This window comes from Bacillus sp. 2D03, from assembly GCF_003946765.1.
In the GTDB taxonomy this organism is placed as follows: Bacteria; Bacillota; Bacilli; order Bacillales; family Bacillaceae_G; genus Bacillus_A; species Bacillus_A cereus.
Genome location: NZ_RPSJ01000001.1, coordinates 455,271 through 685,956, shown reverse-complemented (window position 1 = coordinate 685,956; position 230,686 = coordinate 455,271). Strand labels below are relative to the sequence as shown.

Genomic DNA, 230,686 nt, shown 5'->3' with positions numbered 1-230,686 from the left:
ATTGCTTATTTGGAATACAACTTAGATAAAACAAAGGCTGAATTAAAACGCTGGATCAGTGGCGACTTACAGAATGTTCGTCTAACTGCTGAGTCAGATGGCGCAAGAGTAGAAGTACATATTGAAGCAATTGAGTATGAACTGGCTCATAAGCTGAATGATATGTACAAACTGAAAAAGTTAGTGAGTACATTCAAAGGATTAGAAAATAGAATACTTAAGCTAAAATATATTGATAGTATGACGTTAGAACGGGTAGCAGAGGAGTTAAATTATAGTACAGGCTATCTCAACAAGAAACATGCTGAGATTATGAGGGAAATCAAGTTTGCAGAGAGATTACAGGTAGGAGGATAGAAAATTGTGGAAGGTATAGATCTGTTTGGACATGTAAAAAGCATCCAATTTAAAGATAATAAGATGATTTTGTTCTCATTTATTGATGATATACGTGGAGAATTACTTTGCATAGCAAGAAAGAACGAAAGTATTCTCTATTATCAAATTGAACGGAATAAAAGGTATCATTTGCAGGTAGATTTGAAAGGGTTTATGAAAGAATCCGAAAAAGGCGAAAGGTATCTAAACAATAGTTTATACGTCAAAAAAGTTTATGTTGAAAAAGAATGAATCTATAACCCCCCCTGTCCAAATTTTATTTAGCGACTATCTGGGGGGATAGGGAGTGGGGGTGCAAACGCGCACCTCAAAATGGTTTTTTGAAAAAATTCGTTTTTTTGTTGTACTACGAAACTAACAAATTATCTAGGAAACGTTGATATGACAGACTTTTTTGAGGGAATCCGTTTTGTCAGACTTGTCGTCACGTGACAAATAAAAAAGACCCGTAAATCCATTCAAATCAATGGTTAGAGGTCTGTTGTACTTATTTTGTTGTACTACAAACATTATTGAAAAAAGTGGGGATCTTATACTTTTATTTTGTCGATAATTGTCGAATTTAACTTGAAGGGAGGTATGGAAAATGACTAGACAATATGAGACCGCATCTATGGTTCACAGGGAACTTAGGGCTAAATTCGAAATGAGCAAGGAAGAAGAATTAAGAATGAGTATTTTAAAACAGATAAAAGATACTTTGAAAAAAATAAATAAAATGTAATGAAACTATAAAAATAAAAGGAGATATAACAATGAACTATGAAGAAATGATGAAAAAGGCAAATTTATACCATGAAATGTTGGAGGTATTAGCTAGACCGTCACAATTAATTACGGAGAGTCAGAACAAGATTAATGTCTTAAAGAAAGAAATTGAAGAGCTTGAATCAGATGATAAAAAGCAAGTGTTAAACAAGTTGAATCCTAAGAAATTCTTCTTCAAAAAACAAGAATCAGTTGATGTTGAAGAACTCATTTTGAAAAAGGAGATTGAAATACGTAAAGAAGAAAAAATAATTGAGAAATTACAAGATACGAAATTAAAGGAAATTGTAGATCTTGATGGAGTTGTGGATGAATCGCAAAAGATTGTGGATAAAAAGTATAAGATGTTGGAAGAGTTGGCATCCAAAATATTAAAGGTTAGAGATGAATATCATAATTTAGTAGATAACTACGAAAAAGAATATGGTGAATATAAAAACTTTGGTGAGACCATTCGTTCCAAAGTTAATTCGGTTAAGAAAGTTGATTATGTTCCTCAACATAGAGGGGATAATGGTTACATGTGGCAAGGGAAACAATTGGAAATCCAAACGATTAATCATGAAATTATTGATGGACATAGACAACGCGCTATGAGTAGAGCAACGTATTAATAATTTGTATGGTATCGGATGTGATATAAATGGAAATACGTTGTTCAGCTGGAGAACTTAAATTAACAACACGTAGTAAGAGTAACGAAAAAATAATCAGTGGTTATGCAGTTAAATGGGATAAATGGTCTATTAAGATATATTCGAAAAGAAAGCAATTTTATGAGCGAGTGAAAAAAGGGGCTTTTCAAGAATCCTTGAAAGAAAAAGACCAAATTGCATTGTTTAACCATAACAAGAATAAGTTTTTGGGGAAAATTCAGGATGGTAGTTTAACGTTGGAAGAAGATAGCGTAGGTCTAAGTTTTAAGTTAATACTTCCTGATAATGATCTAGGGAAAAAGGTATACCAGGAAGTGACTAGCGGTAAATTATCGCAAGTATCTTTTACCTTTGTAGATGAAAATTCAACTTGGGAAACCAAATACGAAGAAGAGTATAGGACTATTTTAAAGGCTCGTTTAAGTGAGATTAGTCCAGTCTATAATCCGGCATATCCGGATACTACTGTTGTGGAAGGTGACAAGCGACAGCATTTGTTGATGAAAGAGCAAATTAGTCATACTCTGTTTGAGCTTGAAAGGAGAGAATTAATCCGAAAGATTAACGGTGCTTTAAAGATGGGAAGCTAATCTATTCAGAGGTAGAACCAACTGTGTATCGTTTCGAGATTAAGTAAGTATTTAAAGCTTTAATTTAAAGACCGTCTAAGCGACGGTCTTTTGTCTTTTTAGCATCGTGATTAATGTGCAAGTCTATCAAAACTAACTTTAGAATTTTAAAGTTGAATAAGAACGTCTGTTCTTGTATGATGGAATTAAAGCTAAATCTTGTAAAATAAATGGAAAAGTCTTGATTAACCCTTTAAAAAAGTCGAAAATAAAAAGAAGAAAAAGAAAAAAGGGTGAATGCTAGTGTCAATAAATGCAACTTTTAGAGAATCAGATAAAAATGATGTAAGGTTTTGGAGATTTGTTGGGGTTTCCATCGATTTAATAAATGAATTATCCGCACCTCAGGTAGAAGTTAGATTTAAGAGTTTGCTTAATAATGTGACCATTAATGAATTAACAGAATTAGCAACGCTTTTTAATGTTGACTTAAAAGGTGTCAAAAAGATGGAACAAGTAGAGTGCTTTAATGAAGTACCAATTGATTCAAAAAAAGAGATGATTATATTAAGAGAATTCTTGAATCGAAAGAAAAAAACGGTTATTAGATACTATAATTCTGTAGCCACAAATTCAAATTATAGAATTATATTTGAACATTCTCAATTATGTCAGTTATCCCAGTTATTGAATGATGATCACATTCATATCATTCAAATTTATACTTGGCATAATTGGGATAGTAAGGGAACTGGTATTCAGTTTTCATTGAATAAACAAGTAACTTTTAATAAGACTTATAAAATTCCGACAGAGTATGAGGAAGATTTTATAAATGATATGTATGTGAATTCAAATAAGGAGAATAACTATAGAATATTTTCATTCGCGATGTATGAGAAAAATAAGATTGCTGTAATAGTATATAGACAAATAAACGATGGATCAAAGCCAGATTTTGATGAACCATTTAGAAATAAAGAAGTAGCTATAATTATGTTTCAAATTGATATTACAGCAGGTATTTTAGAGATTAGATCAAAATTTCAGAGGGAAAAAACGGGAATCAAGAAATATATTGAAAAAACATTTAACACTTCTTTGACTGAAATTAGACCTGAGTTATTTACTCAATATCAACCAGAAGAGATTAGAAGTGCTGTTTTGGAAGGGATATCACCTGCTGGTCAAGAAGTATCAGATTTTATTGTTAACAAGATTGTTTTCAGGAGCAGTCCCTTGATTAACTCACCAGGTTTAACATTTGAATTGGAAAATGGAGATATTTTACCTTCAATTAAAGATGCACATACAAGAGAATGTATCGATTTAGAAAGTATTAAAGATATAGAAAGTGTTTCCTTTAAGACATCCAAAGTTAACAGAACCATTAGATCAACAGTGTTAGAAGATGGAAACATTATGTTTTCATTAGATGATAGTGGAATTGAACAAAATGTGAAAAATGAAATACAAGAAAAGTTCTTACGTAAGTTTGGAATCCCACTAAACAAATTAATATCCAATGCCAAATTTATGGTCGGAAAAGCTGATTTGACAGATTATTTGTTGACTCTTTCATCAAAAAAAGAGTTTACCAAAGTAGAAAATGAAATTTTCAATAAGCTAATAGAAGAAAAAATTGTATTTGAGGAAACTGAAGAGAGTACTTTTTGTAAAAACCCAAATTGTGAATATGTAGATGATAAAGTGATTGATTCCGAAGAGTGCCCAAGTTGTGGGAGTTCTGAGTTGAAAATAGTTGAGTTTGATTCATTGAAAATTTCAATCCCGGTTGTGAGAAATTATGTGAAAGAGTTAGTTAAATCTTTTTGTGATGAAACTGATTGGGAGTTAATTAATGATACAGAGAAAGAGTATTATAAAAATAAGTATAAATTTATTAATTTGGATAATAGGGAAACAAATGAATCATTGCAAATTCTCGTTCATCAAGGGGCTATACAAACCAAAGTTCTTGAGAAAATTAATCGCTCATTAACGCCTACAGTTATAGTGTTTGTTGGGGTTCTCGAAAAATATCTAGAGAAGTATAACAATAATTGCATATTTCCTATTAATTTCGGCAGAGTATATAACATGGAAGAACCGGCAGATTTCTTTAAGAAAATGTATAAGTCAATAGAGCATCGTGCCAAATCTTATTTATCAAGTGTTGCAGGAAAGTCATTTGATGTACTTGAAAATTTACCAGAACCTACATTGATTGGGGAAAGTTATTCGCCTGCTGACTTTGAGGATGATGTATTCAATATTTTAAAAGATATATTTTCGAATGCTGATAAATGGGGTAAAAAAATGTCAGGGAAAGAAGTTCCTGAAGGAATATTCGCCTTAACATATACAGTTCAAAAAGGTTCCGAAGATGCAAATAGAAAATATGTATTCTCGTATGACTGTAAGCTGAACAAAAATACCAAAGGGTATGATTTGGCTAAGGGAGAGCAAAGGAAGGCTTTCGATTATGTTGAGATGTTAAATCAAATAAGGTATATTACAAAATTTAGTGATATAAAACAATTGAGTTCGCATATATTTATTTCAAATAACTTTAATAGTAATAACTACTCAACCATGGCAGATTATTTTTATAGAAAGCTTCCGGATGGATATGATACAAGACCGATTTTTTTACCAATTGAGGTGCTAACTTATTTGCATTCGGAATATAGAAAGAATTATGGACAGATTCATAACTCAAGGAATGCATTCATGGAAGCTATGTATGATATTTTGACAACAGATAAATTGGTAATTGAGATAGATGATATTAATGATGTTATGGAGCAAGCACTTGATAAGGATCTTGCAGATTATAAAGAAATTGACACTAATAAGGTGAGAAAGGATGTACTAAAACAAATCAAAAAGAGGGGATGAGTGATGAATTATCTAATAAGGTCCTCTGCAGTAGATGATTATGAAAAAATATTTTTGGATGATATAGAACAAACTATTAAAAGAATGATAAATGAAAAGTTTCTGTTAAAAAAAGACTATTGTGAATTAAGTATAGTTTTTCTTGAGGACTTTTTAATCACAATAAGGATTGAAAATGGAGTCATAACCGAATTGAAAAAGGATAGTTATGAACACTTTATTCCAGATTCATTTTTAATGAATTTATCTAATATAAAAAATTTACCACCAAGATTAAACAGATACAAAAATTTAGGATTTAGCAGGTTTAGAAATGAAGTTAAAGAATCATTAAAGCATGGGAAAATAGTAACAAATAATAATGATGCTCTTTGGAAAGATTACAATATTAAAGTGAGGATTAACCAAAACATAACCCTTGCAGATGTAGTTAATTAAAATATATAATATGAATAGACACTAGCAATAATTTGGCCGTACCCTATTAGAGGTACGGCTTTTTTGTTTTAGTTACTCATTATAAAAACCTATAAATTCTATATAATAAAAGCCACAGCTCGTTAGAGTGTGACTTAAATATTTTTATTTCAATCTGATTCAATCTTGAAGCGTAAAGTGATTAAAACTCCTAATGTGAGTTCAGTAATTATAACTACGTCTTTGTCTTTTTCATCATCATAATCAACTGATTTTGTTTTTCCGCCTACAAAGTTAGCTGAAATACTTGTTATTGATTCTGAGTCTAATAATTTATTAATCTCAACATTTTGCTTCTTAGGCACATGGCCTATGTGAAAGTCTTTATCGTCTAAATTAACAATTATTTTAATTGCATTTTTATCAAATTCGTTATTAGGATCTTTTACAAATGAGATATAATCTCCAAATTCAACATCTTCAAATTCGGATGCTTCTCCCCATATTTCCAGCAATTCTTTATTAGTATATCCACCATATGAGTCAATATAATTCTCTTTGGCAATCGCACGAGCGATTCGCCTTAGAAGTGCCTGAATGTCTTTTCCTTTATCGTTTTCAAACGTAACGCCTGCAACATTAAAAGTAAGGGTGTTACTAGTATCTAATTCATTTAGTAAAGGGGAAGGGGCTGGAATTGGTTCTGGTTCTAAAGTCTGTTGTTCGGGTATGATTTCTTCAATTTCTGTTCTAGGCTCTTCCACATATGTATTTATTACTTTTTCTTTTTCTTTGATAGTTTCTACTTTAGGTTCATGTTTAGTGTGGATGGTCGTGTTAGCAGGGGCTATTTCGACTGTATTAGTTTCTAAATCGGATATTCTTCTGACTTGTTTTTCTTTTGCTTTAAAAGCTTTTTTATATTGCTTAAAATCTTGTTTATCAACTCTAAATTTCTCGCCAGTAGCTACATTCTTGACTACGTATGTTTTAACTATGTATGAATAATAGATAATAAATAAAATATAAGATATTACAAAAGTTGGAATGGCTAAGATAATTGCTGTAATAAACAATATAGCATCTAAGGCAGTAGGTATTCGTTGTAAGATCATTCTCTTTCCGGCAGCAGCTTCAGATTGCTGTAACTGTTGCATACGTTGTATCGATGCAATTGAATCATAACTCATAAAAAAACCTCCTTGAAATGATGCCTAAATTATACCAATTTCGTGCAACAACTGTAAATATTACATTTTGAGGAATTGTTTAAAGGTATTAATCTACCTCAAAGCAAACTTATCTAAATTCAAAAAAGCTTACTAAGTTATGTGATTCAGTAAGCTTTTTTTGGGCAGAGCAGCTGAAAAATAGAGTGCTTAAATGTTCATTAACCTACATGTTGGCTGATTTTTAATTTTATCAAAGTTCTTCGTCGTCTTTAAATATAACCAACTGATTTTTATGATATAATGACGCGCGAATATTTAAATATTTATTATTGATGTTACTCTGGCTTGCTGTGCATAATGCACACACTACAATATGCTGACCTGGTTCAAAAGTAATAGAAGGTATATCGCTTTCATTACACAAAATAGAAACAGAAGGGATTTGTTCCACATCTTTTTCTATTTTACCAAATTTGAGATTTACAGCATAACGATCTCCTTGTTTAAGAGGTCTTATATCTCTTACTACACCTTCAATGCAAATAGGATGTCTTTTGGCCTTAAGAGTTTGCAAATAGTTGTAAGCATCTAGGTACTTTTCTTGATCATAATAGAAATTGGACCATTTGATTTTTTTTCCATACATTTGAATTTCTATGATGGATTCTAATTCATTTGAATCGTCATCTTCTACCGCTTTTCGTAGTTCAAGAACCTTTCTCATTGTTGCTAAATAGGAACTTAGCTTTCCTTTAGAAACATAGCTTTTATTTTTTGGGGGATTCGTATTTCCGCTCTTATTTATGGAAGTGGTATTTTGTTTCCCTAAATCTTTCAGTGGTTCATGAATCATAGTTAACCTAAAGGTAAATTTATTTTTCTTAACACTTTCTAAAATGTTATCATCAGATTTTTTTGCTAGTACTGTAACTTGCCCTACTGTATTATATTTGCACCATTCTTCATGATTTACACCTGGTTTTCTCGTGAAGTGGGTAGGAATCCATGCTTCAGCTCTAAAATGCCCATTTTTATGAGATACATCTTTTCTACATTTGTGGCATTCTAATCCTTCTTTTAATTGTGGATGTTCTTCTACATACTTAGCTGTTACATCTTGGTTTTTCATTTTTGAGTAAGCTGTTTTCATTTTTACCGCCATTTTTTCTCCTCCTACCAAATAAAATATATTTATATAGGATATTTTACCATTATTAACATTTAGAGTGGATAAGTTTGGAAATTGATATTTTACATGGAAGAACGAAAAATAATTAATATTTGAAGATAATTTATTAAGAAGCGTACGTTCTTTTTTATTTAATGTCAAAAGGTATTAATGTAAATTAAAACGAACTTATTCATATTCCAACTGAAAGGGTGATTCGATGATTATTAGAGAAGGTATGGAGGTAACTAGGATAAGTATAGATGGTTATGACTTGCCAATTCCAGAAGGCCTTTCTGAATTCTTACTTCGAGCTGGATATTGGAGGTATGGTGAAACAGAAGAAGAAGAATCGTCAAGTGATGTTGAAATCCTAGCGCAGTATGATATAAAAACTACTTTGAAAGATGGAGTTTTGTCTACTACATTTACTTATAAGGGAGATCAAAAGAAAAGATGTAAAAAATCCTCAAAATAAAACTTATCCATATCGAAAATGAAAGGTGAGTTGCTCTTATGGAAAGAAAAGAAAGAACTGTGTTAGATAATCCACCTAGTGAAGAAACCAAGTTGAAAATGGTCGGATTTTTAATGAAAACAATGGTTCCTCGTGTATTGGCCGCACGTAAGGCTGAAGAGGAAGTTGAAAAGAAAGGGGATAAAGAAGGTGAAGAAATAAAGCTTAATAGTTGATATAATTTAATTATATATTATATTAACGGGGTGAAGCTTGATGGCAATAACAGATACAATAAAAGGGATAAAAGCATTAGCTGTAGGTATGGAAAATGTAGAATTAATAAGTAAACTAATGGACCTACAAACACAAGCATATGAAATTTTAGACGAAAATAGAGAACTAAGACTGAAGTTGGAAGAAATTCAACGTACTGATGAAATTTCTCATGATTTAGAGTACCTACCCGACTTTTATTATAGAAAGAGCGATGGTAGTGGCCCGTATTGCCCTACATGTTGGGATGTAAATAAGAAACTGGTTAATGTTCCAATCCTAGATGCTTATACTCGAGGTTGGTCGGGGACCTGTAGAAATTGTGGTGCAGCACATCTTCGTGTACCAGAGTCTAAAATTCCAAAAAAATAATGTGAAATTAAGTCACACAATCGGTGTGGCTTTTTATTATTCCTTGGAGATGTGTATGTGAAAATATAGGGAGAATAGCATTTGCCCACGCTTATTTTATCCAAAAAGTTCCCCCAAAAACCTCCCCCAAATCATTAATTTTATTTAAGTTATTTTACAATGCATCAGAATAGAAAAAACCCTAGAAACGTTGTAATAACGCTTTTTCTAGGGTTTTTAATACTGTTATCTACTAAGCGATTGAATTAACGAGAGTAGAACTCTACGATTAATGCTTCGTTGATTTCAGCTGGTAACTCAGAACGCTCAGCGTGACGAGTGTAAGTAGCTTCTAATTTGTCAGCATCGAAAGTTAAGTATTCTGGTACGAAGTTGTTAACTTCGATCGCTTCTTTAACAACAACAAGGCTGTTAGATTTTTCGCGAACGCTGATAGTTTGACCAGGTTTTACACGGTAAGATGGGATATCTACGCGAGCGCCATCAACCATGATGTGACCGTGGTTTACTAATTGGCGAGCTGCACGACGAGTGCGAGCTAAGCCCATACGGTAAACTAAGTTGTCAAGACGAGCTTCAAGAAGGATCATGAAGTTTTCGCCGTGCTTACCAGGCATTTTACCTGCTTGGTCAAATGTGCGACGGAATTGACGCTCAGTCATGCCGTACATGTGACGAAGTTTTTGTTTCTCTTGTAATTGTAAACCGTATTCTGAAAGTTTCTTACGTTGGTTAGGACCGTGAGGACCTGGTGCGTAAGGGCGTTTTTCTAATTCTTTTCCTGTGCCGCTTAGAGAGATTCCAAGACGACGAGACAGTTTCCAAGCTGGACCTGTATAACGAGCCATAGTTGACTCCTCCTTTAAAAATGTTTTTATTTACGTAAAATAAAAACAGACGTAATCGATATTTACGGGCATTTTGTTTTCATGTACCTTCGCTCCAGCAGCAGGGAGTTACGAGATACACCTCCGTAGAGGAACAAAATACAAACGATAAACTCACATTACAAGGCTGCCTTTTTATTTTACACAAACGCTATTATATCTTTTACCCAGAGTTTCGTCAAGCGAGTACGTTTTTGTTTTATGCATAAAAATTTTGGAAATTAATATAAGAAGGAATTTAAAACAATATAGAAGAAGAGATAGAAACACAAATAAAACGCTTACATAAAATAAAGGAAAACGTTCATCAAATTTTTATGGATGAATATGCGGCAATAAAAACATAAGGGGGATGTTTTTATGAAAAAGAAGCATATGGAGACAGCGTTAATTCACCACGGTTATACACCTGAGGAACATAAAGGAAGTTTAACACCACCTTTATTTCAAACTTCTACATTTACATTTGAGACTGCGCAGCAAGGAGAGGCGAGTTTTGCGGGAGTGGATCCATCTTATATTTACTCACGGCTTGGAAATCCAACTGTGAAATTATTTGAAGAACGTATGGCGTTGTTAGAAGGAGGAGAAGAAGCACTTGCCTTCGGATCTGGTATGGCAGCTATTTCAGCAACGTTAATCGGTTTTCTAAAAGCTGGAGATCATATTATTTGTTCAAATGGATTATATGGATGCACGTACGGTTTTTTAGAAGTGTTAGAAGAAAAATTTATGATTACGCATTCGTTTTGTGATATGGAGACAGAGGTTGATATTGAAAATAAAATTCGCCCAAATACAAAGCTTATTTTCGTTGAAACACCGATTAATCCGACAATGAAATTAATTGATTTAAAACAAGTGATTCGGGTTGCAAAGCGAAATGGCTTACTTGTTATTGTTGATAATACATTTTGTTCACCTTATTTACAAAGACCGCTTGAGCTTGGCTGTGACGCTGTTGTGCATAGTGCGACAAAATATATTGGTGGTCACGGTGACGTTGTAGCGGGCGTAACAATTTGTAAAACGAAAGCATTAGCTGAAAAGATTCGCCCGATGCGAAAGGATATCGGCGGTATTATGGCACCGTTTGATGCGTGGTTATTATTACGCGGGTTAAAGACGTTAGCAGTAAGAATGGATCGTCATTGTGATAATGCAGAAAAAATTGTATCGTTCCTAAGAAAACATGATGCGGTAGAAGGTGTTTGGTATCCAGAAGGGGAGTTAGCATCTCGTCAAATGAAACGCGGGGGCGGTGTTATTTCTTTTTCAGTAAAAGGCGGAAAAGAAGAGACGCAAGCGTTTATTAATGATCTTCACTTTATTACAATTGCGGTGAGTTTAGGAGATACAGAAACGTTAATTCAGCATCCAGCAACGATGACGCACGCTGCGATTCCAGCTGAACTAAGAAAAGAAATGGGCATTTTCGATAATTTAATACGCTTATCAGTCGGTTTAGAATCGTGGGAGGATATCGTTTCTGATTTAGAGCAGGCATTAAAGAAAATATCTACTGTTAATCAATGAAAAAAGAGTGAGCTATCGGTTTTGTACAGGGCGTACTAAATCGATAACTCGCTCTTTTCTTTTTACATATGTTTTAGGAGTGTTTCCACAAACTTTTCTAAATAGCGCTGATCTACTTCATCGAAACGATTCTTTTCAGGACTATCAATGTCAAGTACACCAATGACAGCTCCTTCTTTCACAATCGGTACAACGATTTCCGAATTAGAAGCACTATCGCAAGCGATGTGACCTGGGAATTGGTGAACGTCTGCTACAAGCTGCGTTGTTTTCGTTTCAGCTGCAACGCCGCAAACGCCTCGTCCAAATGGAATGCGCACGCAAGCAGGCATTCCTTGGAATGGTCCAAGAACAAGCTGAGTTCCTTCTGTTACGTAAAAGCCAACCCAATTAACGCGATCTAAAAATTGGTTTAATAATGCGGACGCATTTGATAAGTTTGCGACTACGTTTGATTCGCCAGTTAATAACGCATCCAGTTGTTTAATTACTGTCTCATATTGCTGCACGCGAGATCCTGCATAACTTTCTTTAGTAAACATGGAAACAGCTCCTTTTTTATCGAGATGTGTAAAATATTAGCAAAATACGATGTATTTCACATGACTTTGTCGATAGAAAATTAAAGGAATTTGTCTTAAAAGTCAAGAAATTTAAACTATAGCTGTTCAGTGAAGGGAAGTGAGCGCATGAAGCAGACGAAACAAAAAGTAATTGATGCGGCAATATCGTTGTTTAATACGAAAGGTTATGATGGAACGTCGGTGCGAGACATTGCAAAGCGAGCGGATGTGAATGTAGCGAATATTTCATATTATTTTGCTGGGAAGCAAGGTTTATTAGAACAGCTTATTACTGATTTTTTAGAAGGATATATTCATGTGATTGAAATGTCGTTTGAACAGAGAGAGTATTTGTCGACTAAAGATGTAATGGTGCAAATGGTGCGCGGGATTTTACGATATCAATTTGAAAATAGAGAACTAACACGTTTCTTCTACCGAGAGCTTTCGCTTGATACGACATTAATTCGTGAAGTGATGACCGTTTATTTTTCTAAAGAAAGATATTATATAGAACAAATGATTAGACAAGGACAAATGAAACAAGAATTTCAGAAAGTATCATTTACAATGTTTATGACGCAATTAAAAGGTATGATAAGTATGCCGTTTTTATATCCACAATATATATCAGAAGTACTCCATTCTTTCCCGTCTGAGACATTTTTCATAGAAATGTATACGAAAGAGATTGAGCAATGGATGGAACAAGCATTATGTAAAGCGAATATGTACCATGAATGGCCAAGAGCTGTTCATATGTGAAGAATCCCCACCTAACGAACTGAGGTGGGGATTTTTATGTTTACTTTTCTTTGCCATAAATTGTTACATAATAGCGCGATAATTGTTAATGCAGCTCCAGCGATTTCAATTTTATCCACTGTATAACCTCGAAAGATAGAACCGATTAGTGCAAGGATAGGAACTAAATTCATAAATAATATGCCGTTAATAGATGAAATATAGCGATTTCCCATATTCCAGCAAAATACAGCGATAACGCCTGCGATAATCGACATATAAAAGAGCTCAAAACGAACGCTCACAACTGTACGCAGTGACGGTATAGTAACTATATTTGTGTACGTTAAGAAAGTAACAATAACGATGAGTGAAATGGAGCCAAATAAACAAGTTAATGTCGTGTACCTAAGTGGTGACCAAGATTGAAAACGAGCACCCCCGTTTGTATAAATGACCCAGCAAGTAACGCCGCATAGCATCAATATATTTGTTGATAAGTGGCTTGCAGCTCCAAATAATAAGTGAATATTTCCTTTTGAAATGACAAGCATAACACCAAGTAATGCAACAAACATACAAAGGAATGTATAGTTTTGTGGGCGGCGATTTTTCGTTATCCATTGCAGTGATAAGGCAATCAGTGGCATAAGGGATTGAATCATAGCTGCATGGATTGCTCCGGAAGGTCCGGCAAGTTGTTGTCCGTAGAAAACGAGAAAACCATACCCCGCGAAACCGACTGTCCCGTAAAAGAATAGAGAAAGTGTTCTTTTTTCTAAGCGGAGTGAAGTCTTTCCTTCAGTAATTAATAGCAAAATAAGAAAAATAATAGCTGCTGATCCATAGCGAAGCGTTGTGAAGAAGAATGGATCGATAAATTGCAGAGCATTTGCCATTACAGGAAACATAAATCCCCAGGCAGTGACGGCGAGTAAGCATAGAAAGGATCCGAGTAGCATTTGTTTTTTGTTCAAGAGTATCTTTCCCCTTTACATTTCGTTATAGTAAGTTGATGAAATAAGTATAAAGAGTAATTGTTTATAGGAGGAAATATCGATTTCTTATAACGGTTATAACTTTTTGTTAGAGGTGTGTACAATGGATTTGGAGGCAGTACGATCGTTTATTGAAGTGAAGCATACGCGAAGTTTATCAAAGGCAAGTAAGATTTTACATATATCTCAACCAGCGCTTAGTAAACAAATTCAAAAGTTAGAAGCGGATTTAGAGGTTACTTTACTTAAACGTTCTGCGCAAGGAGTAGAGTTAACGGAGGCAGGAGAGTTATTTATAAAAAGAATGTTACCAATTTTGGAGCAAATAAATGAAGTGAAAACAGAAATGAGGGGGTATCAAGAGAACCGGAAGTTTTCAATTGGTATACTACCGAGTTTAGCGGAGTATTACATATCAGAATGTAAAGATATATTAGGTGATGAGTTCGAAGTGGAATGGCAAATCGGACATACGGAAGTATTAAGAGAGTTATTTAAAGCGCGGGAGATTGACGCGATGTTCATCGATTCAGTAGTAGAAGGTGCTACGTATATAAAAGAAGTGCAACAAGAGAAAATTGTTTGTGCCGTTTCAAATAATCATCCGTACAAAGAGAAGATAGTCATTCAAATAGAAGAGCTGCACAATGAAAAATTAATTGTATATCCAGAAATATGTGATGTAAGGAAAATGATTATGAACATGTTTCATGAAATAGGTGTAAAACCAACTATAGCTGTGGAAACATCTTACGCAGAACCGATGCTTGCAATGGTAAAAGCTGGCCTTGGTATCACGTTACTTCCAGAAAGGGCAGTAGAGCAGTCTGTAAGGCAAGGAAATGTACATGTAATTTCTGTTGAACCACCACTCATGCGGAAAATTTATTTCGTATCCCATACGAAAGATTGTTTGTTATTACAATCATTTGAGGATAGGTAGTGAGGTAGGCGGAATATTGAGAAAGATTACAATCACATTGAAAGGAACATGAAATTTTTAAAAAAACTAGGTCAAAAACAAACCATTACATGGTATGATTAGTACATTGTTAGTTGTTAAATATAGGGGAATTCCCTTTTTATACATAATGCCTTCCATTTCATAAACGGAACGGACAAAAAAAGAGATATAACTAGGAGGCTTTTTTGCATGGATTCTATCCTGACGATCGTTATCATTGTAGTAAGCTCTATTCTAGTGCTGCTCATGATAGAGCTTGTGATAAGAAATCGTTCATATAAAGATATTGAAGCACTGGAGCAGTGGAAACAAGAGATAAAAGATAAACCTGTGGCAGATGAACTAAAACGGGTAAAAGATTTAAACATGACGGGTCAAACAGAAGAACTGTTTGGTAAATGGCGTGAAGAATGGGATGAAATTGTATCAACAACCCTTCCGAAAGCTGACAAAGATTTAGCGCAAGCGCGAAAATTCGCCTCGCAATTCTCCTTCCGAAAAGCAAAGCATGCGATGAACGAATCCATAAGTGGTTTAGATGACGCTGATAATCGTATTACGGACATTTTAAATGAATTACAGCAATTGTTAGAAAGCCATGAGAAAAATAGCTCGGAAATTGAAGGGTTACGTGATACATATCGTAGTATGAAAAAGAGTGTTCTTGCTCATAGACATATGTATGGAGCAGCAGAGCAGAAAATCGAAGAGATGCTAGACGCTGAATCTGAGAAATTTAAAACCTTTGAAGAAGCGACAAACAATGGCGACTATTTAAAAGCGAGAGAAATTGTTATTAGTTTGGAAGAAGGTTTAGCAGATTTAGAAATCATTATTCACCAAATTCCAGATTTATTGGTAGAGTGTCAAGCGACGTTACCAGTTCAGCTGGAAGATTTATTACACGGACACAATGATATGGTAAGACAAGGTTATGTATTAGATTATTTGGAAGTCCCTAAAGAAGTTCGTGATATGACGAAACAACTACAAACATGTTTAATGGATATACAGGAGCTTCATATAACAGAAGCGGCTGAAAAAGTAGAAAACTTAAAAACACGTTTAGATGGCTTCTACGATCAACTGGAACAAGAAGTACATGCGAGACATTATGTGGAGCAAAAAACACTTTCTGTTTATGATGATTTAGAAGAAATGCGCATCGAAACGATTGAAACGAAAACAGAAACACAACTTGTGAAACAAAGCTATCAGTTACAAGATAAAGACATTGAGTCTCAAAAAGTAATTGAAAAGCAAATGCACATTTTAACGAAACGTTTTGAAATGCTACAATTACGCGTTGCAGAACAAGATATTGCCTTCTCTATTATTCGCGAGGAACTAGAAGAGGTTTATGAGCAATGTGAAACGTTAAAAGTACTTCATGCAGAATATAAAGAAATGCTGCAAACGATGCGCAAAGAAGAATTTGAAGCACGTGAGAAGTTACAAGAAATGCGAAATACTATTTTCGAAACGAAACGCTTTATGCAAAAGTCGAATTTGCCAGGTCTTCCAGAGAGTATTATGGAAGATTTAAAAAGAGGGCAAATGGCAATGCAAGCTGTATATGAACAATTAGAAGTGAAGCCGTTAAATATGAACGCTGTAAATAGCAGTTTAGAAGAAGCATACACAACTGTGAACGGTGTGGCTGAAATGACAGAAGAGTTAATTGGACAAGCGTATTTAGTGGAAAAATTAATTCAGTACGGTAACCGTTACCGTAGTCATGATGAAAACCTAGCAGAAAGTTTAAATTATGCTGAGAAATTATTCCGTGAATACCAATACGATGCAGCTTTAGAACAAGCGGCTTCAGTGTTAGAGCAACTTGAACCTGGCGTTGTTCAAAAAATAGCTGAATATGTAGACAATGAACAAACCCTTTCATAAAAGGGTTTGTTTTTTTATGTAATTTTGCAGGCGATGTTGCTATAATGAATAGCGGAATACAGCAAGGTTATTCGTTTCAAAATAAAGTGAAACTGTAATCGGTGGGAGGATTCATCCCCACTGATTACTAGCCTTCACCAATCGGACATTTACGGGCAGTTAATCTCCCATCTAACTTCTTTGCTCTAACTGGATTTTGAGGTGAGAGTCTTATTGCCCGTTAACGCGGGATAAAGTGAAACTGTAATGGGAGGGCATCCTCGCCAATTATTAGCCTTCACCAATCGAGATAAAACGGAACCTTTGCGTAGTCTTAGCGTAATGACACGTATTTATGATATGATTATACGATGTGATAGCGCTGAAAGGGGAAGAACGATGATCTATTTTGATAATAGTGCGACGACGAAGCCATATCCAGAAGCTCTTCAATCGTACGTGACGGTTGCTGGGAAATATTTTGGTAATCCTTCTTCTATTCATTCGCTTGGAGGAGAGGCAGAGCGTCTATTAACACAATCAAGAACGATTGCAGCGCAGCTTCTTCGTGTTAAACCTTCTGAAATTATTTTTACATCAGGTGGAACGGAAGGAAATAACCTTGCGATTAAAGGGATAGCGATGAGGAATCGTTCGCGTGGCAAACATATCATTACAACAAATATTGAACACGCGTCTGTGTTTGAAGCATATAAGCAATTAGAAGAACTCGGGTTTGATGTAACATATTTACCGGTTAACGAGCATGGTGTTGTATCGGTAGAAGATGTGAAACGAGCGCTTCGTGAAGATACGATTCTTGTGTCAATTATTCATGTGAACAACGAAACCGGAGCAATTCAACCCGTTGCTGAAATTGGAACGTTATTATCGAATCATCCGAAAATAAGATTCCATGTAGATCATGTACAAGGGATAGGAAAAGTACCGCTTGATTTATATGCTTCTCATATTGATCTTTGCTCAATATCTGGACATAAATTCCACAGTGTAAAAGGAACAGGTCTTCTTTATGTACGCGATGGCGTAAGATTAGATCCGATTTTATCAGGTGGTCAACAAGAGCTTAAGTATCGCTCTGGTACAGAGAATTTACCTGGCATTGTAGCGATGGTGAAAGCACTTCGCATGACAATGGAACAAGTGAAAGAAAAGGTAGCTCATTTGCAAAGTTTACAAGCAGAGCTTGTTCGTTTCTTTAAAGAGATGGAAGATGTAACGATTAACACGTCGCTTGCATATGCAGCACCGCACATTTTAAATGTATCATTTGTTGGTTTAAAACCAGAAGTAGTCGTTCATGCTTTAGAAGAACACGGTGTATATGTGTCAACGAAATCTGCTTGTTCTTCAAAAGCAAATGAAGTGAGCAGAGTGTTAGTGTCAATGGGAGTGCCGCATGCAGCAGCTGCAAGCGCTATTCGTATTAGTTTGGCACCAGAAAACACAATGGAAGAAGTAAAACAATTTGAAGGTATTGTAAAAGAGACGATGCCAAAATTATATGAAGTGATGAGGTAAAGAAATTATGTTGAAATATGAATATATTTTAGTGCGTTATGGAGAAATGACGACAAAAGGTAAGAACCGTTCTAAATTTGTAAGCACATTAAAAGATAACGTGAAGTTCAAACTGAAAAAATTCCCAAATATTAAAATCGATGCAACACATGACCGTATGTACATCCAGTTAAATGGCGAAGATCATGAAGCGGTATCTGAAAGATTGAAAGATGTATTTGGCATTCATAAATTTAACTTAGCGATGAAAGTACCATCAGAATTAGAAGACATTAAAGAAGGTGCATTAGCAGCTTTCTTACAAGTAAAAGGCGATGTGAAAACATTTAAAATTACTGTACACCGTTCTTATAAGCATTTCCCAATGAGAACGATGGAATTATTACCTGAGATTGGTGGACACATTCTAGAAAATACAGAAGATATTACTGTAGATGTTCATAATCCAGATGTAAATGTACGTGTAGAAATTCGCAGTGGTTATAGCTACATTATGTGTGATGAGCGTATGGGAGCTGGCGGTTTACCAGTTGGCGTTGGCGGAAAAGTAATGGTACTTCTTTCTGGTGGTATTGATAGCCCAGTAGCAGCTTACTTAACGATGAAACGCGGCGTATCTGTGGAAGCAGTTCACTTCCATAGTCCACCTTTCACAAGTGAGCGTGCAAAACAAAAAGTAATCGATTTAGCGCAAGAGTTAACGAAGTATTGTAAACGAGTAACGCTTCACCTTGTTCCGTTTACAGAAGTGCAAAAAACGATTAATAAAGAAATCCCATCTAGCTATTCAATGACGGTTATGCGCCGTATGATGATGCGTATTACAGAACGTATTGCTGAGGAGCGTAACGCACTTGCAATTACGACTGGTGAAAGTCTTGGGCAAGTAGCAAGCCAAACGTTAGATAGTATGCATACGATTAACGAAGTAACAAACTACCCAGTTATTCGTCCGCTTATTACGATGGATAAATTAGAGATTATTAAAATCGCTGAAGAAATCGGCACGTATGATATTTCAATTCGTCCATATGAAGATTGCTGTACTGTATTTACACCAGCAAGCCCAGCGACGAAGCCGAAACGTGAAAAAGCAAATCGTTTTGAAGCGAAATACGATTTCACACCATTAATCGATGAAGCTGTAGCGAACAAAGAAACAATGGTATTACAAACGATAGAAGTAGTGGCGGAAGAAGAAAAATTTGAAGAACTTTTCTAAACCATAAATTACCATATCTAAAACGTGTATGAAGTCATGTTATTTATCACACTCTATACTCACAAGGAGGTGATATAACATGTCACGTAGCACAAATAAATTAGCGGTTCCTGGTGCTGAATCAGCATTAGACCAAATGAAATACGAAATCGCTCAAGAGTTTGGTGTTCAACTTGGAGCTGATGCAACAGCTCGCGCTAACGGTTCTGTTGGTGGTGAAATCACTAAACGTCTAGTTTCACTAGCTGAGCAACAATTAGGCGGTTACCAAAAATAATCCCATATGATGGCTTAGAAAGAGCGGGTTCTCCCGCTCTTTCTTTTTTGTGTTGCCATTTGTCGGTAAGTTGATGTAATTTCATTTAGTAATTCGACAGAACTGAAAAATTTGTCAAAAGAAGAGGGTTCAAAATTAACAGAAAATTCTTTATTATATAAAAGAGGCATAAAGAAAAGGGAGGATATTTTATGAAGCGAGAAGAATTGTTGGCGCCACCGTCTTATAATTTAGTTTCTGAAATAGAGAAATATACGGGTGATAAAGGGAAATTAGCTTTAATTTGGCAAGATGATAAAGGGAATCGAAGGGAAGTTACATACGCTGAATTAATGCAAGGTGCGAATAAAATTGGAAACGCTTTTATAAAAAGTGGTTTGCAAAAAGGGGACAAGCTTCTTATTATGATGCCGCGTTTAATTGAAGCGTACATGACGTATATTGCTGCTATTAAAGCAGGATTTGTCGTAATTCCAAGCTCGGAAATGTTACGTAAAAAAGATATAGAATATCGAATTGGACATGGAGAAGTAAAAGCGATAGTAAGCTATGAGCCGTATATTAGGCAGTTTGATGATATAGAAGCGATGGAATCTCTTCGAAAATTTGTCCTGAGCGAGCAGTCAGTAGATGGATGGATTAATTTAAAAACAGCGTTAGAAACAGAGAGTGACAGGTTAGAAATGGCGAAGACAGATAAAGAAGATATGGTCTTTTTATCTTACACGTCAGGAACGACAGGAAATCCAAAAGGTGTCGTTCATACACATGCGTGGGCATACGCTCATTTACGTACGAGCGCTCCAAATTGGCTCGGAATTGAAGAGAATGATATTGTATGGGCAACAGCTAGTCCAGGCTGGCAAAAGTGGATTTGGAGCCCGTTTTTAGCAACGCTAGGATCAGGGGCAACAGGGTTTGTATATCACGGTAAGTTTGAACCGAAAACGTACCTGAACTTATTAGACGATAATAAGGTAAATGTACTTTGTTGTACACCGACTGAGTATAGATTAATGGCAAAGGTAGAAGATTTAAGCCAGTACAATTTAGAGGCATTACATAGCGCTGTATCAGCAGGTGAGCCGTTAAATAGAGAAGTGATTGGAACGTTCCAAAAGCACTTTCATATTACAGTGAGAGACGGCTATGGGCAAACGGAAAATACATTACTTGTTGGTGTAATGAAAGGGATGGATATTAGACCAGGTTCAATGGGGAAACCAACGCCAGGTAACCACGTCGATATCATAAATGAGGAAGGTACTCCAGTTAAAGTAGGCGAAGTTGGTGATATTGCAGTTCACATTGAAACGCCGGCCCTCTTTAAACAATATTACAAAGACGATGAACGTACAGCGATGCAATTCCGCGGTGATTATTATATTACAGGTGATAAAGCGAAGAAAGATGAAGACGGCTACTTCTGGTTTGAAGGGCGCGGTGATGATATCATTATTAGCTCTGGTTATACAATCGGGCCGTTTGAAGTAGAGGATGCACTTGTAAAACATCCTTACGTAAGAGAATGTGCAGTTGTCGCAAGTCCTGATGAAATTCGTGGAAGTGTCGTGAAGGCATTTATCGTATTAAGAGAGAATATAGAAAAGAGCGAAGAAACATTAATTCCAACACTCCAACAACACGTCAAAGAACTCACTGCACCATATAAATACCCTCGCAAAATTGAATTTGTAGATGAACTACCAAAAACGATTTCTGGAAAAATTCGCCGTATTGAACTTAGAAAACAAGAGATGGAGATTCCGTCAAAATAATTTTGAAAACAGTGAAGTAAATAGTTGAATGAAATGCAAAACAATGATAATATAAAAACGAACACAAGTTCGATTTTATAAACTTAAAAAAGAGGTGTCCGTATGATTTTAGGGATTAATCCGTACTTAGTTTTAGATGGTAGTGGGCAAGAAGCTGTACAGTTTTATAAAGAGGCTTTAGATGCAAAAGTAGAAGTCATGCAAACTTTTGGTGACATGCCTGAAAATCCAGAATACCCGATTCCAGCTGAAGCGAAAGAGCGTGTTTTACACGCTACTTTAAAAGTTGGTAATACGGATCTTATGATTTCTGATACATTCCCAGGTCAAGGACATGCAATCGGATCTCAAGTAACAATCGCAATTCAAATTAGTAATGCAGAAAAAGCAAAAGAAGTATTCGATAAGTTACAAGAAGGTGGAGAAGTTATCATGCCACTTCAAGAAACATTCTGGAGCCCAGCATACGGACAAGTAAAAGATAAATTTAATATTGAATGGCAAGTTACAACGTCTACTACTGAACAAAAGTAATTTTTAGAAAAGCACCATGTTTTGAAATGGTGCTTTTTTTTTTACAATAAAAAATAAAGGAGATGGGATATATGGGAGAAATTTGGTATGGCGGCACCATTTACACAATGAGAGAAGAAAATGAAAAAGTGGACGCTGTTTACGTTGAAAACGGCATAATTGTTGATGCTGGTAATAAGGGAGAATTAGAAAGCAGATATTCAAACGTAAAGTTACATGACCTAAAAGGAAAAACAATGATCCCAGGTCTCGTTGATAGCCATATGCATCTTATTGGGCATGGAGAGAGATTACTCCGTCTAGATTTATCAAATTGTACATCTTATAGCGAAGTACTGGCTCTTGTTCAGAAGCGAGTGGAAGAAGCTCCAAAGGGCTCTTGGATTATTGGAGAAGGATGGAATGAAAATAACTTTACAGATACGAAAGATGTTCACGCGCGTGATTTAGATGAAATTTCGAAAGACCATCCTATTTTATTAAAGAGAGTTTGTCGTCACGTTACATGGGTGAATTCATACATACTGCAAGAAGTGAATATAACAGAAGCGACAGAAGATCCAAAAGGCGGGAAAATTGGCAGGGATTCATCAAATAAGTTAACAGGACTTTTATATGAACAAGGGCAAGAATTAATTAAACATGTTCAGCCAGAAATTGATGAAGCTTATTTACAAAGAGCTCTGCAAACAGCGATTAAAGATTGCTGGAAATACGGACTCGTTGGCGGGCATACGGAAGATTTAAATTATTATGGTGGTTTTAGAAAAACATATAATGCGTTTTCTCACGTTATAAAAGAAATGCCATTTAAAGCCCATTTGCTCGTTCACCATGAAGTAGCACATGAACGAAAAGAATATGAAAATGAACATTATATTGAATTTGGGGCAATAAAAATTTTCTCTGACGGTTCTTTTGGCGGAAGAACAGCATTATTAAGTGAACCGTATGAAGATGCGAAGGAAACGAATGGGGTTGCGATTTTCTCACGTGAAGAACTTGCAGAATTAGTGAAGAAAGCACGAGATTTACATATGCCAGTTGCGATTCATACTATCGGTGACTTATCGCTTGAATATGTCATTGATGCACTCGAATTATATCCACCAGCAAAAGGGTTACGTGATCGCATTATTCATTGTCAGCTTGCTCGTGAGGAGTTAATTGAAAGAATGAAAAACTTGCAAGCCATTATAGATATACAGCCAGTCTTCCTTTCATCAGATTTTCCGTCAGTCATTGAAAAACTAGGAGAGCGCCGTCTTCGTTATGCGTACGCTTGGAAGACGTTACTGGAAGCAGGATTACACTGCAACGGTGGTTCAGATGCTCCTATTGAACAAGTGAATCCGTTTTTAGGCATATATAGCGCTGTTACACGTAGAAGTTTTATTGACGGTGTATGCTATATGCCTGAGGAAAGATTAACGGTATATGAGGCTGTTTCTTTATTTACAACAGGAAGTGCCTATGCAATTGGAAAAGAAGCGAAGCGAGGGCAAATTACAAAAGGATATGAAGCAGACTTTACAATATTAGACCGCAATATGTTTGAAATTGAGGCAGAAGAAATAAAAGAAGTAGAAGTAGAAATGACCGTAATAGATGGCCAAGTTGTCTATAGAAAAGATGCGTAAAAATATATGAGCGATTATCGGAATATATCGACTTACCGACAAAAACTGACAAGAATAACGGCCGGATAGTAAGAGATTATTGTCCGCGCCAATCGGGGTAAATAAATAACCGCAGAATTATGGAATTCCATAATTCTGCGGTTATTTTAATCCTATAAAAACGTTCTCTGTACTTTTTCCCAGAAAGAGTTGTTTTTTAATTTAACTGTTTTAATTTGTTTATCGCTTAAGCGTACAACAGCTTTTTCCACTTGTTTAATACTAAGCGCTTCGTTATCCATGCCGATAACAGGATAATCGTTACCGTCTGGTCTTAGTTTTAAAGTTAATGTACGTTCGTGATTTAAAATGAAAGGTGAACCGAGCGTACGGTAAGTGTTGTTGTTTAAAGATGCTAGTTCGCTTACTTGGAAACATGGGATAAGCGGGTCAACAACTGCACCATGCAATGATTTATTGTAAGCAGTACTTCCTGTTGGGGTAGAAACTACTAAACCGTCTCCTCTAAAAGTTTCGAAATATAAATCATCAACGTGAACATCTACAACGAATGTTTTTATAATACTAGAACGTAATGAGAACTCATTTAAACAATGGAAAGATGTACTGCCATCTACATCTACCTGAATTGTTGGATATTTACGCACTTCAATTTCATTTTTTGTAATTTCTTGAAGGGCTGTATCAACGTGATCAATATGGAAATCGCAGTAGAAAGAAATTTCATCTTTCGTAGAAATCCCTGCGTATAAACAATCTTCTCTAAAACCAGTTTTACGAACGGCTTGTAAGAAGGTTGCATCATCTCCAACACTGACGATAGCGTTTGCATTTTTTGGATGATCTAATATGGTAAATCCATTCTCTTCTAAAATACGATAGATTGGTTTCATTTTTTCAACGAGCGTTGCTTTGTCATCACCATAAAAGAAAAATAAATTGCGATGATCTGCCATTATGTATCCCTCCACTGCAGTTAAATTTTCTGTTTTTCGTGCTACATATCATTAGAGTCCGTTCCCTGATGATATGTTCAAATAATATATTTCGATATAAATTGTCAAAATACCTTTTTATTTTTAGAAAAATTTTTATATTCAATCTTATAGAACCCTGTTTAATGATGAATAAAGTTGTCGATAATGGGTACGGAGTGAAAGGATGATACGTATGAAGTGGTTCGTAATTGGAATAATAATTCTTCTTCTTTTTATTTTGTTTATACTATTGTCGAAAATAAAGCTTAAGGTGACATTTTTATATTCAGAAATGGAAAAGCAATGTTTGCTTCAAGTGAAAATATGGATGATTCGATATACATTTGATGTGTTGGAAAGAATTGAAAAACAGCAGAAAAAGACAGGACAGAAAATCGAAAAAGCTGAAGAGGACGGCGGACTCGATAATAAAATTATGGCGCAACTTGACAGCATTGGTGAACTGATAAAAAAGCTTCAAGAAGTTCATACTATTGTTAAAGATTTTCTCAAACGAGTGAAAATCAATGGTTGGAAATGGCATACACAAATTGGAGCAGGCGACGCAGCTAGTACTGGAATTGTCACTGGATATGCATGGGGGACAAAAGGTATGGCTGCTGGAGTTGTCGGACAATATATGCATATTGTCGATGTACCAGAATTTGAAATTACTCCTGTTTTTCAAGGGAAAGGATTTGCGTCAAGATGTGAGTTAACAGCATCTTTTCGGATATTCCGCACTATAAAAACAGCGGTGAAATTGCTCATATTTATGAGGAAGCAAAGATCTGGTATGACAGAAAAATCTGTTCAAGCATAGGGGGGATATAGAATGGACCATCCAATTCAAGGTTTAATGACAACCGCAATGCAGCATTTAAAACAAATGACTGATGTAAATACCATTGTTGGTGACCCAATTAAAGCGGCAGATGGAAGTGTAATTCTTACTGTTTCGAAAGTAAGTTTTGGATTTGCTGCTGGTGGAAGTGAATTTGGTAAAGTAGAACATTCAGGCCGCCATCCATTTGGCGGGGGAAGTGGTGGAGGAGTTTCTATTAATCCTGTTGCCTTTCTTGTTATAAATGGAGATGGTGTGAAAGTATTGCACTTAGATAAACAAACACACGTCATCGATAAAATAATTGAATTAGCTCCACAAGCTGTTGATAAAGTGAAAGAAATGATGGATAAACGAAAAGAAGATGATCCTGAATTTCAAATTTAACGAATAAAGAAGCTAATCAATAGGTTAGCTTCTTTAATTTTTTTGTAAATAAAGCGATTTTATTTGCATTATCGATAGGGACAAACTATCATTTACATTGTACATATTTTGTTTAAATAAGGGAGGATTTTCAAGTGGCAAACGTAACTTTTAAAGGTAATCCAATGACTTTAGTTGGAACAGAAGTTAAAGTTGGCGATCAAGCGCCAAACTTCCAAGTATTAGCAAACGACTTATCTCCAGTAAGTTTAGAAACATACAAAGGCGAAGTGAAATTAATTAGTGTTGTACCTTCAATCGACACAGGTGTTTGTGATGCACAAACACGTCGTTTTAACCAAGATGCAGCAGGTATTGAAAACGCGAAAGTATTAACAATTAGCGCTGATTTACCATTCGCTCAAAAACGCTGGTGTGCAGCAAACGGTTTAGAAAATGTTGTAACACTTTCTGACCACCGTGACCTTTCATTCGGTGAAGCTTACGGCTTAGTAATGAAAGAGCTTCGTTTACTTGCTCGTGCAGTATTCGTAGTAGATAGCAACGACAAAGTAGTTTACGCAGAGTACGTAAGCGAAGGTACAAGCCATCCAAACTATGAAGCAGCATTAGAAGCAGCTAAATCTGCGAAGTAATGTGAAGGAAATGACCTCTTATAAAGAGGTCGTTTTTTCTCATATATTGCTCTGTAACGGCATCGATATATGAGAAAAAACGTTATATCATATATAACTTAAAAGGGAGCTCTTTACAGGAGGTCGCTTTTTCTTTTTGGAAAAAAACACTTTGTGGTATGATATAAGTTATGTGTAAAAGAGAGAAGGAGGAATGTACGTGAGTCAGACAGTAGAAACATTATTTTCTATTTTTGATTCTTCTGCGGTAGTTTTACGTAAAGAATTAGATGTAACATATTTAGAGGCGCTTGTAGAGACAGGTGATAACTTGTTTGAGGGAGCGATTTTACAAGAAGAATTATCCGAATCAGCAATTGAAAGGCTGAATCGTGAATATAGTACGTTTAATGAAGAAACATATAAAGGTGAAGAAATTCGTAAAGCATTTCAGTTAGCCATCTTAAAAGGAATGAAAGAAGGCGTACAAGCGAATCATGAAATGACACCTGATGCAGTTGGTATGTTTATGAGTTATTTATTCCATAAATTTATGCAAGGGCAAAATGAAATTACAGTTTTAGATCCTGCAATTGGAACAGGTAACTTAATGACTACAGTGTTTAATAGCGCCAAAGAAGGACTAACAATGAGTGGATTTGGTGTAGAAGTGGATGAAGTGCTAATTAAACTTGCTTTAGTAAATGCAAATTTACAAAAGCATGCAATCGAATTCTTCCATCAAGATGGACTAGCACCACTTTATATCGATCCAGTTGATGCAGTGGTTTCAGACTTGCCAGTTGGTTATTATCCAAACGAAATCGGTGCAAGTGAATATAAATTAAAAGCAGATGAAGGAATGTCATATGCCCATCACTTATTTATTGAACAAAGTGTGAAACATACGAAAGAGGGCGGGTACTTATTCTTCTTAGTACCAAACTTCATTTTTGAAAGTGACCAGGCACCAAAATTACATGCATTTATTAAAGAAACATGCTTTATTCAAGGGTTATTACAGCTTCCTGTTTCCATGTTTAAAAACGAGAAAAATGCAAAAAGTATATTTGTTCTCCAAAAGAAAGGCGCTAATGTAACAATGCCAAAACAGGCGTTATTAGTGGAGTTGCCTAAATTCTCTAACATGAAGGCGATGGAAGACATTATGGATCAATTAAATACTTGGTTTGCAACACATAAATAAAGCTAGGTATATGTAACAGCATTAGTGATTCATGTAGTACAGTTTTATATAATATGTCATATTTTTAAATATATACAAGATTTAACTGAATTTTTTTGAAATCTGTAATATATATTTTTTCTTGGTGTTACAATTTTTTCACTTGAAATATATGTCGGACGATGTTTAAATTAAAATCGTGAGTATAAAATTTGCTAATGATGAAACGTTTTCATATTTAGTGAATTTGATCAGATAAAATCGAGCGGTTTGTGGAAACATCCACACAACTACCAAGAGAAAAAGGGGCGAAAGACTAGATGTCAAAAATCATCGCGATTAACGCAGGAAGCTCTTCCTTAAAATTCCAATTATTTGAAATGCCAAGTGAAACAGTATTAACAAAAGGTTTAGTAGAACGTATCGGTTTAGAAGATAGTATCTTCACTATTACTGTAGATGGCGAAAAACAAAAAGAAATTACAAACATTCCAGATCACGCAGTAGCAGTTAATATGCTTCTAAAAAAATTAACTGAAAACGGAATCGTTAAATCTCTAGATGAGATTGGCGGTATCGGTCACCGTGTTGTTCACGGCGGCGAAAAATTTGCTGACTCTGTTTTAATTACTGATGAAGTATTAGCTGATATCGAAGAATTAAGCGATTTAGCACCACTTCATAACCCAGCAAACGTTGTTGGTATTAAAGCATTCCAAGAAGTATTACCAAACGTACCAGCAGTAGCAGTATTCGATACAGCATTCCACCAAACAATGCCGGAATCTGCATTCCTATACAGCCTACCATATGAGTACTATGAAAAATTCGGCATCCGTAAATACGGTTTCCACGGAACTTCTCATAAATATGTAACTGAGCGTGCGGCTGAATTATTAGGTCGTCCAATTGAAAGCTTAAGCTTACTTTCTTGTCACTTAGGTAACGGTGCAAGTATCGCAGCAGTAGAAGGCGGTAAATCTATCGATACTTCTATGGGCTTCACTCCACTTGCTGGTGTAACAATGGGTACACGTTCTGGTAACCTTGACCCTGCGTTAATTCCATACATCATGGAAAAAACAGGCCAAACAGTAGAAGAAGTAGTTAACGTATTAAACAAGAAGAGTGGTATGTTAGGTCTTACTGGTTACTCTAGTGACCTACGTGACATCATTGCGAAAGAAGAAGAAGGCGACCACCGTGCGAAAGTAGCACTTGATGTATTCGTAAGCCGTATCCACAAATACATCGGTTCTTACACTGCTCGTATGAAAGGTGTAGACGCAATCATCTTCACAGCTGGTGTAGGTGAAAACAGTGCGATTATTCGTGAGCGCGTATTAGAAGGCCTTGAGTACATGGGCGTATACTTTGATGCAAAACGTAATAACGTATTCGGTGAAGAAGCATTCATCAGCTTCCCACATTCTCCAGTAAAAATTATCGTAATTCCAACTGACGAAGAAGTTATGATTGCTCGTGATGTACTACGTCTTGGAGATATTGGTTAATATATGAAAAGAAAGACGAGATCCTATAGGATTTCGTCTTTTTTCTTTTGGATGTATTTTAAAACTCCATCCGGATATAATATTTTTTCTTTCTGAATGAATGCCGTAATAGGAATCCATTTCGCATACGCTACTGTTTCCTCATCTTGTATATTTAATGTTTTCATTTCATATAGTGACGTGTCTAATAAACGCAAAGAATATAGTTGAATGATTTCATGACCAATGTCTCCATCTAGATGAAAGACATTTTCTAAACAACCTAAATAATTGGTGATTTCCACTTCTGTATGAAGCTCTTCCCTAAATTCACGAATAACGGTATGTGCTGATTGTTCACCAAGTTCAATTGAACCACCAAGAGGTCGGTAAAATGTTTCATCGGCTGAATGATATTCTTGTACGAGAAGACGCCCGTGATGTATAGCAATGCCAAAAGCCTTTGCACGTGGATACATATACAATCACTCCTTATTTTTTTGTATAAGGAAGATTATAATGTGTTTTGTAGTAAAGGTGTCATGTATTTAAGAATGTGGTCTAATCGTAATTCCATCAAATAAGTTTTTCCAAAATGCTTCATTGTATTGGTATACATCCATAATAGGACATTTCATAACGCAAACACGTTGTAATCCCCAATCTTCTTGGGTGATAGTTGGTATATCGGCAGGAATTAGTAACAGGACAGAGAATGTATGTGTAACGATTTGAGATAAAATTTGTTCTAGGGAACATGCTTCTTCATATGTTCCTCCAGTTCGAGTAAATAATATGGATTCTGCCGTTTCAATTGTAGCTAGAAAACGATTAATACGATGTTCATAGTTTAACTTAATTTCTGTATAAGAAGGCCAAGAAGTTGGTGTGTTTACATCTGTTTTAAAGTCATGACAGGAGTCAATTTCATAAAGGTTGTCCCTTAATCTTAATTTTGCATCATCATCCCAAAATGAGATGAAGGATAAATTTTCGAAATTTAAAAAGCGGTCAAATCGATTTTGTAATAATACATTCACTTTTTCTAATGAGGGGCTTAGCATAAAATCAATAACGCCAAAAAATGGTGATAATTCTAATTGATATAATGCCCAAGCAGGCCAGCAGTTTTGTCCTAAGCTGAATACCGCATTATATTCTTTTTTTATATCGGATAGATTCATGTGATTTATCTCATCCTTTTTGTTAATATTTTATGCCATTCAAAAATGGTATGTGAATAAAGATAGACAAGCATATTTGCAAAGAATAAGCAGAAATATGTTACAATAGAAAAAAATCGAACGAGGTGGTTGTTACGATGCGATCGAAGCGAGAACAAGCCATTTTAGACAATATAAAAGAATGGGAAGCGCAATTAGTTGAGCAAGAAGCGACCGATTTTCAAAAAGTGTTTGATAAATGGTTACATACTACAGTTGCGAAATTACCTGAGAAAAAGCGAAAAGAATTCTTCACGAAAGCAGATGGATGGCTCTTTCATTTGCATGCATTTATTCAAAGTTCACAAGCACAGTTAGATGCACGTAATCGGATTTTAGGAACATCAAGATTATTTGATGAATCGATTGAACAGCTTGAAGATTTGAAAGCATTATCTATTGATCAATTAACATACATAGCAGAGCAGCAAACAGCACGTCATCGTCTATATTCATTTGTACAAGGCGGGGCAACAGGTGCTGGAGGTTTATTATTATTAACGGCGGATTTTCCGGTTATGATCGCGTTAAATGTGAAGGCAGTCCAACTTATTGCAACATCATTTGGACATGATGTGAACAAGCCGTATGAAATGATGCTTGCGTTAAAGGTGTTTCATGCGTCATTACTACCAGGAAGACTTCAGCAATATGCATGGTACAATTTATTGCAAGAGCTGGAGCAGGAAGATTCGTTCTTTTACGAAGGAGACGAAGCAGTGCTACAAACAGCTTCTACTGAGGTTGTGTTAAAACAAATTTTGAAGACATTTTCGATTTATGCTCTTCGTCGTAAATTATTCCAAGGTATACCGGTAATTGGAATGGCAATTGGATCTACAGTGAATTATCGTTTAACAAGAAACGTTACTGAATTTGCAAATAGATTTTATCAAGTGCGCCATATAGTCGAGAAAGAAAAAAGAGCATAAAAAAAGCGAGAGGCCGAAGCCTTTCGCTTTTTTAATTTGTTGCATGTTTTTTGGACATTGGAACAGATACTGGCTGTTTTTCTGCTGTTTTTTCTGTTTTTGGATAATAAATTAAATCCAATGTTTTTGCCTGTACGGCAATCGAAAGAATAGTAAAAGCAATTTCTGTCCAATTTAAATAATATAATGAAAGCGCAAGAACAATCGCGTCAAAGACGAAGAAAATTTGCCCAATTGTAAAACGAGTTCGTTTACTTAATACAATTGTTAAAATATCGTCTCCACCGGTTGCACCGCCAAATCGCAATATAAAACCGAGTCCAATACCAGCTAACGCACCGCCAACTACTGCAGCTATAAATAAGTTATTTGATAAATCTACCGTAAATGGAGAATAATTTTCCATAAAGGAATAAAATACTCCGAATGAAATTGAACCTAGGAATGAATAACCAACCATTTTTCTACCTAAAAATGAAGCGCACAGTAAAATAATTGGGATATCCATTAATACAGTTGAAATAGATGGTGAAATATCATAAAAGTTTTGAATGAATAGTGCAATTCCTACAAAGCCACCTTCTGTTAAGTGGTTTTGGAAGTGAATGTGATATAGCGCTGCTGCTAAAATAAATGAACCGATTAAAACCATAAAAATTTCTTTAATAATTTGCCGACTTTGGATGTTCCTCATCGTTATTCCTTCTTTCCGTAGTTAGTAGTCCTTTTTGTGTTGTAAACTAACTACGAGCTCACATGTAGCTTTCAGTTAGTTTACGAAAAAACTAACTACGCTATATGTCGCTGAAGAAATAACGAATAATCCTCTCGTCCATCAATTCTCCCTACCTTCGTTTTAGTTTAAGTCTTAAAACGACTAAACAAAACGTGGAGTAGGATTCGTCATTTAGCAATCCTGCTCTTCTTTGTTTTGTTTAGTTAGTAACAATTAAGTCCTAAACAAAACGCTATGTGTAAGAAGAGTCTTTTTTTTGCCAAATTATCCTTCGGGCAATCATAATTTCCCCACTCTCGTATTTTTTTCGCTAGACTAAAGTATCTGAGCTGAAAAATACGCTACGTGTATGATTCGTCAATACGATGCCACATGCTCCTTCGAGCGATCATGATATCAAAATCCCTTCCTTCAAGATTTATACTATTATATCATACTTTTAAAAAATGTATGCGGATGGAAACCGACAATAAACGGAGGGAATCTACAAAAAATGTTATGTTTAAATATTTTTGTAGAAAAGCCTAAGTTATTTCGGAGGATTGGACAGTTTGTAACGGTTTGTCCAATAAGTAAGAAAAAAAGGCTTTTATTCCGTTGTATTCTTTTCATCACTTTTATCTTTAAAAAACGCATCCCAACTAATCACACTTAAAAAAGTTAAAGCGATAATAACGAAAGCACGCATAAGCTGTAGACCTCCTTTTGTACATAGTATATGAATCATTCGATTCGGAATGTGTCATTTTTTTACAAGTCTTAACTATTATGAGAGTATATTAATATAGATAGATGAAGGGGAGAGTGAAGGTATGCTAAAAGGAATGTTCAAAAGAAAAGAATTAATATGTATTTCATGTCAGAAAAAAATTCAATATGAAGAAGAGCTTGTTGCTTTTGTAAAGTTGCCGAAAGAAAGAAGTATATTAGTTGGCCCTTTTGATGTGTGTTTGGCAAAAACAGCACAAGAGATATATTGTAAATCATGTTACGACAAAAAAAGCATGACCCAAAGTAATTGAGGGACATGCTTTTTTCATTGGTGTGCTTTCCCCTCAGATACATTTTGAGTGAGTCGATACCAAAGCCAAAGGTCATTAATGATGGAAGCAAGATCGGCAATTTCTGAATTTAGTTTACAAGAAACTTCGAAGTCTTCTTCGTTATTTAAATAATGTTGTTTTGTATTAATATAGTGCTCAAGTTCTTTTATACGATCAGGAATTTTCCCGCGAACTTGTTCCCATTTTAGTAAAATAGCATGTTGCATTTTTTCGGGGATTTCTTCCCAGTCTTCTTGTAAATGTGGAATTTCAATTCCTAGATGTTCATCGTATAAGAAATACTTTTCCATAAGTTCACCCCCGTTTTCCTGCTTATATTGTACAGAAAAACAGAAAGAAGTTCGACGAAATTGTTTGAAAAAATTTGAAAATGACTCTTGATACATTTTGTGAAAGGTGTTAAAGTGTGAATTATTATAAAAGAAAATGAATATTTATTCTTTAGGGGGATGCAAAATGGAGAAGAAAAAAGTTGTATTAGCATATTCCGGAGGTCTTGATACTTCCGTTGCAATTAAATGGTTACAAGAGAAGAATTATGATATTATCGCGCTTTGTTTAGACTTAGGGGAAGGTAAAGACTTAGCATTTGTAAAAGAAAAGGCACTTTCAGTAGGTGCAATTAAATCATATATGATTGACGTTCAAGAAGAATTTGCAAACGAATATGCATTGATGGCGATGCAAGCACACACATTATACGAAGGAAAATACCCTCTTGTCTCTGCATTATCTCGTCCGCTTATTGCAAAGAAATTAGTAGAAATCGCAGAACAAGAAGGCGCAACTGCAGTTGCACACGGATGTACAGGAAAAGGAAATGACCAAGTTCGTTTTGAAGTTTCTATCCAAGCATTAAATCCTTACTTAGAAGTGATTGCGCCTGTACGTGAATGGAAATGGTCACGTGAAGAAGAAATTGCATATGCAAAAGAAAACGATGTACCAATTCCGATTAATTTAGATAGCCCGTTTTCAATCGATCAAAACTTATGGGGACGCAGCAACGAATGTGGGATTTTAGAAGATCCATGGGCAGCGCCGCCAGAAGATGCATATGAGATGACATTGGCGTTAGAAGATACACCGAATAAACCAGAGTTTGTAGAAATCGGATTTGAAGCAGGCGTACCGACTACTTTAAATGGCACTGCATATTCACTTGCAGAATTAATTAAAACGTTAAATGCGCTCGCTGGAAAACACGGCGTTGGACGTATTGATCACGTAGAAAATCGTCTTGTCGGTATTAAATCTCGTGAAGTATACGAATGCCCAGCAGCAATGACGTTAATCACTGCGCATAAAGAGTTGGAAGATTTAACACACGTAAAAGAAGTAGCACATTTTAAACCAGTGATTGAACAGAAAATAACAGAACTTATTTATAACGGTTTATGGTTCTCGCCTTTAAAACAAGCGCTTCATGCATTTTTACAAGAAACGCAAAAGAATGTAACAGGTACAGTGCGTGTGAAATTATTTAAAGGTCATGCGATTGTAGAAGGACGTAAATCTGAGTACTCTTTATACGATGAAAAATTAGCAACATATACTGCCCAGGACGAATTTAATCATGATGCAGCAGTTGGATTCATTTCATTATTTGGTTTACCGACGAAAGTATACAGCCAAGTGAATCAAAAGAAGGTGGAAGCGTGAGCAAACTTTGGGGCGGACGTTTTACAGAAGAAGCGGAAGCATGGGTTGAAGAGTTTGGAGCATCCATCTCCTTCGATCAACAATTAGTAAATCAAGATATAAACGGGAGTATTGCACACGTCACGATGCTAGCAAAGCAGAGCATCGTGACGAAAGAAGAAGCAGAGAAAATAAAGGTAGGTCTTCAATATTTATTGAAAGAAGCAAAAGAGAATAAGCTACAATTTTCAGTAGAAGCAGAAGATATTCATTTAAATATCGAAAAGATGTTAATTGAACAAATTGGCGAAGTAGGAGGGAAACTTCATACAGGCCGAAGCCGTAACGATCAAGTGGCAACGGATATGCATTTGTATTTAAAAGAAAAGGTAGAACATATTATAAAAGCTACAAAGCAATTGCAAACTGTTCTTGTTCATCAAGCAGAAAATAATATTGAAACGATTATGCCTGGCTATACGCATTTGCAACGTGCCCAGCCGATTTCATTTGCTCATCATATTCTCGCTTACTTTTGGATGTTAGAGCGTGATGTAAATCGTTATGAAGATTCGTTAAAGCGTATTAATATCTCCCCATTAGGAGCAGGAGCGCTAGCTGGGACGACATTCCCGATTGACCGAGAATATAGTGCGGAGCTTCTTGGATTTAATGGAATATATGAAAATAGTTTAGATGCAGTAAGCGATCGTGATTTCATACTGGAGTTCCTAAGTAACTCATCTATGCTTATGATGCACTTATCGCGCTTTTGTGAAGAACTTATTTTATGGAGTAGCCAAGAGTTTCAATTTATTGAAATGAGCGATCAATACGCAACTGGAAGCAGCATTATGCCGCAAAAGAAAAACCCGGATATGGCGGAACTAATCCGTGGTAAAACAGGCAGAGTATACGGTAATTTATTCAGTTTACTTACAGTAATGAAAGGATTACCGCTCGCTTACAATAAAGACTTGCAAGAAGATAAAGAAGGAATGTTTGATACAGTAAAAACAGTAGAAGGATGCCTTCATATTATGGGGGGCATGCTTGAAACGATGACTGTAAACAAAGAAAAAATGGGGCAAGCTGTGACGCAAGATTTCTCCAACGCAACAGAAATTGCCGACTATTTAGCAAACAAAGGACTACCATTCCGTCAAGCTCATGAAATTGTTGGGAAGTTAGTGCTACATTGCACACAAAAAGGAATTTATTTATTAGATGTCCCGCTTGAAACATATCAAGAAATGAGCTCTTTATTTGAAGAAGATTTGTATGAAGTTCTTTCACCATATGCGGCTGTAAAGCGTCGTAATAGTGCTGGTGGGACAGGGTTTGAACAAATCAAAAACGCTTTGGAGAAGGCGAAGGGGTTAACGAAAGAATTTATTAAGAATTGAGTTGGGAAGTACGCCAGTCTAGTAAAGTCTGGCGTACTTTGTTTTTTAATAATATTTAAGTTACAATATAGTAAAAAATAACAATTTAGGGGAAGTCTATGAAAAAAATAGTGTTTATCATTGTACTGGTAATTAGTTTAATTGCAAATGCTAAAGTGTTTCTTTTGGACAAATATATGTATGTTGGTGAAAAAGAAAAGCGAGAAGAAGCGATTATCGCAACGATGTGGCATTTGCAAGATAAAGGATATAAAGAAAGTGATATTTTATATATAAAACCGGCCTTTTATAGCAAAATGGATTCGTATGGAATGAATGTGCAGTTTAAAGATGAACCAAATGAATCATATACATATAGAGTTTTAAAAGATACGAAAACAAATAAACTAACTGTACACCAAGATAGCAATGAGCAAGGTGGTATGGGCGGGAAGCATCAAGAGCTTAAATAAAGAAAGAAAACGACTGATGGCATTCGCCTGCAGTCGTTTTTCTTTTAATCATACTTATGTCGATCTTCCGTAATTCGAATATACTCAATATCCATCAAATCTCTAAGTAATGCACCGTTACTTAGTTCAACGCCATGTTTCTCTTTAAAATGAGTACGAATCGTATCTAGCATTTCGAGTTCTTTCCCATTCACATCTAAAATAATACGTTCAGAATCATCCATGTTGCATCCTCCTTTTTTACACATATATATTTTGTCCGTCTATTTCTAAAAAATGTATGTTAACGTAATGTTAGGAAATAAGAAAGGGATGGAAAATGAGACGTATTTATTTTGTAGGGCTAATTTTTTACACGCTAATTGTATTACACGTTGCATTCCCAAATATGTTTTCATTTGAGGAGGTAGAAACAGTACACGTCGGGATATTTATCTTTATTCTATTTGTAGTAGACTGCTGTATTTCAATATGGTTTTCGAAAAGAAAATATGTACAAGATAAAAAAGAAATGGAACAAAAAAAGAGAAAACGTTCATTTTGGATGATGACGTACTGTTTGTCTTTAGTGCTTACTGCTGCTTTTTTTAGTGAACATATTCCATTAGAAAGATTAAATATTGGATTTGGAGCGTTCGTATTCGCATACTATTTTTTTATGCACTTTCTTCCTTATATGAAAGAAAAGCGAGGAGAAGAGGAAGACCCGCTTGTAGAAGAAGCGAGAGAACAAGAGCATAAGAGAATAGAAGGGGATATAAAGAAACTTGGAGAACAAAAATGGTATTTAAAATCAAAAATCATATATGTTCTTTGCTTCATTACGCCGCCAATTGGCTATTTGTACGTCTTCTTACTTCGTAAAAAAATGACAGCAGATGCAAAGCAAACGTACTTAACGATCGCGACAATTATGATGGCGTTATGGTCTTTGAAGTTTCTTCCGCCTTATGTGTTGGCAATTACCGTTGTTGTTGTAGCATGTCTTGTGTTTATAGTGAAGTTTATAAAATGAAAAACACCAAGCCTATGTGGACTTGGTGTTTTATCTATAAATTAAAGCTCACCTTGCTCTTCATCACCACGAACAACAAGGACATCGCATTTCGCATAGCGAATAATATGTTCAGAGACGCTACCAATTAGGAAACGCTCAACAGCATTTAAACCAGTCGCGCCACACATAATTAAATCTACTTTATGGTTTGGAGCAATTTCTTTTGAAATTTTTGATTTAGGATTACCGAATTCTAATACAGTTTCAATTTTTTCAAGACCAGCTTCAAGCGCAGTTTTTTTGTAGTCTTCTAATAAGTCTTCTGCAAATAGATTTGCACGTTCCGCAATTGCACGGCTATAAGCTTCTACTGCTGAGTATGCTTTTACATCAACGATATGAGCAATTGTTAATGTTGCATTGTTGCGCTTTGCGACTTGAATTGCTTTTTTAAAGGCTTTTTCTGCTTCTTTAGAACCATCCACCGCGATTAAAATATTTGTATATGTATTATTCATAGTAAATTCCTCCCAATCTGTTTTATAACTGTTTACAACTTAATTATAAAACAAATTTTGGTAACGTGCTTGCCAGAAACGTTACAGAATTTTGAAAACTCTGTTTCAATTCATTTTAGTTGTAATTGGAGCGAGAACTTGTTACATATGAAGTATAGCAATTTAAAAGGGGGCAGTTTTGTGAGACATGCGCTCATTACAGCCGGTACGAAAGGTTTAGGAAAGCAAGTAACAGAAAAATTATTGGCTAAAGGCTATTCAGTAACAGTAACGTACCATAGCGATATCACGGCTATGGAAACGATGAAAGAAACATATAAAGATGTGGAAGAGCGTCTACAATTCGTGCAAGCGGATGTCACGAAAAAGGAAGATTTACATAAAATAGTAGAAAAAGCGATGAGCCGTTTTGGCAAAATTGACTTTTTAATTAATAATGCTGGTCCATATGTATTTGAACGAAAAAAGTTAGTTGATTATGAAGAAGATGAATGGAATGAAATGATTCAGGGAAATTTAACAGCGGTATTTCATTTATTAAAACTTGTCGTTCCGGTCATGAGAAAACAGAACTTTGGCCGTATTATTAATTACGGATTTCAAGGGGCGGATAGTGCACCGGGATGGATTTATCGTTCAGCTTTTGCCGCAGCGAAAGTAGGACTTGTTTCATTAACGAAAACAGTTGCTTATGAAGAAGCGGAGTATGGTATTACTGCGAACATGGTATGTCCTGGTGATATTATAGGCGAGATGAAAGAGGCAACTATTCAAGAAGCACGTCAGCTGAAAGAGCATAACACACCGATTGGTAGATCTGGAACAGGTGAAGATATTGCAAGAACCATTTCGTTTTTATGTGAGGACGATTCCGATATGATTACCGGTACAATTATTGAAGTGACTGGTGCAGTGGATGTTATTCATAGACATCGATAGAATAAAATAAGATGAAGTTTCGAATAATTGGACAGTTTATCCATTGTGCTGAGAGGTGCGGATAATACTGTCCTTTAATATAAAATTAAATCTATCGGAAAACTCGTGTTATTTTTTTGTCAAATATTGAGATATTATGTTAAAATATAAGAGCGTAGAAAGCGCTTTAAAAAATGATTCAGGGGTCATTTCATAACTCAAGGGGGAACTAATCATGCGTATCGGTATTCCAACAGAAATTAAAAACAATGAAAACCGTGTGGCAATGACGCCAGCGGGGGCAGTACATTTAGTACAAAATGGTCATGAAGTTTTTGTTCAAAAAGGAGCAGGTTTAGGATCTGGCTTTACGGATGAAGAATACGTACAAGCTGGTGCGAAACTTGTAGAAACTGCTGAAGAAGCATGGAATCAAGATATGGTTATGAAGGTAAAAGAGCCAGTAGCAAGTGAATACGGCTATTTCCGTGAAGGTTTAATTTTATTCACATACTTACACTTAGCTCCAGAACCAGAATTAACGAAAGCATTAATCGATAACAAAGTTGCATCAATCGCATATGAAACAGTACAATTAGACAATCGTTCTTTACCATTACTTGCACCTATGAGTGAAGTAGCTGGTCGTATGGCTGCACAAATCGGTGCACAATTCCTTGAGAAAAACAAAGGTGGTAAAGGTATTTTACTTGCAGGCGTTCCAGGGGTAAAACGCGGCAAAGTAACAATCATCGGCGGTGGTCAAGCTGGTACAAACGCAGCTAAGATTGCAGTAGGTTTAGGTGCAGATGTAACAATCATTGACTTAAGTGCAGAACGTCTTCGTCAATTAGATGATATTTTCGGTAACCAAGTAAAAACATTAATGTCTAATCCATATAACATTGCAGAAGCTGTTAAAGAATCTGACCTTGTTATTGGTGCAGTATTAATTCCAGGTGCAAAAGCGCCAAAACTTGTAACTGAAGAAATGATTCAATCAATGGAACCAGGTTCTGTCGTTGTAGATATCGCGATTGACCAAGGTGGTATTTTCGAAACAACTGATCGTATTACAACTCATGATAACCCAACTTACGAAAAACATGGCGTTGTTCATTATGCAGTTGCTAATATGCCAGGTGCAGTTCCACGTACGTCAACTCTTGCATTAACAAACGTAACAGTACCATATGCAGTACAAATTGCGAACAAAGGTTACAAAGATGCTTGCTTAGGCAACACTGCATTACTAAAAGGTATTAACACATTAGATGGCTATGTAACATTCGAAGCAGTTGCAGAAGCGCACGGCTTACAATACGCTGATGCGAAAGAGCTTCTTGAAAAAGCTCCTGCTTTATCATAATAGAAATACATTCGAGACCTTCCTTTATGAGGAGGGTCTTTTTTATAAGGTAAAAAATTGTTTTTTATTACTGTTAACAAGTGGTAATTGTGATAATTTAGAATTATATAAATTTAAGGGAAGGGGGATTGAATTGGGAAGAAAAAGTAAGCGGAGGAAGCGTAAAAAACAAAGAGGAGTAATAAGGAGTAAACATGAGTTAGTAGTTACGAAAAAGAGACCTAGGTCGAAATTTGAAAGTGGTTTAATAGATGCGGCGAATGTTATGTATTTTATTGTAATGAGTATTATTTTCATTAACTTAATTAAGTTACAAATTTCAAATTTATCTTTACATGTATTTGTACTTATTATTTTTCTTATGGTAGCTATTTCGGTACATGTTTTAGTTTTTGGAACATTACTATCAAATAATAAGAATGGTGGAAAAAAAGTACAAAAAAAGAAAAGAAATTCGTCTTATTATGCAAGCTCATCAAGTGGATTCGGTGACTACAGTAGCAATGACTGTAGTAGCTCAAGTGATGGCGGAGGAGATTGCGGAGGTGGAGGAGATTAAGTTAGTTTTTTAGAAGAACGACTAATGAAAGGATGGGACGAAAGATGGAAACTGTGAACTTAATAGAATTAACAAAGGATATTAAAGATCAACATAAAAATTTCGTCGTTTCAAATGTAAATAATCATTGCTTACGAATCGCTGTATTTACTGGCAAATATGATTGGCATTATCATTCTAATTCGGATGAATTATTCATTGTGCTAGAGGGAGAATTGCTTATCGATTTTGAAGATGGAGAAACAGCAGTTTTAAAGCCGAATGATTCTATTTTAATTCCAGCGTGTACGATTCATAGAACGAGAGCATTAAAGAGAACAGTAAATCTTTGTTTCGAAAATATAGAAGCTGATACGATTAAAGTGGAGCAGTTATGAAAAAATTATCTGTAGCCGAGTATAGAAAAATCATTCCGATTTTGGAAAGTAATACAAGAACGACGACATTTGCTTATGCGGTATGTGACCAAATGATAGATGGTGAGATTTTTGCCAACGAGAAGTTAACAGCAGGATTAATTCGTACAGTTAACGGTATCTATTATTTATTTGGTCATACGGATGATCAAAATTATAATGAAGATTTATTGATGTATTTAAAAATGGCTATTGAAAAAACAGAGAAGAGATTTACACTATTCGCTTCAAGTGAAGAGTGGGAAATGATGATTGAAGGGCGTTTTAGTAATGTACTTCGGAATATGCCACGAATGAAATTCCAAAGAGAAATCTTTGAAGAGCGAACACAAGATGCAAATAAAAATACATATGCAGTGAAGCGTATTGATAAAAGTGATATAGAACGAAGCAGTGAATTTACAGAGAAGTATTATAAAGAATATTGGGGATCAAAAGAACTATTTTTGAACGGTGGTTTCGGATTTTGTATAGAACAAGGTGGGATGATTATAGCTGAATGCGTCTCAATATTTAGAGGGAATAGTTTTGCTGAAATCGATATTGCTACGCATAAAGCATATCAAGGGAAAGGATTAGCTCAAGCTGTTGCGACACGGTTCATTGAACATTGCATGCAAAATGATATTATACCGAGCTGGGATTGTTATGTAGACAATATTCCTTCGCGAAAATTAGCTAGTAAATTAAGTTTTTATCATCCAATAGAATACAGTTTGTTTGTACGTAAGAAAACGGGGGAATAAAAATGAATGTAGAATTAACGAGATTTAAAGTTAAGCCTGGTAAGAGTCATCGAGTAGATGAATGGATGCAGCTTCTTAATGAAAATATGAAAGAAGTCCTTTTGACATTAAACGACGAAAAGATGTATGTTGAGACAATTTTCCGGGAAATAAGAGATGGAGAAGAGTACTTATATTGGTATTCTGTGCAAGGAGAAGGCGGAGCTCTTGTCGAAAATTCTCATTATGAAATCGATAAAAAGCACTTAGCGTTTTGGTATGAATGTATCGATGAAGAAGCACCATCTATTGATATGAAAACAGAAGTTGTTATGATTCAAGAGGTTGTGAGGGAAGCGATGGAATAATAGAGTAATATTTTGTGAACAAAAAACAGTCTTATTTTTATGCTGAAATATATATTATTGGAGATGCTATAGGATGAGAATTAGTAATAAATATATCACTCTCGATGAAATAGAGATAATAAGAGAATCCTTAAATAAATTGCATGAATATCATAATAATAAATCAAAATATTTTTCTGGCGATTACCCAAGAATGACATTTGAGGAACGTATTGAAAATTATAAAAAGAACTCAAAGTACGGAGAATATAGAATTGAATTATTGATTGAGTCAGAAACAGATAATATATTAGGATTTTGTATAGCGTATAGTAAAAGCGTAAGCGGAAAGATTGAAGTTTTATTTGTTGATGAAAAATACCGAAGAAACGGATTTGGTTTGAAATTAATGAATAGTGCAGTGGAATGGTTTAAAGCGAAGAAGATAGATGAAATTGAATTAACAGTAGTGTACGGAAATGAAGCTGTATCATTTTATGAAAAGCTGGGGTTTTATCCTCGTTCAATTATTATGGCAACTAAGTCATAACGATAGTATGGGGAGAGATGAGTGGGAGTTTTTGTTTCAAAAAAATGATTTATATTTTACTAAAGTATATGTGAGAGCACATCAAAATAAATGTGCTTTTTATTATGAAAAAATTTATAAAAGCTGCATTTGGATATCTTTAAGTGAAAATAAAGAGGGATATCGAGAATATTTTAGGATAAACTATAAAGTGAAACTTTAATCAGTGGGGGGCATCCCCCACTGATTATCAGCCCTCACCAATCGGGCTTTTATGGGCAGTCCGCCCCCCACCTAACTTCTTTGCTTCCGCTGAATTTTGATGTGGGGTCTTACTGCCCGTTAATGCGGGATAAAGAAATAAAAAACACCAAACCAAAAAACTTACAAATATACGGTGTAGTTGTAACAGGCAAAACAGAGGATTTACAAAGTTTACAAGGAGCACCATATATTAGGCTGCTGTTAGAGGTGTAACAGTTGAGAAATATCGATTACAAGTAATTAATGTGAATAATCAGAAAATTTATGTTATAATATGGGAAAAGGAGGTTTATATGAGGCAAATACATGGAGCAATTTATATTTACATAACAATGTTTTTCGTGGCGATATCCTATGGATTGGGGCACGTGTATTCGCATCCTATACTAACTTTTTTAAGCGGAGCATGTATGGCGTTTGCGCTTCTTGTCCACCTTTTCTCAGTTTGGATCGTGAAATTTCAATTAAATATTAGTGAAATAGAAGAAGGCACTTTTTGAGTGGCCTTCTTTTTTTAATAATATTTAAAGGAAGAAATAGACAATAAATAAGTGCTTTTGAATGGAGGGGGGCATTATGAAGAGAGCATTATTCTTTTTCATTAGTATTTTCTTTTTAGGAAGCTGTTCCATTTCGTATGTTACTTTTTCTAGCGAGAGCAAAAGTTGGACGGGACAATATAAAGGCCATATTAAGGATGATAGTGAAGATGGAATGTTTACATTTCAGTATAAGGGCGGAGATGGGAATACAGAATTTAAGAATTTAGAGATTGCTATTAATGGAGCCTTTAGTACAATGACACAAACGTCAGAAGTTCATAGAGGAGCAAAGGTTGAAATGAAGTCTTCTTGTGTAAGTTGCGCGCCTATCTCTAAAGATGAACCAATAGAGATTGTGATGAAATGGGATGATAAGTATGAGGAGAAGATGGTGCTAAATTTGAAATAGCCTAGAGTAAGGGGTTAAAAATGAATAGGCATATGAAAATTGTTATGTTTTTAAGTGTATTTCTAGTCGTATTATCAGCGTGTGATACAAAACAAGTAGAGCAAGTAACGGTAAAAGAAGGGTATATTATATTAAGAAATGACACGGTGTTTTTTGCCGATGATAAAACGTTTAAAACAAAAGTAGAGTTGCAACATTATATAGAACAACAAATGAATAAAGATCATCCAGCACATATAGTCTTGAGCTTTAAGGACAAAGACGCATATAAACAGTTAAAAACAGGGGATAAAATAAAAGTATGGTCTTCTCAAACACTTGAAAGCTATCCAGCAAAAATGATTGTAGAGAAATTTGAAATAGTAGAGAAATAAAAAAGGCAGCAATCAAGCTGCCTTTTTTATTATTTTACAAATTGTAATTCTTTCGGGAATTTCGTTAAAATTTCTGATCCGTCTTTTGTGATGTAAATATCATCTTCAATACGAACGCCACCTACGTTTGGTACATAAATACCAGGTTCGATTGTGAAGACCATACCTTCTTTTAATGGAGACTCGTTACCAGCTTTTACATCTGGATATTCGTGTACGCTAATTCCAAGTCCATGACCAAGTCGGTGCGGGAAGAAGTCTCCGTAACCTGCATCTGCGATAACAGAACGAGCAGCGTTATCGATTGCGCCAAGTGTAACACCTGGTTTACATGCTTCAACTGCTTGTAGTTGTCCAGCAAGTACAGTGTTGTAAATGCGAGTTTGCTCTTCAGAAATCTCACCGAATGCTACTGTACGTGTAATATCAGAGCAATAACCATCAATGATTACGCCTAAATCAAATAGTACGAAATCGCCGCGTTTCATTTTGTTTGCGCCAGGAATACCGTGTGGAAGAGCAGAGTTCGCACCTGCTAATACCATCGTATCAAATGACATTTTATGTATGCCTTTTGTTTTTAATTCGTGTTCAATAATTGCTAATACTTCTAGCTCGCTGCGGTTTTCTTTAATTGCATTTACACCAACTTCAACAGCATAGTCCGCCATTTGAGCTGCTTCGCGTAAAATAGAAAGTTCTTTTTCATCTTTAATTAAACGAAGTTCGCGAACTTTCTCCTCAGCTGATTTGAAAGCTGCATTTGGGAATAATTTCGTTAATTCTTCGTAGCGCTCTACGTTTAAATGTTCTTTTTCAATTGCAACTGCATTTGCATTGATGCCGCGGTCTTTAATTGCTTTTGCAATCATATCCCATGGTCTGTCAGTATCAGTAAATCCGATAATTTCATGTGCCCAGCCAGCGTTACGTGCTTGGCCTTCTTCCATTTTAGGGCAAATTAAAATAGGTTCTTTTTCTTGGAATACAAACATACCAAGAAGTCTTTCGTGTGGTTCACAGTGGAAGTTTGTCATGTAGAAGACGTTCGGTGTAGAAGTTAAGAACGCAGCTTCTACGTTTTTTTCTTTTAGCCATTGCATTAAATTTTCTAATCTAGCATTCATCGATTGGCACCCCCGAGATATTTAATTACAAATATAACTTTAACTCGGAAGAAAGCGTTATGACAAGTAAATAGATGTTAGAAAAGACAGGGGATTGAAAAATCATGTAGAATAAAAAGTGAGAATGTGAATAGGGGAGGAATGTAATAATGAAAGTATCTTATCATGGACATTCAGTTGTGAAAATTGAGGCGAATGAAAAAGTTATTTTAATTGACCCGTTTTTAACAGGTAATCCGAAAACAGATTTAAAAGCTGAAGATGTAAAAGTGGATGCAATCCTTTTATCGCATGGACACGGTGATCATGTTGGAGATACAGTAGAACTTGCGAAGAAAAATAATGCAGTTGTTGTAGCGCCATTTGAACTAGCAACATTTTTAAGTTGGCAAGGTGTAAATACACACCCGATGCATATTGGTGGTTCACATGAATTTGACTTCGGAAAAGTGAAGTTTACACAAGCATTCCACGGCTCTAGTTATATTGATGAAGCAAATAAGACGATTACATATACAGGTATGCCAGCAGGTATTTTATTTACAGCAGAAGAGAAAACTGTATACCACGCAGGAGATACTGCACTATTCTCTGATATGAAGTTAATTGGGGAATTAAATAAAGTTGATCTAGCATTTTTACCAATTGGTGATAATTTCACAATGGGACCAGAAGATGCTGTACTAGCGGCAAAATGGATTAATGCGAAAACTGTTGTACCGATGCATTATAATACGTTCCCAGTTATTGAACAAGATCCATATCAATTTGTAGAAAAGCTACAAAATTGTACAGGGAAAGTATTAGAAGCTGGAGAAAGTATTACACTATAGAAAAGAAACCCTTCATTTGAAAAAGAAAAGTGAAGGGTTTTTTATGTGTGTAGGACAGCTTTTAATGCTTGTATTTGTTTTGGTGATTCTTTTCTTTTGGTACGTGGTTGTTCAGGTGTTTCATTCAATTCCATTGCAACTTTTTTCCCATCTACGAAAGCTAAAAATACAGCACCTACAACCTCTAAAAATTTTTTCATCATGTGTTCGCTCCTTTGTTTTATTTCTTGTCTTAATTGTATAAGTAATTAAGTGTACGAACTATCGAATGAGATGACAATAGCATTACATTGTTGTAATAGAATGAATGGTGGAATGCAAGAGACATTTTGTTATAAAAAAAATAGTACAGGTATGCAAAGAGAGAGTGTAACAGTTTTGAAAATATAGTATACTAAAAGTACAACACATGAAGAATTTAGGGAAAAGAAAGTATGGTGAAACCATTTGGCTACCAAGCATAACCAAATTTTAGAACATATTAATAGCCTGCCAGTAGGCCATAAAATTTCTGTAAGACAAATCGCGAAAGATTTGAGTGTAAGTGAAGGGACAGCTTACCGTGCAATTAAAGATGCAGAAAATAAAGGATATGTTAGTACAATTGAACGTGTCGGAACAATTCGAATTGAACAGAAGAAGAAAGAGAATATCGAAAAACTGACATATGCAGAAGTCGTTAACATTGTCGATGGTCAAGTACTTGGGGGCAGAGAAGGACTATATAAAACATTAAATAAATTCGTAATCGGAGCTATGAAATTAGAAGCGATGATGCGCTATACAGAAGCTGGGAATTTACTCATTATTGGTAACCGTACGAACGCACATCAATTAGCGTTAGAAACTGGAGCCGCTGTATTAATTACGGGCGGATTTGATACGGAAGATCATGTGAAGAAATTAGCAGATGAATTAAAACTGCCGATTATTTCAAGTAGTTACGATACCTTTACAGTTGCAACGTTAATTAACCGTGCGATTTACGATCAGCTTATTAAGAAAGAAATTGTACTCGTTGAAGATATTTTAACGCCAATTGAAGAAACGTTATATTTAAAGCCGAGTGATACAGTGCAGCAATGGCATGCCTATAATGAAGAGACGATGCACGGAAGATATCCGATTGTTGATGAAAGTAACAAAGTGCTAGGAATCGTAACTTCAAAAGATATGATCGGAGTAGCGAAAGAAACACCAATTGATAAAGTAATGACAAAGCACCCAATTACAGTGAACGGTAAAATGTCTGTCGCAGCTGCGGCACGTATGATGGTGTGGGAAGGAATTGAATTACTTCCTGTCGTTGAGGAAGGAAATAAACTGCAAGGTATTATTAGCCGTCAAGATGTACTTCAGGCACTGCAAATGATTCAACGTCAGCCGCAAGTTGGAGAAACCATTGATGATATTGTAACGAATCAATTTATGACGCCAAAAGAAGCGAAGAATGAGCATCTATATCAATTTTCGGTGACGCCGCAAATGACGAACTCAATCGGAACGTTATCGTACGGTGTATTTGCAACAATTGTGACAGAAGCGACAAATCGCGTCATTCGTGCGCAAAAGAAAAGCGATTTAATTGTTGAAAACTTAACGATTTATTTCGTAAAGCCGGTTCAAATTGATAATGTTGTATCTGTTCATCCGAAAGTATTAGAAATTGGACGTAAATTTGGTAAGGTCGATGTAGAGGTGCATCATGAAGGTAATGTTGTTGGAAAAGCATTACTTATGGTTCAGTTAATCGATAAATAAAAAGATGGAACAAATCGTTTTGATTTGTTCCATCTTTTTTGTTGTTTTAAATTTGAAAGGCATGATTTTAGATGGGAGTTTTAGTGAAATATGTATGGGATGGAGTGGAAAAGTAACGTGAGAAAAGACAGAATAATAATTCAATTCAGTTGTATATTGTGTTATGATTATATTGTAAGAAAATGGAATTATGAAAGGTGGTATGCATTATGTCGTCAGCCGTACTTTTTTTTGGTAGTATCGCATTATTTTACTTTCTTGTAATGATACCTATTCAATATTTATATTTACAAGGTTTACATGAAAAAAAGGAAAAGACAGGATTATCTCAGCGAGAGCTATATAAAAAAATGTCTTTTGAAGAAGAACAATTACATTTTCATGTACAAGGTAACCCATTTAATATACCATCTGCGTTTGTTGCATATATGATTTTGAAAGTGAAGCAACATAAAAAAGCATCACAATATTGATGCTTTTTTATGTTGCTTCATAGACTTCGGCTTCTTTAACTGCTAATGGCAAGAAATGTTTGTATTGGCGAAACCCGTTAAATACACTTGCACTACCAAATAGAACGAATAAAACACCAACGATAATACGAGCGGTTGAAAGTTCTAAAAAGAATTGGTTTATCCCGAAAAATAAAACGAATGAACCGAGTGCCATTGCGGATTTTCCTGAGAGCCAACCTTTCTCCATTGGGCGGTTTGTACGAAAGTATTTTGTTTTGTAAAAGAGGTACAACATAAATGAGACGATAATACAGAAGACTAATACTGGCATAGTGAACACTCCCATCGCTTTATGAAAAATAATAGAAAAGAAAAAGAAATACCTGAACTTTCTAACTTTTATTATAAAGCAATTGTTCGCATGTATGAAATACTTTCCGTTATAATGGAGGATAAAGTGAAGAAGTTGATTAAAAAGGAGATTATACATATGCATGAGCAAATTTTAGAAGCAATTAAAGAGTTTGATACAATTATTATTCATCGCCACGTGCGTCCGGATCCAGATGCGTTAGGTTCACAGGGGGGGCTTGGTACAATTCTACAAGAATCGTTTCCAGAGAAAAATATTTATACGGTTGGGTACAATGAACCGTCACTAGCATACTTACGAGTAATGGATGATATTGAAGATAGTGTATACGAAAATGCGCTTGTTATTGTTTGTGATACTGCGAATCAAGAACGTGTTGACGATCAACGCTATACAAAAGGGAAGATGTTAATTAAAATTGATCATCATCCAAATGAAGATCCATATGGAGATATTACGTGGGTAGATACGACAGCGAGTTCTACAAGTGAGATGATTTATGAGTTTTATAACTATGGAAAAGATAAAGGATTAAAAATAACAAAAGAAGCAGCTCGCCTTATTTTAGCAGGAATTGTTGGAGATACAGGTCGTTTCTTATTCCCAAATACGACAGCAAAAACACTTCGTTACGTAAGTGAGCTTGTTGATATGGGTGTGAAATTCACAGATTTATACAATGAAATGTATAAGACAAAAGAAAAAATTGCTCGTTTAAACGGTTATATTTTACAAAACTTTACGATGGTAGAAGAAGGAGCAGCTTACATTAAATTAACGAAAGAAGTATTAGAAGAGTTTGATGTACTTCCTTCTGAAGCATCTGGTGTTGTTGGAGCGCTTGGCAATATTGATGGATTAAAGGCGTGGGTTCTATTTTTAGAGGAAGACGACGTAATTCGTGTTCGTCTTCGTTCAAAAGGACCAGTTATAAACAAATTAGCAATGCAATATAACGGCGGGGGGCATCCGATGGCTTCTGGTGCGAAGGCATCTTCTTGGGAAGAAGCGGATCGTCTTTTTGCTGATTTACGTGAGATTTGTAAATAAGAGACTATATGTTAGAACGAAAAGAAGGAGCGGTGCTAAAGCCCTCCTTCTTTATTTTTCTTTCTCTATAGTAATGCTAATTTCAAGCACTGTATCAAAAGATATTGTATCGACTTTAAAACGGTATAGCCGATCGTAATGTTTGTACGTTTTATTTTCGATTACCTTTTTAAGTAGGTCTTTATTTTTTGCGATACTTTGAATGTTTTTCGTTAAAAGATGTTGGAGATCATTATGGATAGATGTAGTCATATTTTCGAGTGTGAGATTGTCTAAAGCGTATTTTTCTCGATTGATAAGTTTTATTTTAATCTCTTGAATGGTTAAGAGCCGTTTATTTTCAGTGTTCAATTTTTCTTGATCTTCGAGAAGGACGTGGAGCTTTGCTTCTTGTTTTTCTATAATTTCTCTTTGTTCTGCTATTTTACTAGCTTGTTCTTCTTGAAAAACACCGTATATGTACAAAAAAATAAACCAGCTCAAAACGCCTCCAACAGCAGCCCCAGCTAATACTAAGTACCATCTTTTTGCTGTATTAGCACTTGGTACTCTCATACATGTTCCTGCGTTAGCCATTTAATAATAATGAGACCTGTTTGCATACCACCAGTTGCGAAAAAAATAAGGAGAATTTGTTTTACGATATCTTTCATATCTCCGCCAAAGAAACTTCTTTCAAAGCTATAAAAGGTATCGAATGTTCCGCCGATTGCTGCAACGAGTGCCCAAATTCTTAAATTTTGGGCGAATTGATTAATGTAAGTTAGAGCTGGTTTTCCAATAAGAAACGCACCAAATCCACCAATTAATGAACCGCCAAGTATAACCCCAAAGGCAATAAAATAACTAATAATAAGCAGAGAGAAAAAAGTATGTTCTCTTACATCCATCGTCATTCCCCTTTCTTCTTCATATATATGGACAAAGTATAAGAAGTATGTTTTGATTTCCGCTTTCCTCATCACCTATAATAAAAGTAGTCAAATAGGTAAAGAGAGGGTACAACAGTGAAGTTTGTGCATTTACAATGTCAAACCGTTTTTAGTTTATTAAAAAGTGCTTGTAAAATTGATGAGCTTGTAGTCAGGGCGAAAGAACTTGGTTTTTCATCGCTGGCTATTACGGATGAAAATGTTATGTATGGTGTTATTCCGTTTTATAAAGCATGTAAGAAACATGGTATACAGCCTGTTATTGGATTAACCGCTTCTATTTTTAGTGAAGAAGAAGAAAGGTCTTATCCGCTTGTATTACTTGCTGAGAATGAAATAGGCTACCAAAATTTATTAAAGATTTCTAGCAGTATTATGACAAAGTCCAAAGAAGGTATTCCTAAGAAGTGGCTTGCGCATTATGCGAAAGGATTAATTGCTATTTCACCAGGTAAAGATGGCGAAATTGAGCAATTATTACTAGAAGACAATGAGAGTCAGGCTGAAGAAGTAGCTCGCACGTATCAAAATATGTTCGGCCATTTTTATATGAGTTTGCAGCATCATGCGATTCAAGATGAGTTGCTTTTACAAGAGAAACTACCTGAATTTATTAGTAGGGTTAATATTTCAGTCGTTGCAACAAATGATGTGCGCTATATCAATCAAAGTGACGCGCTTGTTCACGAATGTTTACTATCTGTTGAAAGTGGAACGAAAATGACTGATCCAGATAGGCCGAGGCTGAAAACAGATCAGTATTATTTAAAGTCATCGGATGAAATGGAAGCACTATTTTCCCATGCGCCGGAAGCAATCCAAAATACAATAAAAATTGCAGAGCGTTGCCAAGTAGAAATACCGTTCCATGTAAATCAACTTCCGAAGTTTCCTGTTCCGTCTAATGAAACGAGTGATATATACTTGCGTCGTGTTTGTGAAGAAGGTTTGCGGAAACGATATGGTGAACCGAAAGAAGTGCATATAAAGCGTTTGGATCATGAATTAAATGTTATTTCTCGTATGGGATTTAGTGATTATTTCCTCATCGTATGGGATTTTATGAAGTATGCACATGAAAATTATATTCTAACAGGACCAGGTCGTGGATCGGCAGCTGGTTCACTCGTTTCATACGTATTAGAAATTACAGATATTGATCCAATTGAATACGATCTATTATTTGAAAGGTTTTTAAATCCTGAACGTGTGACGCTTCCCGATATTGATATTGATTTTCCAGACGTAAGACGTGATGAGATGATTCGCTATGTGAAAGATAAATACGGTCAGCTCCGTGTTGCGCAAATTGTAACGTTTGGTACGCTTGCAGCAAAAGCGGCAATTAGAGACATTGCCCGCGTAATGGGGCTTCCGCCGCGAGATATTGATATATTTTCAAAACTTATCCCATCAAAGCTTGGTATAACATTAAAAGATGCATATGAAGAATCACAATCACTTCGTGAGTTTATACAAGGGAATCTTTTGCATGAGCGTGTGTTTGAAATCGCAAAACGTGTAGAAGGTTTGCCACGTCATACGTCTATTCATGCGGCTGGTGTTATTATGAGTCAAGAACCGCTAACAGGCAGTGTAGCAATTCAAGAAGGACATAACGATGTTTATGTTACGCAATATCCAGCCGATGCGCTAGAAGAACTTGGGTTGCTTAAGATGGACTTTTTAGGATTACGTAATTTAACGTTACTTGAAAATATTATAAAATTTATCGCGAACAAAACAGGGAAAGAAATCGATATAAGAAACTTACCTCTTCAAGATGAAAAGACGTTCCAATTATTAGGAAGAGGAGATACAACAGGTGTATTCCAGCTTGAGTCAGGCGGTATGCGAAATGTACTTCGCGGGTTAAAACCGAATGAGTTTGAAGATATCGTAGCTGTTAACTCGTTATACAGACCAGGACCGATGGAACAGATACCGACTTTTATTGAATCGAAACATGGAAAAAGAAAAATCGAATATTTACATCCGGATTTAAAGCCAATTTTAGAAAGAACATACGGCGTCATTGTATACCAAGAACAAATTATGCAAATTGCATCGAAGTTAGCAGGGTTTTCGCTTGGAGAAGCAGATTTACTGCGCCGTGCGGTGAGTAAAAAAAATCGTGATATTTTAGATCAGGAACGTAAGCATTTTGTCCAAGGATGTTTGGGAAATGGATACAATGAGACATCCGCAGAGAAAATTTATGATTTAATTGTAAGATTTGCGAATTACGGTTTTAACCGAAGTCACGCTGTAGCTTACAGTATGATTGGATATCAGCTTGCCTATTTGAAAGCGAACTATACGCTGGAATTTATGACGGCATTATTATCAAGCGCAATTGGAAATGAAGATAAGATTGTACAGTATATACGAGAAACGAAGCGGAAAGGTTTTCACGTTTTGCCGCCGTCTCTTCAGAGAAGTGGTTATAACTTCCAAATAGAAGGGAATGCGATACGTTACAGTTTACTTTCGATCCGAAATATTGGAATGGCTACAGTGACGGCATTATTAGAAGAACGAGAGAAAAAAATGTTCGAAGATTTATTTGAATTTTGTCTCCGTATGCCGTCAAAGTTCGTAACGGAGCGTAATTTAGAAGCTTTCGTCTGGTCGGGATGTTTTGATGATTTTGGTGTTTCGAGAACGAATTTATGGAAAAGTATTAAAGGGGCGTTAGAGTACGCGAATCTCGCACGTGATTTAGGAGATGCTGTTCCAAAATCAAAATATGTACAAGGAGAAGAGCTATCTTTTATTGAACAACTAAATAAAGAGAAGGAAGCACTTGGCTTTTATTTATCAAGTTATCCGACAGCGCAGTATGTGAAGTTAGCAAAAGAATTAGAAATTCCATCTCTCGCTCAGGCGATGCGACACAAGAAAAAAGTACAAAGAGCGATTGTGTATATAACAAGTGTTAGAGTGATTCGTACGAAAAAGTTTCAAAAGATGGCATTTATTACATTCTGTGATCAAAATGATGAAATGGAAGCGGTCCTCTTCCCGGAAACGTATATACATTTCTCGGATAAGTTGCAAGAAGGAGCAATTGTTTTAGTTGACGGTACGATTGAGCTAAGAAATCATAAGCTTCAATGGATTGTAAATGGACTATATCCGCTAGAGGAAATGGATGTTTATGAAGAAAAGAAAGACGCATCTGTTTACGTGAAATTGCCATCTCAGTATGAGAAAAAGCTTTTAAATCGGGTTACGAAAATATTGTTCGACTATTCAGGTTTTGCGAAAGTACTAATTTATTATGAAAAGGAACATAAAATGGTACAATTATCTCGGAGTTTATCGATTCATCCAAGTGAAGAATGTTTAGGAGCACTTCGTGAAATTGTCGGGGAAGAAAATGTAGTTGTGAAAATATAATGGACAATTTCCCTACACTTCGATTATTATAGTAGTAGTGTTCGTGGTCAGACCACTTGGAGAAATTGATATCAGCAAGAATAATTTGAGGAGAGTGGATAGTTTGTCAACACTTCGTGAAGAAGCACTTCACATGCATAAAGTGCATCAAGGAAAATTAGAAACTGTATCAAAAGTAAAAGTAGAAAATGCAAAAGATTTAAGTCTTGCATATTCTCCAGGGGTTGCAGAACCTTGTAAAGAAATTTATGACGATAAAAGTAAGGTATATGAATATACGATGAAGGGAAATATGGTAGCAGTTGTGACAGATGGAACAGCTGTACTTGGTCTTGGTAACATTGGACCTGAAGCATCTCTTCCAGTAATGGAAGGTAAAGCTGTATTATTCAAGAGCTTTGCTGGTGTAGATGCATTCCCAATTGCCTTAAATACAAACGATGTAGATAAAATTGTTGAAACTGTAAAATTAATGGAGCCAACTTTTGGCGGCGTTAACTTAGAAGATATCGCAGCACCAAACTGCTTCATTATTGAAGAGCGTTTGAAAAAAGAAACAAATATTCCTATCTTCCATGATGATCAACACGGAACAGCTATTGTAACAGTAGCAGGTCTTGTAAATGCACTGAAATTAGTTGGAAAGAAAATGTCTGACATTAAAGTTGTCGCAAATGGCGCAGGTGCAGCAGGTATTGCAATTATTAAACTTTTATATCGCTATGGTGTACGCGACATTATTATGTGTGACCGTAAAGGCGCAATCTATGATGGTCGTCCTACAGGTATGAATCCGGTGAAGGATGAAGTTGCAAAATATACAAATAAGAATCGTATAGAAGGTTCTTTAGCTGATGTTGTACAAGGTGCGGACGTATTCATTGGTGTATCTGCAGAAGGTGCATTAACAGAAGAGATGGTTCGTACAATGAATGACGATGCGATTATTTTTGCAATGGCGAATCCAGTTCCAGAAATTATGCCAGAATTGGCAAAAGCAGCGGGCGCAGCTGTTGTTGGAACAGGTCGTTCTGACTTCCCGAACCAAGTAAATAATGTACTGGCGTTCCCTGGTATTTTCCGCGGTGCACTTGACGTACATGCGACACAAATTAACGAAGAAATGAAGATGGCAGCTGTACAGGCTATTGCTGAGCTTGTAGCAGAAGATGAGTTAAATGCAGACTATATCATTCCGGCACCATTTGACGCGCGTGTAGCGCCTCAAGTAGCGGCTTACGTTGCAAAAGCAGCAATGGAGACAGGAGTAGCTCGCCGTCAAGTAGATCCAAATGAGATCGCTGAAAAAACAAAACAATTAGCGCTGATTGGTAAAGAATAAGCGAGGAATTTCCATTGACATCATCAAATACAAAAGTATATCTCGAAATTGTAAAAAAAATCCGTTCCATTATGGAAGAGGATGGATTGGTGGCGGGGGATCGTTTGCCGTCTGAGCGTGAGTTAAGTTCACGCTTAAACGTAGGACGTTCCTCTGTAAGAGAAGCATTGCGTGCTTTAGAACTGGTAGGATTGATTGAAACGAGACGTGGTGAAGGGACGTTTATTCGAAACTTTTATGATAACGGTCTTGTACAATTAATTGCTCCGTTCTTATTGCAAGATGAGAAAACAATTCGTGATTTATTACAAACGAAACGGTTACTCGAGAAAGATATGATTCGAATTGTATGTAATTTACCGAAAGAAACGTTTTCTAAAGTGCTAAGTAAATTACATCAAGTGCTCGAAGGAAACGAAAACTCAATTCCAATGCTTCATCAAACGTTCTTTAAAACACTTATTGAACAAGTCGATAATTATTTACTATATCGCATTTGGATGATCGTAAATGATTACGTATCAACGCTTTCTTGTAAAGTTTCAAGAGATTCTATCGATATGTATAGAAAGCTTTACGCTACTTTGGAAGAAAAACAAGAAAATGATGCACTAAAAATTTACGATGAATTAGTAGAGAATATACAGTTTCACTCGTAATGTATAAAATTTGTCGAAATGACCATGACACGTTATGACAAACATTCTACCGCGTAGCGGTTAAAGTTAAACGTAAAGAGTGAGGTTATTAGACAGATTGAGAAGATAAGGCTAACATCAAACTTTGGTGTTAGCCCCATTTTCTTCTTACGCTAACCTTAGCTCTCAACGAAGGGGGTCAAATTGTGCTAAGAGATTTATTCGTGAAAAAGAAAAAGTACGCTGCAATACCTTCAGAACAAGTACGAAAAGATGTACCAGATGGCGTTATGACAAAATGTCCGGAATGTAAAAAAATCATGTATACGAAAGAACTTCTAAAAAATTTAAAAGTATGTGTGAATTGTGGATATCATCATCCTATGAATGCATGGGAACGTCTTGATAGTATATTGGACGAAGGGTCATTCCGTGAGTATGACAAAGAAATGGTTTCATTAAATCCACTCGAGTTTCCAGGTTATGAAGAGAAACTAGAGAGCGATCGTAAGAAGACTGAATTGAACGAAGCGGTTGTAACTGGTGAAGGAACAATTGATGACATGCTTGTTGTTGTTGCAGTAATGGATTCTCGTTTTCGAATGGGGAGCATGGGCTCTGTAGTAGGAGAAAAAATCGCCCGTGCGGTTGAAAAGGCGTACGACTTACAAGTTCCATTTATTATCTTTACTGCTTCGGGTGGTGCCCGTATGCAAGAAGGGATATTAAGTTTAATGCAAATGGCAAAAACAAGCGTAGCTTTGAAAAAGCATAGTAATGCAGGAGGATTATTTATTTCTGTTATGACTCACCCAACGACGGGCGGGGTTTCAGCGAGTTTCGCTTCACTTGGTGATTATAATCTTGCAGAACCAGGTGCACTTATCGGATTTGCTGGTAGACGTGTAATTGAACAAACGGTGCGTGAGAAACTACCGGAAGATTTCCAAACGGCAGAATTCTTACTAGATCATGGTCAATTAGATGCGGTGGTGCATCGTGATGATATGAGAGAATCGCTTCGCAAGATTTTAGAAGTTCATCAAGGAGGGGAAATGGCTGTATGGCAGAGCTAGAATTTGAAAAACCAGTTGTTGAGCTAAGAAATAAGATTCGTGAACTGAAAGACTATACGAAAAACAGCCAGATGGACTTCAGTGAGGAGATTCGTATTTTGGAAGAAAAGCTAGAAAATTTAGAGGAAGATATATACGGCAATCTAAAAGTATGGGACCGTGTTCAAATTGCTCGTCATGCAGAACGACCGACAACGCTCGATTATATTGAGCACTTATTTACTGATTTTTTCGAATGTCATGGAGATCGTCTATTTGGCGATGATGCAGCGATTGTCGGCGGCATTGCGAAATATAAAGGGATGCCTGTAACTGTAATTGGGCATCAGCGCGGAAAAGATACGAAAGAAAATATTCGCCGTAACTTTGGAATGCCTCATCCAGAAGGATATCGAAAAGCACTGCGTCTCATGAAACAAGCGGAAAAGTTTAATCGTCCTATTATTTGTTTCATCGATACGAAGGGAGCTTATCCTGGTAAAGCAGCTGAAGAACGTGGACAAAGTGAAGCTATTGCCCGCAACCTATTTGAGATGGCAGGTTTAACGGTACCAGTTATTTGTATCGTTATTGGTGAAGGCGGTAGTGGTGGTGCGCTAGGTCTTGGAGTAGGAGATTACATTCATATGCTAGAAAATTCCACTTATTCTGTTATTACACCAGAGGGTGCAGCGGCAATTCTTTGGAAAGATGCAGGAAAAGCAAAGGAAGCTGCAGAGGCAATGAAAATTACAGCAGCAGATTTGAAAGAATTAGGTGTAATTGACGAAATTATTCCAGAAGCAAGAGGCGGAGCTCACCGTAATATTTTGAAACAGTCAGAAAATATAGATTTAATGATTCGAAAAACTTTTGAACAATTAAACGGAATTTCGAAAGATGAATTAATCGAAAAACGTTATGAAAAATATATGAAAATTGGGCAAGTTTCGTTTTCAAACGCTTCCATTTGGATAAAATAAGAAAAGCGTGCGTTCCACTTCGCGAATGCACGTTTTTATTATGAAAAGACACATCTTCTCCATTGTATTTTTATATTTTTTCGTGTTATTTTATTATAAGGCAAATAATCTTTATGAGGTGAGTACAAATGAAACGTATTGGTGTATTAACAAGTGGTGGAGATTCACCTGGTATGAATGCTGCCATTCGTGCAGTTGTTCGTAAAGCGATTTTCCATGATATTGAAGTATATGGTATTTACCATGGATACGCTGGATTAATTTCTGGTCACATTGAAAAATTAGAACTTGGTTCTGTTGGCGATATTATCCACCGCGGTGGTACAAAATTATATACAGCAAGATGTCCTGAGTTTAAAGATCCAGAAGTACGACTAAAAGGTATCGAGCAATTAAAGAAACACGGTATCGAAGGACTTGTTGTTATTGGTGGAGATGGTTCTTACCAAGGCGCTAAAAAATTAACTGAACAAGGATTCCCATGTGTTGGTGTACCAGGTACAATCGACAATGATATCCCTGGAACAGACTTCACAATTGGTTTCGATACAGCTTTAAACACTGTTATTGATGCAATTGATAAAATTCGTGACACAGCTACATCTCATGAACGTACATATGTTATCGAAGTAATGGGACGTCACGCTGGTGATATCGCATTATGGGCTGGTTTAGCTGATGGTGCGGAAACAATCTTAATTCCAGAAGAAGAGTATGATATGGATGATGTTATCGCTCGTCTGAAGCGTGGTAGTGAACGTGGTAAAAAACACAGTATTATCGTTGTAGCTGAAGGTGTTGGAAGTGCAATTGACATCGGTAAGCACATTGAAGAAGCAACAAACTTTGATACTCGTGTAACTGTATTAGGTCACGTACAACGTGGTGGATCACCAAGTGCACAAGACCGTGTATTAGCAAGTCGTCTTGGCGCAAGAGCAGTTGAATTGTTAATTGCTGGTAAAGGTGGACGTTGTGTAGGTATTCAAGATAACAAACTTGTTGATCATGATATTATCGAAGCGTTAGCTCAAAAGCATACAATCGATAAAGATATGTATCAATTATCTAAAGAATTATCCATCTAATCGGCGTAATGTCAGATATTTGGGAACGGTTTCATAATTTTCGGAGGTGCAATATGCGTAAAACTAAAATTGTATGTACTATAGGTCCTGCTAGTGAAAGTATTGAAAAATTAGAGCAATTAATCGAAGCAGGTATGAACGTTGCTCGTTTAAACTTCTCTCATGGTAGCCATGAAGAGCACGGAGCTCGTATTAAAAACATTCGTGAAGCTTCAAAGAAAACTGGTAAAACAGTTGGTATCTTACTTGATACAAAAGGTCCAGAAATCCGTACTCACGACTTCGTAGACGGACAAGCTGAGCTTGTAACAGGTGCAGAAGTAGTTCTTTCTACTGAGCAAGTATTAGGTACTGCAGAGAAGTTCTCTGTATCTTATGCTGGTCTTTATGACGATGTAGACCCAGGTTCTCGTATTCTAATCGATGACGGTCTTATCGAACTAGAAGTAATCGAAAAAGCTGACGGAAACATCCGTACAAAAGTTCTTAACAGCGGAACTGTAAAAAATAAAAAAGGTGTTAACGTACCAAACGTAAGCATTAAGCTTCCTGGTATCACTGAAAAAGACGTAAAAGATATCATCTTCGGTATCGAGCAAAAAGTTGATTTCATTGCAGCTTCATTCGTACGTAAAGCGTCTGACGTATTAGAAATCCGTGAATTATTAGAAGAGCATAACGCTCAATACATCCAAATTGTACCAAAAATCGAAAACCAAGAAGGTATCGACAACATCGATTCAATCTTAGAAGTTTCTGACGGTTTAATGGTAGCTCGTGGTGACATGGGTGTAGAAATTCCACCAGAAGAAGTACCGTTAGTACAAAAACGTCTAATTAAAAAATGTAACGTGTTAGGTAAACCAGTTATTACTGCAACACAAATGTTAGATTCTATGCAACGTAACCCACGTCCAACTCGTGCGGAAGCAAGTGACGTAGCTAACGCAATCTTCGATGGTACAGATGCAATCATGCTTTCAGGTGAAACAGCTGCTGGACAATACCCAGTAGAAGCGGTAACAATGATGGCTAACATTGCGGTACGTGTTGAAAAATCATTACAATATGAAGATATGTTCAAAAAACGTATTAAAGAGTTCACTCCAACAATTACAGATGCAATTAGCCAATCTGTTGCGCATACAGCACTTGCTCTTGATGTAGCTGCAATCGTAGCTCCAACAGAAAGTGGATATACTGCGAAAATGATCTCTAAATACCGTCCAAAATCTCCAATCGTAGCTGTAACATCTGACGAGCAAGTAGGACGTCGTCTTGCACTTGTTTGGGGTGTACAAGCATTTATGGCTGAGAAGCGCGCAGCTTCAACTGACGAAATGTTAGATACAGCAATTCAAACAGGTATGGATGCAGGTCTAATCGGACTTGGAGATACTGTAGTGATTACTGCGGGTGTTCCAGTTGCTGAAACTGGTACAACAAACTTAATGAAAATCCACGTTGTTGGTGAAGAAATTGCTAAAGGACAAGGAATCGGTCGTAAAGCTGCAAAAGGTAAAGTAGTTGTAGCAAAAACAGCTGCTGAAGCTGTAGCGAACGTAAACGAAGGTGATATCCTTGTTACAACAAGCACTGATAAAGATATGATTCCTGCAATCGAAAAAGCTGCGGCTTTAGTTGTAGAAGAAGGTGGCTTAACAAGCCATGCAGCTGTTGTAGGCGTATCAATCGGTATTCCTGTTATCGTTGGTGTAAACGGCGTAACAGCAACTTTAAAAAATGGCCAAGAAGTAACAGTTGATGCAGCACGCGGAATTGTTTATAATGGACATGCGGAAGTGCTATAAGTAATACGGAGAGAAGGATCGGAGTCCTTCTCTTTTTTTTTTTTTACACAAAAACGAGATAGAATTAGCTTAAAGCGCCTAGAATTGCTTTTAAAAGCTGTTTGTTATGGGCTTTAATATGAAAGGATATCTATATTTCATATGATGTATATAGGCGTTGTGAGGGCATTAAAAGTGAGATGTGAGAGAGGTGTAGAACTATGAAATGGTTACTATTCTTGTTTATTTTAATACCAGCGATTGAGATTACGGTCTTAATTGGATCAAGTCATGTAATAGGTTTATGGTCTACGTTCGCTATGATTGTATTTACAGGTGTTGTAGGTGTGTATTTGGCGAAAAGACAAGGGTTTAAAGTGCTTGGAGAGATTCAATCTAAGTTGAATAGAGGGGAAATGCCAGGTGAGGCGGTACTAGATGGTATTTTTGTATTTGTAGGAGGTATTCTCTTAGTGCTTCCTGGGTATGTGACAGATGTGCTAGGGTTTATCTGCGTGATCCCTATTACGAGAGCTTTATTGAAGCCGCTTGTTATGAAGTGGATGGAATGGAAATTTAGAAAGAACTCTACTATTATTATTCAGAAATAGCACTTAGATTGTAGAAATCTAAGTGCTATTTTTTGTCTTGTAAGAGGAGGGGGACTTTCTAATTGAAGCTTTGTTTTACCACGCTATTTGTGGGGTGGAATTTCTATCTCGAAATTGGGCTGCTCGTAAGTGTCTGATGTGGGGCGAATGATGAGTGGGGATGAACAAAACGTCTGCTCATTATATTTGCTATATAATTTTCGTTTGAACTCTTGTTGTGCTTCGATTAAACTTGTGATTTTTTAGTGCTATTAATTTAGGTGAATAAGATGGAGGGAAATGCTGCTAAATTAAAGTTTTGCTTTCTTATATAAAGGAACGATTGGTGTAAAAAATTCATATAAAAAGGCGGAGATTGTTAGTTGAAGTCTTATTTTATGCTATTTTGTATAATTATTCATTTACATAAAAAGTAATAAATGTAAATAATAATTATAAAATAAATAGAATAAATATGTAAAAATACCACGAAATATGCGTTTTTTATGCAAAAAAACAAGAGAATTATCTTTTTTGAGTGCAATTCTCTTGTTTTATGTAATGAGTATGAAAAATAAGTACAAGGAATAATCAGTGGGAATTTCCCACTGATTACATGTAAGTTTTTTGTTGTGTATGAATTAGAAACTATTATTTTGAAGGTGAACCTTTAATATATTTCCACAAGTCATGGAAGACATTAGCTTTGTGTAATGTATTAAGTAGTACTAAGGTGACTGGGCCGATGATTAATCCTAAAAAGCCAAAAAGTTTAAAGCCGACAAATAGAGCGACGAGTGTTGCTAATGGATCGAGACCGATGTTAGATGAAAGTACTTTCGGCTCCATAATTTGTCTTTGGACAATCACGACGATGTATAAAATGAGAAGACCAATGGCGAATGCGGTATCGCCAGTGAAAAATACGTATATAACCCATGGAACAAAGACTGCACCTGTTCCTAAATATGGTAGTAAATCTACAACTCCTGTAATAATCGCAATAGTAATGGCGTATGGTACGCGTAATATTAAAAGCCCGATTAGTACAATGACGGTTGTCATAGATACGAGTGTAAGTTGTGCTTTCACAAAACCAAACAAAGCTTTTCTTAAGTCGACAAAAATAGTTTTTCCATAGCCATGTACACGATTCGGTAGCAATTTTCTTGCTTTCTGAGCAAGACGGTGCCAATCGTAACTGATGAAGAAAGTGGCTAATAAAATGAATACAAGGACAGTTAAAGTTGTTGGCAGTGCACTAATGAAATTCGTTAACCCGCTTATAATGGCGGTTAAAAGTTCTTTCATTTGTGTTGTTGCTTCTGTTCCTAAGTTTTGAATGTTTTGTGTAATTGTATAGCGCTGTGGTTCTCCAAGATGATTAAATTTAGAGATTAAATCATCGTAGAGAGGCATAATATGATTAAGTGCAAATTGCTGAGCGAATGTAACGATATCTGGAAACTTTACTGTAACAAGTTGTAGTAAGTATGTTGTGGCAGATATTGCTTCAGTCACAAGATATGTAACAAGTCCAACGATAGCTCCAAATACGAGAATTAAGCTAACGAGTACTGCTAGTGCGCGAGGAAATTGTAGTTTTTGATTAAGGAAATTGACGACAGGATTAATCAAATAAGCAAATGCAAAAGCGATAATAAAAGGATAGATAAGCCCTGACATGTATAGTAATACATAGAACCCAGCTACCGTTGCTACAATGACAAATATGAGTCTCAATATCATATATAGTAAGTTTCGGTTCAAAGATGTATACCTCCCATTCCAATTTGGATTATCCTAATTCGTTCAACTTATAACGAGTGTGCCCCACTGATTAAAGTTTCACTTTACCCCGCTATTTGCGGGCAAGTAAATCTCCTACCCGAAGTGCGGCTGGATCAAAGGAGTTAGCTAGAGATAAACTGCCCGTAAAAGCCCGATTGGTGAAGGCTAATAATCAGTGGAAAATGCCCCACTGATTAAAGTTTCACTTTATGTTATAGTGGAATGATGGATTTTTCCTGCTTTTTCAGTATGTGAGTGACTGTGAAAGCTTGGTGTTGATGCTTCTACTATATGGTAAAAACTTCATTTTCTCTTCTTTTTATTTTACCTGTTTCTTATTAGAAAAGAAAGAAGAGACGACTGTTTTCAAAAATGTATACATGCTTAATTTTTTTGGTGAAAGTCTCAGTTTGTCATTTTAAAATACATAAAAAATGAAGTGATTCATGTTGAATAGGCATCGATATAGCATGTATAACGATAGGTTTAAAGGTATTTTTGTTTGGAAATGAGTTCATTATTTTCAGAAAGGAAGTGCAAACATGATTAGTCAGTCAACGTTATTTTTATTCATACTACTTATTATAGGACTTATTGCTAAAAACCAATCGCTTACTGTAGCTATTGGTGTGTTATTTTTATTGAAGTTTACGTTTTTAGGAGATAAGGTCTTTCCTTATTTACAAACGAAAGGAATTAACCTAGGTGTAACGGTCATTACAATAGCGGTGCTCGTACCGATTGCGACAGGAGAAATAGGTTTTAAACAACTTGGAGAAGCGGCGAAATCTTATTATGCGTGGATTGCTTTAGCTTCAGGTGTAGCGGTCGCTTTGTTAGCGAAAGGCGGCGTACAATTGTTGACGACGGATCCTCACATTACAACTGCGCTTGTTTTTGGGACAATTATAGCGGTTGCGCTATTTAATGGGGTTGCTGTTGGTCCGTTAATTGGGGCTGGAATTGCCTATGCGGTTATGAGTATTATACAAATGTTTAAATAAGGAATTTTATAGTAATATAAAATTTTTGAATTCTTTCTGTTCACAAAAGTCAGATAATTGTTTATAATAGGATTAGAAACTTTGAAAAGTTACATAACAGCAGAGACTTTACACCAGATAAAATAAAAACAACATAAAACAATTTTATAATGATATTGTTTTATGTTGTTTTTATCATAAAACTCTTCGGAATGTATTTTCCTCACTAACTTGTTGTTTTGAGCGTGAGGATTCGGGGAGACATTCACGCTCATGCTTTCCATGTAAACAATGGACAATAAGAGGGGAACATCGCAACAAATTTGCATGATCGTGCATTTTGCTTGCCTAAAGAGTGAACGGGCGTTCATAATTCAAAAGGGGAGCAAATAGATATAAGGAGCAAGGTTGGGAGAATTTTCAGGAAAAGGAGAGAATGTCATGACTGTTATTCGAGGTTTAGAAGGGGTAGTAGCAACAACATCATCTGTGAGCTCTATTATTGATGATACATTAACTTATGTTGGGTATAATATTGATGATTTAGCTGAGAATGCTACGTTTGAAGAAGTAGTGTACTTATTATGGCACCGCAAGCTTCCTAATGAAAAAGAACTAGCGGAATTTAATGAAATTGTATCAGAATACTATAAAGTTCCAGGTGAGATTTTAACATATTTGAAACAAGTAGATTTAAAAATTGCACATCCGATGTCTGTTTTACGAACTGCAATTTCCATGCTATCATTATACGATGAGAGCGCTGAAATTATGGATGAAAAGTCCAATTATTTGAAAGCGGTTAAATTACAGGCGCAAGTCGGAACTTTAGTTGCTGCTTACGCGAGAATCCGTAAAGGTTTAGATATTGTTGAGCCAAGAAAGGATTTATCATTAGCTGCAAACTTCTTGTACATGTTAAATGATCGCGAGCCAAATGAAGTTGAAATTGAAGCTTTTGATAAGGCGCTTGTACTTCATGCAGATCATGAGTTAAACGCTTCTACATTTACTGCACGTGTTTGCGTAGCTACACTTTCAGATGTATATTCTGGTATTACAGCAGCAATCGGTGCATTAAAAGGTCCTCTTCACGGTGGGGCAAATGAAAATGTAATGAAGATGTTAACTGAGATTGGTGAAGAAGAAAATGTAGAGTCATATATTCATAATGCTCTTCAAAATAAAGTGAAAATCATGGGCTTTGGCCACCGTGTGTATGAGCAGGGTGATCCACGTGCAAAACACTTACGTGAAATGTCTAAGAGATTATGCGTGCTTTTAGGAGAAGAGAAATGGTATAATATGTCTATCAAAATTGAAGACATTGTAACAAAAGAAAAAGGTCTTCCACCAAATGTTGATTTCTATTCAGCTTCTGTATACCATTGTTTAGGAATTGACCATGACTTATTTACACCTATTTTTGCAATTAGCCGTATGTCAGGCTGGTTAGCTCATATTCTAGAACAATATGAAAACAACCGTTTAATTCGTCCGCGTGCTGATTATAATGGACCAACGCATCAAGTGTATGTTCCAATTGCACAACGATAAGCGAATAACACTATTTTGATAGTGAAAATACGCTTTCAAAAGTCTGATTTTTTCGGAAAGATGTAATGATTAGAATATTTTAATTTGACTAACGGTTTGAACTGAGGGGTTATTCCCTCAGTTTCATACATATGAAATTTCAAACATGGGGGTTATCACATTGACGACAGGTGAAAAAATTACTGTAACTAATGGTGTTATGAATGTACCAAACAATCCGATTATTCCATTTATCGAGGGAGATGGAATTGGTCCTGATATTTGGGCAGCTGCATCTCGCGTACTAGAAGCAGCAGTTGAAAAAGCTTATGATGGTGAGAAGAAAATCGTTTGGAAAGAAGTGCTTGCAGGGGAAAAAGCATTCAACCAAACAGGCGAGTGGTTACCAGAAGAAACTTTAAACTTAATTCGTGAATATTTAATCGCGATTAAAGGTCCACTTACAACTCCAGTTGGCGGTGGTATTCGTTCTCTAAACGTAGCACTTCGTCAAGAATTAGATTTATATGTATGTCTACGTCCAGTTCGTTATTTTGAAGGTGTTCCTTCACCTGTAAAACGTCCGGAAGATACTGATATGGTTATTTTCCGTGAAAATACAGAAGACATTTATGCTGGAATTGAATATGCACAAGGATCTCCAGAAGCAGAAAAAGTTCTTGCTTTCTTAAAAGAAGCAATGGGTGTTAATAAAATCCGCTTCCCAGAAACATCTGGTATTGGTATTAAGCCGATTTCAGAAGAAGGGACAAAGCGTCTTGTTCGTGCTGCAATTCAATATGCAATTAACGAAAAACGCTCTTCTGTTACATTAGTTCATAAAGGAAACATTATGAAATTTACAGAAGGTGCTTTCAAAAACTGGGGTTACGAAGTAGCGGAACAAGAATTCGGCGACAAAGTATTTACTTGGGCTGAATACGATCGTATTGTTGAAAAAGATGGTAAAGATGCAGCGAATAAAGCGATGGCAGACGCTGAAGTGGCTGGAAAAATCATCGTAAAAGATTCTATTGCAGACATCTTCTTACAACAAATTTTAACTCGTCCACGTGAGTTCGATGTTGTTGCAACAATGAACTTAAATGGTGACTATATCTCTGATGCACTTGCTGCACAAGTAGGTGGAATTGGTATTGCACCTGGTGCAAACATTAACTATGTGACTGGACATGCTATCTTTGAAGCTACACACGGTACAGCTCCAAAATATGCAGGTTTAGATAAAGTAAACCCATCTTCTGTTCTTCTTTCAGGTGTATTATTATTAGAACACTTAGGATGGAACGAAGCTGCGAAATTAGTAACTGCTTCTGTTGAGAAAACAATTGCTTCAAAAGTAGTAACTTATGATTTCGCACGCTTAATGGAAGGTGCAACAGAAGTGAAATGTTCTGAGTTCGCTAATGAACTTATTAAAAACATGGATGTAGCGATAATCAAAAACGCATAATTAAAGCGGGGGGTAAATTATGACAATCAAACGCAAGAAAGTTTCAGTCATCGGTGCAGGATTTACAGGAGCAACAACGGCATTCTTATTAGCACAAAAAGAACTTGCAGATGTTGTATTAGTGGACATTCCACAACTGGAAAATCCAACAAAAGGGAAAGCGTTAGATATGTTAGAAGCGAGCCCAGTACAAGGTTTTGATGCTAACATTATTGGAACATCTGATTACGCAGATACTGCTGATTCTGACGTTGTCGTTATTACAGCAGGTATTGCACGTAAGCCTGGTATGAGCCGTGATGACTTAGTAGCAACAAACTCTAAAATTATGAAAAGTATTACGCGCGACATTGCAAAACATTCACCAAATGCAATTATTGTTGTGTTAACAAATCCAGTTGATGCAATGACATATTCTGTATTTAAAGAAGCAGGATTCCCGAAAGAGCGTGTTATCGGTCAATCGGGTGTATTAGATACAGCTCGTTTCCGTACATTCATCGCACAAGAATTAAATCTTTCTGTAAAAGATATTACAGGATTTGTTCTTGGTGGACACGGTGACGACATGGTACCTCTTGTGCGTTATTCTTATGCAGGCGGTATTCCGTTAGAAACGTTAATTCCGAAAGAGCGTTTAGAAGCAATCGTAGAACGTACACGTAAAGGTGGCGGTGAGATTGTAGGCTTATTAGGAAACGGTAGTGCATATTACGCACCAGCAGCTTCTTTAGTTGAAATGACAGAAGCAATCTTAAAAGATCAACGCCGTGTATTACCGGCTATTGCGTACCTTGAAGGTGAGTATGGTTATAGTGACCTTTACTTAGGGGTACCAGTAATTCTAGGTGGTAACGGAATTGAAAAAATTATTGAATTAGAACTTCTTGCAGATGAAAAAGAAGCGTTAGATCGCTCTGTAGAATCTGTACGTAACGTAATGAAAGTTCTTGTTTAATAATTGAATAGTAGTGAAAAAGATTCGGGATTCCGAATCTTTTTCTACTATTTACCGAATTGTTTTTTTGAAATAATATGAAAACGCTATCATTTGTAATATCCTATAATGAAACTGTAGATTTATACTATACATTGCCCTCATCATAGTAAATTTCGGATAAGGTATCGCTTTTAGTAGGATAATAAGGTGAAAAAATCGGAGGGGGTTGTAACATGTTAAAGAAAAAAGTTCAAATTGGTCGTAAAATGGATGAAATTACAGTAGGAGAGAAATTATCTATCACTGAAAAAATTGAGGATAAAGATTTGTTATTGTACTTAGGGTTAACGAATGATGCCAATCCATTATATATTCAGCATGATTACGCATCCCAAACTCCGTATGAAAAGCCGATTGTACCAAGCATTATGCTAACGGGAATGATTACAACGGCGGTTACGAAATATTTACCGGGTCCAGGAAGTCATATTACGAGAAAGGACCTTACATTCGTGAAACATGTTCACCATTATGAAACGTTACAAATCCACTTTGAAGTTGTGGCTGTTTCTGAGGAGGAACATACAATTGATATGCTTGTATCTGCTCATGATGAAAAAGGAGAAACTGTTGTAAAGGGTTCATTAACAGTAACGCCACCTTATAAATCTGTTTCCATTATGGAAAAAGCATTAGATAACTTTTAAAAGATGAAACTAAAAATAGCGCTAGCATACCTTTAATAAGGATGCTAGCGCCATTTTTAGTTGAAAAACCCTTCTTTGAACCCTTCAGCAAATTCTGAGCAACCCGTTTTAATCGTATCCCAGCTAGGAGCGTTAAAAGCAAGGATACATGTGACTGCTAAAGATAGAATGGATAGTATTAGTCGCATAATAGACCTCCAAATATTATTAATTTATATATTAAGATTAATAATATTATTATCGGTAATTGAAGTCAATTAAAGGAGTGGTTTTTTAGGTGAGGTGGAAAAGAGAAGAGTGATCTTTGAAACGGTAAGAGAAGCTGAAGTGTGGACAGACGGGTTTGTGAGTGAAATGTACGGGAGAGTATTTGATGGATATGAAACACCAGATTATAAAATAGCGTATGCTTTATCTTTTCTCTTAGCGCAAAATCGAGAACTCAATATTCATACGGAAGTAGAATTTAATAACGATATGGAAGTATATAAAGTATGGATAACAAAACATAATTGAGGCGAACGTAATTGTTTTTAGGAATAACAATAGCACAATCCGAATCCATGAATAGACAATTATATTGAGAGGGACCTTGTTTTCTAGTATGATGAGAATAACGGGGAAAATACTAGGATGAAGAAGGTTTCAAGTCTATAACTTGGAGGAAAAGAATGAACAATCGTATTTTAGTAGTTGATGATGAGGAATTTATCTTAACTTTAATCGAATTTAATTTACAACAAGCTGGGTTTGAAGTTATAACAGCGATGGATGGAGAAATGGCGCTTCAAAAAGCGACAACAGAACGCCCAGATTTAATTATATTAGATTTAATGCTTCCGAAAATGGATGGTATGGAAGTGTGTAAAGAATTACGATTGCAGCGCGTTATGACGCCGATTTTAATGTTAACGGCAAAAGATGATGAGTTTGATAAGGTGCTAGGCCTTGAACTTGGGGCAGATGATTATATGACAAAGCCATTTAGTCCAAGAGAAGTTGTTGCTCGTGTGAAGGCAATTTTGCGCCGCACGAAATTACAACAAGAAGAACAAGTTGCAGAAGCGCCAGACGAAGATAGCATCACAATTGCAGAACTTAAAATTTTACCGGAGTTTTATGAGGCTTATTTCCAAGGAAGAAAGCTTGAATTAACACCAAAAGAATTTGAACTACTTGTGTATCTTGCGAAAAATAAAAGTCGCGTGTTGACACGTGATCAATTATTAAGTGCTGTATGGAATTATGATTTTGCTGGTGATACACGAATTGTTGATGTTCATATTAGTCATTTGCGCGATAAAATTGAACAAAATACGAAAAAACCGACGTACATTAAAACGATACGTGGTTTAGGATATAAATTAGAGGAGCCAAAAGGGAATGAATAAATTTCGTTCCAGGCTTCTTTTTACATTTGTTTCTCTTATTGTATTTATTTTAGTTGGACTAGGTTTATTACTAGAAACTGTGTTTGAAAACTACTATATAGATCATGCTAAAGAGAGAATGGTAAAAGAGACGGAGTATGTTGCGACGTTAGCAGAAGAGCAAGGTTTTAATAATGTCTTAAAAAATCCATACGTATTTGAAAAGTTAGAAGAAAAAATACCAGCTTCTATCGTATTTTTGGATGAAAAAAAGAAAGTTCAATATAGAAAAGGACAAGAATTGGCATTTAGTCCAGAGACGATTAAAGAACTTTCTTCGGAAGTGGCAAAACAACGAAGTAAAGTAATTACGAAAGAAACGGATCGAAAGAATGAATTTTATCATGCGGTGTTCGTTCAAGATGTAGAAGGAAAACAAGGATACATTTTGGTGAAAAGTATAATTGATCCTTTAAGAGACGTACATCAAAAAACGTGGGGATTATTAATTATCGGATTTGTCATTGCTTGTCTCGTAGTTGTATTTTTAGGTATGAAAATTACAGGGCAATATATTAGGCCAATTGAATCGGTTACGAAAGTTGCAATTGAATTGGCAAAGGGTAATTATAAAGCACGTGCATACGAAAGTCATTCGGATGAAACAGGAATGCTGAGTAAAGCGATTAATATTTTAGCACGAAATTTACAAGAGATGACACTTGAACAAGAAATGCAACAAGATCGTCTGCACACGTTAATTGAAAATATGGGAAGTGGAATGATTTTAATTGATAGCCGAGGATATATAAACCTTGTAAACCGCTCTTATAAGGAAACTTTCCACGTAACAGATGAAGAATATTTAGATCGCTTATATTATGAATCGTTTCATCATACAGAAATTATTGAGCTTGTAGAAGAAATCTTTATGACAGAAGTGAAAGTGCGTAAACAAATGTTATTGCCACTTGGAATTGAACGGAAGCATTTCGAAGTATATGGAGCGCCGATTATCGGGACAAACCATGAATGGAAAGGGATTGTTCTCGTATTCCATGACATAACAGAGTTAAAGAAATTAGAACAAATGAGAAAAGACTTTTTAGCGAATGTTTCTCATGAATTAAAGACACCGATTACTTCTATTAAAGGTTTTTCAGAAACACTCTTAGACGGAGCGATGGATAATAAAAAATTCTGCGAACATTTCTTGCACATTATTTTAAAAGAAAGTGAGCGCATGCAAGGATTAATTGAAGATTTATTAGATTTGTCGAAGATCGAACAACAAGGATTTAAATTAAATATGGGAACCGTTGACATGAAGGGGCTGCTTGAAGATATTCATATGGTGCTTGATAATAAAGCAGGAGAAAAAGAAATCTCTTTACAAGTGAATGTATTAAAACGTGCCTCTGTTATTGGAGATCCAAGTCGTTTGAAACAAATCTTTATTAATTTAATTAATAACGCAATCGTATATACACCGGCTGGAGGCGTTGTTTCAGTAGAGTTAGCGGAAGATAAATATAATGCTTATATAAAAGTATCGGATACTGGAATTGGTATTAGTAAAGAGGAAATTCCGCGTATTTTTGAACGTTTCTACCGGGTGGATAAAGCAAGAAGTAGAAATACTGGTGGTACCGGCCTTGGATTGTCGATCGTAAAGCATTTAGTTGAGGCGCATCAAGGTACGATTACAGTAGATAGTGAAGTTGGAGAAGGGACAACGTTTACAGTTGTTTTACCGAAATCAGCAACTGAAAAATAGGATGAAGGATGTTTACAATATATTAACAATGGCTTAATTAAATATTAATAAAGCTCTGTTAATATAATACATGAAAACCCCTTCATCCAAGGAGTAATTTTGGACGAGAATAGTTAAGCTGTTCTCGTCACTTCCCTTTATGCCAATATAAGTCTGTTTTATATATGAAAGAAAATAGCCGTTATTTTTCTTCTCTCTATTAGTCATGTTAATATAGAGAGAGGAAAGGAACGGTTTTTTTCTGTGAAAAAAATCATTTCAAATTTGTATGGGGAGGTTTTAATTTTGGAAAAAAAGGTCGTATTAGTAGATGGTAATAATATCGCGTACCGTGCTTTCTTTGCACTACCGCTTTTAAATAACGACAAAGGTATACATACGAACGCAATTTACGGTTTTACAATGATGTTAATGAGAATATTAGAGGAAGAAAAGCCAACTCATATGTTAGTGGCGTTTGATGCAGGCAAAACAACGTTCCGTCATAAAACGTATAGTGAGTATAAAGGAGGGCGTCAAAAGACTCCACCTGAATTATCAGAGCAATTCCCATTTATTCGTGAGATGCTGGATGCGTTCAATGTACCGCGTTATGAATTAGAAAATTATGAAGCGGATGACATCATGGGAACGTTAGCGAAAGAAGCGAGTGAGCAAGGGGCAAGTGTAAAAGTTATTTCAGGAGATAAAGATTTACTTCAACTTGTTTCTGATAACACGCTTGTATGTATTCCGCGAAAAGGGATTACAGAAGTGGATGAATATACGAAAGAAGCTTTATTTGAAAAATACAGCTTATCACCAAAGCAAATTATCGATATGAAAGGTTTAATGGGAGACCAGTCAGATAATATACCGGGTGTACCAGGAGTTGGTGAAAAAACGGCAATTAAATTGTTAACACAGTTTGGAACGGTTGAAGCGGTGTATGAAAATATAGATCAAGTAAGTGGGAAGAAATTAAAAGAAAAACTGGAAGAAAATAAAGAACAAGCTCTTATGAGTAAGGATCTTGCAACTATTATTACAGATGCGCCGATTACAGTTCATGTGGATGATATGGCGTATAAAGGATATGAAGCAAGTGATGTCATTCCAATGTTCGAGAGTTTAGGATTTACATCTCTTTTAAATAAATTAGGCGTTACGCCAGAAGAAACTGCTCCAGCTGAATTAGATGATATTACATTTGATATTGTGGAAGAAGTTACAGAAGAAATGCTTCAGCAAGATAGTGCGCTTATCGTTGAAGTACAAGAAGATAACTATCATAAAGCAGACATTCAAGGTTTCGGTATTCAAAATGAAAATGGATGTTACTTTATTCAGACAGACATTGCTCTTAAGTCAGATGCTTTTAAAGAGTGGCTTGCAGATGGAGAAATGAGAAAGCATACATTTGATGCGAAGCGTGCAATCGTTGCACTGAAATGGAATGGGATAGATATGCAAGGGATTGACTTTGATCTATTAATCGCTGCTTATTTACTTGATCCAGCTGATACGGATAAAGACTTCCGTACTGTAGCGAAAATGAAAGAAACGCATGCTGTGAAATCTGATGAAGAAGTTTACGGAAAAGGTGCGAAGCGTGCTGTTCCAAAGTTAGAGGTAGTAGCGGAGCATGTGGCTCGTAAAGTTCATGTATTATATGATGTAAAGCAAACATTCGTTGAAGAGTTAAAGAAGAATGAGCAATATGAACTGTTTACAGAGTTAGAATTGCCGCTTGCACGTGTATTAGCTGATATGGAAGTAAAGGGTGTAAAAGTTGATACAGAGCGTCTTCGTAATATGGGAGAAGAACTTGCGGGTAGATTAAAGGAAATGGAACAGGAAATTTATAAGCTTGCGGGAACAGAATTTAATATTAATTCACCGAAGCAGCTTGGTGTTATTCTGTTTGAGAACTTAAACTTGCCGGTTATTAAAAAGACGAAAACAGGTTATTCTACGTCAGCTGATGTACTAGATAAGCTTATGAATCACCATGAAATTATTCCAAATATTTTACATTATCGTCAATTAGGGAAACTAAATTCAACTTACATTGAAGGTTTACTGAAAGTTGTACATGAAGATTCATCTAAAATTCATACTCGCTTTAATCAAGTGTTAACGCAAACAGGTCGATTAAGTTCAACGGATCCGAACTTGCAAAATATCCCGATTCGATTAGAAGAAGGAAGAAAGATTCGTCAGGCATTTGTTCCGTCAGAAGAAGGATGGATTATGTATGCGGCTGATTATTCACAAATCGAACTGCGTGTATTAGCTCATATTGCAAATGATAAAGGGCTAGTTGAAGCATTCCAACATGATATGGATATTCATACGAAAACAGCTATGGATGTATTTGGCGTTGAAAAAGATGAAGTAACTTCAAATATGAGACGACAAGCGAAAGCTGTTAACTTCGGAATTGTATATGGTATTAGTGATTATGGTCTTTCACAAAACTTAGGAATTACAAGAAAAGCAGCAGCGGAATTTATTGAAAAGTATTTAGAAAGTTTCCCTGGTGTACAAGAATACATGGAGGACATCGTAAAAGATGCGAAACAAAAAGGATATGTGGCTACATTATTAAATCGTCGCCGTTATATTCCAGAAATTACGAGTCGTAATTTCAATTTACGTAGCTTCGCTGAGCGTACAGCGATGAATACACCAATTCAAGGTACTGCCGCAGATATTATTAAAAAAGCGATGATTATTATGGCGGATCGTTTAGAAGAAGAAGGATTACAAGCACGTCTTCTTCTGCAAGTACACGATGAATTGATATTTGAAGCGCCAAAAGAAGAAATTGAAAAATTAGAGAAGCTTGTACCTGAAGTAATGGAGCATGCAATTGAACTCGCAGTTCCGCTGAAAGTTGATTATTCTTACGGTCCAACTTGGTACGACGCAAAATAAGGAAGTGATGAAATGCCTGAATTACCAGAGGTTGAAAATGTCAGACGGACACTTGAAAATCTTGTAACAGGAAAAACGATTGAAGATGTTATTGTTACTTATCCAAAAATAGTGAAACGACCGGATGATGCAGAAATTTTTAAAGAAATGCTAAAAGGCGAGAAGATTGAAAATATAAAGCGAAGAGGTAAGTTTTTGCTTCTATATGTAACAAATTATGTTATTGTTTCACATTTGCGTATGGAAGGTAAGTTTTTACTACATCAAGAGGATGAGCCGATTGATAAACATACGCATGTCCGTTTCTTATTTACAGATGGAACGGAATTACATTATAAAGATGTGAGAAAATTTGGTACGATGCATCTCTTTAAGAAAGGTGAAGAAATGAACCAAATGCCTCTTGCTGACTTAGGTCCGGAGCCATTTGATGCGGAATTGACAACGCAGTATTTACAAGAAAGATTGCAAAAGACGAATCGTAAAATAAAAGTTGTGCTATTGGACCAGCGTCTTTTAGTAGGGCTTGGAAATATATATGTAGATGAAGTTTTATTCCGTTCTCAAATTCATCCTGAACGAGAAGCGTCGTCTTTAACAGTGGAAGAAATTGAGCGAATTTATGAGGCTACCGTTACAACGCTAAGCGAAGCGGTGAAGCGTGGCGGAAGTACAATTCGAACGTATATCAACTCACAAGGGCAAATTGGTTCGTTCCAAGAACTCCTAAATGTATACGGAAAAAAGGGAGAACCATGTGTAACTTGCGGTACGATATTAGAAAAAACAGTTGTTGGCGGACGAGGAACGCATTACTGCCCAATTTGTCAGCCTAGAATATAGAAAAGAGATAACATCGGATAGGCATTTGTCATATACATACAGCAGAGCTATGTATAAGGGAGGAGCTTACCGATGTACCTTTATTTATCTCTTATTTTATTAGCTTTTACATTAAGCTTGGATAGCTGTAGTGTAGGGCTAACATATGGTTTAAGAAGCGTAAGAATTCCACTAAGATCAATTATAATTATCGGAATGTGTTCAGCGGCTGTTATGCTTGTTTCAATGGGAATTGGACATATGATCGCGAAAGTATTTTCACCTGTTATCGCAACGCGTATCGGTGGGCTTGTTCTTATTGGAATAGGGATTTGGGTATTATATCAATTTTTTCGAAGTGAGAAAAAAGAAGAACCGAAGCAAGAGGAGAAGGTCTGGAAATTAGAGATTGCCTCGCTAGGGCTAGTGATTCAAATTTTAAGGAAACCGACTGTAGCAGATTTTGATAAATCAGGCACCATTTCTGCAGGAGAAGCATTGCTTCTTGGTATCGCTCTTTCTGTAGACTCATTTGGTGCCGGAATTGGTGCATCTTTATTAGGGTATGCACCCGCTATGATGGCGATATTAGTTGCAATTATGAGTTCTTTGTTTTTATTTATTGGAATGAAACTTGGAACGGTTTTATCGAATATGAAGTGGTTACAAAAATTTACATTCCTGCCTGGAGTATTACTCATTATTATTGGAATTTGGAAAATGTAAGTATGGGCGTGGAACATTAGTTTCGCGCCTTTTATTATGAGGAGGATTATGATGACAGTAGTAATTGGATTAACAGGAGGCATTGCAAGCGGAAAAAGTACAGTATCTCAAATGTTTCGTGAACTGAGTATACCAGTAATTGATGCAGATATTATTGCACGAGAAGTTGTAGAGCGAGGAAAACCAGCATATAACAAAATAGTAGAAGTATTTGGAACGGAAGTGTTACAAGAAGATGGAGAACTAGATCGTCCAAAACTAGGAAGTGTCGTTTTCTATAATGAAGAAAAACGATTGCAGTTAAATAAAATTGTTCATCCTGCAGTACGTGAGGAAATGAATAGGCAAAAGGAAATGTACATAAAAGAAGGTATGCAAGCAGTTGTGTTAGATATTCCTCTCTTATTTGAAAGCAAATTAACAAGTCTCGTTGACCGCATTTTAGTTGTAGCGGTTAAGCCGCATACGCAATTAGAACGTTTAATGAAACGAAATAACTTTTCAGAAGAAGAAGCAACAGCTCGTATTCAATCTCAAATGCCGTTAGAAGAAAAAGTGAAAAATGCAGATGAAGTGATAAATAATGATGGCACAATTATGGGAACGAAAACACAATTGCAGGTAATTTTAAGGAAGTGGAACATTATTGACTAAAAAATTGTGAAATTAATGAAAATGCTTAGTGACATATCTCCTTTTTGTGTTATACTATTATTGGGATTGGAGATAAATAGTATAACGCATTCAAGGGGGATAACATATTATGACTCGTGTGGCAATTAATGGATTTGGACGTATTGGGAGAATGGTATTTCGTCAAGCAATAAAAGAAAGCGCATTCGAAATTGTAGCAATCAATGCAAGCTATCCATCTGAAACGTTAGCACACTTAATTAAATATGATACAGTTCATGGCAAGTTTGACGGAACAGTAGAAGCATTTGAAGATCACTTATTAGTTGATGGAAAAATGATTCGCCTTTTAAACAATCGCGATCCAAAGGAATTGCCTTGGACAGATTTAGGTGTTGAAGTTGTAATTGAAGCAACTGGTAAATTTAATTCAAAAGAAAAAGCAATTCTTCACGTTGAAGCTGGAGCGAAAAAAGTTATTTTAACAGCGCCTGGTAAAAATGAAGATGTAACAATTGTAGTTGGTGTGAACGAAGACCAATTAGATATTACAAAACATACTGTTATTTCAAATGCATCTTGTACAACAAACTGTTTAGCGCCTGTTGTGAAGGTGTTAGATGAGCAGTTTGGAATTGAAAACGGTTTAATGACGACAGTTCACGCTTATACAAATGACCAAAAAAATATTGATAACCCACATAAAGATTTAAGAAGAGCACGTGCTTGCGGACAATCAATCATTCCGACAACGACAGGTGCTGCGAAAGCGCTAGCAAAAGTTCTTCCACATTTAAACGGAAAACTTCATGGTATGGCACTTCGTGTACCAACACCAAACGTGTCTCTTGTTGACTTAGTAGTAGATGTAAAACGTGATGTGTCAGTTGAAGCTATTAACGATGCATTCAAAACTGTTGCAAACGGTGCGCTTAAAGGTATTGTAGAATTCAGCGAAGAGCCTTTAGTATCTATCGACTTTAATACAAATACACACTCAGCTATTATCGATGGTTTATCTACAATGGTAATGGGTGATCGTAAAGTGAAAGTACTTGCTTGGTATGATAACGAGTGGGGCTACTCTCGTCGTGTTGTAGATCTTGTAACGTTAGTTGTTGAAGAATTAGCGAAACAAGAAAATGTACAACATATTTAAGTGAATAAGGGGAGGGCAAGTGAATATTTGCCCTCTTTTTTTATTTTTTTCTAAAAAGGTAAAAATTATAGGAGTATATTTTCGAAAGTGGACATACCACGAAACGTTGTGATTACTGTATTTGTGAATCATTTATTTTTTTTAGGGAAAAGTAAAGAGGAAAATATGACAGAAAATCGAAAAAACTGTTGTTGCAAAATGAAAATAAACAAAGTATACTAACACTCGTAAACTTAAGAGCTGAGGTACGTAGTCACTACTTAAAGGGTTAGGACCTCTCTGGACTAACTTTCCCCCGTGGTAGTGGAGCAAGCCAAATTGCAAATTAGTTTTCAATTCGAACAGTTAGAATAAATTTACAAGGGGGAACTGTAGAATGGATACTATGGATACGATGGGTCGTCACGTGATTGCTGAACTTTGGGATTGCGATTTCGACAAACTGAATGACATGCCGTATATTGAACAATTATTTGTGGATGCAGCACTAAAAGCTGGTGCTGAAGTGCGTGAGGTTGCTTTCCATAAATTTGCACCACAAGGTGTAAGTGGAGTAGTAATTATCTCGGAATCACATTTAACAATTCATAGCTTTCCGGAGCACGGTTACGCAAGTATTGATGTTTATACTTGTGGGGATCGTATTGATCCAAATGTTGCTGCAGAATATATTGCAGAAGGTTTAAACGCGAAAACGCGTGAGAGCATCGAGCTTCCTCGAGGCACTGGTAGCTTCGAAATTAAGCAGAGAGAAACAAAAGCTCTTTAAAAAAGAACATAATTGATTTAAAATGTAAAGAGGTGTATAATGCACCTCTTTTTTAGTTTATAAAAAAGGAAAAATATAACGTACTCGTTAGTTGAATAAATTGGATTCTTGCAAATGAGGTAGTGCTCTATATACCATCTTATTTTTAAGGATGAGATGATAAAGTGATGCGCTGAAACTTAAAGTGGTAAGAGAGTTAGAATGAGTTATATAATATTGTATATATATTTTAGGTGAAGTGAGTAGAGAAAAATAAAGAGTATAGTGTAAAGGAGTGAATGTATTGCGTTGTCCATCCTGTTCTCATAATGGTACAAGAGTGTTAGATTCGCGTCCGGTAGACGAGGGGCGCTCTATTCGAAGAAGGAGAGAGTGTGAAAGCTGCTTAAGTCGCTTTACGACCTTTGAAAGGGTAGAAGAGTCACCTCTTATCGTTGTAAAAAAAGAAGGCACACGAGAAGAGTTTAATAAAGAAAAGATTCTACGTGGTTTAATTAAAGCGTGTGAAAAAAGACCAGTATCTTTAAGACAATTAGAAGAAGTAACACAAAGCGTGGAACGTGAACTGCGTAATTTAGGTATATCAGAAGTGAAAAGTGATATGATTGGTGAAATTGTCATGGAAGAACTTCGCGATATTGATGATGTTGCTTACGTACGTTTTGCTTCTGTATATCGTCAATTTAAAGATTTAAATGTATTTATTGAAGAATTAAAAGATATACTGCAAAAAGAAAGAGAGTAGAAGTTGTATTTTATTCTCTTTACATACCGTAAGTAATAGGATAAGAGAGCTAGAAGCGCAAGCTAATAGCTCTTTTTCACTAAGAATTTATATAATAAAGATAGAACGAATGAAGTAGAGGATAGATTGGATGAGAGAAAGGAAAAGCAAGAATGGAAAAACAGTCATGGATGGAGCTATTGCCGATTGATCGTTATAAAGTAAGTGCGAAAGGGCTACTGCACAATTACGACCGAAAAGTGTTAACGATGTTGTATCAGCCGTTAATAGGTAGTAGAGCTTTTAGCTTATACATGACACTATGGGGAGAGCTAGAGCAAGATCGTGTATTTGGAAAAGAGAATACGCATCATTCCCTTATGGTGACTATGCAAATGCAACTTCCTGAAATATATGAGGAACGAGTAAAGTTAGAGGCAATTGGGCTATTGAAGGTATATATTAAGAAAGAAAAAGATATTCGAATGTTCATATATGAGTTGCAACCACCTTTATCTCCGAAGCAGTTTTTTGATGATATTGTTTTAAGTATCTTTTTATACAATCGATTGAGCCGGACAAAATATAATCAAGTAAAGCAATATTTCTTAGAAGAAGAATTTGATTTTATTTCTTATGAAAATGTTACGCGTTCTTTCAATGATGTGTTTGGTTCGTTTAATCCAGGACAGCTGGAGCATGCGCAAGAAGACCTTCGTATTCCAAAAACGACAACTATGCCAAGTAACGAGAAGGGAGACGCTCCGAAAGTTTGGAATGATTTCTTTGATTTCTCTTTATTTGTAGATGGATTGTCCGCTCTTGTTCCTAAAAAGGCGATTACAGATCAAGTGAGAGACTGCGTTATAACACTTGCTTACGTGTATGGTGTAGATGTGTTATCGATGCAAAATATCGTTCTTGGTGCAGTGACAGAGATGCAAACAATTGATACGGAAAGGCTTAGAAAAGGAGCGCGCGATTGGTATCAATTTGAAAATGGTCAAGCATTACCGGTATTAAGTGAAAGAGTACAGCCTCATGCTGCACGTACGATGAAAGAGAAAGAGCCTTCATCGCAAGAGGAGATGTTAATAAAGCAGCTAGAGGAAATCTCGCCAAAACAACTATTGAAAGAGATTTCTGGTGGTGCAGAGGCAACGAAAGCGGACTTGCAGATCGTTGAAGATGTCATGATTAATCAAAAATTGACACCAGGAGTTGTGAATGTACTTATTTATTACGTTATGCTACGCTCAGATATGAAACTTGCGAAAACGTATGTCGAGAAGATTGCTGGGCATTGGGCACGTAAAAAGGTCGGTACAGTAGCGGACGCGATGGCGTTAGCGAAAGAAGAGAACCGTCAATATCAAGAGTGGGCTGAGACGAAGAAAAAAGGCCGTACGGCGAAGAAAACGGTGCGGAAAGAAATGGTGCCAGATTGGCTTAAGGAAGAAGAGCCGAAAGAACAAGAGAAAGAAACAGAGAAGAAAGATATAAGTGTAGAAAAAGATGCAAGTACGCTAGAAGATGAAAGAAAACGACTAGAAGAAGTGTTAAAAAAATATAAGCGTGATTAATAGAAGAGAATGAACGCTCTTTGAGGTGAGAAAATGGAGCATATTCAAAATTCATTTGCAAAATTAATGGAAAATGAAAACTTTAAAAATAGATATGAAGTACTAAAGGCAGAAGTAATGGCGCATCCGCGTGTGAAAGAATTTATAGACGAACATAAGGGTGAAGTAACGACTTCTATGATTGAGCGCAGTCTTGTGAAGTTATATGAATATATTGGACAAAGTGTAGGTTGCGTGGATTGTCCGGATTTAGGTTCATGTAAAAATATGCTACAAGGTTATGAGCCAAAGCTTGTTATTCAAGGGAAGATGATTGATATTCAATACGATCGCTGCGTTAGAAAAGTAGCGCATGACGAGAGAAAGAAATATGAAAAACTCGTTCAAAGTGTATATATGCCAACGGATATTTTGCAGGCAACTATGGAAAACTTAGACCCTTCTGATTTAAATGCACGTATCGATGCAATTGGTGCAGCGAATGAATTTTTAAGTACATATGAACCAGGTAAAAAAGCACAAGGTTTATATTTGTACGGTAAATTTGGTGTAGGAAAAACGTACCTTTTAGGAGCAATAGCGAACGAGCTTGCTCGAAAGAAAATAAGTTCGATGCTCGTATACTTCCCGGAATTTTTACGTGAAATTAAAAGTTCAATTCAAGATAATTCGATTGGTGAAAAGATTGATGCGGTTAAACGCGTACAAGTTTTAATGTTAGACGATATCGGGGCAGAAGCGATGTCAAGCTTTGTGCGTGACGATGTGCTTGGTGCAATCTTGCAATTCCGTATGTTAGAAAACTTACCGACGTTCTTTACGTCTAATTTTGATTTTAAACAACTGGAACACCATTTAACGTATACGCAGCGTGGTGAGGCTGAAGAAATGAAGGCAGCACGTATTATGGAGCGAATTAAATATTTAGCGAAACCAATTCCAATTGGTGGGAAAAACCGTCGTCATAAGTAAAAGAGCAAGCTGAGAAGCTTGCTCTTTTGTATTATAGTGATATTTTCTTTTCAAATATGAGGTCGAAATATTCAGGTTGTCCAGAACTGCCAATCGTAGGGGCAACAATCTGTACGAACCTCCAGCCATCTCTAGCATGTTCTTGAATAATTTCTTGGTAGTCTTCAGCTGGTTTTGAGCGAGTGAACCCCCAATGTAATTCGACTTTTACGAATTTATATTCAAACATTCAAATACCCCCTTTTATTGATAAGTAAAGTATACAATAAAAATTCATAGTAGCTTGTATCATTTTTTTCTCCCTCCCTTAATATATATAAAATTAGCAAGCCATATTGAGTGGATTTTCTAACGATAGGAAATGTGATTCTACTAAGAGTGAAATTCACGCGGGACGGACTCTTATAGGATTTGTAACGTATAGATACAGTCCTTTAGAGCGGGGATAAAAGGGGGGACAAAAGTGATTGAAATTTGCTTCGAAGAAAAAAATGATGCTATGCACGTATATAGACAATTGCTGAAAAGAGCGGAAGTGTTATATAAGGAAACGAGTGTGTATTTACAGGAACAAAAAGTGGTGATTCACATACCAGTACGTGAATCGAATTATATTGAAAAAATCTTATTGCCAGTAATGGTGTATTTCATTGTGAATGTGAAACAAAATGAGTGGATTTATACGATTTTAAAAGAAAAGTTTTTTTATGAAGAACAAGAAGAGTGTCATCAAATATTGCACATGGCACATGAGATTTTAAAGGGAAGAAGAAAAGGTGTAGCTCAGGATTTAACGCGTAACGCATTTGAGTCATATATTAAGTCTTCTTTAAATAATTGGCTTTGTGATCCGCTCTCATTCTCGTTTTCATCATATATCCGTTTTCGTCTTCGTACATATAGGGAAATGGTGGCTAAACTTGCGGAAGTGGCAATTGATGAATATAAGATGGAGCAAGAATACCAAATGTTCATTGAGACGCTTCGGCAACAAGTAAGTAGCCGTAAATCACGTTTGTCTTGCGTGCATCTTATTTTTGATGAAAGCTTTATCTTTTATGATGATAAAGGTAGACGTTTAAAACAGGAGAAGTTGGTCCAATATATAGATGAGGAATTATTAAAGCAAAATGATGTATATATTGATACGAAAGTAATTGCGCCGCTTCTTTCTATTTCGCCTAAAAAGATTTATTTATATACGAAAGAACAAGACCATAATATGATTATTACTTTGCGAAATGTGTTCCAAGAACGGGTCCAATTACATGGATTACATGATTTTGAGCGCAATGTGAAAAATTTAAAAAATAAAGGTAACGCCCTTGATTTTCTAAGTTTTTGAGCATATAATTACCTACATAAATGAAATATATTGAAATGTCATGATGAGGACATGAGTAGTTTTCTACGATTTTCAGAGAGGGAAGCCTTAGGGTGTGAGCTTCCTAGTACGGGATTATTACTTACCACCTCTAAACTTTAGCAGTGAACGGTTTTTCTAGTAATTGCTAACGGACAACACCGTTATGTTGAACTTGAGCAATTAACAATTATGTTAATTGGAACAAGGGTGGAACCACGAATTCAACACTCGTCCCTTTTTACGGGATGAGTGTTTTTTATTTTGAGAAAAAGAGGAGTGACCAGTGATGGCAGATGTAGTTAAAATTACTTTCCCTGATGGAGCTGTGAAGGAGTTTCCAAAAGGCGTAACAACTGAAGAAATCGCAGCTTCTATTAGCCCAGGCTTAAAGAAAAAAGCTGTAGCTGGAAAATTAAACGATGAGATGATCGATCTTGTTACACCAATCGAAGAAGATGGTGCAGTTTCTATCATTACATTAGATTCTGAAGATGGCCTATATATTTTACGCCATTCAACAGCCCACCTTTTAGCACAAGCGTTAAAACGTTTATATAAAGATGTTAAGGTTGAGCTTGGCATTGGTCCAGTAATTGAAAATGGCTTCTACTACGATATTGATATGGAAGAAGCAATTACAGTTGAAGACTTCAAGAAAATCGAAAAAGAAATGCAAAAAATCGTGAACGAGAACTTAGAAATCGTTCGTCATGAAGTACCACGTGCAGAAGCAATTCGTCGCTTTGAAGAAATCGGCGATGAGTTAAAATTAGATTTAATTAACGATCTTCCAGAAGATGCAGTTATTTCAATCTATGAGCAAGGCGAATTTTTCGACCTTTGTCGTGGTGTTCACCTTCCATCTACAGGGAAAATTAAAGTGTTTAAATTATTAAGCGTTGCAGGTGCTTACTGGCGCGGCGATAGCAATAATAAAATGCTACAACGTATTTACGGTACTGCATTCGTTAAGAAAGCAGAATTAGATGAGCACTTACGTATGCTTGAAGAAGCGAAAGAGCGCGATCACCGTAAATTAGGTAAAGAATTAAAACTATTTACTAATAGCCAAAAAGTAGGACAAGGTTTACCACTTTGGTTACCAAAAGGTGCAACAATCCGCCGCATTATCGAGCGTTACATCGTTGATAAAGAAGCAAGCTTAGGCTATGATCACGTATATACTCCAGTACTAGGAAGCAGAGAGCTTTATGAAACTTCTGGTCACTGGAACCACTACCGTGATGGCATGTTCCCATCAATGGAAATGGATAACGAAGAATTAGTTCTTCGTCCAATGAACTGTCCTCATCATATGATGGTTTATAAAAATGATATTCACAGCTACCGTGAATTACCAATCCGTATTGCAGAACTTGGAACAATGCACCGTTATGAAATGTCAGGTGCGTTATCTGGATTACAACGTGTACGCGGAATGACTTTAAACGATGCGCACATTTTCGTTCGTCCAGATCAAATTAAAGAAGAGTTAAAACGTGTTGTAAACTTAACTCTAGAAGTGTACAAAGATTTCGGTTTAGAGAACTACTCATTCCGTCTATCTTACCGCGACCCAGCAGATACTAAAAAGTATTATGCGGATGATGAGATGTGGGAAAAAGCACAAGGTATGTTAAAAGAAGCTATGGATGAAATGGGTCTTGATTACTATGAAGCTGAAGGTGAAGCGGCATTCTACGGTCCAAAACTTGATGTTCAAGTTCGTACTGCTCTTGGAAAAGACGAAACACTTTCAACTGTACAATTAGACTTCTTACTTCCAGAACGCTTTGAATTATCATACGTTGGTGAAGACGGTAAACAACATCGTCCAGTTGTAATTCACCGTGGTGTTGTATCAACTATGGAACGTTTTGTAGCCTTCTTAATTGAAGAATATAAAGGTGCATTCCCAACATGGTTAGCTCCAGTTCAAGTACAAGTAATTCCAGTTTCTCCGCAAGTACATTTAGACTATGCGAAAAAAGTACAAGACGAATTGCGTCGTGCTGGTATCCGTGTTGAATTAGACACTCGTGAAGAGAAGATCGGTTACAAAATCCGTGAAGCACAAATGCAAAAAATTCCGTACATGCTTGTAGTAGGTGACAATGAAGTAACTGAAAACGGCGTAAACGTACGTAAATATGGTGAACAAAAATCAGAAACAATCGCATTAGATGCTTTTGTTGACATGATTAAAGTAGAAGGAAAACGATAAGAAAAAGCCGCGGTATACCGCGGCTTTTTTATGTAATATACTTGAGAGAAATTAGAAAAAATAACCATGTGACACTTATCATAAAAAAGTATTGCAAGTATGTTAGTTGTTTGTTACAATATTTCTTGTTGTTAGTAAAACACATCGCGTCTTCTTGACAGACGTCATGTCCTATGATAAACTCATCAAGGATAATAGAATATTGTTTTGTGGAACAAGTAGAAGCACCCGCTTCTCACCTGATGGACGCATTCGCAGTTAACAGGTAAATGTATTTCTTACTTAAGATTTTACAAGTGTGGGTGTCGTATGCCCGCACTTTTTTTGTTCGGGTTCTATGACTACAAAATATGTTCTGAGAAAACCTTGGAGGTGGCTTACTATTAGCAAGGATATGATGATTAACGAGCAAATTCGTGCACGTGAAGTACGTTTAGTTGGCGCAAATGGCGATCAACTTGGAATCAAGTCTCGTAATGACGCTTTAGACTTAGCTGCAAATCTTAATCTTGATTTAGTATTAGTTGCTCCAAATGCGAAACCGCCAGTATGCCGCATTATGGACTACGGTAAATTCCGCTTTGAGCAACAGAAGAAAGAAAAAGAGCAGCGCAAAAATCAAAAAGTAATTAGCATGAAAGAAGTTCGTTTAAGTCCAACAATTGATGAACACGACTTTAACACAAAACTTCGTAATGCTATCAAGTTTTTAGAGAAAGGCGACAAGGTTAAAGCGTCAATTCGCTTTAAAGGACGTGCCATTACTCATAAAGAAATCGGTCAACGTGTTTTAGATCGCTTCTCAGAAGCTTGTGCTGAAGTTAGTACAGTTGAATCTAAGCCTAAAATGGAAGGACGCAGTATGTTCTTAGTTTTAGCACCGAAAAACGATAAGTAATAGATAGAGGAGGAAATACCTATGCCTAAACAAAAAACTCATCGCGGCGCTGCAAAGCGTTTCAAAAAGACTGGATCAGGTAAACTGAAACGTTCTCACGCTTACACAAGCCATTTATTCGCTAACAAATCTACAAAAGCTAAACGTAAACTACGTAAAGCTGGTGTAGTAAGCGCTGGTGACTTCAAACGCATTCGTCAAATGCTTGACAACTTAAAATAAGTTCGGCTGATATATAGAACAATTAGGAGGTAATATTATGCCAAGAGTAAAAGGTGGTACAGTTACTCGTCAACGTCGTAAAAAAGTAATTAAATTAGCAAAAGGTTACTACGGTTCAAAAAATACATTATTCAAGGTTGCTAACCAACAGGTTATGAAATCTCTAATGTATGCATTCCGTGACCGCCGTCAAAAGAAACGTGACTTCCGTAAATTATGGATTACACGTATCAACGCAGCAGCTCGTATGAATGGTCTTTCTTACAGCCGCTTAATGCACGGTCTTAAAAATGCTGGCATCGAAGTTAACCGCAAGATGCTTGCTGACTTAGCTGTTCATGACGAAAAAGCTTTCGCTGAATTAGCAACAGTTGCAAAAAACAACATTAACTAATTAATTAGTTGAAACCTTAGAAGAATTTTCTTCTAAGGTTTTTTTATTTGTATTCAAATAGAAGTTAGAAGTGAAAGAAATTCTAAAGATTAACGACTATGTCGTTATCAATATGACAAAATCAATATAAAAGTTATAGCAGTATAGAAGAATATACATATGAAGTCAGGAGAATACTCCTGGCTTTTTTCAATTCTGCTCGTTTGGAAAGAAGAGTATCTTTCCTAGCCGAAACGACACTGCTATAATGGAAAGATGATATGGAACTTTCATCAGATGAACAATTTAAGAGCGATGACTGAAACGTATTTGTAAATTAAGGACAAGCTATTTTATAAAGAGTTAGATAGCTGACTTATTCATAAGAACTGAAACATAATAATGAACTTTGAGATGAAACAACATTGTTGCGTAAAATGCGATGTTGGAGGAGGACAATAGAATGGACTTACTACAACTATTTAAATTACAAAAAGAATTAGATGACCGTATTGCAAAAGAACATGACTTACAACCGAAAAAATTGTTAAAAGAAAAAATGTTAGCTCTTCTTGTAGAAATTGGAGAACTTGCAAATGAGACACGTTGTTTTAAATATTGGAGCAACAAACCAGCATCGGAACGTGAAGTAATATTAGAAGAATACGTAGATGGTTTGCATTTTATTTTATCAATCGGAATTGATTTAGGTATTGATAAAAACTTCCTATTCTATAAATGTGCACAAACGAATAAAACACAAGTGGAAATTTTCTTAGACACATATGCGAAAGTAATTCGTTTTACAGATCAACCATCTATTACAAACTATATTGAATTATTTACGAGCTATCTTCGACTTGGACAAGCACTTGAATTTGAGCAAGAAGAGATTGAAAAAGCATATTTAGATAAAAATGAAGTAAATCATCAGCGTCAAACACAAGGATACTAATTTAATTTTTGAATATTTCAATTTAATTATTGTATAATGAATTGACTGAAGAAAAAGGAGGGTGTTGGCAATGACAAAATTAGACGCGACATTGACAATGCTAAAAGAATTAACGGACGCACGTGGTATTGCTGGTAACGAACGTGAACCACGTGAAGTAATGAAGAAATATATCGAGCCGTTTGCGGACGAACTTTCTACTGATAATTTAGGGAGTTTAGTTGCAAAAAAAGTAGGGGAAGAAAACGGCCCAAAAATTATGGTTGCAGGTCATTTGGATGAAGTTGGATTTATGATTACACAAATCGATGACAAAGGTTTCCTTCGCTTCCAAACGGTTGGTGGCTGGTGGTCACAAGTTATGCTTGCGCAACGCGTGACGATTGTAACGCGTAAAGGAGATGTAACAGGTGTAATTGGTTCAAAACCACCGCACATTTTACCTCCAGAAGCTCGTAAAAAGCCAGTTGAAATTAAAGACATGTTCATCGATATCGGTGCTTCTAGCCAAGAAGAAGCAATGGAGTGGGGCGTACGACCAGGAGATCAAGTTGTACCTTACTTTGAATTCCAAGTGATGAAGAATGAAAAAATGTTACTTGCAAAAGCATGGGATAACCGAATTGGTTGTGCAATTGCAATTGACGTATTAAAACAATTAAAAGGTGAAAAGCATCCAAACGTTGTATACGGCGTTGGAACTGTACAAGAAGAAGTTGGTCTTCGTGGGGCAAAAACATCTGCGAATTATATTAAACCAGATATCGCGTTCGCAGTAGATGTTGGTATCGCTGGAGATACACCGGGTGTAACGTCAAAAGAAGCGCAAAGTAAAATGGGCGATGGACCACAAATTATTTTATATGATGCTTCTGTTATTGGACATACAGGTTTACGTGATTTCGTAGTTGATGTTGCTGATGAATTACAAATCCCGTATCAATATGATTCAGTAGCGGGCGGAGGAACGGATGCGGGTGCGATTCACATTGCTGTAAATGGTATTCCTTCTATGGCAATTACAATTGCAACGCGCTATATCCATTCTCATGCGGCAATGTTACACCGTGATGATTATGAAAATGCAGTGAAGTTAATTGTAGAAGTTATTAAACGTCTTGATAAAGAGGCTGTACATAACATTACATTTAATTAATAGAAAAAGCGAAGGAGATTCTCCTTCGCTTTTTTATGTTTTAAAAAGGCCGTTCTAATCCTGCTGCAGTATGAGCGCCTAAAATAATTAAACGAGTTAATTGCATCGCCATAAAATGCGGAGTATATATCATTCCTCTTTTTAACCATGACATAATCATTCCGATGTGAGCCCCTGTAACATAACTAATCAAAATATCACGAGGAACCATAAGATCTTCATCATCTGGTTGTGAAATAGACAAGCTTAATGTTAAATGCACTTGTATTGTTTTCATCATTTTATAAGAGTAGTTTCCGGCAGCTTTATCCCCAAGCATAACGTTATAAAAGTTTACATTTTCTGCGATATGTTCGAATAAAGCCAAAAATGTAGGGTGAGGTGAATCAAATGTAAGTTGAAAATCTTCTTTATTTCTATTTTTCGGTTTAATTACTTCTGCTAGCTTCTCTAACATTTCTTCAATACTTTTGTCTAATAGGTCATATTTATCATGGTAATGGCTATAAAATGTAGCGCGATTTACAGGAGCGCGTTCTGCGATATGTTGCACAGTTACATTTTCAAAGCCTTTTTCGCCTACTAAAGCGACAAAAGCATCCTGAATGAGTTGTCTCGTTCGCTTTACACGTGGATCATTTGTATTTTTAATAGACATTTTTCTTCTCCTCGTTTAATTTTCTACACTTAAACAACATATTGGTATTATATTGTTGTTTAAGCGACATTTCATACGTAAATTGTCGGTTGTAGATTCAAAATAATTATTTATAATTATAAACGATAGTCCTTCAGAAATCAGCACCGCTCGCAGGTAGATAAATTTCGATTTACGCTGCAGATGGTGTGATTTTTTTGTTAAAAGGTTAATATAATTAACAATTAAACAATCTAAACAATAAGGACATAAATAGTTTAGAAAAAAATTATATGCGATATAAGGAGAGGAATGCAATGAATCAGTTTCGAAGAATGGTAATTATCAACATTATCACATTAATTGTACTAGTTGGCGGCGGTATTGGCGGTTATTACTATTACAACCAAACGGAAAATTACTTAAAAACAGACAATGCAAAGATTGATGGGAAGGTAATTCCGGTTGCTTCACCAGTAGCAGGTAAACTAACTGACTGGAAAGCTGAAGTAGGAAAAAATTATAATGAGAACGATAAACTAGGTACTGTTACTGTAGCGGCAGCTAATGGAGAACAAACAGTAGATGTAACAATTCCACAAAATGCAACGGTTGTACAATCAAACGCAACAACAAATGCTTTCGTTGGAGCTGGTAGCCCGATTGCTTACGCATTCGATATGAACAATTTATGGGTAACAGCAAACATTGAAGAAACAGATGTTGATGATGTTCAAAAAGGTCAAGATGTAGATGTGTATGTAGATGCATACCCAGATACAACGTTAACAGGAAAAGTAGAACAAGTTGGCTTAACAACAGCGAATACATTCTCTATGTTGCCATCAAGCAACGCAACAGCGAACTATACGAAAGTAACACAAGTAGTACCAGTTAAAATTTCTTTAGATCATAGCAAATCAGTAAATATTGTTCCTGGCATGAATGTGACAGTTCGTATTCATAAGTAAGGGGGAGATGAGATGTCCTCAATTGTAATTGCAGGATATGCACTATTTTGTATAATCGTCTTCTTCCTTGTAAATCGTCTTTTGCGAAAGAAAAAAACGAAAATGGGAGAAGAACAAGTCCCAGCCGTAAGTAAAATAGAAATAAGTAAAGTTGAAACAGAAGAGAAAGAAATTGAACGAAAGCAAGAATCGGAAATTTCTAATGTAGTTGAGTTAGAAACAGGAAAGCAAGAAGAAGTAAAACAAGAAAAAGAAGTGCCGAAAAAACAAATGTCTACGCCTGTAGAGAATGTGAACGTAAAAGCAGTTGTAGCTGTATTAATTCTCGGCATGTTCGTTTCTATTTTAAACCAAACAATTATTAACGTTGCATTACCTCCGTTAATGAATGAATTTAACGTATCAACTTCAACAGCACAATGGTTAATTACAGGCTTCATGCTTGTAAATGGTATTTTAGTACCGATTAGTGCATTTTTAGTTTCACGATTTACGTATCGTAAATTATTCGTAGCAGCAATGTTATTCTTTACGGTAGGATCTATCATTTGTGCTACTTCAGGAAACTTTACAATGATGATGACGGGCCGTGTAATTCAAGCGGTTGGTGCGGGTATTTTAATGCCGGTTGGTATGAATATCTTCATGACGTTATTCCCGCCTCATAAACGCGGAGCGGCGATGGGATTACTAGGTGTAGCGATGATTTTAGCTCCAGCTATCGGACCAACTGTAACAGGTTGGGTAATTGAAAATTACAGCTGGAACTTAATGTTCTATGCGATGTTTATTATCGGTTTAATTATTACGTTCCTATCTTTAAAATTCTTTACACTAGCTCAGCCAGTGTCTAAAACGAAATTAGATATATTCGGTGTGGTTAGTTCAAGTATTGGACTAGGAAGCTTATTGTACGGATTTAGTGAAGCTGGAAATAATAGTTGGACTAGTGCAGAAGTTGTTATTTCACTTATCATTGGTGTAATTGGTTTAGCGTTATTTATTTGGAGAGAGTTAACAACGGACAATAAAATGCTTGATTTACAAGTATTTAAATATCCAGTATTTACTTTCACTTTAGTAATTAACGCAATCGTTACGATGGCATTATTCGGAGGTATGTTATTGCTTCCAGTATATCTGCAAAACATTCGTGGCTTTACGCCAATTGAATCTGGTTTACTACTTCTTCCAGGATCATTAATTATGGGGATCATGGGACCAGTAGCGGGTAAATTATTCGATAAATATGGCATTCGTCCATTAGCGATAATTGGATTGGCAATTACGACGTATGCGACATATGAATTTACAAAATTATCGATGGATACACCGTATAGCGTTATTATGACGGATTATATTATACGTTCAATTGGTATGTCATTCATTATGATGCCAATTATGACGGCTGGTATGAACGCGCTGCCGATGAAATTAATTTCTCACGGTACAGCAACGCAAAATACGTCAAGACAAGTAGCGGGTTCAATCGGAACAGCGATTTTAATTACACTTATGACGCAACAAACGACTGCTCACGTAGCAGATTACGGCAACATGTTAACAACATCAAACCCAATTTTAGTTGATAAAATACACGGCATGGGGCAAAGTTTAGCGGCCTTAGCTGGATCAGCTCAAGCAGGAGACGCGATGAGCACACAACTATTATATGGACAAATTTCAAAGCTATCTGCAATTAACGGTATTAACGATGCCTTCTTAATCGCAACGATACTAGCAGGTATCGCTTGGGTGTTATCGTTCTTCTTACCATCAGGCAATAAACCAAATAGAAAAGCAGGGAATTAAATTCCCTGCTTTTTTGTGTTCTTTATGCAGTTAAATATAAAAGCTGGTAACCAGCTACGGAGCACAGCCCTGTTATAAACAAAATTGTTCCCATAGCACGAATACTTGATATTTGTCTGCCGCTTATAATAGCTAATAGTCCAGCTAAAGAGAAGAGACCCCAATATAAAGTTCCTGAAATTGGAATCATCCCCTCTAAGTCTATTCCATAACCTATACAAATGATAGGAACAACGATAAGAGATATGCTAATGAAACCAGCTATAATAGTAAATGATTTACGACACTTCATACCAGCAATAATTAAAAAAATGCCGACGATGAATTCGCATAACATTAAAGTAAAAGCTAAAATCATCCAAATTAATATTCCGAACATTTCTGTATTACCTCCGATTTGTGGGTTTCGAAAAAAGTTATATATAGAATCAATCACTTACAGACATGAGTACCCAGAAGATAACCCCTAATATTCCAATGGTAAAAATAATGAATCCCATATTACGTATACTTTTAATTTTTGCTTGGAATCCACTTATCCCTGCTAATAATCCAGTTAAAGAAAATAGGGTCCAGTAAAGAGCAGTTGGAATGGGGAAGATTGTATCCATATTAATTCCTATACTTAAAAAAACAAAAGGTAGTGTGACAAAGGATAGGCTAAGTAGCCCCATTAAACCAACTAGTAATTTCCGATATTTAATTCCTGTTACTATTAAAAAAATACCACCAGCAATCCCGCATAGTAAGAGAAGTGGCGTGAAAAGCATCCAAATAACACTGAACATATGTAAACTCCTTTATATGAATTAAGTTATATTTTACTACATGAGGTTTATTTTGGATATTATTAATAAATATGTATAAATTGATAGAGATGAGAAGTGATCATACGAATTAATAAAAGAGGTATCGTGAGGATACCTCTTTCTAATTCAAGAATGCCAACAAATTATTCATAATATGAAATAACATAGCTGGAATAATGGATTTTGTTTTTTTACATAAAATAGCCATTAATAATCCCATGAAGAAAGTAATGACCATTACGCCAAGTGAGTATGTATGAGCGATACCGAAGAAGAAGCTTGTTATAATCGCTGCAATCCAAAATGGGAAGCGTTCTGAGAAAAAGCGAAGTATAAAGCCACGGAAAATAAGCTCTTCAAAAATTGGTGTGAGTATTGCAAAGCCGAGAAGTAATAATATTTGATACTGCTTAAAGACATCTAAGTTTAGTGCGGAAGATTGCTGCTTTGTTGCGTCTTGGAACACATAATTTAACAAGATGTAATTGAGTAAAATGTTTATAGCGAAGAAAAGAAGTAAGTATACGTATGTACGCCATTCTCTCAGTGCTTTAAAGTTAAATGATTGTAGTAGTAATTTTTTTGCGGGTTCGAATTTAAAAATGAAGAATAACAACACGGCTAGCTGTAATACAATACTTGCAGTATTTACGATAGATTCATACAGGGCAATTTGTTTTTTATCTGTAAGACCGGCTGTATAAATTGTTAAGGGCATTGCGAGGAACACAGTAATAAGTCCGGTTCCGAAAAAAGCGAATACAACGGAGCTAATAAATTGTCCCCATGACATAGAGTATTTCTGTTCATTAGAAAGTTGTGTAGCGGGTTGCATATGTAGAATCACCTCTTTATATTTGTATATTTAATTATAAGGCATTTTGTTTTCAGGCGTAATATTTAAATATTACATATAAAGGTGTATTTTCCATAAAATAATAAAAGAGGTATCACCCTGTAGTGATGCCTCTTTCTCATTGATAACTATGTTCTGTCTTGTTATTCAATTTTGCTTGCTCTATTTGCAATTCACGCTCTACCAATCGATCTAATTGCTGAATTGCTTTAAGTGCTTTTTCATAAGAAATTGTTCGATAATGATGCGCTCCGCCCGGTTCTTCATCTGCTTCATCTGCCCATTTAATAATATTTTGAAGCGATGTTCTTTCAATTTCTTGTTCCACTAAGAAAGAATCTGTATGAAGAAGAATTGCAATAGAAATTTCTTTTGCTAGTTTTGGATGTTCTCCTAATCTAATAAGTAATTTATGTGCTCTTTCAGCACCTTTAATTGCATGGATATCATTCTTTTTATATAAGTCATAATCCCATTCGCCGCCTGTGTACCACGTATGATGTCCGATATCATGAAGGAAGCTAGCTTTTGTGGCAGCATCGACTGAGGCGTGATGCTTTTTGGCTAGGTGAAACGCATGGTAAGCGACAGCGATCGCGTGGACCATTCCAGAACGGTTTACGTATTTTTGTGTAATGTGGTGTTTAAAAATTTGTTCAAGCGTAATACGGTGCATAAAACATTCACTCCTTTTATCTTATGGTGTATATGAAGAAAAATCGATCGGTTTAAATGTATTTTGAACATTGTACTCCATCATAGTTCGTTAGTAAAGTAGAAATGTTTAGGAGAAGAAAAAATTTTTCTGCAAAAAAATCACCTTAGCTTATGCAAAGGTGATTTTCAAATTACTTATTTTTTTAATCCTTGCTCTAGTGTTTCTAACATTTCGTGCTTTTCATTTTCATCAGCGTTTTTCCAAATGACTTCAAATAAAACGCCAAGACCTGGAAGCATTTTTTCTTCACCGCTTTGAATTGCATCGACGATTGTTTCTTGTAATTGATCTTGTGAATTTCCAGATACATTCGCTAATACGGCACCGCGTAAATTAAAACTCATTGCTTTCACCTCTTCTTCAGAATTGAAACTGACGTTAGTTTTTGTTCTTTTTTATGTAAATATGTATGGAAAATAGGCTATAATGATAAGACAAGAAGAGAGGGAAATACATATTATGAAAAACATTGATTCAGTACAAAATCCGCGTGTAAAGCAGTGGAAAAAGCTGCAAACGAAAAAAGAACGCGATAAAAAAGGTTTATTTTTTGTAGAAGGATTCCACTTAGTCGAGGAAGCTTTGAAGGCAGGAATTGTAACAGAACTTATCGTTTCAGATCAGACAGACCTTCCGAAAGATTGGACAGTTAATGATGTGGAAATGTATATCGTACCTGAGGCGATTGTCAAAATACTTCGTGAAACAGAAACGACACAAGGTGTATTTGCTGTTTGTGAGAAGCATGAGAAAGAAGTAGCTCTTACTGATGGGAAATTCCTTTTATTAGATGGCCTGCAAGACCCAGGTAATTTAGGAACAATTATTCGTACAGCTGATGCAGCTGGTATTCACGCCGTTGTGCTTGGAGAAGGTTGTGTTGATGTTTACAATAGTAAAGTACTCCGCTCTACACAAGGCTCTATTTTCCACTTACCAATTGTAAAAGGGAACTTAGAAGAATGGGTAGACAAGTTAAAAGAAAACAACGTTCCTGTATATGGAACAGCTCTTGAAAATGGAGTTCCGTATGGTGAAGTAACGCCGGCTGGCAGTTTTGCATTAATTGTAGGAAATGAAGGAAATGGCGTACGCCAAGAAATTCTTGCAAAAACGGATCAAAACTTGTATATTCCGATTTACGGCGGGGCAGAATCATTAAATGTTGCGGTTGCAGCAGGGATTTTAACGTATTATTTGCAAAGCCCGGTTGCGAACAAATAAAAAACTTCTTATAATAAGTTGAAGTACATTATATTAAAAGTTAAATAACGAAAAACGTTGATAGAGAAGAGTAACTTACAAAATCGCCATATAGGGAGAGAGTGCCGTAGACTGAAAGCATTCTTATGGTAGACGGAAGTGAATTCACCTCTGGAGTTGACGCCAGGACCATGTATATGTAAAGGCGTTCCGGTCAGAATTGATCGTTATAACTAATGAGTGGGCAGACTTGTTCTGTCAATTTAGGGTGGTACCGCGAATTTACCTCGTCCCTTTTTGGGAGCGAGGTTTTTTTATTTTTAAAATTAGGAGGGTTCCAAAATGGAAGCACGTTTAAAAGAGCTAAAGCAAAAAGCGTTAGAGCTTATTGAAGAAGCGAAAGAGCTAAAGGGCTTAAACGACGTACGCGTAGCGTATTTAGGAAAAAAAGGCCCAATTACAGAAGTATTACGCGGCATGGGAAAATTGTCAGCAGAAGAGCGTCCACGTATGGGAGCATTAGTAAATGAAGTGCGTGAAGCGATTCAAACGCGTTTAGATGACAAAATTAGTAACTTAGAAAAAGCAGTAATCGAAGCGAAATTAGCTACTGAAACAATCGATGTTACACTGCCAGGTCGTCCTGTTGAAACAGGTTGTCACCATCCGTTAACAGCTGTTGTTGAGCAAATTGAAGATGTATTCATCGGTATGGGTTATGAAGTAGCTGAAGGAACAGAAGTAGAAAAAGACTACTACAACTTCGAAGCACTAAACTTACCGAAAGATCACCCAGCGCGTGATATGCAAGATACATTCTACATTACAGAAGAAACGTTACTACGTACACATACATCTTCTGTGCAAGCACGTACGATGGAAAATAATAAAGAAAAAGGCCCAATCAAAATTATTTGTCCTGGTAAAGTGTATCGCCGTGATGACGACGATGCGACGCATTCACATCAGTTCATGCAAATTGAAGGTCTTGTAATTGATAAAAACATTCGTATGAGTGACTTAAAAGGTACACTGCAAGTATTCGTGAAAAAGATGTTCGGTGAAGATCGTGAAATCCGTCTTCGTCCAAGTTTCTTCCCATTCACAGAGCCATCTGTAGAGATGGATATTTCTTGTATGATGTGTCACGGCAAAGGTTGCGGCACTTGTAAAGGAACTGGCTGGATTGAAATTCTAGGCGCAGGTATGGTTCACCCGAACGTACTTGAAATGGCTGGTTATGATTCAAAAGAATATCAAGGTTTCGCATTCGGTATGGGTGCAGAGCGTATCGCAATGTTGAAATACGGAGTAGATGACATTCGTCATTTCTATACAAATGATGTACGTTTCTTACAACAATTCAAACGAGCGTAAGGGAAGGAGAGGATAAATATGTTCGTATCATATCGTTGGTTACAAGAGTATGTAGATATTAAAGATGTAACAGCACAAGAACTAGCAGACAAAATCACGAAAAGTGGTATTGAAGTAGAAGGCGTTGAAGTATTAAATAAAGGTGTAAAAGGTGTTGTAGTTGGTCACGTATTAGAATGTGAAAAACACCCAGAAGCTGATAAATTAAGCAAATGCTTAATCGATATCGGTGAAGAAGAGCCAGTTCAAATTATTTGTGGAGCTGCTAACATTGCAAAAGGTTTAAAAGTACCAGTTGCAAAAGTTGGAGCTGTACTTCCTGGTAACTTCAAAATCAAAAAAGCAAAACTACGCGGTGAAGCTTCTCACGGTATGGTTTGTGCTCTTCAAGAGCTTGGTATTGATGGAAAGTTAGTTTCAAAAGAATACGCAGATGGTATCTTCATCTTCCCAAGTGACGCTGAAGTTGGTGCAGATGCACTTGAAATTTTAAACTTACACGATGAAGTACTTGAGCTTGGCTTAACACCAAACCGTGCAGATTGCTTAAACATGTTAGGTGTTGCTTACGAAGTAGCTGCTATTTATGGCCGTGAAGTAAAACTTCCAGCTATCGACTTACAAGAAACAGCAGAAAAAACTTCTGATTATATTTCTGTAAGCGTAGAAGCGAAAGAAGAAAACCCATTATACATTGCAAAAATGGTTAAAAACGTAAAGATTGGTCCGTCACCAATGTGGATGCAAACTCGTCTTATGGCAGCTGGCATTCGTCCAATTAGCAACGTAGTTGATATTACAAACTACATTTTAATAGAATACGGTCAACCGTTACATGCATTCGATTACGATAAATTAGGTTCAAAAGAAATCGTTGTTCGTCTTGCAAAAGAAGGCGAAAAAATTGAAACGTTAGATGATCAAGAGCGTACATTACAAAGCCACCATCTTGTAATTACAAACGGCACGAAAGCTTTAGCTGTTGCTGGTGTAATGGGCGGGGCGGATTCTGAAGTTACAAATGAGACAGTAAACGTTCTAATTGAGTCTGCATACTTTGCAGGTCAAACAGTACGTCGTACATCAAAAGACTTAGGTCTTCGTAGTGAATCAAGTGCACGTTTCGAAAAAGGAATCGATCCAACACGTACATTTGAAGCAATTCAACACGCAGCTGCTTTAATGGCGAAATATGCTGGCGGTGAAGCACTTGAAGGTGTAGTAGAAGCTGACAACTTACAAGTACAAGAGCGTACAGTATCTGTTACTGCTGAAAAAGTAAACCGTGTATTAGGTACAAATATTTCTGCGAGTGAAATGGGTACAATGTTCACAAACTTGAAATTCCCATTTACAGAAGTAGAAGGAACATTCCATGTAAATGTACCAGCACGTCGTCCTGATATTACAATTTCAGAAGACTTAGTAGAAGAAGTGGGCCGTCTATACGGTTATGACCACATTCCAGTTACATTACCTTCTGGAACGATGACTCGTGGTAAATTAACATCAGCACAAACGAAACGTCGTAAAGTACGCCGCTTCTTAGAGGGTGCTGGTTTATATGAAGCAATTACGTATTCATTAACAAGCGCTGACAAAGCGAAACAATATATGGTTGAGCCAAACGAAAAGGCGCCTGTAGGTCTTGCACTTCCAATGAGTGAAGAACGTAGCCAACTTCGTTTAAGCTTAGTACCGCAATTACTAGAAGCAGTTTCATACAATGTCGCTCGTAAAAACGACAGCGTTGCTTTATACGAAGTAGGTTCTATCTTCTTACCGACAGAAGAAGGAGAACTTCCGAAAGAAGAACAACATCTTGCAGGTGTTATGACAGGTCTTGCTCTTCACCATGCATGGCAAGGTGAGAAGAAAGTAGTAGACTTCTTCGTTGTGAAAGGTGTACTAGAAGGACTATTCGACGTGCTTGGCGTTTCAAATCAAATCACATATGCACCAGCAAAACGTGAAGGTATGCACCCAGGCCGTACAGCTGACATCGTATTAGATGGCGAAGTAATTGGTTTCATCGGTCAATTGCACCCAGAAGCAGAAAAACAATTAGATGTGAAAAATACATTCGTATTTGAATTATCTCTTGTAAAAGTATTCGGTGCAGACGCTGAGGAAACTTACTACTCAGCAATTCCACGTTTCCCATCTATGACACGTGACATGGCTGTTGTAGTAACAAAAGAAACAAAAGCTGGTGAAATGAAGCAAGTCATTGCTGAAGCTGGCGGAGAACTTCTGAAAGACGTAACACTATTCGACTTATACGAAGGTGAAAAAATGGAAGAAGGCAAGAAATCACTTGCATTCTCTATGACTTACTTCGATGCAGAACGTACATTAACAGACGAAGAAGTAACAGAAGCACATAACCGTGTACTAACAACGGTAGAAGCGAAATTCGGTGCGGAGTTACGTAAGTAATTAGAAAATTGCCGGATTCATTCCGGCAATTTTTTTATTGGATTGGTTGTCGGACACTGTCGATAAGTCGATATATTACAAAAATCGCTCATATATTTTCCGACACCTTGCATCTTTCTCTCGAATGTAGTACATTAATTTTAGTTTAACAAAATGAAAGACGATGATAAGGAAAAGTAGTATATACTATAATCCAAAGCGAGTCAGGGACGGTGAGAGCCTGATGAGGCGGTATATGTGAAGAACACCTTGGAGTTGCTAACCGAAATTGAATTTTGTATTCAAGAGTAGACTTAGACGGGAATCCGGCCTGTTACAAACCGGGAAGTATGTATTACATACGAGTTAAAGTTGGTCTTTATGACAAATTGGGTGGTACCGCGAAGTTTAACCTTTCGTCCCTTTATGGATGAAAGGTTTTTTTGTATTTAAATATATGAGCAAAGGAGAATTTCACTATGGAAAACACATTAGTAAAAAGTCTGTATAGAGATACAGAAAAGTATGCAGATCAAACAGTACAAGTATCAGGGTGGATTCGTAACTTACGTGATTCAAAAGCATTTGGTTTCATCGAATTAAACGACGGTAGCTTCTTTAAAAGCGTTCAAATCGTTTTCGATACAGAATTAGAGAACTTCAAAGAAATTGCAAAACTTCCACTTAGCTCTTCAGTTAAAGTAGAAGGTAAAGTAATTGCAACGCCGGGAGCGAAGCAACCATTTGAAATTAAAGCAGAAAAAATTGATATCGAGGGCTTATCAGATTCTGATTACCCACTTCAAAAGAAGCGTCATACGTTTGAATACTTACGTACAATCGCTCACTTACGTCCAAGAACAAATGCATTCTCTGCAACGTTCCGCGTACGTTCTATCGCAGCATTTGCGATTCACCAATTCTTCCAAGAGCGTGGATTCGTACATGTCCACACACCAATCATCACTGGTAGTGATACAGAAGGTGCTGGCGAAATGTTCCGCGTAACAACGCAAGATTTAAATAACCTACCAAAAGGTGAAGACGGAAAAGTTGATGAGTCAAAAGACTTCTTCGGTAAAGAAACAAACTTAACAGTAAGTGGACAGCTGAACGCTGAAGCTTATGCATTAGCATTCCGTGATGTATACACATTCGGACCTACATTCCGTGCAGAAAACTCAAACACAACTCGTCACGCTGCTGAGTTCTGGATGGTTGAGCCTGAGATTGCATTCGCTGAACTAGGTGACGTAATGAACCTTACAGAAGATATGCTGAAATATGCAATGAAATACGTATTAGAGCATGCACCAGAAGAAATGGAATTCTTCAACAGCTTCGTTGATAAAACAGTTCTAGAGCGCATGAACAACGTAATCAACTCTGACTTCGGTCGCATCACATATACAGAAGCAATTAAAGTGCTTCAAGAATCAGGTGCTGACTTCAAATACCCAGTAGAATGGGGAATTGACTTACAAACAGAGCACGAAAGATACTTATCAGAAGAAATCTTCAAACGCCCTGTATTCGTAACTGACTATCCGAAAGACATTAAAGCATTCTACATGCGTTTAAATGAAGACGGTAAAACAGTAGCTGCTACTGACCTTCTAGTTCCTGGCATCGGCGAATTAATCGGCGGAAGCCAACGTGAAGAAAGAATGGACGTTTTAGTAGACAGAATTAAAGAATTAGGTATGAACGAAGAGGACTACTGGTGGTACTTAGAACTTAGAAAATACGGCGGTACAAAACACGCTGGATTCGGTCTAGGTTTCGAGCGCTTCCTAATGTACATCACTGGTATGGCTAACATCCGTGACGTAATTCCATTCCCAAGAACTCCAGGTTCTTCTGAATTCTAAAATATGAAAAAAAGCGAGAGGATTTCCTCTCGCTTTTTATTTTACATATTGTATAGTTTATTCCCTCGTAGCAAAAAGTAACGCGAAGGGGTGAATATAAATGAGTAAAAAAGTGAAAAAAGATCATTCAAGATCGGGCCTAGGTTCTCCAGAAGTTGAAGGACAAGGAACGACGACACATGAAACAGGTTCTCATAAAGTATCTTCATCAAATAAGAAGCAGAAACGAAGCTAACATAACAAAGGAGAGTCTTAAGGGCTCTCCTTTGTTATGTGTTACATCTTATTATCGTTAATTTCTTTTGTAATCTTATTTATGTCTTTGTCTAATCGATCTAAATAGAAAAACCACAGTAAACTTATGAACACGTAATAGATGGCCATCACGCCAAGATTATCAGATATATTTTCGAATGTGGATTTAGTAGTGAAAAAAGCTCCCCAAATGATAGAAATAGTGAGGTAAGAAAGTGGGCCTACGAGGTGTACGAAAGCATATAGTAGCTTTTTAACTTTTACAGCGTTCATATGAAAAACCTCCTTTTTCTAATCATACATTCAAGTTCTTCACAGAAGTGTTGTAGTTTTGCTGGATTATGTATTAACAAGCGTGCATCGTGTTTCCCGATAAATCTTCGAATCCGAAAGTTTAATAAGAAAGATCGACCGTAGCGCTCTATTAAATCGTTGAAAGCTGGCTGTTCACTTAGTAGCTGAATGTTTTCTCTAATTTCGAACTGTCTTTCATGTGGATCACCTAGTAAAATATTTAGAATCATTTGTAGAAGTAGCAATGTAGATCTCCTCCTATGTTAGAATAATCTGTATATTATAATTATAACAAAACTATAAGGACAATAGTAGGATGAAACAAAAACAGGAGTTTGTAGGCTCCTGTTTTTGTCGATACTATTTTAATAAGCGAAGCGCCTTCTCCGTATTAGCAAAATGCAGTTTCACAAACTCGGGTAATCGTTCTTTACCAAGCTTTTGAATTAATTTAGCAGCAGCGATATCAACTTGTTTACCAGCACCTTTCGGAAGTGGCATACCAGCTTTTTTAATTAGTTCGTCAAACTGTTTTACGAATGAGTAGCGAGCTAAAATAGAAGCAGCGGCTACTGCTAAATGGACGCTTTCACCTTTTGTAGCGAAATAAACATTTTCACGCTGTACCTGTTTTTGTTTTGCTAAATATTTGTAGTATGTATCAGGTTGTGTGAATTGGTCGATTAAGACGCCTTCAGGTTTTGTAGGTGCCATTTTCGCTAATAAGTTTGTAATAGCTTTATTATGTAGCAAGGCTTTTAACTTACCTTGGTTGTTGCCTTTATCAAATAGCTCGTTATATTTTTCATTATGAAGGACAAGAGAGCTGTAAGGAACAACGTGTAGAAGTTGTTTCGCAATGGCAGTAATTTGATCGTCATTTAAGTTTTTAGAGTCTTTTACACCAAGTTCTTTTAGTAGTGGAATTTGCTTCGCATCCACATATACAGCAACGACTGTCATCGGTCCAAAGAAATCACCAGTACCAACTTCATCAGACCCTACAATAGACATTGTACTGATGGAAGTAGGCGGCGCATAACGATGGGAATCGACAGATTTTTTTACAGCTGTTTTCGGCGCGTGAGAGACAGTTTGCCAACGAGAAGCTTCTGCTTCAGCGCGGCCTCCTTGGAACATTACTTTTCCAGATTTATACGCTGTAATCGTGCAAGATGGCACCTTAGCCATAAAGATACCGCCTTGCGGAATTTTCGGGCTAAGCGAATGTTTATATTGTTGTTTCATGTCTTCAATTACTGTAGAATTTGTTTGAATTACGATAGAATTTGACATAATGGTCGCCCCTTTTTTTATATTGTTATTTTTATCATATCGGATTGTTCTTTCTGTTTCCATATTATGAAGGTTCATGGTATGATAAACTTTAGGATTCTGTACGTGATTGGAGGCCGGTGAGTTGTCACAACAAAAGGGAAAGAAAAGTCGAATTAATGTAGAAATCTATGGTCAGCAATATTCAGTTGTTGGCGATGAAAGTACAAGTCATATCCGCATGGTAGCAGCGATTGTGGATGATAAAATGCGCGAACTCAATGCCAAGAATCCTTCGCTTGACACGAGTAGACTAGCGGTATTGACGGCGGTAAACGTCATACACGATTACATAAAATTAAAAGAAGAACATGAGAAATTGAAAGAAAGTATGACAAAAAAAGGAATGGAATAACATGATTGATATTATTATCATTTTACTGCTTGTTATGGGATTTTTCCTCGGCTTACGCAGAGGGTTTATTCTGCAACTTGTAAAGTTAACAAGCTTTATTATCGCATACCTTGTTGCATACTGGTACTGTAAAGATTTAGCGCCAGCACTTGCGAAATTTATTCCGTATCCATTTGATAAAAACGTATCTGTTCCAGAATGGATTGATGCAAATAATATTGAGACAGTATTTTATCAAGCGCTTGCGTTTATCATATTGTTTATTATTACAAAAATAGCACTTTCATTACTTGGTAATTTGTTAAATATGTTTGCAGAAATACCGGTTTTAAAGCAAGTAAATGCGTTTGCGGGGGCAATCCTCGGATTTTTAGAAGTATATATTGTTTTGTTTGTCTTAATTATCATTGGAAACATTCTTCCGATTGAACAAGTACAAACACCATTACAAAAATCATCAATTAGCAAAATAATTGTAGACGATACACCGATTCTATCTGAAAAGGTGAAGGAACTATGGCAGACAGGTAGCAGAGTATAACTTCTCTTTTTTCGGAAAGAGAAGTTTTTTTCTATGAAAGAAAGGCGGGGTAATGATGAAAGTAAATAAAAAACAAGTTATCAAATTATTAGAGACAATCGGGCTTTTTATGGAACTAAAGGGTGCGAATCCATTTAAAATATCTGCATTTCGTAAAGCGGCAGCAGCATTAGAAAGTGACGATCGTAGTCTTTCTGAGATTGAAGATTTCACAAAGATTCCGGGCATCGGAAAAGGAACAGCAGCCGTTATTCAAGAATATATAGAATCGGGAACATCTGAAGTATTACAAGAACTTGAAAAAGAAGTACCGAGTAGCTTATTGCCGTTATTAAAACTACCAGGTCTTGGTGGTAAAAAGGTGGCTAAGTTATATAAAGAGCTAGGCGTTATTGATATGGAGACGTTAAAAGCTGCTTGTGAGGAAAATAAAGTACAAGCTTTAGCTGGTTTCGGTAAGAAGACAGAAGAGAAAATATTAGAAGCAATCGATCAAGTAGGCTCTCGTCCAGAGCGTTTACCAATTGCGATGGTATTGCCTATTGCCGGGGAAATAGAGGAGAAATTGTCGAATATTGCTGAAGTAATTCGTTTCTCTCGCGCTGGTAGTTTGCGCCGTGTTCGTGAAACAGTGAAAGATTTAGATTTTATCATTGCAACGACAGAACCAGCAGCGGTACGTGAGCATTTACTACAATTCGATAATATGATTGAGGTAATCGCAAGTGGGGATACGAAAGTTTCTGTTCGTCTTCAATATGAATATGATATTTCAATCGATTTCCGCTTAGTAAAACCAGAAGAGTTTATTACAACACTTCACCATTTCACAGGATCAAAAGACCATAACGTAAAAATGCGTCAAATCGCAAAAGATAAAGGCGAGAAAATTAGTGAGTACGGTGTAGAGAACTTAGAAACAGGTGAAGTGAAAACATTTGAGACTGAAGAAGACTTCTTTGCTCATTTCGGTCTACCATTTATTCCGCCAGAAGTGCGTGAAGATGGAAAAGAAATTGAATTAATTAAAGAGTATCCGAACTTAATTCAGTTTTCCGATATACAAGGTGATTTACATATGCATACAACTTGGAGTGACGGTGCTTTTTCTATTGAAGAAATGGTACAAGCGTGCCGTGCTCGTGGATATAAGTTTATGGCGATTACTGATCACTCGCAATACTTAAAAGTAGCGAATGGTTTAACGAAAGAGCGTCTTCGTGAGCAAGCGAAAGAAATTGAACGTATGAATGAAAAGTATCCAGACATTACAATTTTACGCGGAATTGAAATGGACATTTTACCAGATGCCTCGCTTGATTTTGATGATGAAGTATTAGAAGAATTAGACTATGTCATTGGAGCGATTCACTCTAGCTTCTCACAAGACCGTGAAACGATCATGAAGCGTCTGCGTACTGCACTTGAGAATAAACATGTCACAATGATTGCTCATCCGACAGGACGTCTTCTCGGGCGCCGTGAGGGTTATGATGTAGATACAGATTTATTAATTGAACTCGCAAAAGAGACAAATACAGTTTTAGAATTAAATGCGAATCCGAACCGTCTAGATTTAAGCGCGAAATTATTAAAACAAGCACAAGATGCTGGTGTAAAAGTAGCGATTAATACAGATGCTCATACACTTGAAATGTTGGAAGATATGGAAACAGGTGTAGCAGCAGCACGTAAAGGTTGGATTCAAAAAGATAACGTGATTAACACATGGGATATTGAACGTTTATTAGACTATATTAAACGTAATAAGTAACGCAAGGGGGACCTGCAACATGTTAGAAAGAACGTTGCGTGTATTAGAATACAATAAAGTAAAAGAACAATTACTTGAACATACAGCCTCTTCACTTGGCCGTGACAAAGTGAAGCATTTAGTGCCGAGCACTGATTTTGAAGAAATTGTAGAAATGCAAGATACAACGGATGAAGCAGCGAAAGTTATTCGTTTAAAAGGTAGTGCACCATTAGGTGGTATTACGGATATTCGCTCAAATGTGAAGCGTGCAAAAATTGGGAGTATGTTAAGTCCAAATGAATTACTTGATATTGCGAATACGATGTATGGTAGTCGTAATATGAAACGTTTCATTGAAGATATGGCTGATAACGGTGTCGAGCTTCCGATTTTAGAAACTCACGTCGCTCAAATTGTATCTTTATATGATTTAGAAAAGAAAATTACAAATTGTATCGGTGACGGTGGTGAAGTAGTCGATAGCGCAAGTGATAAACTGCGTGGTATTCGTACTCAAATTCGTACTGCGGAAAGCCGTATTCGTGAAAAATTAGAAAATATGACGCGCTCTTCAAATGCGCAAAAGATGCTGTCTGACTCGATTGTAACGATTCGTAACGAACGTTACGTAATCCCAGTAAAACAAGAATACCGCGGCGTATATGGTGGTATTGTTCACGATCAATCAGCTTCTGGACAAACGTTATTTATTGAACCGCAAGTCATTGTAGAATTAAATAACGCACTGCAAGAAGCTCGTGTGAAAGAGAAACAAGAAGTCGAACGCATCTTATTGATGTTAACAGAAGAAGTGGCAGTAGAAGCCGATATCGTTTTATCAAATGTAGAAGTAGTTGCGAATCTTGATTTCATTTTTGCGAAAGCTTTTTATGCAAAGCGAATTAAAGCAACGAAACCAATCGTAAATAACGAGCGTTATATGGATTTAAGACAAGCTCGCCATCCGCTAATCGATCCAGAAATTATTGTGCCAAATAACATTATGTTAGGTAAAGATTTCACGACAATTGTTATTACAGGACCGAATACAGGTGGTAAAACAGTTACGCTGAAAACAGTTGGTATTTGTGTTTTAATGGCGCAATCTGGTCTTCACATTCCAGTAATGGATGAGTCAGAGATTTGTGTGTTTAAAAATATATTTGCTGATATCGGTGATGAGCAATCGATTGAACAAAGTTTAAGTACGTTCTCCTCACATATGGTGAACATCGTTGATATTTTAGAAAAAGCTGATTTTGAAAGCTTAGTTTTATTCGATGAATTAGGTGCTGGAACAGACCCACAAGAAGGTGCTGCACTAGCAATTTCGATTTTAGATGAAGTATGTAATCGCGGTGCTCGCGTTGTTGCAACGACGCATTATCCAGAATTAAAAGCATACGGATATAACCGTGAGCAAGTTATTAATGCGAGTGTTGAGTTTGATGTAAATACATTAAGTCCAACTTATAAATTATTAATCGGTGTACCAGGCCGTAGTAATGCCTTTGAAATTTCGAAACGTCTTGGATTATCTGATCGCGTTATTGACCAAGCACGCAACCACATTAGTACAGATACGAATAAAATTGAAAATATGATTGCGAAGTTAGAAGAAAGCCAGAAGAACGCAGAGCGTGACTGGAACGAAGCAGAAGCACTTCGCAAACAATCTGAAAAACTTCATCGTGAATTACAACGTCAAATCATTGAATTTAACGAAGATCGCGATGAACGATTATTAAAAGCGCAAAAAGAAGGGGAAGAAAAAGTCGAAGCCGCAAAGAAAGAAGCAGAAGGCATTATTCAAGAACTTCGTCAATTGCGTAAAGCACAGCTTGCAAACGTGAAAGATCACGAGTTAATTGAAGCGAAGAGCCGTCTAGAAGGCGCAGCACCAGAGCTTGTTAAGAAACAAAAAGTAAACGTGAAAAACACTGCGCCGAAGCAACAGTTACGTGCAGGTGATGAAGTAAAAGTATTAACGTTCGGTCAAAAAGGTCAATTACTTGAAAAAGTAAGCGATACTGAGTGGAGCGTACAAATCGGTATTCTGAAGATGAAAGTAAAAGAATCTAACATGGAATACATTAACACACCGAAGCAAACAGAGAAAAAAGCAGTTGCAACGGTAAAAGGTAGAGACTATCACGTTTCATTAGAACTTGACCTTCGTGGTGAACGATTTGAAAATGCAATGGCGCGCGTTGAGAAATACTTAGACGATGCCCAGCTTGCAAGCTATCCTCGCGTATCAATTATTCACGGTAAAGGGACAGGAGCACTTCGCCAAGGTGTACAAGATTACTTGAAGAAGCATCGCGGTGTAAAAACCTTCCGTTACGGTGACATGGGCGAGGGAGGCCTAGGCGTAACAGTTGTCGAATTAAAATAGAAAACAACGAAACAAAGGGGAAACCATTATATGTTTATGGACAAACTTGCAAAAGTATTGTTAGCTTGTTGCGGAATATTTTTGGTGATTGGGGTTATTTATTTAGTTGTTTTTGCGAAGTGAAAAAGCGTCAATCGTGGCAGAATGATATTGCCATAGATTGACGCTTTTAATATATGTGAAAAGGAATAGAACATGAAAATCAACCAATACATAAGCGAAGCAAAATCATGCTCCAGACGTGAAACAGATCGCCTCATTAAAGCTGGACGCGTGGCTATTAATGGCGAAATATGTACGCACGGTGAACTTGTGAGCGATGGTGATGTTGTAACGATTGATGGGCAAGTTATTGTAAAAGAAGAGAAAGAAAAGGTGTACATAGCCTTTCATAAACCAGTCGGAATTACTTGTACAGCAGCTGATCATATTGAAGATAATATTATTGATTATATCAATTATCCAGAGCGAATCTTTCCAGTTGGACGATTAGATAAAGCATCGGAAGGACTTATCTTATTAACGAATGACGGCGGCATTGCGAATCGAATTTTACATGGTGATCATGAGCACGAGAAGGAATATGTTGTCACAGTCGATAAACCTTTTACGGACTGGTTTATTGATGAGATGTCCAGCGGTGTAAAGATTAAAGATGGAATGACGAAGCCGTGCAAAGTGACAAGAGTCGATCAATCAACATTTCGTATTGTTTTAACGCAAGGAATGAACAGGCAAATTCGTAGAATGAGTCGAGCTTTCGGGTTTACTGTAATAAAGCTAAAGCGAGTACGCATTATGAATATAGAGCTAAATGAGCTTGAAGTTGGAAAGTGGCGGAGCGTTACAGCTGAAGAGTTAGAAATTTTAATAGGGCAGTTATAGGGAGGGGAAATTTTCTCCCTATATTTTTTTTGTCAGAAAAAATAAAACTATTGATTTTTTAAAAAATAGCCCATATAATAAAAAACAACAAGTTTCGACAAGATATTTTATAAAAGTAATGATGAGGACATGAGTTGTATTTTACGATTCTCAGAGAGGGAAGCCTTAGGCTGTGAGCTTCCTAATACGAAAAGACAAGCTTACCACCTCTAAACTTCAAGAGTGAACTGCATACATGATGCATTGTAATTCTTGGCGGATAAAACCGTTATCAATTTACACGAGCTATAAAATGAGCTTATTTCGTTATAAATTCATTTTATTAGAATAAGGGTGGAACCACGATTTCAACACTCGTCCCTTTGTTAGGGACGGGTGTTTTTTGCGTTCTTTTACGGGGAAGTATGCTTGAAAGAGGATATGTGACGGATTTTGATTCAGAATATTTTGTTAATTAATTATTTTAGGAGGTTAGTAGAAATGAAATCATCTTTAAAGTTTTCAGAGATGTTTGCAATAAGTTTAATGTTATTTGCACTGTTTTTTGGTGCAGGTAATATGATTTTTCCACCAGCGTTAGGGCAAGGTGCTGGAACGGACGTATGGATCGCGCTGTTTGGTTTTATCGTAACAGGCGTTGGACTACCTTTATTAGGAGTAATTGTTATAGCTTTAAAGGGAGATATTAATGAGCTAGCAGGACGTGTACATCCTATATTCGCACTTGTTTTTATCACTGCAATTTATTTATGTTTAGGCGTATTCGTAAGTGTACCGCGTACAGGAACAGTAGCTTATGAGATGAGTGTTGCACCGTTTTTACCAAGTGAGATAGCTGGTCAGTCATATCCACTTGTTATCTTTACACTTATTTTCTTTGCAGTCACTTTCTATTTAGCTTTAAATCCTTCGAAATTAGTGGGTCGTATTGGTAAGGTGCTAACTCCAATATTATTAGCTGTTATTGCAATTATCGTAGGTAAAGCACTTATTACACCAATTGGAGAATTTGGTGCACCAACAGAAGCGTATAGTGCTCCTCTCTTCAAAGGATTTATTGATGGATATTTAACTTTAGATGGACTTGCAGCACTGGTATTCGGAAATGTTGTAATTCATGCGTTAAAAGAAAAAGGCATTACAAATAAAAACAGTATTGCAAAAGTAACAATCTTTGCAGGATTTATTGCAGCGCTTGGTCTACTACTTGTGTATTTAGCACTTGCTTATCTTGGAGCTTCTAGTGTGTCACTTGGAATGGGTGCAAACGGAGGAATTATTTTAACAAATGTCGTGAATCATTTATTTGGTAGCTACGGAACTTTATTATTAGGGATCGCAATTACAGCAGCATGTTTAACAACTTCTGTAGGTATTGTTGCAGCTTGTGGTGATTACTTCTCTTCCTTATTACCAAAGCTTTCTTATCAAAAAGTCGTTTTCATTTTCTGTGTATTAGCATTTATGGTAGCAAACCTTGGGTTAACTCAGTTAAATGCATTAGCATTACCAATCTTAATCGCAATTTATCCAATTGGAATCGTACTTATCGTATTATCACTTGTTGAAAACTACGTTCGTCTTCCATTAGCGATGTATGTGGGCGGGATTGTAGGAGCATTTGCAATAAGTTTCTTTGATGGATTACACAATGCAAACCTTCAAATTGCAGCGCTAGCACCTATTTTAGATAAGATTCCATTATATAGTGTAGGAATTGGTTGGTTAGTTCCAGGCATAATCGGTATAGGATTTGGTTATATAGTTTCTAAGTTTCAAAAGCAGGAAATTGCTGTAGAGAAATAGAGAAAAGAGACTTTCTATAATAGAAAGTCTCTTTTTTGTAAAAAAAGCCGCATATAGAGAAATTCAGATATTAAAAATTTTATACGTAATATAGTTGACAAAAAATTTATGAGTAGGCTAAGATTGACTTAGTTGTGGAAATATTGGAAGGGAAGTGAGGGAAAAGGGGTTTCTATAACTATAGTGTTGTTATGGGAAGAGGTGAAAGAAGAGGAGAAGAGATAGTTTATTTTTTTTGATTTGCATTGAGAATGATAATCAATAAATACGTTTTATCATTTTTTCTCAGTTTCTATGCCTTCGTATAAGGAATAGGGTGAGATATTATTTTTAATATTTAATGAGAATGATAATCAATAATACTTATGTTACATAAAAGAATGCTAATTAAATAATAGGTAGAAGAGATTATTTTTTTCTTATGAATTGAGAATAATTATCATTTTCAAAAAGTGAAATGAAAGATAACCAAGGAGGAAACAAGAAAAATGAAAAAGGTTTCTGTATTACCTGCTTTTATTATAACGTTCGTATGTATGTTAGCTTTTCTTGTAATGCCATACGGGAATGTATCAGCAAAACTAGCTGATGGTACTTACGATATTAATTACGTAATTCAAAAAGCGGAAAATGATTCAGCTTCAATGGCAAATGACTATTTTGAAAAGCCGGCAAAATTAATAGTGAAAAACGGTGAGATGAGAGTACAAGTTCCGGTGAATCATAGTGCTTGGATTACAGAATTTAAAGCACCAGAGAACGGGAATTTTGTTGATGCGAAAGTTGTTAGTAAAGATGAATCGGCAGATAAAAGAACAGTAGAGTTTAAAGTAGATGATTTATCTAAACCGGCAGCTGTAAAAATTCATGTTGTTGTACCAAATGCAAACTATGACCACCACTACACAATTCGTTTTGCATTTGATGCAAATGTAAAAGCTGTAGGTGGCGATAACGGCGTAGCTGCTACAAAAAAAAATAATGATCAAGCGAAAACAGATACACATGTAAAAGAAGAGAAAACAAAAGTAGAGAGTAAGGAAACAGCTAAAGAAGTGAACAAAGAAACAAAAAATGAAAATGGAAAAGCTGAAAAAACAGATAACCCAAAAACAGGCGATGAAGCACGTATTGGATTGTTTGCAGCGTTAATTCTTATTTCAGGTGCTTTCTTAATTCGTAAAGTGAAGTTGAGTAAATAAATCTTTTGAAGGGTGATGAATATATGTTTAAACAATTTAAAATGATTATTGCCGTATTTGCTGTTTTATTTACGTTTATCGCAACACTAGGTTTACAAGATGCAAAGGCTGCTACAAAACTAGCTGATGGAAAATATAATATTGCTTTTACTGTATGGAAAGGCGATAAAGATGAATCGTCTAGAATGAATAGTTATTTTGAAAGCCCAGCAACATTAACAGTTAAAAATGGAAAACAATACGTTTCATTTAAAGTGAAAGATAGTGCTTCTATTAAAAGTTTCCAAGTAGAAAAAGATGGTCAATTTGTAGAAACAACCGTGTTAAGTGAAAACAAAAAAGATAATACTAGAGTAGTAGAATTTGAAGTTGCTGACTTGTCAAAAAAACTAAATGGAAAGGTGAAAATTAATATTCCAATTATTAATTATAATGCTTCGTATGATATTCGCTTTGTATTTGATGGGAGCAGTATTAAATAATTTTCAAAAGGGAGAGTCGTTCCATTGAACAGGTATACAAAAATTATTGTTGCTATGTTTTTAATGATATTTACATTCGTATCAACATTACAACCACTTGCAGTTCAAGCAGCTACCAAGTTGGCTGACGGTGAATATTCAATTGGGTTCAAAGTTTTAAAAGATACATCAGATGAAGAATCGATGATGAATCAATATTCAGTAAGTCCGGGAACTTTAAAAGTGAAGGATGGGAAAAAGAAAGTATCCTTTACATTAACGAATAGTTCATGGATTACGAAGTTTGAAACAGAAAAAGCAGGTAAGCTAGTTGCGACAAATGTAATTAGTGAAGATAAAGAAAAAGATACAAGAGTAGTAGAATTTGATGTAGAAGATGTAGAGAAGGTATTAAATGCAAAAGTAAAAGTAGATATTGATTTTTTAAATTATCATCATGAGTACGACGTTCGTATTGCATTTGATCAAAATAGTATTACACCAATTCATGTGGAACAACCAAATGAAAAAGAGGACCCAGCTAATAAGCCAGATCCAAATGAAAAACCGGATCCAAGTCAGAAGCCCGACCAAAAGCCTGACCCAGATCAACAACCAAATTCTAACACAATTACAGATGGTGCGTACAGCATTCCATTTAAAGTGTTAAAAGATCAAACAGATGAAGAATCTAAGATGAATACTTACATGGTAAATCCAGGAGTATTAAAAGTAGAAAACGGTAAGAAAAAAGCAATTGTAACATTAAAAAGTAGCTCATTAATTAAAAATTTTCAAACGGAAAAAGATGGCACATTTGTTGATGCAAAAGTAGTAAGTGAGGATACGGAAAAAGATACAAGCGTAGTAGAGTTTGAAGTAAACGATTTATCTAAAAAACTAAATACAAAAGTATTTATCGAAATGGCATCAAGAAATTATAAGCAAACGCATGATGTACAACTTTTATTTGAACAAGATAAACTTGAACAAATTAAAAATGAAGAGAAACAACCAGAAGTAGAAAAACCAGAAGCAGAAAAACCAGAAGAAGAAAAACCAGAAGCAGAAAAACCAGAAGTAGAAAAACCAGAAGCAGAAAAACCAGAAGCAGAAAAACCGGAAGCAGAAAAACCGGAAGCAGAAAAACCAGAAGAAGAAAAACCAGAAGTAGAAAAACCGGAAGTAGAAAAACCAGAAGCAGAAAAACCGGAAGCAGAAAAACCGGAAGTAGAAAAACCAGAAGTAGAAAAATCAGATGCTGAAACAATTAAAGATGGTGAATACAGCATCAATTTCAAAGCATTAAAAGATCAAACAGACGAAATTTCAATGATGAACACATATACAAAAAGTCCAGGTGTGCTAAAAGTAAAAGATGGTAAGAAGTATGTATCATTTACGTTAACGAACAGTTCTTGGATTACAAAATTTGAATTTGAGAAAAATGGTTCGTTTGTTGATGCACATGTAATAAGTGAAGATAAAAAAGCTGATACACGCGTAGTGGAAGTAGAAGTACCAGATTTATCAAAAAAGTTAAATGCAAAAGTAAAAGTAGATATCGATTCAATGAATTATCACCATTTTTACGATATTCAATTTGCATTTGATAAAGGTAGCATTAAGCCGTTAGATAGCCAAGGCGGAAACGACAACCAAGGCGGAAACGACAACCAAGGTGGAAACAACAACCAAGGTGGAAACGACAACCTAGGTGGAAACAACAACCAAGATGAAAATAATAAACCGAGAGTAATAGTTGATTCGAAAAATTTAGTAGATGGCCAATATGATATTACATTTAAAGTATTAAAAGATAAAACAGATGAGATTTCAAAGATGCATGACTATGTTGTAAATCCAGCGAAATTAATCGTAAAAGATGGTAAAAAATATATTGAGATGACGCTGAAAAATAGTGCGTGGATTACGAAATTCCAAGCGGAAAACAATGAACTATTCGCTGATGCAAAAGTAGTAAGCGAAGATAAAAATGCAAATACGCGAGTAGTACAGTTTGAAGTAGAAGATCTATTTAAAAAATTAAACGCAAAAGTAAAGGTAGACATCGATGAGATGAACTACCATCATTTCTACGATGTACAAATTCAATTTGATACAAATAATATCGGTGCGTTAGGAACTATTAAAGAGGAACCGAAAAATGAACCGAAAAATCCAGTGACTACACCGAAAGTAGATAATGTAAAAACAGTAGGTACTCCTGATTTTAATCGAAATGCAGATGGTCACAAGAAAAAAGAAGATACAAAAAATGATTCGAAAAAAGAGAAAAACTCAAAAACTGCAGATACAGCACAACTTGGTTTATACATGGTGTTACTGCTAGGTTCACTTGCTTTACTAGTTCGTAAATATAGAGCAGGTAGATTGTAATTTTTGGAGTCTTGATGCATGTTCGCGTGCATCAAGACTTGTTTCATATTGTATGGAAAGGAGTGGTGATTGAGAGTGAAGAAAATTGCAAGTGTACTAATGGCTATCATTTTGTTAATGAGTATAGCCGGGTGCTCATCACCAAAAAAAGAATCAGCAAAGCAGGTAAAGAGTGAAAGTAAAGAGCGCGTCGTTGCAACAACAGTGGCTGTTACTGAAATTATGGATGCGTTAGAAGTAGATTTAGTCGGCGTTCCAACAAGTTCTAAAACTTTACCGAAGCGATATAAAGGTTTACCTGAAGTTGGGAATCCAATGAGTCCAGATATGGAAAAGGTAAAGTCATTAAAGCCTTCAGAAGTGTTATCTGTGACAACACTTGAATATGAATTAAAGCCAGTTTTTGATGGTGTGGGTATGAAAGCAAACTTTTTAGATTTAACGAGTTTGAAAAATATGCAAAGTTCTATTAGCGATTTAGGTAAGAAATATGGGAGTGAAAAACAGGCCGAAGCAGTAGTAACTAAATTAGATAAAAAGGTTGCTAGCATTCAAAAAGAAGTAAAAGGAAAGAAAGAACCGACAGTGCTTATTTTATTAGGTGTGCCAGGAAGTTATTTAGTAGCAACAGAGCATTCTTATATTGGAGATTTAGTGAAACAACTAGGTGGTAAAAATATTGTGCAAGGTGAACAAGTAGAATATTTAGCTTCTAATACAGAGTATTTAAAGAAAGCTGATCCAGATATTATTTTACGAGCAGCTCATGGTATGCCTGATGAAGTTGTAAAAATGTTTGATAAAGAATTTAAAACAAATGATATTTGGAAACACTTTGCTGCGGTTAAAAATAACCGTGTTTACGATTTAGAAGAGCGTTTATTTGGAACGACAGGTAATTTAGCAGCAATTGAAGCATTAGATGAATTGAAAAAAATGATGTATCCGTGATGCATTTTAATATAAAGGAAGAGTAGAATGAATAAAAAAACTTGGAGTTTCCTCATTGTTACTGCATTGCTTATTGTTATGACATCATTGTCAGCGATGAAAGGTAGTTTAGAAGTAGGTATTGTTGAACTTGTACAAGGGATATTTACAGGTGGAAATGAAGATGTTGAAGTCATTAAAGATTTACGTTTTCCGCGTATTATTATTGCGTTGTTCACTGGAGCGGCTCTCGCTGTTTCAGGTGTGCTTTTTCAAGCTGTTATGAAAAATCCACTCGCTGATGCTGGGGTAATCGGTATATCTTCAGGAGCAAGTTTTATGACACTCGTTATTATTACGTTGTTCCCGCAATTCTTTTTCTGGACACCCGTATTCGCCTTTTTAGGTGGTGCGCTTGCATGTTATCTCGTTTATTCGTTTTCATGGAAATCAGGATTAAGCCCGCTTCGCATTATTTTAATTGGTATTGCCATTAATGCAATGTTTACTGGATTAAATGAATCATTCGTTACGATTTGTGGATATTTTATTAAGAGTATTAAGCAAACGACGACTTCTAACATAACAATGAAGACGTGGGGCGATGTAGAAATAATGGTGACTTATGGAACGATTGGTCTTATTCTTGCTCTGTTCGTAGGAGCATGGTGTAACTTATTATCGCTACAAGATAAGACTGCGAAAAACTTAGGCTTGCACGTGACGAGAGTTCGTCTTATTATTTCTGCCATTGCAGTACTCTTAGCGGCAGTATCAACAGCGCTTGCAGGTGTTATTGCTTTTGTAGGATTACTAGTTCCGCATATTTCAAGACAATTAGTCGGTTCAGACCATAAAGTATTAATTCCATTTTCTGCTCTTGCAGGGGCGTTATTAATTTTGACGGCAGATACGATTGGAAGGTTAATTGTGCCACCTAACGAAATTCCAGCAGCAACAATTATGGCGGTTATTGGTGGTCCATTCTTAATATTCTTGCTTAGAAAGAGTGATAAAGTTCATGGAAATTAAAAATGTAACCTTTTCATACGATAACGTAACAAATCGATTAAAGTCTGTTAGTAGTGAAATAGAAATTGGGAAAATTACAACAATCATTGGACCGAATGGATGTGGGAAATCAACATTACTTAGTGTCATGTCTAGAAACCACGCTCCTAGCAGTGGAGAAGTAATACTTGATGGGAAAGCGATTAGTGAATATAAACCGAAAGAGTTTGCTAGAAAACTAGCGGTTGTCCATCAACAAAATGAGGCTCCAGCAGATATTACAGTGGAAAAGCTAATAAGCTTCGGGCGTATGCCATATAAAAATATATTCTCTCCGCAAACAGATGAAGATAGAGAAGCGATTGAGCGTGCGCTAGTATGTACGAATTTACAAAGTAAGCGTGATAAGCCAATTTATGCTTTATCTGGTGGAGAGAGGCAGCGAGTTTGGATCGCAATGACATTAGCTCAAAATACACCAATGCTCTTCTTAGATGAGCCGACCACATATTTAGATATTTACTATCAGCTAGAAATATTAGAGTTAGTGAAAGAGTTAAATGAAGTGCATGGACTAACGATTGTAATGGTATTACATGATATTAATCAAGCCATTCGTTATAGCGACCATATTATCGTTATGAAAGATGGAGAAATCATTACGAAAGGTAATCCTAATGATGTAATAACAGAAGAAATGGTTAAAGCAATATATGGTGTAGATGTCATTGTAAAGCAGGATGAAGATACCGGATTGTACATGGTACCTATGGGAATCTAAAGGCTGAGCATAATCCGTTTTGAGGTGATAATTTGAATAGTAAGAAAGGACGGAAAAAGAATTCTTTTTTTCAACGCATACTTACAATTGTGTTTTTAGGAATCTTTTTCTATTCAATATATGAGTTGGGCGGGATTTTCATGGATTATTATGAAAATCGTAAAGTAATGGCTGAGGCACAACATATTTATAAAAGAAGTCCAATGGAAGAAAAATCAGAAGATGGAGAGGTACGTAAACAGTTTCAGGATCTCCAGAAAATTAATCCAGAGATAGTCGGATGGATTACGATGGATGATACACAAATTAATTATCCAATCGTTCAAGCAAAAGATAATGATTACTATTTATTTCGTAATTATAAAGGTGAAGATATGAGAGCGGGAAGCATTTTTATGGACCATCGTAATGATGTGAAATCTCAAAATCGAAATACGATTTTATATGGCCATCGTATGAAAGACGGTTCTATGTTTGGTAGTTTAAAAAAGATGTTGGATGAAGACTTTTTTATGTCTCATCGTAAATTATATTACGATACATTATTTGAAGGATACGACGTGGAAGTTTTTTCAGTATACATGACAACAACGGACTTTTATTACATTGAAACGGATTTTGAAAATGATGCAGCATATACATCGTTCTTAAAGGAAATTCAAGAAAAATCACTGTACAAAACGGATACGGAATTGACGGCTAATGATGAAATCGTAACACTTTCTACTTGTGACTATGCGCTTGATCCAGAGGCTGGAAGGCTAGTTGTACACGCAAAATTAATAAAAAGAAATTAAAGAAAAAAGTATAGAATATGAGAAGTGATAGATAACGCTTCTCATATTCTATACTTTAAAAAAGGACTGTTTTTACTGTGCTGCAGCCATTGGCATACGTACAACTTTTACATCATAGTAAGCAATTTTATTATCAAGAATATATTCTGGCATTCCGCCTTGATGTGAGTGAGCATCTTTAAATGCAGCGCTCTTTGTCCAACCTTGGAAATCTTCTTTTGCATTCCAGCGAGTGCTAATTGTTACTTCATCATAATCAACTGTATTTTGCGTTAAAAGAACTTCTAGACCTAAAAAGCCTGGCATCGTTTCAACTTTACCTACTTTATTAAAACGCTCAATTAATTTATGTCCATTTCCCTTTGTAATTTTAGCTGTATTTGTAACGATAATCATGTTTATTCCTCCTATAAATATAGCCTTTATTTTCGAGAACTCATATACATTAAATGATAATGAAAATCATTATCATTGTCAATGCTAAATATGAAATATAAAAGTTTTTTATATTATATTGGACAGTAAGATTTCCAGTTCAAAATGTAGTAAATATGTGGCAGTTAAGCGAGAGAATGAGCGAGTTGTACTAGCAAAGCAATAATATGGTATAGTGAAACGAGGCTGTTTTTTCAGGCTCGTTTTTCAAATGCTTCCTGTAGAGAAAGCATGCAAATGGAAAGGAAGTTATTATATGCGATCAGAAGTAACTGTAAAAATAAAACCGAAATTTATAAAAGAAATTAAAAGTGGATATCCGCTTATTTTAAAAGATGCGATTCAAAATTTAAATGATGTTCAGGAAGAAGGAACAATCATTAAAGTAGTAGATGAGAAGAACCAATTTATCGGAAAAGGCTATTATGGAAAACAAAATAAAGGATACGGCTGGATTTTAACGAGAAAAGAGAGTGAACAAATTAATCAATCTTTCTTTGAAAGTAAAATCAAATCTGCCTTACATAAACGAAAGCAATTTTACAAATCAAGTGATACGACAGCATTCCGTGTGGTGAATGGTGAAGGTGATGGTCTTGGAGGACTAATTATCGATTATTATGATGGCTACTACGTAGTAAGTTGGTATAGTGAAGGGATTTATACTTTCAGAGATGAGATTATAGCCGCTCTTCAAAAAGTAGCAAACTTTAAAGGTATTTATGAGAAAAAGCGTTTTGATACGAAAGGGAAATATATTGAGGGTGATGATTTCGTAGCAGGAGAGCGCGGCGAGTTCCCACTTATCGTAAAAGAGAACGGTGTAAACTTTGCGGTTTATTTAAATGATGGGGCAATGGTTGGGGTATTTTTAGATCAACGTAACGTTCGAAAACAAATTCGTGATAAATATGCAAAAGGAAGAACAGTGTTAAATATGTTCTCTTATACAGGTGCTTTCTCTGTATTTGCAGCTCTTGGCGGAGCGAGTAAAACGACGAGTGTTGACCTTGCAAATCGTAGTTTAAGTAAAACGATTGAGCAGTTTAGTGTAAATGAAGTTGATTATGAAGCGCAAGATATTATTGTAGAAGATGTATTTCTTTACTTCAAATATGCAGCGAAGAAAAAAATGAAATTTGATATGGTCGTACTTGATCCTCCAAGCTTTGCACGCTCAAAAAAATATACATTTAGTGCAGCAAAAGATTATAAAAATTTATTAAAAGAAACAATTGCTATTACAGAAAATAACGGTATTATCGTTGCTTCTACAAACTGTAGCGCATTCGATATGAAAAAGTTTAAAGGCTTTATCGATACAGCCTTTAAAGAAATGAATGGCAAATATAAAATGTTAGAAGAACATTCTTTACCAGAAGATTTCCGTACCATTGATCAATTTAAAGAAGGAGACTACTTAAAAGTAGTTTTCATCGAGAAAATTAAAGGTTAATAAAGAAAAGGAGCTCGAGTTTACTTGAGCTCCTTTTCTTATTGAACGATATTTTGTACTCTACCGACTTGCCCGTCCTGCAATCGCACTTTAATGCCATGCGGATGGGAAGGGGAGTTTGTTAAAATATCTTTTACAATTCCACGTGTTAATTTGCCTGTTCGTTGATCTTGTTTTAATACAATATCAACTTCAAGACCGGGGGCGATATTAGAACGTTTTTGTCCGTTCATTTATACACCTGTACGTCTACGTTGGTTGTTTGTTTTCTTTGTTTGTTGGTTTTGTAATTTTTTTGTTTCTTGGCTTTGATTTTTTGCATTTTGACCATTTCCATTTCCTTGCTTTTTCTTAGCAAGTTGTTCACGCATTAAATCAGCTAAGCTTACTTTTTTGTTTTCTGACATGATAAGTCTCCTTTATATAAAGTTAATTATGAACAATCGTAGTGAATTTCATCATATCATTGTTAAGGAAGGAAGGGAAGTTGGTTTGAAAATTCATATAATTGTTTCCAGTCTGTAGTAGTTACGATACAATTGGATTGTTAACGTTTGTAAAAAGGGGATAGACATATGTCACATCATATTTTATTAGTTGAAGATGATATCTCAATTCAAGAGATGGTGGAAAAGTATTTAATAAAGGAAGGCTTTCAAGTTACGATTGCGTCTGATGGAGAAGAAGGCGTGAACACATATTTAAAAGGTTCATTTGATTTGATTATCCTTGACATTATGATGCCAAAGCTAGATGGCTTAGAGGTTGTACGAATCATTCGAGAAAAAAGTGCAGTTCCGATTTTAATGATGTCGGCAAAAGATACAGATGTTGATAAAGCTGTTGGATTAGGACTTGGAGCAGATGATTACATTTGTAAGCCATTTTCTATGATTGAATTGGCTGCACGTGTAAAAGCAGGTATTCGGAGGTCTACGAAATACTCGGCTACAGAAACAATAGAAAAAATGATTCAAATTGGTGATTTAACAATTGATCCAATTAATTTTACTGTAGAAAAAAACGGGAAGCCTCTCAAACTTACTTTAAAAGAATTTGAGATTTTAAAGCTATTTGTAAAGAACCAAAATCGTGTATTTACGAAAGCGCAAATATATACGTTAGTTTGGAATGAAGAGTATTACGGTGACGATAACGTTATTAATGTTCATATGAGAAGATTGCGTGAGAAAATCGAAAGTGATCCATCTAATCCAGAATATATTAAAACGCTATGGGGCATCGGCTATAAGCTGGAAGTGATGTAATATGATCAATTTGTTAATAGGTATTATTTTTATATTGTTATGTGTTATTTATATGCAATATAAAATGAGAAAAAATAGTAGTAAAAATTTACGATACACATATGAAAAGTTAGAAAGTATTGTAAATGAAAAAACAGGCGAGACGTTACTCGTTATGACAGATGATCTAGAATTGCAAAAATTATTAGTGGCAATTAATCAATTATTAGATGCAAAACAGAAAACGAATGCAGATCATGCAAAAGTAGAAATTTCGATGAGAAAAATGCTTTCAAATATTTCGCATGACTTGAAAACACCACTAACAGTTATTCTTGGATATACAGAAATGTTAAATAAGGATAAAACGATAAATAAAGAAGAACAACAAATATTACTTGAGAAAGTGCATACGAAAACACTAGAAGTGATGGAATTAATTCATAAGTTTTTTGATTTAGCGAAATTAGAATCTGGTGACAAAGCAATTGAAATGACAAAAGTAAATATGAATGAAGTTTGCCGCGAGAAGATTTTATCATTTTATGATTTAGTGACGACGAAAGGTTTTCAGGTTCATATTGATATACCAGAAAGAAATATATATGCACTTGGAAATGTAGAAGTATTAGGTAGGGTATTGAATAATTTAATATCAAATGCAATTACATATGGAGACGATGGAAAGGCACTCGGTATGACGTTAAGAGATGATGACACGGGCGTGTATATAGATGTATGGGATAAAGGAAAAGGGATTGATGAATCTCATATTGATAAAGTGTTTGAGCGTATGTACACACTTGAAGATTCAAGAAATAGATTGTACCAAGGAAGCGGTCTAGGATTAACGATTACGAAACGGCTTGTGGAAGCGATGGACGGAAAAATTCATCTTTCTAGTAAACCGTATGAAAAAACAATTTTTACAATTGCATTAACAAAGATACAGTTTTAGCTTGTAGAGCAGTAGATTCTACAAGCTTTTTTTCAGCGTAAGGAATTTGTAAGAAACGGGTAAGAAAAAAGAGATTTCCGTTGTCTATTATAGAAATATAGAGTATTGCGAAAGGGGAAAGTAACATGACATATATATTAAAAACAAACCAGTTAACGAAAGTGTTTAAAGGGAAAGAAGTTATTTCCGGTGTTAACATGCATGTGAAAAAAGGAGAAATTTACGGTTTTTTAGGACCAAACGGTGCTGGTAAAACAACGATTATGAAAATGATTACAAATTTAATAAAACCGACGAGTGGTGATATTGAAATCTTCGGTGAGAAATTAACAGATACATCTTATGAAGTATTAAAAAGAATGGGGACAATTATTGAATACCCAATCTTTTATGATAAATTAACGGCGAAAGAAAACTTAGACCTACATTGTGAATACATGGGCTACTACGATAAAAATGCAATTGACCATGCTTTACATTTAGTGAAACTACAAGGGGTAGATAATAAAAAAGTAAAAGATTTTTCATTAGGAATGAAACAACGACTCGGTATTGCAAGGGCAATCGTTACAAAGCCAGAATTGCTCATTTTAGATGAACCAATTAACGGTTTAGATCCAATTGGTATTAAAGAGTTACGAGACTTATTTAAAATGCTCTGCAAAGAATATGGCATTACATTATTAGTTTCTAGTCATATTTTAGGTGAGATGGAACTAATGGCCGATACAATTGGTGTGATTCAAAATGGAAAACTAATAAAAGAAGTTTCAATGAAGAGTATTAACGGAAAACAAACAGAGTATATTGAAATTACTGTTCCTGATGTGAAACGTGCAGCTTATATTTTAGAAGATAAACTTGGTATAAAAAACTACAAAATAATGAGTGGAACCATGATTCGTGTGTATGATACGTCAGCGTCTCAGCAGGCCATTTCAAAAGCACTTATTATGAACGATGTGGAAATTGAAAGTATTAATAAGAAACATAGTTCCTTAGAAGAATATTTCTTAAATGTAATGGATGGAGAAGGTATTCATGCTTAATGGACTGTGGCTGAACCTGGTAAGTGGATTTATCGTAATGCTAATAAGTGGAATTTTATATTATAGAAAACCAGAGCGGAAATGGTTGTTCATTGTACTAGTGATAGGAATGTTAAGCTTCGTTACTGCTGGAATTAGAATGTTAGCAGCGTAGAGACAGGTATATAAAGAATGGAGGCGTAATTTATATGTTTAAATTAATGAAGCTCGAATGGAAGAAACATAAATTATCTCGTTACTTTAAAAGTGTAGCAATTTGTATTATAGCAATTTTCGCTGCAGTAAGCCTTATGGCATTGGGAATGAAAGCCGAGGAAGACATGCTCTTCTCTGACTTCACACAGAACATGGCTGCAGCAAATATTTTTATTAGGATAACATTCATTATTTTTAGTTCGGTCATTTTATCACGTTTAGTAATTGATGAGTATAAGAACAAAACGATGCAATTATCGTTTATGTACCCGCTGCAAAGGAAAATGCTAATGAGGGCGAAATTAACAATTGTTTTTTGTTTTTGTTTTGTGAGCACCATTATCGCTACTTTTATTATTAGTTTACTCGTATATTTTGTGAGTCCAATGATGGGACTGATTGAAACGCCAGCTACGATAGGTGAAATAATAGCTATCGTTCCAGATACTTTTATAAGTGCATTTATGATATCTGGTATAAGTTTAATTCCTTTATTTTTTGGAATGAGAAAGAAATCGACACCGACAACGATTACTTCGGCAGTAATAATTGGTATGCTGATTAGTGGTAACGTTGGTCCTGGAAACGATCAAGTAAGTATGTTTGATTTTATAGCTATCCCAATCGTGCTCTGTTTATTAGGGATCTTCATTAGTTATTTATCGTTTCGTAAAATCGATAAGATTGATGTGGTGTGAAGCAAGCTTAAAACAACAACGAACTGGGGTATGAATGGTGAAAAAGATAATAGTAATTGCAATATTATTCATTACAATTGCTAGTGCGGTTTTTGGTTTTAAGGTGTTTCAGGGGAAAGATTTTAAGAAAGAAAAGTCTTTTGAGATAAATAATATAAAAGAAATAGAAGTAGATAATGAAAACTGGAATCTTGAATTTAAAAGTACAGACGCTAATAAAATAGTAATTTCCGCTCAAGGTGAACAAGTAGATAAAGAGATAGATCCTGTCAAAATAGAAAATGATGAAAATAAAATTGTGATTAAACAAAAACAAAAGATGAACAGATTTTTTAATGGTTTTACGTTTAGGAAGAAAAATAGTATATCTATAGCTATTCCGAAGAAAGAAATAAATAAAATTGTATTAAATAATAAATCGGGTGATGTGAAAATAAGAGATATAGTAGTAAAAAATATCATGACAAAAGGCAAGTCTGGAGATGAAATGATTGTAGGACTATCAGCCGAGAAAGGTGAATTCATATCGCAAAGTGGAGAGTTAGTTTTAAAAGGTAGTTCAGTACAAGAATTAAATATAAAGTCTACGACTGGTGATAACTATATAACAAATGTAAGTAACTCAAATATGAACATCACTTCAACATCTGGGGAAGTATTACTGAAAGATATGACAGAAGGAAAATCATTATTTATAGAAACAAAATCAGGTGATATTGGCGTACGGTATAAAGGTGTCCCTGCATCATTGAAGCTTATGGCTAAAAGTAATTCGGCTGACGTAATAGTGGATTTAAAAGGACTTAAGAAAGATAAAAATACAGAAAAGATAAAAGAAGGAACTATTGGTGATGCAAAAAACGAAGTGAAGATTTTAAGTAAAACAGGGGTAATTTATATTGATTAAAGTTTAAATGAAAGGAGGACTATCATGCTACGTCTTATGAAGCTAGAATTGAAGAAGTTTAAGTTTGGATGGTATGTGAGGGGAGCAGTTATTGCAAATATCATTATACTGGCATTATTAATCTTTGTTAGTTTCATTGCACAAATAGAAGGAGATCCAGAAATAAGAGATCCGCAGATGATTTTGCTAATGGCTAGTACAGTAGTAAGAGCAACATTTATTATTTTTGGTAGTGTGTTAATCGCAAGGTTAATAATTGGCGAATATAAAAATAAAACAATACTACTCATGTTTTCTTATCCTATTAACCGAAAGAAAATGATGGCTAGTAAGTTGGCTATTACAGCGATAGTAACATTTATAACAGTTATTGTATCTAACATTTTAGTAGTAGGAATTTTCTTTGGGATAGATAGTTATTTTTCAATTCTTCCTCATTCATTCACAGTAGATCAATTGGTGCAAGAAGGAATAAAACTGGTTCCTTTAGCTATTGCAACTGCGGGAATGAGTTTAATCCCATTATATTTCGGAATGCGTAAACGTTCAGTGCCAACTACAATTGTTTCATCTCTTATCGTTGTAGCAATTGCAATGAATAGCAACCCAGCGTTTCCTACAGCAACTTTACTTCCCCTTCAACTAGCACTCGCAGCAATTGGAGCTGTGATTGCATATTACGGAATTAAAAATATAGAGAAGGAAGATATAACTGTATGACAAGAATAAGAAAAAAGAGTTGGCGTTACACTAACTCTTTTTTGTATATGTATGCTTCGTTACTACTCTGTAAATTTGGAGTGTTTGCTTAAATACTCTTGAACTCCTGGAGAGATATTAAAGTTATTAGGACTTTTATATTCGATAGTAAAATCTCCGTCTCTACTTGTCTCAAAGGAGATGGCATAGCTATTCATTTTAGCATCGTAAGAAGTATTTTTGACTTCTGCATCTAGATTAAAATATTTTGTAATATATTCTTTTGAGTCCGTAATTGCTGCTTGTTTTCCCCAAGGGGTACCATAATAGGTGAAATAAAGAGATACACTAATAACTCCAATAAGGGAAGTTAGTAAAATAGTTCCCATAGCTATTTTTTTATTTTTTGTATTCAATTTGGTTACTCCTCTTCGTAATATGTATTCATTTTAACCTATATATTCCATAAAACAACCATTTTAAAAAATAGTTTCACATGAAACAAGTTACAGAAAAAGACAAGATATGTAAACACCTTGTCTTTTTTGTCATTACATTTTAGGAGCTACCATTCCAGCCGCAGCCCACTCTTCTTTTGCGGGGCCGTACACACCAGGAACTGTTAAGCCGGCTTGTCGCATTAAAACCGTCATTTGCCCGCGATGGTGATTTTGATGATTAATAAGTGTCATTAAAAATATAGAATTCGGCATAGGGCGACCAAAGAAGTCGTTAATAGTAGCTAAGTCTTTATCAGTCCATTTATTTTGAAGTGTTTCAACAAAAGCCGCGTTCACTTTACGGTACTCATCTGCAATTGTTTTTGCAGAAGTTGGAACAGGATAATCTTTCGTTTCTCCTTCAAACTTTAGCCCTGTGCCAGATAGTATAACAGGAATTGCCGTCACGATATGCCAAGCGACTCTTCCTAAAGTCCAATGTTCAGGTGCAATTTCTTGTGATAAAGATGCATCGGTTAATGAATCAAGCATTTTCTCAGTAGACTCTGCTTCGTATGTCCATGATTGTAAAAAGCCTTCAATTGTTTGGTACATAGTTATCCCTCCTATTTTTGTTCATAGATTAAATTCGTGAGAGATAATATAATCCCTGTTCCACAAGAAATAATTAATTAAGCATTGCTACAATATGAAAACAATTAGAAAATATTTGTAAAAGTGTCAGGAAACGAATGTGCTCATTCGTATATATAATGAATAAAGAATAGGATAAAGAGTGGTGATAAGGGTGAAGGATATAGAAATAGTAGAAGGTCTTCGGAAACAAGATATGTTAGCATTACATACAGCAATTGATCGATATGGAGATTTAATTTATAAGGTAGTTCATAGTATTTTAGATACTGCACAGAGTAAGGTGTTAGTGGATGAATGTGTTGACGATATTTTATTAATCGTTTGGTACAACATTAGTAGTTATGATGAAAATCGTGGGAAGTTTAGAAACTGGCTTATATCTGTCGCTAGGTTTAAGGCCATCGATTATAAACGAAAAAGTAATAAGTCTTATCAATTACAAGAGTTTCAGCAAGAAATATATGAAGATAGAAAAAATGTCAATTTAACAAAAGAAGAGCGAGATTATAATTTTTACGTTTTAATTAAAGAATTGAATGAAGAAGATAAGAAAATTTTTATAAAAAGGTATTTAGATGAATATAGCGTACAAGAAATAGCGCTTGAATTCGGTATGACACGAGATACGGTATATAGTAGGCTTTCAAGAGGGAGAAAGAAATTGAAGAAGCTGCTGGGGGGGAAAAGGAATGAATAAAGAAAAGTTACTTCAGGAATTAAATAACTTACAGTATAGCGATAATTGTGTAGATGATTATAGAAATGATGAGAAAATAGATAAAAAGAAAATAGATCGTACAAAAGAAGTTGTAACAAAAACAATTTTAATGAAACGTTGTTATGAGGTTGTACAAGAAGAGTTACAGGGAAGCGAAGAGATTTTATATAGTATGCTTGCCGAAAATCATCGTGTGAAAAATTGGCAGACAGGCACAGCAATGACATTAGGGATAGGCGTTCTTGCAATGAACTTCGGTATTAATAATGTGTTAATCGTTACAAATAAACGGTTGTATGTGTTTTTTATGGATCGTTATTATAATGAAGTTGATTTAAAAGTATGTGTATTGAATGAAGTAGCTTATATGAAAACAATATTAGACCGTAAAGGTGGAAGTGAGTTTCTGCATATAAAGTATAAAAATGATAACGAATACGTATTATTGGGAAATGCTGATGATTACAGAGAGTTATTTCAAATAGTAGGTAGGTTGAAAATAGCGAATGGAATAGAATTGAGATTACAAGATAAGAAATTAAAGAGAAAGTTAACTTTAAAACGAAGTGTGTTCAATATAATCATGTATTTACTTGTTATATATATTATGTACAAAGCCTATGTTAATTTTATGCCATAATAGGAAAAGACGGCTTCACATATATGAAGCCGTCTTTTAATTAACCTTCTTCCCACTCTTCCTCATCAACCATAAGAAATAAGGTGCTCCAAGTACAGCAACGACAAGACCAGAAGGAATTTCTTTCGGATATGCGATTGTACGTCCAAGTAAGTCAGCAACAGAAAGAAGGATTGCTCCAAATAGTGCTGAACAAACGAATAGTCTTTGATGATTCATACCAACAATAATTCTTGCTAAGTGAGGTGCGACAAGGCCTAAAAAGGCAATTGTACCGACAGCAGCGATATTTACTGATGCAAGTAGTGTCGCTAGCACAATCAGAGCAAGACGTGTTTTATTTACTGGTTGCCCAAGTCCAGTTGCTAAATCGTCTCCAAGTACGAGAACGTCAAGTTGTTTTATTAAGAAAAAGATAATGAATACAAGAATTAGAGATGGATATAGAATGATATTTTCTAAGTGATTCCATCCTCTTGCATACGTACTGCCAGATAACCATGTTAAAGCAGCGGCAACATTCAAATTGGCTCTAACGATAAAGATTTGAATAATTGCCGAGCCAAGTGCAGAAATACCAATTCCTATTAAAGCAAGGGCTGTTGGGCTAAATCCTGATTTCCATGAAAAGAAGAGGACAATTCCTACTGCAAGTAGTCCTCCGATAAATGCACCAATTGGTAGAAAGAAACCAGGAAGTGCAGGAAAGACATACATAATAGTTAAAGCACCAACACCAGCTCCCGATGAAATACCAATAATAGAAGGATCGGCAAGTGGATTTCGTAATATACCTTGGAAAACAAGCCCACTTATTGCAAGGCATGCGCCAGCAATAGCAGCCACGAGCATTCTTGGTAAACGAAGATTCATCATCATATTTTTGTCAAATAGTGTTAATTGACCTGATATAACATTTGTAATACTTTCGATATAAGCGTTACTACCGATTGTAACACCAAGAGCAATCGTCACAATACAAAGTGTGATAGATATAATGATTACCTTTTTATAAGAGTAATAGCGGGAACTAGCTCCAGCTGCATTCGCACCGTTATCATTCATATATTGTTTCGACTTCATCATTCGGTACACTAAGTAAATAAGCCAAGGAGATCCAATCATTGCTGTGACTGCCCCAACAGGAAGTTCTGCACCGGTTGGATCTATTAATCTACCGACAACATCTGCTCCAAGTAATAATACTGCCCCCCATAAGAAAGAAGAGAGAAGAAGAGTAAAGTGTTGACGGTATCCGATAAGGCGCATTAAATGAGGCGCAACTAAGCCGACAAATCCAATTGGTCCAACAACAGTAACAATTACTGCTGTTAAAAAGATTGCAGCAATGAAGGCGATAAGACGTGTTACTGCTGTTTTTTCACCAAGAGAAACAGCAACATCATCACCAAGTAAGAGAATGTTGAGTTTACGAGACATAAATAGTAAAACTAGGAAAGAAATAATGATAAATGGAAAAGCAAATTGAACGCCATCCCAGTTATTTTGAATAAGAGAGCCAGCTCCCCATAAAAATAAACCAGCTGTTTCATTTTCATAGAAAAGCTGCATCGTTCCGGTAAAGGCAGAGAGCATTAATGTAACGACCATACCAGCTAATGCCATTCTAAGTGGGGTTCCCTTTTTTCCACCAGAAATACGGTATACAAATAAAGCAGTAATAGCACCGCCGATAAATGTGAACAGAAGAGAATTAATTTGTAAACCTTTCGGTAAGAAAATTGTAGCCGCTACTAGAAAGAAATATGCGCCAGAGTGAATACCCATTGTACTGGATTCAGCAAGTGGATTTTTCGTTAACGTTTGTAAAATAACCCCTGATGCAGCAAGAGCGCCTCCAGCTAAAATGGCAATTACAGCTCTAGGTAATCGAAGCATGATTAAAGTTTGATGTTCTAGCGATTGGTTCGGTGAGATAAGAGCATCAATAATCATACTATAGGAAATGTTTGCTTGACCTTGTCCGATATGAATAAAGAAAAGGAGGAGCAAGAGAGCTGCTCCTCCTCCGAATACAAGACTTGCTCGAAGTGTGTGTTGTAAGCTATTCATCGTGTAATCACTTCTTCGCTGTCATTACATCTGCTACTTGTGTTGCTAAAGATGTTGCAGACTCAGGACCACCGAAAATCCAAGTATCGCCTTTTAATTTATACATTTTGTTTTCTTTTTTGAACTTTAATTCTTCCCAAGCAGGGTTGCCTTTTAGTTGCGTGTCAAAAATGTTATCTTCATCCGCTACAATGTAAATGAAGTTTGAATCTTGTACACTTTGTAATGATTCTACAGTTGTTTGTTTGAAACCATCTGGCTCAGATTTTCCTGCTTCAAAAGTATTTGTTAAACCTAATTTTTTTGTAACTTGTAAAGCTAAAGAATTGTCAGTTAAGATACGGAATGTTGGTACGTTTTTAGCAGTAAATGCTTGTGCCATTGCGATGTTTTTATCTTTTAAGTCTGCTTTCTCAATTTTTGCTTTTGCATCAGCGAATGCTTTATCCATATCAGCTAATACTTTTTTACCTTCTTCTTCTTTTCCAACTGCTTTTGAAATTTGTTTAAATGTTTCTGTCATTTCAGCAAAGTGATCGTTATTACTTGTTGATGGATCAAACATAACTGTTGGTGCAATTTGCTCTAATTCATTTTTAATTGCTTTACCACGGAATGAAGCTGTGATAATTAAGTCTGGTTTTAAACGGCTAATTTCTTCTAAGTTTGGTTGTTGACGTGTCCCTACATCTACAACATCTTTACTCGGTTTTGTTTTTGTATTTACCCATTTATTATAATTCTTAATGTCTGCCATCCCTACTGGCTGAACACCAAGTGCTAATAAGTCTTCTGAATATACCCACTCAAGTACAACTACTTTTTTCGCTGGTTTATCTAACTTCGTTTCCCCTTCAGCGTGTTTAATTGTTATAGCTTGATTTTTATTGTCCGCTTTTGTTTCTTTTTTCTCCTCTTTTTGCTGTCCGCATCCAACAGCGAATAGAAGAACTACTATAAAAATACTGATAATTTTCTTCATCTTCTGCCCCCAAATTAAGTGTTTTTTGTAACTAGTACCATGAGTGAAAATGGTTATCAATTACAACACCCAAATCATACTATGAGGGTATTTTAAGTGTCAATATATTTTTAAAATTTCGACGAAAAACAACAAATTATATGAATTTATATATATTATAGTCGTTATTTATCCCGCTATTTGCCCGGCCGTAAGATTCATATCTCAAAATTTGGGTGGAGCAAAGAAGTTAGGTGGGAGTCGGGCTGATTAAAGTTTCACTTTATGGAGAGTAAGTCTCTTTACTAAAAATATTGGCGAATGTGGAAAGTTAAAATGGGAACTTGGCTGTGTACGAAAGTGTAATGTGTATGGTTAATAATCTGTGGAGATGGGGCGAAAGTACAAGCAAAAGGAGAGTGAATCGCATGTAATAATTACTAGAATGTATGGAGGAAATCTGTGTTTTATCCCCGACTAGGCAAAGTATTTCTTTGTTATTTAGATAGTTGTTTTTTTAGTTGGTGATTGCACTAGAAAGATCGAATATAAAGGAAGTGATCAACATGTCTTCATGGAGCAATAACATAAATGGATATTGTGGGTGTAATAATCAAAATGGTGTACATGTTGATTCATGCTGTTTTAGTTGCGATGGGACAGTGCCTAAGGTTGGTCCAACCGGTCCGACGGGAGCAACAGGCTCAACAGGTCCAACGGGAGCGACAGGAATAACAGGAGCAACGGGAGCGACAGGTTCAACAGGTCCAACGGGATCAACGGGTTCAACAGGTCCAACGGGAGCGACAGGTTCAACAGGCCCAACAGGAGCGACAGGTTCAACAGGCCCAACAGGAGCGACAGGTTCAACAGGTCCAACGGGAGCGACAGGTTCAACAGGCCCAACAGGAGCGATAGGTTCAACAGGTCCAACGGGAGCGACAGGTTCAACGGGAGCGACAGGTTCAACAGGTCCAACGGGAGCAACGGGTCCAACAGGAGCGACAGGTTCAACGGGAGCGACAGGAATAACAGGATCAACGGGTTTAACAGGTCCAACGGGAGCGACAGGAATAACAGGAGCAACGGGTTCAACAGGTCCAACAGGATCGACGGGAGCAACGGGATCAACGGGAGCAACAGGCTCAACAGGTCCAACGGGAGCGACAGGAATAACAGGATCAACGGGTCCAACGGGTCCAACAGGAGCGACAGGAATAACAGGAGCAACGGGTCCAACAGGAGCGACAGGAATAACAGGAGCAACGGGTCCAACAGGAGCGACAGGCCCAACAGGAGCAACAGGCTCAACCGGAGCTACAGGTACAAGTATCACGGCGACATATGCATTTGCAAATAATACGTCAGGAACAGCGATATCAGTACTTCTAGGTGGAACGAATGTCCCGCTTCCGAATAATCAAAATATCGGTCCAGGTATTACGGTTTCCGGGGGAAATACAGTATTTACGGTTGCAAATGCTGGAAATTACTATATTTCATATTCGATTAATATAACGGCTTCATTATTAGTTAGTTCACGGATTACAATCAATGGAGCACCACTTGCCGGAACGATTAATTCTCCTGCTGTAGCGACTACATCATTTAGCGCAACAATCATTACAACTCTTGCAGCAGGAGATGCTATTAGCTTGCAATTATTTGGTTTGTTAGCTGTCGCAACATTATCAACAACTACTCCAGGAGCAGTGTTAACGATAATAAGATTAAGTTAAACTATAACTCTCTTACTCTTTTAAGATTAAGAGAGTTTCTACATATAATAAGAAGTTAATGAAGTAAAGCATAGTTATACAAAAGTCAGAATATTATGATTGTAACGCTATGGTGACTATAATATAATGAAAATAACCATCATGAATGAACATTCATTTATTTTTATGTATTTGAAGGGGGAATGAAGGTGGAAAAACCATGGTTGAAAAGTTATCCAGAGGAAATTCCGATTACGATTTCTTATGATATTCAGCCGCTTCATAGATATGTAGAACAGATGGCTTCTCGCTACCCAGAAAAGAAAGCGCTTCACTTTTTAGGGAAGGATATTACGTTTTCGGACTTCCATGATAAGGTGAAGAGGTTTGCAAATTATCTTCAAAAGCTCGGTGTGGAAAAGGGTGATCGAGTTGCTATTATGTTGCCGAATTGTCCGCAAGCTGTAATTGGTTATTACGGTACATTACTTGCGGGAGGTATCGTAGTACAAACAAATCCACTGTATACAGAGAGAGAATTAGAATATCAGCTTCATGACTCGGGAGCGAAAGTAATTCTTTGTCTCGATTTAGTGTTTCCAAGAGTAACGAATGTTCAATCTGCTACAAAAATTGAGCATATTATCGTAACTCGCATTGCGGACTTTTTACCATTCCCTAAAAATCTATTGTATCCATTTGTGCAGAAAAAACAGTCAAATTTAGTTGTGAAAGTATCAGAGAGTGAAACGATTCATCTTTGGAATTCAGTAGAAAAAGAAGTGAATACGGATGTTGAGGAGCCTTGTGATCCTGAAAAAGATCTAGCTCTTTTACAGTACACAGGAGGAACAACCGGATTTCCGAAAGGCGTTATGTTAACGCATAAAAACCTCGTCTCTAACACGTTAATGGGAGTTCAATGGTTATATAATTGCAAAGAAGGAGAAGAAGTCGTTCTTGGGGTTCTTCCATTTTTCCACGTGTACGGCATGACGGCTGTTATGAATTTGAGTGTTATGCAAGGATACAAAATGGTCCTTATTCCAAAGTTTGATATGAAAATGGTTTTTGAAGCGATTAAGAAGCATAAAGTGACACTATTTCCAGGTGCACCAACTATTTATATCGCTCTTTTAAATAGCCCACTTTTAAAAGAATACGATATTTCTTCTATTCGTGCTTGTATTAGTGGATCAGCACCACTCCCAGTAGAAGTACAGGAAAAGTTCGAAACAGTTACAGGTGGTAAACTAGTAGAGGGATATGGTTTAACAGAATCCTCTCCGGTTACACATAGTAATTTTTTATGGGAAAAGCGAGTGCCAGGTAGCATTGGAGTTCCGTGGCCAGATACAGAAGCGATCATTATGTCACTTGAAACTGGTGAGGCATTACCGCCAGGAGAAATAGGGGAAATTGTAGTGAAAGGTCCTCAAATTATGAAAGGATACTGGAATAAGCCAGAGGAAACAGCGGCTGTATTGCAAGATGGCTGGCTCCATACAGGTGATGTTGGCTACATGGATGAAGATGGATTCTTCTATGTAAAAGATCGCAAGAAAGATATGATTGTCGCGAGTGGATTTAATGTGTATCCTCGTGAAGTTGAAGAAGTATTATATGAGCATGAAAAAGTGCAAGAAGTAGTGACAATTGGAGTTCCAGATCCGTACCGAGGAGAGACAGTTAAAGCATTTGTTGTGTTAAAAGAAGGTACGGAGTGCTCTGAGGAAGAATTAAATCAGTTTGCACGTAAATATTTAGCGGCTTATAAAGTGCCGAAAGTATATGAGTTTAGAGATGAATTGCCGAAAACGACAGTAGGGAAAATTTTGCGCCGTGTTCTAATAGATGAAGAGAAGAGAAAGAATGAGGATGAGCAAACGGGCTAAGGCCCTTTCTTTTTGAAAAAATAGGATTGACACTTTTCTAAATAGTCAGTATTATAAGAATATGAATGACTATTCATTCAGTCATCTTCTTGAAGGGGACAGTAAAGTGAAGAAAAATAGACCGAAATACAATCAAATTATTGATGCGGCAGTCATTGTGATTGCGGAGAATGGGTACCACCAAGCGCAAGTTTCTAAAATCGCAAAGCAAGCTGGGGTAGCTGATGGCACGATTTATTTATATTTTAAAAATAAAGAAGATATATTAATATCCTTATTCCAAGAGAAGATGGGAGAATTTGTCGAAACAATTCGTCAAAAAACAGCAGGAATTGAAAGCGCTGTATCGAAGTTATTCATGTTGGTAGAAACGCACTTCTTGCTGTTGTCGCAAAATGATCCTCTTGCTATCGTTACGCAATTAGAGCTGAGGCAGTCCAATCAAGACTTGCGCCTTAAAATAAATGAAGTATTAAAAGGCTACTTACAAGTTATGGATGAGATTTTAGAGACTGGTATAAAACAAGGTGAATTTCAAGCAGATTTAAATGTTCGCGTGGCAAGACAAATGATCTTTGGAACAGTGGATGAAGTTGTGACCAATTGGGTAATGAGCGATCATAAGTATGATCTGGTCGCACTTTCAAAAACGGTACACGGGCTACTTATTGCAGCTTGTGGTTATCGTCAATAATGGGAGGGATCATGTTGAAATTCCTATCTGTAAGAGTTGAAGATCATATCGCGGTGGCGACATTAAATCACGCACCAGCGAATGCGATGTCTTCACAAGTTATGCATGACGTTACTGAATTAATTGATCAAGTGGAAAAGGATGATAACATTCGTGTTGTTGTTATTCACGGTGAAGGACGTTTCTTCTCAGCGGGAGCAGATATTAAAGAATTTACATCTGTTACTGAAGCGAAACAAGCAACAGAATTAGCACAGCTTGGACAAGTTACGTTTGAGTGTGTTGAAAAATGTTCAAAACCAGTTATTGCGGCAATTCATGGAGCGGCACTGGGCGGCGGCCTTGAGTTTGCTATGTCTTGCCACATGCGCTTTGCAACTGAAAGTGCAAAACTTGGTTTACCTGAATTAACACTTGGATTAATTCCTGGCTTTGCAGGTACACAGCGCTTACCACGTTATGTTGGGAAAGCGAAAGCTTGTGAAATGATGTTAACAAGTACACCAATTACTGGTGCAGAAGCATTAAAGTGGGGACTTGTTAACGGATTGTTCTCTGAAGAATCTCTTTTAGATGATACGCTTAAAGTTGCAAAACAAATTGCTGGAAAAAGTCCAGCAACAACTCGTGCTGTACTAGAGTTATTGCAAACGACAAAATCGTCTCATTACTATGAAGGTGTACAACGTGAATCACAGATTTTTGGTGAAGTATTTACAAGTGAAGATGGAAGAGAAGGTGTAGCTGCATTTTTAGAAAAGCGTAAACCTTCATTTAGTGGCAGGTAGTTCAATTATTTTTTTAGTATAAATTAACAGAAAATTAAAATTGATAGAATCTTTCTGAAAAACAAGGGGGTAAATGGAATGAACATCTACGTACTCATGAAACGAACATTTGATACAGAAGAAAAAATCGTAATTAAAAACGGTGCAATTTACGATGGCGAAGCGGAATTCATCATCAACCCTTACGATGAATATGCAATTGAAGAAGCAATTCAAGTAAGAGACGCACAAGGTGGAGAAGTTACAGTTGTAACAGTCGGTGGCGAAGATAGTGAGAAAGAACTTCGTACTGCATTAGCAATGGGCTGTGATAAAGCCGTATTAATTAATATTGAAGATGATGTAGAAAATGGTGACCAGTTCACGACAGCAAAAGTGCTTGCTGAATATTTAAAAGATAAAGATGCAGATTTAATTTTAGGTGGAAACGTTGCAATTGATGGTGCATCTGGACAAGTAGGACCACGCGTAGCTGAAGCGTTAAATATTCCATATGTAACGACAATTACAAAACTTGAAATTGACGGTACAAATGTGAAGATTGAGCGTGATGTTGAAGGTGATACAGAAGTGATTGCAACTTCATTACCAGTTTTAGTAACAGCACAGCAAGGTTTAAATGAACCGCGTTATCCATCGCTTCCAGGTATTATGAAAGCGAAGAAAAAGCCGCTAGAAGAATTAGAATTAGATGATTTAGATTTAGAAGAAGATGATGTGGAAGCAAAGACAAAAACAATTGAAATCTATTTGCCTCCTAAGAAAGATGCAGGAAAAGTGTTACAAGGCGAGCTGCAAGATCAAGTAAAAGAACTTGTATCGTTGCTCCATACAGAAGCGAAAGTAATCTAATAAAATACGAAATTATATATGCAGGAGGGAAAATCTATGGCTCGTAAAGTATTAGTAATGGGTGAAGTTCGTGATGGATCGCTACGTAACGTTTCTTTTGAAGCGGTAGCAGCAGCAAAAACAATTGCAGAAGGCGGTGAAGTAGTAGGTCTTCTAATTGGAGACAGCGTTGCCTCTTTTGCAAATGAATTGATTCATTACGGTGCAGATCGCGTTGTGACAGTTGAAAATGATAAATTAAAATCATATACATCTGATGGTTATGCACAAGCGTTTTTAGCTGTACATGCTGAAGAAAATCCAGAAGGTATTGTCTTTGGACATACAGCACTTGGTAAAGATTTATCACCAAAATTAGCAGCGAAGCTTGAAGCTGGTTTAGTTTCTGACGTAACTGCTTTAGAGGTTGAAGGTGGAAATGTTATCTTCACTCGTCCAATTTATTCTGGTAAAGCATTCGAGAAGAAGATTGTAACAGACGGCATCTTATTTGTGACAGTGCGTCCAAATAACATTGCAACTCTGGAAAAAGATGAGTCTCGCAGCGGTGACGTATCTTCTATTACAGTTGATGTGAAAGATTTACGTACAATCATTCAAGATGTTGTCCGTAAAACAGCAGAAGGTGTGGATCTTTCTGAAGCAAAAGTTATTATTGCTGGCGGACGCGGTGTGAAGAGTGAAGAAGGCTTTAAACCATTAAAAGAGTTAGCAGACGTACTAGGCGGCGCTGTTGGGGCATCTCGTGGTGCTTGTGACGCTGAATACTGTGATTACTCATTACAAATTGGTCAAACTGGTAAAGTTGTTACGCCAGACTTATACATTGCATGTGGTATTTCTGGTGCGATTCAGCATTTAGCAGGTATGTCTAACTCAAAAATAATCGTTGCGATTAATAAAGATCCAGAAGCAAGTATCTTTAAAGTAGCTGACTATGGTATTGTCGGTGACTTATTCGAAGTTGTACCTCTTTTAACAGAAGAGTTTAAAAAGTTAAAAGTACATTCATGATTTAAGTACCCTTGAGTTCCAAGTGAAGTACCCCTATATATAGAAAAAGGTGAGAGATCCCCTGTCTCTCATCTTTTTAGTATTTAATCCGTATTTTTATATAGTATAAAGGAACATTTTTTTGTTACAATACATAACGATACATATTATTCGCCACGTATATAAGTTAATGATATACTCTTGGTAGAATATACTTGAAGGAGGAAATAAAATGGCAATTGTAAACGCAAATGACCAAAGCTTCGCAGCTGAAACTAGCGAAGGTGTTGTATTATTAGATTTCTGGGCACCTTGGTGTGGACCTTGTAAAATGATCGCTCCTGTATTAGAGGAAATTGATGCAGAACTAGGCGAAAAAGTAAAAGTAGTAAAAGTAGACGTTGATGAAAACCAAGAAACTGCTCGTCAATTCGAAGTAATGAGCATTCCAGCTCTTTTCGTATTAAAAGACGGTAAAGTAGTTGATCAAGCGTTAGGTTACAAACCGAAAGAAGCGTTAGTAGAATTAGTTTCTAAACACTTCTAAAATAAAAAAGCTACCATTTGGTAGCTTTTTTTATTTTCTTTTTTACAGTCTTTCCGTTACAATAAAAGAACGTATGTTGGGTGTTTGGGCATAGTATGTTTTCAAGGGAAAATAAAAATGCTAAGTATGTAGAAATGGAGGGAGACGAGTGCACGAACATTTGAAAGAGAAGTTGGCTATTTTACCAGATCAACCTGGTTGTTATTTAATGAAAGATAAGCAAGGAACGGTTATATATGTCGGAAAGGCAAAAGTGCTTAAAAATCGTGTGCGCTCGTACTTTACTGGTTCACATGATGGGAAAACACTGCGGCTTGTAGGAGAAATTGTTGATTTTGAATATATTGTAACCTCTTCGAATTTAGAAGCACTTATTTTAGAGTTAAATCTAATTAAAAAATATGATCCGAAATATAATATTCAATTAAAAGATGATAAAACATATCCTTTTATTAAAATTACGGCGGAGAAGCAACCGCGCTTACTCATTACTCGAAACGTAAAAAAGGATAAAGGGAAATATTTTGGTCCTTATCCAAATGCACAATCTGCTCATGAAACGAAAAAACTGCTAGATCGTATGTATCCACTTCGGAAATGCACGAATATGCCAGATAAAGTTTGTTTGTATTATCATATGGGTCAATGTTTAGCACCTTGTGTGAAAGAAGTGACGGAAGAACAAAATAAAGAAATTGTAGATGAAATTATTAAGTTTTTAAATGGTGGACATAAAGAAGTTCGTTCAGAACTAGAAATAAAAATGTATGAGGCTTCAGAGAAACTAGAGTTTGAACGTGCAAAAGAGTTGCGTGATCAAATTGCTCATATTGATGCGATTATGGAAAAACAAAAGATGATTATGAGTGACTTAGTGGATCGTGATGTGTTTGGATATGCAGTGGATAAAGGATGGATGTGTGTTCAAGTTTTCTTCGTTCGAAAAGGAAAGCTAATTGAACGTGATGTTTCTATGTTTCCAATCTACGATGAACCAGAAGAGGGTTTTTTAACGTTTATCGGCCAATTTTATGAAAACAGTAGTCATTTTAAGCCGAAGGAAATTGTCGTTCCAGGAAGTATAGACTCGGAATTAGTAGAGCGCTTTTTAGAAGTGGAAGCGACGCAGCCGAAACGTGGTAAGAAAAAAGACCTTGTAGAATTGGCAAATAAAAATGCGAAGATTGCTCTTGAAGAGAAGTTTTACTTAATTGAACGTGATGAAGAACGAACGATTAAAGCGGTAGATCATTTAGGGAAGCAGCTTGGGATTGAAACGCCATATCGTATTGAAGCGTTTGATAACTCAAATATTCAAGGAACAAATCCCGTTTCTGCAATGATTGCTTTTATCGATGGGAAACCGGCGAAGAAAGAGTATCGGAAATATAAAATTAAAACGGTTCAAGGACCAGATGATTATGAGTCTATGAGAGAAGTTGTGAGGCGCCGTTATACAAGGGCGCTTAAAGAAAATTCACCTTTACCTGATTTGATTATTATTGATGGAGGAAAAGGCCATCTAGCGGCTGCAAGTGATATTTTAGAGAATGAGCTCGGATTATATATTCCGATGGCAGGTCTTGTAAAAGATGATAAACATAAAACCTCCCATTTAATTATTGGGGATCCACCGGAACCTGTGATACTTGAGAGAAATAGCCAAGAATTTTATTTGTTGCAGCGTATTCAAGATGAGGTGCATCGATTTGCGATTACATTCCATCGTCAATTACATGGGAAATCTGTCATTCAATCAGCATTGGATGATATTCCAGGAATCGGTGATAAACGGAAAAAGGTATTGTTAAAACATTTTGGTTCATTAAAGAAGATGAAAGAAGCTTCTATAGAGGAATTTGTCGAAGCGGGTATGCCGAAAAATGTCGCGGAGACGATTTATACGTATTTAACAGATAAGAAGACGTTGTAGTTTACAACGTCTTCTGTTTTTTGGTATAATTTCTGAAGATTTAAAATAAACGCATCTGAATGAAAATACAAAAAAGTCAACTAAACTGATATGTCTAGTTGACTGTAGGTAATGCTTACACTTCAATGAGATCTTTTATATCCCATTTTACAAGAAATGTAATAGAGTCAGAACGTTTTTTCTTTTCTTCGTATGACTCCGCAACGACGTTCCGTTGCTTTTGGATTTGTTCAGCGATGAATCCGGCTTCTAGTTGATAAGAAGAATGTCGTTTTTGTTTTTGACGTTCTGCGATGAGTGTGCCTTTAAGTTGGAACTGCATTTCACGACGCTTATGTTCAACAATGCTTAAAGTGCCCCAGCCAGCCTTTTCAAAGAACTGAATGACTTCTTCAATTGTTTCTAGCGGATATTTTCTTGCAAGGTTTCTACCAGACCAGTATAAAATACCATCTAAATCGTTGCCGATTAAATCAGGTAGTAATTCTTCACGTAGCAATTCATAAGCGAAGGCGTTCAATGAAACATCTTCTAAAGATGTTGTATCGATTGTATTTTTACTCACAATATTCCCCTCTTTCTATAGGGATTATTATATAACATTTCACATTTATAAAAACAGATTTTTCTTTAGGAAAATCTGAATATATAAGAAGAAAAAAAGAATTGGCAAATTATATGCAAATTATGTATACGTTTTCTTGACGCTTCGACAAAAATAGGAGTAAAATGAACTTGGTATCAAATTATGCTGAAATATTTCGAATAATTTTTTCAGTTTTTCTTATGCCAATAGTGAAAAAACATTATTGTCATAAACTAATCTGAAAACAGCAGTCAAACATTCAAGGGGGGTAATGGGGACATGAAAGGCCGCGAGTATACGTTTCGTAAGTGGCACTCATTAATGGGGGTCATCCCGGTTGGTGTCTTTTTGACGCAACATTTAATTGTAAACAACTTTGCAACACGAGGAGCAGAGGCTTTTAACAAAGCTGCAGGCTTTATGGAGCTCCTTCCATTCCGGTATGCGCTAGAAATTTTCATCATCTTTTTACCGATACTGTACCATGCTATATATGGCTTATATATTGCATTTACAGCTAAGAACAATGCGGTTTCTTACGGTTATTTCCGTAACTGGATGTTCGTTTTCCAAAGAATTTCAGGTATCGTTACGCTGATCTTCATTTCTTGGCATGTCTGGGAAACTCGTATTCAAGCAATGTTAGGTAAAGAGGTAAACTATGATATGATGGCAGATATTTTAAACAATCCAGCTATGTTTGCATTCTACTTAGTTGGTGTTGTTTCAACAATTTTCCACTTTGCAAATGGACTATGGACATTCTGCATCAGCTGGGGAATTACAGTATCTCCACGTTCACAAAGAATCTCTACTTATGTAACATTAGCTATTTTCTTAGGTTTATCTTATGTAGGTGTGAGTGCATTATTAGCGTTCATCGATCCACAGCTAGCAAACCAGTAAGGAGTGGGAGAGCATGAAAGGGAAACTTATAGTAGTCGGCGGTGGCTTGGCTGGCTTAATGGCAACGATTAAAGCGGCAGAAGCAGGAGTAAATGTTGAACTGTTTTCTTTAGTACCAGTAAAACGTTCACATTCTGTATGTGCTCAGGGCGGAATTAACGGTGCCGTAAATACGAAAGGTGAAGGGGATTCTCCATGGATCCACTTTGACGATACAATTTATGGTGGGGACTTCTTAGCGAACCAACCACCAGTTAAAGCGATGTGTGAAGCAGCACCTGGTATCATTCATTTAATGGACCGTATGGGTGTTATGTTCAACCGTACGGAAGAAGGACTTCTTGATTTCCGTCGATTTGGTGGAACGCAACATCACCGTACAGCATTTGCTGGTGCAACAACTGGACAGCAATTACTTTACGCATTAGATGAACAAGTACGTCGTCACGAAGTAGCAGGACTTGTAACGAAATATGAAGGTTGGGATTTCTTACGAGCTGTTGTTGATGATGAAGGTGTGTGCCGAGGAATCGTTGCACAAGACTTACAAACTATGGAGATTAGAAGTTTCGGAGCAGATGCCGTGATTATGGCAACAGGGGGCCCTGGTATCATTTTCGGAAAATCAACAAACTCCATTATCAATACAGGTACAGCAGCTTCTGCTGTATATCAACAAGGCGCATATTATGCAAACGGTGAGTTCATTCAAATTCACCCAACGGCAATTCCTGGAGACGATAAATTACGTCTTATGAGTGAATCTGCACGTGGTGAAGGTGGACGTGTTTGGACATATAAAGATGGTAAACCATGGTACTTCTTAGAAGAAAAATATCCGGCTTACGGAAACCTTGTACCTCGTGACATCGCAACACGTGAAATCTTTGATGTTTGCGTAGAGCAAAAACTAGGTATTAACGGTGAAAACATGGTGTACTTAGATCTTTCTCATAAAGATCCAAAAGAACTAGATATTAAACTAGGTGGAATTATTGAAATCTATGAGAAATTTACAGGGGATGATCCTCGTAAACTACCGATGAAAATCTTCCCAGCTGTTCACTATTCAATGGGCGGACTATGGGTTGATTATAAACAGATGACAAATATTCCAGGTTTATTTGCAGCAGGTGAGTGTGATTATTCTATGCACGGTGGTAACCGTCTTGGTGCGAACTCACTATTATCAGCAATTTATGGTGGTATGGTAGCGGGACCAAACGCAATTGAATATATGAAAGGTCTTTCTAAATCATCTGATGCTGTTTCATCTACTGTATATGAGCAAAATGAATTAATCGAAACAGAGAAATTTAACAATATTTTAACGATGGATGGTAACGAAAATGCGTATGTTCTTCATAAAGAGCTTGGAGAATGGATGACAGATAACGTTACAGTAGTTCGTGAAAATAAAAAATTATTAGAAACAGATGCGAAAATTGAAGAATTAATGGCTCGTTACAAACGTATTAACATTAACGATACAGCAAGATGGAGTAACCAAGGTGCTTCATTTACACGCCAACTTGCAAATATGTTTGAGTTAGCACGTGTTATTACAATTGGCGCATATAACCGTAATGAAAGCCGTGGGGCGCATTACAAACCTGAATTCCCAAATCGTGATGATGCAAACTTCTTAAAAACTACGATGGCAAAATTTGAGGGAGAAGGAAATGCACCAGCATTCCATTACGAGGACGTTGATATTTCGTTAATTAAACCACGTAAACGTGATTATTCTTCAAAACACGATGTAGCTGCTAAGGGTGAAGAGAAGGGGGATAAACAACATGTCTGAGAAAACAATCCGCCTCATCATTACAAGACAAGACGGGCCAGATGCTCAAGCCTTTGACCAAGAGTTTGAAATTCCATATCGTCCGAATATGAATATTATCTCAGCACTTATGGAAATCCGTCGTAATCCTGTTGATTCAAAAGGGAACCAAACAACTCCGATTGCATGGGATATGAACTGCTTAGAGGAAGTATGTGGTGCATGTTCGATGGTGATTAACGGAAAACCACGTCAATCATGTACGGCACTTATCGATCAATTAGAGCAACCAATTCGCTTAAAACCGATGAAGACATTCCCGGTTGTACGTGACTTACAAGTTGATCGTAGTCGCATGTTTAATGCTCTAAAACGCGTTAAAGCGTGGATTCCAATTGATGGTACGTATGACCTAGGTCCAGGGCCAAGAATGCCTGAGAAAAAGCGTCAATGGGCTTATGAGCTTTCAAAATGCATGACATGTGGTGTTTGCTTAGAATCATGTCCAAACGTAAACAGTAAGTCTGATTTTATTGGACCAGCACCGTTATCACAAGCTCGCTTATTCAACTCACATCCAACGGGTGAAATGCATAAAGCAGATCGCTTACGTGCAATTATGGGAGATGGAGGACTAGCAAACTGTGGTAACTCGCAAAACTGTGTGCAATCATGTCCGAAGGGTATTCCTTTAACAACTTCAATTGCGGCATTAAACCGTGATACAACAATTCAATCGTTCAAAGATTTCTTTGGTAGCGATAATAACTATTAATAAATATTGCCTCTTCATATCGAAGAGGCAATATTTATAACTATATTTTTCTGTTTATTCTGTTTATTTAAAGGTGAAAAGGAGAGATAACAATGAAGAGGATTTCTTATATTGAAGACTTTGAGCAATGGGAAAGTGGTTTTTCGTTTTACAACCCTGTAAAGGTTCGTTTTGGTGAAGTAGATATGTTTGGACATGTAAATAATGTCGTTGCTTTTACTTATTTTGAAGAAGCTCGTATTGCGTTGTTTAAAGAACTTGGATTTATGCAAGAGTGGACACATGCATCATCAGAAACGATGATCGTTGTTGCGGATTTACAATGTAATTTTATTAAGCAAATATATTTTGATGAACAGCTGAAGGTGTATGTAAAGGCAGGATCGGTCGGGAATTCTTCTTTAGATTTACATTATATGGTGAAGAATGCAGCAGGAGAGGTTTGTTTAGTAGGTCGTGGAATGATGGTTCAAGCGTCGAAAAAAACAGGAAGAGGCGAACCATGGCCTGAAGAATGGAAGAAGAAATTAATACAATAACAGAGTGAAAGAAAAATAAGAGAGCAATTTGCTCTCTTATTTTTTGTCTTCCATCGCTTCTTCTAATGTTAAGTGATGTTTATATAGGTATGTAGCGTATGGATTACCAACGTAGCGTAAGTGCCATGGTTCATATGCATATTCTGTTGTATCTGTTTTATCTTCTAAGTAACGAATGACAAAGCCGAATTCATGAGCGTGTTCTGCGACCCATTTTCCTTCTGCTGTCTCCCCGAAGATAGGCTCTAATTGAAATTTAGCTGATTTTGAACTAATATCCATTGCTAAACCCGTTTGGTGTTCACTTGTACCAGGAATTGCGCTTACCGAATTAGCTTCGGCTTTTCCTTGACGTCTAACGTATGTATCATGCAACGATTTTTGGCGTTTGTATGAACGATAACCAGATACAGCTGTAAGATCAAGCCCTTCTTTTTTCGCAGCTTTAAACATGTTTTCAAGTGCCTCTGCAGCATCTTTTCGCAGCAATGTTTTTTCTTTATCTTTTGGACTAATAAATGGTACATTTGGTCTCGTTAAGTCTTCAGGAATGTATCCATCTGGTAGTTTTCGATGTTTATTAATTAAGACAAGATTAGATTTTGGATTTGTTACAACTGAAAAGTCATTGTCTATTTTCTTTGCATTATGATCAGCTTTTGGAAAAGCAGGAATCTCTTCTTTTTTATGGTTATTATGCTTTTGACTTTCGACAGCTTTTGCTTCATTATGTAGTGGTGTTTTAGAACCAAAGTAAGCGAAAGATGTGATACCGATTACAATAGTAGTGGCAGAAATAATTATTATCTTTTTCATGATGCCTTGTAATCACAGTCCCTTCTTAATAGAATGTGTAATGTTTTTTTATTATAAATCTAGTTTGTTGGAAAAGGAATATAAGAGTCATAACGTAATAGAAATGCAAAGAAAATGTCAGAAAATGTGTGAATTTGTAGTATTTTTTTATATAATTCATTTCTTATCTTTCATGAAATGCATTTTTTATGTAATATATATACATAAGAAGATGTAGCGATTATCGAGAATAGAGAACTTCTTGTATAGACTAGGAGTGAATGGGAATGGATTTTGCAACAATTATTGGACTTATTTTAGGATTTGTAGCAGTGGTAGTAGGGATGGTCGTCAAGGGCGCTGACATAACAGCCTTATTAAATCCTGCCGCAGCATTAATTATTTTTATCGGTACATTTGCTGCAGTATGTATTGCATTTCCGATGAATCAACTAAAAAGGGTTCCAAAACTATTTAAAGTTCTTTTTGGTTCAAATAAAAAGGATTTAAGTTATGAACAGTTGCTAGAATTATTTGTTCATTGGACATCTGAAAGTAGAAAATACGGTATTTTGTCTTTAGAGCAACAATTAGACAAAATTCAAGATGAATTTCTTTTGCGCGGTATGAAATTTGTGATTGATGGTGTATCCGCAGAAGATTTAGAGCAGATTTTGGAATCTGAATTAGAGGCAATTGAAGAAAGACATGCAAAGGGAGCTGCTATTTTTTCACAAGCTGGTACGTATGCACCGACATTAGGAGTTTTAGGTGCTGTTATCGGTCTTGTAGCTGCGCTTGGTAACTTAACTGATATTGAAAAGTTAGGTCATGCTATTTCGGGTGCGTTTATTGCAACGATTTTTGGTATTTTTTCCGGTTATGTATTATGGCATCCATTTGCAAATAAGTTAAAGCAAAAATCTTCAGCTGAAATTGAGAAAAAACGTTTAATCATTGATTGTTTATTAATGTTACAAGAAGGTACATATCCGTTTATTATGAAGAACCGCATTTTAGGTGCACTTTCTGCAACTGAGCGTAAAAAGCTAGAAAAAGGAGCAGAAAAAAATGCGGAGTAAGAAAAATAGAAGAGGTAAAAAGAAAAAACATGATGAGCATATCGATGAAACGTGGTTAATCCCATATTCTGATATGTTAACGTTGTTATTTGCATTGTTTATCGTTTTATTCGCAATGAGTAGTATAGATGCTGCGAAGTTTAAACAGATGGCAGTTGCTTTTCGAAGTGAATTAGCTGGGGGAACAGGTAACAAAGAATTTTTAAGTGATCAAAAGCCAAATGATGAAAAAGAATTATCAGCAAGTAGCCTTGAGGCAGAACAAGCAAAAAAACAAGAAGAAGCTAGAGCTAAAGAAAAAAAAGAGATGGATGAATTGAAAGCATTACAAAAAAAGATTGATCAATATATTAATGAAAAACAATTATCCTCTTCTTTTCAAACTAAATTAACTGAAAAGGGATTAATGGTGACAATATTAGAAAATATACTGTTTGATTCGGGGAAAGCAGATGTGAAATTAGAATCTTTAGGGATTGCAAAAGAGATGTCTAGCTTACTTGTTTCAGCGTCACCTCGTGAAATTACAGTATCGGGTCATACGGATAATGTCCCTATTGCCAATGCGCAGTTTGCGTCGAATTGGGAATTAAGTACGCAGCGGGCAGTTAATTTTATGCAAGTATTACTGCAAAATAAAGAATTACAACCAGAAAAATTTAGTGCGATTGGATACGGAGAATACCGTTCAATTGCTCCAAACGATACGCAAGAAGGAAAGGCGAAGAATAGACGTGTGGAAGTATTTATCTTGCCTTTAACAGAGAAAGTAAAATAAAAGAGGATGGCGAATGCCATCCTCTTTTATTTTACATCAAATGATTTTAAGTTGTCGCGACGGATTTTATCTTTTTCTGCATCTGATTTTTTGAAATCATAATCATATAAAGCGCCTTCCCAATCGCCATACATTGGATTCGGGAAAATAATGAATTTCTCACCAAATTGTGCTTTTGAATCTGCTACTGTTTGGTTACGATCTTTTACAGATTTTCCATCAAAACCTGTGAAATCAGATAAGTTATCACCGAAGAATAAGACAATATCATGAGTTTGAGAAACGAGTTCACGGCGTTTTTCTTTTCCTTTTTCTTTCGGATCTTGTAGTAATATATGTTCTTTCGTTGCTTGAGGAGCACCTACACGCTCAAGATTTTTAATTGTTGCATCTAGTTGATTCGTTTTACGATTTGAGATGTAGTAAATATCTACACCTTTAGACTCTGTATATTTTAAGAAATCAATTGCGCCTGGAAGGGCTTCAGCCTCAGCTTTGTTAATCCAATCATCCCATTTGTAAGGATAGCCTTTGCCTGTTTTTACGCTCATTGCCTGATGAGGACTGTTATCTAAAACAGTTTCGTCTAAATCAAGCACGATAGCAGGTTTTTTCTCTGTCCCTTTTGCAAGAATTGCATCAAGCTTTAATTGACCAATGTTGTACCCTTGGTAGTAAAGTGCTTTCGTTTCACCGGCTGTTTGATACCATAAATCAGCCATTAATTGTTGTTCTGTTAATTTTACTTTCTCTTCTTTCGCCACTGTTTTCTCTGGTGTTCCTGAACATGCTACAAGTGATGTAGATAGAACTGCTACAGATAATAAAGTGGTAATGCCCCTCTTCATCTTCATATGTATCCTCCTTGATGTTAGAAAATCATTTTATATTATATATTAAAATATAATATTTTTATATGAACATTTGCATATTGTCTTTTGTATATATAGTAGTATGTCCTATATTAGAAAGATGAGCAAAATAATAATAGTTGTTTTGACAATTTTTATTGTCGTAATGACAATAAAAATTGACAAAAAGAACTTTGTTATTTACAATTTTAACTAAATAGAACAAATGATGGATTAATGACGATGTTTACATATAAGAGGATGAAGCGTGGTGCTATATTTTGTCTTGAATAAACATAGTCTTTGAAAGAGAGCACGAATGATACTAAAGGGGAGGCTTTATACTTTGAGTTTACAAATTCAAAACTTAACGAAACAATTTGGGGAATCAAAAGCAGTTAACGGTTTGCAAATTTCGTTACCAAAAGGTGAAGTACTAGGGTTACTTGGACGAAATGGTGCAGGGAAAACAACAACAATCAAAATGCTTCTCGGATTATTAACGCCTAATGAAGGTTCGATTACATGGGATGGAAAAGCATTTGGAAATAGTGGTGTAACAATTGGGTATTTACCAGAAGAAAGAGGTTTATATACAAAAAGTAGAGTTATAGATCAGCTGCGATATTTTGGTAGATTAGAAGGAATGTCGAAGAAAGAAGTAGATCATGCTATTGATCACTGGTTAGAGCGTTTAGCGATACCAGAATATAAATTTAAAACGGCTGGAGAGCTTTCAAAAGGGAATCAGCAAAAAATCCAATTAATTGCTGCTCTTCTTCATAATCCGGAACTTCTCATTTTAGATGAACCATTCAGCGGCCTTGATCCAGTTAATGCTGGGATGTTAGCTAGTATTATTGAAGAACAAGTACAGAGCGGAAAGACGATTATTTTATCAAGTCATCGTATGGAACAAGTAGAGGCTTTTTGCCAACATGTATGTATTTTGAAAAAAGGTGAAGCAGTCGTAAAAGGACAGCTAAGTGATATTAAGAAAGAATACGGTTTCCGTAATTTAACGATTGAAGATACAGTAGAGAATGAAAAGGGATTAGAAGCTATACATGTATCGTATGAAAAACAACAAGGCCTTCTTTATGTGAAAGTACAAGACGATGCGGAAGCTCTCAAGATTTTGCAACAGTTGCAAGAGCAAGGTGTTAGCTTACGACAATTCAAAATGTTAGAGCCGACGTTAAACGAAATCTTTGTAGAGAGGGCGAAATAACGATGCGTAAATTTTCTCACGTATTTTCATTTTATTTTAGGGAAGCATTTTTATCTAAAAAATCATTAATTACGAGTGCGATTTTATTTTTAGTTGTGTTTGGGATTTTTGCATTTAATCATTTTACTTCAGGCGATGATAAAAATAAGGATAAAGATAAAATTGCAGTTGTAGTAGAGAGTTCCACATATAAAGTACAAAAAGATGAGCTAAATAAGCTATTGCCATCAGCAAAAATAACAATTGGTTCAAAGGATGATTTTGATAAACTGCATAAGCAAGTAGAAGAAGGCGATTTAGATGGTCTATTCCATGTGGCGGAAAAGGATGGGGCTCCATCGATTACATATATGTATAATGGATTTCCAAGCCAAGCAACTTCTGCAATTATGGCAGGATATTTAAAGCAACAATATACGATGGTGACGATTGCCAAAAATAATGTTTCACCAGAAATTGCACAGCAATTACAAACAGAAATTCAAGTAAAGCAAGAAGCGATAAAAGATCGTACATCTTCTTTCGGAATTGCCTATTTCTTTACATTTGCTTTATATATGTTTATTGTAGCGTTCGGAAATACAATCGCAATGAATATTGCATCTGAAAAGGCGTCACGTGTAATGGAAGTAATGCTTCCGAAAGTGAAGCCTCTTACGATGATGTATGCGAAAATTTTAGCGGTTGTTTCAACGGCGTTATTGCAACTTGTCATATTGGCGTGTGGTTATCTTATTCCATATTTGTTAGGTTGGGTCGATTTAGAAAGTGCCTCACTATTTGGTATTCCAATTGACTTTACGAAATTAGATGCAAAGGTTATCAGCATGTTTCTTGTTTATTTCATTACGGGATATTTACTTTATGCGATGATGTATGCTGCTGCTGGAGCTGTCGTGTCTAAGACGGAGGATTTACAAGCTGTATCTTTCCCGGTAATGATTTTAATTATGGCTGCATTCTTTATTAGTATTAAATCATTAAGTGATCCGAATAGTACTATCGTCGTTGTAAGTTCTTACATTCCATTCTTTACACCGATGGTTACCTTCTCACGTATTGTAGCTGGTGAAGCAGGTATGCTAGAAATTACGATAACATTAGCAGTCTTATTGGCGACAATTGCGGTATTAAATGCTGTTACAAGCCGCATTTACGTAAACGGCGTAATGAATTACTCAGATAAAGTGAAATTTAAAGATTTAGCGAAATTTATAAAGCGTCAATAATGAGAGAAAAGCGTGATTTCTTATTGAAATCATGCTTTTTCTTTATGTATAAATTAAAAATAGTATATAATGATAAGAGTCGTCTTTTAATAGAATGAATAAAAAGGAGGGTGTGCAGATGGGGATTAGTAGTCGTTTTACAGTAGGTGTTCATATGCTGACATTACTTGCGATAGATCGAAACTCTCGCTGTACCTCTGAATGGATTGCCGGTAGTGTGAATACAAATCCAGTTGTGATTCGTCGCATTACAGGAATGTTGAAGAGAGCAGGACTTGTTGATGTACAAGCTGGTAAAGGTGGTACGACACTTGCTCGAGATTTAGAAGAAATTACATTACTTGATGTATATAAAGCAGTGGAAGTTGTAGAAGAAGGACAGCTATTTTCCTTCCATGAAAATCCCAACATTGAATGTCCAGTAGGAGCTAATATTCAATCAGTATTAGAAATTATTTTAATGCAAGCGCAAGAAGCGATGGAAAACGTACTTGCAAATGTAACGGTAGATCAATTAGTTACAAATTTAAAGTCTAAAATGAAAGAATAAAAAAAGCGAGCTTCCTCATAATGAGGGCTCGCCTTTTTTTATTCAGAAATATTGAAAATTCTATTTTTCAGTATTTAAAATGAATTTACCTACGATAGCTGCGAAGATACCACCAAGAATTGGTGCTACGATGAATACCCATAGTTGAGAAAGTGCTTCTCCACCAACAAATAAAGCTGGTGCGATACTACGAGCTGGGTTAACAGATGTTCCAGTTAACGGAATTCCTAATAAGTGAATTAAAACTAATGTGAAACCAATTACTAGTCCAGCTAAAGAAGAACTTCCTTTTTTACCTGTTACAGCAACGATAACTAAAATAAATACGAAAGTTAAAATGAACTCAACTAAAAATGCTCCAGATAAACCAAGAGTTCCGAAACCATTTTGTCCTAAATTATCTAAAGGTGTTTTAGCAGATTTTAAAATTGTTACTAACGTTGCAGTTCCTAATAAACCACCTAAAATTTGAGCTAATACATAATAACAAAGTTCCATAGCGTTCATTCGTTTGTTGATGAACATAGCTACTGATACTGCTGGGTTAATGTGACATCCAGAAATTGTTCCGATGCTATATGCCATAGCTACAATAGATAGACCGAAAGCCATAGCGATTCCTAATGTTCCAATTCCTTCAATTCCGCCGCCAGTGACAGCTACTCCAGTTCCGAATAATACAAGTACAAATGTACCAATAAATTCAGCGATTGCTTTTTTTAACATAATTTACCTCCTATTAATGCGCATGAAACGTATTATAACATAAGTTTTAGTATAAGCAGCCAATGAAATACTATTCTGATAAGGCGAAATAGGGGGACAATAAAAAAGAGTATGGTTCATCTCTATAGAACCATACCCTTTTTTTATGCCGATTTTTTCTGTTTAACGACTGGAACAGAACGGTTTAAAATACTATTTGCAACCATTCCTAACATGATAATAATCATTCCGATGAGAGAAAGTCCTCCAGGGAGTGAACCATTTAAGAAAATGATTTCTCCAAGTACGGTAAAGACCATCGTTCCAGCTTGTGTTGCTTCAACAGCTCCAAGTAGAGCGAGGTTATCTTTTGCTAAGTCAGTAGCAAAGAAAAATGTCATCGTTGCAATAACGCCGGAACATAATGCTAACAAAAATCCTTGAAGTATTTGGTTGGATGTTGGAATGCCAGTAGTAGAAAATCCGTATATACCAAGCAAGATTGTTATAGGAAGACTTCCAATTGCCATTCCTAATACACGTTGGAACGTATCAAGGCGTCCACCAACAAGCTCCATCATTTTTCGGTTACCGAACGGATATAAGAAAGCGGCTAATACGACAGGTAAAAAACCTGAAATGAACTGAGTCATTGTAATATGGCCTGCGGCAGTTGCTTGCATACAAATTACACCAAGTAAAATAAATAATGCAACATATAAGCTACGAAGTGGAATTTTTCCACGTACAAGTTTCGTACCTGATTTTGTTTCTATTTTCACGAAAAATAGTGGTGATAGTAGTAAACCAGCTAAAATCGTAACTTGCCAAGTTCCAGCAACGAGCCAAGCTGGAGAAAAGACAGCTGCGAAACTTAATAAAGAATAAAAACCAATACCGGCAACAGAACCCCATCCGATCCATGCCAATGGATGTTTTTTTAAATCTTCCCATAATCCCCTAAAGTTTTTGCGAAATAAAACGATAAGGAATAAAATAGGAAGAGCAAATAAAAAACGGAAGGAAGCTGTCCAAGCCCAGCTCGTTCCAGATACATTCATCGCTCTATTAATAATAAAGGTTGCAGAAAAAAAGGCCGATGATAAAAGACCTAATAAAATTGCGCGCATGAAGTATAACACTCCTTTCGAAAATAAATAATTATGTATAGTATGATATACTTTTAATTATTAAAAGTAAACTATTTTATACTTTAAGGTGGTTTTATATATGAAAGAAAATGAAGATATGCAAACGAAAGAAGTCATTCAACAAGTTGGACAGTTATTGAGACAAATTCGAAATGAACAGAAATTAAGTTTAGAAGAATTAGCTCATAAAACAGGAGTTAGTAAATTAACATTAGGAAAGATCGAAAGAGGGGAAACAAATCCGACACTAGCTGTCATTTGGAAAATAACGAAAGGGTTATCAATTCCTTTATCCAGATTAATGGTTGTTGGAGAACCTGTAGCTGTTGCGCGCTGTGGAGAAGGATTTGCAGTAGATGAAGGACAAGCGTGGCATTTAGAAACGATGTTCCGTTATACGAAAGAAACAGGGATGGAAATGCACCGCGCTTGTTTACGATCAAATAGTATATATGAGCCAGAAGCTCATCATGAAGGTGCGATTGAGCTTGTAACGGTAATGAAAGGGAAAGTGTCTATTCAAGTGGAGAATGATGTATACGAATTAAATGAGTTTGATTCCATTCAATTTGAAGCGAATAAGAAGCATATTTATAAAAATGAAGAAGAAGAAGTAGCGGTATTACATTTAACGATGAAATATTCTTCATGAAAAAATCACCTATAGGATTCTATAGGTGATTTCTCTTCTTAAGTATGTGAAATAATGCCGTTAGTACGAACGTGGCATAAGTAATAAACAAATGAAATAAACTAAAAATCCTGTCCCAAAACATAAAACAGCAATAACCCAAATGATACGAATAAGAGTAGAGCTAATATCAAAATATTCTCCTAAACCACCACATATACCAAATAGCATTTTATCAGTTTCGGATTTACATAACTTTTTTGACATATTCCAATCAACTCCTTTTTATATCAAACTGCATACTTTTATTCTATATGGAAATTTATGAGAAGACTATGGGGTTGTATTACATTTTTTTGTGAGAAGTGATCGTATTAATTGTCTTAATTTTCAGTGGATATTAAACTTGTAGTTATGAGGTGATTTTTAATAAAGGGTGGGGAAATAGAGATGACAGTATATTGGTTGACTAACGTAATGCTTGAATCAGGATATACATATGAAGAAGAGAGAATTTCACAAACAGAAACAGAATTATGCAGTTTACTTATTGAAGATGGTCGAATTAAAAAAATTATAAAAGGGATTGTTCAAGAGGAAGATATAGTAACTTTTGATGCTAAGAACTTATTAATGTTGCCAGCTTTCAAAGAGATGCACATTCACATTGATAAAACATATTATAGTGGCCCATGGAAAGCTTGTATGCCAGCAGAAAGTATTTTTACACGTTTTAATGAAGAAGAAAAAATTTTACCAAAGCAATTAGCGACTGCCCAAAATAGAGCGGAAAATATGCTAGAGTTACTACTGCAAAATGGTGCAACGAATATTAGAACGCATTGTAATGTCGATCCGATTATTGGGCTTGGTAATCTGGAGGCGACGTTAGCGGCATTAGAAACATATAAAAATCGAGTGTCTAGTAGAATTGTTGCGTTTCCGCAACATGGATTATTGCGCAGTGATTCTGTGCAACTCGTGAAAGATGCGATGCGTATGGGTGCTCATCTAGTCGGAGGAGTAGATCCAGCTACAGTAGATAATGACATTGAAAAGTCATTACATACAATTATGGATATCGCAGTAGAATTTAATGCGGATGTTGATATTCATTTGCACGATGCGAATAATCTTGGAACGTTTACGATGAAGAGATTGGCAAGTTTAACAGAAGAAGCAGGATGGCAAGGCCGTGTAACGATTAGTCATGCACTTGGACTTGGTGGTGTTACTGATAAAGAGGCTGAAGAAGTGGCAGAAAGACTAGCAAATGTAAATATTGATATTACTTCAACAGTGCCAATTGGTAAACAAGTAATCCCAATTCCGTTATTAGATAAAAAAGGTGTTAAGGTTGCATTAGGCAATGATAGCATTACAGATCATTGGTCACCGTTTGGAACAGGTGATATGCTTCAAAAGGCGAATCGATTAGCAGAGCGTTTTGGGTGGAGTGACGAAAGGTCTTTAGGAAAAGCACTCCGCTTTATTACAGGAGGAAAAGAAACGTTAAATAATGAAGGGAAGCGAGTATGGCCGAATGTAGGGGATGAAGCGAGCTTTGTTTTGACGAATGCGACATGCGCTGCTGAAGCAGTAGCGCGTCAAACAGAAAAACGTTTAGTCGTGTATAAAGGAAATATTGTTGTTGGAAGTTTAAATGAGGTGGAATTAAATAATCTTGTGTAGAAGAATCGTTTAAATATTTTGAGGAGGGTTCTAATGGTGAGTATAGAACTCTTCTTTTTTATTCTTACAATATATTTTTATAGGAAAGCTAGAAGGGATGAAAAAATTGGACAATCAACATAACCAAAATCATATTATGGGAACTTTGCAATGGTTTATATTTTTATTAGCAAATTCAATCGCACTACCAATTGTCGTTGGCGGATTATTTCATCTTACGACGGAAGAAATATTTTATTTAATGCAGCGTACGTTTTTTGTAGTTGGTATATCTTCTTTTTTACAAGGGTGGCTTGGGCATAGACTGCCAATTGCGGATGGGCCGGCTGGATCTTGGGTTGGTGTATTTACCGTACTTGCTTATGCAACGGCCGGACAGGATCAATTACATAGTACACTGCAAATTTTAGAATTAGGAATGATAATCTCCGGTGTTATTTTAATAGGATTAGGAGTAACTGGTTTTATAGGACGTATTTTATTTTTATTTACGCCGCTTGTGACAGGGACGTTTTTATTTTTATTATGTTTACAATTAAGTGGTGTATTTTTAAAAGGAATGTTAGGAATTACAGCTACTATTTCTCAAATCGACGGATTTACAGCAATGATCGCGTTTAGTATATTTCTGTTCGTTATTATACTATCTAATTTTGGAAAAGGCTTTGTCAAAAGTTATGCAGTTTTAATAGGATTAATTAGTGGGTGGATTATTTTTCTCATTGCAGGAAAAGTGACAATCCCATCTCAAGTAACTCATTTTGTGCAACCTCCACATATATTTGCTTGGGGACTTCCAAAATGGAATACTGGTATGGCTGTATCCAGTTTCGTTATGGTATGTATTTTAGTTTCGAATACGGTGGCAGCTATTATAGCAATCAATCAAGCAACTATTCATAAAGCGACTATTGAACAAAAACAGTTGAAAGATGGAACATGGGTTGGGGGGATTTCACATCTCATCTCTTCTGTATTTTCAACTGTAGGTGTCGTTCCGTTACCAGCAACGGCAGGATTTATACGTTTAACAAAACAAAAGTATATACGATCGTTCTTAATGGCATGTGCATTACTAGTCGTAATGTCTCTTTTTCCAAGTATTATTCGTTACTTAGCATCTTTACCATCAGCTGTTGCATCGGCTGTTTTAATGGCTTCGTTCGTACAGTTAATTGGAATTGGATTTAATAATATAAAACAAGTGCCGATGAGTGAAAGGAATGTAACGATCTTAGGCGTTGCAGTATTATTTGGCAGCGGCGTAATGTTTTTACCGTCTGGAGCACTCCAATCCTTGCCGTCTATTATGCAATATATATTCGGTAATGGTTTATTTGTAGGTACGGTTGTAAGTATATTGCTAGAACAAATATGGCGCGTTGGAAAGTAAGTGGATAAAAAGAGTGTACGCACTGTATAAAAGTCTAAAATAACATAGGAAATAAAGCCCATTTTTATTCACCACCTGCACATTTCGTTCATACAATATCTTGACTAAATAAACACCCAACTTACACATACACAGCTCTGGCTTAAGCAAGGAGGGTTATACCAGTTGAAGGAAAAAGCGTATCAATCTAAACCTTTACTCACAAAGAGAGAGAGAGAAGTATTTGAATTGCTGGTTCAAGATAAAACAACGAAGGAAATTGCAGGTGAACTTTTTATAAGTGAAAAGACAGTTCGCAACCATATCTCAAACGCAATGCAAAAGCTAGGGGTTAAAGGACGTTCACAAGCAGTTGTGGAGCTTCTTCGTATGGGAGAGCTCGAATTATAAGAAAGCAGCCGACTTTTATATAAAAGTCGGCTATTTTTTGTTTGCTTCACTTGCTATATGAATGATAAGAACACTCCATACATAAATAGGTAATAAGGAGGGGATATGTTGAAAAGGATACTGTTAGTTTCAACAAGTGCTCATGATATGAATGGACACCCGACTGGTTTGTGGCTGGAAGAGCTCGCAGCTCCTTATCATGTATTTAAAAAGGCTAAGTTTGATGTTGATATTGTGTCAATAAAAGGTGGGAGAGTACCTATAGATAGAGTGTCTATTCCGAATGGTATACCTCGCGAATTCAAGCATGTAGCTTCTTTATTGCAAAATACGAGGCCGATTTCAAATGTTCATTTTTCGGATTATGATGCGGTTTTATTTTGTGGTGGGCACGGGGCGATTGTAGATTTTCCAGATAATCCATATGTAGCAAATTTGATTGAGAATATGTATAACAATAACCGGATTGTAGCGGCTGTTTGTCACGGAGTAAGCTCTTTAGTCGGTGTGAAAAATAAGGATGGCTCGTTTTTTGTTGAGGGTAAGCGTATAACAGGTTATACAAACGATGAAGAAAGAGCTGTACACTTAGAAAAGCGCGTTCCGTTTTTGTTAGAAAGTAAGTTGAAAGAAGAAGGAGCTTTGTTTTATGTAGCCCCCAATTTTACGCCGCATGTAGTAGTAGATGATCATTTAATTACAGGACAAAATCCACAGTCTAGCGTGGAAATAGGTAAGGCTATAAAAAGGGCTGTAAATAAATTATCGTCATTTTAATTTCTGCTCATTTCTTCTTATTAATGGGAATGTCTTCTTTTCAAAAAAAGATGGAGCAATGAATATGCACTTTATATAGAAGAAACCGACTTTCTTATAGAAGGTCGGTTATTTTTCTATCTTGCAAATTACGAAAAAAAGGAGCAAAATAAAAAAGGTCCTAGTCTATACATGGGCAAATGAAAATTTTCATACAGAAGCATTTGAAGTGAGCGAACTTAAAGTGTGTAAAATATAATGATAAACATAAAAGATGATGAATGAGAAAACGGGTGATGAAGTTGAATAGAGCAATCGGTGTTATCGATTCAGGAGTTGGCGGTTTAACAGTAGCGAAGGAATTAATTCGTCAGTTGCCGAAAGAGCGTATCATATATTTAGGAGATACAGCACGTTGTCCTTATGGTCCACGTTCTCGAGAAGAAGTACGTCAATTTACGTGGGAAATGACGGAGCATTTACTAGATTTAAATATTAAAATGTTAGTTATTGCGTGTAATACAGCAACTGCAGTTGTATTAGAAGAGATGCAAAAACAATTACCAATTCCAGTAGTAGGAGTTATTCACCCAGGATCACGTACAGCTTTAAAAGTGACAAACACGTATCACGTTGGGATTATTGGAACGATTGGAACGGTGAAAAGTGGTGCATACGAAGAGGCGTTAAAGTCTATTAATAACCGTGTTATGGTAGAAAGTTTAGCTTGTCCACCTTTCGTTGAACTTGTAGAGAGTGGGAATTTCGAAAGTGAAATGGCGTATGAAGTTGTAAGAGAAACGCTGCAACCACTGAAAAGTACCGATATTGATACACTTATATTAGGTTGTACACATTATCCGATTTTAGGACCTGTTATTAAAAAAGTAATGGGAGATAAAGTGCAACTAATTAGTTCTGGTGATGAAACAGCACGTGAAGTAAGTACAATCTTATATCATAGTAAAATGTTGAATGAAGGAGAAGAACAAAGCGATCATCTCTTCTTAACAACAGGAAAAATAGGCTTGTTTAAAGAAATTGCATCAAAATGGTTTGGTCAACCGATTGAAAATGTGAAGCATATTCATTTAGAAAAAGAATAATAGTAGAATTTATATAAGTGAGCTCCTGAGAAATCAGGAGCTTTTGTTTTATCTTGCTATTTGCTGGGTAGTAAGACCCCTGCTGATTAAAGTTTCAATTTATAAGAGGCACAGCTTGTTCTAAAACGTGAAACAGCTCGTATACATAATAGTACAAACTTAGATTTTAGGGGGGAATGGCATGCCTAAATCCACTTTTAAATGGGTTGTTGGTGCTACTGTGAGCGCTGTTTTACTAACAGGGTGTGGCTTTATAAATCAAGAGAAAGCAACTGAACAAATTGATCCGCCAAAACAAGTTACGTATACAGAGGGTGGGAAGAAAGAAGTAGCTAAAAAAGATAAGCAAGGGCAAATGGTAAATAGAGAACTATACCTTGTTGATAAAAATGGTTATGTTGTACCACAAACGTTAGCTATACCTACTCCGAAAGCAAATGAGACTGTGAAGCAAACGTTAGAATACCTTGTGAAAGATGGACCGGTAACGAATTTATTACCAAATGGGTTTCGTGCAGTCATTCCGGCGAATACAACGATGACCTTAGATTTGAAAAAGGACGGAACGGCAGTTATTGATTTCTCTAAAGAAATGAAAAACTATGCGAAAGAAGAAGAGCGTCAAATCGTTGAATCTATAGCTTGGACGTTGACGCAATTTACAGAGATAAAACAAGTGCAGTTCCAAATAAATGGTGAGAAATTGGCAAAGATGCCGGTTGGTGGTACACCGCTTGGTGAAGGAGTGAGCCGTGCAAATGGTATTAACTTCGATGATGAACAAGTAGCAGATGTAACAAATACAAAACCAGTCACACTGTATTTTATGGCGCAAAATAATAATAAACAGCAATACTACGTACCAGTCACACGCCGCGTTGCGGAAGGTAAAGAAAATGACTATGCAGCAATTATAGATGAACTCGTAAAAGGACCGATTCATCAATCGCTCCTGAATGATTTTAATCCAGGAGTTAAACTTATTACGAATCCGAAATTACAAGATGGAAATCTTACATTAAACTTTAACGAAAATATATTTATAAACCCAGATAAAAATATGGTTTCAAATTACGTATTGAAGTCGTTAGTTTTATCTTTAACTGAAAAGAAAGGCGTGAAAAGCGTTTCTATTGAAGTAAATGGTAAAGCAAATCTTATAGATGAAAAGGGCGGAAAGTTAATAAAACCGGTAGATCGTCCAGAAAACGTGAATACAGGTAGTTTTTAATCGCCAATAATTTGATATACTTAAGTAAGAAAGGGGAATTGCTTTTTGAGTTCCCCTTCTTTTATTGTATACATATCATACATTTAAATTTGGCTATACTAACAAGTAGTTATGAGGAGGTTATTTTTATGCGAGTAGATGGTAGAGAGAAAACAGAATTACGCCATATACATATTCATACGAATTATTTAAAACATCCAGAGGGATCTGTATTAATTGAAGTTGGGGATACAAAGGTGATTTGCTCAGCAACAATTGAAGAGCGTGTACCACCGTTTATGCGTGGAGAAGGAAAAGGATGGGTAACAGCTGAATACGCGATGATTCCGCGTGCAACAGAACAACGTACGATTAGGGAGTCAAGCAAAGGGAAAGTAACAGGACGTACAATGGAAATTCAACGTCTAATTGGACGAGCATTACGTGCGGTAGTTGATTTAGAAGCGCTTGGCGAGAGAACAGTTTGGATTGACTGTGATGTCATCCAAGCAGATGGTGGAACGAGAACAGCTTCTATTACAGGTGCATATGTAGCGATGGTATTAGCTTTCGAGAAATTATTACAAGCAGAAAAAGTATCTAAAATTCCAGTAAAAGATTATTTAGCAGCAACGTCAGTAGGAATTGTTGAAGAGCAAGGTGTTGTTTTAGATTTAAACTATGCAGAAGATTCTAAAGCAGACGTTGATATGAACGTGATTATGACTGGAAAAGGCCAGTTTGTTGAGGTGCAAGGAACTGGAGAAGAAGCGACGTTTAGCAGAGCACAGTTAAATGAATTACTTGATGCTGCGGAACAAGGCATTTTCCAACTGATTGACATGCAAAAAGAAGCTTTAGGCGACATCGTATCTCATATAGAGTAGAGGTGGAAAGTATGAAACAAGTTGTTGTAGCGACAAAAAATATGGGGAAAGTACGTGAATTTGCTGAGTTATTTGAGCGATTTGATTTAGAAGTAAAATCATTACACGATTTTCCTCATATTGAAGAAGTCGAAGAAACTGGTGAAACATTTGAGGAAAATGCGATTTTAAAAGCGGATAGTCTGAGCAAACAGTTGAATGCAATTGTAATCGCAGATGATTCAGGTCTTATTGTAGATGCTTTAAATGGAAAGCCAGGCGTGTATTCAGCTCGTTTTGCTGGAGAGCCGAAAGATGATCAAGCGAATATTGATAAAGTGTTACAAGAATTAAATGAAATACCGTTTGATAAGCGTAAAGCTCGCTTCTACTGTGCATTAGCAGTAGCTTTCCCTGAAGGTGATAAAAAGCCTGTTATTGTAAACGGGACGTGTGAAGGATATATTTTAGAACAGCGCCGCGGAGAAAACGGCTTTGGATATGATCCGATTTTTTATGTGGAAGAATATAAAAAAGCGATGGCGGAACTAAGCTCAGATGAGAAAAATGCCATTAGCCACCGCGGACGTGCTCTTCGTAAATTAGAAGAAAAAATCCCGGAATGGTTTTTAGGAGAATAAGGGAGAGAGATTGATGAAAGCTTTAATCGTAAGCGATAGTCATAGCTCTGTGAAGGAATTACAGCAGTTAAAAGAGAAATATGAAGGGAAAGTAGATATCATGATTCATTGCGGTGATTCGGAGCTAACGCCTGCTCATGAAGAGTTGCAAGGTTTCCATGTTGTAAAAGGGAATTGTGATTATGCTAACTTTCAAGACGAAATCGTAACTGATGTAGATGGCATTCGTTTCTTAGTTGTGCACGGACATCGTCATAACGTGAAAATGACATTGCAAACATTAGCGTACCATGCAGAAGAGGTAGGGGCGCAAGTTGCGTGCTTCGGACACTCTCACGTATTAGGTGCAGAATTAATCAACGGCGTTTTATTTATTAACCCAGGCAGTGTTTTATTACCACGTCAGCGTGTAGAAAAGACATTTGCTTTATTAAAAATGGATGAAAATCAAATGGAAGTTCGTTTTGAAACGTTAGACGGACAGCTAGTTGAACAAGCAGTTTTTAAAAGAGGATAAGAAAAATTATCCTCTTTTAAAAAAGGTGTTGACTTTATGTATGGTTATACATATAATAAATATTGTCGATAGGGCAACGGCGCTAACGAAGAAAAATAAAATAACATATGCGGGTGTAGTTTAGTGGTAAAACAAGAGCCTTCCAAGCTCTGGTCGAGAGTTCGATTCTCTTCACCCGCTCCATGTCCCAGTAGCTCAGCCGGATAGAGCATACGCCTTCTAAGCGTACGGTCGGGAGTTCGAATCTCTCCTGGGACGCTAAAAAAACCTTGTTATCTTTTGATAACAAGGTTTTTTGTTTGTCTACAAATTGATGTATGTGCAAGAGGTTTAAAAATATTATAACGGGATATATGATAATGAGTATATGCAACAGATTAAAGTGCATTAAAAAGAGCGCTTAAAAAAGCTCTTTGCTAGTCAGTTATATTATTTGTTTGTTCAGGCTCATCAAATGGTTTATGCACGTATTGAAAACCATATCCAGCTTCAACGAGAACCTCATCAACCTTTTCTAAAAATTCTTTGCCCCATTCAGTAAAAAGATATTTCCCCAATATCTTAATAACAAAACGATACCCTTTTACTTCAGGATACCTTTCGTAAACCTCGTCACTTTCTATAAAGCCCAAATACAAATTGATTTTTTCTTGCAGTAATTCAATATGTTTTTCCTCATCAGACCAGTCTAATTCATCAGCGATGACTAAATAGGCTATTTTTTCTTCTTTATTGTAGCCCATAAAATCAACTTTTTCTAATTCGTATAAAGACATAAGTACACCTCTTATCTATTGTTTTCTTCTAATTTCAACTTTAGTTGGAGGTATTTCCGTACCACCTACAAAAGGTGGTTGCCCTTTGCCTACAACTGTTGCGCCCTATTCCTCTTATTTAATTTAAAGAATCAATAGGTTTATGGTGGAACTCAAATCCATATCCAGATTCTCCTAACTGTTCACTTACAATATTATAAAACTTTTTACCGCTCTAGTACGATTGAGCAACCGTTATCGAAACTTATTCCTGTTAGTGTGTTACAATTAATAGAAGCGGAAAACGAGAATCTCCAATTGACTGGACCTGTGATTGGTTAGATGGTTTAAGAAGGTCGTATAAAAAAGGGAGATGGCGCAAAGATGGCGAGATCAAATGAGAATGATTTAACGGAGAAATTGGCAGAAGGTCACCGGAAATATGGTGATGGCAATTTTACAGTACAGAACATCGGTGATGAAACTAACCCGAATTGGACTGTCGTAAAAAATGTGAGGAAAGGATCGGCAGGCATTCGCGAAGGAGAAGATATATTAAGACTGCGATCAAAATATATAAAGTAGTAAGGAAATGGGCGGAGCGGGAGTTCGAATCTCTCCTGGGACGCTAAGAAAACCTTGTTATCTTCTGATAACAAGGTTTTTTGTTTGTTTTAAATTAGTTGTTAATAAACTTGTCAAAGACAAAACCATAATCTTTCACATTATATTGTTTCTTCGTATCAACAAGCCAGTTAAAGGCGATCTCGTTCATCTCTTTAAATTGCTCTGCTAAGTTTACTTGTGCGTTTGAAATACGGCTGAAAGCATTAGATGCCATATCTAAACTTTTGTGTGCATATTGTAATGTAATATCGTTGTCGTATGAAATTTCTTCGATTTTAAGTAAAGCCTTATATAAATCTTTTAATTCTTCAATATGTTTTTTATGAACATCAATTGAGTAATGCTCATCGCCCATTTGAAACTTAATTTCTACATCTAAATCAATCGTTCCGGCAGTTTCAAGTGCTACGTTTTTAATTTGATATTTGCTATAACTAAAGCGGCGTAGTGTACGTTTTTTACTTGTCGCACTTGTACCATCTAGATGGAGTAATCCTTTGTTTGTGAAGCAATATTCATCTGATTTCGATTTAATTAGAAAGTAAATTTTCTCTCCATCTTCATGCATTACGTAATCATCAGCATCGACTTTATCGTAATCTTTCGGTGTAATGACAGAACCTACATCGCTTAATCCTAAAACATCGGCAGCTACTTTTTTGAACATATATAATCCCCCTTGCAAAAAAATTCTTAATTGCACAAAAATATATTAACATGATTTTAACAAAGGGTGTTCTTTTAATGAGAAAATATTGGGAGGTAAGTTAAGAAAAGGAACGAATATTATTATAAAATATGTAAAAAGGTGCTGAGAAGAAGTGTACCATCATACAAAAACAAAAGGAGATTTAGCTGTTTTAAAGGCACAAGTTGATTTGTATGAAAAAGGATACATGATTTTAATGCCACAAACAGAGCATTCGCCGTTTGATCTTGTAGTGTATAAAAACGGGAGATTTAAAAGGGTACAAGTGAAATATAGAGAATTGAATGCAAGAGGGATACTAGAAGTTAGATTCCGATCTAGTTATTCTACGACAAGCGGAGTCACTACAAAAGAAGTGAATAAAGAAGAGATAGATGTGTATTGTGTATACTGTCCTCAAACAGATTTTTGTTATTATTTCAATCCAAAAATTTTTAGTAAATCTATTAGTTTAAGAGTGGATTCTCCGAAAAATAACAAAGAGAAAAAGTTAATTTTGCAAGTGATTATAAATAAATTCCGTGAAAGCACCTCAAGCGATATGAGGTGTTTTTCAATCTCTTTTTGAAATCTTACAATTCTGTAAGGTAACTGTAAGGTAGTTCGATGGTAAGAAATTGCTAATCTTTTATAATGAAGATAACAACGATAAAACGAGGAGGCAGAAATGATGAAAGGATTAGTTGTAACGGGCTTGACGGTTGCTTTTGGATTTGTAGCGTATGAGAAATTAACGTATGTAGTTGATGTTGTGAAACATTTGATTGCTTAGAGAAAACAGCCATGAGAGGGAAAGGGAATGAGTGAATGAATGGAATGGTTATTTGGAATTATAGGTACTTGTAGTGTAGTGTTATTGTTCTTTGTCCCAAGTGGTATACTTAGTTCGACAACAAGTTTGTTCTTCTTAAGTTTGTTTGCTTGTACGATGCTTATTATTATGTTTTTAATGAAGCGAAGTAAACCAATCTTCTATTTTAGCATGATTGTTATGGCAATTATTGTTCTCCAAATTATTACCCTTGTAATATACCCCACAATTATAAAAGCTTTCCATTAATGATGAATCCTCTGCGTTTGTTGCTGGGGATTTTTACTTGTACAATTTTAATTTTTAGTAGAGATTTATTTGTATTGGAATGTAAAAATTAAATATTTTCATATTTCAAACAAATAGTTTTGGGATGTTGTGTTCTCATTACGCATTTGATATATTTACTTTGAACATAATTAAAATCAAGAAAAAGAGGCGGACGTATGGATAAAAAAGAAAATACGGTCGTATTGTTTCCGCAGCTATCAGAGCGCTATATTGATGAAGGTTTTTTAGCGCTGAAAGAGCGGAAGTTCGAAGATGCATTGCGCTGCTTTGAAATATTACGTCAGTATAATGCGGAAACGGAACAAACGGAATTAGCTTCAGTTATTTGTTTACTCGAATTAAAACGTATGGAAGAAGCGAAAGACAAATGTGAACAGTTGCTTAAAACAGGAGTTGTCTTATTTGGTGATATTCTTGAAACGTACGTGACTATTTTAGTTCAAACAAATGATTATGAAGGTGTTATTGAAACTGTTGAAAAGGTTTTACAAACGAAAGATATAATGCCTGATCAAAAGGAAAAATTAGCGCAGCTTGCTTTATTTGCAGAAGGTATGCTAAATGAGGGAGACGCATCGCTAGTGGATTCAAATTTTGAGTTGGATGAGTTTACTAATGAAATTTTTGGAGAAAACTTTGGACAGAAGCTAAGAGCGATTCAGCGACTTTCGTTAAAAGACTTAGATCTTGCATTACCTGTTTTAAAGAAATTTTTAATAGACGAAGAGCAACACCCCTATTTGAAAACTTCTATTTTGTATAAAATGATAGAAAGTCAGGTAGAAGAGGAAATAGAGGTAGAAAAGTTTGGGAATACGATTAAGGTAATTCCAGCATTTACAGGTCATAATGAGGAGCAATCCAATAACATTATACATAAATTATCAAGTCGATTAGAGCAAAATTATCCCGATATATTTGAAGCGATGGTTACATATTGGAAAGAATTGCAAATTAGCATTTTCCCATTCGCTCTATTAATGGATAAAGAAGAGATTTGGTCAGCTGTTTTAGAGAGAATTGGAAGAAAGCGTTTCGGATTGGCTATTGATGAAGAAGAGCTTATGGCAGCATACAATATCGAATTGGAAGAGTTTCATATTGCCTATCAATGGTTATTACGTGTTGAAAGAGAAGGATATTTGCCCGTATAATTATGAAAAAGAATCGTTCAGTTCTTGAAACGAGCATATTCTATGTTATAATATAAGGGTTGCAAAAGGCAGAAAACTGCCTGTTTGTAAGAGAAGAGAAGTGTAATTCTCTTACTTAATATGTTTCATATTATTCTCGAACAAAATATACCGTAGTTGTCTTCTGGGCAATTAGTAGATTGGAACATTATATCTGAAAGCTTTTGCTAGAGGATTATTTGTGTATTTGTTATTTCAAAAAAGAGATAATGAAGATCTTAATCTATAGAGGTATGTGCATACATTATTATAGTTGGAGGGAAAGAATAAATGTCTACAAAATGGGAAAAATTAGAAGGTAACGTTGGCGTTTTAACAATCGAAGTTGATGCTAAAGAAGTAAACAACTCTATCGACGCTGCGTTCAAAAAAGTAGTAAAAACAATTAACGTACCAGGTTTCCGTAAAGGAAAAATGCCTCGTCCATTATTCGAACAACGCTTTGGTATTGAATCTTTATACCAAGATGCTTTAGATATCATTTTACCAAAAGCATACGGTGAAGCGATTGAAGAAGCTGGTATCTTCCCAGTTGATCATCCTGAAATCGACATCGAGAAGTTCGAAAAAAATGCTAACCTTATCTTCACTGCAAAAGTTACAGTGAAACCTGAAGTTAAATTAGGTGAGTACAAAGGTTTAGCAGTAGAAAAAGTTGAAACAACTGTAACTGATGAAGATGTAGAGAACGAATTAAAATCTTTACAAGAGCGTCAAGCTGAACTAGTTGTTAAAGAAGAAGGAACTGTTGAAAACGGTGATACAGCTGTAATCGACTTCGAAGGTTTCGTTGATGGCGAAGCATTTGAAGGCGGAAAAGGCGAAAACTACTCTCTAGCAATCGGTTCTGGTACATTCATCCCAGGTTTCGAAGAGCAAGTAATCGGTCTTAAATCTGGTGAGTCTAAAGACGTTGAAGTATCATTCCCAGAAGAGTACCATGCTGCTGAATTAGCTGGCAAACCAGCAACATTCAAAGTAACAATTCATGAAATCAAAACAAAAGAACTTCCTGAGTTAAACGACGAGTTCGCTAAAGAAGCAGACGAAGCGGTTGCAACTCTTGATGAATTAAAAGCAAAACTTCGCACAAACTTAGAAGAAGGCAAAAAGCACGAAGCTGAGCACAAAATACGTGACGAAGTAGTAGAATTAGCTGCTGCTAACGCTGAAATCGAAATTCCAGAAGCTATGATCAACACTGAGTTAGATCGTATGGTTCGTGAATTCGAGCAACGTTTAAGCCAACAAGGTATGAACCTTGAGCTTTACTACCAATTCACAGGTACTGACGCTGACAAATTAAAAGAGCAAATGAAAGAAGATGCACAAAAACGTGTAAGAATCAATCTTGTTCTTGAAGCTATCATTGAAGCTGAAAACATCGAAGTTACTGAAGAAGAAGTAACTGCAGAAGTTGAAAAAATGGCTGAAATGTACGGTATGCCAGTAGACGCTATCAAGCAAGCTCTTGGAAGCGTAGACGCTTTAGCTGAAGATCTTAAAGTGCGTAAAGCTGTAGACTTCTTAGTAGAAAACGCTGCATAATAAAATAACAAGGCACGATTAAAATCGTGCCTTGTTTTATAAATATAGAAATATATTTATAAAACTTTTCGATGGAGAAGGAAAAGTTCCTTTACAAGTCGAATATACATATTTCAAAAGTTTTAAAAATTTTTTATTTGTACATAACTAGTCATATTATTTGTATTTCTCGCCACGTAGTGACATAATATGTATTTACATACGATACATTTATCGTGTACATACGAAGGCAAGAGGTTAGCACTTTGTAAGGGGTGTGAAAATATGTTTAAATTTAATGATGAAAAAGGGCAATTAAAATGTTCTTTCTGTGGTAAAACACAAACGCAAGTTCGAAAGTTAGTGGCAGGTCCAGGTGTTTACATTTGTGACGAGTGTATCGAACTTTGTACTGAAATTGTACAAGAGGAGCTTGCGAAGGACGAAGAAGTAGAATTCAAAGATGTACCGAAACCGGTAGAAATTCGTGAAATCTTAGATGAGTATGTCATCGGGCAAGATAGCGCGAAAAAAGCACTAGCGGTAGCGGTATATAACCATTACAAACGCATTAATTCTAACAGCAAAATTGATGATGTAGAATTAGCGAAGAGTAATATCGCACTTATCGGGCCAACAGGTAGTGGTAAAACATTACTTGCACAAACGTTAGCGCGTATTCTAAATGTTCCATTTGCAATCGCGGACGCAACATCTTTAACAGAAGCTGGATATGTTGGTGAAGATGTAGAAAATATCTTACTAAAATTAATTCAAGCAGCTGATTATGATGTAGAGAAAGCGGAAAAAGGAATCATTTATATTGATGAGATTGATAAAGTGGCACGTAAGTCCGAAAATCCATCAATTACACGTGATGTATCTGGTGAAGGTGTGCAACAGGCACTTCTGAAAATTTTAGAAGGTACTGTAGCAAGCGTTCCACCTCAAGGTGGTCGTAAGCATCCGCACCAAGAGTTTATTCAAATTGATACAACGAACATCTTATTCATTTGTGGTGGAGCGTTTGATGGCATTGAGCCGATTATTAAACGTCGCCTTGGTGAAAAAGTAATTGGATTTGGTTCTGAGAAGAAAAATGCTGATGTAAATGAGAAGCATGTTTTATCTCACGTATTACCAGAGGATCTTTTAAGATTTGGTTTAATTCCAGAGTTTATCGGTCGTCTTCCAGTTATTGCGAACCTAGAGCCACTTGATGAAGATGCTCTTGTTGATATTTTAACGAAACCGAAAAATGCACTTGTTAAGCAATTCCAAAAACTATTGGAGCTTGACGATGTTGAGTTAGAGTTTGAAGAAGGTGCACTAATCGAAATTGCGAAAAAAGCAATTGAACGTAAAACGGGTGCTCGTGGACTTCGTTCTATTATTGAAGGCTTAATGCTTGATGTAATGTTCGAACTTCCATCTCGTAAAGATATCGAGAAGTGTATTCTTACAAAAGAAACAGTAGCTGATAATGAGCCGCCAAAATTGGTGTTACAAGACGGTACTGTACTTGATACAAAAACATCTGCATAATGCGAATGCGAAAGGGAAACAGCAATTTTTATAATTGCTGTTTTTCTTTATGTTTAGCTACGTTCCTCCGCGGAAATACTAAGAGATAAAATATTGCGGGAGGAAATAAATAATGAGCTGGACAAATATATTTTTAGTTGTTCAACTTGTTTTTGGTGTAATTGTCGGATTGTATTTCTGGCATTTACTTCGAAATCAACGAACACAAAAAGTTTCAATTGATCGAGAATCGAAAAAAGAATTAGAACAACTTCGTAAAATGCGTGAGATTTCTTTAACAGAGCCGCTAGCAGAAAAGGTGCGTCCTACAACCTTTTTAGATATTGTAGGGCAAGAGGACGGGATTAAGTCGTTAAAAGCGGCTCTTTGTGGTCCGAATCCGCAACATGTAATCATATATGGCCCACCAGGTGTTGGGAAAACAGCGGCAGCACGTCTTGTATTAGAAGAAGCGAAACGAAATCCTAAATCTCCATTTCGTACGAATGCAACATTTATTGAACTTGATGCGACAACAGCTCGGTTTGATGAACGTGGTATCGCAGACCCTTTAATTGGTTCGGTGCATGATCCGATTTATCAAGGTGCTGGGGCGATGGGGCAAGCAGGTATTCCGCAACCGAAAAAAGGTGCTGTAACAGATGCACATGGTGGTATTTTGTTTATTGATGAGATTGGCGAGCTCCATCCGATTCAAATGAACAAAATGTTAAAGGTGTTAGAAGATCGAAAAGTATTTTTAGAAAGTGCGTACTATAGTGAAGAAAATACAATGATCCCAACATATATACATGATATTTTCCAAAAAGGCTTACCGGCAGATTTTCGCTTAGTTGGAGCAACGACACGTTCGCCAGAGGAAATTCCTCCTGCTATTCGGTCACGTTGCTTAGAAGTATTTTTCCGTGAATTAGATACGGAAGAAATTCAAAAAGTAGCGAAAAATGCCGCGGAAAAAGTGGAAATGCAAATAGGTGAAAATGGTATTGAAATGATTGGGATGTATGCAAGGAATGGACGAGAAGCGATTAATCTCGTGCAAATCTCTGCGGGTATGGCGATAAATGAAGAACGTTCTTTCATTAAGGATGAAGATATAGAGTGGGTTGTTCACTCAAGTCAGCTTACACCGAAATATGAAAAGCGCATTTATCCGATTCCAAGGATTGGTCTTGTAAATGGTCTTGCTGTATACGGACCCAATACAGGTGCGTTATTAGAAATTGAAGTAACAGCAATTCCGGCGAAAGATAAAGGATCGGTAAATGTTACGGGAATTGTGGAAGAAGAAAGTATTGGTAGTCAAACGAAATCGATTCGTCGTAAAAGTATGGCGAAAGGCTCTGTTGATAATGTATTAACAGTACTTCGTTCTTTAGATGTGTTGCCAGAAGGATATGATATACATATTAATTTTCCAGGTGGTATCCCAATTGATGGACCTTCTGCGGGAATCGCTATGGCAACAGGTGTATATTCTGCGGTGCACCGCACGTATGTAAATAATGAAGTAGCGATGACAGGGGAAATAAGTATACACGGAGAAGTAAAACCTATTGGTGGCGTGTACGCAAAAATAAAAGCTGCGAAAAAAGCGGGAGCTAAGAAAGTCATTATTCCTGCTGAAAATATGCAACCATTTTTGTATACGATTAAGGGAATTGAAATTATTCCTGTTCGTAAGTTAAAAGAAGTATTTGAGTTAACGTTTATGCAAGAAAATATGCATAGAGAGCTAGATGTACATACTCACGTAGACGAAACAGATGCACAATCTATGTAAAAATAAACAATAATAAAATTTGCCAGACTTCGTTTAAGTTTGTATGCTTAATCGGAGTCTTTTTCTTTTCGTGAGGTAGAAAAACAAGCTATTTACAATTGCGCGGAATCTCAGCAATTGCATCTAGGTGTATTGTAATATAAAATAGTTGAACAGGAGTTTAATTTATTATGGAGGTGCTATGTCTAGTATGAATACGAACGAAAGAATCGTGCCCCTCCTACCATTAAGAGGCGTTCTCGTATATCCAACGATGGTTTTGCATCTTGATGTAGGACGTGATAAATCGATACAAGCACTAGAGCAGGCGGCAATGGATGAAAATATCATCTTTTTAGCAATGCAAAAAGAAATGAATATCGATGATCCGAAAGAAGATGACATATATAGTGTAGGTACAGTGGCGAAAGTGAAGCAAATGTTAAAATTGCCGAACGGTACGCTTCGTGTCCTTGTGGAAGGTTTACATAGAGCAGAAGTAATAGAGTTTATCGAAGAAGAAAATGTAGTACAAGTGTCTATTAAAACGGTAACTGAAGAAGTAGAAGATGATTTAGAAGAGAAAGCTTTTATGCGTACGTTACTGGAGCATTTCGAACAATATATTAAAGTTTCGAAAAAAGTTTCAAATGAAACTTTTGCAACGGTAGCTGATGTGGAAGAACCAGGGAGATTAGCTGATTTAATTGCTTCTCACTTGCCGATTAAAACGAAGCAGAAACAAGAGATTTTAGAGATTGTATCTGTAAAAGAACGATTACAAACACTTATTTCAATTATTCAAGATGAACAAGAGTTACTTAGTCTAGAAAAGAAAATTGGGCAAAAAGTGAAACGTTCCATGGAGCGCACGCAAAAAGAATATTTCTTACGTGAGCAAATGAAGGCGATTCAAACTGAACTTGGCGACAAAGAAGGCAAGGGCGGAGAAGTAGAAGAACTTCGTGAGAAAATTGAACAGTCAGGAATGCCGGAAGAAACAATGAAGGCTGCCCTGAAAGAATTAGATCGTTATGAAAAGTTACCAGCAAGTTCTGCGGAGAGTGGTGTTATTCGCAATTATATTGATTGGTTATTAGCGCTTCCGTGGACAGAGGCAACAGAAGATATAATTGACCTTGCTCATTCGGAAGAGATTTTAAATAACGATCATTACGGTCTTGAAAAAGTGAAAGAGCGTGTACTTGAATATTTAGCTGTACAGAAGTTAACGAATTCATTAAAAGGACCTATCCTTTGTTTAGTAGGCCCTCCTGGGGTCGGCAAAACTTCGCTAGCGCGTTCAATTGCAACATCATTGAATCGTAACTTCGTCCGTGTATCTCTTGGTGGTGTGCGTGATGAATCTGAAATTCGTGGTCACCGTCGTACATATGTTGGAGCAATGCCAGGACGCATTATTCAAGGTATGAAAAAGGCGAAAACAGTTAATCCAGTCTTCTTATTAGATGAGATTGATAAAATGTCTAACGATTTTCGTGGAGATCCATCAGCGGCATTACTTGAAGTATTAGATCCAGAACAAAACCATAACTTCAGTGATCATTACATTGAAGAACCATATGATCTATCAAAAGTTATGTTTGTAGCAACTGCTAATACACTTTCAAGTATTCCAGGTCCATTACTTGACCGTATGGAAATCATTTCGATTGCTGGCTATACAGAACTTGAAAAAGTACACATTGCTCGTGAGCATTTGTTGCCGAAACAATTAAAAGAACATGGCTTACGAAAAGGTAATTTACAAGTGCGTGATGAAGCGCTGCTTGAGATTATTCGTTATTATACACGTGAGGCTGGTGTTCGTACGCTAGAGCGCCAAATTGCAAAAGTTTGCCGTAAAGTAGCGAAGATTATCGTTACAGCAGAACGTAAACGTATCGTTGTGACAGAGAAAAAGATTGTTGATTTACTTGGTAAACACATATTCCGTTATGGGCAAGCTGAAAAAACAGACCAAGTTGGTATGGCAACAGGTCTAGCTTACACAGCAGCAGGCGGCGATACACTTGCCATTGAAGTTTCTGTAGCGCCAGGAAAAGGGAAACTAATTTTAACAGGGAAACTTGGGGATGTTATGAAAGAATCAGCACAAGCTGCGTTTAGTTATATACGTTCTCGTGCAGAAGAGCTTCAAATCGATCCGAATTTCCATGAGAAAAATGATATTCATATTCACGTTCCAGAAGGAGCAGTTCCAAAAGACGGACCGTCAGCAGGTATTACGATGGCAACGGCACTTATTTCTGCGCTAACAGGTATTCCTGTAAGTAAAGAAGTGGGTATGACAGGTGAAATTACACTTCGTGGTCGTGTATTACCAATTGGTGGTTTAAAAGAAAAAACATTAAGTGCTCACCGCGCAGGCTTAACAAAAATTATTTTGCCAGCAGAAAACGAGAAAGATTTAGATGATATTCCAGAGAGCGTAAAAGAAAACCTTACGTTTGTGCTTGCATCTCATTTAGATGAAGTATTGGAGCACGCATTAGTAGGAGTGAAACAATGAAAGTAACAAAAGCAGATATTGTAATTAGTGCTGTTAAACCAGAACAATATCCAGACAGTGATTTACCAGAAATTGCATTAGCAGGTCGTTCAAATGTGGGGAAGTCTTCCTTTATAAATAAAATTTTAAATCGTAAAAAGTTAGTGCGTATTTCTTCTAAACCAGGAAAAACGCAAACGCTGAACTTTTTCTTAATCAATGAGATGATGCACTTTGTTGACGTTCCAGGTTATGGATATGCGAAAGTATCTAAATCCGAGCGCGCTGCATGGGGGAAAATGATTGAAACGTACTTTACAACGCGTGAGCAATTAGACGCAGCTGTATTAGTAGTTGATTTACGTCACCAACCAACAAGTGATGACGTGATGATGTATGATTTCTTAAAGCATTATGAAATCCCAACAATTATTATTGCGACGAAAGCCGATAAAATTCCAAAAGGGAAATGGCAAAAGCATTTAAAAGTTGTAAAAGAAACGCTTGCTGTTGAAATTGGCGATGAAATTGTTCTATTCTCTTCTGAAACAGGACTTGGAAAAGAAGAAGCGTGGAAAGCAATTCATAAATTTACAAAAACAAAAAACGCGTGACGAATGTCGCGCGTTTTTGTTTTGCTAAATTTTTTAGCGTACGTTTAATGTAACTTCAATATTTCCTCGTGTTGCTTTCGAGTAAGGACATACACCGTGAGCCGCTTCTACAAGTTCTTGTGCTTCGGCATGAGAGACACCGGCAACATGTACATCAAGTACAGCAGATAGGCCGAAACCACCATCTGTATCTTTTCCGATAGAAACGTGAGCAGTTACTTCTGTACTTTCTACTTTCACACGTTTTGTACGAATGACAAGTTGTAATGCACTATCGAAACAAGCTGCATAACCAGCTGCAAATAGTTGTTCTGGATTTGTTGCTTCTCCGCCTGCACCACCTAGTGCTTTCGGCATTTTTACATCAAGATTTAATATGCCATCATCTGAAACTACTTTCCCATTTCTTCCACCTGTTGCTGTTACTGAAGCAGTATATAATTTATCCATATTTATTCCCCTTTTCCATCATTAATTGTTTTCATTGTGTCAATTAGTTTATTTAGCTGAATTAATAAAGAGCGATATTCTTGCTCTGTAATTCCTAAGTTTGTAGCCATCGTTGTCGGTAATGAACAAGCCTTTTCCTTTAAATCTTTGCCTTGTTCTGTTAATTCAATACAAACTTTTCGCTCGTCTTCTTTGGAACGAACACGTTTTACAAGTTTTAATGATTCCATGCGTTTTAACATAGGTGTTAACGTACCAGAATCTAAAAATAGACGTTCTCCAATTTCTTTTACTGTTAGTCCATCTTGCTCCCATAGTACGAGTAAAGTAATGTACTGGGGATACGTAATACCCATTTCTTCTAAATAAGGTCGATAAAAACGAGTAACCTCTCTAGAGCAGGCGTAAATAGAAAAACAAAGTTGGTTATCTAGATGCAAAGAGTCCTCTGTCATAAATAACTCCCTTCTAATTAAGTTGTGCGCAATTTAATTTCGTAAAACCAATATAACGAAAAAGAAATACAATGTCAAATACATTGTATTGAGAAAGTCTTTGTTGCATTTTGGAACAATCATACATATTTTCCTTCATGATGAAAGAAGATAGGGAAGATGATGTTATAATTTATATGGAATAGTTTCCATCACTTGATTATGAGGGCTTTTTTTGGTAACGTACAAATAGAGTTATTAATTTATAATCATTATAAAGTAGAAGTTTTTTTTATTAGTGTTACTGAATCTCCTTTATTACATACGGAGAATAATTAAAAAATAATCAGTTGTTCACACGATTGTCAGATTCATAAGAGGAAAGTTGTATTATGATAGTAGATAAAGTGATAAAACGGGTGAAGGGGGACATGCTGCGTGCATATTCTTGTTGTTAGTGTAAATTATCGAACAGCCCCTGTAGAATTTCGTGAGAAACTCACATTTCAGGCAGCAGAACTAGAGCGAGCGATGACTACATTACAAAATCAAAAGAGCGTGTTAGAGAATGTCATTGTATCAACTTGTAATCGCACTGAGATTTATGCTGTTGTCGATCAATTACACACGGGACGGTATTATATTAAGAAGTTTTTAGCTGATTGGTTTCAGCTTGAAATAGAAGAAGTCGCGCCATATTTAACTATTTTTGAACAAGATGGTGCAATAGATCATTTATTCCGCGTAACGTGCGGTTTAGATTCTATGGTAGTCGGAGAAACGCAGATTTTAGGTCAAATAAAAGATAGCTTTTTAGAAGCGCAACAAGTTAAAGCAACAGGCACAATTTTTAATGAATTGTTTAAGCAAGTCATTACATTAGCAAAACGTGCCCACTCAGAAACAACAATCGGGGAAAGTGCGATGTCTGTTAGTTATGCTGCTGTTGAGCTTGGAAAGAAAATATTTGGCGAGTTAACAGATTGTCATGTGCTTATTCTTGGTGCTGGTAAAATGGGCGAACTTGCACTGCAAAACTTATATGGAAGTGGTGCTCGTAAAGTAACAGTTATGAATAGGACGCTTTCGAAAGCAGAAGTAATGGCTGAGAAATATATGGGACATGCAAAATCGTTAAGCGAATTACAATGTGCATTATTAGAAGCAGATATTTTAATTAGTTCAACTGGTGCATCTGAGTATGTCATTACGAAAGAGATGATGACAAAGGTGGAGAAAATGCGCTGTGGTCGCCCTTTGTTTATGGTTGACATTGCAGTGCCACGTGATATTGATCCAGCGATTGATGAGCTAGAAGGTTCTTTCTTGTATGATATTGATGATTTACAAGGAGTAGTGGAGGCAAACCGTGCTGAGCGTTTGAAAGAAGCAGAGAAAATTCAATTTATGATTGAAGAGGAAATTGTTCTATTTAAAACGTGGTTAAGTACACTTGGTGTTGTTCCATTAATATCAGCTCTTCGTGATAAGGCACTTGCAATCCAAAGTGAAACGATGGTAAGCCTAGAGCGAAAAATACCAAACCTTAGTGATCGTGAGAAAAAAGTTATTAGTAAGCATACGAAAAGTATTATTAATCAATTATTAAAAGACCCAATTTTAGTAGCGAAAGAAATAGCTGCTGAAGAGGGAGCGAGCGAAAAATTAGCGTTATTTGCGAAGATTTTCGATTTAGAAACGGAAGACGTAGAGAATTGTGCGGAAGAAGTAGAACATAAAAAAGTGTGGACACCATCCGTTCCATCTTTATAATTTGGAAGGATGATCGGATGAGTTTTTTAAATAACAGTATTATTTATCATATTGCAATTATTTTATATGCTTGTAGCATTAGTTTATATTTTATAGATTATTTCCAAAGTAACCGAAAGGCGAACCGATTTGCTTTTTGGTTACTTTCGATTGTATGGGTCCTGCAGTCTATTTTTATGTTACTTAGGGCTACAGATTCAGAAACGAATCCTATTTTAACTTTATTATCAGGGATATATTTTTATGTTTGGTTATTGATTACGATGTCGTTAGTCATTAATCGATTTATGAGAATTGACTTTTTAGTCTTTTTTACAAATGTTGTTGCATTTGGCGTAAGCGCTTTTTCTATTTTTACACCGCTCGGAAAGATGTCGCCAGTACTTGCGGAACAATTAGTTTCAGAACTTGTATACGTGCATGTCGGTATGGCAATTATTTCTTACGCAACGTTTACTGTATCGTTCATTTTTTCTATTATGTACTTATTACAATATCGCCTATTAAAAAAGAAAAAATGGAATGCGAGATTAAGAAGATTAGGGAATTTACCGAAGCTAGAATCTATGTCTTACGGATTAAATTTATTTTCTGTTCCATTTTTCTTACTAGCAATTTTATTGGGATGTATATGGGGATATACAAAATTGGACAATTTCCATTGGTATGATACGAAAGTAATCGGATCTTTTGTCGTTCTATTTGTGTATTGCACAGGTTTATATTTACGAGCGGCAGATGTGTTGCAAGGTAAGAAAATTGTACAGTGGAATATCGGATCGTTTCTCGTAATGCTAGTAAACATTTTTCTATTAAGCAGTTTATCCAATTTCCACTTTTGGTATTTATAATGAGGAGAGAGAATTATGCGCAAAATTATTGTAGGATCACGAAAGAGTAAACTAGCATTAACGCAAACAAACTGGTTTATTGATCAGTTAAAAGCCCTAGGTCTACCATATGAATTTGAAGTGAAAGAAATTGTCACAAAAGGTGATGTTATTTTAGATGTTACTCTTTCAAAAGTAGGCGGCAAAGGCTTGTTTGTAAAAGAGATTGAACACGCGCTACTTACGAAAGAAATCGATATGGCTGTACATAGTATGAAAGATATGCCAGCCGTACTTCCAGAAGGTTTAATGATTGGCTGTACACCAAAGCGTGTTGACCCTCGTGATGCTTTTATCTCAAAAAATGGAGCATCGTTTAAAGAGTTAGCGGAAGGTGCTATTTTAGGTACGAGTAGTTTAAGACGTAGTGCACAGCTACTCGCTGCGAGACCAGATTTACAAGTGAAGTGGATTCGCGGGAATATCGATACACGTTTACGTAAATTAAAAGAAGAAGATTACGATGCGATTATTTTAGCGACAGCTGGATTACAAAGAATGGGCTGGGATGATGAAGTTATTACAGAACATTTAGATGAAACGTTATGTGTACCTGCTGTAGGACAAGGTGCATTAGCGATTGAGTGTCGTGAGGATGATAAGGATTTATTGCAGTTGTTAGCGCATATTAATGATGCGATAACAGAAAGAACAGTGGCGGCGGAGCGAGTATTTCTTCATAAACTTGAAGGTGGATGCCAAGTTCCAATCGCTGGATATGCAACCCTTACAGAAAACGATGCAATCGAATTAACAGCTCTTGTCGGCTCTATGGATGGCTCTGTTTTATTAAAAGAGACAGTAGTGGGTACTGATCCTGAGGAAGTAGGATTAGAGGCCGCGGACCGTTTAATTAAGCAAGGCGCCAAAGAACTCATTCTTGCTGCAAATAAGGAGCAACAATAAATATGAACGCTCTCGCTGGAAAAACGGTATTGATTACACGTGCCCAGCATCAAGCGAAACAAATGAGTGTAGCAGTGAAAGAAAAGAGCGGAATTCCATTGGAAATTCCGCTTTTGCGTATGGAAGGTATGTCTCATAGGCAAATTCAACATATTGAAGAGCAGCTACATTCATACGACTGGGTTATTTTTACGAGCAGAAATGGTGTAGCTTTTTTTCTAGATAGTTTAAAAAAGAAACTACCACTAACCATTAAAATCGCTGCGGTAGGTGTGAAAACAAAATTAGAGTTAGAAAAAAGGGGCTATCAAGTTCATTTTGTTCCGACTTCATTTGTTGCAGAAGCATTTGCAGAAGAGTTTCTAAAAGAATTAAGTGGAAATGAACGTATTTTATTTCCGAAAGGGAATTTAGCAAGAGAGGTAATTCCGGTTGCACTTCGGGAAATTGGTGTTTCTCTAGATGAGCTAACCGTATACGGTACGAAAGTGAATATAGAAAAAAAGCAAGAGCTTATAGCGGCATTGAAGTTAGGGAAAGTAGACATTATTACATTTACGAGCCCTTCAACTGTTACTAGTTTTGTTCGTTTACTTGAGGGTACAAACTGGAGAGAATGGACAAAAAAATGTACAATTGCTTGTATAGGACCTATTACGGAAAAAGAGGCAAGTCTTTATTTTCCGTCTGTTATTGTGCCGAAAGAGTACACTGTAGAAGCATTACTACAATATGTTTGTGAATCTATAAAATGAAAGAATGGGGATAGAAATCTATGAACTCTTTACAATTTAATCGTCATCGTCGTTTAAGACAAAGCGGGGGCATGCGTGCGCTTGTGCGTGAAACGTTTTTACATACGGAAGATTTTATTTACCCTATTTTTGTATTAGAAGGTGAAAATGTTCGTAATGAAGTTCCTTCTATGCCAGGCGTATATCAAATGTCTTTAGATTTATTGCAAGCTGAAATGCAAGAAGTTGTTGATTTAGGTATTCGTTCTGTTATTGTATTTGGTTTACCTGCTGAAAAGGATGAAGTTGGATCATCAGCATATTGTGATCATGGAATTGTACAACGTGCTATTCAGCAAATTAAAGGTGATTTCCCTGAGCTAGTAGTAGTTGCAGACACATGTTTATGTCAATTTACAAGCCATGGTCATTGCGGTGTAATTGAAGATGGTATTATTTTAAATGACGAGTCTCTTGCAGTTCTTGCGAAAACAGCTGTAAGTCAAGCGAAAGCAGGAGCGGACATTATTGCGCCATCAAACATGATGGACGGCTTTGTAACAGCAATTCGCCATGCATTAGACGAAAATGGTTTTGGACACGTGCCAGTTATGTCGTACGCTGTGAAATATTCATCAGCATTTTATGGACCATTCCGTGATGCTGCGCACGGTGCACCGCAATTTGGTGACCGTAAAACATATCAAATGGATCCGGCAAACCGTATGGAAGCATTCCGTGAAGCAGAATCAGATGTAATGGAAGGTGCAGATTTCTTAATCGTAAAACCAGCTCTTTCTTACTTAGATATCGTTCGTGATGTGAAAAACAACTTTAATTTACCAGTTGTCGCTTATAATGTAAGTGGTGAATATTCGATGATTAAAGCGGCAGCGCAAAATGGTTGGATTAATGAAAAAGAAGTTGTTCTTGAAAAATTAATTAGTATGAAACGTGCAGGAGCAGATTTAATTATTACGTATCATGCAAAAGATGCAGCAAGATGGTTACAAGAAGGAGGCGCTAAATAATGAAAAAGTTTGATAAGTCAATTGCAGCGTTTGAAGAGGCGCAAGACTTAATGCCTGGCGGCGTAAATAGCCCGGTTCGTGCCTTTAAGTCTGTTGGGATGAATCCGTTGTTTATGGAGCGTGGAAAAGGCTCTAAAGTATATGATATCGATGGGAATGAATACATCGACTACGTATTATCATGGGGTCCTTTAATTCATGGTCATGCAAATGATCGTGTTGTAGAAGCGTTAAAATCTGTTGCTGAAAGAGGTACAAGCTTCGGTGCACCAACAGAAATTGAAAATAAATTAGCAAAACTTGTTATTGAGCGCGTGCCATCAATTGAGATTGTGCGTATGGTTAACTCTGGAACGGAAGCAACAATGAGTGCACTACGTTTAGCTCGTGGTTATACAGGTCGTAATAAAATCTTGAAATTTATTGGTTGTTACCATGGTCATGGTGATTCGTTATTAATTAAAGCTGGTTCTGGTGTGGCGACTTTAGGTTTACCAGATAGTCCTGGTGTACCAGAAGGTGTAGCGAAAAATACGATTACAGTAGCTTATAACGATTTAGAAAGCGTAAAATACGCGTTTGAACAATTCGGTGATGATATTGCTTGTGTAATTGTAGAACCAGTAGCAGGAAATATGGGGGTTGTTCCTCCGCAGCCTGGATTTTTAGAAGGTCTTCGTGAAGTAACAGAACAAAACGGTGCATTGCTTATTTTTGATGAAGTAATGACAGGGTTCCGAGTAGCTTATAATTGTGGCCAAGGTTATTATGGCGTAACGCCTGATTTAACATGCTTAGGTAAAGTAATCGGTGGTGGTTTACCAGTAGGAGCATACGGTGGTAAAGCGGAAATTATGCGCCAAGTTGCGCCAAGCGGACCAATTTACCAAGCTGGTACTTTATCAGGTAACCCACTTGCAATGGCGGCAGGTTATGAAACGTTAGTACAGTTAACGCCAGAATCATATGTAGAATTTGAGCGTAAAGCTGAAATGTTAGAAGCTGGATTACGTAAAGCAGCTGAAAAACATGGCATTCCGCACCATATTAACCGTGCAGGCTCTATGATTGGTATTTTCTTTACAGATGAACCCGTTATTAATTACGATGCAGCAAAATCTTCAAACTTAGAATTCTTTGCGGCTTACTATCGTGAAATGGTAGAACAAGGTGTATTCTTACCACCATCTCAATTCGAAGGTTTATTCTTATCGACAGCACATAGTGATGCAGATATTGAAGCGACGATTGCAGCAGCTGAAATTGCAATGTCAAAATTAAAAGCGTAATGTATTAGAGAAAATCGCTCTCCATAAGGGGAGCGATTTTTTTTATTCATAAAGTAAGCTTTCCGCACATAAATCTGTAATGACATATAGTTTGGGAGGGGGAAAAGAAGTGGCTGCAGATCATTCATTACGATTTTCATTAAAAGAATCTGTGTGGTTCCAAAAAGGACAGGAAGTCGAAGAACTTTTGTCAATTTCGTTAGATCCAGACGTTGAGATAGAAGAGCTTGATCATGAAGTAATCGTGAGAGGACAATTAGATTTAACGGGAGAGTATGTTGCACGAAAAGATGATTCCACGTATTCATTAAGAGAACTATCGCCAGCAAAGTCAATTGATTATGTAGAAACAAGAGAAGATGGGGTTAATGAACTTGTTCATTCCTTTCCACTTGAAATATCAATTCCGAGAAATCGAGTGAAAGTAATTGAAGAGCTATATGTATCAATCGAGGAATTTGATTATGAATTAAAGGAAAATGGTTGCTTACAATTATTAGCGGATATATCTATTACCGGTTTGTGTGATGAAGAGAGAGGCGAGGATGAAGTTGAAGAGGAAGAAACGGTGTATGCTGAGTTAGAAGAAGATTCAGCGCAAGAGGATGAAAATAGACCGGCGCCGCATGTAGAAGAACCGGCATATAAGGAATCAGATGAGTGGGAAGATTACGCATTTGAACCGTTCCAATTAGAGGAAAGAAAAGAGCAGGAATTAGAAGAAGAGAAAATAGAAGAACATGAATTTGTGGAACGTGAAGAGGAGCAAGAAACAACGCCGCAATTTGAACTGTTCGGACGAAAAGATTTCAAGAAAGAAAAAGCGAAAAAGCAGGAAGAACAAGAAGAAGAGTACTCACAGCGAGATGAAAATGCGCTTTATTTAACAAAACTATTTACGAAAGAACCGGAAGAAGAATTTACAAAGTTAAGAATGTATTTCGTGCAAGAAGGAGATACAATTGAATCTATTGCAGACCGTTATGAAACGTCTGTACAAAATTTATACCGTGTTAATCAAACAGAAGATATATTTTTAAATACGGGGCAAATTATTTATATTCCCGTTTCAAGGGTAAAGACGAAATAAGGAAGTGAGTGTTTTCACTCACTTCCTTTCTTAGAGGCTATGTTTTGAATAGAAAGGGTTATTCGTATGGATATTGAGTTGCGAAATCACTATGAACCTATCGTGAGGCAATATAGATTGGATACGCAGCATATGGAAGAGCACGGAAATGTAATGAAAATTTATACGAATCAAGGTCCATATGCACTCAAGAAAATAGAAGGCAGAAAGTTAGAGCGGAATAACTTTCTGCATCATATTCAATATTTGAAGGAGAAAGGTTTTTCAAATTATGTACCTATATATCATGCGACGGATGGAAGTTATATTTTAAGTGACGGGACGTATAATTATTATTTAATGCCTTGGTTAGAACGTGCAGAAGGAAACGGTGAGGACAATGATCAATACCATAAAATGTTTCAGACACTTGGAACGTTGCATCAAAAAACTGTGAAGGAAGAAATGTATACGGAAGAAGATTTAGAAAAACATTATACAAGTATATCCGATCGTTGGGAAAATGATGGTGAGATGTTAGAAGAGTTTCTCGTAGAATCTGAATCAAAATGGTATATGTCCCCGTTTGAATTGCAATATTGTACGTACTATCATCATGTAATGAGAGCGCGTGAATTTGCAACGAAGCAATTAAATGAGTGGAACGATGCGATGAAAGAAAAAGAGAAAACGCGTATTACTTTTGTGCATGGTAATGTGTCACTTAATCATTTTTTATTTGACTATGAGCGGAATGGCTATTTTATTAGTTTAGAAAAATCGAAGTTTGCAACGCCTGTGCAAGATATAGTAGGTTTTTATTCACGGTCTTTAAACACATATCCAATCGCAAGAAGTGATCGGTTTGAATGGTTTCAAATGTATCAAAAAAATTTCCCTTTTACGAAAGAAGAGCAACTACTTATGTTTGCGTATATGACGTATCCATCGCAATTTATTCGGCAAATCCAGTCCTATAAGAAAAGAAGAGATAATCGCAACGAGGAAAATGAACTGCGCGGAGTAAAGAGTTTGCAACAATCGCATTGGCTCGTTAGCAATATAGAATATTTCCTGTCACAATTACAAGCTGCCCAGCAAGGGAACGGATAAAGTAAAGGCATTCCCCGCTGATGATTAGCCTTCACCAATTGGGCGTTTACGGGCACCAGGGCTCCCATCTAACTTCTTTGCTTCAGCTGAGTTTTAAGGTGGAGGTCTTACTGCCCGCAAATAGCGGGGGAAAGAAGATAAGTAGAGGATTCTACTTATCTTCTTTTTTGGGCACGAAAAGCTGTAGTTTTAAATTTGTCTTGACGAATAAGGTTTCGTTTTTTACACTATTGTATATAATAATTAACAATCATATAAATGCCTTGAAGGGGAAGAGTATAACATGAAACGTCTTCAGAGAGGAGAATCATTAGCTGGGAGATTCTCTAGATAGTTATGTTAGAAGGTAGCCCTGGAGCATCTTTTCTGAACGGAATAGTTCTTATTAGGAAAAGACGGATTTGTCCGTTATCAAATTAAGAGTATAAGCAAATTATGAATTTGTTTGTAAATAAAGGTGGTACCGCGATGTCCCTCGTCCTTTTTGGATGAGGGACATTTTTTATTTTAAGGAGGGAAAATAATGTCAAACACGGAAAAGAATTTACCAACTAAATATGATCATATGTCCGTTGAAGAAGGCCTTTATCAATGGTGGCTTGAAGGCAAATATTTTGAAGCAACAGGAGACGAGAAGAAACAACCATATACAATTGTAATTCCACCTCCGAACGTAACTGGTAAGTTACACTTAGGTCATGCTTGGGATACAACTCTTCAAGATATTTTAACTCGTACGAAGCGTATGCAAGGATACGATGTGCTATGGCTTCCAGGAATGGACCATGCTGGTATTGCAACACAAGCAAAAGTAGAAGGAAAACTTCGTGAAGAAGGTATTTCACGTTACGATCTTGGCCGTGAAAAATTCCTTGAAAAAGCTTGGGAGTGGAAAGAAGAATACGCTTCTCACATTCGTCAACAATGGGGAAAAGTTGGTTTAGGACTAGACTATTCTCGTGAACGCTTCACATTAGACAAAGGTTTATCAGATGCGGTTAATAAAGTATTCGTTCAATTATACGAAAAAGGCTTAATTTACCGTGGTGAATATATCATCAACTGGGATCCAGCAACACGCACAGCTCTTTCTGATATTGAAGTAATTCATAAAGAAGTTCAAGGTGCATTCTACCATATGAACTATCCGTTAACAGATGGTTCTGGTCACATTCGTCTTGCGACAACTCGTCCAGAAACGATGCTGGGTGATACAGCAGTAGCAGTTCATCCCGAAGACGATCGTTACAAACATTTAATCGGAAAAACAGTTACACTTCCAATCGTAGGCCGTGAGATTCCGATTATTGCTGATGAGTACGTAGAAAAAGATTTCGGAACGGGCGTTGTAAAAATTACACCAGCTCATGACCCGAATGACTTTGAAGTAGGTAACCGTCATGACTTACCACGCATTTTAGTAATGAACGAAGATGGAACAATGAACGAAAAAGCTGGTAAGTATAACGGTATGGATCGTTTCGAATGCCGTAAAGAATTAGTGAAAGACTTACAAGAAGCTGGCGTATTAGTAGAAATCGAGCCACATATGCATTCAGTAGGTCATAGTGAGCGTAGCGGTGCAGTTGTTGAGCCTTATTTATCAACACAATGGTTCGTAAAAATGGCTCCACTTGCTGAAAAAGCAGTAGCGCTTCAACAAAAAGAAGAAGAAAAAGTAACGTTCGTACCAGAGCGTTTTGAAAACACATATTTACGCTGGATGGAAAATATTCATGACTGGTGTATTTCTCGTCAATTATGGTGGGGACACCGTATTCCAGCTTGGTACCATAAAGAAACTGGTGAAGTATACGTAGGTACAGAAGCACCAGCAGATATTGAAAACTGGAATCAAGATAATGACGTACTTGATACATGGTTCAGTTCAGCGTTATGGCCATTTTCAACACTTGGTTGGCCAAATGAAGATTCAGCAGACTTCAAACGTTACTATTCAACAGATGCACTAGTAACGGGTTATGATATCATCTTCTTCTGGGTATCTCGTATGATTTTCCAAGGTTTAGAGTTTACAGGAGAGCGTCCATTTAAAGATGTATTAATTCACGGTTTAGTTCGTGATGAGCAAGGTCGTAAAATGAGTAAATCTCTTGGTAACGGTATTGATCCAATGGATGTTATCGAGAAGTACGGTGCAGATGCAATGCGTTTCTTCTTATCAACAGGAAGTGCACCAGGTCAAGATTTACGTTTCAGCATGGAAAAAGTAGAATCTACTTGGAACTTCATTAATAAAATTTGGAACGCATCACGTTTCGTATTAATGAACATGGATGATATGAAGTATGAAGAAATCGATTTAACTGGTGAAAAATCAGTAGCAGATAAGTGGATCTTAACTCGCTTAAACGAAACAATCGAAAGCGTAACACGTAACATGGATAAATATGAGTTCGGTGAAGCTGGTCGTTCATTATACAACTTCATTTGGGACGATTTCTGTGATTGGTATATTGAAATGGCGAAACTTCCACTATACGGTGAAGATGAAGCAGCTAAGAAAACAACTCGTTCTATTTTAGCTTACGTATTAGATCAAACAATGCGTCTATTACACCCATTCATGCCATTCGTAACAGAGAAAATTTGGCAACATTTACCGCATGAAGGCGAGTCTATTACAGTAGCTGCGTGGCCAACAGTTCGCGAAGATTTACAAGATACGGAAGCTGCGGCAGAAATGCACCTTCTAGTTGATATCATTCGCTCTGTTCGTAACATCCGTGCAGAAGTAAATACGCCAATGAGCAAAAAAGTTCAAATGCAAATTAAAGCAAAAGATGAGGCTGTACTTGCTCAACTTACGAAAAACAGCTCTTACATTGAGCGTTTCTGTAACCCAAGCGAATTAACAATTCAAACGGACTTACAAGCGCCAGAAAAAGCAATGACTGCAATCGTATCAGGTGCAGAGTTATTCTTACCGTTAGCTGATCTTATCAATCTTGATGAAGAGAGAGCTCGTCTTGAGAAAGAACTTGAGAAGTTCGATAAAGAAGTAGAACGTGTACAGAAGAAACTTTCTAACCAAGGTTTCGTAGCGAAAGCTCCTGCAGCGGTTATTGAAGGAGAGCGTGCGAAAGAGCAAGATTACCTAGAAAAACGCGAAGCAGTTCGTCAACGTCTAGCAGATCTTGAAAAGTAAAAATGTTTTTAGAGACTCACTATATTGGTGAGTCTCTTTTCTTTGCGTATAATAGAACTATGAAAGTTGTCTTTTGAAAGGGGAAAAACATACGTGATACATACATACGAAGAAGCGATAGGGTGGATCCATAGCCGATTGAAATTTGGAATTAAGCCAGGATTAGAAAGAATGAGATGGATGTTAGAAGAACTTGGAAATCCAGAGCGTCATATAAAATGTGTTCATCTTGCTGGTACAAATGGAAAAGGTTCAACGTTAACATATATGCGTTACATGTTAGAAGGCGCGAAATATAAGGTAGGAACGTTTACCTCTCCTTACATCGAATCATTTAATGAACGCATTAGTGTGAATGGAACACCAATTGCAGACGAAGAGATTACTGAACTTGTAAAGATGGTAAAACCAGTCGTGGAAAAACTAGATGAAACGGATTTAGGGGAAGCGACAGAGTTTGAAATTATTACTGTTATGGCGATTTGCTATTTCGGAAAATTCAATTTCTGTGATGTTGTTTTATTTGAAACAGGGCTTGGTGGACGTTTTGATTCTACCAATGTTATACACCCTGTTCTCACGATTATTACAAATATAGGTCACGATCATATGCATATTTTAGGAAATACACTAGGGGAAATTGCATATGAAAAGGCGGGGATTATTAAGTCTGGCGTGCCCGTAATTACTGGTGTACAAGATGAAGAAGCTTTGCAAGTCATTCAAAATGTTGCAAAGGAAAACCATGCAAACTTATACGAACTTGGCAAGCATTTTACAGCGTTACATAAACAGTCTAACGAAGATGGGGAACAGTTTGATTTTACTTGTCCTTTTTCCGCATTTGAAGATTTGCAAATCTCAATGAAAGGCATTCATCAAGTAGGAAATGCAGCGCTAGCACTTATGGCAGTAATGTATGTGAAAACATATTTATCATTTTTAATTGAGGAAGATGAGATAAGAACGGGATTACGGGAAGCATATTGGATTGGGCGCTTTGAAAAGCTGCAAAGTAACCCGGATATTATTATAGATGGTGCTCATAATCCAGAAGGTATCGAAAGCCTTGTGAAAACAGTAGAAGCACATTACAAAGATAAAAATGTAATAGTGTTATTTACTGCCCTTGGTGATAAACAATTACATAACATGGTAGGCCAATTAGAAACCATTGCAGATGAAATTATTTTTACAACATTCGCCTTTGATCGTGCTATTTCTGCTGACAAGCTTGCATCATATTCACAGAAAGAATCAAAATTAGTTTTTGAAAATTGGAAAGAGGCAATTGATACAAAAGTTGAAAGGATAGCAGAAAATGATGTTTTTATCATAACAGGTTCTCTTTATTTCATTTCTGAAGTACGAAAATATATTCGTGAGAAAAACTAGATAGTCTTTGCTATCTAGTTTTTTTGTTCTACAAATGAAGTCAAATGCATACATATAAGATAAATATATAGGGTTATTTGGCGAATTCCTCTGACAAATATCTCGTTTTTTTATGAAATGAATATGATATGATGCGGACAACGATAAGAGGTGAGGTGTGAGTGTATGGACAAGCAATCACGAACGATCTCAGTGAAAGTGAATGGAACAGAAGCGAAGTATGAGGAAAAAAAGAAAGATGAATTTGAATGGATGGTAGTAGAAAGTGAACGACTGAAAAATGTTGTTCCGTTTCAAAAAGCGAAATCAATGTCTGTGGAAAAATACCGAAAGAAGTGGAGTAATACATTAATTGTAATCGTTGCAACTGCAATCATTATCGGTACGGCGTTTGGAATGGGGATGCTTCATTTACTTACTGGACAAGGAACGACAGGAGGAAGTGAAGTGACAGCTTCAAGGCCGACTGGAAATGGAGAATCAAAGGTGGGTGGAACGGCAGAACAAACACTAGCACCGAAAGAAGAAAAACAAAAAGCACAGGCAGGAACGTCATTGGATCCGATGAAATTATTTTTTGTTCAAGGGGGGCTTTATTCTTCTGAAGAAAAGGGACAGGCAGCTCTTGAAGAATGGAAAGGCAATGGGGGCATTGGTGCTTTGAGACCGAGCGGTGATAAGTATGCAATAGTTGTTGGTATTGCTAGCGATGAACAGTCTATAAATCAATTAATGACTAAGTATAAAAATGATGGTGTCTCCGTTTTAAAAAAGAACTGGGATATAACAGATAAAGCATTGCTGAAAGATGATAAAGAAGTAGGAACATTTTTAACAAAAGTGCAGCCATTATACACTCATTTAGCAAAATATGCTTCTAGCGTACAAGTTGGTGGAAAAAGCAGCCCAAAAGATATAGAAGCAATTGAAAAAGAATGGAAAAAGGTTGAAAAAGAAGGGGAAAGTATGAAACGAGAAGAAGCAAAGAAACTGTATATGTATACGTCGGTAGCTGTACAAACAGTAAAAGATGGGAAGGTGGATAAGGAATCTTTGGCGAAATTAAATCAAGTTATTATTGATGGTTTACTCTCGTATGAAAAAATTGTTTCGTAGAAAGTGAAATGATAGGATAATAAAATGAGTAAGAAAGAAGTACATGTACTTCTTTCTTTTCTTTTGAATTTAGAGCAAAGTGCTTTCTCTATGACGGGAATATAATCGTATGCAATAAAGAAGTTTTATTTTAGTTAGAGAAATTAATATTTCTTTCATTTGTGGGCAAACTATTCCTTTGATACGATTAATATAAATTGTTCTGCTTCATGTGAGAAAGGAAGGAGAAAATATGAGAAAAATAATTTTAGCTTCAGGATCACCTCGGAGGAAGGAATTACTTGAGTTAGCTAGTGTGCCATTTGAAATCGTTGTAAGTGAAGTAGAGGAAACAATTGGTGCATATTCATCGCCTTCTGATATTGTAATGTCGCTTGCCTTGCAAAAAGCATCAGCGGTGGCAGAAAATAATAGTGATTACATTGTGTTAGGTGCAGATACAATTGTTACATATGAGTCGCGTATTCTTGGTAAGCCTTCTAATGAGGATGAGGCGAAAGAGATGTTACAATTACTATCAGGGAAAACACATGAAGTGTATACAGGTGTTGCGATTATAGCAAAAGAAAAAACGGTTACTTTTTATGAGCGTACAGAAGTTACATTTTGGGAGTTAACAGAAGAGGAAATTGATACATACGTCGCGTCGAAAGAACCTCTTGATAAAGCCGGTAGTTATGGGATTCAAGGTAAAGGATCTATTTTCGTTCAAAATATTCAAGGGGACTACTATAGTGTAGTTGGCTTACCAATTGCACGTCTCGTTCGGGAATTAAAACAATTTGATATTGATGTAACCCATGCGTAAAATTGCATGGGGTTTTCTTTGAGAGAACAAATAAAGGGGTGGAGAGATGAACGGTATTCGTGATGTTGTAAGAGAAGAACAGCCACGGGAGCGTTTATTGTTAGAAGGTGCTGGAAGTTTATCAAATCGAGAGCTTCTCGCAGTGTTACTCAGAACAGGTTCTAAAGAAGAAACAGTTTTAAAGTTGTCAGATAAAATTTTACACCAATTTGATGGCTTACGTATGTTGAAAGATGCAACATTAGAAGAGCTAATTAGTATACATGGTATTGGGATTTCAAAGGCATCGCAACTTATGGCAGCCTTTGAACTAGGCAGAAGAATGGTACGTTTAGAATATCAAAATAGATATAGTATTCGAAGTCCAGAAGATTGTGCGAAATACATGATGGAAGAAATGCGTTTTTTACAACAAGAGCATTTTGTTTGTTTATATTTAAATACAAAAAATCAAGTTATACATAGGCAAACGATCTTTATTGGAAGTTTAAACACGTCAATTGTACACCCGAGGGAAGTTTTTAAAGAAGCCTTCCGTCGTGCAGCAGCCTCTATCATATGTCTTCATAACCATCCCTCAGGAGATCCCACGCCGAGCCGTGAAGATATTGAAGTAACCAAACGCTTAGTAGAATGCGGCCAGATTATCGGAATTGAAGTGCTTGATCATATTATAATAGGTGACCATAAATTCGTGAGTTTAAAGGAAAAAGGTCATATTTAAGACTATGCTTTTTACTTATTTTGTTTTATAATGTGATTTATGAGTTTTTTGTAGAAATTTATCTACAAAAAGGATAAAGATATAAAAAACGTACTGTTTTTATAATATAAATTAAGAAAAAATGAGTCCGTGAAAACAAGAAAGGAAGATAAATAATATGTTTGGATTTGGTGGATTTACTCGCGATCTTGGAATAGACTTAGGAACTGCGAACACGCTTGTATATGTAAAAGGAAAAGGTGTAGTTTTACGTGAACCTTCAGTAGTGGCGTTACAAACTGATACGAAACAAATCGTTGCTGTAGGTAGCGACGCAAAACAAATGATTGGTCGTACACCAGGGAACGTTGTGGCACTTCGCCCGATGAAAGACGGTGTAATTGCTGATTACGAAACAACTGCAACAATGATGAAATATTACATTCAACAAGCTCAAAAATCAAACGGTTTCTTCTCACGTAAGCCGTATGTAATGGTATGTGTACCATCTGGTATTACAGCTGTAGAAAGACGTGCAGTAATCGATGCGACTCGTCAAGCGGGTGCTCGTGATGCTTATCCTATCGAAGAGCCATTTGCAGCAGCAATTGGTGCAAACTTACCTGTTTGGGAACCAACTGGTAGTATGGTTGTTGATATCGGTGGTGGTACAACAGAAGTTGCAATTATTTCTCTAGGTGGTATTGTAACAAGCCAGTCAGTCCGTGTTGCTGGTGATGATATGGACGATTCAATCATTCAGTACATTAAGAAAAGCTATAACTTAATGATCGGTGAAAGAACAGCTGAAGCATTAAAATTAGAAATTGGTTCTGCAGGCGAGCCAGAAGGTATCGAGCCTATGGAAATTCGCGGTCGTGATTTAGTAAGTGGTTTACCAAAAACAGTACTAATTCAGCCAGAAGAAATTGCAGATGCATTAAAAGATACAGTAGATGCGATTGTAGAATCAGTTAAAAATACGTTAGAAAAAACTCCACCTGAATTAGCGGCTGATATTATGGACCGCGGTATCGTATTAACAGGTGGCGGGGCATTACTACGTAATTTAGATAAAGTAATTAGTGAAGAAACGAAAATGCCAGTTCTTGTTGCAGAAGATCCATTAGATTGCGTAGCAATTGGAACAGGTAAAGCATTAGACAATATCGATCTTTTCAAAACTGCTGCTCGATAATATTGCAAAATAAAAATCAGTGAAATTAAGAGGGTGTGAACGTGCCACAGTTTTTCTTAAACAAAAGATTAATTGTTTTGTTGGTTAGTATTATTCTTCTCGTGGCATTGATTGGAATCTCATTGAAAGAACGGAACAGTTTAACATGGCCAGAGCAGTTTGTTAAAGATACTGTCGGTGTTGTAGAACGTGTATTCCAAAAGCCAGCGAAATACGTAGCTGGATTCTTCGAAAATGTAGAGGATGTAAAGCGCACGTATGAAGAGAATAAAGAATTAAAAGCAAAATTAGATAATTATGCAGGTCTATCAGGGAAAGTAAAACAATTAGAAGATGATAACAAGAAGCTACAAGAGCTAACGGGTAAAAAAGAGTTAAATAGCGGGTATACTGAAATTCCAGCTACTGTTGTTTCTCGTAATCCAGATAAATGGTACGATTTAATTGGAATTGATAAAGGGGCACAGCAAGGAATTAAAAAAGATATGGCTGTAGTAACTTCACAAGGGTTAGTTGGAAGAGTGAAAAGTGTATCTCAGTTTACATCATCAGTAGAATTACTAAGTTCTATGAGCCGAACAAATCGCGTTTCTGCTATTGTACAAGGGCAAGAGAAAATCTTTGGATTGATTGAAGGTTATGACAAAGAAAAGCAATTACTTCTTTTCACAAAGATTGGCTCTGATGCACCGGTAGATAAAGATCAACTAGTTGTAACATCTGGACTGGGTGATATTTTCCCGAAAGGTCTTGTAATTGGAAAAATCGTTGAAGTTCAGCCGGATGCATATGGCTTAACAAAAACAGCTTATGTAAAACCTGCCGCTGATTTAAATGACGTAGAGCATATTACGGTTGCTAAACGTGCAACACCTTCAGCGCCATTAGAATAGGAGGAGAAGAAGAGATGATGAAGATATTAAAAAGAGCAGCTCTTCCTCTTTTGCTCCTTTTTGTGTTTCTATTTGAAAATATGTTTGCTACTGTTGTTCCAACGGATGTGTTTTGGAAAGACAGCATAGCAGCACCGCATTTCTTTATAATCGTCTTATGTTTTATTACAGTGTATTATAGTCCGGTCCAAGGGATTTATTACGGACTATTATTTGGCTTCTTATTTGATACCGTATACACAGAACTTGTCGGGATATATATTTTTGCTTATCCGATTTTAGCTTATTTAGTATATAGTGTGATGAAAGTACTACAATTGAATTTATTTATTGTTGTTTCTATCATATTAGCTAGTGTTGTAGCACTAGAGTATTATGTGTATGGATTCTTAACTTTATTAGGACGTACTCATATGCCAGCGTATGTCTTTTTCACAGATCGTCTCCTTTCTACTTTATTGTTAAATGCTATTTTCTTATTGATAGTTTGTTTCCCACTGAGACGATATATAGTGCGTCTTTCAAAAGCGATGGAAGAAAAAGAAAAAAGGATTTTCTAATTTTATGTCGAATTGAATCGGTGGGGTGAACTTTAGTGGAAGAAAAAAAGCAACAAAATGTAACGATAAAAGGGACAAAAGATGGGATAACGCTTCATTTAGATGATTGTTGTTCATTCTCAGAATTATTGGTGGAATTAGACGAAAAACTTTCTACACATTACTACGATGGTGATGGACGCTCTTTAATTGAAGTGCATGTGAAAGTAGGAAATCGTTATTTAACAGAAGTCCAACAAGAAGAGATTCGTACGTTAATTCGTAATAAAAAGAATCTTGTTGTGGATTCAATTGAAAGTGATGTTATCACTAAAGCAGAAGCAATAGCTTGGAAAGAAGAAACAGAAATTGTCCCTATTTCCAAAATTGTTCGCTCTGGACAAGTTTTACATGTAAAAGGAAATTTGTTGTTAATTGGAGATGTTAATCCAGGCGGAACGGTTATCGCTGGGGGGAATATTTTTGTCGTAGGATCATTAAGAGGAATTGCACATGCTGGGTATTATGGGGATTCGGATGCTGTAATCGCTGCATCTGTTATGAACCCGATGCAACTTCGAATTAGTGATGTGGCAATGCGGGCTCCGGAAGAGAAAGAAGACGGAGCGGAGGCGGCAGAATGTGCGTATATTAATGAGAACAATCACATTGTTGTCGATCGCCTGCAACTTCTCACTCATCTTAGACCTAATTTAACAAAGTTAGAAAGGGGAATTGTATAGCTGTGGGAGAGGCAATAGTAATTACATCTGGAAAAGGCGGAGTAGGTAAAACTACTACATCTGCGAACATTGGTACGGCCCTAGCGTTATCTGGAAAGAAAGTGTGCTTAATTGACACAGATATCGGTCTTCGAAATTTAGACGTAGTAATGGGGCTGGAAAATCGTATTGTATTTGATCTTGTTGATGTCGTTGAAGGGCGTTGCCGTTTACCTCAGGCTCTTATTAAAGACAAACGTTTTGATGATCTTTATTTATTACCTGCAGCACAAACGAGTGATAAATCAGCGGTAACACCTGAACAAATGGATGAATTAATACAAGTATTACGTCAAGATTATGATTACATATTAATCGATTGTCCTGCGGGGATTGAGCAGGGATTTAAAAATGCGGTAGCTGGTGCGGATAAAGCAATCGTTGTTACGACTCCAGAAGTATCCTCAATGCGCGATGCGGATCGTATTATTGGGCTTTTAGAAAAAGAGGATATTGAACCACCGAAACTTGTTATTAATCGTGTACGTAGTCATATGCTTCATGAACAGGATATGTTAGATGTTGATGAAATTGTACGTACATTGTCAATCGAGCTTCTTGGTGTTGTCGAGGATGACGATGAAGTTATTCGAGCTACAAATACAGGTGAACCTGTGGCGTTGCAACCAAGCGGAAAAGCAGCGTTGGCTTATCGTAATATTGCAAGACGCTTGTTAGGTGAGAATGTACCATTACAAGCATTTGAACAAGAAAAGGTATCGGTATTTGCAAAGGTGAAAAACTTCTTTGGAATCCGTTAAGAGCACTTCGCACATATGCGAAGTGCTTTCTTTTTTCTTCACACGAATATCTTTCTTTCTTAGCTCATACATATGTACAAACTGTATACAACTGTTTCTAATGAAATTAGCTTAACGAAAGAAAGGAGACAGTATGAAGAATAGACGCGTAGAAGAAATTAAAAAGCGGATTGCAAAAAGGAAGGCCGAGCAAGAAAGGATGGAGGAAGAGCAGTATTTTAACGGAGGGAATTTTGATAGTGAAGCAGTATTTATTGAAGATGGAGAAAAGGAAATGCATCCTTTATTTCGAAAGGAAGTCTTTTTCTTCAAAGTTTTATTATCAGCAATATTAGTTCTTTCGGTTGCTATTTTATATAAGAATGCTCCTTCTTCATTCAATGGAGCTAAAGCTGTTACAGAAAAAGTGATGAAAGAGGAATTTCAGTTTGCTACTGTAGCGAAATGGTACGAAAAGCAATTTGGAAAACCGCTCGTATTCTATTCGCCGAACGAGAAAAAAGAAGGAAGTATTCAGCAAAAAGATTATGCAATTCCTGCTTCTGGAAAGGTAATGCAAGGGTTTCAAAAAAATGGCCAAGGTGTATTTGTCCAAACAGCTACAAATGCAAAAGTGGAGTCAGTAAATGAAGGGTTAGTTGTTTTTGCAGGCAAGAAAGAGGAACTTGGAAATACAGTTCAAATTCAACATGCAGATGGTACGGAGTCATGGTATGCAAACTTAAACGATATGTCAGTGAAATTATATGATTACGTTTCAAAGAAACAAAAAATTGGAACGGTGAGTAATGATACAAATGATAAAAATGGAAAGTTTTATTTCGCGATAAAAAAGAATGAAAAATTTATTGATCCGATCCAGGTGATATCATTTGATTAAATATAGGGACGTTTTAACGAAAATTTCCGTGCATCCATTATTTTGGGTTATTATTGTCATTGGTATTTTTACTGCGCGTTTTAAAGAGTTACTACTGTTATTTTGTATTGTTCTTATTCATGAACTTGGGCATGCTTTTGCAGCAGCACACTATAATTGGCGTATAAAAAGAATTCAGCTTTTGCCGTTTGGTGGCGTTGCCGAGCTTGAGGAACATGGTAATAAGTCATTGAAAGAGGAACTTGTTGTCGTAATTGCAGGACCGATTCAACATGTTTGGATGATGCTGGTAGGTTATATGTTGTTCGAAGCCGGTTGGCTGAATACAGATTTATATTATTTCTTTATGTGGAATAATATAATTATTTTAGCATTTAATTTACTCCCTATTTGGCCGTTAGATGGCGGGAAAGTATTGTTTAATGTATTATCATATCGTTTCCCTTATTTACAAGCACATGAAAAGATGATGCAATTGTCATGTGTTTTTTTTGGTGTAATATTAGGATGGCAGTTACTCTGGAATAGTAACAATATTATGATGTGGGTACTACTCATATTTTTAGCAGTGTCATTATATCAAGAGTGGAAACAAAGACGGTATGCATTTATGCGTTTTTTATTAGAACGTTATTATGGAAACAAAAGAGGAATCGAAAAGATTGCACCTATTGAAGTGCAAACGGAAGATCGTTTATATACGATCTTCACAAAATTTCGTAGAGGATATAAGCATTCTATTATCGTCCGTGGAAAATATAAAGAGCATTACACATTGGATGAAAATGAATTGCTCTATGCATATTTTACTGAAAAACGAACAACTTCATCAGTTGAAGAATTAATCGGTTAGTGTTGACGATAGCACTAACCTTTTATTATTGTAAAAGCAAAGAAGATTATAAAGTGAGGAAATAATTTTGAAAACGTTATATGTGAATTACGCTGGTTCGGAAAAGCGCGTTGCAATTGAAGAGAAGAAAAAAATTGTTGAGTTTTTATGGAAACGTAATGAAGAGCAAGAGATTGTTGGGCATATTTATGTTGGACGTGTCGTAAGAACAATTGCTGGAATGAATGCAGCTTTTGTAAACATCGGTTTAGAAAAACATGCTTACCTTTCATACGATGATGTACCATCTTCTTATCGTATACATGAAGGGCAAGCGATACTCGTACAAGTTGCGAAAGAGGCAATTGATACGAAAGGGCCTAAATTGACAGCGAATATAGAATTTACCGGGAAATATGTCGTTTATATGCCGTTTGGTGAGATGCGCGCTGTTTCTCGAAAAATAAAAAATAATAAAAGAAGACAACAATTACTCCAAATTGAAATAGAGGGAACGGGGGGATACATTTTCCGTTCTGCTTCTGAAAAAGGAGCAATTGAAGAAATACAAGCTGAAATGCAAGAGTTACAACAGTTGTATGAAGAGTTAAAAAGAAAAGAGGGCCAAGGAAAGGCGCCGTTATTACTTCATCGACCGGCGACCTTTTTAGATCGTGTATTTCAAGAGAACCCAATTGAAACCATTGAAAAAGTAGTTGTAGATACAAGAAGTATAGTAAAAGAATTAGAAGACAAAATTGGAAAAGAAAAAGTATCTTTTTATAATGAAAAGTCTTCGATGTTTAACCATTTTGGAATAGAGCGTGAAATTGAGAAAGCACTTCAAAAAATTGTTTGGCTTTCAAATGGTGCTTATTTAATTGTAGAACAAATGGAGACGATGACTGTAATTGATGTGAATACGGGCAAGTTTACGGGAAAACAAAATTTACAAGATACAGTACTTCGCACAAATGAGATGGCAGCTGAAGAAATTGCACGCCAATTAAGACTTCGTGATATTGGTGGTATGATATTAATTGATTTTATTAATATGAAAAAAAGAGAAGATAAAGAAAAGGTAAGAGAATGTCTCATAGCTGCTATGCAAGATGACCGCACATATACAAGGGTGCTCGGCTTTACGGAGCTAGGGATTTTGGAAATGACACGTAAACGTAAAAAGCATTCTTTACGAGACGTATTATTAAAAGAGTGTGTACCTTGCAAAGCGACGGGTTATGTGATGTCGCATGAAACAATTGCGTATGAGTTAGAGAGAGAACTAATCACATATGGCAATATAGAAGATGAAGCGGTATTAATCGCTGCGCCTAAAGAACTGCAAAAACAGTTTTTGCAAAAAGAATTACAAAAAAATATTCCATTTGAAATTTATTTCAAAGATGATAATATCGAAAAGTATGCTATCGTTCGTTTTGGAAGTAAAAAAGAAATTGTAGAGCGGAAAAAATAGTTAGCAGAACATTTATTGACAACCGTCTATGATTCATGATAACATCTTTATGTTATAGTTTATAGCACCTAAACGGCTATATGCTACAACCGCACAAGACAGGTTCCCTAAAGGCATTTATGTCTACCTCGTTTTTGGCGAGTCTTAGTAATTAAGAGGAGGTGCAAGTATGTACGCAATTATCGAAACAGGTGGAAAACAAATTAAAGTTGAAGCTGGTCAAGCAATCTACATTGAAAAATTAGATGTTGAAGCTGGTGAAACTGTTACTTTTGACAAAGTTCTTTTCGTTGGTGGCGAAAACGTTAAAGTTGGTAGCCCAGTTGTAGAAGGTGCAACAGTTACTGCGAAAGTTGAAAAACAAGGTCGCGCTAAGAAAATTATCGTTTTCAAATACAAAGCGAAAAAGAACAATCGTAAGAAACAAGGTCATCGTCAACCTTACACTAAGCTAGTTGTTGAAGCTATCAACGCTTAATTCTGGTTAACATGATTAAAATTACGATAAGTCGCACGAAATTAGGAAGTATCCAATCATTTAAAATGACTGGACATGCCGATTATGCGCCACATGGACAAGACCTTGTCTGTGCTGGAACTACAGCGGTTGTGTTTGGTTCTATAAATGCAGTGGAAGAACTTTGTAATGTGCAAGCAACTATTGAACTCGGAAGTGATGGCGGATTCTTAACGTATGAATTGCCTAATGATTTAGACGTTCATACAGCAGAAAAAGCACAAACACTTTTAGAAGGATTAGTTGTTTCGCTTAAGACGATCGAACTTGATTACGGAAAGTATATCCGTTTAATAGAAAAAGTGCAGGAGGTGTAACGTATGTTAAGATTAGATCTTCAGTTTTTCGCATCTAAGAAAGGTGTAGGTAGTACAAAGAACGGTCGTGACTCTCAGTCAAAACGTCTTGGTGCTAAACGCGCAGATGGTCAAACGGTTACAGGTGGTTCAATTCTTTACCGTCAACGCGGTACAAAAATTTATCCAGGTGTTAACGTTGGTCGTGGTGGCGATGACACTTTATACGCGAAAGTTGACGGCGTAGTACGCTTTGAGCGTCTTGGTCGTGACCGCAAACAAGTGAGCGTATATCCTGTTGCTCAAGAAGCATAAGAACTCACGGAAAACTCTAACCTGAGTGCAGGTTAGAGTTTTTCTATATTAAGGGGTATCTAAATGAATGAAAAATGGACAATTATAGATGCATTGCGCCATTCAAGACATGATTGGCTCAATCGTATGCAGATGGTGAAAGGAAACCTTTCCCTTGGAAAAGTGGAAGAAATTCATAGTCTCATCGATCGTTTTGTCCAAGAAGCGAGACAAGAATCCAATCTGATGGGGCTATCAATGCCTTTATTTTCAGAGTGGATTTTAACATATAATTGGAAACAGCAGCCGTGCTTATTGGAGTACGAAGTATTAGGGAAATTACATAACTTATCTCACTTAGATGAGACTGTATGTACATGGACGAATCAATTTTTCTCGATGCTTCAGCATAGTTTAGACGTATATGTTGAAAATTATGTTTGTATCACAATTGAATGTGACGCGGATAATGCTCGTTTCTTTTTTGATTTTCGTGGTAAGCTAACGAGTGTAGAAGAACTACAGAATTGGCTTGCGACCCAAAACAATAAATGGTATTCCATTTCTTATACAGTGCGAGACGAAGAAGTCTCAGTTATATTACAACCAATTGAAAAAAGTGTGGTGAAATAATGTTTGTAGATCAGGTCAAGATATATGTAAAAGGCGGCGACGGTGGTAATGGTATGGTTGCGTATCGTCGTGAGAAGTATGTACCAAAAGGTGGCCCAGCAGGTGGCGACGGTGGTAAAGGTGCAGATGTTGTTTTCGTAGTTGAGGAAGGCTTACGTACATTAATGGACTTCCGCTACCAACGTCATTTCAAAGCTGATCGCGGTCAGCACGGAATGAGTAAAGGTCAGCACGGACGTAAGTCTGAAGATTTACTTGTAAAGGTTCCACCAGGAACAGTAGTAAAAGATGAAAAAACTGGTCAAATTCTTGCCGATTTAGTAACGCATGGACAAACTGCTGTAATTGCAAAAGGTGGCCGCGGTGGCCGTGGTAACTCACGTTTCGCAACAGCTACGAACCCAGCGCCAGAAATCGCTGAGAACGGGGAACCAGGTCAAGAGCGTGATGTTATTCTAGAACTTAAAGTACTAGCAGACGTTGGACTTGTTGGATTCCCAAGTGTAGGTAAATCTACATTATTATCTGTTGTATCATCAGCGCGTCCGAAAATTGCAGAGTATCATTTCACAACAATCGTTCCAAATCTTGGTGTTGTTGAAACGGGTGATAACCGCAGCTTCGTTATGGCTGACCTTCCAGGACTAATTGAAGGCGCACATGCTGGCGTCGGACTTGGACACCAATTCTTACGTCATATTGAGCGTACACGTGTAATCGTGCATGTTATTGATATGTCTGGTTTAGAAGGCCGTGATCCATATGAAGATTACGTAACGATTAATAATGAATTAAAAGAATACAATCTTCGCTTAACTGAGCGTCCACAAGTTGTTGTTGCAAACAAAATGGATATGCCAGATGCAGAAGAAAACTTACAAGCATTTAAAGAGAAAGTGGGAGACGAAGTAAAAATCTTCCCAATCTCAGCTGTAACAAGACAAGGTGTTCGTGACTTACTGTTTGAAGTAGCGAACTTAATAGAAACAACACCAGAATTCCCAATACATGAAGTTGCGGATGAGTCTGATACAAGTGTAATGTACAAATTTGATACTGAAGGTGTTAAATTTGAAATTACACGTGAAAGTGATGGCACGTTTGTTATCTCTGGTTACGATATCGAGAAAACATTCAAGATGACAGACTTCTCACGTGATGAATCTATACGTCGTTTCGCTCGTCAAATGCGCGGAATGGGTATTGATGAAGCGCTTCGTGCACGTGGTGCGAAAGACGGAGATATTGTAAAAATTCTTGAATATGAATTTGAATTTATCGATTAAGACTGCCGAAATACGGCAGTCTTTTTTTTATATCGTAAAAACCGGATTTATATAGGAAAAAATCCCCACTAATTAAATTTTCAATTTATAATAAAAAGGGAGTGGTTTTAGAAGAATTTTTTATGGGGAGAAAACGAGCATGTATAAAATATTAATTGTAGAAGATGATGAGAAAATCGCGGGAATATTGGAAGAGCATTTAGAAAGGTATGGCTATCAATCATTTAGAGCAAGTGATTTACGTCAAATAAAAGATGAGTTTGTAAAAGTGAATCCTCATCTCGTGTTACTTGATATTAATTTACCGTACTTTGACGGTTTTTATTGGTGTCGTCAAATTCGTACTGTATCGAATGCGCCAATTATTTTTGTTTCTGCAAGAACAGGAGAAATGGATCAAGTAATGGCGATTGAAAATGGCGGTGATGATTATATTACGAAGCCATTCCATTTAGATGTCGTAATGGCAAAGGTGAAGAGTGCACTTCGCCGTGGTTACGGAGAGTATGCTTCTGCTGCTGAGAGTGATTGTTTAGGTGTAAATGGACTGTTGTTATTCCCGTCTCAGCATATTGTTGAGTGGCAAGGACAACAAACTGAACTGACAAAAAATGAATTTTACTTATTAGAGTGTTTAATGAAACAGGTGAATCAATATGTATCGCGCGAAGAACTGTTAGAAGCTCTATGGGATGAAGTAGCATTTGTGGATGATAATACATTAACCGTAAATGTAAAACGTGTAAGGAAGAAACTAGAGGAGTTAGGCATTAAAAATGCAATTGTAACGAAACGTGGATATGGTTATGCGCTTCTTACGGAGTGGGGCGAAGGGCATGAAGGTTAAAAATTACCTTATGGACCGCTTTTCTTTAATTCTTTCTTATATTGTTAGCCTTTGTTTATTTGGGCTCGTTTTACAGTTGCAAAGTCTTTTGGAAAAGAAATCCATTGATTGGAGTACGTGGTTATATGGACTTTTATTAGGAACAGTTGTGTTTACTGTATACCTCATTTACGATTACCGAAAACGGAGTGTGTTTTTAAAGAGGATCGAAAAGTATGTTACTGGTGGAAATACATTACATGACTCTTTACTTATTGATGAATCTTATACATCAGAGCAAGAAATGGTCGTTGAATCTTTTACGTTATTAAGACAGCAATATATGAATGAAGTTCATAAACAGCATACGAAAGAGCAACAACAAATGATATTTATGAACCAATGGATTCACCAAATGAAAACACCAGTATCTGTTATTGAATTATTGTTGCAGAAGTTTGGCAAAGAGCATCGTGAGGCAAGAGCAACAGTTGAAAGTATTCGTGAAGAAAATAACCGTATACTAAATGGTTTAGATTTAGCGTTACATATGGCAAGACTAGAGCAGTTTGCGAAAGATTATAAGGTAGAAGTAGTAAATGTTATAGATGTCGTGCGAGGTATTATTAATGAAAATCGAAAATCCTTCATTCAATCGTCTGTATTTCCGAAAGTGATGTTTGAAGAAGATACTTGTATGGTTGCATCTGATAGAAAATGGCTGAGTATTGCTATAGGTCAAATTGTTGTAAACGCAATCAAGTATACAAAAATTTCAGCGGCAGAGAAAAAAGAAATTCAATTTCAAATTGAAGAGAAAAATCAAAAGGTGTTATTACATATTAAGGACAATGGAATTGGTATTCCAGAGCAAGACGTAAAGCGCATATTTGATCCATTTTTTACGGGAATAAATGGACGTAAAACGAGAGAAGCGACTGGGATGGGCTTATATATTACGAAGGAAATTTGTGATAATTTACATCATGGAATGTATGTCCAATCGGCTGAAGGAGAAGGGACAACATTCACGTTCCAATTTGCAAAAGATGAAGAATATCATACATTGATGAGAAAAATGACAAAACTGTAAGATAACAAAACGTTTTGTAAGGGAAATCACTCGTTTCTTTTTCTTATTTTTCTTATAGTAAATGTAAGAAGAAAACACATAGGGGGATTAGAAATGAGTGTTCTTGAAGTAAAAGGCTTAACGAAGGTGTACCAATCAAAAGGTTCAGTAGCGACGACTGCTTTAAACGATATAAATTTTAAAATAGAAGAAGGCGAATTTGTAGGGATTATGGGCCCTTCAGGAAGCGGAAAAACGACGCTTTTAAATTTATTAGCAACAATTGATAAGCAAACTTCAGGTCATGTGCTTGTAAATGGTGAAGAAATTAATCAAATGCGTGCTGCAAAATTAGCGGAGTTTCGCCGTACACATTTAGGATTCATCTTCCAAGATTTTAACTTACTTGATACGTTATCCATTAAAGAAAACATTATTTTACCACTTGTAATGGCGAAGAAATCTGTAAATGAAATCGATGCGAAAGTACTGGAAATTGCAAAGTTTTTAAACATCGAAGAAATTTTAAATAAAAAAGTATACGAAGTATCTGGGGGACAACAACAACGTGCAGCAGCAGCGAGAGCAATCATTCATGAACCGACGTTAATTTTAGCAGATGAGCCAACTGGAAACTTAGACTCAAAGTCAGCGAAATCGCTAATGGGAGCCCTGCAAGATTTACACGAGCAAAAGAAAGTAACGATTGCAATGGTTACGCACGATCCAGTAGCGGCTAGTTATTGTGAACGTATCCTTTTCATACGCGATGGAGAAATTTTCTCGGAAATACATAAAGGAAGAACGAAACAAGCCTTTTTCCAAGAAATTCTGGACGTACTTGCGATGCTAGGAGGAGAATATCATGAACTTTCGCCAGCTCGCGCTTAATAACGTAAAAGGAAATTGGCGTAACTATAAAGCGTTTCTTATAAGTAGTTGTTTATCGATTGTCGTATTTTTTATGTATGCTTCTTTTATTTATCATCCAGATGTCGTAAGCGGTAATATTAGTATGAGAAAGATGATCACAAAAGGATTAGAATCGATGAATTATATTGTGGTCATCTTCTCGGCACTCTTTATTTTATATGCAAATTCAACGTTTTTACGAGCAAGAAAAAAAGAGTTTGGTCTACTAACATTAATAGGCGGAACGAAATCGCAGCTCGGCCGAATGATTATATTAGAGCAACTGATGTTAGGTAGTATTGCAATTGTAGTTGGTATTGGGGTTGGAATGCTTTGTTCAAAATTATTTTTCCAAGCGTTAAGCGTATTATTAAAAATAGATAAGACACTTCCACTTGTTTGGAATAGTAAAGCAGTTCTTATTACAGCTGGTGTATACTTTATTCTATTTTTAATCCTATCATTGTTTAGTGTTTGGACAGTAGGACGCTTGCAAATTATTGATTTATTAAGAGAGGCAAGAAAGCAAAAAGTAGAGCCATTTGCATTTACATGGTTATGTGTAGTTGGTATAGGATGTATTATTGTTGCATATGTACTTAGCTTCCAAGTAACGTTTCTGAATTTCCTCATCCTCTTTTTACCGGTGGTAGGACTGACAATTGGCGGAACGTATTTACTATTTACACAAGGTAGTACAGTTGTATTAAAAGCATTACAAAAAAGAAAGCAATCTTTCTATACGTATCCAAATATGTTTGTTCTTAGCAACCTTATTTATAAAATGAAAGATAATGCTCGTTTTCTATTTGTAATTTCTATTATTACGGCGATTGTATCCTCGGCAGTTGGCACGCTTTACGTATATTTTGAAAATTTGAGTGCGAAAACGGTAGAACTTACACCACATGCTATTTCATATGAGGAAAAGGGGTTAAATACATATAGCCTTATTAATGAAGAAAAGGTACAGGAGCTTGTGAAGAGACACGGGTTTGAAGATGCACGAAAAGTAACCTACGTTAAACTACCAGCAACACAGAAAATAACGTTGTTTAATAGTGAACATGAAGTACCGATGACGATTATTTCAGAAAAAGAATATAATGCGGAAGTGCGTAAACAAAAGAGAGAGCAACCTTCAGAAATTCATAATGCAATGGGTAGTGCAACGATGGTTATGGTTGATATGTCAAATGAACTGATGAAGATAGACCGTACGAAACCGTATGAATTTACAATTAACGGACAAAAGCAGTCTGTTCAATTAAATGCCCCAACGCAGTATTCTGTTTTTAATGATAGTGAATATCTCGTTGTAAATGAACAAGATTTTGAGAAATATGCAAAACTCGTACCAGATGAAGAAAAGACGAAATATTATGGTTATTATATTGAGGATTGGAAAAGTACAGAAGATCTTGTATTAGATTTGAAAAATGAAATTGCACCAGAAAAGCAAGGAGAATTGAGAAATTCAGTGTTTGCGTATAAGGATATAAGAGAAGGTGGAGCAATTACAATGTTCATCGGTTTCTTCGTAGCGGTACTGTTCTTCTTCTTCGCTTGTAGTATGACATACTTTAAATGGTTTAACGATAAAGAACAAGATCGTATTCAATTTAAATCGTTAAAGAGAATCGGTATGACAGATAAAGAAATTCGCAAAATTGCGATTCGACAAATGGGAGTTATCTTCTTTATCCCAATTTTAATCGGTTCCATTCATAGTGGAGTTGCTCTTCATACGTTAGGAAAAATGCTTTATATTGATTTGTGGAAATCAGGCGCGCTTGTAATTGGAGCATACATTTTAGCTTCTGCCATTTACTTTATGATCGCACAAAGAGGATATTTAAAACACGTAAAAAGCTAGGGGAACCTCTAGCTTTTTGCCTATGTAGTAAGTTACAGGAGGACGATAGATGAAAATTCGGCAACTAGCGCTGCAAAATATAAAAGGAAATTGGCGTAATTATAAAGTGTTTTTCTTAAGTAGTTGTTTTGCAATATTTGCTTCTTACGCATATATGTCTGTCATTGTGCATCCATATATGCAAGAGACGATGTGGTATCAAAACGTACGCTGGGGACTTATCATATGTAATGTTATAATCATTTCTTTTTTCGTCATATTTATTTTGTACTCTACTTCTATTTTCATAGAAGCACGTAAGAAAGAATTAGGGTTATATATGTTAATGGGAGCAACGAAGTCTAACGTAATAGGAGTGATTATGACCGAGCAAATTTTAATCGGGGGCTTCGCGAATATTTTCGGTATTGGGCTTGGTATGATATTTTTAAAACTCTTTTTTATGGTATTTAGTATGTTACTGGGGCTTCCGAAAGAACTCCCTGTCATATTTGACGTAAGGGCGATTGGTGTAACATTTATTACATATATGGTCGTTTTTATTTTGTTATCTTTTATAAGTGCTTTACGTATATGGAATATAAAAATCATTCGGTTGTTGAAAGAATTTCGAACAGATAAAAAAGAGAAGAAAACATCAAAGTGGCTCTGTTTATTCGGCTTTGCTTGTTTAGTGGGCGGATATGCGTTGGCGCTACAAGTGACGATGGCTACGATAGTGATATACTTTTTCCCTGTGTCTATACTTGTCTTTTTTGGAACGTACTTTTCTTTTACACATGGAGCTACCCAAGTGTTAGAAATGATAAAGCGAAATAAAAAGATTATGTATACATATCCGTATTTATTTATAGTGAATCAATTGTCACATCGAATGAAGGAAAATGGTCGCTTTTTCTTTCTGATGTCTATGGCAACGACGTTTGTAGTTACAGCAACAGGTACGGTGTTCTTATATTTTTCTAGCATGCAAGATATGTGGCGAACTGGAGGGGTACACTCGTTTTCGTACATAGAAAAAGGTATTTCTACTCATGAAGTCTTTGAGGAAGGTGCGGTTGAAAAATTACTGCATCAATATGAGTATGACGATTTTCAATATATGAGTTTTGTTGGAGTGTATGCATCCTTTCAGTCTAGTAAAGGAGAAACAACAATAGTACCGCTTATAAAAGAAAGTGAATATAACCAAGAAGCAAGGAAACAAAAACAGAAAACGTATCGTCCTAAAAAAGGTACAGTGACACTCGTTTATTATAATAAATACAATAATTCGAATGTATATAATCAAAAAGAGATTCAATTGCAAGTAATGAATCAACCATATCAATTCGTATTTAACGGTCAGAAAGAAGGGGTTCAATTTAACCATCATCCTTCGTACATTAATGGTCTGTTCTTCGTTATGAATGATGAAGATTTTGATAGTATAGCAAATCAGGTTCCTGATTCTGAAAAAATGATATATAGAGGCTACACATTACCAAATATCGAAAAGACGAAGAAATTAAATGAAGATTTACGGAAACATATGAAACAAGATAATAATGCATTTCGAAGCAATATGGAGTTGTATGTAAATATGAAAGAAGGCGGCGATATTACTCTATTTGTAGGCTCATTTATTAGTATATTATTCTTTCTTACTTCATGTAGTATCGTTTATTTTAAATGGTTCCATAATATTGCATCGGACCGAAAGCAGTATGGTGTACTCTCTAAACTTGGAATGACGAAGGAAGAAGTATGGAAAATTTCTCGTTGGCAATTATGTATGCTATTTTTTGCGCCAATTATAGTAGGGAGTATGCACAGTGCAGTTGCGTTATATACGTTTCATAATACGCTTTTTATGGATGGATCATTAAGAAAAGTAGGTTTGTTCATTCTGTTTTATATCGCAGCATGTATCATTTATTTCTTCTTCGCTCAAAGAGAATATAAGAAACATTTAGACTAGCGAATGCTAGTCTTTTTTTAATATTCGAAATTTGCATAGAAGAATATAAAAAAGTATGGTATAACAGTAAGAAAACGAAAAAGAGGGGAAAAAACGATGATTCGAGTAGGATATTTAGGACCAGAAGCAACATTTACAAATATGGCGGTGAGTCGTTTTTTTCCGGAAGCAGAGCATGTACCGTATCGAACGATTCCAGATTGTATAGATGCAGCTGCAAATGAAAATGTAGACTTCGCAGTTGTACCGTTAGAAAATGCAATAGAAGGTTCAGTGAATATAACGGTTGATTACCTTGTACATGAGCAGCCGCTTTCCATTGTAGGAGAAATTACAGTACCAATTCAGCAGCATTTACTTGTACATCCGCAGTATGCAGAAGTGTGGGGTGAAGTATACGCAGTGCATTCTCATCCGCATGCCATTGCACAGTGCCATAAATTTTTAAATGAAGAATTAAAAGGAGTAACTGTTCGAGATATGACATCCACAAGTGCTGCTGCGCAATATGTGAAAGAACATCCTGAAGAGAAAGTTGCTGCTATTGCAAATGAAGCAGCTGCAGAAAAATACGGATTAACAATTGTGAGGCGTAGCATTCATACGCATAAAAATAATCACACACGTTTCCTAGTACTCCATAAGAAAAAGAAAGCAGTACTCCCGAATAACGGAGAGAATCGCGGAGAGAAAACGACGCTTATGATAACGTTACCTGCAGATTATGCAGGTGCCCTATATCAAGTGTTATCAGCTTTCGCATGGAGAAAATTAAACTTATCAAAAATCGAATCGCGTCCGATGAAAACAGGTCTTGGAAATTACTTTTTCTTAATCGATGTCGATAAAGCATATGATGACGTATTATTGCCAGGCGTAACGATGGAACTTGAAGCACTCGGTTTTTCTGTTACTGTGTTGGGAAGTTATTCTTCTTATTGGTTGTAGAGGGGAGCTGTTGTTAAACTTGATTGAAATGAAAAGCTGTTTTTCGGTTTGAGGCAGAGTAAGCTATCGATTCTATTGAAGTAAGTGATTAATTAAGCTAGCAAAATAAAGAAGCCGTCCTAAAAGATATTTAGGACGGCTTTCTGTTAGGAATAGGTAACTCTTTTGTCGTGTTTTTAGTACGCATCATTACAACTATTATAATAGTAGGATTCATCATTGTTCGAATTACTGCAGCAAATACAATTCGTTTGTTGTATTAATAGATTGAGTGTAGATGGAGCTACAGTATCTGAGAAAGTAATACTCTCAACATCTTCTACTAAAAATGTTTTAATATCTCCTGGTGTTAAGGTAAATGTAAGTGGAGAGCGATGGTTTAATCTTGCAATTGTTAATCTAATCGTTGTTGCAAATGCAGGACTGAAACTAAATTTAATAAGTGTCTTATTATGATTTTTAGTGAAGTTTTCAAATACAGTTCGAGGAATTCCAGTTGTTATATCAAGATCTTGAGGGGTATTTCCCGTGCCGAAAATAGTATAGTTCTGTATAAAACAGTTATTTGAATCTGAATTTGAAGAATTACATGGACGATCATTTTTCTTATAATATTTTTTTCCATTTTTTAAGAAGTAATCCGCCATAATTAATCACTCCCTTCACATATAAGAATTAAAGGTTGTCCATATATAATATGAAATATATTTTTATATGTTTGGACGTGAAGGAAGAGAAAATAAAAAGAGTCCATCTGGTATAATGGACTCAATACTGTTTTACCTGGTGTGATTCTTTATTTTAACTTCGCAAGACGATCTTCTAACTGACCACGCCAAATATCAGCTAGTTCTGGAACGGCAAGAATTTTTTCAATGCCATCTTTATCTTTTCTATTATGAAAATAAATTTCGTTAGAGAACAAAACAGAAACATTGCTCGGTTGACGTTCTAGTAATGTAATTTTAGAATCTTTACGTACAGTACCTTCTTGAAGAACTCGGCATAGGTAGCCTGTAAATCCAGTTGCTACAATGCGTGGCAGTATGCCAGGGATGCCAAGACGTTTTGAAATTGTGCTACAAGGTACTCTTGATTGTGTCACTTGAATGATTGTTTCACCTAGTTGATATGTATCTCCGATGCAAACATCACGCTCTAACATATTTGTTACGGTAATGTTTTCGCCAAATGTGGAAGCTGGAAGCGTAGTTTGAAATTCCTCTTCCCATAGTGCGTAATGCTCGTGTGGGTACACACAAACAGCACGATCAGGACCGCCGTGATGTTTTAAATCCGCTACATCATCACCACGAAATCCGTCTTTTGAGAGAAAGGCCTCTTCTGTAGGGTCTTTACATATACCTGTTATCATTTCTTTATCTTCGCCATATTTCATTTGTTTCGGTTTGCCAATGCTAAAGTGAACGAGTTCAATTCCCATATTTGATCTCCTTTACGATTGATTACAATATTATAGCATTAAAAAAGCACAGAGAATGATAAAAACTCTGTGCCTTACATTAATAAACCAGAAATCCTGCTTTATCTAACGCCTCACAAGCAGCATCTAACTTTTCTTTAGAATCTGCCTCAATTGTATGTAAGTGAATACCATCTGTTAGTTGTGAAAGATAGGAAGCATTTGTGTTTTCGATTTTTTGTAAATATTGCTCTACATCAAAGCGATTGCTTACCATGATGGATGCTGTTAAGTCACCGTATACAGGATGCTCAACTTTTACATCTTTAATCGTAACGCCGTGGTCAACAAGCATTGTAAGTTCTTGACGTACTTCTGCTGGTTTGTGCTGGCATACGATTACGCGTTCAAAAGCTTGTTGTTTCTCTTGTGGTTTTAAATATAAATAGCCTTGGGCAGTCGCAATAATTGGTTCGTTTCGTGCTTTAAGCAAGGAAATATCTTGCACGATAACTTGCCTACTTACGTTTGTCTTCTTTGATAGTTCATTCCCAGATAACGGCTCATTTGCAGCGAGAAGCCACTGAAGGATAAGCTGTCGTCTTTCTTCACCTAAAATCTTTTTTTGGTCATTTTGTTTCATTATGATTTAACACCTCTATAAAATTGATTTCCAATTGTGTGTAGTGCATGAATAGTAGTATCAATTTGATCTTTCGTTGTTTGTTGTCCGAAAGAGAAGCGGACATATTGTTTGGCCTCTTCATACGTTTTTCCAATTGCAAGCATAGTTTTCGAAGGTTCTTGTTTACCGACTTGGCAAGCACTTCCGGTGGAAATGGCGATACCATGGCGATTACATTCTAGCATAGTATATTGACCTTCTATTCCTTTTATTGTAACCCCAACAATATGTGGTAAACAAGAAGTAGAATGACCTTCTACTTCAATTTCTAGCGGAAGTGTTTGTATTTGCCCTAAAAAGTAGGAGCGTAACTCTTTAAAACGTAAACTTTCTTCCCATTGAGTTTTTAATATATTTTCAGCAGCTGTTAAAAAAGATGCGATGCCGGGAACGTTCACTGTACCTGGGCGAAATCCTTTTTCGTGAGAAGTTCCCGGAAATACTTGCTCCCAGCGAGATTGCGGATTTATGTAGCAAGCGCCGACACCTTTTGGTCCGTATATTTTATGTGCTGAAACAGAAAGACTATCAATGCCCATCTCAAAAACATGGATAGGCAGTTTACCAAACGTTTGCACACAATCTGTATGAAATAAAACATTATATTTTTTTAAAAGTGCCCCGATTTCTGTAATGTTTTGAACGGTTCCGATTTCAGAGTTTCCATGCTGTATACTTGCTAGCGCAGTATCTTCTGTAATAGCTGCCTCTAAATCTACTAAACAAAGGAGTCCGCTTTTATCAACAGGAATTTCAGTGATCGTATAGCCTTTTGATTTTAGAGATTGAAAATAACTTCGAATGGATGCATGTTCCATAGGTGTCGTAATAATATGCTTCTTAGTTCGGGCATTTAGAAGTGATTGAATCGCAAGATAGTTTGATTCCGATCCGCCACTTGTGAAAAATACTCCTTGTTCTTTTCCTCCAATCATTTCCGCAAATGTTTTTCGGCAAACTTGTAATAAAGAAGCAGCTGTTCCTCCAATATCATGTAAACTTTGTTCATTTCCGAAGTATTGCGACGCTGCTTTCATATATGTTTGTAACGCTTCCTCGCTCATAGGTGTAGTAGCTGCATAGTCAAGATATATCATCATGTAAGTTCCTCTCTCTAGTAAGAGTTACAGTTCTTTTACTTTTTAAATGGTAGTGAAAATAAGAATTATAAAAAAACTCTTGTCATTATTTTAAAACTATGTAAATATAGGTGTCAAGACAGTTGAAAAGTGTAAAGTAGGAGGCAACAATTATGCCAAGTGCAGATGTCTTAATTATTGGAAGTGGTGTTGCGGCACTTCGTGTTGCAAAAGAGATTTGTCACGAAAAGAATGTGATTATTATCACAAAGGAGACGAAACGTAATAATAATACACATTTAGCTCAAGGTGGAATTGCCGCAGCGGTAGCTACATATGACAATCCTAATGATCATTTTGAAGATACATTAGTAGCAGGGTGTCATTATAACAATGAAGAAGTGGTCCGTTATTTAGTCGAGGAGGGACCGAAAGAAATTAATAACCTTATTGAAAGAGGAATGAAATTTGATGGAGATGAAACAGGTCCTCATCTTGGAAAAGAAGGAGCGCATCGAAAACGTCGTATTTTACATGCAGGTGGCGATGCAACAGGAAAGAATTTATTAGAGCATCTTATTCAAGAAGTAGCTCCATACGTTACGGTAGTGGAACAGGAAATGGTGCTCGATTTTATTATAGAAAAAGATAAATGTGTTGGGGCTTTAACTCGCAACAATAAAGGAGAATTGAGACGTTACAATGCAGATTGTACGGTGTTAGCTTCAGGCGGTATTGGCGGTTTATACGCCTTTACTTCTAATGATGAGACGATTACAGGCGACGGACTTGCAATGGTGTACCGTGCAGGCGGAGAGCTTGTAGATTTAGAGTTTATACAATTTCATCCGACGATGTTATACGCGGGTGGGCGTTGTTCCGGCCTCGTGTCCGAAGCTGTTCGCGGAGAAGGAGCTGTCCTTATAAATGGAAAAGGGCAGCGTTTTATGATGGATATACATTCCGAACAGGATCTAGCACCTCGTGATGTAGTCGCACGGGCTATTCATGAACAGCTACTTGCGGGTGAAAAAGTGTACTTAAACATCGAAATGATTCAAAACTTTGAACAACGCTTTCCGACCGTGTCATCGATATGTAAAACAAATGGAGTCGATATAAATAAAAAACTTATTCCAGTCGTGCCTGGTACTCATTTTCACATGGGCGGCGTGAAAACGAACTGTGATGGAGAGACGTCTATTCCGAACTTATACGCAGTCGGTGAAGTAGCTTGTAACGGAGTTCATGGTGCAAATAGATTAGCGAGTAATTCATTATTAGAAGGTCTTGTGTTTGGAAAAAGAATCGGACGACACATTTTATCTAGAGAGACAAAAGAAAAGGTGAACATGCTAGCTGAAAAGGAAGAAAAGTTTATCGTTCTGAATCATTTACCGACGAAAGAAGAAATACAAAAATGCATGATGAAATATGTTGGGATTGTGCGAACAGAGCAAAGTTTATCTTATGCGAAGAGATGGTTTAGTAAGTATGGTGTTCGAAATATGATATTACAACATGATGTTCTTACGAATGAAGAGATAACGCTTATTAATATGTTAACGGTTTGTGAGCTTATAGTTGTGTCAGCCTTGCAAAGAGAAGAAAGTATTGGCGGGCATTACCGGAGTGATTATCCAGATAGAAATATAGGAAAGAAAGAGATTGTTCGAGTAAAGAGAAAACTACAACTTGTGTGATGAGGGGAAGAGGGGCTTTATGAACACGATAAAAGTTAAAGAAGCATTAAACCGATTTTTTTTAGAAGATATAGGAGAAAGAGATGTAACATCTCAGCTTATTTTTCCAGATCACTTGCTTTCGAAAGGAACGTTTCTTGCGAAGGATACAGGGGTCTTTGCAGGATGTTTAGTAATTGAATCAGGATTTAAATTAATTGATGAGAGAATTGAAATAGAGCTTCATAAAAAAGATGGGGATCTTGTAGAAAAAGGAGAAATTATTGCAACAGTGCAAGGTCCAATCGCATCGTTATTAACAGCAGAGCGCGTTATATTAAACGTTATTCAGCGTATGAGTGGAATAGCGACGATGACGCGTAAAGCGGTTCTTGCTTTAGATAGTAGTCATACTCGCATTTGTGATACGCGAAAAACGATGCCAGGACTACGTATGTTTGATAAGTATGCAGTCGTGTGCGGCGGTGGATTTAATCATCGCTTCGGTTTATATGATGGTGTCATGATTAAAGACAATCATATTGCTTTTGCTGGTTCTATTACAAAAGCTGTTACATCAGTAAAAGAAAAGTTAGGACATATGGTGAAGGTAGAAGTGGAAACAGAAACTGAGGAACAGGTGAGAGAGGCTGTCGCTGCTGGTGCGGATATTATTATGTTCGATAATCGTACGCCAGATGAAATCCGGGAGTTTTCAAAGATTGTACCAAGTGCCATCGTTACGGAAGCTTCAGGGGGCATCACAATTGAAGATTTATCGAAATACGGAAAAACAGGGGTAGATTATATTTCACTTGGAGCGTTAACACATTCAGTGAAAGCACTTGATATTAGTTTCAATATTGAAGAGTAAGGAAAGTGGCTTAGAGGGGGAGAAACGTATATGAGTATTTTAGAAAAAGTACAGCCGATTGAAACGATGTTACCAGAGCGTTATTACACAATGTCAACGGAAGATATGGAAAAGCGTGTTCGTGAAATTAAAGAGAAAATGGGGAAAATGTTATTCATTCCAGGGCATCATTATCAAAAAGATGAAGTGGTACAATTTTCAGATGCAGCAGGGGATTCACTTCAACTTGCGCAAGTTGCAGCGAGCAATAAAGACGCAAAATACATTGTGTTTTGCGGGGTACACTTTATGGCGGAAACAGCAGATATGTTGACGACAGATGATCAAGTTGTCATCTTACCAGATATGCGTGCAGGTTGTTCGATGGCGGATATGGCAGATATTGAACAAACAGAAAGAGCATGGGCAGAGCTCACTAAATTATTTGGAGATACGATGATTCCGTTAACATATGTGAACTCTACAGCTGCAATTAAAGCGTTTTGTGGTCGTAACGGAGGAGCAACAGTAACTTCTTCTAATGCAAAGCAAATGGTATCTTGGGCGTTTACTCAAAAAGAACGTCTCGTCTTTTTACCAGACCAACATTTAGGGAGAAATACAGCGTACGATCTAGGTATCCCGTTAGATAAAATGGCAGTATGGGACCCGCACACAGATTCATTAGAGTACGATGGGGATATAGAAGAAATTCAAGTGATTTTATGGAAAGGACATTGTTCTGTTCATCAAAATTTTACAGTGAAGAATATTGAGAGTGTACGAAAAAATCATTCTAATATGAATATTATTGTACATCCAGAATGTTGCTATGAAGTTGTAGCTGCTTCAGATTATGCAGGCTCAACGAAATATATTATTGATATGATTGAATCAGCGCCATCTGGTAGCAAATGGGCGATTGGTACAGAAATGAATTTAGTGAATCGAATTATTCAGCAACATCCAGATAAAGAAATTGTTTCGCTTAATCCATTTATGTGTCCGTGCTTAACGATGAATCGAATAGATCTGCCTCACTTATTATGGACACTTGAAACGATAGAAAGAGGAGAAGAAATTAACGTTATTAGCGTAGACAAACAAGTAACGGCAGAAGCAGTTCTTGCATTAAATCGTATGTTAGAGCGTGTGTAAAGCAACGGTATTCCCGTTGCTTTTTTTCATACATATAATCATAACGAGAACGAAATGGGCATACATTGTTTTGAAGAAATCATTGTGGTTCTTTATGCTTATTCCACTTCGAATGATATTGAAAATCGAAGAAGTGATAAAAGTAAAAAGAAGTTAATGTTATTTAGAAAGAGTTACTTCATGAGATTTGTTACTTATAGATAAGTTATACAGGAGGGGGAAAATTTGAAAATTCATATCGTGCAAAAAGGGGATACCCTTTGGAAAATTGCGAAAAAGTACGGAGTGGATTTTGACACGTTGAAAAAAACAAATACACAACTTAGTAATCCAGATTTAATCATGCCAGGTATGAAAATTAAAGTGCCATCAAAGAGTGTTCATATGAAACAACAGGCTGGAGCAGGTTCAGCGCCTCCAAAGCAATACGTAAAAGAAGTGCAGCAAAAAGAATTTGCAGCAACACCAACTCCGCTTGGAATAGAAGATGAGGAAGAAGTTACGTATCAATCAGCACCAATTACACAGCAGCCAGCTATGCAACAAACACAAAAAGAAGTGCAAATAAAACCGCAGAAAGAGATGCAAGTAAAGCCACAAAAAGAAGTACAGGTGAAACCACAGAAGGAGATGCAGGTAAAGCCGCAAAAAGAGGTGCAAAAAGAACAGCCAATTCAAAAAGAAAAACCAGTTGAAAAACCGTCTGTTATTCAAAAACCACCTGTGATAGAAAAACAAAAACCGGCGGAAAAAGAAAACACGAAGTTTTCGGTAAATGTATTACCGCAGCCGCCACAACCACCAATAAAACCGAAAAAAGAATATAAAATTTCAGATGTAATAAAAAAAGGAAGCGAGTTAATTGCTCCTCAAATTAGTAAAATGAAACCTAACAATATCATTTCTCCGCAAACGAAAAAAAATAATATAATATCGCCGCAAGTGAAGAAAGAGAATGTAGGGAATATAGTGTCACCACAAGTGAAAAAAGAGAATGTAGGGAATATAGTGTCACCACAAGTGAAAAAAGAAAATGTAGGAAATATAGTGTCGCCGCAAGTGAAAAAAGAAAATGTAGGAAATATAGTGTCGCCGCAAGTGAAGAAAGAGAATGTAGGGAATATAGTGTCACCACAAGTGAAAAAAGAAAATGTAGGAAATATAGTGTCACCACAAGTGAAGAAAGAAAACGTAGGGAATATAGTATCGCCAAATGTATCGAAAGAAAATGTAGTTATTCCACAAGTCATACCGCCAAATATTCAAATGCCGAATATAATGCCAATTATGGATAACAATCAACCACCGAATATAATGCCAATTATGGATAACAATCAACCACCGAATATAATGCCAATTATGGATAACAATCAAATGCCGAATATGATGCCAATTATGGATAACAATCAAATGCCGAATATGATGCCAATTATGGATAACAATCAAATGCCGAATATGATGCCAATTATGGATAACAATCAAATGCCGAATATGATGCCAATTATGGATAACAATCAAATGCCGAATATAATGCCGATTATGGATAATAACCAAATGCCGAATATGATGCCAATCATGGATAACAATCAAATGCCGAATATAATGCCAATTATGGATAACAATCAAATGCCGAATATGATGCCGATTATGGATAACAATCAACCACCAAATATGATGCCCTATCAAATGCCGTATCAACAGCCCATGATGCCGCCGAATCCGTATTATCAACAACCAAATCCATATCAAATGCCATATCAGCAAGGAGCGCCGTTTGGACCGCAACATACGTCTATGCCAAACCAGAATATGATGCCAATGGATAATAACATGCCGCCGCTTGTGCAGGGTGAGGAAGATTGTGGATGCGGAGGAGAAAGTAGACTATATAGTCCACAACCAGGCGGTCCGCAATATGCGAATCCTTTATATTATCAACCAACTCAGTCTGCATATGCACCACAGCCAGGAACGATGTATTATCAACCAGATCCACCAAATGTATTTGGAGAGCCCGTTTCAGAAGAAGAGGACGAAGAAGAAGTTTAAAAAGGCGGGAGTATTCCCGCCTTTTTTGCATTCTTGTTGATTAAGAAAATGCAGTTTTTTTATGAAGTGCTAGAAAATTCCCAGTGAAATATTAACAGTGTAAAAACCTTCTCTGTTACTCATCATAAGAGGGAGCTTTTCAGTAGAGAAGCTCATTCTAACAGAGGGGGTTTTTGTATTGAATACGAAAGTAAAAGTGATTGCTGCTTCTTTGTTAGTTACTAGTGCATTAGCTGCATGTGGTACACCAAAAAACAATGCAATGGATGGACGTAACTACAATTACGAGCGTACATCTTATAATGATACACACCAGTATCGTGATAATGTGACGCGTAATGATCGTTATACAGATTATGTAACATATAGAAATGGTCGTAACGATACAGGATACAATTATTACCGTGATGTAAATTACAATGGACAAATTGCTAATCCGCATCCAACTCGTAATATTACAATGAACAATTCATACATTAACAATGATGGTAAAACAGCTGAAAGAATAACAAATCGTGTGAAACGTATGAATAACGTAGACCGTGTGTCTACAGTTGTATATGGAAACGATGTAGCGATTGCGGTAAAACCACGTAACACAGTGACAAATGAAACGGCGATGGCGAACGAAATTCGTCAAGCTGTTGCAAATGAAGTTGGAAACAGAAACGTATATGTTTCTGTAAGAAATGATATGTTTACTCGTGTCGATGCAATGAGTACGCGTCTACGTAACGGTACAGTTACAAACGATTTTAATCGTGATATAGGAAATATGTTCAGAGACATTCGTTACGGTTTAACTGGTACAGTGCGATAGCAAAACAAAAGAGGAAGGGGGAGCCCTTCCTCTTTATTCATCTTCGTCTTGTAAACGACGTTTTTTAATGAAATAACTAACGGAATAAGAACCTAAAAAGCATATGAAGAGAATACCACCTGTTAAAATAGCTTCAAATAGGGGGCTTTCTGTACTGAAAATGATATAAATAATAGCCATAACGATTCCTACAATAAGAGAGCGTAAAACAATTTTGTAATAAGGAGTTAATTTTATCTCCTTTTCACTTTCTTCTACATCAATTGAAACACTTAACTGTAAATAACTAAGGATCATACTCGTAAGAATAAATACTAGCCATAATGGAGATTTCGTAATTTGATCTATTCCTTCAGTGAATCCGATATAGCCTAAAATACCGATTATACCAAGTGATTGAAAAAGAAAAGCAATACGTACGTTTTTTAACGTTTGCAGAATGAGACGTTCATCCTTTATTTTTTTCACACTACCCATCTCCTGTTTATTATAATTTCGCTGTTACATTAATTGTAACATATATATTGCATTTATCAATTTATAATTTACATATAATTTGTTTAGATGAAAGAGGAAATAAAATATTTTTATAAACATGTTGCACTTATACTTTATTAATGTTATATTAGCAAAGCGATGAGCTAATTTACGTAAGACGAGAGATATGCTTAAGTGCTAAACACGCGAATGTGGTCGCCTGGTCTCTCGCCGTAAACGCATCAAGACGCCTGCTTTGCAGGCGTCTTTCATTTTATATAAAAGTAAATGATACATGCAGATGAGGTGAATCCTTATCTGCATTTTTTATATTTTCGAAAGAAATGTAATATGGATAAAACCCCCATTTCCGGAAAAACTACTAATGAAAGTATGATCTTGCCTAAAAGAGGTGAACGGAAATGAAATGGATACTGATTGCGATGCAAGCTTTCGTTATGATGTTTTGTTTCGTTTATGAAACGAATGTGAAGGCGGAAGGGCCAGTACCAAAAGTAACGAAAAAAGAACCTGAGGTTACAATTTTATTAGAGCGTATGTATGTTGATGGCGAAGTAAGCGAAGAAATACTTACAGAAAAAGTGACGGATTTAGAAAAGTTTTTACAGCAGTATAAAGAATGGCAGCTCGTTGATCGTGATGATGTACAAATTGTATTGCAAAAGAAAGTTGATGATATTTCTCCGTTATTGAAAACGAGCGGGTATTTTGGTGTTTCAGAGGAAGGGATATTACAAATTTTCAAAGGTGTGCCAAAAAATGATAATGCGATCCATTCTTTCTTTCAAATTGATATGAAAAAGCTTGAGAGCTATGAACGTGCGAAATTGAAACGTGGCATTCGTATTAAATCAAAAGAAGGTTTTGTGAAGACGATTGAAAAAATGAAGCAATACGCAGTTCAAAGTAAGAAAAAAAGCAGCTCATGGTGAGCTGCTTTTTTTCTTATTTATTTTTAGCTAAAATTTCTTTTGCGATTTCATCAATTAGCATATCTTTTCCGATTGGATTGAATGCTTTCGTATTGAAGACTTCATTTGATACTTCATATACGTGATTATTTTTAACTGCTTTATTGTCTTTCCAAACGGCACTGTTTTTGTAGTCTTCGTAAACTTTATCAGCTTCGCCGCCGAAGTTTACAATAAACATTTGGTCAGGCTGGAATGCAACTAGACCTTCTAGTGATACTTGCGCCATCGTTTGTTTTAAATCCGTACCTTTTGTTGCTGGAAGTTTTAAGTCATTAAAGATGATGTCACCGTATCCGAAGCTACCGTATACACGGAAGTTTTGTGGTGTAACTGCAACGAACATAAAGTTCTCATCTTTTGTTTTCTCTTTAATTTTTTTAGATAAAGAGTCTGCTTTCTTATCGTAGTCTGCAATCCATTTGTCTGCTTTCTTCTCTTCGTCAAATAGCTTACCTACTTCTTTAAACTTACCACGCCAGTCTTCTAAGTTTGTTTCTAGAACAACTGTAGGTGCAACCTTTTCTAGTTGATCATAAATTTTTAATTGACGGTTGTTTAAAATAATTAAGTCTGGTTTTAAAGCAGTAACAGCTTCTAAATCAACTTTAGGTGCCCAGTACCAACCTACTGCTTTTACTCCATCTAACTTGTCTGTTAAGTGATTTTGGATTTTATCTTTATATGTATTTGCTGTACCAACAGGTTTATGTCCAAGAAGTAATAGTTCTTCTGTTGATCCAGATAAGTCAACAATTCTCTTTGGATTTACTGGAATTGTAGCTTCACCTTTAGCATGTTTTACAACTTTTGTTTTCGGTTGTTCTTTTGCTTTCGATTCTTCTTTTTGAGAAGAACAGCCAACGATAGAAAGAACAACAAGCATAATAGTAAATAAAATAAATAGCTTACGTTTCATCCTGATGTAACCCCTTTAATTAGTATTGATAATCATTATCGACTTCTGTATATTAAGGTGCTTTAACCTTTCTGTCAATGGAAAATAACAGAAGTTTCAAGTGGAGAACATTTGTTGGGGCAGTCTCGCTTTTCTATCATTAAATATGTTAAAATGGAATACATGATTTAAGAGGGAGAGATTGTATTTTGTTTGAATATGTTACAGGTTACGTGGAGTATGTAGGGCCGGAATATGTCGTAATTGATCATAATGGAATTGGTTATCAAATTTTCACACCAAATCCGTATGTATTTCAAAGAAGTAAGCAAGAAATCCGTGTCTATACATATCATTATGTGAGAGAAGATATTATGGCACTTTACGGTTTTAAAACACGTGAAGAGCGTTTATTATTTACAAAGTTGTTAGGCGTGTCTGGCATTGGGCCAAAAGGCGCTCTTGCAATTTTAGCTTCTGGTCAAACAGGACAGGTCGTTCAAGCAATTGAGCATGAAGATGAGAAGTTTTTAGTGAAATTCCCAGGCGTCGGAAAGAAAACAGCACGCCAAATGATTTTAGATTTAAAAGGAAAACTAGCAGATGTCGTACCAGATGCATTTGTTGATTTATTCTCAGACACAGAACGTTTTGATGAGAATAAAGGTTCATCAGCTGAGCTTGATGAGGCACTGGAAGCTCTGCGCGCACTTGGATACGCAGAACGCGAAGTTTCTCGTGTTGTACCAGAGTTATTAAAAGAAGCATTAACGACGGATCAGTATATTAAAAAGGCACTTAGTCTTTTACTAAATGGTAAGAGGTGAGTATAATGGACGAACGTCTCCTTTCAGGGGAATCTGCATATGAAGATGCGGATTTAGAATATTCATTACGGCCACAGACGCTCCGTCAGTATATTGGCCAAGATAAAGCGAAACATAATTTAGAAGTATTTATTGAAGCGGCGAAAATGCGTGAAGAAACGTTAGATCACGTGCTTTTATATGGACCACCAGGTCTTGGTAAAACGACGCTTGCGAATATTATTGCCAATGAGATGGGCGTTAATGTTAGAACAACTTCAGGTCCCGCAATTGAAAGACCAGGAGATTTAGCTGCTGTATTAACAGCGCTTCAGCCAGGTGATGTATTATTTATTGATGAAATTCATCGTTTGCATAGATCAATTGAAGAAGTATTGTATCCTGCGATGGAAGACTTTTGCCTTGATATTGTAATTGGAAAAGGGCCCTCAGCACGTTCTGTACGCCTAGATTTACCGCCATTTACATTAGTTGGAGCAACAACACGTGCTGGAGCATTATCGGCACCGCTTCGTGACCGCTTTGGTGTACTTTCAAGGTTAGAGTACTACACAGTAGATCAGCTTTCTGCGATTGTTGAACGTACAGCAGAAGTATTTGAAGTTGAAATCGATTCGTTAGCTGCATTAGAAATTGCAAGACGTGCTCGTGGTACACCTCGTATTGCGAATCGTCTTTTAAGACGTGTACGTGATTTCGCACAAGTTCGTGGTAATGGAACGGTTACGATGGAAATTACACAAATGGCATTAGAGCTACTGCAAGTAGATAAATTAGGTCTAGATCATATTGATCATAAATTACTGCTTGGTATTATTGAGAAATTCCGTGGCGGTCCAGTTGGATTAGAAACGGTTTCAGCAACAATTGGAGAAGAATCTCATACGATTGAAGATGTGTATGAGCCGTATTTATTACAAATTGGCTTTTTACAACGAACGCCGAGGGGCCGAATTGTAACGCCGCTTGCGTATGAACATTTCGGAATGGAGATACCAAAAGTATGACGGAGATGCCAAAGCTGCTTATTACAGCCGGGATCTTACTCATCGTTGTTGGATTAGCTTGGAAGTTCATTGGAAGGCTTCCAGGCGATATTTTTGTAAAAAAAGGAAACGTTACCTTTTATTTTCCTATCATTACATGTATTGTGTTAAGTATTGTATTATCTTTTATTATGTATATAATAAATCGATTTAAATAAGAAATAGGTGGATATAGCTATGGATATAAATCTGTTTGATTTTCATTTACCAGAAGAACTTATTGCACAAGTCCCGTTAGAAGAGCGTGAAACATCAAGATTAATGGTGTTAGACCGTGAAACAGGTGATATTGAGCATAAACATTTTACGGATATTCTTTCTTACTTACATGAGGGGGATTGCTTAGTTTTAAATGAAACGAAAGTTATGCCTGCTCGTTTGCACGGTGTGAAAGAAGATACAGGCGCGCACATTGAAGTACTTCTTTTAAAACAAGAAGAAGGTGATAAGTGGGAAACGCTTGTAAAGCCAGCGAAACGTGTAAAAGAAGGAACTGTTATCTCTTTTGGCGAAGGGAAATTAAAAGCAACTTGCACAGGAACTGCAGATCAAGGTGGACGTCAGCTTGAATTTTCATATGACGGCATCTTCTATGAAATTTTAGATGAACTTGGGGAAATGCCACTTCCTCCATATATTAAAGAGACGCTAGAAGATCGCGATCGCTATCAAACAGTATATGCGAAAGAAATCGGTTCAGCAGCAGCGCCGACTGCGGGACTTCACTTTACAGAAGAGTTACTTGAGAAGTTAAAGCTAAAAGGCGTTCAGTTAGCATTCATTACACTTCACGTAGGACTTGGAACATTTAGACCAGTTTCTGCAGACACGATTGAAGAACACCATATGCACGCAGAATATTATCATATGTCTGAAGAGACAGCGGCATTATTAAATCGTGTGAAAGAGAATGGTGGACGTATTATTACTGTAGGTACGACATCAACTCGTACGTTAGAAACAATTGCAACAGATCATGAAGGTAAGCTTTGCGCCGCTTCTGGATGGACAGATATTTTCATGTATCCGGGATATGAATTTAAAGCAATTGATGGTTTAATTACAAACTTCCATTTACCGAAATCAACATTAATTATGCTTGTAAGTGCATTTGCAAATAGAGATAATGTACTTCATGCTTATAATGAAGCAGTAAAAGAAAAATATCGTTTCTTTAGCTTCGGTGATGCAATGTTCGTTGCATCTCACGCTAAAATGAGAAACAAATAAAAGGAGTAAGTTATGACAGCAATTCGTTATGAATTTATTAAGACATGTAAACAAACGGGTGCCCGTTTAGGTCGTGTGCATACGCCGCACGGTTCATTTGATACACCAACATTTATGCCAGTTGGTACACTTGCAACAGTTAAGACAATGTCACCAGAAGAATTAAAAGCAATGGATTCTGGCATTATTTTAAGTAATACGTATCATTTATGGCTACGTCCAGGTCATGAAATTATTCGTGAAGCAGGCGGTTTGCATAAATTTATGAACTGGGATCGTGCAATCTTAACAGATTCTGGTGGTTTCCAAGTATTCAGTTTAAGTGACTTCCGTCGTATTGAAGAGGAAGGCGTTCATTTCCGTAATCACTTAAATGGAGATAAATTATTCTTATCACCAGAAAAAGCGATGGAAATCCAAAATGCATTAGGTTCAGATATTATGATGGCATTTGATGAGTGTCCACCATTCCCAGCTACTTTTGAATATATGAAGAAATCTGTAGAGCGTACGAGCCGCTGGGCAGAACGTTGCTTAAAAGCGCATGAACGTCCGCAAGATCAAGGCTTATTCGGTATTGTACAGGGGGGAGAGTACGAAGAGCTTCGTCGTCAAAGTGCGAAAGATCTTGTTTCAATGGACTTCCCTGGTTACGCTGTAGGTGGTTTATCTGTAGGTGAACCGAAAGATATTATGAACCGTGTACTTGAGTTTACAACACCACTTCTTCCAGATAATAAGCCTCGTTACTTAATGGGGGTAGGTTCTCCTGACTCGTTAATCGATGGCGCAATTCGTGGTATTGATATGTTTGACTGCGTACTTCCAACTCGTATCGCTCGAAATGGTACATGTATGACAAGTGAAGGTCGCCTCGTTGTAAAAAATGCGAAATTCGCAAGAGACTTCGGTCCGCTTGATCCAAACTGTGATTGCTACACATGTAAAAACTACTCTCGTGCGTACATTCGTCACTTAATGAAATGTGATGAAACGTTCGGAATTCGTTTAACGTCTTATCACAACCTTCATTTTCTGTTAAACTTAATGGAGCAGGTGAGACAAGCTATTCGTGAAGACCGTCTTGGCGATTTCCGCGAAGAGTTCTTTGAACAGTATGGCTTTAATAAACCGAATGCTAAAAACTTCTAATACATAATTTAAAAGGAGGAACAAAAGATGAATGCAGGTATGATGAATATCGTTATGATCGTTGCGATGTTTGCGATTTTCTATTTCTTATTAATTCGCCCGCAACAAAAACGTCAAAAAGCAGTTGCTCAAATGCAAAGTGAGTTAGCAAAAGGTGATGCTATCGTAACAATCGGTGGTTTACACGGTACAATCGAATCAGTAGATGAGACGAAAATTGTTATTAAATCTGGTGGTTCACACTTAACTTTCGATCGCAATGCGATTCGTGAAGTTGTGAAAAACTAATTTGGAAGGCCCTGCATAAAATATGCAGGGCCTTTTTTAGTTACTTTGCTTTGACATATTTACACCGAAAATACCACCGAGTGTACTCGCCCCCATTAATGCTAATTGATAAAGTAATTGTGAGTTCGATAAAGTTTGAGAAAAGCCTAAATAGTTAACTAGAAAAACGAGTATAGTGAACGTGAGACCTGTTGTGAGACCTACTAGCCATCCTTTCCCTTGAGCTTTTTTACCAGCAATAAAACCAGACATAAGCATAGATAAAAGAGCGAGTATAAAAATAGTAACGGCTAATGTCCCTTCGTTTATATTCGTAAACTTTAATAAAAGAGCCATAATCATGCTAGTAAGAGATGCGAGAATTAATAGTGTAATAATACCGAAGCCGATTGCAGTGGATAATTTTTTCGTTCCATCCATTTATACATTCCCCCTTTTTAATACAAGCATATTTTTCTTTTGTCTAAGTTAGACTAGTTTCTTTTTTATAGGGGAGTCTATACGTAAAAAAGGAGATGTAGAAATGGAATGGATATCAATAATTGGACGGACAATGCTTTTATATATCATCATCTTAATTATTTTTCGTCTTATGGGTAAACGTGAGATAGGAGAACTAAGTGTATTAGATTTAGTCGTATTTATTATGCTTGGAGAAATGGCCGTAGTGGCAATTGAAAATACCGATAAATCACTTTGGCATCAATTAGTTCCGATGACTTTTCTTATGTGCATCCAAATTATTTTGTCAGTCATTTCCCTAAAGTATCAACGCTTTCGGCATTTAATAGAAGGTGAGCCGGCTATTCTTGTAAACGCGGGAAAGATTGATGAAAAGAAGATGAGAAAGCAACGTTATAATATAGATGATTTAATGATGCAATTAAGGGAACAAGGAGTTGGAGATATTCGGGATGTAGAATATGCTATTTTGGAACCGTCTGGGAAGTTATCTGTCTTTCAAAAACAAAAAAATAAACAAGATACATTGCAGTTTACGCTTCCTCTTATTATTGATGGAGAAATTCAATCTAGTCATTTACAAATGATTGAACATACAGATGAATGGCTTATTGAGAAATTAAAAAACTTAGGTTATAACGATGTAACACAAATTTTATACTGTAGTTTTCAAAACGGAAAATTTTTTGTTGATGTAAAAGAAAATTAGAGATTTATCCTTTGAAAGAGTAAGAATGATTAGTTTAACTAATAATCAGTGGAGATTACCCCACTGATTAAAGTTTCAACTTATTTCAAAAATGAAAGTTTACGAATGATAGGGAGACGACTTAACTCTTCTTTTCGAATGAGTTTGAAAGTGAAGAGAAGTACGATATAAACAATTGTTGTTAAAGTGATTTCCCATAATGTTTGTATGCCAAGGGCATGAGAGAAAATAATATATTTATGAAGATAAAAACCGAAGGCGCCCGCGATACCGATGGCAAGTCCGCCGAAAATATAGTCTTTTGCGTAAATGGTAAATGTAATCTTTTTTAAAACAGTAGCGTAGTGAAGAAATGTTACTGTTACAATATTTGCAGCAATAGCGAGAGCAACCCCCATCATTTGAAATTCTGGCCTTGATGCTAGTACAAAAATAACGATTAATTTCACGATGGCACCAATAAATGTATTCATCATTGCAGCTCTTGCTAAGTTTAAAGCTTGCAAAACAGAGGTAAGTGGACTTTGGAAATAATGAAATAAAAAGCAAGGCGCAAGAAGTTGAATGAATGCTGTTGCGCTGTCTGATCCATACATAAGAGTTAAAACAGGAGAAGCGAATACGTATAATATAACGACAGACCATCCGCCGGTAATTAATGAAATTCGAAGTGCTTGTTGTAAACGGTACTCTACTAATTTATGTTGTCTTTTTGCCATTGCTTCACTAATAGAAGGAACGAGCGCTGTAGAGAGAGCGTATGTAATAAAGGCGGGTAGTGATAGGAGCGGGAATGCATAACCGTTTAATATACCGTATTGCTGGGTTGCAATAGAAGCAGCGACACCAGCGATTGCTAAGCTTTGCATAACGACAATAGGTTCAAAAAAATAGGAAACGGAGCCGATT

The 230,686-nt window shown here is 36.3% G+C and carries 239 protein-coding genes, 2 tRNA genes, 5 pseudogenes and 7 other annotated features (2 of these 253 only partly in view); of the genes and pseudogenes, 191 read left to right on the top strand and 55 right to left on the bottom strand.

Annotated features, from left to right (window positions below):
• The 7 genes from EBQ15_RS03835 to EBQ15_RS03810 form a co-directional block, all read left to right on the top strand.
• On the top strand, positions 1 to 357 hold the 3' portion of the coding sequence (locus tag EBQ15_RS03835) for a hypothetical protein (protein ID WP_001104312.1). It extends 39 nt beyond the left edge of the window; 357 of the gene's 396 nt are visible here — the last part of the coding sequence; the start codon falls outside the window, past its left edge; its stop codon occupies positions 355 to 357.
• Positions 358 to 363: 6 nt separating this feature from the next.
• Positions 364 to 630 carry a hypothetical protein gene (locus EBQ15_RS03830; RefSeq protein ID WP_000398472.1) on the top strand — a complete coding sequence of 89 codons (267 nt, stop codon included), beginning with the start codon at positions 364 to 366 and terminating at the stop codon, positions 628 to 630.
• A gap of 355 nt (positions 631 to 985) precedes the next feature.
• The gene (locus EBQ15_RS31025; RefSeq protein WP_000198313.1) at positions 986 to 1,123 is read left to right on the top strand and encodes a hypothetical protein; all 138 of its coding nucleotides are present in this window, start codon (positions 986 to 988) and stop codon (positions 1,121 to 1,123) included.
• A gap of 31 nt (positions 1,124 to 1,154) precedes the next feature.
• Positions 1,155 to 1,781, top strand: coding sequence for a hypothetical protein (locus EBQ15_RS03825; RefSeq protein ID WP_001105330.1), 627 nt, complete (start codon positions 1,155 to 1,157; stop codon positions 1,779 to 1,781).
• 29 nt (positions 1,782 to 1,810) lie between these two features.
• Positions 1,811 to 2,413: an HK97 family phage prohead protease gene (locus EBQ15_RS03820; RefSeq protein WP_000405631.1), complete on the top strand. Its 603-nt coding sequence runs from the start codon at positions 1,811 to 1,813 to the stop codon at positions 2,411 to 2,413.
• Between the two features lie 282 nt (positions 2,414 to 2,695).
• Positions 2,696 to 5,293: a hypothetical protein gene (locus EBQ15_RS03815; RefSeq protein WP_000026207.1), complete on the top strand. Its 2,598-nt coding sequence runs from the start codon at positions 2,696 to 2,698 to the stop codon at positions 5,291 to 5,293.
• A 3-nt stretch (positions 5,294 to 5,296) separates the two neighbouring features.
• Positions 5,297 to 5,731, top strand: coding sequence for a hypothetical protein (locus tag EBQ15_RS03810; protein ID WP_001108411.1), 435 nt, complete (start codon positions 5,297 to 5,299; stop codon positions 5,729 to 5,731).
• A 149-nt stretch (positions 5,732 to 5,880) separates the two neighbouring features.
• Here EBQ15_RS03810 and EBQ15_RS31410 read toward each other — a convergent pair whose 3' ends face one another.
• Positions 5,881 to 6,900 carry an HIRAN domain-containing protein gene (locus tag EBQ15_RS31410; RefSeq protein ID WP_000119473.1) on the bottom strand — a complete coding sequence of 340 codons (1,020 nt, stop codon included), beginning with the start codon at positions 6,898 to 6,900 and terminating at the stop codon, positions 5,881 to 5,883.
• A 232-nt stretch (positions 6,901 to 7,132) separates the two neighbouring features.
• Positions 7,133 to 8,044 carry a hypothetical protein gene (locus EBQ15_RS03795; RefSeq protein WP_000279320.1) on the bottom strand — a complete coding sequence of 304 codons (912 nt, stop codon included), beginning with the start codon at positions 8,042 to 8,044 and terminating at the stop codon, positions 7,133 to 7,135.
• 226 nt (positions 8,045 to 8,270) lie between these two features.
• Between EBQ15_RS03795 and EBQ15_RS03790 the strand changes: the two genes are divergently transcribed.
• The 3 genes from EBQ15_RS03790 to EBQ15_RS03785 are packed head-to-tail and all read left to right on the top strand — an operon-like array spanning position 8,271 to position 9,155.
• A complete protein-coding gene (locus EBQ15_RS03790) occupies positions 8,271 to 8,528 on the top strand; it encodes a hypothetical protein (RefSeq protein ID WP_000586762.1) in 258 nt (85 codons plus the stop codon).
• A 38-nt stretch (positions 8,529 to 8,566) separates the two neighbouring features.
• Entirely contained in the window at positions 8,567 to 8,743 is a 177-nt protein-coding gene (locus tag EBQ15_RS31020; protein WP_000439972.1) for a hypothetical protein, read from the top strand.
• 40 nt (positions 8,744 to 8,783) lie between these two features.
• Positions 8,784 to 9,155, top strand: a complete 372-nt coding sequence (locus EBQ15_RS03785) for a hypothetical protein (RefSeq protein ID WP_001018599.1) — start codon at positions 8,784 to 8,786, stop codon at positions 9,153 to 9,155.
• A 245-nt stretch (positions 9,156 to 9,400) separates the two neighbouring features.
• Here the strand turns inward: EBQ15_RS03785 and rpsD are convergent, their stop codons facing one another.
• Positions 9,401 to 10,003, bottom strand: a complete 603-nt coding sequence (rpsD, locus tag EBQ15_RS03780; RefSeq protein WP_000135317.1) for a 30S ribosomal protein S4 — start codon at positions 10,001 to 10,003, stop codon at positions 9,401 to 9,403.
• Between the two features lie 399 nt (positions 10,004 to 10,402).
• On the opposite strand from rpsD, the gene megL reads away from it, so the two are divergent.
• Positions 10,403 to 11,578 carry a methionine gamma-lyase gene (megL, locus tag EBQ15_RS03775; protein ID WP_000726564.1) on the top strand — a complete coding sequence of 392 codons (1,176 nt, stop codon included), beginning with the start codon at positions 10,403 to 10,405 and terminating at the stop codon, positions 11,576 to 11,578.
• Between the two features lie 62 nt (positions 11,579 to 11,640).
• Here megL and EBQ15_RS03770 read toward each other — a convergent pair whose 3' ends face one another.
• Positions 11,641 to 12,120: a GAF domain-containing protein gene (locus tag EBQ15_RS03770; RefSeq protein WP_000494342.1), complete on the bottom strand. Its 480-nt coding sequence runs from the start codon at positions 12,118 to 12,120 to the stop codon at positions 11,641 to 11,643.
• Between the two features lie 147 nt (positions 12,121 to 12,267).
• Between EBQ15_RS03770 and refZ the strand changes: the two genes are divergently transcribed.
• Positions 12,268 to 12,906, top strand: a complete 639-nt coding sequence (gene refZ, locus EBQ15_RS03765; RefSeq protein ID WP_000814924.1) for a forespore capture DNA-binding protein RefZ — start codon at positions 12,268 to 12,270, stop codon at positions 12,904 to 12,906.
• 11 nt (positions 12,907 to 12,917) lie between these two features.
• Here refZ and EBQ15_RS03760 read toward each other — a convergent pair whose 3' ends face one another.
• A complete protein-coding gene (locus EBQ15_RS03760; protein ID WP_030028557.1) occupies positions 12,918 to 13,862 on the bottom strand; it encodes a DMT family transporter in 945 nt (314 codons plus the stop codon).
• 124 nt (positions 13,863 to 13,986) lie between these two features.
• Between EBQ15_RS03760 and EBQ15_RS03755 the strand changes: the two genes are divergently transcribed.
• The 8 genes from EBQ15_RS03755 (at position 13,987) to EBQ15_RS03720 (ending at position 23,721) form a co-directional block, all read left to right on the top strand.
• Positions 13,987 to 14,826, top strand: a complete 840-nt coding sequence (locus EBQ15_RS03755) for a LysR family transcriptional regulator (RefSeq protein WP_000362536.1) — start codon at positions 13,987 to 13,989, stop codon at positions 14,824 to 14,826.
• 210 nt (positions 14,827 to 15,036) lie between these two features.
• Positions 15,037 to 16,749, top strand: coding sequence for a septation ring formation regulator EzrA (ezrA, locus tag EBQ15_RS03750; RefSeq protein ID WP_000377305.1), 1,713 nt, complete (start codon positions 15,037 to 15,039; stop codon positions 16,747 to 16,749).
• Positions 16,750 to 17,127: 378 nt separating this feature from the next.
• Positions 17,128 to 18,270, top strand: a complete 1,143-nt coding sequence (locus tag EBQ15_RS03745; protein ID WP_000638992.1) for a cysteine desulfurase family protein — start codon at positions 17,128 to 17,130, stop codon at positions 18,268 to 18,270.
• Between the two features lie 7 nt (positions 18,271 to 18,277).
• Positions 18,278 to 19,492: a tRNA uracil 4-sulfurtransferase ThiI gene (gene thiI, locus EBQ15_RS03740; protein ID WP_000922336.1), complete on the top strand. Its 1,215-nt coding sequence runs from the start codon at positions 18,278 to 18,280 to the stop codon at positions 19,490 to 19,492.
• 79 nt (positions 19,493 to 19,571) lie between these two features.
• Complete coding sequence (locus EBQ15_RS03735; RefSeq protein WP_000091640.1) at positions 19,572 to 19,769, top strand: alpha/beta-type small acid-soluble spore protein; 198 nt, start codon at positions 19,572 to 19,574, stop codon at positions 19,767 to 19,769.
• A 191-nt stretch (positions 19,770 to 19,960) separates the two neighbouring features.
• Complete coding sequence (gene mbcS, locus EBQ15_RS03730) at positions 19,961 to 21,547, top strand: acyl-CoA synthetase MbcS (protein WP_000817769.1); 1,587 nt, start codon at positions 19,961 to 19,963, stop codon at positions 21,545 to 21,547.
• 102 nt (positions 21,548 to 21,649) lie between these two features.
• Complete coding sequence (locus EBQ15_RS03725) at positions 21,650 to 22,081, top strand: VOC family protein (RefSeq protein ID WP_000600350.1); 432 nt, start codon at positions 21,650 to 21,652, stop codon at positions 22,079 to 22,081.
• A gap of 71 nt (positions 22,082 to 22,152) precedes the next feature.
• A complete protein-coding gene (locus EBQ15_RS03720) occupies positions 22,153 to 23,721 on the top strand; it encodes an amidohydrolase (RefSeq protein ID WP_000503987.1) in 1,569 nt (522 codons plus the stop codon).
• Between the two features lie 152 nt (positions 23,722 to 23,873).
• On the opposite strand, the gene EBQ15_RS03715 is transcribed toward EBQ15_RS03720, so the two are convergent.
• Positions 23,874 to 24,677, bottom strand: coding sequence for an NAD kinase (locus EBQ15_RS03715; RefSeq protein WP_000763257.1), 804 nt, complete (start codon positions 24,675 to 24,677; stop codon positions 23,874 to 23,876).
• 205 nt (positions 24,678 to 24,882) lie between these two features.
• Here EBQ15_RS03715 and EBQ15_RS03710 point away from each other — a divergent pair, with 205 nt between their 5' ends.
• The 5 genes from EBQ15_RS03710 (at position 24,883) to ackA (ending at position 29,243) form a co-directional block, all read left to right on the top strand.
• Complete coding sequence (locus EBQ15_RS03710; RefSeq protein ID WP_002098024.1) at positions 24,883 to 25,521, top strand: DUF2953 domain-containing protein; 639 nt, start codon at positions 24,883 to 24,885, stop codon at positions 25,519 to 25,521.
• Positions 25,522 to 25,533: 12 nt separating this feature from the next.
• On the top strand, positions 25,534 to 25,929 hold the full coding sequence (ytfJ, locus tag EBQ15_RS03705) for a GerW family sporulation protein (RefSeq protein ID WP_000350003.1): 396 nt from the start codon (positions 25,534 to 25,536) through the stop codon (positions 25,927 to 25,929).
• A 134-nt stretch (positions 25,930 to 26,063) separates the two neighbouring features.
• Positions 26,064 to 26,564 carry a thiol peroxidase gene (tpx, locus tag EBQ15_RS03700; protein ID WP_000024525.1) on the top strand — a complete coding sequence of 167 codons (501 nt, stop codon included), beginning with the start codon at positions 26,064 to 26,066 and terminating at the stop codon, positions 26,562 to 26,564.
• A 199-nt stretch (positions 26,565 to 26,763) separates the two neighbouring features.
• Complete coding sequence (locus EBQ15_RS03695; protein WP_000084367.1) at positions 26,764 to 27,750, top strand: class I SAM-dependent methyltransferase; 987 nt, start codon at positions 26,764 to 26,766, stop codon at positions 27,748 to 27,750.
• Positions 27,751 to 28,049: 299 nt separating this feature from the next.
• Positions 28,050 to 29,243, top strand: coding sequence for an acetate kinase (ackA, locus tag EBQ15_RS03690; RefSeq protein WP_000034575.1), 1,194 nt, complete (start codon positions 28,050 to 28,052; stop codon positions 29,241 to 29,243).
• A 23-nt stretch (positions 29,244 to 29,266) separates the two neighbouring features.
• On the opposite strand, the gene EBQ15_RS03685 is transcribed toward ackA, so the two are convergent.
• The gene (locus EBQ15_RS03685) at positions 29,267 to 29,701 is read right to left on the bottom strand and encodes an NUDIX hydrolase (protein ID WP_000283471.1); all 435 of its coding nucleotides are present in this window, start codon (positions 29,699 to 29,701) and stop codon (positions 29,267 to 29,269) included.
• A 69-nt stretch (positions 29,702 to 29,770) separates the two neighbouring features.
• Complete coding sequence (locus tag EBQ15_RS03680) at positions 29,771 to 30,406, bottom strand: DUF1796 family putative cysteine peptidase (protein ID WP_001053735.1); 636 nt, start codon at positions 30,404 to 30,406, stop codon at positions 29,771 to 29,773.
• Positions 30,407 to 30,543: 137 nt separating this feature from the next.
• Between EBQ15_RS03680 and EBQ15_RS03675 the strand changes: the two genes are divergently transcribed.
• The gene (locus tag EBQ15_RS03675) at positions 30,544 to 31,377 is read left to right on the top strand and encodes an EcsC family protein (RefSeq protein ID WP_001256853.1); all 834 of its coding nucleotides are present in this window, start codon (positions 30,544 to 30,546) and stop codon (positions 31,375 to 31,377) included.
• 31 nt (positions 31,378 to 31,408) lie between these two features.
• Here EBQ15_RS03675 and EBQ15_RS03670 read toward each other — a convergent pair whose 3' ends face one another.
• Entirely contained in the window at positions 31,409 to 32,071 is a 663-nt protein-coding gene (locus EBQ15_RS03670; protein WP_001244515.1) for a YitT family protein, read from the bottom strand.
• Positions 32,072 to 32,925: 854 nt separating this feature from the next.
• Here EBQ15_RS03670 and EBQ15_RS03660 point away from each other — a divergent pair.
• Positions 32,926 to 33,135: a hypothetical protein gene (locus EBQ15_RS03660; protein ID WP_000911986.1), complete on the top strand. Its 210-nt coding sequence runs from the start codon at positions 32,926 to 32,928 to the stop codon at positions 33,133 to 33,135.
• 14 nt (positions 33,136 to 33,149) lie between these two features.
• Here the strand turns inward: EBQ15_RS03660 and EBQ15_RS03655 are convergent, their stop codons facing one another.
• A complete protein-coding gene (locus EBQ15_RS03655) occupies positions 33,150 to 33,467 on the bottom strand; it encodes a hypothetical protein (RefSeq protein ID WP_000417218.1) in 318 nt (105 codons plus the stop codon).
• A gap of 166 nt (positions 33,468 to 33,633) precedes the next feature.
• Here EBQ15_RS03655 and EBQ15_RS03650 point away from each other — a divergent pair, with 166 nt between their 5' ends.
• The 3 genes from EBQ15_RS03650 (at position 33,634) to EBQ15_RS03640 (ending at position 36,676) form a co-directional block, all read left to right on the top strand.
• Entirely contained in the window at positions 33,634 to 34,839 is a 1,206-nt protein-coding gene (locus EBQ15_RS03650; RefSeq protein ID WP_000412315.1) for an argininosuccinate synthase, read from the top strand.
• A complete protein-coding gene (gene argH, locus EBQ15_RS03645) occupies positions 34,836 to 36,224 on the top strand; it encodes an argininosuccinate lyase (RefSeq protein WP_000041290.1) in 1,389 nt (462 codons plus the stop codon). The genes EBQ15_RS03650 and argH overlap by 4 nt, the downstream gene beginning before the upstream one ends.
• A gap of 98 nt (positions 36,225 to 36,322) precedes the next feature.
• Positions 36,323 to 36,676 (top strand): DUF3139 domain-containing protein, encoded by a 354-nt coding sequence (locus EBQ15_RS03640; RefSeq protein ID WP_000724675.1) that lies wholly within the window; start codon positions 36,323 to 36,325, stop codon positions 36,674 to 36,676.
• A gap of 44 nt (positions 36,677 to 36,720) precedes the next feature.
• Here the strand turns inward: EBQ15_RS03640 and EBQ15_RS03635 are convergent, their stop codons facing one another.
• Entirely contained in the window at positions 36,721 to 36,900 is a 180-nt protein-coding gene (locus EBQ15_RS03635; RefSeq protein WP_000342765.1) for a hypothetical protein, read from the bottom strand.
• Between the two features lie 95 nt (positions 36,901 to 36,995).
• Between EBQ15_RS03635 and EBQ15_RS03630 the strand changes: the two genes are divergently transcribed.
• Complete coding sequence (locus tag EBQ15_RS03630) at positions 36,996 to 37,691, top strand: hypothetical protein (RefSeq protein WP_001252919.1); 696 nt, start codon at positions 36,996 to 36,998, stop codon at positions 37,689 to 37,691.
• A gap of 41 nt (positions 37,692 to 37,732) precedes the next feature.
• On the opposite strand, the gene EBQ15_RS03625 is transcribed toward EBQ15_RS03630, so the two are convergent.
• Positions 37,733 to 38,191, bottom strand: a complete 459-nt coding sequence (locus EBQ15_RS03625; RefSeq protein ID WP_001066673.1) for a universal stress protein — start codon at positions 38,189 to 38,191, stop codon at positions 37,733 to 37,735.
• Positions 38,192 to 38,338: 147 nt separating this feature from the next.
• Between EBQ15_RS03625 and EBQ15_RS03620 the strand changes: the two genes are divergently transcribed.
• From EBQ15_RS03620 to EBQ15_RS03570, 11 genes and pseudogenes are all read left to right on the top strand, one after another.
• Positions 38,339 to 39,130 carry an SDR family oxidoreductase gene (locus tag EBQ15_RS03620; RefSeq protein WP_002005829.1) on the top strand — a complete coding sequence of 264 codons (792 nt, stop codon included), beginning with the start codon at positions 38,339 to 38,341 and terminating at the stop codon, positions 39,128 to 39,130.
• Positions 39,131 to 39,344: 214 nt separating this feature from the next.
• Positions 39,345 to 40,478, top strand: coding sequence for an alanine dehydrogenase (gene ald, locus EBQ15_RS03615; RefSeq protein WP_001219398.1), 1,134 nt, complete (start codon positions 39,345 to 39,347; stop codon positions 40,476 to 40,478).
• Positions 40,479 to 40,611: 133 nt separating this feature from the next.
• Positions 40,612 to 41,037 (top strand): hypothetical protein, encoded by a 426-nt coding sequence (locus tag EBQ15_RS03610; protein WP_000532860.1) that lies wholly within the window; start codon positions 40,612 to 40,614, stop codon positions 41,035 to 41,037.
• Positions 41,038 to 41,081: 44 nt separating this feature from the next.
• Positions 41,082 to 41,414 carry a cupin domain-containing protein gene (locus EBQ15_RS03605; RefSeq protein WP_000450928.1) on the top strand — a complete coding sequence of 111 codons (333 nt, stop codon included), beginning with the start codon at positions 41,082 to 41,084 and terminating at the stop codon, positions 41,412 to 41,414.
• Positions 41,411 to 42,199, top strand: coding sequence for a GNAT family N-acetyltransferase (locus EBQ15_RS03600; protein ID WP_000736725.1), 789 nt, complete (start codon positions 41,411 to 41,413; stop codon positions 42,197 to 42,199). The genes EBQ15_RS03605 and EBQ15_RS03600 overlap by 4 nt, the downstream gene beginning before the upstream one ends.
• A 2-nt stretch (positions 42,200 to 42,201) precedes the next feature.
• Entirely contained in the window at positions 42,202 to 42,546 is a 345-nt protein-coding gene (locus tag EBQ15_RS03595; protein WP_001100215.1) for a DUF6176 family protein, read from the top strand.
• Between the two features lie 73 nt (positions 42,547 to 42,619).
• A complete protein-coding gene (locus EBQ15_RS03590) occupies positions 42,620 to 43,075 on the top strand; it encodes a GNAT family N-acetyltransferase (RefSeq protein WP_001222922.1) in 456 nt (151 codons plus the stop codon).
• A 333-nt stretch (positions 43,076 to 43,408) separates the two neighbouring features.
• Positions 43,409 to 43,545 (top strand): annotated as a pseudogene (locus EBQ15_RS03585) (anti sigma factor C-terminal domain-containing protein); the annotation flags it as partial.
• A gap of 66 nt (positions 43,546 to 43,611) precedes the next feature.
• Entirely contained in the window at positions 43,612 to 43,818 is a 207-nt protein-coding gene (locus EBQ15_RS03580) for a hypothetical protein (protein WP_001248905.1), read from the top strand.
• A gap of 76 nt (positions 43,819 to 43,894) precedes the next feature.
• Positions 43,895 to 44,269 (top strand): hypothetical protein, encoded by a 375-nt coding sequence (locus EBQ15_RS03575; protein WP_000816710.1) that lies wholly within the window; start codon positions 43,895 to 43,897, stop codon positions 44,267 to 44,269.
• Positions 44,270 to 44,289: 20 nt separating this feature from the next.
• Positions 44,290 to 44,643 (top strand): DUF3221 domain-containing protein, encoded by a 354-nt coding sequence (locus EBQ15_RS03570; RefSeq protein WP_001079375.1) that lies wholly within the window; start codon positions 44,290 to 44,292, stop codon positions 44,641 to 44,643.
• Between the two features lie 29 nt (positions 44,644 to 44,672).
• Here the strand turns inward: EBQ15_RS03570 and pepQ are convergent, their stop codons facing one another.
• Positions 44,673 to 45,770, bottom strand: a complete 1,098-nt coding sequence (pepQ, locus tag EBQ15_RS03565; RefSeq protein WP_000994040.1) for a Xaa-Pro dipeptidase — start codon at positions 45,768 to 45,770, stop codon at positions 44,673 to 44,675.
• A gap of 149 nt (positions 45,771 to 45,919) precedes the next feature.
• Here pepQ and EBQ15_RS03560 point away from each other — a divergent pair, with 149 nt between their 5' ends.
• A complete protein-coding gene (locus tag EBQ15_RS03560; RefSeq protein WP_000868918.1) occupies positions 45,920 to 46,603 on the top strand; it encodes a metal-dependent hydrolase in 684 nt (227 codons plus the stop codon).
• Positions 46,604 to 46,644: 41 nt separating this feature from the next.
• Here EBQ15_RS03560 and EBQ15_RS31015 read toward each other — a convergent pair whose 3' ends face one another.
• Entirely contained in the window at positions 46,645 to 46,806 is a 162-nt protein-coding gene (locus EBQ15_RS31015) for a hypothetical protein (protein ID WP_000976017.1), read from the bottom strand.
• A gap of 244 nt (positions 46,807 to 47,050) precedes the next feature.
• Between EBQ15_RS31015 and EBQ15_RS03555 the strand changes: the two genes are divergently transcribed.
• Complete coding sequence (locus EBQ15_RS03555; RefSeq protein ID WP_000201592.1) at positions 47,051 to 48,364, top strand: CBS domain-containing protein; 1,314 nt, start codon at positions 47,051 to 47,053, stop codon at positions 48,362 to 48,364.
• A gap of 209 nt (positions 48,365 to 48,573) precedes the next feature.
• Positions 48,574 to 48,837: a DUF3949 domain-containing protein gene (locus EBQ15_RS03550; protein ID WP_000093047.1), complete on the top strand. Its 264-nt coding sequence runs from the start codon at positions 48,574 to 48,576 to the stop codon at positions 48,835 to 48,837.
• Between the two features lie 7 nt (positions 48,838 to 48,844).
• Here the strand turns inward: EBQ15_RS03550 and EBQ15_RS03545 are convergent, their stop codons facing one another.
• Entirely contained in the window at positions 48,845 to 49,150 is a 306-nt protein-coding gene (locus tag EBQ15_RS03545) for a YtpI family protein (RefSeq protein ID WP_001144776.1), read from the bottom strand.
• A gap of 159 nt (positions 49,151 to 49,309) precedes the next feature.
• Here EBQ15_RS03545 and EBQ15_RS03540 point away from each other — a divergent pair, with 159 nt between their 5' ends.
• Complete coding sequence (locus EBQ15_RS03540; RefSeq protein ID WP_033683965.1) at positions 49,310 to 50,242, top strand: DHH family phosphoesterase; 933 nt, start codon at positions 49,310 to 49,312, stop codon at positions 50,240 to 50,242.
• A gap of 51 nt (positions 50,243 to 50,293) precedes the next feature.
• On the opposite strand, the gene ytrI is transcribed toward EBQ15_RS03540, so the two are convergent.
• Together ytrI and EBQ15_RS03530 are read right to left on the bottom strand one after the other, a co-directional pair.
• Positions 50,294 to 50,797: a sporulation membrane protein YtrI gene (gene ytrI / locus EBQ15_RS03535; RefSeq protein WP_001265734.1), complete on the bottom strand. Its 504-nt coding sequence runs from the start codon at positions 50,795 to 50,797 to the stop codon at positions 50,294 to 50,296.
• Positions 50,794 to 51,207, bottom strand: coding sequence for a YtrH family sporulation protein (locus EBQ15_RS03530; protein ID WP_002005839.1), 414 nt, complete (start codon positions 51,205 to 51,207; stop codon positions 50,794 to 50,796). The genes ytrI and EBQ15_RS03530 overlap by 4 nt, the downstream gene beginning before the upstream one ends.
• Before the next feature lie 42 nt (positions 51,208 to 51,249).
• Here EBQ15_RS03530 and dnaE point away from each other — a divergent pair, with 42 nt between their 5' ends.
• From dnaE to EBQ15_RS03490, 8 genes are all read left to right on the top strand, one after another.
• A complete protein-coding gene (gene dnaE, locus EBQ15_RS03525) occupies positions 51,250 to 54,576 on the top strand; it encodes a DNA polymerase III subunit alpha (protein WP_000673736.1) in 3,327 nt (1,108 codons plus the stop codon).
• Between the two features lie 133 nt (positions 54,577 to 54,709).
• Positions 54,710 to 55,918 carry an NADP-dependent malic enzyme gene (gene ystJ, locus EBQ15_RS03520; protein ID WP_161508111.1) on the top strand — a complete coding sequence of 403 codons (1,209 nt, stop codon included), beginning with the start codon at positions 54,710 to 54,712 and terminating at the stop codon, positions 55,916 to 55,918.
• 14 nt (positions 55,919 to 55,932) lie between these two features.
• Positions 55,933 to 56,577 (top strand): FadR/GntR family transcriptional regulator, encoded by a 645-nt coding sequence (locus EBQ15_RS03515; RefSeq protein ID WP_000204439.1) that lies wholly within the window; start codon positions 55,933 to 55,935, stop codon positions 56,575 to 56,577.
• A gap of 185 nt (positions 56,578 to 56,762) precedes the next feature.
• Positions 56,763 to 57,632 carry an acetyl-CoA carboxylase, carboxyltransferase subunit beta gene (gene accD, locus EBQ15_RS03510; protein ID WP_000942856.1) on the top strand — a complete coding sequence of 290 codons (870 nt, stop codon included), beginning with the start codon at positions 56,763 to 56,765 and terminating at the stop codon, positions 57,630 to 57,632.
• Positions 57,620 to 58,594 (top strand): acetyl-CoA carboxylase carboxyl transferase subunit alpha, encoded by a 975-nt coding sequence (gene accA / locus EBQ15_RS03505; protein ID WP_000818804.1) that lies wholly within the window; start codon positions 57,620 to 57,622, stop codon positions 58,592 to 58,594. Before accD ends, accA begins: the two co-directional genes overlap by 13 nt.
• Before the next feature lie 128 nt (positions 58,595 to 58,722).
• Positions 58,723 to 59,682, top strand: a complete 960-nt coding sequence (gene pfkA / locus EBQ15_RS03500) for a 6-phosphofructokinase (RefSeq protein WP_000821157.1) — start codon at positions 58,723 to 58,725, stop codon at positions 59,680 to 59,682.
• Between the two features lie 53 nt (positions 59,683 to 59,735).
• On the top strand, positions 59,736 to 61,493 hold the full coding sequence (gene pyk / locus EBQ15_RS03495; protein ID WP_001232673.1) for a pyruvate kinase: 1,758 nt from the start codon (positions 59,736 to 59,738) through the stop codon (positions 61,491 to 61,493).
• A gap of 200 nt (positions 61,494 to 61,693) precedes the next feature.
• Positions 61,694 to 62,083: an FxsA family protein gene (locus EBQ15_RS03490; RefSeq protein WP_000871631.1), complete on the top strand. Its 390-nt coding sequence runs from the start codon at positions 61,694 to 61,696 to the stop codon at positions 62,081 to 62,083.
• Positions 62,084 to 62,713: 630 nt separating this feature from the next.
• Here EBQ15_RS03490 and ytvI read toward each other — a convergent pair.
• Positions 62,714 to 63,832: a sporulation integral membrane protein YtvI gene (gene ytvI, locus EBQ15_RS03485; RefSeq protein ID WP_001081388.1), complete on the bottom strand. Its 1,119-nt coding sequence runs from the start codon at positions 63,830 to 63,832 to the stop codon at positions 62,714 to 62,716.
• A 563-nt stretch (positions 63,833 to 64,395) separates the two neighbouring features.
• Here ytvI and EBQ15_RS03480 point away from each other — a divergent pair.
• The 5 genes from EBQ15_RS03480 (at position 64,396) to EBQ15_RS03455 (ending at position 69,493) form a co-directional block, all read left to right on the top strand.
• Entirely contained in the window at positions 64,396 to 64,857 is a 462-nt protein-coding gene (locus tag EBQ15_RS03480) for a DUF441 domain-containing protein (protein ID WP_000625507.1), read from the top strand.
• A gap of 387 nt (positions 64,858 to 65,244) precedes the next feature.
• Complete coding sequence (citZ, locus tag EBQ15_RS03470; RefSeq protein ID WP_000503652.1) at positions 65,245 to 66,393, top strand: citrate synthase; 1,149 nt, start codon at positions 65,245 to 65,247, stop codon at positions 66,391 to 66,393.
• A gap of 160 nt (positions 66,394 to 66,553) precedes the next feature.
• Complete coding sequence (icd, locus tag EBQ15_RS03465) at positions 66,554 to 67,846, top strand: NADP-dependent isocitrate dehydrogenase (protein WP_000206898.1); 1,293 nt, start codon at positions 66,554 to 66,556, stop codon at positions 67,844 to 67,846.
• 19 nt (positions 67,847 to 67,865) lie between these two features.
• Complete coding sequence (gene mdh, locus EBQ15_RS03460; RefSeq protein ID WP_000153232.1) at positions 67,866 to 68,804, top strand: malate dehydrogenase; 939 nt, start codon at positions 67,866 to 67,868, stop codon at positions 68,802 to 68,804.
• Between the two features lie 215 nt (positions 68,805 to 69,019).
• Positions 69,020 to 69,493 carry a MaoC family dehydratase gene (locus EBQ15_RS03455; RefSeq protein ID WP_000914181.1) on the top strand — a complete coding sequence of 158 codons (474 nt, stop codon included), beginning with the start codon at positions 69,020 to 69,022 and terminating at the stop codon, positions 69,491 to 69,493.
• A 56-nt stretch (positions 69,494 to 69,549) separates the two neighbouring features.
• Here the strand turns inward: EBQ15_RS03455 and EBQ15_RS31785 are convergent, their stop codons facing one another.
• Positions 69,550 to 69,681: a hypothetical protein gene (locus EBQ15_RS31785; protein ID WP_001237022.1), complete on the bottom strand. Its 132-nt coding sequence runs from the start codon at positions 69,679 to 69,681 to the stop codon at positions 69,550 to 69,552.
• 89 nt (positions 69,682 to 69,770) lie between these two features.
• Here EBQ15_RS31785 and EBQ15_RS03450 point away from each other — a divergent pair.
• The 12 genes and pseudogenes from EBQ15_RS03450 (at position 69,771) to dnaI (ending at position 82,947) form a co-directional block, all read left to right on the top strand.
• Positions 69,771 to 70,009: pseudogene (locus EBQ15_RS03450) on the top strand (hypothetical protein).
• Between the two features lie 155 nt (positions 70,010 to 70,164).
• Positions 70,165 to 70,884, top strand: a complete 720-nt coding sequence (phoP, locus tag EBQ15_RS03445) for a two-component system response regulator PhoP (RefSeq protein ID WP_001065220.1) — start codon at positions 70,165 to 70,167, stop codon at positions 70,882 to 70,884.
• Positions 70,877 to 72,640 carry a sensory box histidine kinase PhoR gene (gene phoR, locus EBQ15_RS03440; protein WP_001032108.1) on the top strand — a complete coding sequence of 588 codons (1,764 nt, stop codon included), beginning with the start codon at positions 70,877 to 70,879 and terminating at the stop codon, positions 72,638 to 72,640. Before phoP ends, phoR begins: the two co-directional genes overlap by 8 nt.
• A 285-nt stretch (positions 72,641 to 72,925) precedes the next feature.
• Positions 72,926 to 75,559, top strand: coding sequence for a DNA polymerase I (polA, locus tag EBQ15_RS03435; RefSeq protein ID WP_000412803.1), 2,634 nt, complete (start codon positions 72,926 to 72,928; stop codon positions 75,557 to 75,559).
• A 12-nt stretch (positions 75,560 to 75,571) separates the two neighbouring features.
• On the top strand, positions 75,572 to 76,402 hold the full coding sequence (gene mutM / locus EBQ15_RS03430; protein ID WP_001114477.1) for a DNA-formamidopyrimidine glycosylase: 831 nt from the start codon (positions 75,572 to 75,574) through the stop codon (positions 76,400 to 76,402).
• 72 nt (positions 76,403 to 76,474) lie between these two features.
• Entirely contained in the window at positions 76,475 to 77,107 is a 633-nt protein-coding gene (gene ytaF, locus EBQ15_RS03425; protein WP_000281743.1) for a sporulation membrane protein YtaF, read from the top strand.
• Positions 77,108 to 77,158: 51 nt separating this feature from the next.
• Positions 77,159 to 77,761 carry a dephospho-CoA kinase gene (gene coaE, locus EBQ15_RS03420; protein WP_000219316.1) on the top strand — a complete coding sequence of 201 codons (603 nt, stop codon included), beginning with the start codon at positions 77,159 to 77,161 and terminating at the stop codon, positions 77,759 to 77,761.
• A 109-nt stretch (positions 77,762 to 77,870) separates the two neighbouring features.
• Complete coding sequence (locus EBQ15_RS03415) at positions 77,871 to 78,899, top strand: glyceraldehyde-3-phosphate dehydrogenase (RefSeq protein ID WP_000198968.1); 1,029 nt, start codon at positions 77,871 to 77,873, stop codon at positions 78,897 to 78,899.
• 385 nt (positions 78,900 to 79,284) lie between these two features.
• Positions 79,285 to 79,668, top strand: coding sequence for an adenosylmethionine decarboxylase (gene speD / locus EBQ15_RS03410; RefSeq protein ID WP_098413228.1), 384 nt, complete (start codon positions 79,285 to 79,287; stop codon positions 79,666 to 79,668).
• Between the two features lie 283 nt (positions 79,669 to 79,951).
• Positions 79,952 to 80,413 (top strand): transcriptional regulator NrdR, encoded by a 462-nt coding sequence (gene nrdR / locus EBQ15_RS03405; RefSeq protein ID WP_001203687.1) that lies wholly within the window; start codon positions 79,952 to 79,954, stop codon positions 80,411 to 80,413.
• Positions 80,414 to 80,565: 152 nt separating this feature from the next.
• Entirely contained in the window at positions 80,566 to 81,975 is a 1,410-nt protein-coding gene (locus EBQ15_RS03400; protein ID WP_000415035.1) for a replication initiation and membrane attachment family protein, read from the top strand.
• 33 nt (positions 81,976 to 82,008) lie between these two features.
• The gene (dnaI, locus tag EBQ15_RS03395) at positions 82,009 to 82,947 is read left to right on the top strand and encodes a primosomal protein DnaI (RefSeq protein ID WP_000400104.1); all 939 of its coding nucleotides are present in this window, start codon (positions 82,009 to 82,011) and stop codon (positions 82,945 to 82,947) included.
• 31 nt (positions 82,948 to 82,978) lie between these two features.
• On the opposite strand, the gene EBQ15_RS03390 is transcribed toward dnaI, so the two are convergent.
• Positions 82,979 to 83,176, bottom strand: coding sequence for a DUF4177 domain-containing protein (locus EBQ15_RS03390; protein ID WP_000464457.1), 198 nt, complete (start codon positions 83,174 to 83,176; stop codon positions 82,979 to 82,981).
• Positions 83,177 to 83,410: 234 nt separating this feature from the next.
• On the opposite strand from EBQ15_RS03390, the gene ytxC reads away from it, so the two are divergent.
• The 7 genes from ytxC (at position 83,411) to EBQ15_RS03355 (ending at position 90,141) form a co-directional block, all read left to right on the top strand.
• A complete protein-coding gene (gene ytxC, locus EBQ15_RS03385) occupies positions 83,411 to 84,292 on the top strand; it encodes a putative sporulation protein YtxC (protein WP_000569629.1) in 882 nt (293 codons plus the stop codon).
• A gap of 31 nt (positions 84,293 to 84,323) precedes the next feature.
• Positions 84,324 to 84,552: a binding site (T-box leader), on the top strand.
• Positions 84,553 to 84,599: 47 nt separating this feature from the next.
• On the top strand, positions 84,600 to 86,537 hold the full coding sequence (gene thrS / locus EBQ15_RS03380) for a threonine--tRNA ligase (RefSeq protein WP_000786083.1): 1,938 nt from the start codon (positions 84,600 to 84,602) through the stop codon (positions 86,535 to 86,537).
• Positions 86,538 to 86,747: 210 nt separating this feature from the next.
• Positions 86,748 to 86,868: a sequence feature (ribosomal protein L20 leader region), on the top strand.
• 63 nt (positions 86,869 to 86,931) lie between these two features.
• Complete coding sequence (gene infC / locus EBQ15_RS03375) at positions 86,932 to 87,435, top strand: translation initiation factor IF-3 (RefSeq protein WP_000973215.1); 504 nt, start codon at positions 86,932 to 86,934, stop codon at positions 87,433 to 87,435.
• Positions 87,436 to 87,456: 21 nt separating this feature from the next.
• Positions 87,457 to 87,657: a 50S ribosomal protein L35 gene (rpmI, locus tag EBQ15_RS03370; RefSeq protein WP_001125945.1), complete on the top strand. Its 201-nt coding sequence runs from the start codon at positions 87,457 to 87,459 to the stop codon at positions 87,655 to 87,657.
• Positions 87,658 to 87,694: 37 nt separating this feature from the next.
• Complete coding sequence (gene rplT, locus EBQ15_RS03365) at positions 87,695 to 88,051, top strand: 50S ribosomal protein L20 (protein WP_001138362.1); 357 nt, start codon at positions 87,695 to 87,697, stop codon at positions 88,049 to 88,051.
• Between the two features lie 442 nt (positions 88,052 to 88,493).
• The gene (locus tag EBQ15_RS03360; protein WP_000365050.1) at positions 88,494 to 88,985 is read left to right on the top strand and encodes a dUTP diphosphatase; all 492 of its coding nucleotides are present in this window, start codon (positions 88,494 to 88,496) and stop codon (positions 88,983 to 88,985) included.
• 70 nt (positions 88,986 to 89,055) lie between these two features.
• Complete coding sequence (locus EBQ15_RS03355) at positions 89,056 to 90,141, top strand: M42 family metallopeptidase (protein ID WP_000163557.1); 1,086 nt, start codon at positions 89,056 to 89,058, stop codon at positions 90,139 to 90,141.
• A 40-nt stretch (positions 90,142 to 90,181) separates the two neighbouring features.
• Here EBQ15_RS03355 and EBQ15_RS03350 read toward each other — a convergent pair whose 3' ends face one another.
• Positions 90,182 to 90,799, bottom strand: coding sequence for a TetR/AcrR family transcriptional regulator (locus tag EBQ15_RS03350; protein ID WP_000023661.1), 618 nt, complete (start codon positions 90,797 to 90,799; stop codon positions 90,182 to 90,184).
• Positions 90,800 to 91,095: 296 nt separating this feature from the next.
• Between EBQ15_RS03350 and EBQ15_RS03345 the strand changes: the two genes are divergently transcribed.
• Entirely contained in the window at positions 91,096 to 91,749 is a 654-nt protein-coding gene (locus EBQ15_RS03345; protein ID WP_001071419.1) for an HlyD family secretion protein, read from the top strand.
• A 12-nt stretch (positions 91,750 to 91,761) separates the two neighbouring features.
• Positions 91,762 to 93,561 carry a DHA2 family efflux MFS transporter permease subunit gene (locus tag EBQ15_RS03340; protein WP_000095271.1) on the top strand — a complete coding sequence of 600 codons (1,800 nt, stop codon included), beginning with the start codon at positions 91,762 to 91,764 and terminating at the stop codon, positions 93,559 to 93,561.
• A gap of 22 nt (positions 93,562 to 93,583) precedes the next feature.
• On the opposite strand, the gene EBQ15_RS03335 is transcribed toward EBQ15_RS03340, so the two are convergent.
• The 5 genes from EBQ15_RS03335 to sspI form a co-directional block, all read right to left on the bottom strand.
• A complete protein-coding gene (locus EBQ15_RS03335) occupies positions 93,584 to 93,940 on the bottom strand; it encodes a hypothetical protein (RefSeq protein WP_001986669.1) in 357 nt (118 codons plus the stop codon).
• 49 nt (positions 93,941 to 93,989) lie between these two features.
• A complete protein-coding gene (locus EBQ15_RS03330; protein WP_000493176.1) occupies positions 93,990 to 94,349 on the bottom strand; it encodes a hypothetical protein in 360 nt (119 codons plus the stop codon).
• Positions 94,350 to 94,491: 142 nt separating this feature from the next.
• Positions 94,492 to 95,205, bottom strand: a complete 714-nt coding sequence (locus EBQ15_RS03325; RefSeq protein WP_001182122.1) for a CPBP family intramembrane glutamic endopeptidase — start codon at positions 95,203 to 95,205, stop codon at positions 94,492 to 94,494.
• Positions 95,206 to 95,344: 139 nt separating this feature from the next.
• Positions 95,345 to 95,902: an HD domain-containing protein gene (locus EBQ15_RS03320; protein ID WP_000554801.1), complete on the bottom strand. Its 558-nt coding sequence runs from the start codon at positions 95,900 to 95,902 to the stop codon at positions 95,345 to 95,347.
• A gap of 176 nt (positions 95,903 to 96,078) precedes the next feature.
• The gene (sspI, locus tag EBQ15_RS03315; RefSeq protein ID WP_000009509.1) at positions 96,079 to 96,288 is read right to left on the bottom strand and encodes a small acid-soluble spore protein SspI; all 210 of its coding nucleotides are present in this window, start codon (positions 96,286 to 96,288) and stop codon (positions 96,079 to 96,081) included.
• Positions 96,289 to 96,370: 82 nt separating this feature from the next.
• On the opposite strand from sspI, the gene EBQ15_RS03310 reads away from it, so the two are divergent.
• From EBQ15_RS03310 to EBQ15_RS03290, 5 genes are all read left to right on the top strand, one after another.
• A complete protein-coding gene (locus EBQ15_RS03310) occupies positions 96,371 to 97,168 on the top strand; it encodes a TrmH family RNA methyltransferase (protein ID WP_001986644.1) in 798 nt (265 codons plus the stop codon).
• 48 nt (positions 97,169 to 97,216) lie between these two features.
• Positions 97,217 to 97,445: a binding site (T-box leader), on the top strand.
• 44 nt (positions 97,446 to 97,489) lie between these two features.
• On the top strand, positions 97,490 to 98,524 hold the full coding sequence (pheS, locus tag EBQ15_RS03305) for a phenylalanine--tRNA ligase subunit alpha (protein WP_000388219.1): 1,035 nt from the start codon (positions 97,490 to 97,492) through the stop codon (positions 98,522 to 98,524).
• Positions 98,525 to 98,542: 18 nt separating this feature from the next.
• Positions 98,543 to 100,963 carry a phenylalanine--tRNA ligase subunit beta gene (pheT, locus tag EBQ15_RS03300; protein WP_000498173.1) on the top strand — a complete coding sequence of 807 codons (2,421 nt, stop codon included), beginning with the start codon at positions 98,543 to 98,545 and terminating at the stop codon, positions 100,961 to 100,963.
• A 154-nt stretch (positions 100,964 to 101,117) separates the two neighbouring features.
• Positions 101,118 to 101,369: a binding site (T-box leader), on the top strand.
• Positions 101,370 to 101,421: 52 nt separating this feature from the next.
• Positions 101,422 to 102,813 carry an asparagine--tRNA ligase gene (gene asnS, locus EBQ15_RS03295; RefSeq protein ID WP_000432177.1) on the top strand — a complete coding sequence of 464 codons (1,392 nt, stop codon included), beginning with the start codon at positions 101,422 to 101,424 and terminating at the stop codon, positions 102,811 to 102,813.
• 100 nt (positions 102,814 to 102,913) lie between these two features.
• Complete coding sequence (locus EBQ15_RS03290; RefSeq protein WP_000039590.1) at positions 102,914 to 103,048, top strand: YuzL family protein; 135 nt, start codon at positions 102,914 to 102,916, stop codon at positions 103,046 to 103,048.
• Positions 103,049 to 103,089: 41 nt separating this feature from the next.
• Here the strand turns inward: EBQ15_RS03290 and EBQ15_RS03285 are convergent, their stop codons facing one another.
• The 3 genes from EBQ15_RS03285 to rnhC all read right to left on the bottom strand — a co-directional run bounded on the left by EBQ15_RS03285 (position 103,090) and on the right by rnhC (position 104,658).
• Positions 103,090 to 103,341 carry a hypothetical protein gene (locus tag EBQ15_RS03285; RefSeq protein WP_000994749.1) on the bottom strand — a complete coding sequence of 84 codons (252 nt, stop codon included), beginning with the start codon at positions 103,339 to 103,341 and terminating at the stop codon, positions 103,090 to 103,092.
• The gene (locus EBQ15_RS03280) at positions 103,338 to 103,607 is read right to left on the bottom strand and encodes a hypothetical protein (RefSeq protein WP_000925537.1); all 270 of its coding nucleotides are present in this window, start codon (positions 103,605 to 103,607) and stop codon (positions 103,338 to 103,340) included. The genes EBQ15_RS03285 and EBQ15_RS03280 overlap by 4 nt, the downstream gene beginning before the upstream one ends.
• 115 nt (positions 103,608 to 103,722) lie before the next feature.
• Complete coding sequence (rnhC, locus tag EBQ15_RS03275) at positions 103,723 to 104,658, bottom strand: ribonuclease HIII (protein WP_000071569.1); 936 nt, start codon at positions 104,656 to 104,658, stop codon at positions 103,723 to 103,725.
• Between the two features lie 124 nt (positions 104,659 to 104,782).
• Here rnhC and zapA point away from each other — a divergent pair, with 124 nt between their 5' ends.
• The 13 genes from zapA to srtB all read left to right on the top strand — a co-directional run bounded on the left by zapA (position 104,783) and on the right by srtB (position 120,020).
• On the top strand, positions 104,783 to 105,052 hold the full coding sequence (gene zapA, locus EBQ15_RS03270; RefSeq protein WP_000082701.1) for a cell division protein ZapA: 270 nt from the start codon (positions 104,783 to 104,785) through the stop codon (positions 105,050 to 105,052).
• 1 nt (position 105,053) lies between these two features.
• Positions 105,054 to 105,593 (top strand): CvpA family protein, encoded by a 540-nt coding sequence (locus EBQ15_RS03265; protein ID WP_000565412.1) that lies wholly within the window; start codon positions 105,054 to 105,056, stop codon positions 105,591 to 105,593.
• 55 nt (positions 105,594 to 105,648) lie between these two features.
• Positions 105,649 to 107,367: a DNA polymerase/3'-5' exonuclease PolX gene (gene polX, locus EBQ15_RS03260; RefSeq protein WP_000867517.1), complete on the top strand. Its 1,719-nt coding sequence runs from the start codon at positions 105,649 to 105,651 to the stop codon at positions 107,365 to 107,367.
• A gap of 19 nt (positions 107,368 to 107,386) precedes the next feature.
• The gene (locus EBQ15_RS03255) at positions 107,387 to 109,747 is read left to right on the top strand and encodes an endonuclease MutS2 (protein WP_000893716.1); all 2,361 of its coding nucleotides are present in this window, start codon (positions 107,387 to 107,389) and stop codon (positions 109,745 to 109,747) included.
• A gap of 195 nt (positions 109,748 to 109,942) precedes the next feature.
• Positions 109,943 to 110,632, top strand: a complete 690-nt coding sequence (locus EBQ15_RS03250) for a 23S rRNA pseudouridine(2604) synthase RluF (protein WP_000700746.1) — start codon at positions 109,943 to 109,945, stop codon at positions 110,630 to 110,632.
• Between the two features lie 109 nt (positions 110,633 to 110,741).
• Positions 110,742 to 110,997, top strand: a binding site (T-box leader).
• A gap of 115 nt (positions 110,998 to 111,112) precedes the next feature.
• Positions 111,113 to 112,438 (top strand): branched-chain amino acid transport system II carrier protein BrnQ6, encoded by a 1,326-nt coding sequence (gene brnQ6, locus EBQ15_RS03245; RefSeq protein ID WP_000842650.1) that lies wholly within the window; start codon positions 111,113 to 111,115, stop codon positions 112,436 to 112,438.
• Positions 112,439 to 112,926: 488 nt separating this feature from the next.
• On the top strand, positions 112,927 to 113,640 hold the full coding sequence (gene isdC, locus EBQ15_RS03240) for a heme uptake protein IsdC (protein WP_000757962.1): 714 nt from the start codon (positions 112,927 to 112,929) through the stop codon (positions 113,638 to 113,640).
• 23 nt (positions 113,641 to 113,663) lie between these two features.
• Positions 113,664 to 114,122 (top strand): NEAT domain-containing protein, encoded by a 459-nt coding sequence (locus tag EBQ15_RS03235; RefSeq protein WP_000476165.1) that lies wholly within the window; start codon positions 113,664 to 113,666, stop codon positions 114,120 to 114,122.
• A gap of 24 nt (positions 114,123 to 114,146) precedes the next feature.
• Positions 114,147 to 116,501, top strand: coding sequence for an NEAT domain-containing protein (locus EBQ15_RS03230; RefSeq protein ID WP_125653110.1), 2,355 nt, complete (start codon positions 114,147 to 114,149; stop codon positions 116,499 to 116,501).
• A 69-nt stretch (positions 116,502 to 116,570) separates the two neighbouring features.
• Positions 116,571 to 117,452: a heme ABC transporter substrate-binding protein IsdE gene (isdE, locus tag EBQ15_RS03225; RefSeq protein ID WP_001986828.1), complete on the top strand. Its 882-nt coding sequence runs from the start codon at positions 116,571 to 116,573 to the stop codon at positions 117,450 to 117,452.
• Positions 117,453 to 117,479: 27 nt separating this feature from the next.
• Complete coding sequence (locus EBQ15_RS03220; protein WP_001036849.1) at positions 117,480 to 118,463, top strand: FecCD family ABC transporter permease; 984 nt, start codon at positions 117,480 to 117,482, stop codon at positions 118,461 to 118,463.
• Complete coding sequence (locus tag EBQ15_RS03215; RefSeq protein ID WP_000403761.1) at positions 118,453 to 119,223, top strand: ABC transporter ATP-binding protein; 771 nt, start codon at positions 118,453 to 118,455, stop codon at positions 119,221 to 119,223. Before EBQ15_RS03220 ends, EBQ15_RS03215 begins: the two co-directional genes overlap by 11 nt.
• A gap of 32 nt (positions 119,224 to 119,255) precedes the next feature.
• Positions 119,256 to 120,020, top strand: coding sequence for a class B sortase (srtB, locus tag EBQ15_RS03210; RefSeq protein ID WP_033683362.1), 765 nt, complete (start codon positions 119,256 to 119,258; stop codon positions 120,018 to 120,020).
• A gap of 72 nt (positions 120,021 to 120,092) precedes the next feature.
• Here the strand turns inward: srtB and isdG are convergent, their stop codons facing one another.
• Positions 120,093 to 120,416: a heme oxygenase gene (gene isdG, locus EBQ15_RS03205; RefSeq protein ID WP_000587818.1), complete on the bottom strand. Its 324-nt coding sequence runs from the start codon at positions 120,414 to 120,416 to the stop codon at positions 120,093 to 120,095.
• A 295-nt stretch (positions 120,417 to 120,711) separates the two neighbouring features.
• Between isdG and EBQ15_RS03200 the strand changes: the two genes are divergently transcribed.
• A complete protein-coding gene (locus tag EBQ15_RS03200) occupies positions 120,712 to 121,911 on the top strand; it encodes a class I SAM-dependent rRNA methyltransferase (protein WP_001255966.1) in 1,200 nt (399 codons plus the stop codon).
• A 38-nt stretch (positions 121,912 to 121,949) separates the two neighbouring features.
• On the opposite strand, the gene EBQ15_RS03195 is transcribed toward EBQ15_RS03200, so the two are convergent.
• Together EBQ15_RS03195 and EBQ15_RS31010 are read right to left on the bottom strand one after the other, a co-directional pair.
• Complete coding sequence (locus tag EBQ15_RS03195; RefSeq protein WP_001014310.1) at positions 121,950 to 122,144, bottom strand: YwbE family protein; 195 nt, start codon at positions 122,142 to 122,144, stop codon at positions 121,950 to 121,952.
• Positions 122,145 to 122,318 carry a hypothetical protein gene (locus EBQ15_RS31010; RefSeq protein ID WP_001293578.1) on the bottom strand — a complete coding sequence of 58 codons (174 nt, stop codon included), beginning with the start codon at positions 122,316 to 122,318 and terminating at the stop codon, positions 122,145 to 122,147.
• A gap of 168 nt (positions 122,319 to 122,486) precedes the next feature.
• On the opposite strand from EBQ15_RS31010, the gene EBQ15_RS03190 reads away from it, so the two are divergent.
• The 7 genes from EBQ15_RS03190 to EBQ15_RS03165 all read left to right on the top strand — a co-directional run bounded on the left by EBQ15_RS03190 (position 122,487) and on the right by EBQ15_RS03165 (position 127,685).
• Complete coding sequence (locus EBQ15_RS03190) at positions 122,487 to 123,179, top strand: response regulator transcription factor (RefSeq protein ID WP_000018029.1); 693 nt, start codon at positions 122,487 to 122,489, stop codon at positions 123,177 to 123,179.
• A gap of 1 nt (position 123,180) precedes the next feature.
• A complete protein-coding gene (locus EBQ15_RS03185) occupies positions 123,181 to 124,116 on the top strand; it encodes a HAMP domain-containing histidine kinase (RefSeq protein WP_000609141.1) in 936 nt (311 codons plus the stop codon).
• A 125-nt stretch (positions 124,117 to 124,241) separates the two neighbouring features.
• Positions 124,242 to 125,165, top strand: coding sequence for an ABC transporter ATP-binding protein (locus EBQ15_RS03180; RefSeq protein WP_000221067.1), 924 nt, complete (start codon positions 124,242 to 124,244; stop codon positions 125,163 to 125,165).
• Entirely contained in the window at positions 125,158 to 125,319 is a 162-nt protein-coding gene (locus tag EBQ15_RS31005; protein ID WP_000931813.1) for a hypothetical protein, read from the top strand. The genes EBQ15_RS03180 and EBQ15_RS31005 overlap by 8 nt, the downstream gene beginning before the upstream one ends.
• 34 nt (positions 125,320 to 125,353) lie before the next feature.
• On the top strand, positions 125,354 to 126,058 hold the full coding sequence (locus tag EBQ15_RS03175; RefSeq protein ID WP_000475529.1) for an ABC transporter permease: 705 nt from the start codon (positions 125,354 to 125,356) through the stop codon (positions 126,056 to 126,058).
• A gap of 34 nt (positions 126,059 to 126,092) precedes the next feature.
• Positions 126,093 to 126,965 (top strand): DUF4097 family beta strand repeat-containing protein, encoded by an 873-nt coding sequence (locus EBQ15_RS03170; RefSeq protein WP_000239292.1) that lies wholly within the window; start codon positions 126,093 to 126,095, stop codon positions 126,963 to 126,965.
• Positions 126,966 to 126,989: 24 nt separating this feature from the next.
• Positions 126,990 to 127,685 (top strand): ABC transporter permease, encoded by a 696-nt coding sequence (locus EBQ15_RS03165; RefSeq protein ID WP_000945182.1) that lies wholly within the window; start codon positions 126,990 to 126,992, stop codon positions 127,683 to 127,685.
• Between the two features lie 62 nt (positions 127,686 to 127,747).
• Here the strand turns inward: EBQ15_RS03165 and EBQ15_RS03160 are convergent, their stop codons facing one another.
• Both EBQ15_RS03160 and EBQ15_RS03155 read right to left on the bottom strand, forming a co-directional pair.
• Positions 127,748 to 128,080, bottom strand: coding sequence for a YfjL-like protein (locus EBQ15_RS03160; protein ID WP_001093299.1), 333 nt, complete (start codon positions 128,078 to 128,080; stop codon positions 127,748 to 127,750).
• A 135-nt stretch (positions 128,081 to 128,215) separates the two neighbouring features.
• On the bottom strand, positions 128,216 to 128,719 hold the full coding sequence (locus EBQ15_RS03155) for a DinB family protein (RefSeq protein WP_000284964.1): 504 nt from the start codon (positions 128,717 to 128,719) through the stop codon (positions 128,216 to 128,218).
• 235 nt (positions 128,720 to 128,954) lie between these two features.
• Here EBQ15_RS03155 and EBQ15_RS03150 point away from each other — a divergent pair, with 235 nt between their 5' ends.
• Positions 128,955 to 129,458 (top strand): sigma-70 family RNA polymerase sigma factor, encoded by a 504-nt coding sequence (locus tag EBQ15_RS03150; protein WP_206702468.1) that lies wholly within the window; start codon positions 128,955 to 128,957, stop codon positions 129,456 to 129,458.
• Positions 129,451 to 130,119, top strand: a complete 669-nt coding sequence (locus EBQ15_RS03145) for a hypothetical protein (RefSeq protein ID WP_001031129.1) — start codon at positions 129,451 to 129,453, stop codon at positions 130,117 to 130,119. Before EBQ15_RS03150 ends, EBQ15_RS03145 begins: the two co-directional genes overlap by 8 nt.
• Before the next feature lie 36 nt (positions 130,120 to 130,155).
• On the opposite strand, the gene fhuB is transcribed toward EBQ15_RS03145, so the two are convergent.
• Positions 130,156 to 132,192 (bottom strand): Fe(3+)-hydroxamate ABC transporter permease FhuB, encoded by a 2,037-nt coding sequence (gene fhuB, locus EBQ15_RS03140; protein ID WP_001087098.1) that lies wholly within the window; start codon positions 132,190 to 132,192, stop codon positions 130,156 to 130,158.
• 7 nt (positions 132,193 to 132,199) lie between these two features.
• Positions 132,200 to 133,174, bottom strand: coding sequence for an ABC transporter substrate-binding protein (locus tag EBQ15_RS03135; RefSeq protein ID WP_000720874.1), 975 nt, complete (start codon positions 133,172 to 133,174; stop codon positions 132,200 to 132,202).
• Between the two features lie 545 nt (positions 133,175 to 133,719).
• On the opposite strand from EBQ15_RS03135, the gene EBQ15_RS03125 reads away from it, so the two are divergent.
• The 8 genes from EBQ15_RS03125 to uvrC all read left to right on the top strand — a co-directional run bounded on the left by EBQ15_RS03125 (position 133,720) and on the right by uvrC (position 142,573).
• Positions 133,720 to 134,892, top strand: a complete 1,173-nt coding sequence (locus EBQ15_RS03125; protein ID WP_000100370.1) for a BclA C-terminal domain-containing protein — start codon at positions 133,720 to 133,722, stop codon at positions 134,890 to 134,892.
• Positions 134,893 to 135,080: 188 nt separating this feature from the next.
• Positions 135,081 to 136,766 carry a long-chain-fatty-acid--CoA ligase gene (locus EBQ15_RS03120; protein WP_000414722.1) on the top strand — a complete coding sequence of 562 codons (1,686 nt, stop codon included), beginning with the start codon at positions 135,081 to 135,083 and terminating at the stop codon, positions 136,764 to 136,766.
• 106 nt (positions 136,767 to 136,872) lie between these two features.
• The gene (locus EBQ15_RS03115) at positions 136,873 to 137,460 is read left to right on the top strand and encodes a TetR/AcrR family transcriptional regulator (RefSeq protein ID WP_000742223.1); all 588 of its coding nucleotides are present in this window, start codon (positions 136,873 to 136,875) and stop codon (positions 137,458 to 137,460) included.
• A gap of 11 nt (positions 137,461 to 137,471) precedes the next feature.
• Positions 137,472 to 138,248 (top strand): enoyl-CoA hydratase, encoded by a 777-nt coding sequence (locus tag EBQ15_RS03110; RefSeq protein WP_033683368.1) that lies wholly within the window; start codon positions 137,472 to 137,474, stop codon positions 138,246 to 138,248.
• A gap of 78 nt (positions 138,249 to 138,326) precedes the next feature.
• Positions 138,327 to 139,100, top strand: a complete 774-nt coding sequence (gene etfB, locus EBQ15_RS03105; RefSeq protein ID WP_001029028.1) for an electron transfer flavoprotein subunit beta — start codon at positions 138,327 to 138,329, stop codon at positions 139,098 to 139,100.
• Between the two features lie 36 nt (positions 139,101 to 139,136).
• Entirely contained in the window at positions 139,137 to 140,114 is a 978-nt protein-coding gene (gene etfA / locus EBQ15_RS03100; protein ID WP_000101947.1) for an electron transfer flavoprotein subunit alpha, read from the top strand.
• Between the two features lie 211 nt (positions 140,115 to 140,325).
• Positions 140,326 to 140,640 (top strand): thioredoxin, encoded by a 315-nt coding sequence (gene trxA / locus EBQ15_RS03095; protein WP_001018943.1) that lies wholly within the window; start codon positions 140,326 to 140,328, stop codon positions 140,638 to 140,640.
• Between the two features lie 148 nt (positions 140,641 to 140,788).
• Positions 140,789 to 142,573, top strand: a complete 1,785-nt coding sequence (gene uvrC, locus EBQ15_RS03090) for an excinuclease ABC subunit C (protein ID WP_000544295.1) — start codon at positions 140,789 to 140,791, stop codon at positions 142,571 to 142,573.
• Between the two features lie 115 nt (positions 142,574 to 142,688).
• On the opposite strand, the gene EBQ15_RS03085 is transcribed toward uvrC, so the two are convergent.
• Entirely contained in the window at positions 142,689 to 143,138 is a 450-nt protein-coding gene (locus tag EBQ15_RS03085) for a YslB family protein (protein WP_000042226.1), read from the bottom strand.
• A 300-nt stretch (positions 143,139 to 143,438) separates the two neighbouring features.
• Here EBQ15_RS03085 and sdhC point away from each other — a divergent pair, with 300 nt between their 5' ends.
• The 4 genes from sdhC to EBQ15_RS03065 all read left to right on the top strand — a co-directional run bounded on the left by sdhC (position 143,439) and on the right by EBQ15_RS03065 (position 147,165).
• On the top strand, positions 143,439 to 144,065 hold the full coding sequence (gene sdhC / locus EBQ15_RS03080) for a succinate dehydrogenase cytochrome B558 (RefSeq protein WP_000678354.1): 627 nt from the start codon (positions 143,439 to 143,441) through the stop codon (positions 144,063 to 144,065).
• 13 nt (positions 144,066 to 144,078) lie between these two features.
• Positions 144,079 to 145,872: a succinate dehydrogenase flavoprotein subunit gene (gene sdhA / locus EBQ15_RS03075; protein ID WP_000676750.1), complete on the top strand. Its 1,794-nt coding sequence runs from the start codon at positions 144,079 to 144,081 to the stop codon at positions 145,870 to 145,872.
• On the top strand, positions 145,865 to 146,626 hold the full coding sequence (gene sdhB / locus EBQ15_RS03070) for a succinate dehydrogenase iron-sulfur subunit (RefSeq protein WP_001291827.1): 762 nt from the start codon (positions 145,865 to 145,867) through the stop codon (positions 146,624 to 146,626). The genes sdhA and sdhB overlap by 8 nt, the downstream gene beginning before the upstream one ends.
• Before the next feature lie 92 nt (positions 146,627 to 146,718).
• Positions 146,719 to 147,165 carry an acyl-CoA thioesterase gene (locus EBQ15_RS03065; protein WP_000822733.1) on the top strand — a complete coding sequence of 149 codons (447 nt, stop codon included), beginning with the start codon at positions 146,719 to 146,721 and terminating at the stop codon, positions 147,163 to 147,165.
• A 36-nt stretch (positions 147,166 to 147,201) separates the two neighbouring features.
• On the opposite strand, the gene EBQ15_RS03060 is transcribed toward EBQ15_RS03065, so the two are convergent.
• On the bottom strand, positions 147,202 to 147,981 hold the full coding sequence (locus EBQ15_RS03060) for a M15 family metallopeptidase (RefSeq protein WP_000720201.1): 780 nt from the start codon (positions 147,979 to 147,981) through the stop codon (positions 147,202 to 147,204).
• Positions 147,982 to 148,247: 266 nt separating this feature from the next.
• Here EBQ15_RS03060 and motA point away from each other — a divergent pair, with 266 nt between their 5' ends.
• Together motA and motB are read left to right on the top strand one after the other, a co-directional pair.
• Positions 148,248 to 149,042, top strand: coding sequence for a flagellar motor stator protein MotA (gene motA, locus EBQ15_RS03055; RefSeq protein ID WP_000344853.1), 795 nt, complete (start codon positions 148,248 to 148,250; stop codon positions 149,040 to 149,042).
• Positions 149,032 to 149,820, top strand: coding sequence for a flagellar motor protein MotB (gene motB, locus EBQ15_RS03050; RefSeq protein WP_001256734.1), 789 nt, complete (start codon positions 149,032 to 149,034; stop codon positions 149,818 to 149,820). The genes motA and motB overlap by 11 nt, the downstream gene beginning before the upstream one ends.
• Positions 149,821 to 149,846: 26 nt before the next feature.
• Here the strand turns inward: motB and EBQ15_RS03045 are convergent, their stop codons facing one another.
• Positions 149,847 to 150,674, bottom strand: coding sequence for a 5'-nucleotidase, lipoprotein e(P4) family (locus tag EBQ15_RS03045; RefSeq protein WP_000782767.1), 828 nt, complete (start codon positions 150,672 to 150,674; stop codon positions 149,847 to 149,849).
• Between the two features lie 343 nt (positions 150,675 to 151,017).
• Between EBQ15_RS03045 and EBQ15_RS03040 the strand changes: the two genes are divergently transcribed.
• From EBQ15_RS03040 to EBQ15_RS03030, 3 genes are all read left to right on the top strand, one after another.
• On the top strand, positions 151,018 to 151,902 hold the full coding sequence (locus EBQ15_RS03040) for an ABC transporter ATP-binding protein (protein WP_000058117.1): 885 nt from the start codon (positions 151,018 to 151,020) through the stop codon (positions 151,900 to 151,902).
• A gap of 2 nt (positions 151,903 to 151,904) precedes the next feature.
• On the top strand, positions 151,905 to 153,131 hold the full coding sequence (locus tag EBQ15_RS03035) for an ABC transporter permease (protein ID WP_001224974.1): 1,227 nt from the start codon (positions 151,905 to 151,907) through the stop codon (positions 153,129 to 153,131).
• Positions 153,132 to 153,249: 118 nt separating this feature from the next.
• The gene (locus tag EBQ15_RS03030) at positions 153,250 to 153,681 is read left to right on the top strand and encodes an Rrf2 family transcriptional regulator (RefSeq protein ID WP_000512998.1); all 432 of its coding nucleotides are present in this window, start codon (positions 153,250 to 153,252) and stop codon (positions 153,679 to 153,681) included.
• A 60-nt stretch (positions 153,682 to 153,741) separates the two neighbouring features.
• On the opposite strand, the gene EBQ15_RS03025 is transcribed toward EBQ15_RS03030, so the two are convergent.
• Together EBQ15_RS03025 and EBQ15_RS03020 are read right to left on the bottom strand one after the other, a co-directional pair.
• On the bottom strand, positions 153,742 to 154,407 hold the full coding sequence (locus EBQ15_RS03025) for an aquaporin (RefSeq protein ID WP_000913213.1): 666 nt from the start codon (positions 154,405 to 154,407) through the stop codon (positions 153,742 to 153,744).
• Positions 154,408 to 154,550: 143 nt separating this feature from the next.
• Entirely contained in the window at positions 154,551 to 155,516 is a 966-nt protein-coding gene (locus EBQ15_RS03020) for a DMT family transporter (RefSeq protein WP_001201625.1), read from the bottom strand.
• Between the two features lie 100 nt (positions 155,517 to 155,616).
• On the opposite strand from EBQ15_RS03020, the gene EBQ15_RS03015 reads away from it, so the two are divergent.
• A complete protein-coding gene (locus EBQ15_RS03015) occupies positions 155,617 to 156,189 on the top strand; it encodes a helix-turn-helix domain-containing protein (RefSeq protein ID WP_000661924.1) in 573 nt (190 codons plus the stop codon).
• Positions 156,190 to 156,249: 60 nt separating this feature from the next.
• On the opposite strand, the gene EBQ15_RS03010 is transcribed toward EBQ15_RS03015, so the two are convergent.
• Positions 156,250 to 156,435 (bottom strand): PspC domain-containing protein, encoded by a 186-nt coding sequence (locus EBQ15_RS03010; protein WP_000038411.1) that lies wholly within the window; start codon positions 156,433 to 156,435, stop codon positions 156,250 to 156,252.
• Positions 156,436 to 156,618: 183 nt separating this feature from the next.
• Between EBQ15_RS03010 and EBQ15_RS03005 the strand changes: the two genes are divergently transcribed.
• From EBQ15_RS03005 to EBQ15_RS02955, 11 genes are all read left to right on the top strand, one after another.
• Positions 156,619 to 157,860: an amidohydrolase family protein gene (locus EBQ15_RS03005; protein WP_000219559.1), complete on the top strand. Its 1,242-nt coding sequence runs from the start codon at positions 156,619 to 156,621 to the stop codon at positions 157,858 to 157,860.
• Positions 157,861 to 157,957: 97 nt separating this feature from the next.
• Entirely contained in the window at positions 157,958 to 159,253 is a 1,296-nt protein-coding gene (locus tag EBQ15_RS03000; protein ID WP_002001030.1) for a purine/pyrimidine permease, read from the top strand.
• A 165-nt stretch (positions 159,254 to 159,418) separates the two neighbouring features.
• The gene (gene gerE / locus EBQ15_RS02995; protein ID WP_000659484.1) at positions 159,419 to 159,643 is read left to right on the top strand and encodes a spore germination transcription factor GerE; all 225 of its coding nucleotides are present in this window, start codon (positions 159,419 to 159,421) and stop codon (positions 159,641 to 159,643) included.
• Between the two features lie 105 nt (positions 159,644 to 159,748).
• Positions 159,749 to 160,420: a type 1 glutamine amidotransferase domain-containing protein gene (locus EBQ15_RS02990; protein ID WP_002001032.1), complete on the top strand. Its 672-nt coding sequence runs from the start codon at positions 159,749 to 159,751 to the stop codon at positions 160,418 to 160,420.
• A gap of 275 nt (positions 160,421 to 160,695) precedes the next feature.
• The gene (gene racE, locus EBQ15_RS02985; RefSeq protein ID WP_000774005.1) at positions 160,696 to 161,505 is read left to right on the top strand and encodes a glutamate racemase; all 810 of its coding nucleotides are present in this window, start codon (positions 160,696 to 160,698) and stop codon (positions 161,503 to 161,505) included.
• 181 nt (positions 161,506 to 161,686) lie between these two features.
• Positions 161,687 to 162,736, top strand: coding sequence for a spore germination protein GerM (gene gerM / locus EBQ15_RS02980; RefSeq protein WP_001126745.1), 1,050 nt, complete (start codon positions 161,687 to 161,689; stop codon positions 162,734 to 162,736).
• Between the two features lie 128 nt (positions 162,737 to 162,864).
• On the top strand, positions 162,865 to 163,602 hold the full coding sequence (rph, locus tag EBQ15_RS02975) for a ribonuclease PH (RefSeq protein ID WP_001261765.1): 738 nt from the start codon (positions 162,865 to 162,867) through the stop codon (positions 163,600 to 163,602).
• Positions 163,603 to 163,613: 11 nt separating this feature from the next.
• Complete coding sequence (locus tag EBQ15_RS02970; RefSeq protein WP_000815929.1) at positions 163,614 to 164,222, top strand: XTP/dITP diphosphatase; 609 nt, start codon at positions 163,614 to 163,616, stop codon at positions 164,220 to 164,222.
• 13 nt (positions 164,223 to 164,235) lie between these two features.
• Positions 164,236 to 164,739, top strand: coding sequence for a metallophosphoesterase (locus EBQ15_RS02965; RefSeq protein WP_000645489.1), 504 nt, complete (start codon positions 164,236 to 164,238; stop codon positions 164,737 to 164,739).
• Positions 164,740 to 164,848: 109 nt separating this feature from the next.
• Positions 164,849 to 164,922: transfer RNA gene (locus tag EBQ15_RS02960), tRNA-Gly, on the top strand.
• Between the two features lies 1 nt (position 164,923).
• Positions 164,924 to 164,997, top strand: a tRNA-Arg gene (locus EBQ15_RS02955).
• Positions 164,998 to 165,155: 158 nt separating this feature from the next.
• On the opposite strand, the gene EBQ15_RS02950 is transcribed toward EBQ15_RS02955, so the two are convergent.
• Together EBQ15_RS02950 and EBQ15_RS31960 are read right to left on the bottom strand one after the other, a co-directional pair.
• On the bottom strand, positions 165,156 to 165,515 hold the full coding sequence (locus EBQ15_RS02950; RefSeq protein ID WP_000061064.1) for a DUF6572 domain-containing protein: 360 nt from the start codon (positions 165,513 to 165,515) through the stop codon (positions 165,156 to 165,158).
• Positions 165,516 to 165,633: 118 nt separating this feature from the next.
• A pseudogene (locus tag EBQ15_RS31960) lies at positions 165,634 to 165,726 on the bottom strand (DUF6572 domain-containing protein); the annotation flags it as partial.
• A gap of 152 nt (positions 165,727 to 165,878) precedes the next feature.
• Between EBQ15_RS31960 and EBQ15_RS02945 the strand changes: the two are divergent.
• Positions 165,879 to 166,079, top strand: coding sequence for a hypothetical protein (locus EBQ15_RS02945; RefSeq protein WP_000124460.1), 201 nt, complete (start codon positions 165,879 to 165,881; stop codon positions 166,077 to 166,079).
• A gap of 94 nt (positions 166,080 to 166,173) precedes the next feature.
• On the opposite strand, the gene EBQ15_RS02940 is transcribed toward EBQ15_RS02945, so the two are convergent.
• Positions 166,174 to 166,788, bottom strand: a complete 615-nt coding sequence (locus tag EBQ15_RS02940) for a PH domain-containing protein (RefSeq protein ID WP_000475205.1) — start codon at positions 166,786 to 166,788, stop codon at positions 166,174 to 166,176.
• Positions 166,789 to 166,942: 154 nt separating this feature from the next.
• Here EBQ15_RS02940 and EBQ15_RS02935 point away from each other — a divergent pair.
• The 8 genes and pseudogenes from EBQ15_RS02935 (at position 166,943) to ysxC (ending at position 177,085) form a co-directional block, all read left to right on the top strand.
• A pseudogene (locus tag EBQ15_RS02935) lies at positions 166,943 to 167,346 on the top strand (group I intron-associated PD-(D/E)XK endonuclease).
• Positions 167,347 to 167,641: 295 nt separating this feature from the next.
• Positions 167,642 to 167,890 (top strand): hypothetical protein, encoded by a 249-nt coding sequence (locus EBQ15_RS02930; RefSeq protein WP_001983650.1) that lies wholly within the window; start codon positions 167,642 to 167,644, stop codon positions 167,888 to 167,890.
• 197 nt (positions 167,891 to 168,087) lie between these two features.
• Positions 168,088 to 169,086, top strand: coding sequence for a hypothetical protein (locus EBQ15_RS02925; RefSeq protein WP_000358274.1), 999 nt, complete (start codon positions 168,088 to 168,090; stop codon positions 169,084 to 169,086).
• 309 nt (positions 169,087 to 169,395) lie between these two features.
• Positions 169,396 to 170,673 carry a trigger factor gene (gene tig, locus EBQ15_RS02920; protein ID WP_000105214.1) on the top strand — a complete coding sequence of 426 codons (1,278 nt, stop codon included), beginning with the start codon at positions 169,396 to 169,398 and terminating at the stop codon, positions 170,671 to 170,673.
• Between the two features lie 264 nt (positions 170,674 to 170,937).
• Entirely contained in the window at positions 170,938 to 172,197 is a 1,260-nt protein-coding gene (gene clpX / locus EBQ15_RS02915; RefSeq protein WP_000472289.1) for an ATP-dependent protease ATP-binding subunit ClpX, read from the top strand.
• Between the two features lie 112 nt (positions 172,198 to 172,309).
• Positions 172,310 to 173,980: an ATP-dependent protease LonB gene (gene lonB / locus EBQ15_RS02910; RefSeq protein ID WP_000119179.1), complete on the top strand. Its 1,671-nt coding sequence runs from the start codon at positions 172,310 to 172,312 to the stop codon at positions 173,978 to 173,980.
• 181 nt (positions 173,981 to 174,161) lie between these two features.
• A complete protein-coding gene (lon, locus tag EBQ15_RS02905) occupies positions 174,162 to 176,492 on the top strand; it encodes an endopeptidase La (protein WP_000097285.1) in 2,331 nt (776 codons plus the stop codon).
• On the top strand, positions 176,489 to 177,085 hold the full coding sequence (ysxC, locus tag EBQ15_RS02900; protein WP_000869116.1) for a ribosome biogenesis GTP-binding protein YsxC: 597 nt from the start codon (positions 176,489 to 176,491) through the stop codon (positions 177,083 to 177,085). Before lon ends, ysxC begins: the two co-directional genes overlap by 4 nt.
• Before the next feature lie 33 nt (positions 177,086 to 177,118).
• On the opposite strand, the gene EBQ15_RS02895 is transcribed toward ysxC, so the two are convergent.
• Positions 177,119 to 177,535 carry an organic hydroperoxide resistance protein gene (locus tag EBQ15_RS02895; RefSeq protein ID WP_000359777.1) on the bottom strand — a complete coding sequence of 139 codons (417 nt, stop codon included), beginning with the start codon at positions 177,533 to 177,535 and terminating at the stop codon, positions 177,119 to 177,121.
• Between the two features lie 2 nt (positions 177,536 to 177,537).
• A complete protein-coding gene (locus EBQ15_RS02890; protein ID WP_000133916.1) occupies positions 177,538 to 177,990 on the bottom strand; it encodes a MarR family winged helix-turn-helix transcriptional regulator in 453 nt (150 codons plus the stop codon).
• A 417-nt stretch (positions 177,991 to 178,407) separates the two neighbouring features.
• Between EBQ15_RS02890 and hemA the strand changes: the two genes are divergently transcribed.
• The 32 genes from hemA (at position 178,408) to pheA (ending at position 211,947) form a co-directional block, all read left to right on the top strand.
• Complete coding sequence (gene hemA, locus EBQ15_RS02885; RefSeq protein WP_000547864.1) at positions 178,408 to 179,742, top strand: glutamyl-tRNA reductase; 1,335 nt, start codon at positions 178,408 to 178,410, stop codon at positions 179,740 to 179,742.
• A gap of 17 nt (positions 179,743 to 179,759) precedes the next feature.
• Positions 179,760 to 180,593: a cytochrome c biogenesis protein gene (locus tag EBQ15_RS02880; RefSeq protein ID WP_000008999.1), complete on the top strand. Its 834-nt coding sequence runs from the start codon at positions 179,760 to 179,762 to the stop codon at positions 180,591 to 180,593.
• A gap of 15 nt (positions 180,594 to 180,608) precedes the next feature.
• A complete protein-coding gene (gene hemC, locus EBQ15_RS02875) occupies positions 180,609 to 181,538 on the top strand; it encodes a hydroxymethylbilane synthase (protein WP_001226399.1) in 930 nt (309 codons plus the stop codon).
• Positions 181,539 to 181,540: 2 nt separating this feature from the next.
• Positions 181,541 to 182,293, top strand: a complete 753-nt coding sequence (gene hemD, locus EBQ15_RS02870; protein ID WP_000992349.1) for a uroporphyrinogen-III synthase — start codon at positions 181,541 to 181,543, stop codon at positions 182,291 to 182,293.
• Between the two features lie 20 nt (positions 182,294 to 182,313).
• Entirely contained in the window at positions 182,314 to 183,303 is a 990-nt protein-coding gene (hemB, locus tag EBQ15_RS02865; RefSeq protein ID WP_001087065.1) for a porphobilinogen synthase, read from the top strand.
• On the top strand, positions 183,303 to 184,592 hold the full coding sequence (hemL, locus tag EBQ15_RS02860; RefSeq protein WP_000712943.1) for a glutamate-1-semialdehyde 2,1-aminomutase: 1,290 nt from the start codon (positions 183,303 to 183,305) through the stop codon (positions 184,590 to 184,592). The genes hemB and hemL overlap by 1 nt, the downstream gene beginning before the upstream one ends.
• Positions 184,593 to 184,671: 79 nt before the next feature.
• The gene (gene spoVID, locus EBQ15_RS02855) at positions 184,672 to 185,682 is read left to right on the top strand and encodes a stage VI sporulation protein D (RefSeq protein ID WP_115735440.1); all 1,011 of its coding nucleotides are present in this window, start codon (positions 184,672 to 184,674) and stop codon (positions 185,680 to 185,682) included.
• Positions 185,683 to 185,748: 66 nt separating this feature from the next.
• Complete coding sequence (ysxE, locus tag EBQ15_RS02850; RefSeq protein ID WP_000350655.1) at positions 185,749 to 186,774, top strand: spore coat protein YsxE; 1,026 nt, start codon at positions 185,749 to 185,751, stop codon at positions 186,772 to 186,774.
• A 254-nt stretch (positions 186,775 to 187,028) separates the two neighbouring features.
• Positions 187,029 to 187,260, top strand: a binding site (T-box leader).
• A 37-nt stretch (positions 187,261 to 187,297) separates the two neighbouring features.
• Entirely contained in the window at positions 187,298 to 189,943 is a 2,646-nt protein-coding gene (locus tag EBQ15_RS02845) for a valine--tRNA ligase (RefSeq protein WP_000072250.1), read from the top strand.
• Positions 189,944 to 190,036: 93 nt separating this feature from the next.
• A complete protein-coding gene (locus tag EBQ15_RS02840) occupies positions 190,037 to 191,338 on the top strand; it encodes a bifunctional folylpolyglutamate synthase/dihydrofolate synthase (protein WP_000582066.1) in 1,302 nt (433 codons plus the stop codon).
• Positions 191,339 to 191,503: 165 nt separating this feature from the next.
• Positions 191,504 to 192,454, top strand: a complete 951-nt coding sequence (locus EBQ15_RS02835; protein ID WP_000360998.1) for a hypothetical protein — start codon at positions 191,504 to 191,506, stop codon at positions 192,452 to 192,454.
• A gap of 232 nt (positions 192,455 to 192,686) precedes the next feature.
• On the top strand, positions 192,687 to 193,262 hold the full coding sequence (locus EBQ15_RS02830) for a Maf family protein (RefSeq protein ID WP_001226294.1): 576 nt from the start codon (positions 192,687 to 192,689) through the stop codon (positions 193,260 to 193,262).
• Between the two features lie 46 nt (positions 193,263 to 193,308).
• Positions 193,309 to 193,986: a DNA repair protein RadC gene (radC, locus tag EBQ15_RS02825; RefSeq protein WP_001013391.1), complete on the top strand. Its 678-nt coding sequence runs from the start codon at positions 193,309 to 193,311 to the stop codon at positions 193,984 to 193,986.
• A gap of 157 nt (positions 193,987 to 194,143) precedes the next feature.
• Positions 194,144 to 195,163 (top strand): cell shape-determining protein MreB, encoded by a 1,020-nt coding sequence (gene mreB, locus EBQ15_RS02820; protein WP_000466736.1) that lies wholly within the window; start codon positions 194,144 to 194,146, stop codon positions 195,161 to 195,163.
• 41 nt (positions 195,164 to 195,204) lie between these two features.
• Complete coding sequence (gene mreC / locus EBQ15_RS02815) at positions 195,205 to 196,056, top strand: rod shape-determining protein MreC (RefSeq protein WP_001135486.1); 852 nt, start codon at positions 195,205 to 195,207, stop codon at positions 196,054 to 196,056.
• A 14-nt stretch (positions 196,057 to 196,070) separates the two neighbouring features.
• On the top strand, positions 196,071 to 196,616 hold the full coding sequence (gene mreD, locus EBQ15_RS02810; protein ID WP_000975766.1) for a rod shape-determining protein MreD: 546 nt from the start codon (positions 196,071 to 196,073) through the stop codon (positions 196,614 to 196,616).
• A 35-nt stretch (positions 196,617 to 196,651) separates the two neighbouring features.
• Positions 196,652 to 197,338 (top strand): septum site-determining protein MinC, encoded by a 687-nt coding sequence (gene minC, locus EBQ15_RS02805; protein ID WP_000391525.1) that lies wholly within the window; start codon positions 196,652 to 196,654, stop codon positions 197,336 to 197,338.
• Between the two features lie 2 nt (positions 197,339 to 197,340).
• The gene (minD, locus tag EBQ15_RS02800; protein WP_000503309.1) at positions 197,341 to 198,138 is read left to right on the top strand and encodes a septum site-determining protein MinD; all 798 of its coding nucleotides are present in this window, start codon (positions 197,341 to 197,343) and stop codon (positions 198,136 to 198,138) included.
• A 133-nt stretch (positions 198,139 to 198,271) separates the two neighbouring features.
• A complete protein-coding gene (gene spoIVFA, locus EBQ15_RS02795) occupies positions 198,272 to 199,018 on the top strand; it encodes a stage IV sporulation protein SpoIVFA (RefSeq protein ID WP_000797471.1) in 747 nt (248 codons plus the stop codon).
• The gene (spoIVFB, locus tag EBQ15_RS02790; protein ID WP_000599054.1) at positions 199,011 to 199,871 is read left to right on the top strand and encodes a stage IV sporulation intramembrane metalloprotease SpoIVFB; all 861 of its coding nucleotides are present in this window, start codon (positions 199,011 to 199,013) and stop codon (positions 199,869 to 199,871) included. Before spoIVFA ends, spoIVFB begins: the two co-directional genes overlap by 8 nt.
• Positions 199,872 to 199,938: 67 nt before the next feature.
• Complete coding sequence (locus EBQ15_RS02785; protein WP_000855482.1) at positions 199,939 to 201,327, top strand: Rne/Rng family ribonuclease; 1,389 nt, start codon at positions 199,939 to 199,941, stop codon at positions 201,325 to 201,327.
• 77 nt (positions 201,328 to 201,404) lie between these two features.
• Positions 201,405 to 201,482 (top strand) — a sequence feature (ribosomal protein L21 leader region).
• Positions 201,483 to 201,496: 14 nt separating this feature from the next.
• Positions 201,497 to 201,805: a 50S ribosomal protein L21 gene (gene rplU, locus EBQ15_RS02780; RefSeq protein ID WP_000270907.1), complete on the top strand. Its 309-nt coding sequence runs from the start codon at positions 201,497 to 201,499 to the stop codon at positions 201,803 to 201,805.
• Positions 201,806 to 201,816: 11 nt separating this feature from the next.
• A complete protein-coding gene (locus EBQ15_RS31405) occupies positions 201,817 to 202,161 on the top strand; it encodes a ribosomal-processing cysteine protease Prp (RefSeq protein ID WP_002001054.1) in 345 nt (114 codons plus the stop codon).
• A 3-nt stretch (positions 202,162 to 202,164) separates the two neighbouring features.
• On the top strand, positions 202,165 to 202,455 hold the full coding sequence (gene rpmA / locus EBQ15_RS31400; RefSeq protein ID WP_000944958.1) for a 50S ribosomal protein L27: 291 nt from the start codon (positions 202,165 to 202,167) through the stop codon (positions 202,453 to 202,455).
• Positions 202,456 to 202,518: 63 nt separating this feature from the next.
• Positions 202,519 to 203,067, top strand: coding sequence for a sporulation initiation phosphotransferase B (locus EBQ15_RS02770; RefSeq protein WP_001003584.1), 549 nt, complete (start codon positions 202,519 to 202,521; stop codon positions 203,065 to 203,067).
• Positions 203,067 to 204,353 (top strand): GTPase ObgE, encoded by a 1,287-nt coding sequence (gene obgE, locus EBQ15_RS02765; protein ID WP_000497127.1) that lies wholly within the window; start codon positions 203,067 to 203,069, stop codon positions 204,351 to 204,353. The genes EBQ15_RS02770 and obgE overlap by 1 nt, the downstream gene beginning before the upstream one ends.
• A gap of 139 nt (positions 204,354 to 204,492) precedes the next feature.
• Positions 204,493 to 205,200 carry a response regulator transcription factor gene (locus tag EBQ15_RS02760; RefSeq protein ID WP_000276725.1) on the top strand — a complete coding sequence of 236 codons (708 nt, stop codon included), beginning with the start codon at positions 204,493 to 204,495 and terminating at the stop codon, positions 205,198 to 205,200.
• A complete protein-coding gene (locus tag EBQ15_RS02755) occupies positions 205,190 to 206,272 on the top strand; it encodes a HAMP domain-containing histidine kinase (RefSeq protein WP_000865402.1) in 1,083 nt (360 codons plus the stop codon). Before EBQ15_RS02760 ends, EBQ15_RS02755 begins: the two co-directional genes overlap by 11 nt.
• A 93-nt stretch (positions 206,273 to 206,365) precedes the next feature.
• A complete protein-coding gene (locus EBQ15_RS02750; RefSeq protein ID WP_000114529.1) occupies positions 206,366 to 207,142 on the top strand; it encodes an ABC transporter ATP-binding protein in 777 nt (258 codons plus the stop codon).
• The gene (locus tag EBQ15_RS02745; protein ID WP_001011420.1) at positions 207,117 to 209,039 is read left to right on the top strand and encodes an ABC transporter permease; all 1,923 of its coding nucleotides are present in this window, start codon (positions 207,117 to 207,119) and stop codon (positions 209,037 to 209,039) included. Before EBQ15_RS02750 ends, EBQ15_RS02745 begins: the two co-directional genes overlap by 26 nt.
• 49 nt (positions 209,040 to 209,088) lie before the next feature.
• Positions 209,089 to 210,999, top strand: a complete 1,911-nt coding sequence (locus EBQ15_RS02740) for an ABC transporter permease (protein WP_000702442.1) — start codon at positions 209,089 to 209,091, stop codon at positions 210,997 to 210,999.
• A 96-nt stretch (positions 211,000 to 211,095) separates the two neighbouring features.
• A complete protein-coding gene (gene pheA / locus EBQ15_RS02735; RefSeq protein WP_000621707.1) occupies positions 211,096 to 211,947 on the top strand; it encodes a prephenate dehydratase in 852 nt (283 codons plus the stop codon).
• A gap of 176 nt (positions 211,948 to 212,123) precedes the next feature.
• On the opposite strand, the gene EBQ15_RS02730 is transcribed toward pheA, so the two are convergent.
• The 4 genes from EBQ15_RS02730 to EBQ15_RS02715 all read right to left on the bottom strand — a co-directional run bounded on the left by EBQ15_RS02730 (position 212,124) and on the right by EBQ15_RS02715 (position 215,155).
• The gene (locus tag EBQ15_RS02730; RefSeq protein ID WP_000796370.1) at positions 212,124 to 212,594 is read right to left on the bottom strand and encodes a hypothetical protein; all 471 of its coding nucleotides are present in this window, start codon (positions 212,592 to 212,594) and stop codon (positions 212,124 to 212,126) included.
• A 149-nt stretch (positions 212,595 to 212,743) separates the two neighbouring features.
• Positions 212,744 to 213,391 (bottom strand): MOSC domain-containing protein, encoded by a 648-nt coding sequence (locus tag EBQ15_RS02725; RefSeq protein WP_000510669.1) that lies wholly within the window; start codon positions 213,389 to 213,391, stop codon positions 212,744 to 212,746.
• Positions 213,392 to 213,470: 79 nt separating this feature from the next.
• On the bottom strand, positions 213,471 to 214,013 hold the full coding sequence (locus EBQ15_RS02720; protein WP_000812240.1) for a transcription repressor NadR: 543 nt from the start codon (positions 214,011 to 214,013) through the stop codon (positions 213,471 to 213,473).
• Complete coding sequence (locus tag EBQ15_RS02715) at positions 214,013 to 215,155, bottom strand: IscS subfamily cysteine desulfurase (RefSeq protein ID WP_000973758.1); 1,143 nt, start codon at positions 215,153 to 215,155, stop codon at positions 214,013 to 214,015. The genes EBQ15_RS02720 and EBQ15_RS02715 overlap by 1 nt, the downstream gene beginning before the upstream one ends.
• A 152-nt stretch (positions 215,156 to 215,307) precedes the next feature.
• Between EBQ15_RS02715 and nadB the strand changes: the two genes are divergently transcribed.
• The 5 genes and pseudogenes from nadB (at position 215,308) to EBQ15_RS02690 (ending at position 221,696) form a co-directional block, all read left to right on the top strand.
• Positions 215,308 to 216,837 (top strand): L-aspartate oxidase, encoded by a 1,530-nt coding sequence (gene nadB / locus EBQ15_RS02710; RefSeq protein WP_001138544.1) that lies wholly within the window; start codon positions 215,308 to 215,310, stop codon positions 216,835 to 216,837.
• A gap of 19 nt (positions 216,838 to 216,856) precedes the next feature.
• A complete protein-coding gene (gene nadC / locus EBQ15_RS02705) occupies positions 216,857 to 217,690 on the top strand; it encodes a carboxylating nicotinate-nucleotide diphosphorylase (RefSeq protein ID WP_001092203.1) in 834 nt (277 codons plus the stop codon).
• 30 nt (positions 217,691 to 217,720) lie between these two features.
• Positions 217,721 to 218,827, top strand: a complete 1,107-nt coding sequence (gene nadA / locus EBQ15_RS02700) for a quinolinate synthase NadA (protein ID WP_000025302.1) — start codon at positions 217,721 to 217,723, stop codon at positions 218,825 to 218,827.
• A gap of 225 nt (positions 218,828 to 219,052) precedes the next feature.
• Positions 219,053 to 219,209: pseudogene (safA, locus tag EBQ15_RS31955) on the top strand (SafA/ExsA family spore coat assembly protein); the annotation flags it as partial.
• A gap of 1,845 nt (positions 219,210 to 221,054) precedes the next feature.
• Positions 221,055 to 221,696: a YhcN/YlaJ family sporulation lipoprotein gene (locus EBQ15_RS02690; protein WP_001093541.1), complete on the top strand. Its 642-nt coding sequence runs from the start codon at positions 221,055 to 221,057 to the stop codon at positions 221,694 to 221,696.
• 33 nt (positions 221,697 to 221,729) lie between these two features.
• On the opposite strand, the gene EBQ15_RS02685 is transcribed toward EBQ15_RS02690, so the two are convergent.
• Positions 221,730 to 222,164, bottom strand: coding sequence for a hypothetical protein (locus EBQ15_RS02685; protein WP_000721246.1), 435 nt, complete (start codon positions 222,162 to 222,164; stop codon positions 221,730 to 221,732).
• A gap of 431 nt (positions 222,165 to 222,595) precedes the next feature.
• Between EBQ15_RS02685 and EBQ15_RS02680 the strand changes: the two genes are divergently transcribed.
• On the top strand, positions 222,596 to 223,126 hold the full coding sequence (locus EBQ15_RS02680) for a BofC C-terminal domain-containing protein (RefSeq protein ID WP_000871178.1): 531 nt from the start codon (positions 222,596 to 222,598) through the stop codon (positions 223,124 to 223,126).
• 13 nt (positions 223,127 to 223,139) lie between these two features.
• Here EBQ15_RS02680 and EBQ15_RS02675 read toward each other — a convergent pair whose 3' ends face one another.
• Positions 223,140 to 224,084 (bottom strand): iron-hydroxamate ABC transporter substrate-binding protein, encoded by a 945-nt coding sequence (locus EBQ15_RS02675; protein ID WP_000823606.1) that lies wholly within the window; start codon positions 224,082 to 224,084, stop codon positions 223,140 to 223,142.
• A gap of 188 nt (positions 224,085 to 224,272) precedes the next feature.
• Between EBQ15_RS02675 and ruvA the strand changes: the two genes are divergently transcribed.
• From ruvA to yajC, 6 genes are read left to right on the top strand one after another with little or no spacing between them, the layout of a single operon-like run.
• Positions 224,273 to 224,890 carry a Holliday junction DNA helicase RuvA gene (ruvA, locus tag EBQ15_RS02670; protein ID WP_000464513.1) on the top strand — a complete coding sequence of 206 codons (618 nt, stop codon included), beginning with the start codon at positions 224,273 to 224,275 and terminating at the stop codon, positions 224,888 to 224,890.
• 5 nt (positions 224,891 to 224,895) lie between these two features.
• Positions 224,896 to 225,897, top strand: a complete 1,002-nt coding sequence (gene ruvB / locus EBQ15_RS02665) for a Holliday junction branch migration DNA helicase RuvB (protein ID WP_000344449.1) — start codon at positions 224,896 to 224,898, stop codon at positions 225,895 to 225,897.
• Positions 225,894 to 226,094 (top strand): DUF2905 domain-containing protein, encoded by a 201-nt coding sequence (locus EBQ15_RS02660; protein WP_000138162.1) that lies wholly within the window; start codon positions 225,894 to 225,896, stop codon positions 226,092 to 226,094. The genes ruvB and EBQ15_RS02660 overlap by 4 nt, the downstream gene beginning before the upstream one ends.
• Positions 226,095 to 226,113: 19 nt before the next feature.
• Positions 226,114 to 227,166, top strand: a complete 1,053-nt coding sequence (gene queA / locus EBQ15_RS02655) for a tRNA preQ1(34) S-adenosylmethionine ribosyltransferase-isomerase QueA (RefSeq protein ID WP_000354027.1) — start codon at positions 226,114 to 226,116, stop codon at positions 227,164 to 227,166.
• 12 nt (positions 227,167 to 227,178) lie between these two features.
• Entirely contained in the window at positions 227,179 to 228,318 is a 1,140-nt protein-coding gene (gene tgt, locus EBQ15_RS02650) for a tRNA guanosine(34) transglycosylase Tgt (RefSeq protein ID WP_000125365.1), read from the top strand.
• 27 nt (positions 228,319 to 228,345) lie between these two features.
• On the top strand, positions 228,346 to 228,606 hold the full coding sequence (yajC, locus tag EBQ15_RS02645) for a preprotein translocase subunit YajC (protein WP_000991115.1): 261 nt from the start codon (positions 228,346 to 228,348) through the stop codon (positions 228,604 to 228,606).
• Positions 228,607 to 228,642: 36 nt separating this feature from the next.
• On the opposite strand, the gene EBQ15_RS02640 is transcribed toward yajC, so the two are convergent.
• Positions 228,643 to 229,026, bottom strand: a complete 384-nt coding sequence (locus EBQ15_RS02640) for a TIGR04086 family membrane protein (RefSeq protein WP_000349141.1) — start codon at positions 229,024 to 229,026, stop codon at positions 228,643 to 228,645.
• Positions 229,027 to 229,129: 103 nt separating this feature from the next.
• Between EBQ15_RS02640 and EBQ15_RS02635 the strand changes: the two genes are divergently transcribed.
• Positions 229,130 to 229,777, top strand: a complete 648-nt coding sequence (locus EBQ15_RS02635; protein WP_000454820.1) for a DUF421 domain-containing protein — start codon at positions 229,130 to 229,132, stop codon at positions 229,775 to 229,777.
• Between the two features lie 80 nt (positions 229,778 to 229,857).
• Here EBQ15_RS02635 and spoVB read toward each other — a convergent pair whose 3' ends face one another.
• On the bottom strand, positions 229,858 to 230,686 hold the 3' portion of the coding sequence (gene spoVB, locus EBQ15_RS02630) for a stage V sporulation protein B (protein WP_000198296.1). 731 nt of this gene lie beyond the right edge of the window; 829 of the gene's 1,560 nt are visible here — the last part of the coding sequence; its start codon lies off the right edge, out of view; its stop codon occupies positions 229,858 to 229,860.

Coding starts and splice junctions, on each gene's coding strand:
- EBQ15_RS03190 (WP_000018029.1), top strand. CDS start 122,487: ATGTCACATCATATTTTATTAGTTGAAGATGATATCTCAATTCAAGAG.
- ytfJ (WP_000350003.1), top strand. CDS start 25,534: ATGGACCATCCAATTCAAGGTTTAATGACAACCGCAATGCAGCATTTA.
- phoP (WP_001065220.1), top strand. CDS start 70,165: ATGAACAATCGTATTTTAGTAGTTGATGATGAGGAATTTATCTTAACT.
- gerM (WP_001126745.1), top strand. CDS start 161,687: ATGCCTAAATCCACTTTTAAATGGGTTGTTGGTGCTACTGTGAGCGCT.
- EBQ15_RS03480 (WP_000625507.1), top strand. CDS start 64,396: ATGATTAGTCAGTCAACGTTATTTTTATTCATACTACTTATTATAGGA.
- EBQ15_RS02755 (WP_000865402.1), top strand. CDS start 205,190: ATGAAGGTTAAAAATTACCTTATGGACCGCTTTTCTTTAATTCTTTCT.
- hemL (WP_000712943.1), top strand. CDS start 183,303: ATGAAAAAGTTTGATAAGTCAATTGCAGCGTTTGAAGAGGCGCAAGAC.
- etfB (WP_001029028.1), top strand. CDS start 138,327: ATGAACATCTACGTACTCATGAAACGAACATTTGATACAGAAGAAAAA.
- mbcS (WP_000817769.1), top strand. CDS start 19,961: ATGAAGCGAGAAGAATTGTTGGCGCCACCGTCTTATAATTTAGTTTCT.
- ackA (WP_000034575.1), top strand. CDS start 28,050: ATGTCAAAAATCATCGCGATTAACGCAGGAAGCTCTTCCTTAAAATTC.
- EBQ15_RS03235 (WP_000476165.1), top strand. CDS start 113,664: ATGTTTAAACAATTTAAAATGATTATTGCCGTATTTGCTGTTTTATTT.
- EBQ15_RS03570 (WP_001079375.1), top strand. CDS start 44,290: ATGAATAGGCATATGAAAATTGTTATGTTTTTAAGTGTATTTCTAGTC.
- EBQ15_RS31010 (WP_001293578.1), bottom strand. CDS start 122,318: ATGTCAGAAAACAAAAAAGTAAGCTTAGCTGATTTAATGCGTGAACAA.
- ruvB (WP_000344449.1), top strand. CDS start 224,896: ATGGACGAACGTCTCCTTTCAGGGGAATCTGCATATGAAGATGCGGAT.
- dnaI (WP_000400104.1), top strand. CDS start 82,009: ATGGAGCATATTCAAAATTCATTTGCAAAATTAATGGAAAATGAAAAC.
- clpX (WP_000472289.1), top strand. CDS start 170,938: ATGTTTAAATTTAATGATGAAAAAGGGCAATTAAAATGTTCTTTCTGT.
- EBQ15_RS02720 (WP_000812240.1), bottom strand. CDS start 214,013: ATGAAACAAAATGACCAAAAAAAGATTTTAGGTGAAGAAAGACGACAG.
- EBQ15_RS02640 (WP_000349141.1), bottom strand. CDS start 229,026: ATGGATGGAACGAAAAAATTATCCACTGCAATCGGCTTCGGTATTATT.
- EBQ15_RS31020 (WP_000439972.1), top strand. CDS start 8,567: ATGGAAAGAAAAGAAAGAACTGTGTTAGATAATCCACCTAGTGAAGAA.
- EBQ15_RS03220 (WP_001036849.1), top strand. CDS start 117,480: ATGAATAAAAAAACTTGGAGTTTCCTCATTGTTACTGCATTGCTTATT.
- rpmA (WP_000944958.1), top strand. CDS start 202,165: ATGTTAAGATTAGATCTTCAGTTTTTCGCATCTAAGAAAGGTGTAGGT.
- EBQ15_RS02930 (WP_001983650.1), top strand. CDS start 167,642: ATGGAATGGTTATTTGGAATTATAGGTACTTGTAGTGTAGTGTTATTG.
- ytrI (WP_001265734.1), bottom strand. CDS start 50,797: ATGAGAGTACCAAGTGCTAATACAGCAAAAAGATGGTACTTAGTATTA.
- EBQ15_RS03635 (WP_000342765.1), bottom strand. CDS start 36,900: ATGGATGATTCTGAACGTATTATTTTAGATGTGAATGGGAAAGAACTC.
- EBQ15_RS03060 (WP_000720201.1), bottom strand. CDS start 147,981: ATGAAAAAGATAATAATTATTTCTGCCACTACTATTGTAATCGGTATC.
- EBQ15_RS02950 (WP_000061064.1), bottom strand. CDS start 165,515: ATGTCTTTATACGAATTAGAAAAAGTTGATTTTATGGGCTACAATAAA.
- EBQ15_RS03030 (WP_000512998.1), top strand. CDS start 153,250: ATGGGGATTAGTAGTCGTTTTACAGTAGGTGTTCATATGCTGACATTA.
- EBQ15_RS03605 (WP_000450928.1), top strand. CDS start 41,082: ATGGAAACTGTGAACTTAATAGAATTAACAAAGGATATTAAAGATCAA.
- EBQ15_RS02740 (WP_000702442.1), top strand. CDS start 209,089: ATGAAAATTCGGCAACTAGCGCTGCAAAATATAAAAGGAAATTGGCGT.
- EBQ15_RS03145 (WP_001031129.1), top strand. CDS start 129,451: ATGAATAAAGAAAAGTTACTTCAGGAATTAAATAACTTACAGTATAGC.
- EBQ15_RS03175 (WP_000475529.1), top strand. CDS start 125,354: ATGTTTAAATTAATGAAGCTCGAATGGAAGAAACATAAATTATCTCGT.
- EBQ15_RS03290 (WP_000039590.1), top strand. CDS start 102,914: ATGAGTAAAAAAGTGAAAAAAGATCATTCAAGATCGGGCCTAGGTTCT.
- EBQ15_RS03640 (WP_000724675.1), top strand. CDS start 36,323: ATGAAAAAAATAGTGTTTATCATTGTACTGGTAATTAGTTTAATTGCA.
- EBQ15_RS03310 (WP_001986644.1), top strand. CDS start 96,371: ATGATAAGACAAGAAGAGAGGGAAATACATATTATGAAAAACATTGAT.
- EBQ15_RS03200 (WP_001255966.1), top strand. CDS start 120,712: ATGCGATCAGAAGTAACTGTAAAAATAAAACCGAAATTTATAAAAGAA.
- EBQ15_RS03180 (WP_000221067.1), top strand. CDS start 124,242: ATGACATATATATTAAAAACAAACCAGTTAACGAAAGTGTTTAAAGGG.
- EBQ15_RS02880 (WP_000008999.1), top strand. CDS start 179,760: ATGAGTTTTTTAAATAACAGTATTATTTATCATATTGCAATTATTTTA.
- EBQ15_RS03655 (WP_000417218.1), bottom strand. CDS start 33,467: ATGGAAAAGTATTTCTTATACGATGAACATCTAGGAATTGAAATTCCA.
- EBQ15_RS03630 (WP_001252919.1), top strand. CDS start 36,996: ATGAGACGTATTTATTTTGTAGGGCTAATTTTTTACACGCTAATTGTA.
- yajC (WP_000991115.1), top strand. CDS start 228,346: ATGAATGCAGGTATGATGAATATCGTTATGATCGTTGCGATGTTTGCG.
- EBQ15_RS03560 (WP_000868918.1), top strand. CDS start 45,920: ATGAAAGTATCTTATCATGGACATTCAGTTGTGAAAATTGAGGCGAAT.
- EBQ15_RS02660 (WP_000138162.1), top strand. CDS start 225,894: ATGACGGAGATGCCAAAGCTGCTTATTACAGCCGGGATCTTACTCATC.
- EBQ15_RS31405 (WP_002001054.1), top strand. CDS start 201,817: ATGATTAAAATTACGATAAGTCGCACGAAATTAGGAAGTATCCAATCA.
- EBQ15_RS31025 (WP_000198313.1), top strand. CDS start 986: ATGACTAGACAATATGAGACCGCATCTATGGTTCACAGGGAACTTAGG.
- EBQ15_RS03455 (WP_000914181.1), top strand. CDS start 69,020: ATGTTAAAGAAAAAAGTTCAAATTGGTCGTAAAATGGATGAAATTACA.
- EBQ15_RS03755 (WP_000362536.1), top strand. CDS start 13,987: ATGGATTTGGAGGCAGTACGATCGTTTATTGAAGTGAAGCATACGCGA.
- ysxC (WP_000869116.1), top strand. CDS start 176,489: ATGAAAGTAACAAAAGCAGATATTGTAATTAGTGCTGTTAAACCAGAA.
- radC (WP_001013391.1), top strand. CDS start 193,309: ATGAACGGTATTCGTGATGTTGTAAGAGAAGAACAGCCACGGGAGCGT.
- EBQ15_RS03170 (WP_000239292.1), top strand. CDS start 126,093: ATGGTGAAAAAGATAATAGTAATTGCAATATTATTCATTACAATTGCT.
- EBQ15_RS02970 (WP_000815929.1), top strand. CDS start 163,614: ATGAAACAAGTTGTTGTAGCGACAAAAAATATGGGGAAAGTACGTGAA.
- EBQ15_RS02745 (WP_001011420.1), top strand. CDS start 207,117: ATGAACTTTCGCCAGCTCGCGCTTAATAACGTAAAAGGAAATTGGCGT.
- asnS (WP_000432177.1), top strand. CDS start 101,422: ATGGAAAACACATTAGTAAAAAGTCTGTATAGAGATACAGAAAAGTAT.
- EBQ15_RS03540 (WP_033683965.1), top strand. CDS start 49,310: ATGCATGAGCAAATTTTAGAAGCAATTAAAGAGTTTGATACAATTATT.
- EBQ15_RS03320 (WP_000554801.1), bottom strand. CDS start 95,902: ATGCACCGTATTACGCTTGAACAAATTTTTAAACACCACATTACACAA.
- spoVID (WP_115735440.1), top strand. CDS start 184,672: ATGACATATAGTTTGGGAGGGGGAAAAGAAGTGGCTGCAGATCATTCA.
- mutM (WP_001114477.1), top strand. CDS start 75,572: ATGCCTGAATTACCAGAGGTTGAAAATGTCAGACGGACACTTGAAAAT.
- EBQ15_RS02760 (WP_000276725.1), top strand. CDS start 204,493: ATGTATAAAATATTAATTGTAGAAGATGATGAGAAAATCGCGGGAATA.
- EBQ15_RS03195 (WP_001014310.1), bottom strand. CDS start 122,144: ATGAACGGACAAAAACGTTCTAATATCGCCCCCGGTCTTGAAGTTGAT.
- pepQ (WP_000994040.1), bottom strand. CDS start 45,770: ATGAATGCTAGATTAGAAAATTTAATGCAATGGCTAAAAGAAAAAAAC.
- spoIVFA (WP_000797471.1), top strand. CDS start 198,272: ATGAAGAATAGACGCGTAGAAGAAATTAAAAAGCGGATTGCAAAAAGG.
- EBQ15_RS03595 (WP_001100215.1), top strand. CDS start 42,202: ATGAATGTAGAATTAACGAGATTTAAAGTTAAGCCTGGTAAGAGTCAT.
- EBQ15_RS03000 (WP_002001030.1), top strand. CDS start 157,958: ATGAAAAAATTGGACAATCAACATAACCAAAATCATATTATGGGAACT.
- EBQ15_RS03600 (WP_000736725.1), top strand. CDS start 41,411: ATGAAAAAATTATCTGTAGCCGAGTATAGAAAAATCATTCCGATTTTG.
- EBQ15_RS03490 (WP_000871631.1), top strand. CDS start 61,694: ATGAAATGGTTACTATTCTTGTTTATTTTAATACCAGCGATTGAGATT.
- hemC (WP_001226399.1), top strand. CDS start 180,609: ATGCGCAAAATTATTGTAGGATCACGAAAGAGTAAACTAGCATTAACG.
- EBQ15_RS02830 (WP_001226294.1), top strand. CDS start 192,687: ATGAGAAAAATAATTTTAGCTTCAGGATCACCTCGGAGGAAGGAATTA.
- accA (WP_000818804.1), top strand. CDS start 57,620: ATGGCAGAGCTAGAATTTGAAAAACCAGTTGTTGAGCTAAGAAATAAG.
- pheT (WP_000498173.1), top strand. CDS start 98,543: ATGTTCGTATCATATCGTTGGTTACAAGAGTATGTAGATATTAAAGAT.
- EBQ15_RS03155 (WP_000284964.1), bottom strand. CDS start 128,719: ATGTACCAAACAATTGAAGGCTTTTTACAATCATGGACATACGAAGCA.
- ald (WP_001219398.1), top strand. CDS start 39,345: ATGCGTATCGGTATTCCAACAGAAATTAAAAACAATGAAAACCGTGTG.
- EBQ15_RS03150 (WP_206702468.1), top strand. CDS start 128,955: ATGTTAGCATTACATACAGCAATTGATCGATATGGAGATTTAATTTAT.
- tgt (WP_000125365.1), top strand. CDS start 227,179: ATGACAGCAATTCGTTATGAATTTATTAAGACATGTAAACAAACGGGT.
- EBQ15_RS03785 (WP_001018599.1), top strand. CDS start 8,784: ATGGCAATAACAGATACAATAAAAGGGATAAAAGCATTAGCTGTAGGT.
- ezrA (WP_000377305.1), top strand. CDS start 15,037: ATGGATTCTATCCTGACGATCGTTATCATTGTAGTAAGCTCTATTCTA.
- EBQ15_RS03005 (WP_000219559.1), top strand. CDS start 156,619: ATGACAGTATATTGGTTGACTAACGTAATGCTTGAATCAGGATATACA.
- rnhC (WP_000071569.1), bottom strand. CDS start 104,658: ATGTCAAATTCTATCGTAATTCAAACAAATTCTACAGTAATTGAAGAC.
- EBQ15_RS02750 (WP_000114529.1), top strand. CDS start 206,366: ATGAGTGTTCTTGAAGTAAAAGGCTTAACGAAGGTGTACCAATCAAAA.
- EBQ15_RS03325 (WP_001182122.1), bottom strand. CDS start 95,205: ATGCAACCCGCTACACAACTTTCTAATGAACAGAAATACTCTATGTCA.
- EBQ15_RS03015 (WP_000661924.1), top strand. CDS start 155,617: ATGAAAGAAAATGAAGATATGCAAACGAAAGAAGTCATTCAACAAGTT.
- EBQ15_RS03825 (WP_001105330.1), top strand. CDS start 1,155: ATGAACTATGAAGAAATGATGAAAAAGGCAAATTTATACCATGAAATG.
- EBQ15_RS03025 (WP_000913213.1), bottom strand. CDS start 154,407: ATGTTAAAAAAAGCAATCGCTGAATTTATTGGTACATTTGTACTTGTA.
- EBQ15_RS03720 (WP_000503987.1), top strand. CDS start 22,153: ATGGGAGAAATTTGGTATGGCGGCACCATTTACACAATGAGAGAAGAA.
- queA (WP_000354027.1), top strand. CDS start 226,114: ATGGATATAAATCTGTTTGATTTTCATTTACCAGAAGAACTTATTGCA.
- EBQ15_RS03345 (WP_001071419.1), top strand. CDS start 91,096: ATGAATCAGTTTCGAAGAATGGTAATTATCAACATTATCACATTAATT.
- rplT (WP_001138362.1), top strand. CDS start 87,695: ATGCCAAGAGTAAAAGGTGGTACAGTTACTCGTCAACGTCGTAAAAAA.
- EBQ15_RS03340 (WP_000095271.1), top strand. CDS start 91,762: ATGTCCTCAATTGTAATTGCAGGATATGCACTATTTTGTATAATCGTC.
- EBQ15_RS03400 (WP_000415035.1), top strand. CDS start 80,566: ATGGAAAAACAGTCATGGATGGAGCTATTGCCGATTGATCGTTATAAA.
- lon (WP_000097285.1), top strand. CDS start 174,162: ATGTCTAGTATGAATACGAACGAAAGAATCGTGCCCCTCCTACCATTA.
- ysxE (WP_000350655.1), top strand. CDS start 185,749: ATGGATATTGAGTTGCGAAATCACTATGAACCTATCGTGAGGCAATAT.
- EBQ15_RS03670 (WP_001244515.1), bottom strand. CDS start 32,071: ATGAGGAACATCCAAAGTCGGCAAATTATTAAAGAAATTTTTATGGTT.
- EBQ15_RS03045 (WP_000782767.1), bottom strand. CDS start 150,674: ATGAAGATGAAGAGGGGCATTACCACTTTATTATCTGTAGCAGTTCTA.
- EBQ15_RS03390 (WP_000464457.1), bottom strand. CDS start 83,176: ATGTTTGAATATAAATTCGTAAAAGTCGAATTACATTGGGGGTTCACT.
- nadC (WP_001092203.1), top strand. CDS start 216,857: ATGAACACGATAAAAGTTAAAGAAGCATTAAACCGATTTTTTTTAGAA.
- EBQ15_RS03620 (WP_002005829.1), top strand. CDS start 38,339: ATGAAGTATAGCAATTTAAAAGGGGGCAGTTTTGTGAGACATGCGCTC.
- EBQ15_RS02770 (WP_001003584.1), top strand. CDS start 202,519: ATGAATGAAAAATGGACAATTATAGATGCATTGCGCCATTCAAGACAT.
- mreB (WP_000466736.1), top strand. CDS start 194,144: ATGTTTGGATTTGGTGGATTTACTCGCGATCTTGGAATAGACTTAGGA.
- isdG (WP_000587818.1), bottom strand. CDS start 120,416: ATGATTATCGTTACAAATACAGCTAAAATTACAAAGGGAAATGGACAT.
- EBQ15_RS03010 (WP_000038411.1), bottom strand. CDS start 156,435: ATGTCAAAAAAGTTATGTAAATCCGAAACTGATAAAATGCTATTTGGT.
- trxA (WP_001018943.1), top strand. CDS start 140,326: ATGGCAATTGTAAACGCAAATGACCAAAGCTTCGCAGCTGAAACTAGC.
- EBQ15_RS03020 (WP_001201625.1), bottom strand. CDS start 155,516: ATGCGCGCAATTTTATTAGGTCTTTTATCATCGGCCTTTTTTTCTGCA.
- thiI (WP_000922336.1), top strand. CDS start 18,278: ATGTTGAAATATGAATATATTTTAGTGCGTTATGGAGAAATGACGACA.
- EBQ15_RS03685 (WP_000283471.1), bottom strand. CDS start 29,701: ATGTATCCACGTGCAAAGGCTTTTGGCATTGCTATACATCACGGGCGT.
- EBQ15_RS03125 (WP_000100370.1), top strand. CDS start 133,720: ATGTCTTCATGGAGCAATAACATAAATGGATATTGTGGGTGTAATAAT.
- rpmI (WP_001125945.1), top strand. CDS start 87,457: ATGCCTAAACAAAAAACTCATCGCGGCGCTGCAAAGCGTTTCAAAAAG.
- EBQ15_RS03350 (WP_000023661.1), bottom strand. CDS start 90,799: ATGTCTATTAAAAATACAAATGATCCACGTGTAAAGCGAACGAGACAA.
- EBQ15_RS03550 (WP_000093047.1), top strand. CDS start 48,574: ATGTCGTCAGCCGTACTTTTTTTTGGTAGTATCGCATTATTTTACTTT.
- EBQ15_RS03335 (WP_001986669.1), bottom strand. CDS start 93,940: ATGTTCGGAATATTAATTTGGATGATTTTAGCTTTTACTTTAATGTTA.
- EBQ15_RS31015 (WP_000976017.1), bottom strand. CDS start 46,806: ATGATGAAAAAATTTTTAGAGGTTGTAGGTGCTGTATTTTTAGCTTTC.
- mreD (WP_000975766.1), top strand. CDS start 196,071: ATGATGAAGATATTAAAAAGAGCAGCTCTTCCTCTTTTGCTCCTTTTT.
- EBQ15_RS03770 (WP_000494342.1), bottom strand. CDS start 12,120: ATGTTTACTAAAGAAAGTTATGCAGGATCTCGCGTGCAGCAATATGAG.
- sdhB (WP_001291827.1), top strand. CDS start 145,865: ATGTCTGAGAAAACAATCCGCCTCATCATTACAAGACAAGACGGGCCA.
- rplU (WP_000270907.1), top strand. CDS start 201,497: ATGTACGCAATTATCGAAACAGGTGGAAAACAAATTAAAGTTGAAGCT.
- motB (WP_001256734.1), top strand. CDS start 149,032: ATGCGGAGTAAGAAAAATAGAAGAGGTAAAAAGAAAAAACATGATGAG.
- infC (WP_000973215.1), top strand. CDS start 86,932: ATGATGATTAACGAGCAAATTCGTGCACGTGAAGTACGTTTAGTTGGC.
- EBQ15_RS02895 (WP_000359777.1), bottom strand. CDS start 177,535: ATGGATAAATTATATACTGCTTCAGTAACAGCAACAGGTGGAAGAAAT.
- ytaF (WP_000281743.1), top strand. CDS start 76,475: ATGTACCTTTATTTATCTCTTATTTTATTAGCTTTTACATTAAGCTTG.
- EBQ15_RS03355 (WP_000163557.1), top strand. CDS start 89,056: ATGACAAAATTAGACGCGACATTGACAATGCTAAAAGAATTAACGGAC.
- EBQ15_RS02990 (WP_002001032.1), top strand. CDS start 159,749: ATGTTGAAAAGGATACTGTTAGTTTCAACAAGTGCTCATGATATGAAT.
- EBQ15_RS03185 (WP_000609141.1), top strand. CDS start 123,181: ATGATCAATTTGTTAATAGGTATTATTTTTATATTGTTATGTGTTATT.
- EBQ15_RS03680 (WP_001053735.1), bottom strand. CDS start 30,406: ATGAATCTATCCGATATAAAAAAAGAATATAATGCGGTATTCAGCTTA.
- EBQ15_RS03065 (WP_000822733.1), top strand. CDS start 146,719: ATGAAGAGGATTTCTTATATTGAAGACTTTGAGCAATGGGAAAGTGGT.
- EBQ15_RS03035 (WP_001224974.1), top strand. CDS start 151,905: ATGCGTAAATTTTCTCACGTATTTTCATTTTATTTTAGGGAAGCATTT.
- EBQ15_RS03135 (WP_000720874.1), bottom strand. CDS start 133,174: ATGAAGAAAATTATCAGTATTTTTATAGTAGTTCTTCTATTCGCTGTT.
- EBQ15_RS31785 (WP_001237022.1), bottom strand. CDS start 69,681: ATGCGACTAATACTATCCATTCTATCTTTAGCAGTCACATGTATCCTT.
- EBQ15_RS02725 (WP_000510669.1), bottom strand. CDS start 213,391: ATGGGAATTGAACTCGTTCACTTTAGCATTGGCAAACCGAAACAAATG.
- coaE (WP_000219316.1), top strand. CDS start 77,159: ATGACAGTAGTAATTGGATTAACAGGAGGCATTGCAAGCGGAAAAAGT.
- nadB (WP_001138544.1), top strand. CDS start 215,308: ATGCCAAGTGCAGATGTCTTAATTATTGGAAGTGGTGTTGCGGCACTT.
- obgE (WP_000497127.1), top strand. CDS start 203,067: ATGTTTGTAGATCAGGTCAAGATATATGTAAAAGGCGGCGACGGTGGT.
- pheA (WP_000621707.1), top strand. CDS start 211,096: ATGATTCGAGTAGGATATTTAGGACCAGAAGCAACATTTACAAATATG.
- EBQ15_RS03575 (WP_000816710.1), top strand. CDS start 43,895: ATGAAGAGAGCATTATTCTTTTTCATTAGTATTTTCTTTTTAGGAAGC.
- sspI (WP_000009509.1), bottom strand. CDS start 96,288: ATGAGTTTTAATTTACGCGGTGCCGTATTAGCGAATGTATCTGGAAAT.
- lonB (WP_000119179.1), top strand. CDS start 172,310: ATGAGCTGGACAAATATATTTTTAGTTGTTCAACTTGTTTTTGGTGTA.
- nadA (WP_000025302.1), top strand. CDS start 217,721: ATGAGTATTTTAGAAAAAGTACAGCCGATTGAAACGATGTTACCAGAG.
- EBQ15_RS02730 (WP_000796370.1), bottom strand. CDS start 212,594: ATGGCGGATTACTTCTTAAAAAATGGAAAAAAATATTATAAGAAAAAT.
- EBQ15_RS02940 (WP_000475205.1), bottom strand. CDS start 166,788: ATGTTCAAAAAAGTAGCTGCCGATGTTTTAGGATTAAGCGATGTAGGT.
- EBQ15_RS03255 (WP_000893716.1), top strand. CDS start 107,387: ATGTTAGAAAGAACGTTGCGTGTATTAGAATACAATAAAGTAAAAGAA.
- mdh (WP_000153232.1), top strand. CDS start 67,866: ATGACAATCAAACGCAAGAAAGTTTCAGTCATCGGTGCAGGATTTACA.
- EBQ15_RS31410 (WP_000119473.1), bottom strand. CDS start 6,900: ATGAGTTATGATTCAATTGCATCGATACAACGTATGCAACAGTTACAG.
- EBQ15_RS03810 (WP_001108411.1), top strand. CDS start 5,297: ATGAATTATCTAATAAGGTCCTCTGCAGTAGATGATTATGAAAAAATA.
- refZ (WP_000814924.1), top strand. CDS start 12,268: ATGAAGCAGACGAAACAAAAAGTAATTGATGCGGCAATATCGTTGTTT.
- motA (WP_000344853.1), top strand. CDS start 148,248: ATGGATTTTGCAACAATTATTGGACTTATTTTAGGATTTGTAGCAGTG.
- EBQ15_RS03165 (WP_000945182.1), top strand. CDS start 126,990: ATGCTACGTCTTATGAAGCTAGAATTGAAGAAGTTTAAGTTTGGATGG.
- racE (WP_000774005.1), top strand. CDS start 160,696: ATGAAGTTGAATAGAGCAATCGGTGTTATCGATTCAGGAGTTGGCGGT.
- EBQ15_RS02925 (WP_000358274.1), top strand. CDS start 168,088: ATGGATAAAAAAGAAAATACGGTCGTATTGTTTCCGCAGCTATCAGAG.
- EBQ15_RS03660 (WP_000911986.1), top strand. CDS start 32,926: ATGCTAAAAGGAATGTTCAAAAGAAAAGAATTAATATGTATTTCATGT.
- brnQ6 (WP_000842650.1), top strand. CDS start 111,113: ATGAAATCATCTTTAAAGTTTTCAGAGATGTTTGCAATAAGTTTAATG.
- EBQ15_RS02715 (WP_000973758.1), bottom strand. CDS start 215,155: ATGATGATATATCTTGACTATGCAGCTACTACACCTATGAGCGAGGAA.
- EBQ15_RS02675 (WP_000823606.1), bottom strand. CDS start 224,084: ATGAAACGTAAGCTATTTATTTTATTTACTATTATGCTTGTTGTTCTT.
- phoR (WP_001032108.1), top strand. CDS start 70,877: ATGAATAAATTTCGTTCCAGGCTTCTTTTTACATTTGTTTCTCTTATT.
- polX (WP_000867517.1), top strand. CDS start 105,649: ATGAAAGTAAATAAAAAACAAGTTATCAAATTATTAGAGACAATCGGG.
- EBQ15_RS02835 (WP_000360998.1), top strand. CDS start 191,504: ATGGACAAGCAATCACGAACGATCTCAGTGAAAGTGAATGGAACAGAA.
- ystJ (WP_161508111.1), top strand. CDS start 54,710: ATGCATAAAGTGCATCAAGGAAAATTAGAAACTGTATCAAAAGTAAAA.
- EBQ15_RS03795 (WP_000279320.1), bottom strand. CDS start 8,044: ATGGCGGTAAAAATGAAAACAGCTTACTCAAAAATGAAAAACCAAGAT.
- EBQ15_RS03360 (WP_000365050.1), top strand. CDS start 88,494: ATGGACTTACTACAACTATTTAAATTACAAAAAGAATTAGATGACCGT.
- sdhC (WP_000678354.1), top strand. CDS start 143,439: ATGAAAGGCCGCGAGTATACGTTTCGTAAGTGGCACTCATTAATGGGG.
- tig (WP_000105214.1), top strand. CDS start 169,396: ATGTCTACAAAATGGGAAAAATTAGAAGGTAACGTTGGCGTTTTAACA.
- EBQ15_RS03745 (WP_000638992.1), top strand. CDS start 17,128: ATGATCTATTTTGATAATAGTGCGACGACGAAGCCATATCCAGAAGCT.
- EBQ15_RS03625 (WP_001066673.1), bottom strand. CDS start 38,191: ATGAATAATACATATACAAATATTTTAATCGCGGTGGATGGTTCTAAA.
- EBQ15_RS03590 (WP_001222922.1), top strand. CDS start 42,620: ATGAGAATTAGTAATAAATATATCACTCTCGATGAAATAGAGATAATA.
- EBQ15_RS02945 (WP_000124460.1), top strand. CDS start 165,879: ATGGCGAGATCAAATGAGAATGATTTAACGGAGAAATTGGCAGAAGGT.
- pheS (WP_000388219.1), top strand. CDS start 97,490: ATGGAAGCACGTTTAAAAGAGCTAAAGCAAAAAGCGTTAGAGCTTATT.
- EBQ15_RS03110 (WP_033683368.1), top strand. CDS start 137,472: ATGTTGAAATTCCTATCTGTAAGAGTTGAAGATCATATCGCGGTGGCG.
- EBQ15_RS03285 (WP_000994749.1), bottom strand. CDS start 103,341: ATGAACGCTGTAAAAGTTAAAAAGCTACTATATGCTTTCGTACACCTC.
- EBQ15_RS03250 (WP_000700746.1), top strand. CDS start 109,943: ATGAAAATCAACCAATACATAAGCGAAGCAAAATCATGCTCCAGACGT.
- pyk (WP_001232673.1), top strand. CDS start 59,736: ATGCGTAAAACTAAAATTGTATGTACTATAGGTCCTGCTAGTGAAAGT.
- speD (WP_098413228.1), top strand. CDS start 79,285: ATGGATACGATGGGTCGTCACGTGATTGCTGAACTTTGGGATTGCGAT.
- EBQ15_RS03820 (WP_000405631.1), top strand. CDS start 1,811: ATGGAAATACGTTGTTCAGCTGGAGAACTTAAATTAACAACACGTAGT.
- EBQ15_RS03735 (WP_000091640.1), top strand. CDS start 19,572: ATGTCACGTAGCACAAATAAATTAGCGGTTCCTGGTGCTGAATCAGCA.
- EBQ15_RS03790 (WP_000586762.1), top strand. CDS start 8,271: ATGATTATTAGAGAAGGTATGGAGGTAACTAGGATAAGTATAGATGGT.
- EBQ15_RS02845 (WP_000072250.1), top strand. CDS start 187,298: ATGTCAAACACGGAAAAGAATTTACCAACTAAATATGATCATATGTCC.
- EBQ15_RS02965 (WP_000645489.1), top strand. CDS start 164,236: ATGAAAGCTTTAATCGTAAGCGATAGTCATAGCTCTGTGAAGGAATTA.
- EBQ15_RS03265 (WP_000565412.1), top strand. CDS start 105,054: ATGATTGATATTATTATCATTTTACTGCTTGTTATGGGATTTTTCCTC.
- EBQ15_RS02680 (WP_000871178.1), top strand. CDS start 222,596: ATGAAATGGATACTGATTGCGATGCAAGCTTTCGTTATGATGTTTTGT.
- EBQ15_RS03580 (WP_001248905.1), top strand. CDS start 43,612: ATGAGGCAAATACATGGAGCAATTTATATTTACATAACAATGTTTTTC.
- EBQ15_RS03710 (WP_002098024.1), top strand. CDS start 24,883: ATGATACGTATGAAGTGGTTCGTAATTGGAATAATAATTCTTCTTCTT.
- thrS (WP_000786083.1), top strand. CDS start 84,600: ATGGCAGATGTAGTTAAAATTACTTTCCCTGATGGAGCTGTGAAGGAG.
- EBQ15_RS03675 (WP_001256853.1), top strand. CDS start 30,544: ATGCGATCGAAGCGAGAACAAGCCATTTTAGACAATATAAAAGAATGG.
- EBQ15_RS03725 (WP_000600350.1), top strand. CDS start 21,650: ATGATTTTAGGGATTAATCCGTACTTAGTTTTAGATGGTAGTGGGCAA.
- fhuB (WP_001087098.1), bottom strand. CDS start 132,192: ATGAATAGCTTACAACACACACTTCGAGCAAGTCTTGTATTCGGAGGA.
- sdhA (WP_000676750.1), top strand. CDS start 144,079: ATGAAAGGGAAACTTATAGTAGTCGGCGGTGGCTTGGCTGGCTTAATG.
- hemB (WP_001087065.1), top strand. CDS start 182,314: ATGAACTCTTTACAATTTAATCGTCATCGTCGTTTAAGACAAAGCGGG.
- EBQ15_RS03415 (WP_000198968.1), top strand. CDS start 77,871: ATGACTCGTGTGGCAATTAATGGATTTGGACGTATTGGGAGAATGGTA.
- EBQ15_RS03330 (WP_000493176.1), bottom strand. CDS start 94,349: ATGTTCAGTGTTATTTGGATGCTTTTCACGCCACTTCTCTTACTATGC.
- etfA (WP_000101947.1), top strand. CDS start 139,137: ATGGCTCGTAAAGTATTAGTAATGGGTGAAGTTCGTGATGGATCGCTA.
- isdC (WP_000757962.1), top strand. CDS start 112,927: ATGAAAAAGGTTTCTGTATTACCTGCTTTTATTATAACGTTCGTATGT.
- pfkA (WP_000821157.1), top strand. CDS start 58,723: ATGAAACGTATTGGTGTATTAACAAGTGGTGGAGATTCACCTGGTATG.
- hemD (WP_000992349.1), top strand. CDS start 181,541: ATGAACGCTCTCGCTGGAAAAACGGTATTGATTACACGTGCCCAGCAT.
- EBQ15_RS03545 (WP_001144776.1), bottom strand. CDS start 49,150: ATGCCAGTATTAGTCTTCTGTATTATCGTCTCATTTATGTTGTACCTC.
- rpsD (WP_000135317.1), bottom strand. CDS start 10,003: ATGGCTCGTTATACAGGTCCAGCTTGGAAACTGTCTCGTCGTCTTGGA.
- EBQ15_RS03650 (WP_000412315.1), top strand. CDS start 33,634: ATGGAGAAGAAAAAAGTTGTATTAGCATATTCCGGAGGTCTTGATACT.
- EBQ15_RS02635 (WP_000454820.1), top strand. CDS start 229,130: ATGGAATGGATATCAATAATTGGACGGACAATGCTTTTATATATCATC.
- EBQ15_RS31005 (WP_000931813.1), top strand. CDS start 125,158: ATGCTTAATGGACTGTGGCTGAACCTGGTAAGTGGATTTATCGTAATG.
- EBQ15_RS03715 (WP_000763257.1), bottom strand. CDS start 24,677: ATGGCAGATCATCGCAATTTATTTTTCTTTTATGGTGATGACAAAGCA.
- EBQ15_RS02890 (WP_000133916.1), bottom strand. CDS start 177,990: ATGACAGAGGACTCTTTGCATCTAGATAACCAACTTTGTTTTTCTATT.
- rph (WP_001261765.1), top strand. CDS start 162,865: ATGCGAGTAGATGGTAGAGAGAAAACAGAATTACGCCATATACATATT.
- EBQ15_RS03215 (WP_000403761.1), top strand. CDS start 118,453: ATGGAAATTAAAAATGTAACCTTTTCATACGATAACGTAACAAATCGA.
- megL (WP_000726564.1), top strand. CDS start 10,403: ATGAAAAAGAAGCATATGGAGACAGCGTTAATTCACCACGGTTATACA.